This window comes from Modicisalibacter sp. 'Wilcox' (assembly GCF_010993675.1).
Lineage (GTDB): Bacteria > Pseudomonadota > Gammaproteobacteria > Pseudomonadales > Halomonadaceae > Modicisalibacter > Modicisalibacter tunisiensis.
Map to the genome: position 1 here is coordinate 1 of NZ_WNXF01000003.1, position 215,240 is coordinate 215,240.

Sequence of the window (215,240 nt, forward strand, 5' to 3'; positions counted from 1 at the left end):
CAGTGAAACCGCTTAGCGCCGATGGTAGTGTGGAGCTTCTCCATGCGAGAGTAGGTCATCGTCAGGCATCTATCCCGCAAAACCCCGGCCCAACGGCCGGGGTTTTTGCGTTGGGGGCCGGGAAAATTGGCCCGCGCTCCTCTCGCGCTACCCTGTCGTTTATCCACTTTGGTCGCTAACATTCCCGCCGACCGGCGCCTTCCGCTAAAATGACGGTTTTTCCGGCGGGACGAGGCCCATGACCATCGGCGATCTCATACGCTTGCTGAGCGACGGCGGCTATCACTCCGGCGAGCAGCTCGGCGAACGCCTCGGCGTTTCGCGCACGGCCATCTGGAAGCAGCTCAAGAAGCTCGAGGCCATGGATATTCCTCTCGAGGCGGTCAAGGGGCGGGGCTATCGCGTGGCCCAGCCGCTCGAGCTGCTCGACGGCCAGGCGATCATCGCCGAGCTGCCACGCGATTCGCGACGCCGCCTGGCCAGGCTGTTCATCGAGGAAACCCTGCCTTCCACCAATCTCTTCGTGCGCGAACGCTTTACCCAGGGGGCCGGGCACGCCGAGGTGTGCCTGGCGGAAGGGCAGAGCGCCGGGCGAGGGCGTCGTGGCCGTCAGTGGGCGAGCCCCTGGGGACGCAACCTGCTGCTCTCGGTGGGCTGGCGGTTCGAGGGCGGGGCCGCCGTGCTCGAGGGGCTGAGCCTGGCCGTCGGCGTCGTGCTGGCCCGCGTGCTGGAGCATCACGGCGTCGAGGCGCTGCTGAAATGGCCCAACGATGTTCTGATGCGGGATCCGGCCAGCGGCGAGCTGCGCAAGCTCGCCGGCATCCTGCTGGAGCTCAGCGGCGATGCCCAGGGCCCCTGCGAGGTGGTCGTCGGCATCGGCCTGAATGTGGCGTTGCCGCGCGAGGTGCGCGAGCGCATCGACCAGCCGGTGGCGGCGGTCGCGGATCTGGCGCCTGATGCGGGGCGCAACACGCTCGCCGCCGAACTGATCGCCGGCCTGCTGGATCTGCTGGACGGCTTCGAGGCGACCGGCTTCGCCCCTTGGCGGGCGGAATGGAACCGGCGTCACGCCCATGCCGACACGGCCATCGACATCATTCGTGGCGACGAGCGCCAGGCGGCGATCGCCACGGGGGTCGATGCGGCCGGTTGTCTGCTGGTCCGCCGCGAGGGCGTCGAGGAACGGCTGTTCGGCGGCGAGATCAGCGTGCGTGGGCGATCATGATTCTCGATCTGGACATTGGCAACACGCTGTCCAAGTGGCGCCTGAAGGATATCGCCAGCAGCGAGATCCGCTCGCGCGGTGCGGTGTGGACGCGCGAGGAATGGCGCCCGCGTGCCGACATTCCCGATCTCGACGTGGTCAGTACCGTGCGTATCTCCAGCGTGGCGCGGCGTGCCGTACTGGACGAGACCGTGGCGCTGCTGAGGCGCCGGGTGGGGGCCGTGCACGTGGCCCGCTCGATGCCCGAGGCGCTGGGCGTGACCTGCGGCTACGAGGAGCCCGAACGGCTGGGTGTCGATCGCTGGATGGGCGTGCTGGCCGGCTACCACCTCACCGGTGGCTGCTGCACGGTGGATTGCGGCAGCGCCATCACCGTCGACTTCGTGCTCCCGGGCGGCCGCCACCTGGGCGGCTATATCGTGCCCGGGCTGCGCCTGATGAAGGAAAGCCTCAAGCTGGGCACGCGCAACGTGGCGATCGACCCCGACAGCGAGGCGGACGATCTGCTGCTGCCGGGCCGCAACACCGCGGCGGCGGTCAATCACGGCATCTTCATGGCCGCGGTCAGTGCCGTGAACCGCATCTACAGCGAGGTCTGTGACTCCGAAGGGACCGCGCTGCCGCTGCTGCTGACCGGCGGAGACGCCCGGGTCGTGTCGCGGGGGTTGCGCATTCCGCATGCCGTCTGGCCCGACATGGTGTATGCCGGGCTGGAAGCCTGCTTTCCGCTGACTGCCGCCGAGCGGGCGGGGCGCATGTCGGGGGCGCCGAGGGTGCCGCAGGCGGCGTCCCTGGAAAAAATTCGCGCAAGCCTTGCAATCTCCATGCTGCTTTGACACAATGCGCGGCGTTCGAGGCGATGCCGGGCCGAAACGGCCGTCAAGTTACTGAAAAACAAGTGCTTGACACTATCGTCTCAAGCGGTAAAATTTGCCGCCATGCTGGAGGGGTTCCCGAGTGGCCAAAGGGAGCAGACTGTAAATCTGCCGCGAAAGCTTCGAAGGTTCGAATCCTTCCCCCTCCACCAGTTTGCTGTCGGCACGGCGCTGGCGGGTCGACAAGAAGAGTGGGCAGGCGGGCATAGTTCAATGGTAGAACCTCAGCCTTCCAAGCTGATGATGCGGGTTCGATCCCCGCTGCCCGCTCCAGAAAGTGTTGTAACGCTCATGTAGCTCAGGGGTAGAGCACACCCTTGGTAAGGGTGAGGTCGACGGTTCAAATCCGTCCATGAGCTCCAGTTTCGACAGGAAGGCGAGCCGAGGCTCGCCTTCCTGCTTTCGAAAGCCTCGAAACGACGGGGTTGTCAGGGCAAGTTGGTTACGCTATCATCCTGCCCGCTGTCGCGTTGCAGCCTGCAACAGGTTGCCGCGCTATCCATGCAGGCCAGTAGCTCAATTGGCAGAGCAGCGGTCTCCAAAACCGCAGGTTGGGGGTTCGATTCCCTCCTGGCCTGCCAGTCTTCCCCAGGCTGGCGTTGTCCCATATACTTCCGTCTTTTCGATTGCCGCACCTTGAGGAGTTCCATCGTCATGAAGCAAAACGCCGAGGTGCAGGAGTCGCGCCACGACGGTCTCAAGTGGGCGGTGGTCGTCGTTCTCGTTGCGCTGGCCGTGGTCGGCAATGCCTATTTCTCGGACCAGGCTCTCCTGTATCGCGTGCTGGGCGTGGTCGCCCTGGGGCTTGCCGCTGCCGGCGTGGCATTGACCACGGCGAAGGGGCGCAGCCTCGTCGAGCTGGCTCGCAGCTCACGCCGTGAAATCCAGCGCGTCGTCTGGCCGACGCGTCAGGAAACCGTCCAGACGACCGCCATCGTGCTGGTGGCCGTGCTGCTGGTCGGTCTGATGCTGTGGCTGATCGACACCCTGCTGGGCTGGGCCATGTCCAGCATCATCGGTTAGGAGATTCCATGTCCAAGCGTTGGTACGTCGTTCACGCCTATTCCGGCTTCGAGAAGCATGTCATGCGCTCGCTGATCGAGCGCGTGAAGCTTTATGGCATGGAGGATCAGTTCGGCGAGATCCTGGTGCCCACCGAAGAAGTCGTCGAGATGCGTGACGGCAAGCGGCGCAAGAGCGAGCGCAAGTTCTATCCCGGCTATGTGCTGGTCGAGATGGAAATGAACGACCAGACCTGGCATCTGGTCAACGAGACGCCGCGCGTCATGGGCTTCATCGGCGGCACGCCCGAGAAGCCGGCGCCGATCACCCAGAAGGAAGCCGACGCCATCCTGCGCCGTGTTCAGGACGGCACCGACAAGCCGCGGCCGAAGACGCTCTTCGAGCCGGGTGAAGTGGTGCGCGTCATCGACGGCCCGTTCGCCGATTTCAACGGGGTCGTCGAGGAAGTCAACTACGAGAAGAGCCGTCTGCAGGTCAGCGTGCTGATCTTCGGGCGTGCCACGCCGGTCGAGCTCGAGTTCTCTCAGGTCGAGAAGGACTGAGCGAGCCTCGCCGAGCCGATTTTCGTCGGGCCGCTGCGGCGGCCCGTTAAACCGGGGAGCCGCAAGGCGCTACTACCCAACTGGAGTGCAACATGGCTAAGAAAGTCCAGGCCTACATCAAGCTGCAGGTCGCAGCGGGCAAGGCCAACCCGAGTCCCCCCGTGGGCCCCGCGCTGGGTCAGCACGGTGTCAACATCATGGAATTCTGCAAGGCGTTCAACGCCGCGACCCAGGACATCGAGCCGGGTCTGCCGACGCCCGTGGTCATCACCGTCTACTCCGACCGCAGCTTCACCTTCATCACCAAAACGCCGCCCGCGGCCGTCCTGCTGAAGAAGGCAGCCGGTATCAAGTCCGGCTCCGGCGAGCCGAACAAGACCAAGGTCGGCACCGTGACCCGCGAGCAGCTCGAAGAGATCGCCAAGACCAAGGAGCCGGATCTGACGGCTGCCGATCTCGACGCCGCGGTGCGTACCATTGCCGGTAGCGCCCGCAGCATGGGCCTCAACGTGGAGGGTCTCTGATCATGGCTAAACTGTCCAAGCGCGCACAGATGATCCGCGAGAAGGTCGACGGTACCAAGGTCTACTCCATCGACGAGGCCGTGGCCCTGCTCGGCGAGCTCTCCAAGGTCAACTTCAAGGAGTCGCTCGACGTCGCCATCAATCTGGGCGTCGATCCGCGTAAATCCGACCAGGTCGTGCGTGGCGCCACCGTCATGCCCAACGGTACCGGCAAGGACGTGCGTGTCGCCGTCTTTACCCAGGGTGCCAACGCCGATGCGGCCAAGGAAGCCGGTGCCGACATCATCGGCATGGAAGAGCTGGCCGAGGACGTCAAGAAGGGCAACCTGAACTTCGACGTGGTCATCGCCTCGCCGGACGCCATGCGCGTGGTCGGCCAGCTGGGCCAGATCCTGGGTCCGCGTGGCCTGATGCCGAACCCCAAGGTCGGCACCGTGACGCCCGACGTGGCCACCGCGGTGAAGAACGCCAAGGCCGGTCAGGTGCGTTTCCGCACCGACAAGAATGGCATCATCCACACCACGCTGGGCAAGGTCGACTTCCCGGCGGATGCCATTCGCGGCAACCTGGAAGCGCTGGTCAACGACCTCAAGCGTCTCAAGCCCAGCACGTCCAAGGGCGTCTACTTCAAGAAAATGACCCTGTCCACCACCATGGGCCCGGGTCTGACCGTCGACCACTCCGCGTTCGTCTGACGTGTCAAGCCGAGCAGTCACTTTGCGGTCCCCGACCCTCGCGGGCGGGGCGCCGTCAAAGACCGCAGGCGTCACCTCCGGGTGACTTAATGGCCGCCGGTCACCTGCGCAGATGGTGCGCCCCGCCAGTTCGCTGGTGAGCACCATCATTCCGCGATCCGCCGTCCGCGGCGGGTCGAGAAGGTAACCTCCGAGGTGGTCTTGCCCGGCAAGCCCCTCGGCACGAAGGAGTGAACACTGTGCCACTAGGTCTCGAAGACAAGAAAGCGATTGTTGCAGAGGTCAGTGAAGCAGCCAAGGACGCTCTCTCCGTTGTAGTGGCCGATTCTCGCGGCGTCGCCGTTGGCGCGATGACCGACCTGCGCAAGCAGGCCCGCGAGAATGGCGTGCAGATCCGTGTTGTGCGCAACACGCTGGCACGTCGCGCCCTGTCAGGTACTCCCTGGGAGTGCCTGAACGAGACATTCGTGGGTCCGACTCTGCTGGCCTTCTCCTACGAGCATCCGGGCGCTGCCGCCCGCCTGTTCAAGGAGTTCGGCAAGAACGAGAAGGACTTCGAAGTCAAGGCGCTGGCCTACGAGGGTGAGTTCATCCCGGCCGCCGACCTGGACCGTCTGGCAACACTGCCGACGTACGACGAGGCGATCGCCAAGCTGATGTCCGTCATGAAGGAAGCTTCTGCCGGCAAGCTGGTGCGTACCCTCGCCGCGCTGCGTGATCAGAAGGAAGAGGCCGCCTGAGGCCCCTGCTGACCGCAGTCGACATCGTCTACCCAGTTACCGAGCGCCGATACCGGTTCGGGGCGCTCCGCAAAGTTTAGGAAAGCAATCATGGCACTGACCAAAGAAGACATCATCAACGCCGTCGCCGACATGACCGTGATGGAAGTCGCCGAGCTGATCGAGGCGATGGAAGAGAAGTTCGGCGTGACCGCCGCGGCCGCCGTCGTGGCCGGCCCGGGTGGCGGTGAAGCGGCCGCTGCCGAAGAGCAGACCGAGTTCGACCTGGTGCTGACCGGCGCCGGCGAGAAGAAGGTCAACGTCATCAAGGTGGTTCGCGAGATCACCGGCCTCGGCCTGAAGGAAGCCAAGGGTGCCGTCGACGGCGCTCCGGCGACCCTCAAGGAAGCCATGAGCAAGGATGACGCCGAAGAAGCCAAGAAGAAGCTGGAAGAAGCCGGCGCGTCCGTGGAGCTCAAGTAACCCTTGTGCCCCAAGGCTTCACGCGCTGCGTAAGCTTCCATGGCTGGTGGCGGGATGCCCGCTGCCGGCCTTTTTCTGTTGTCACTAGCGTCCTATCGTGTACCCATCACTGACGATTCGAACGCTAGGCGAATTCCGACGGCGAGCCTCCCGAGGGGGCTTGCCGTCAGCGCCTGACAGGGACGCCCCCGTCAGGTGGCGCCGACCACGCATCGGTCACCCATGGTGAACAAGCTGGGGAATACAGATGGCTTACTCATACACTGAGAAAAAACGCATCCGCAAGGATTTCGGCAAACTGCCCCAAGTGATGGATGTGCCCTACCTGCTGGCCATCCAGCTTGATTCCTACTACGACTTCCTCCAGCAGGACCGGGCGCCCCAGGAGCGCCTCGAGGTCGGCCTGCACGCCGCCTTCAAGTCCGTGTTCCCGATCGAGAGCTTTTCCGGCAACGCCGCCCTCGAGTACGTCAGCTATCGCTTCGGCACCCCGGCGTTCGACGTCAAGGAGTGCCAGCTGCGCGGCGTCACCTATTCGGCACCGCTGCGGGTCAAGGTTCGCCTTATCATCTATGACAAGGACTCGGCGAACAAGGCGATCAAGGATATCAAGGAGCAGGAAGTCTACATGGGGGAGATCCCCCTGATGACCGAGAACGGTACCTTCGTGGTCAACGGTACCGAGCGGGTCATCGTCTCCCAGCTTCACCGCTCGCCGGGCGTGTTCTTCGACCATGACAAGGGCAAGAGCCACTCCTCCGGCAAGCTGCTGTATTCCGCGCGGGTGATTCCCTACCGCGGCTCCTGGCTGGATTTCGAGTTCGATCCCAAGGACAGCGTCTTCGTGCGCATCGACCGTCGCCGCAAGCTGCCGGCGACCGTTCTGCTGCGCGCGCTGGGCATGAGCGCCGAGGAGATCCTCGATATCTTCTTCGACACCAGCACCTTCCACATCGAGAAGAACGGCTTCTCGGTGGACCTGGTGCCGTCACGCCTGCGCGGCGAGACCGCGACCTTCGACATCAAGGATGCCGACGGCAGCGTGATCGTCGAGGAAGGCCGGCGAATCACCCAGAAGCACATCCGGCAGATGGAAAAGTCGGGCCTCGAGCGTCTCGAGGTGCCGATGGAGTACCTGCTGGGCAAGACGCTGGCCAAGGATCAGGTCGATCCCAACACCGGCGAGCTGGTCTGCGAGTGCAACAGCGAGATAACCCCGGACCTGCTCGAGAAGCTGGGCCAGGCGGGGGTCACCACGCTCGAGACGCTCTACACCAACGACCTCGACTGCGGGCCGTTCATCTCCGACACCCTCAAGCTGGACACTACCCGTTCGGCCCTCGAGGCGCTGGTCGAGATCTACCGCATGATGCGTCCCGGCGAGCCGCCCACCAAGGAGGCCGCCGAGACCCTGTTCCACAACCTGTTCTTCACCGAGGACCGCTACGACCTGTCCTCGGTCGGGCGCATGAAGTTCAACCGCCGCCTGCGTCGTGAATCCGACACCGGCCCCGGCGTGCTCGACAACGATGACATCGTGGCCGTGCTCAAGGAGCTGATCGCCATCCGCAACGGCTTCGGTGACGTCGACGACATCGACCACCTGGGCAACCGCCGCATTCGCTGCGTCGGCGAGATGGCCGAGAACCAGTTCCGCGTGGGCCTGGTGCGCGTCGAGCGGGCAGTCAAGGAACGTCTCTCCATGGCCGAGAGCGAAGGCCTGATGCCGCAGGACCTGATCAACGCCAAGCCGGTGGCGGCGGCGGTCAAGGAGTTCTTCGGTTCAAGCCAGCTCTCGCAGTTCATGGACCAGAACAACCCGCTCTCCGAGGTCACCCACAAGCGTCGCGTCTCGGCGCTCGGCCCGGGCGGCCTGACCCGTGAGCGGGCCGGCTTCGAGGTGCGCGACGTTCACGCCACGCACTACGGCCGCCTGTGTCCGATCGAAACGCCGGAAGGGCCGAACATCGGTCTGATCAACTCGCTGGCCACCTACAGCCACGCCAACAGCTACGGTTTCCTCGAGACGCCGTACCGCAAGGTTGTCGACGGTCAGGTGACCGACGATGTGGTGCGCCTGTCGGCGATCGAGGAGGGTGACTTCGTCATCGCCCAGGCCTCGGCCACCGTGGACGAGGCCGGCAAGCTGGTCGACGACCTGGTGCAGGTGCGTCACAAGGGCGAGACCACCTTCATGGCGCCGGACAAGGTGACCCTGATGGACGTCTCCCCGCGCCAGGTGGTTTCCGTGGCCGCGGCGCTGATCCCGTTCCTCGAGCACGACGACGCCAACCGCGCCCTGATGGGGGCGAACATGCAGCGTCAGGCGGTGCCGACCCTGCGCGCCGACAAGCCGCTGGTGGGCACCGGCATGGAGCGCTTCGTCGCCCGTGACTCCGGCGTCTGCGCCGTGGCGCGGCGCGGCGGCGTGATCGACTCGGTCGACGCCAAGCGCATCGTGGTGCGCATCAACGAGGACGAGATCATCGGCGGCGAGGCCGGCGTCGACATCTACAACCTCACCAAGTACGTGCGTTCCAACCAGAACACCTGCATGAACCAGCGGCCGATCGTGCGCCCGGGCGACAGTGTGGCGCGCGGCGACATCCTCGCCGACGGGCCGTCCGTGGACATGGGCGACCTGGCGCTGGGCCAGAACATGCGCATGGCTTTCATGCCCTGGAACGGCTACAACTTCGAGGACTCGATCCTGGTCTCGGAGCGCGTGGTGCAGGAAGACCGCTTCACCACCATCCACATCCAGGAGCTGACCTGCGTCTCCCGCGACACCAAGCTGGGCGCCGAGGAGATCACCTCGGACATACCCAACGTCGGCGAGTCGGCGCTGTCCAAGCTCGACGAGGCGGGCATCGTCTATATCGGCGCCGAGGTCGGCGCCGGTGACATCCTGGTCGGCAAGGTCACGCCCAAGGGCGAGACCCAGCTGACCCCGGAGGAGAAGCTGCTGCGCGCGATCTTCGGCGAGAAGGCCAGCGATGTGAAGGATACCTCGCTGCGCGCGCCGACCGGCATGAAGGGCACGGTCATCGACGTCCAGGTGTTCACCCGCGACGGCGTCGAGAAGGACGCCCGTGCGCTGTCCATCGAGCAGATGCAGCTCGACGAGGTGCGCAAGGACCTGCAGGAGACCTACCGCATCGCCGAGGACGCCACCTTCGAGCGTCTCAAGCGTCAGCTCTCCGGCCAGCCGGTCAACGGCGGGCCCAAGCTGAACAAGAGCGACGTGCTCAGCGAGGAGTACCTCGACGAGCTGCCGCGTCAGCAGTGGTTCAAGCTGCGTCTGCAGGACGAGTCGCTCAACGAGCTGCTGGCCCAGGCCGACGAGCAGCTCGAGAACCGTCGCAAGGAGATGGACGAGCGCTTCGAGGACAAGAAGCGCAAGCTCACCCAGGGCGACGACCTGGCGCCGGGCGTGCTCAAGATCGTCAAGGTCTACCTGGCGGTGAAGCGTCGCATCCAGCCGGGCGACAAGATGGCCGGCCGTCACGGCAACAAGGGTGTCATCTCGGCGATCATGCCGATCGAGGACATGCCGTTCGACGACCAGGGCGAGCCGGTCGACGTGGTCCTCAACCCGCTGGGCGTGCCGTCGCGCATGAACGTCGGGCAGATCCTCGAGACCCACCTGGGCATGGCCGCCCGCGGCCTGGGCGTGAAGATCGATGCCATGCTGCGCGACGCCCGCGAGCAGCAGGTCGCCGAGCTTCGCGAGTTCCTCGGCCAGGTCTACAACACGCCGGGCACCCGTCAGGAGGACATCGACTCGCTGTCCGACGAGGAGGTGATCGCTCTGGCGAAGAACCTGCGCGGCGGCGTGCCGATGTCGTCGCCGGTGTTCGACGGCGCCCAGGAACAGGAGATCAAGGGCCTGCTGCGGCTGGCCGATCTGCCCGACTCGGGTCAGATGGATCTCTACGATGGCCGTACCGGCGAGAAGTTCGACCGTCCGGTGACGGTGGGCTACATGTACATGCTCAAGCTCAACCACCTGGTGGATGACAAGATGCATGCGCGCTCCACCGGCTCCTACTCCCTGGTCACCCAGCAGCCGCTGGGCGGCAAGGCGCAGTTCGGCGGTCAGCGCTTCGGCGAGATGGAGGTGTGGGCACTCGAGGCCTACGGCGCCGCCTACACCCTCCAGGAGATGCTCACGGTCAAGTCCGACGACGTGGAGGGGCGTACCAAGATGTACAAGAACATCGTCGACGGCGACCACAGCATGCAGGCCGGCATGCCGGAATCCTTCAACGTGCTGGTGAAGGAGATCCGCTCGCTGGGCATCGATATCGAGCTGGAAGGCTGAAACGCCCGACGCTTGCCAATGACGGTCCGCGGGGCCCCGAGATGACCGGGCCCCGCTCATGACAACTCCGCAACGGAGCGACCCCATGAAAGATTTGGTGAAAGTCCTCAAATCGCAGTCACAGTCCGACGAGTTCGATGCGATCAAGATCTCGCTCGCCTCGCCGGACATGATCCGCTCCTGGTCGTATGGCGAAGTGAAGAAGCCGGAGACCATCAACTACCGGACGTTCAAGCCCGAGCGTGACGGCCTGTTCTGCGCCAAGATCTTCGGTCCGGTGAAGGACTACGAGTGCCTGTGCGGCAAGTACAAGCGCATGAAGCACCGCGGCATCATCTGCGAGAAGTGCGGCGTCGAGGTGACCAAGGCGGTGGTACGCCGCGAGCGCATGGGCCACATCGAGCTGGCCAGCCCGGTCGCGCACATCTGGTTCCTCAAGTCGCTGCCGTCGCGCATCGGCATGTTCCTCGACATGACCCTGCGCGACATCGAGCGCGTGCTCTACTTCGAGAGCTTCGTGGTCATCGATCCGGGCATGACCACCCTGGAGCGCGGCCAGCTGCTCAACGACGAGCAGTACTTCGAGGCCCTCGAGGAGTTCGGTGACGACTTCGACGCCCGCATGGGTGCCGAGGCGATCCAGGCGCTGCTCAAGGACATCGACCTCGAGGAGGAGATCGAGCGGCTGCGCGAGGAGATCCCGCAGACCAACTCCGAGACCAAGATCAAGAAGCTCTCCAAGCGGCTCAAGCTGCTCGAGGCCTTCTACAAGTCCGGCAATGCCCCGGCGTGGATGGTCATGGAGGTGCTGCCGGTGCTGCCGCCGGACCTGCGTCCGCTGGTGCCGCTCGACGGCGGCCGCTTCGCGACCTCGGATCTCAACGATCTCTATCGCCGGGTGATCAACCGCAACAACCGCTTGAAGCGGCTGCTGGATCTCAACGCGCCGGACATCATCGTGCGCAACGAGAAGCGCATGCTGCAGGAGTCGGTCGATGCGCTGCTCGACAACGGCCGCCGCGGCCGCGCCATCACCGGGTCCAACAAGCGCCCGCTGAAGTCGCTGGCCGACATGATCAAGGGCAAGCAGGGGCGTTTCCGCCAGAATCTGCTGGGCAAGCGTGTCGACTACTCCGGCCGCTCGGTGATCACCGTGGGCCCGACCCTGCGCCTGCACCAGTGCGGTCTGCCCAAGAAGATGGCGCTCGAGCTGTTCAAGCCGTTCATCTACTCCAAGCTGCAGTCCACCGGACAGGCCTCGACCATCAAGGCCGCCAAGAAGATGGTCGAGCGCGAGCTGCCCGAGGTGTGGGACATCCTCGCCGATGTCATCCGCGAGCACCCGGTGCTGCTCAACCGTGCGCCGACGCTGCACCGTCTGGGCATCCAGGCCTTCGAGCCGCTGCTCATCGAGGGCAAGGCGATCCAGCTGCACCCGCTGGTGTGTGCCGCCTACAACGCCGACTTCGACGGCGACCAGATGGCCGTGCACGTGCCGCTGACGCTGGAAGCCCAGCTCGAGGCGCGCGCGCTGATGATGGCCACCAACAACGTGCTGTCGCCGGCCAACGGCGAGCCGATCATCGTGCCGTCCCAGGACGTGGTGCTGGGCCTGTACTACATGACCCGCGAGCGCATCGGCGCCCAGGGCGAGGGCATGGTGTTCGCCAACCTCGACGAGGCGGAGCGTGCCTTCGGCACCCAGAGCGTGTCGCTGCACGCCCGGGTCAAGGTGCGCATGACCGAGTACGAGCGTGACGAGGACAGCGGCGAGCTGACGCCGAAGACCGCGCTCTACGACACCACCGTGGGCCGGGCGATGCTGTTCCGCATCCTGCCCAAGGGTGCGCCGTTCGCGCTGGTCGACCAGCCGATGAAGAAGAAGGCGATCTCGCGGCTGATCAACGAGGTCTACCGCAGCGCAGGCCTCAAGGAAGCGGTGATCTTCGCCGACCAGCTGATGTACACCGGTTTCCGCCTGGCGACCTGGTCGGGGGCGTCGATCGGCGTCAACGACTTCGTTATCCCCGACGAGAAGCGCGAGATCGTCGAGACCGCCGAGGATGAGGTCAAGGAGATCGAGGACCAGTTCTCCTCGGGTCTCGTCACCGCCGGCGAGAAGTACAACAAGGTCATCGATATCTGGTCCAAGGCCAACGACAAGGTGGCCAAGGCGATGATGGCGGGTATCTCCAAGGAGACCGTCACCGATCGCGACGGCAACCGGGTCGAGCAGGACTCGTTCAACAGCGTGTTCATCATGGCCGACTCCGGGGCTCGCGGCAGCGCCGCGCAGATCCGTCAGCTGGCGGGCATGCGCGGCCTGATGGCCAAGCCGGACGGCTCGATCATCGAGACGCCGATCGTCGCCAACTTCCGTGAAGGTCTGAACGTACTCCAGTACTTCATCTCGACCCACGGCGCGCGCAAGGGCCTGGCGGACACCGCACTCAAGACCGCCAACTCCGGTTACCTGACCCGTCGCCTGGTCGACGTGGCCCAGGATCTGGTGGTCACCGAGACCGACTGCGGCACCGAGGAAGGCCTGACCCTGCACCCGGTGATCGAGGGCGGCGACATCATCGTCTCCCTGGCGCAGCGCGTGCTGGGCCGCGTGGTCGCCCAGGACGTCATCGACCCGGCGAGCGAGGAGGTGCTGATCCCGCGTGGCACGCTGCTCGATGAGGCCTGGTGCGAGGATCTCGACACCATGGGCGTCGACGAGATCGTGGTGCGCAGCGCGATCAGCTGCGAGACCTCGCACGGCGTGTGCTCGGCCTGCTATGGCCGCGATCTGGCGCGTGGCCATCAGGTCAACATCGGCGAGGCCGTGGGCGTCATCGCCGCGCAGTCGATCGGCGAGCCGGGCACCCAGCTGACCATGCGGACCTTCCACATCGGCGGTGCCGCCTCGCGGGCCTCCGCGCAGGACAGCGTCCAGGTCAAGCACGGCGGCAAGGTGCGCCTGCACAATATCAAGCACGTCGAGCGTGCCGACGGCAAGCTGGTGGTGGTCTCCCGCTCCAGTGCCCTGGCGGTGGCCGACGAGCACGGTCGCGAGCGCGAGTACTACAAGCTGCCCTACGGCGCCGAGCTGTCCGTCAAGGACGGCGACCACGTCGAAGGTGGCCAGGCCGTGGCCAAGTGGGACCCGCACACCCACCCGGTCATCGCCGAGGTGGCGGGCAAGGCGCAGTACATCGACATGGACGAGGGCATCACCATCCACCGCAGCGTGGACGAGATGACCGGCCTGTCCTCCATCGAGGTGATCGAGTCGGCCTCGCGGCCGGCGGCGGGGCGCGACAAGCGGCCGATGATCATGCTCACCGACGAAGCCGGCGAGCACATCACCCTGCCGGGCTCGAACACCCCCGTGCAGTACCTGCTGCCCGGCAACGCGGTGGTGTCCGCCGAGAATGGCGCGCAGATCGGCGTGGGTGAGGTCATCGCACGCATTCCGGTGGAGGCGTCCGGCAACAAGGACATCACCGGGGGTCTGCCGCGCGTCGCCGACCTGTTCGAGGCGCGCAAGCCGAAGGAGCCGTCGATCCTCGCCGAAATCAGCGGCGTGATCAGTTTCGGCAAGGAGACCAAGGGCAAGCGTCGTCTGACGATCACCCCGGAGTCCGGCGATCCGTTCGAGATGCTGATCCCGAAATGGCGTCAGATCAGCGTCTTCGAGGGCGAGACCGTCGAGAAGGGCGAGGTGATCTCCGACGGCCCGAGCAACCCGCACGATATCCTGCGGCTGCTCGGCGTGGCGGAGCTGGCCAAGTACATCACCGCCGAGATCCAGGAGGTCTACCGCCTCCAGGGCGTGGGCATCAACGACAAGCACATCGAGGTGATCGTGCGTCAGATGCTGCGCAAGGTGGAGATCACCGACGCCGGCGATGCCGACTTCATCCCCGGCGATCAGGTCGAGCTGGTGCGGGTGCTCGAGGAGAACGCCCGGCTGGCCGCGGAAGACAAGTTCCCGGCCAAGTTCGGTCGCGTGCTGCTGGGCATCACCAAGGCCTCGCTGGCCACCGAGTCGTTCATCTCCGCGGCCTCCTTCCAGGAGACCACGCGGGTGCTGACCGAGGCGGCGGTGACCGGCAAGCGCGATTACCTGCGCGGCCTGAAGGAAAACGTCGTGGTGGGCCGCCTGATTCCGGCGGGTACCGGCCTGACGCACCACGCCGAGCGTCGGCGCAAGCGCGAGGAAGCCGAGCGTACCCTGCATCCCTCGGCCTTCGAGGTCGAGCAGGAACTGGGTGCCCAGCTCACCGCGCTGGATGCCGATGACGACGAGTTGTGAGCTGCAGCCGGCGCCCCGCGGGGCGCCGGCCTTGACGCCGCTCATCCTGAGACTTTAGAATGCGCAGCCTTTAACAGTGGGGTGGGTGCGCCCGTGCCTGCTGTTGAGGCGAGGCAATCACTGGAGACAGCTACAGACTATGGCAACGATCAACCAGCTCGTGCGCAAGCCGCGCAAGCGCCCGGTCGCCAAGAGTGACGTGCCGGCGCTGCAGGCCTGCCCGCAGCGTCGTGGGGTTTGCACCCGCGTTTATACCACCACGCCGAAGAAGCCGAACTCCGCACTGCGCAAGGTGTGCCGTGTTCGTCTGACCAACGGCTACGAGGTGACCTCCTACATCGGTGGTGAAGGCCACAACCTGCAGGAGCACTCCGTGGTGCTGATCCGCGGCGGCCGAGTCAAGGACCTGCCGGGTGTGCGCTACCACACCGTGCGCGGCGCACTCGACACCTCCGGCGTGCAGAACCGCAAGCAGGGCCGTTCCAAGTACGGCACCAAGCGTCCCAAGGCCTGAGGCCGGGGCACCGAGATTCTTACGTAACATTGGTCGGATAAGAGTAAGGTCGAGCGTCGCCCCGCGGGGCGGGAGTCTCGGGTTTACCTGAAGGACCCTTCGACGAGGGCTTATCATGCCTAGAAGACGCATTGCCGCCAAGCGCGAGATCCTGCCGGATCCGAAGTTCAACAGCGAGCGCCTGGCGAAGTTCATGAACCATCTGATGATCAGCGGCAAGAAGTCCGTAGCTGAGCGCATCGTCTATGGTGCGCTGGACCGGGTTGCCGAGCGTGCCCAGGAAGCACCGCTGGATGTGTTCGACAAGGCGCTGGAAGCCATCCAGCCGATGGTCGAGGTCAAGTCACGCCGCGTCGGCGGTGCGACCTACCAGGTGCCGGTCGAGGTGCGTCCCTCGCGCCGTCAGGCGCTGGCCATGCGCTGGCTGGCCGATGCTGCCCGCAACCGTGGTGAAAAGACCATGGTGCAGCGTCTGGCCGGTGAAATGCTGGACGCCGCCGAAGGCAAGGGTGCTGCCGTGAAGAAGCGTGAAGACGTGCATCGCATGGCAGAAGCCAACAAGGCCTTCTCTCACTACCGCTTCTAATCTACGGGGGTTTCATCCGTGGCACGCAAGACTCCGCTCAAGCGTTACCGCAACATCGGTATCGTGGCCCACGTCGACGCCGGGAAGACCACCACTACCGAGCGTGTCCTGTTCTACACTGGCCTTTCCCACAAGGTCGGCGAGGTCCATGATGGCGCAGCCACCATGGACTGGATGGAGCAGGAGCAGGAGCGTGGCATCACGATCACCTCCGCGGCGACCACCTGCTTCTGGCAGGGCATGAACAAGCAGTTCGACGAGCACCGCATCAACATCATCGACACCCCGGGGCACGTCGACTTCACCATCGAGGTGGAGCGTTCCCTGCGCGTGCTCGACGGTGCCGTCGTCGTGCTGTGCGGTTCCTCCGGTGTGCAGCCGCAGACCGAGACCGTCTGGCGTCAGGCCAACAAGTACGAAGTGCCGCGCATGGTGTTCGTCAACAAGATGGACCGCGCCGGTGCCGACTACTTCATGGTGCTCGACCAGCTCAAGCAGAAGCTGGGCGCCAACGTCGTGCCGATCCAGATCAACTGGGGGGCCGAGGACGAGTTCAAGGGCGTCATCGACCTGATCCAGATGAAGGCCATCCTCTGGGACGAGGACAACTTCGGCATGAACTACGAGCTGGTCGACATTCCGGCCGAGCTCCAGGAAACCGCCGAAACCTACCGCGAGCAGATGCTCGAGGCCGCCGCCGAGGCGTCCGAAGAGCTGATGGACAAGTACCTCGAGGAAGGTGACCTGCCCGAGGCCGACATCAAGGCCGGCCTGCGTCGTCGGACCCTGGACAACGAAATCGTCCTGGTCACCTGCGGCAGTGCCTTCAAGAACAAGGGCGTTCAGGCCGTTCTGGACGGCGTCATCGAGTACATGCCGTCGCCCACCGAGGTCAAGGCCATCGAGGGCGAGCTGGACGACAAGGATGGCACCATCGCCACCCGCGAGGCGGACGACAATGCGCCCTTCGCCGCGCTGGCGTTCAAGATCGCCACCGACCCGTTCGTCGGCACGCTGACCTTCATCCGCGTCTACTCCGGCGTGCTGAAGTCCGGTGACAGCGTCTACAACTCGGTCAAGCAGAAGAAGGAGCGCGTCGGCCGTATCGTCCAGATGCACTCCAACTCCCGCGAGGAGATCAAGGAAGTCTATGCCGGCGACATCGCCGCCTGCATCGGACTCAAGGATGTCACCACCGGCGACACCCTGTGCGACCTGAACGACAAGATCGTTCTCGAGCGCATGGAGTTCCCGGATCCGGTCATCTCGGTTGCCGTGGAGCCGAAGTCCAAGGCCGACCAGGAGAAGATGGGCGTCGCCCTCGGCAAGCTGGCCCAGGAGGATCCGTCCTTCCAGGTCAAGACTGACGAGGAAACCGGCCAGACCATCATCTCCGGCATGGGCGAGCTTCACCTCGACATCATCGTCGACCGCATGCGTCGCGAGTTCAAGGTCGAGGCCAACATCGGCAAGCCGCAGGTTGCCTACCGCGAGACCATTCGCCAGTCGGTCGAGCAGGAAGGCAAGTTCGTGCGTCAGTCGGGCGGTCGCGGCCAGTACGGTCACGTGTGGCTGCGCATCGAGCCGCTGACCGCGGAAGACAAGGGCGAGGACGAAGACCTGAGCTTCAAGTTCGCGTCCGAGATCGTCGGCGGCGTGGTTCCCAAGGAATACGTGCCGGCCGTCGAGAAGGGGGCTTTCGAGCAGCTGCAGAACGGTGTCATCGCGGGTTACCCGATGATTGACGTCAAGGTCACGCTGTTCGACGGTTCCTACCATGACGTGGACTCCAACGAGACCGCGTTCAAGGTCGCCTCGTCGATGGCGATCAAGGAAGGTGCTCGCAAGGCTAAGGCCGTGCTGCTCGAGCCGGTGATGAAGGTCGAGGTCGTGACCCCCGAGGAGTTCATGGGTGATGTCATGGGTGACCTTAACCGCCGCCGTGGCCTTGTACAGGGCATGGATGACTCTTCCTCAGGCAAGATCATTCGCGCCACGGTTCCGTTGGCTGAGATGTTCGGTTACGCGACCGATCTGCGTTCTCAGACCCAGGGCCGCGCAAGCTACACAATGGAGTTTGCGGATTACGAAGAGGCGCCCTCCAGCGTCGTAGAAGCCGTCATCAACCAGAACGGTTAACCGTTAGCTAACGTAAAGAGGTTATAGCAGTGGCTAAGGAAAAGTTTGAACGCTCCAAACCGCATATCAACGTCGGTACCATCGGTCACGTCGACCACGGCAAGACCACGCTGACGGCGGCTCTGACCCGCGTTTCCGCCGAGGTCTTCGGTGGTGACTGGCGTGCCTTCGATACCATCGACAATGCGCCGGAAGAGCGCGAGCGTGGTATCACCATCGCCACCGCCCACGTCGAGTACCAGTCCGAAACGCGTCACTACGCGCACGTCGACTGCCCGGGGCACGCCGACTACGTCAAGAACATGATCACCGGTGCCGCCCAGATGGACGGCGCGATCCTGGTCTGTTCCGCTGCCGACGGCCCCATGCCGCAGACTCGCGAGCACATCCTGCTGTCTCGCCAGGTCGGCGTGCCGTACATCGTCGTGTTCCTGAACAAGGCCGACATGGTCGACGACGAAGAGCTGCTCGAGCTGGTCGAGATGGAAGTTCGTGAACTCCTCAACGAGTACGACTTCCCGGGTGACGACACCCCGATCATCATCGGCTCTGCGCTGATGGCGCTGGAAGGCAAGGACGACAACGGCATGGGCACCACCGCCGTTGCCAACCTGATCAAGGCCCTGGACGACTACATCCCGGAGCCGGAGCGCGCCATCGACCAGCCGTTCCTGATGCCGATCGAGGACGTGTTCTCCATCTCCGGTCGCGGCACCGTGGTCACCGGCCGTGTCGAGCGCGGCATCGTCCGCACCGGCGACGAAGTCGAGATCGTGGGTCTGAAGGACACCACCAAGACCACCGTTACCGGTGTCGAAATGTTCCGCAAGATGCTCGACGAAGGTCGTGCCGGCGAGAACATCGGCGCCCTGCTGCGTGGCACCAAGCGTGACGAGGTCGAGCGTGGTCAGGTCCTGGCCAAGCCGGGCACCATCACGCCGCACACCAAGTTCGAGGCGGAAGTCTACGTCCTGTCCAAGGAAGAAGGTGGTCGTCACACCCCGTTCTTCAAGGGCTACCGTCCGCAGTTCTACTTCCGGACCACTGACGTGACCGGTACCTGTGAACTGCCGGAAGGCGTCGAAATGGTCATGCCGGGCGACAACGTCCAGATGACCGTTTCCCTGATCGCGCCGATCGCCATGGAAGACGGCCTGCGCTTCGCGGTTCGCGAAGGTGGCCGTACCGTGGGCGCCGGCGTCGTCGCCAAGATCATCGAGTAAGCAGTATCCTGCGATGATCGAAGGGGGCTCCGCGAGGAGCCCCCTTTCTGCGCATGTCGGGCTTCGTTTGACGCGAAGTTCCTGCATGCCTATAATGCGCATCCTTTGAATGCGTGGGTAAGCGGCGATCGCCGTCGACATCCATTGGAGTTTAGGGCTAATGCAGAACCAGAAGATTCGCATTCGGCTGAAGGCTTTCGATCACCGCCTGATCGACCAGTCCGCCCAGGAAATCGTGGATACCGCGAAGCGGACAGGTGCACAGGTGCGGGGTCCGATCCCTCTGCCGACCAATCGCGAGCGCTATACCGTGCTGATCTCGCCGCACGTCAACAAGGACGCGCGCGACCAGTACGAGATTCGCACGCACAAGCGCGTGCTCGACATCGTCGAGCCGACGGAGAAGACCGTCGATGCGCTGATGAAGCTCGACCTCGCCGCCGGCGTGGACGTACAGATCAAGCTCGACTGATAACACTAGACACACGCGGCACCGCGCTGGCCCGGAGCCAGCAGCAGCCGCCACGCCGGGATGGCGTCATACAACGTGCTAGTGGAATGCTCTGGAAAGGGCAGCCATAGCGGGTGATAGCCCCGTACACTATAGGAGACTGAACATGACTATCGGTTTGGTCGGTAAGAAGAGCGGCATGACCCGCGTCTTCACCGAAGACGGCACTTCCGTGCCCGTAACCGTGATCGAGGTTGAGCCCAACCGCGTGACTCGCGTCAAGACCGTCGAAAGCGACGGCTACAGCGCGGTTCAGGTGACAACCGGCTCCCGCAAGGCCAAGCATCTCACCAAGGCGACTGCCGGTCAGTACGCCAAGGCGGGTATCGAGGCCGGTCGTTCACTGATGGAGTTCCGCCTGGCAGAAGGCGAGGAAGCTCCGGACGTGGGCGGCGAACTCTCCGTGTCCCTCTTCGAGGCTGGTCAGAAGATCGATGTGACCGGCACCTCCAAGGGTAAGGGGTACCAGGGCGCCGTTAAGCGCTGGAACTTCCGCACCCAGGACAACAGCCACGGCAACTCCCTGTCCCACCGTGCGCCTGGCTCCATCGGCCAGTGTCAGACCCCGGGGCGTGTCTTCAAGGGCAAGAAAATGGCCGGACAGATGGGCAATGAGCGCGTGACCGTTCAGAGCCTGGAAGTCGTCCGCGTCGATGCCGATCGCAACCTGCTGCTGGTCAAGGGCGCCGTTCCGGGCGCACCGGGCAGCGACGTGATCGTCCGCCGTGCCGTTAAAGCTCGCTGAGGGGTAAAGTCCGATGAATCTGAATCTTGCAGGTGCTGGCGGCACCGTCGAAGTCGCCGACGCTACCTTTGGCAAAGAATTCAACGAAGCGCTGGTCCACCAGGTCGTCACCGCCTACCTCGCGGCCGGCCGTCAGGGTACGCGCGCCCAGAAGAACCGCTCCGACGTGCGTGGCGGCGGCAAGAAGCCGTGGCGCCAGAAGGGCACCGGTCGTGCCCGCGCCGGTACCATCCGCTCGCCGCTGTGGCGTAGCGGCGGCGTGACCTTCGCTGCTCGTCCCCAGGACTACACGCAGAAGGTCAACCGCAAGATGTATCGTGCGGCGATGCGCTCGATCCTCTCCGAGCTGATCCGCCAGGAGCGTCTGGTGGTGGTCGAGGAGTTCGCCGTCGAGGCGCCCAAGACCAAGCAGCTGGTCGCCAAGCTGGGCGAGCTGGGCCTCGAGAAGGCGCTGATCGTCACCGACGAGGTCGACGAGAAGCTCTACCTGGCCGCGCGCAACATCCCCAACGTGGATGTCGTCGATGTCCCCGCCGCCGATCCGGTGAGCCTGGTCGCCTTCGACAAGGTGCTGGTCACCGTCTCCGCCCTGCGCAAATTCGAGGAGAAGCTGGCATGAACCAGGAACGCCTATTCAAGGTTCTGCTCGGACCGCACGTGACCGAGAAGGCTGCCATGGCCGCCGAGAACAACCAGTACGTGTTCAAGGTGGCCAGCGACGCGACCAAGCCGGAGATCAAGGCGGCCGTCCAAGCGCTGTTCGGCAAGAAGGTCGATAGCGTCCAGGTCCTCAACGTGAAGGGCAAGACCAAGCGCACCCTGCATGGCACGGGTCTGCGCAAGGGCTACCGCAAGGCCTACGTCACGCTGGCCGCGGGCGAGACCCTCGAAGACTTCTCTGGCGCCGAATAAGGGCAGGAGTACGGATCATGGCAGTAGTCAAGACTAAACCCACATCCGCCGGTCGCCGCCACCTGGTCAAGGTTGTCAGCGACGAGATCTACAAGGGCCGGCCGTATGCGCCGCTGCTCGAGAAGCAGTCCAAGTCCGGCGGACGTAACAATCATGGCCGCATCACCACGCGCCATGTCGGTGGTGGTCATCGTCACCACTACCGTGTGATCGACTTCAAGCGCACCAAGGATGGCGTTCCGGCCATCGTCGAGCGCCTGGAGTACGATCCCAACCGCAGCGCCCACATCGCGCTGCTGAAGTACCTGGACGGTGAGCGTCGCTACGTCATCGCGCCCAAGGGCGTGAGTGCCGGCGACCAGTTGGAGTCCGGCGTGAACGCACCGATCAAGCGTGGCAACACGCTGCCGCTGCGCAACATTCCGCTGGGTTCCACCGTCCACTGCATCGAGCTCAAGCCCGGCAAGGGTGCCCAGCTCGCGCGCAGCGCCGGTGCCAGTGCTCAGCTGGTCGCCCGCGAAGGCAACTACGCCACCCTGCGTTTGCGCTCCGGCGAGATGCGCAAGGTGCTGGCCGAGTGCCGCGCGACCCTGGGAGAGGTGAGCAACTCCGAGCACAGCCTGCGTCAACTCGGCAAGGCCGGTGCCAAGCGCTGGCGGGGTGTGCGCCCGACCGTTCGCGGTGTCGCCATGAACCCGGTGGATCACCCGCACGGTGGTGGTGAAGGTCGTACCAGCGGTGGTCGCCATCCGGTGACGCCGTGGGGGGTTCCGACCAAGGGCCACAAGACCCGCAAGAACAAGCGCACCGACAAGCTGATCGTTCGTCGCCGCAAGGCCAAGTAACAGACATTAAGAGGTAACGGCTGTGCCACGTTCACTGAAGAAAGGTCCCTTTATCGACCTTCATCTGCTGAAGAAGGTCGAGGCTGCAGTGGAGAAGAACGACCGCAAACCGATCAAGACCTGGTCGCGTCGTTCCATGATCCTGCCCAACATGGTCGGGCTCACCATTGCGGTCCACAACGGTCGCCAGCACGTCCCGGTGCACGTCTCCGAGGAAATGGTCGGCCACAAGCTGGGCGAATTCGCTGCCACCCGCACCTATCGCGGCCACGCGGCGGACAAGAAAGCCAAACGGTAAGCCGAGAGAGGATTAGAGATGGAAGTCACAGCAAAGCTGCGTGGCGCTAGCTTATCCGCCCAGAAGGCCCGTTTGGTGGCTGACCAGGTGCGCGGTAAGCCGGTCGCCGAGGCACTCGACCTGCTGACCTTCTCCCCGAAGAAGGCCGCCAAGCTGGTCAAGAAAGTGCTGCAGTCCGCCATCGCGAATGCGGAAGAAAACAACGGCATGGACATCGACGAGCTGCGTGTCTCGACCATCTGCGTCGATGAGGGCATGACGCTCAAGCGCATCCAGCCGCGCGCCAAGGGCCGTGCGGATCGCATTTTGAAGCGCACTTGCCACATCACCGTCAAGGTAGCCGAGAAGTAGGAGTCGACCAGATGGGTCAGAAAGTAAATCCGACAGGCATTCGGCTGGGTATCGTCAAGGACCACACGTCCGTCTGGTACGCCGAGCGCGGTGCCTACGCCGATAAGCTGAACAACGATCTCGAAGTGCGTCGCTTCCTGGAGCAGCGTCTCAAGAACGCCTCCGTGAGCCGCATCACCATCGAGCGCCCCGCCAACAATGCACGCATCACGATTCACACCGCACGTCCGGGTATCGTGATCGGCAAGAAGGGCGAGGACGTCGATCGTCTGCGTCGCGAAGTCACCGAGATGATGGGCGTGCCGGTGCACGTCAACATCGAGGAAGTCCGCAAGCCGGAACTCGACGCCCAGCTCGTCGCGCAGAACGTCTGCGGCCAGCTCGAGCGTCGCGTGATGTTCCGTCGCGCCATGAAGCGTGCCGTGCAGAACGCCATGCGCCTGGGTGCCGGCGGCATCAAGATCCAGCTGTCCGGTCGTCTCGGCGGTGCCGAGATCGCCCGTACCGAGTGGTACCGCGAAGGCCGTGTGCCGCTGCACACCCTGCGTGCGGACATCGATTACGCCACCTACGAAGCCCACACCACTTACGGCGTCATCGGCGTCAAGGTGTGGATCTTCAAGGGTGAAATCCTCGGGGGCATCGAAGAGGTGCGCGCCAAGCAGAAGCAGCAGCAGAACCAGGGCGCACCCAAGAAGAAAGGTTCCAAGTAAGGGGAGATGTAGTCGATGTTACAACCCAAGCGTACGAAGTTCCGCAAGGTGCAGAAGGGCCGCAACCGTGGCCTGGCGCATCGCGGCAGCAAGGTGAGCTTCGGCGAGTACGGCCTCAAGGCCACCGGTCGCGGCCGCGTGACTGCGCGCCAGATCGAGGCCGGCCGTCGTGCCATCACTCGTCACGTCAAGCGTGGCGGCAAGATCTGGATTCGGGTCTTCCCTGACAAGCCGATTTCCAACAAGCCGCTGGAAGTCCGTATGGGTAAAGGTAAGGGCTCCGTCGAGTACTGGGTCGCACAGATCCAGCCCGGCAAGGTGCTCTACGAGATCGAAGGGGTCTCCGAAGAGCTGGCGCGTGAAGCCTTTGCGCTGGCCGCCCAGAAATTCCCGGTCTCGACCACCTTTGTGAAACGGACGGTGATGTGATGAAAGCCCAGGAAATTCGTGAAAAATCGGTCGAAGCGCTGCAGGAGCAGCTTTTCGAACTCCTCCGCGAGCAGTTCAACCTGCGCATGCAGAAGGCCACCGGCCAGTTGAGCCAGACGCATCTGCTCAAGCAGGTACGCCGGGACATCGCCCGCGTGAAGACGGTGCTCAACGAGAAGGCAGGTGACTGAGATGGCCGAAGAGAAGAAAGCTCGTACGCTCACCGGCAAGGTGGTGAGCGACAAGATGGACAAGTCCATTGTCGTCATGATCGAGCGCCGCGTGCGCCATCCGATCTACGGCAAGTACATGAAGCGCTCCACCAAGCTGCACGCCCACGACGAGGCGAACCAGGCGAAGCTGGGCGACACGGTTTCCATCGAGGAATGCCGTCCGCTGTCGAAGCGCAAGTCCTGGACGCTGGTCGAGGTCGTCGAGCAGGCCAAGGGCTGAACGGCTCGCGCCTGAAACCAGTGCAGTCAGATTAGGTTTGGAGAAAACCGATGATTCAGACTCAGACAATGCTGGATGTCGCCGACAACAGCGGGGCGCGCCGGGTGCAGTGCATCAAGGTGTTGGGCGGTTCTCATCGCCGCTACGCCCGCGTGGGTGACATCATCAAGGTAACGGTGAAGGAAGCCATCCCCCGTGGCAAGGTCAAGAAGGGCCAGGTCATGAAGGCGGTTGTGGTTCGCACCCGCAGTGGCGTCCGTCGTAACGACGGTTCGCTGATCCGCTTCGACGGAAATGCGGCGGTTCTGTTGAACAACACCAACGAACAGCCGGTCGGCACCCGTATCTTCGGGCCGGTCACTCGTGAGCTCCGCACCGAGAAGTTCATGAAGATCATTTCCTTGGCGCCCGAAGTGCTGTAAGGAGCGAGGCGGATATGCAAAAGATCAAACGTGACGATGAAGTGGTCGTCATCGCCGGCAAGGACAAGGGCAAGCGGGGCACCATCAAGCGTGTCCTCAAGGACGGCCGTTACGTCGTCTCTGGTGTGAACATGATCAAGCGTCACACCAAGCCCAACCCCATGCTGGGCAACCAGGGGGGTATCGTCGAGCGCGAGGCTCCGATTCACGCGTCCAACGTGGCCATCTTCAACGCGGAGACCGGCAAAGCGGATCGCGTCGGCTTCCAGGTTCAGGAAGACGGTACCAAGGTACGTATCTACAAGTCGACGCAAAAGCAGATCGACGCCTAACGCGAGTCGGATAGCAAAATGGCGAACTTGAAAGAACGTTATCAGAACGAGGTGATGGCTAAACTGCAGGAGCAGTTCAGCTATGCCAACGTGATGCAGGTGCCGCGGATCACCAAAGTGACCCTGAACATGGGTATCGGCGATGCGACCAGCGACAAGAAGCTGATCGACAACGCCATCGGCGACCTGGAGAAGCTCTCCGGTCAGAAGCCGATGGTGACCAAGGCACGCAAGTCCATCGCAGGCTTCAAGGTCCGTGAGGGCTGGCCGATCGGCATCAAGGTCACTCTGCGTCGCGAGCGCATGTGGGATTTCCTCGACCGTCTGGTGAACGTGGCGATTCCGCGCGTTCGCGACTTCCGGGGCCTGAACCCGAAGTCCTTCGACGGCCGTGGCAACTACTCCATGGGGGTGCGTGAGCAGATCATCTTCCCGGAGATCGAATATGATAAGATCGACCGGATTCGTGGTCTCGATGTCACCATCACCACCACTGCCAACAGCGATGAAGAAGGCCGTGCGCTGCTGAGCGCGCTGAACTTCCCGTTCAAGAAATAAGGGTGGGATCATGGCAAAGAAAAGCATGGTAGAGCGTGAGCTCAAGCGCGCGAAGCTGGCCGACAAGTACGCCGCCAAGCGTGCCGAGCTCAAGGCCGTCATCTATGACGTCAACGCTTCCGATGAAGAGCGCTTCGACGCCCAGCTGAAGCTGCAGTCGTTGCCGCGCGACTCCAGTCCGGTCCGTCAGCGCAACCGCTGCCGGATCACTGGCCGTCCGCACGGCTACTACAACAAGTTCGGCCTCGGCCGCAACAAGCTGCGTGAAGCCGCCATGCGTGGCGACGTACCCGGACTCAAGAAGTCCAGCTGGTAACGCCACGTAGAATCATCAGGAGCGCAACGTAATGAGCATGCAAGATACGCTGGCGGATATGTTCACCCGTATCCGCAATGCGCAGATGGCCACCAAGGAGGCGGTTTCCATGCCGTCCTCCAAGCTCAAGGTCGAGGTGGCCCGCGTATTGAAGGAAGAGGGTTACATCACCGACTACACCGTGGCCGAAAGCGCCAAGCCGGAACTGTCCGTGGTCCTCAAGTACTTCGAGGGCAAGCCGGTCATCGAACACATCCAGCGCGCCTCCAAGCCGTCCCTGCGCAGCTACAAGGGCAAGGACGAGCTGCCGAAGGTCGCTGATGGCCTGGGCGTCGCGATCGTTTCCACCTCCAGGGGCGTGATGACCGATCGTGCGGCGCGGCAGGCCGGTGTCGGCGGTGAAGTCATCTGCACCGTATTCTAGGAGTGACGAATGTCCCGCGTAGCCAAATATCCGGTTAAACTGCCGAGCGGCGTCGAGTTCAAGCTCGACGGCGACCAGCTGACCGTCAAGGGCGGTCAGGGCACGCTGTCCATGACCGTTCACCCCGATGTGGTGATCGGCCAGGAAGAAGGCCAGCTGACCTTTGCGCCGAGCGAGTCGGCCAAGAGCTGGGCGATGGCAGGCACCACCCGCGCACTGGTCCAGAACATGGTCACCGGTGTGTCCGAAGGGTTCTCCCGGACCCTCGAGATCAATGGCGTCGGCTATCGTGCCCAGGCAAGTGGCAAGACGCTCAACCTGACACTCGGCTTCTCTCATCCGGTCGAATACGCGCTGCCCGAGGGTGTCACGGCGGAAACGCCCAAGAACACCACCATCGTGCTCAAGAGCGCGGACAAGCAGCGTCTCGGCCAGGTGGCAGCGGAAATTCGCGCCTTCCGTCCGCCCGAACCCTACAAGGGCAAGGGTATCCGGTACGGCGACGAACAGGTCCGCCGCAAAGAAGCCAAGAAGAAGTAAGGCAGGGTTATGAACGCGAAGAAAGAATCTCGTCTCCGTCGTGCCCGCCGCGCTCGCGCCAAGATCCGCGAGCTGGGCGTGTATCGCCTGTGCGTCAACCGTACGCCGCGCCACATCTACGCGCAGATCATCTCGCCAGACGGCGGCCAGGTCCTGGCCAGCGCCTCCACGCTCGACAAGAGCCTGCGCGAGGGCGGTACCGGCAACACTGACGCCGCCGCCAAGGTTGGTGCGATGATTGCCGAACGCGCCAAGGAAGCGGGTATCACCCAGGTAGCCTTCGACCGTGCCGGTTTCAAGTATCACGGTCGCGTCAAGGCCCTGGCCGATGCCGCACGTGAAGGCGGCCTGGAATTCTAAAGGGTTTTACGATGGCGAATATCGAACAGAAAGGCGGCGACCTGCAGGAAAAGCTGGTGCAGGTCAACCGTGTCGCCAAGGTGGTCAAGGGCGGCCGCATCTTCGGTTTCACCGCACTGACCGTCGTCGGTGACGGCAACGGTCGCGTCGGTTTCGGTCGCGGCAAGGCCCGCGAGGTGCCGGTCGCGATCCAGAAGGCGATGGACCAGGCCCGCCGCAACATGGTCAAGGTCAGCCTGCGCGGCAGCACGCTGCAGTACCCGGTGAAGGCCCGTCACGGCGCCTCCAAGGTCTACATGCAGCCGGCTTCCGAAGGTACCGGGATCATCGCCGGCGGCGCCATGCGCTCCGTGCTCGAGCTGGCCGGTGTCCACGACGTCCTGGCCAAGTGCTACGGCTCCACCAATCCGGTGAACGTGGTCCGCGCGACCATCAACGGCCTGGCCTCCATGCAAGCGCCGGAAGACATCGCTGCAAAGCGCGGTCTGTCCGTCGAAGAGATCGCGGGGTAAGGCAACATGGCAGCGAAGATCAAGGTTACCCAGGTTCGCAGCACCATCGGCGTTCTGGAAAAGCACAAGGCCACCATGCGCGGTCTTGGGCTGCGCCGCATCGGTCACACCGTCGAGTTGGAAGACACCCCTGCCGTACGCGGTATGGTCAACAAGGTTAACTACCTTGTGCGTGTTGAGGGAGAGTAATCCATGAAACTCAATAGCCTGAGCCCGGCACCGGGCTCCAAGCACGCCGAGAAGCGTGTCGGCCGTGGCATCGGCTCCGGTCTGGGCAAGACCGGCGGCCGCGGCCACAAGGGCCAGAAGTCTCGTACCGGCGGCGGCGTCAAGCCCGGTTTCGAGGGCGGCCAGATGCCGCTGCAGCGTCGTCTGCCGAAGTTCGGCTTCACCTCCGCGAAATCGATGGTTTCCGAAGAGGTGCGCCTGGACGAGCTGGCACGGGTCGAGGGCGATGTCGCCGACCTGGAGACGCTGAAGAAGGCCAACGTGCTCAAGGATGCCACGCGCTTCGCGAAGGTCATCCTTTCCGGCGAACTGAACAAGGCGGTCACCGTGCGCGGACTCAAGGTCACCAAGGGTGCCCGTGCCGCGATCGAGGCCGCCGGCGGCAAGGTCGAGGACTAAATGGCTAAGTCAGGAAACATGCCGGCAACGGGGGGCGGCTTGAGTGAACTCTGGGCGCGTCTGCGCTTCGTGTTCATCGCCATCGTGGTGTACCGCATCGGTTCCCACATTCCCGTTCCCGGTATCGATCCTGACCAGCTCGCTGCCTTGTTCAGGGAAAATCAGGGCACCATCCTGGGCATGTTCAACATGTTCTCCGGGGGTGCACTGTCACGCATGAGTATCCTGGCGCTGGGGATCATGCCCTACATCTCCGCGTCGATCATCATGCAGCTTCTGACGGCGGTCTCGCCCCAGCTCGAGCAGCTGAAGAAGGAAGGTGAGGCCGGCCGGCGCAAGATCAGCCAGTACACCCGCTACGGCACCGTGGTACTGGCCTTGATCCAGGCGACCGGCATGGCAGTCGGTCTGGTCGGACAGGGCGTGACCTATACCAGCGACTTCAGCTTCTACTTCACCGCGATCGTCTCGTTCGTCGCCGGTGCGGTGTTCTTGATGTGGCTGGGCGAGCAGATTACCGAGAAGGGGATCGGCAACGGCATCTCGCTGATCATCTTCGCGGGGATCGTCGCCGGGCTTCCCGGGGCGATCGGTCAGTCCTTCGAACTGGCGCGCAACGATGGCGCGTGGAATGTCCTGCCGCTGCTGGCGCTTTCCGTGCTGGCAATCGCCACCGTGGCGTTCGTGGTGTTCATCGAGCGCGGCCAGCGCCGCATCACGGTGAACTACCCGCGTCGCCAGGTCGGCAACAAGATGTATGCTGGGCAGAGCAGCTACCTGCCGCTCAAGGTCAACATGGCCGGGGTCATTCCGGCGATCTTCGCCTCGAGCATCCTGCTGTTCCCCGCGTCGATCGGCCAGTGGCTGGGATCGGCCAAGGGCTTCGAATGGCTGCAGGCCATCTCCCAGTCCCTGGGGCCGGGGCAGCCGCTGTACATCTTGCTTTTCGCCGCGGCAGTGGTATTCTTCTGCTTCTTTTACACGGCGCTGGTCTTCAATCCCAAGGACGTGGCCGACAACCTCAAGAAGTCTGGTGCGTTCCTGCCGGGTATCCGTCCCGGTGAGCAGACCGCTCGCTACGTCGACAAGGTGATGACGCGCCTGACGCTGTTCGGTGCCCTCTACATCACCGCCGTTTCCCTGATGCCCCAGTTCCTGATCATCGCATGGAACGTTCCGTTCTTCTTCGGCGGAACCTCGTTGCTGATCGTGGTCGTGGTCATCATGGACTTCATGGCGCAGGTTCAGTCGCATCTGATGTCGCACCAGTACGAGTCGGTGATGAAGAAGTCCAACCTGAAAGGCTACGGAAGCGGCGGCCTGATGCGCTGAGCATCGCGCCTGCCGCGTAATGGAGAGAACGATGAAAGTTCGAGCTTCCGTCAAGAAAATGTGCCGCAACTGCAAGATCATTCGGCGTAATGGCGCGGTTCGCGTCATCTGCACCGAGCCGCGGCACAAGCAGCGCCAGGGCTGATCTGCCGCTGTTTCAATGCGGGCGCCGGCTTACGCCCTTGTCCCGGGAGGGACAAAGGTGTAAGCTGTTGCGCCCTTTGTAGATGACCAATCGAGCAAGCCGCTCAAATTTCGGAGAAAGCTGATGGCCCGTATTGCAGGCGTCAATATCCCGGACAACAAGCATGCGGCGATCTCGCTGACCTATATCTTCGGGATTGGCCGCACTCGTGCACAGGACATCTGTGCTGCGGTCGGTATTGCGCCGACCACCAAGATTCAGGAGCTGTCCGCCGAACAGGTGGATGCCCTGCGTACTGAAGTCGGCAAATACACCGTTGAAGGCGACCTTCGCCGTGACACGACGCTGAACATCAAGCGTCTCATGGACCTGGGTTGCTATCGTGGTCTGCGCCATCGTCGTGGTCTTCCGTTGCGCGGCCAGCGCACCAAGACCAATGCGCGTACCCGCAAGGGCCCGCGCAAACCGATTCGCAAATAATCACGTACGTTCTGGCGTTTAGACAGGAAACATCAACATGGCTAACCCGCGTAGTAACCGTAAAAAGGTGAAAAAGCAGGTAGTGGATGCGGTTGCCCACATCCATGCCTCCTTTAACAACACGATCGTGACGATCACAGACCGCCAGGGCAATGCCCTTTCCTGGGCAACTGCCGGTGGTTCGGGTTTTCGTGGTTCTCGCAAGAGCACCCCGTTCGCTGCTCAAGTGGCAAGCGAACGTGCAGCGACCGCTGCAGCCGAGTATGGTGTAAAGAACGTCGACGTGCTGGTCAAAGGCCCCGGTCCGGGCCGTGAGTCCGCCGTGCGCGCACTGAATGCCGCCGGTTTCCGCGTGCAAAGCATCACCGACGCGACGCCCGTTCCCCACAACGGCTGCCGTCCGCCGAAGAAACGCCGCGTTTAAGGAGACAGACTCATGGCTCGTTATATTGGACCGAAGTGCAAACTGTCTCGTCGTGAAGGCACCGACCTCTTCCTCAAGAGCGGTGTCACTCCCTTCGAGAAGAAGTGCAAATCCGAGCAGATTCCGGGTGTGCACGGCCAGCGCCGTCAGCGTCTTTCCGACTACGGCTTGCAGCTTCGCGAGAAGCAGAAAGTACGTCGCATGTACGGCGTACTCGAGAAGCAGTTCCGCAACTACTACAAGGAAGCGGCCCGCCTGAAGGGCGCGACCGGCGAGTTGCTGCTGCAGTTGCTCGAATCCCGACTGGACAACGTCGTCTACCGCATGGGCTTCGGCTCGACACGTGCCGAAGCGCGTCAGCTGGTCAGCCACAAGGCGATCGCCGTCAACGGCAAGACCGTCAACGTGGCTTCCTATCAGGTTCGCCCCGGTGATGTCGTCTCCGTGCGCGAGAAGGCCAAGAACCAGGTGCGCATCCAGAGCGCCCTGCAGCTGGCCGGCCAGCGCGGCGACATCGGCTGGGTCGATGTCGACTCGAAGAAGATGGAAGGCACTTTCAAGGCTGTCCCGGAACGCGGCGACCTGTCTGCCGACATCAACGAAAACCTGATTGTCGAGCTGTACTCGAAGTAAGCATCGCCACCGCGTGATGCCGGGCCTGCCCTCGGGCGGGCCCGGTGCAGAGTACCGAGTATCCGTTTGGCAGCCTGAAAAGGTGTTCATATGCAGCGTTCAGTGACAGAGTTTCTCCGTCCTCGCGACATCAAGGTCGAAGAGATCAGCGCGCACCACGCGAAGATCGTGCTCGAGCCGTTCGAGCGCGGCTTCGGTCACACCCTGGGGAATGCTCTGCGTCGCATCCTGCTGTCTTCCATGCCCGGCTGCGCCGTGGTGGAGGCGGAAATCGCCGGTGTCGACCACGAGTACAGCGCGATCGAGGGGGTCCAGGAAGATGTCATCGAAATCCTCCTGAACCTCAAGGACGTGGCGATCAAGATGCACAGCCGCGACGAGGCCGTACTCTCGCTGAACAAGCAGGGGCCGTGCGTCGTGACTGCCGGTGACATCGCCACGGATCACGATGTCGAGATCGTCAATCCCGAGCACGTAATCGCTCACGTCAACGAGGGCGCCGAGCTGAAGATGCAGCTCAAGATCGCCCGCGGGCGTGGCTATGAGCCGGCGGATACTCGTGCCAGCGCGGATGACGAATCCCGGGCCATCGGTCGCCTGCAGCTGGATGCGACCTTCAGCCCCGTGCGTCGCGTTTCCTATGCCGTCGAGGCCGCGCGTGTCGAACAGCGCACCGACCTCGACAAGCTGGTCATCAACCTGGAAACCGACGGTACCCTGGATCCGGAAGAGGCGATCCGTCGCAGCGCGACCATCCTGCAGGAGCAGCTGGGCGCGTTCGTCGACCTGGAAGCCGACAAGGAACAGGAAGTCGAGGAGGAAGAGGATCACATCGATCCCATCCTGCTGCGCCCCGTAGACGATCTCGAGTTGACCGTACGCAGCGCCAACTGCCTGAAGGCCGAGAACATCTACTACATTGGCGATCTGATCCAGCGCACCGAGGTGGAGCTGCTGAAGACGCCGAACCTCGGCAAGAAGTCCCTGAACGAAATCAAGGACGTCCTGGCAGCGCGCGGTCTCTCCTTGGGCATGCGGCTTGAGAACTGGCCGCCGGCCAGCCTCAAGGACGACAAGGCCTCCGCGTGAGCGTCGACTCGAGTCCCAGTTAAGGAACAAAACCATGCGTCATCGTAAGAGTGGTCGTCATCTGAACCGCAACAGCTCGCACCGCCAGGCCATGTTCAAGAACATGAGCGTGTCGCTGGTCGAGCATGAGGTGATCAAGACAACCCTGCCCAAGGCCAAGGAGCTGCGTCGTCATATCGAGCCGCTGATCACCCTGGCCAAGCAGGACAGCGTCGCCAACCGTCGTCTGGCCTTCAGCCGCACCCGCTCCAAGGAAGCGGTCGGCAAGCTCTTCAACGAGCTGGGTCCGCGTTACGCCAATCGCCCGGGCGGCTACGTCCGTGTGCTGAAGTGCGGTTTCCGCGCCGGCGACAACGCCCCCATGGCCTACGTCGAGCTGGTCGATCGGCCGGCCGTCGAGGAAGCTGCCGGCGAGGAGTGATCCTCCGCCAGGCTTCCCGGCCATCGGCGACGCCGCAAGCCGGCCCCCTCGGGGGCCGGCTTTTTTTATGAACGGAAAGCGGGAAGGGCTCGACTTCGCGCCTGAGGCTGGAAGCCGAGCTTTCGAGCCCGGGTCAGGTCTCCGCGGCGCTGGTGGCCCGAGGTTCGCGGCTCGCCGACTGCTTCTCCAGCAACGGCTTGAGGAAGCGCCCGGTGTGCGAGTGCTCGAGCGTCGCCACGTGCTCCGGGGTGCCCTCGGCGATGATCCGTCCGCCGCCGGAGCCGCCCTCGGGGCCCAGGTCGATCAGCCAGTCCGCGGTCTTGATCACGTCGAGGTTGTGCTCGATGACCACGATGGTGTTGCCGTGGTCGCGCAGGCGGTGCAGCACCGTCAGCAGCTGGCGGATGTCCTCGAAGTGCAGCCCGGTGGTGGGCTCGTCGAGGATGTAGAGCGTCTTGCCGGTGTCGCGCTTGGCCAGCTCGCGGGCCAGCTTGACGCGCTGCGCCTCGCCGCCGGAGAGCGTGGTGGCGCTCTGGCCCAGGCGCACGTAGGACAGGCCCACGTCCATCAGCGTCTGCAGGCGCCGGGCGATCGCCGGCACCGGCGAGAAGAAGTCCAGCGCCTCCTCGACGGTCATCTCCAGCACCTCGTGGATGTTCCGGCCCTTGTAGGTGATCTCCAGCGTCTCGCGGTTGTAGCGCTTGCCCTTGCAGACGTCGCAGGGCACGTAGATGTCGGGCAGGAAGTGCATCTCGACCTTGATCATGCCCTCGCCCTGGCACGCCTCGCAGCGCCCGCCCTTGACGTTGAAGGAGAAGCGGCCCGGCTTGTAGCCGCGGGCGCGGGCCTCCTGGGTGCCGGCGAACAGCTCGCGGATCGGCGTGAAGATGCCGGTGTAGGTGGCCGGGTTGGAGCGTGGCGTGCGACCGATCGGGCTCTGGTCGATGTCGATGACCTTGTCGAGCTGGTCGAGCCCCTCGATGGCGGTATGCGCCGCCGGCGTCAGGGTCGAGGCCCGGTTGAGCTCGCGGGCGGCGATCGGCATCAGCGTCGAGTTGATCAGCGTCGACTTGCCGGACCCCGAGACCCCGGTGACGCAGACGAACAGCCCCAGCGGCAGCTCGAGGGTGACGTCCTGGAGGTTGTTGCCGCGCGCGCCGGTGAGCCGCACGAGCTTCTCGGGATTGCCGGGAATGCGATACGGCGGCACCTCGATGCGGCGCGTGCCGGCCAGGTACTGCCCGGTCAGCGAGGCGTCGCTGGCCTCGACCTCGGCCGGGGTGCCCTGGGCGACGATGCGCCCGCCGTGCACCCCGGCGCCGGGGCCGATGTCGAGCACGTGATCGGCGGCGCGGATGGCGTCCTCGTCGTGCTCGACGACGATCACCGTGTTGCCCAGGTCGCGCAGGTGCTCGAGGGTCTTGAGCAGGCGATCGTTGTCGCGCTGGTGCAGGCCGATCGACGGTTCGTCGAGGATGTACATCACCCCCACCAGGCCGGCGCCGATCTGGCTGGCCAGGCGGATGCGCTGGGCCTCGCCGCCGGAGAGGGTGTCGGCGCTGCGCTCCAGGTTGAGGTAGTCGAGGCCGACGTTGACCAGAAACTCCAGCCGGGCATGGATCTCGCGGACGATCTTGGCGGCGATCTCGCCCTTGCGCCCGGGCAGCTCCAGCGCCTGGAAGTACGCCCGAGCCTCGCCGATCGGCAGGCGCACGAGATCCGGCAGGCTGTGCTCGTCGATGTAGACGTGGCGCGACTCGCGCCGCAGGCGGGTGCCGTGGCAGCTCGGGCAGGGCTGGACCGCCAGGTACCTGGCGAGGTCCTCGCGGACCATGCTCGAGTCGGTCTCGCGGTAGCGCCGCTGCATGTTGGGCAGCACCCCCTCGAAGGGATGCTCGCGGGTCACCTTGCGGCCGCGGTCGTTGACGTAGGAGAAGGCGATGGCGTCGTGGCCGCTGCCGTTGAGAACGATGTCGCGCTCGTGGCGGGCCAGCTCGCTCCACGGCGTCTCGAGCTCGAAACGATAGTGGCGGGCGACCGCCTGCAGCTGGTTGAAGTAGTAGACGCTGCGCCGGTCCCAGCCCTTGATCACGCCCTCGGCCAGCGACAGCTCGGGGTGGCTGATCAGCTTGTCCGGGTCGAAGTACTGCTGGCTGCCCAGGCCGTCGCAGGTCGGGCAGGCGCCGGCCGGGTTGTTGAACGAGAACATCCGCGGCTCGAGCTCGGCGATCGAGTAGCCGCACACCGGGCAGGCGAAGCGAGCCGAGAAGGTGAGGTCCTCGCGCTCGCCGTCCATGAAGTGGACGATGGCGATGCCGTCGGACAGGTTCAGCGCGGTCTCGAACGACTCGGCGAGGCGCTGCTGGAGATCGTCGCGCACCTTGACGCGATCCACCACCACGCTGATGTCGTGCTTCTTGTTCTTGTCGAGCGGCGGAATCTCGTCGAACTCGCAGACCTGGCCGTCGACCATCACCCGCACGAAGCCCTGGGCGCGCAGCTCGCTGATCAGCTGCTGGTGCTCGCCCTTGCGGCCCTTGACGACCGGGGCCAGCAGCATCAGCCGGCTGCCCTCGGGCAGCGCCAGCACCTGGTCGACCATCTGCGAGACGGTCTGGGCCTCGAGGTCGTTGCCGTGCTCGGGGCAGCGCGGCGTGCCGGCGCGGGCGAACAGCAGGCGCAGGTAGTCGTAGATCTCGGTGATGGTGCCCACGGTCGAGCGCGGGTTGTGCGAGGTGGACTTCTGCTCGATGGAGATCGCCGGCGACAGCCCCTCGATGTGATCGACGTCGGGCTTCTCCATCATCGACAGGAACTGCCGGGCATAGGTGGACAGCGACTCGACGTAGCGTCGCTGGCCCTCGGCGTAGAGGGTGTCGAAGGCCAGCGAGGACTTGCCGGACCCCGACAGCCCGGTGACCACGATCAACCGGTCGCGCGGCAGCTCGACGTCGATGTTCTGGAGGTTGTGGGTGCGGGCTCCCCTGACCTGGATCCTGTCCATTGCCACCTCGTGCGCAGCGCAAAGGGACCAGTATACGCGCTGGCCGGCCGGGGCTCTAACAACCTGGGTTGTCCGGTCATGGAACAGGCCCCCCTCTTCGACCCGTCCCCGGCCCCCCTTGCCATAGCCAATCAGGATTGCCTCTGGTCAGGGAGCGGCGCTTTCCCCCCTCTGGTCGGAACCGGTAGAATGGCCGGGTCGGGTGTCGCCGTCGTCACGAGGCGGCCCCCGCGCTCGCAAGCTGTTCCCCCATCCCGTTCACCCAGACTGCGAACCTGCCAATGACTGCTCGACTACTCACGACCGAGCGCCGTGCCATCACCGGCCTGGCCGGCCTCTATGCCACGCGCATGCTCGGACTCTTCATGGTGCTGCCGGTGCTGGCGCTCTACGCCAATGATCTGAGCGGCGCCACCCCGCTGCTGGTTGGCGTGGCGCTGGGCGCCTACGGCCTGACCCAGGCCGTGCTGCAGATCCCCTTCGGCCTGCTGTCCGACCGGGTCGGCCGCAAGGCGGTGATCGCCGGCGGCCTGCTGCTGTTCATGCTGGGCAGCGTGATCGCCGCCGAGGCCGACACCATCTATCAGATCATCCTCGGACGCTGCCTGCAGGGCAGTGGCGCGGTGGCCGGCGCGATCATGGCGCTGCTCGCCGACCAGACCCGCGAGGAAGTGCGTACCGCGGCGATGGCCACCATCGGGTTGTCGATCGGCGTGGCCTTCGCCATCGCCATGGTCGTCGGCCCCCTGGTCGCCGCCCACTTCGGTCTGACCAGCGTGTTCTGGCTGACCGCGCTGCTCGCCCTGGTCAGCCTGCTGGTGCTGTGGAAGCTCGTGCCCGCCGCGCCGCGGCTGGTCCGCCACCGCGACGTGGGGCTCGACCGCGACCAGCTGCGCAGCACCCTGTCCAGCGCCAGCCTGCTGCGCCTGGACTTCTCGATCTTCTCCCTGCACCTGATCCTCACCGCCGCCTTCGTCGCCGTGCCGTTCCGGCTGGTCGACGTGGGCATCCAGGCCTCGCATCAGGGCTGGTTCTACCTGGCGGTGATGGGCCTGGCCTTCGTCTGCATGGTGCCGCTGGTGATCATCGCCGAGAAGAAGCGGCGCATGAAGGCCACCTTCGTCGGCGCGGTGGCCGGGATGACCCTGATCCTGCTGGCGCTGGGCGAGCTCGGCCACCAGCGCTGGGCGCTGCTGGGCCTGCTGTGGGCCTTCTTCGTGGTCTTCAACCTGCTCGAGGCCACCCTGCCGTCGATGATCAGCAAGCTGGCCCCGGCCGGTGCCAAGGGCACTGCCATGGGCGTGTACTCGACCAGCCAGTTCCTCGGCGCCTTCCTCGGCGGCGTGCTGGGCGGCGCCCTGTCGTCGCATTTCGGCTATGATGCGGTATTCCTCGGGGCCGCCCTGCTGGGGGCCGTGTGGCTGGCGGTGATCTGGAAGATGCCCGCGCCGCGCCATCTGTCCAGCGAGATCGTGGCGCTCGACGACCATCCCGATCCCCTGGACACCCTGATGGCCAAGTTCGCCGAGGTGGCCGGGGTCGAGGACGTGATGGTGGTGCCCGACGAGCGGGTCGCCTATCTCAAGGTCGACCGGCAGCGCCTGGATACTGACGCACTGGCCCGTGTGGCCGGTACCCGAGACGATTCATCGGGCGCCTGAGCGCCCGTCCAACAGCAAGGAGTCAAACATGGCCCGTGGTGTGAACAAGGTCATCCTGATCGGCAATCTGGGTCAGGACCCTGAAGTGCGCTTTACGCCGTCGGGAACGGCGGTGGCCAACCTCAACGTGGCGACGACCGACACCTGGATGGATCGCCAGAGCGGTCAGCGCCAGGAGCGGACCGAGTGGCACCGCGTGGTGCTGTTCAACAAGCTCGCCGAGATCGCCCAGCAGTACCTGAAGAAGGGCGGCAAGGTGTATATCGAGGGGCGGCTGCAGACCCGCAAGTGGCAGGACCAGAACGGCCAGGACCGCTACTCCACCGAGATCGTCTGCAACGACATGCAGATGCTCGACTCGCGTGGCGGTGGCGACTTCGCCCCGCAGCAGCAGCCGGGTAATTTCGGCGCCCAGCAGGGCGGTTACGGCCAGCAGGGCGGCAATTACGGACAGCAGGGCGGCCAGGGCAACAATGCGCCCCAGCAGCGCCCGCCCCAGCAGCCGGCCCAGGGCGGTCAGCAGGGCGGCGGCAACTACGGCGCACCGCAGCCCGGCGGCTTCGATGACTTCGACGACGAGATCCCGTTCTGAGGCGTGGCGGTTGCCGCGCCTTGCTCCTCGTTTCGGCCCCGCCTCGGCGGGGCCGTTTTGATGGCGGGGCCGGCCCGGGCCTCTTGAACCATGGTGGCATTGACTCGGTGGCGGATCTGTCGAGGCTGTGGCCATCCTTCGCGGCGCCTCGCGCCGCACTCCCGGCCCGCACTCCTGCCCAGTGACGGTCCTGACCGGTTCGGTGCTCGCCGGAGCCCGGACATGGAGGCATGTCCCGATGCAATCAACGAGCACTCCCCTTCCCGAGCCGATGTCCACCGACGCCGACGCGGGCCTGACGATCCAGTCCTACGGCGGCCTGCTGGTGGCCGATGCCGAGGCGCGGTACGTCCTGCAGGCCAGCCGCAATCTCGCCGGGCTGCTGGGCAGGATACCCGACGAGGCGGTGGACAGGCCGCTGGAGCAGGTGATCGGCGCCCGCCTGACCCACCGCCTGCGCCTCGAGCTGCAGGGCGCGACCCGACTGACGGCGCCGCTGACCTTCAGCCGCTGGGTCGGCGGTCGCAACCAGCGCCTGCAGCTGATGGCGCACCGCTACGGCGAGCGGGTGATGCTGGAGCTGGAACCGCTGACGGGCAGCGGCCGGCGGCGGCTGCTGGGTGCGGTCAACCAGTGGCTGACCCGCGTCGCCGGTGCCAGCCACCCCGACGCCCTGCTGGAGGTGCTGGTGGCCGGCGTGCGTGACATGACCGGCTATCCGCGGGTGGTGGTCTACGGCTTCGATGGCCTGGGGCACGCCGCCGCGGTGGCCGAGTCGCGTCATGCGGCCTGCCCGTCGCTGCTGGGACAACGCTTCGCGGCCGACGCCCTGCCGCCGCACCTGCAGGGCTGCGATGGCGATTTCCCGGTCTACTATCTGCCCGACGCGGCCGCGCCTGCGGTATCGCTGACGCCGCAGCGCGACCCCCTGCAGGGCGGTCGCCTCGAGCCCCAGGCCAGCCCGCTGCGGGCCCCCTCGACCGCCTTGCGGCGCTTTCTCGATGCCATCGATGTCACCTCGCTGCTGACGGTGAGCATGCCCGGTGATGCCGGTGTCTGGGGCATGCTGGTGTGCCACAGCGATACCGCCGTGTCGCTGAGCCCGACGCGGCGTGACGCCACCCATACGCTGGTGCAGATGGCCACCCAGCGCCTGTTCCTGCTCAAGGCGCGGGTCGAGGCGGGCTTCCTGCAACGGGTGCGCGACAGCCGTGACCTGCTTTCCGAACAGCGCGGACAGCCGCAGTCGCCCCATGCTCTGCTGGAGGCCCACGGCCGCGAATGGCTGGGGCTGTTCCGTGCCGCCGGGGCGGTGCTGATTCACGGCCGCGAACTGGCCACCCTCGGCACGGTGCCGTCGGCGGCGCTGATCGACACCCTCGCCGAGCGGCTGGCCGGCGAGCATCACCACGCCGGCCCCTGGCACACCCACAGCCTGGCCGATCATCCCATGACCGCGGGTCTGCCGCTGGCCCCGGCCTGCGGCCTGCTGGCGATTCCCCTGCCCACCGAGAGCGGGCGCGACTGGCTGATGCTGTTCCGCGCCGCCCAGGATGACAGCCACTGCTGGTCGGGCATGCCGGGCAGCGCCCGGCCCGCCGCCAGCCCCTCGGCCTACCCGGCCATGCATGCCGCGCTGGCCGCCTGGCAGCGGGCGGTGCTGGACAGCAGCGATGTCTGGGAACGCATCGAGCGGCTGGCCGCCATGGACCTGGCTGAGGTGCTGGCGATCGTCGCCTCGGCCCACGAGATCGCCGGCCTCAACCGTGAGCTGCGCCAGGAGAAGGCCGCCCTGGCCGAGGCCAACCGGCGGCTCGAGCGGCTGGCGCTGCGCGATCCGCTGACCGGCGCCTACAACCGCTACCGCATCGAGCAGACCATCGACGCCGAGCTGAGTGCCGCACAGCGCTATGCCCGCGATTGCGCGCTGCTGCTGTTCGATGTCGATCACTTCAAGCAGGTCAACGATGTCCACGGGCACGAGGCGGGCGACCGGGTGTTGATCGCGCTCACCGAGGCCGTCAGCGGCGCCCTGCGCGGCTGCGACTACCTGGGGCGCTGGGGCGGCGAGGAGTTCGTGATCGTGGCCTCGAGCACCTCGCTGGGCGAGGCCTGCCGGCTGGCGGAACGGCTGCGGGCGCTGATCGCCGGGCTCGAGATCGACGGCTACCCGGAGCACGTGACCGTCAGCCTGGGGGTGGCGGCGTGGCGGCCGGGGGATGATCGCAAGTCGCTGGTCGCCCGTGCCGACCGGGCCATGTACCGGGCCAAGCGCCAGGGGCGTAATCGCGTGGTGAGCCAGGCCGATCGCGTCAACGAGGCGGCACGCCCGGGGGCCTGACCCCCGAGGGAGAGAAGGATTACTTGAGCCCCAGGCGCCGGGCCAGGCGGTGCAGGTTGCCGCCGTCCACACCCAGTGCGCGGGCGGTGGCCGACCAGTTGCCGTCGTGGGCGTCGAGGGCCGCGGCGATGTAGCGCCGCTGGAAGCGCTCGGTGGCCGGGCGCAGTGGCTCGTCGGGCCTGTCGGTCGTGCCGGCCGGCACCCGCTCGGCGGCTGTTGGCGCGGCCGGTGCCGGTGCCGCCGTGTCGGGCAGGTCGAGATGCGCGCGGGTGATGCGCACCACGGCCTGACGCCGGGTGTCGGGGTCCCGGCCGCCGGCCTCGCCCAGGCTGTCGCCCAGTGCCCGCAGCGCGGCACGCCCCAGGGTGTGTTCCAGCTCACGGACGTTGCCGGGCCAGTGCCAGGCTGCCAGTGCCGCCTCGGCGTCGGCCGACAGGCGCAGGTTGCCGATGCCCAGGCGCACCCGGTTGTCGGCGAGGAAGTGACCGGCCAGCAGCGGCAGATCCTCGCGGCGCTCGCGCAGCGGCGGCACCTGGAGGGGGAAGGCGCTGAGCCGGTGGTAGAGGTCCTCGCGAAAGCGCCCGGCGGCGGCCTCCGCGGCCAGGTCGCGGTTGGTCACGGCAATCACCCGCACATCCACGCGCTGCACGCGCTCGCTGCCCAGCGGCTGGATCTCGCCCTCCTGCAGGGCGCGCAGCAACTTGGGCTGCAGGGCCAGCGGCAGTTCCCCGATCTCGTCGAGCATCAGCGTGCCGCCGTCGGCCATGGCGAAGTGGCCGCGATGGTCCTGAATCGCCCCGGAAAAGGCGCCGCGCCGGTGGCCGAACAGCTCGCTCTCGATCAGCGACTCCGGCAGGCTGGCGCAGTTGACCTGGACCAGCGGGCCCTGGTGGCGGTTCGAGCGGGCGTGCAGGGTGCGTACCACGCGCTCCTTGCCGACCCCCGTCTCGCCCTGCAGCAGCACGCACATGTCGGTGGGCGCCACCAGATCGATGGTCTCGTCGAGGCGTCGCATGGCCGGGCTGTTCCAGTGCATGGCCGGCTGCGGCTGGCGCTCCTGGTCGAGGGCCTCGCTGAGCCGCGAGCGGGTCTGGTTGAGTTGGCTGGCCAGGCGCAGGCAGGTAGCCAGCAGATGCGCCTTGGCCAGCAGCTCCTCGTCGTCGAGCGTCTCGAGCCGTCCGGCCTCGAGGGCATCCAGCGTCAGCACCCCGAGCAACCGCTCGCCGTCGCGCAGCGCCACGCCCAGGCAGTCGTGCACCGTGCTCAGCGCTTCGTCGAGCAGGCCGTCGAAGGGGTCGGGCAGGGGGCTGTCGGGCGGGAAGCGGCACACCGCGTCGTGGCTGGCGATGGCGGCCAGGCGCGGATGGTCGGCGAGTACGAAGTGGCGGCCGCGCACATCGGCGGGCAGGCCCAGCACCGCCACCGGCTGTAGCCCCGTATCGGTGGCGACCATCAGGGTGCTGGCATCGGCCGGGTAGTCGCCCACCAGGGTGCCGAGCAGGTCCGACCAGCCGTCGGGCAGGGTCTCGGGTGGAGCGCCGTCGGCCAGCCGGGTCAGCAGCGCCCGCAGCGCCTGATAGAAGCGTGTCATTCTGACACTCCTTGCGGTGTTTCTGTCGGAATGACAGCAAAAAGTCTGTCATTTGTACAGTGGTGCGAAGGGCGCGGGGCCCAGGAGGCCGGACGCCCGGCCCATCACCTCGTGCCAGCGCCGTTGGCACGCGGCCTGCAAGGCAGACTGCGGCAGGCTGTCGCGGGGCCTGGGGGCTGGCACGTGCCTTGCGAAGGGTAGGGCGTCATCACTCAGTTCAGGAGTTTCACGCATGCTGACCCCGCAACAGGAAGAGCTGGTTGCCGCCACCGCCCCCGTCGTCGCCGAAAACCTCGAGGCGATCACCGCGCGCTTCTATCCGCTGATGTTCGAGCGCTATCCGGAGGTCAAGGCACTGTTCAACGCCGCCCACCAGGCTAGCGGCGGCCAGCCGCGGGCCCTGGCCGGCTCGGTGCTGCGCTATGTGCAGCTGCGTGGCGATCGTGAACAGGCCAAGGCGTCCCTGTCGCTGGTCGTCGGCAAGCACATTTCGCTGGGCATCCGCCCCGATCAGTATCCGATCGTCGGCGAGTGCCTGATGGCCGCGATCGGCGAGGTGCTGGGTGATGCCGTCACGCCCGAGATCGCCGCCGCCTGGCAGGGCGTCTACGAGGAGCTGGCCGGCCTGCTGATCGAGCTGGAAGCGGAAGCCTATCAGGAGTTCGCCTCGCGCCCCGGCGGCTGGCAGGGGGCCCGCGCCTTCCGCGTGGCCGAGACCCGCGACGAGAGCGCCGAGATTCGCTCCTTCGTGCTGGCGCCCGAGGATGGCGGCCAGGTGGCCGACTTCCGCCCGGGACAGTTCATCGGCGTCAAGCTGACCATCGACGGTGAGCCGGTGTACCGCCACTACAGCCTGTCCGCGCCGCCCAACGGCAAGACCTACCGGCTGTCGATCAAGCGCGAGCCGGGTGGCCGGGTCAGCCAGCACTTCCACGCGGCCATGAGCGAGGGCGCCCGGCTCGAGCTGCTGCCGCCGTCGGGCGACCTGACGCTGGAAACCGGGGCCGAGCCGGTGATGCTGATCAGCGGCGGCGTGGGCCAGACCCCGATGCTGTCGCTGGCCCATGAGGCGCTGGCGCAGGGTCGTCAGGTCACCTACCTGCACGCCGCCCGCGACGGCAGCGTGCATGCCTTCGCCGATGAAGTGGCCGCCCTCGAGGCGCGCTATCCGCAGCAGTTCAAGGCCGTCACCCTCTATGAGGCACCGCGCGAGAACGACGCCCCGGATCACGCCGGCTTCGTCGACCGCGCGCTGCTGGCCCGCTACCTGCCGGGGCCGCAGACCCTGTGCTACATCGTCGGTCCGCAGGGCTTCATGAGCCACGTCAACGCCGAACTGGCCGCGCTGGACGTGCCCGAGGCGAAGCGTCGCTTCGAGACCTTCGGCCCGACCCAGCCGCTGGCGGCATAAGGCGCCGGCCGGCCTCATGGTGCCACCCGATCACGGGATAGGAAAAAACTATGATGGCCGGCCATTGATTAGGGCTCTAACGAGCGCCATGTTCCCTCCACCACTCATGACGAGACTGGCCAAGGAGAGACCATGGCGCACGAGACACTGCTTTCCCCCCTGGATGTCGGCCGCCTGACCCTGCCCAACCGGGTAATCATGGCGCCGCTGACCCGTGCCCGCACCCCGGACAGCATCCCCGGCGACCTGCAGGCCGAGTACTACGCCCAGCGCGCCGACGCCGGACTGATCATCAGCGAAGCCACTAATATCTCGCCCACCGCGCGGGGCTACGTCTATACCCCGGGGATCTACACCGATGCCCAGGAGGCGGGCTGGCGCAAGGTGGTCAAGGCCGTGCACGACGCCGGCGGGCGCATGGCGCTGCAGCTCTGGCACGTGGGCCGGGTGTCCCACGAGATCGTCCAGCCCGAGGGGCGGCAGCCGGTGGCGCCGAGCGCCCTGCGCGGCGAAGGGGCCGAGTGCTTCGCCGAGTTCCCCGACGGCAGCGCCGGACGCTATCCGGTGAGCACGCCGCGGGCGCTGGAACTCGACGAGATCCCGGCGCTCATCGACGATTACCGCCAGGCCGCGAAGCGGGCCAAGCGCGCCGGCTTCGACATGGTCGAGGTGCATGCCGCCAACGCCTACCTGCTGCAGCAGTTCCTGGCCACCGGCGCCAATCGGCGCAGCGACCGCTACGGCGGCAGCGTGGTCAATCGTGCCCGGCTGGTGCTCGAGGTGGTCGATGCGGTCAGCGAGGTGATGGGCGCCGACCGGGTGGGCATCCGCCTGTCGCCGTTCATCGAGATCTTCGGCCTGTCCGACGATGAGCCGGAAGCGATGATGCACTATCTGGCCGAGCAGCTCTCGCGGCGCGGCATCGCCTATCTGCACATCAACGAGCCGGATTGGACCGGCGAAGGCCCGCAGCTGACCGATGCCTTCCGGCGCGACCTGCGCGAGCGCTTCCACGGCGTGCTGATCTACTGCGGCCACTACACCGCCGAGCGGGCCGAGGCGCTGATCACCGACGGTCTGGGGGACGCGGCCGCCTTCGGCCGGCCCTACATCGCCAACCCCGACCTCGTCGAGCGCTTCCGCCGTCAGGCGCCGCTCAACGAGCCGGACCCGTCGACCTTCTACGGCGGCGGCGCCGAAGGCTACACCGACTACCCGACGCTCGACTGACCCGGGGGCCACGGGGCTGTCCAGCCGCGTGGCTTGCCGCTATCCTGTGGGCAGGATGTCGCCACGGCGGCTCACGCTCACAGGTTAGGAGGACTCACATGCAGATCAGGACGTTGCTGGCCGGTTCCGCGATGCTGGCGCTGCTGGCGGGGTGTGCCACCGGTACCCAGCAGGGCACGGCGCCGGGCGCGCCGGCCACAGCCGATCAGGCGGCCGTCTACGAGGGGACGCTGCCGTGCCGCAACTGCGCGGGCATCGACATCACGGTCGCGCTCAAGGGTGACGAGCAGGCCAGCGATGCCGAGCGCACCTTCCAGCTGGATGCCAGCTATCGCGAGCACCCGCAGAATCCGCCCACCGAGCATTACGAAGGGCAGTGGGACGTGCTCAGCGGCACCGACAGCGACCCCGAGGCCACCGTCTACGAGCTGACGCCGGACGGCGAGGGGCAGGTCTACTACTTCCTCAAGCTCAACCCCGACACCCTGGAGTTGATCGACCCGCAGAAGCGCCGCTTCCAGAACGGCGAGGCGCTGCGGTTGACGCGCCAGGGCAGCCAGACCGGTCAGTAACACCCTTTTCCCAGTTTCCTTCGGAGATGGGCGCCGGGGGCAAGGCGGAACGAGGGTCCTTTGCCATGGATGGCAAAGGTAGCGCCCAAGGATGGGTTTACAGCGCCCTCGCGAAGCCTTGCAGCCGGGAAAGCCCACTCCCGCCTGATGAATTGTGAAAAGAGTTTCAGACCCGGTTGGTAGCGCATGACGGGGCGGCCTGCGGGCCGCCCCTGTCGTTGCGTGCCCGTTTCCCGCCCATTCCGCTGATCAAGAGTCGTCATGGCCAGAGCGAAGAGCGCCTTCGTGTGCACCGAGTGCGGTGCCGAATACACCAAGTGGCAGGGGCAGTGCTCGAGCTGCCGCGAGTGGAACACGCTCAGCGAGGTGCGCCTGGCGCCCGCGCGCCCGGGGGCGGCGGCGAGTCCCGCCGGGGCGTCCGGCCGCGGCGGCTATGCCGGGGCGCTGTCCCGCGAGGTGGTCGACCTGGGCAGCGTCGATCTCAGCGAGGTGCCGCGCTTCTCGTCCACCTTCGGCGAGTTCGACCGGGTTCTGGGCGGCGGACTGGTGCCCGGCTCGGCGGTGCTGCTGGGCGGTCACCCCGGCGCCGGCAAGTCGACCCTGCTGCTGCAGACCGCCTGCAAGTTGGCCCAGCAGCGCAGCGTACTCTACGTCACCGGCGAGGAGTCGCTGTCGCAGGTGGCGATGCGCGCCCACCGTCTTCAGCTGCCCACCCAGGGGCTGAAGATGCTCGCCGAGACCAGCATCGAGACGATTCTCGGCGTCGCCGAGCGCGAACGGCCCGACGTGCTGATCATCGACTCGATCCAGACCATGCACCTCGAGGACATTTCCTCGGCGCCGGGCGGCGTGGCCCAGGTGCGCGAGTCGGCGGCGGCGCTGACGCGCTTCGCCAAGCAGTCGAGCACCGTGCTGCTGCTGGTGGGCCATGTCACCAAGGACGGCTCGCTGGCCGGCCCCAAGGTGCTCGAGCACATGATCGACGCCTCGCTGCTGCTCGAGGGCGGCAGCGACTCGCGCTTTCGCACCCTGCGCGGCCAGAAGAACCGCTTCGGCGCGGTCAATGAGCTGGGTGTGTTCGCGATGCTCGAGCAGGGCCTCAAGGAGGTCAAGAATCCCAGCGCGATCTTCCTCTCGCGGGGCGAGGAGCAGGCCGCCGGCAGCCTGGTGATGGTGGTCTGGGAGGGCACCCGGCCGATCCTGGTCGAGGTGCAGGCGCTGCTCGACGAGTCGGCGCTGGGCAATCCGCGCCGTGTCGCGGTGGGGCTCGATCCCAACCGGCTGGCCATGCTGCTGGCCGTGCTGCACCGCCACGGCGGGCTGTTCACCGGCGATCAGGACGTCTTCCTCAACGTGGTCGGCGGGGTCAAGGTGCTCGAGACCAGCGCCGACCTGGCGGTGCTGCTGGCGGTGGTGTCGAGCCTGCAGAACCGCCCGCTGCCGCGCGAGCTGGTGGTATTCGGCGAGGTCGGGCTGTCCGGCGAGATTCGCCCGGTGCCCAGCGGCCAGGAGCGCATCGTCGAGGCCGCCAAGCACGGCTTCACCCGGGCCATCGTGCCCCGCGGCAACGCCCCGCGGCAGTCGCCCGAGGGGATGGAGGTGATCGCCGTGGACAAGCTGGCCGATGCCCTGGAAGCCCTGTAGCCATCCCGCCGCCGACGCGCTTGACGTAGAATTGTCACAGGTTCGAACGAGGAGAACAGCATGAGCGCCATTCGCCTGACCCAGTACAGCCACGGAGCCGGCTGCGGCTGCAAGATCGCCCCCGACGTGCTCGACGGCATCCTTGCCAAGGCGGGCCCGGGAGCCAGCAACGCCCGGCTGATCGTCGGCAATCAGGGTCGCGAGGACGCGGCGGTGTACGACCTGGGCGACGGCCGCGGGCTGATCGCCACCACCGATTTCTTCATGCCGATCGTCGATGATCCCTTCGACTTCGGCCGCATCGCCGCCACCAACGCCATCAGCGACGTCTACGCCATGGGTGGGCGCCCGGTGATGGCGCTGGGTATCCTCGGCTGGCCGCTCGACAAGCTCGGCGCCGACGTCGCCGGCGACGTGGTGGCCGGCGCTCAGGCGGTATGTCGCGAGCTGGGGCTGGCGCTGGCCGGCGGGCATTCGATCGACGCGCCGGAGCCGATCTTCGGGCTGTCGGTCAACGGCCTGGTCGACCTCGAGCATCTCAAGCTCAACAAGGGTGCCCGGCCGGGGGACCTGCTGTATCTCACCAAGCCGCTGGGCGTGGGGCTGCTGACCACGGCGGAAAAGCGCGGCCTGCTCGAGCCCGGGCATCAGGGGCTGGCGCGGGAAACCATGCTCAAGGCCAACGACATGGGCGTCGATCTGGCCAAGGTGGCCGGCGTGCATGCCATGACCGACGTCACCGGCTTCGGCCTGGCCGGGCATCTCAGCGAGGTGTGCAGCGCCAGTGGCGTCAAGGCGCGCATCGACTTCCGCCGCCTGCCGCGGCTGGCCGAGGCCGAGTCGTACCGCCGCCAGGGCGCGGTGCCCGGTGGCAGCGCGCGCAACCGCCAGGCGCTGGGCACGAGCCTGCCGACGATGGACGACGCCCACTGGCAGTGGCTGTGCGACCCGCAGACCTCCGGCGGCCTGCTGCTGGCGGTGGACCCGGCCTATGCCGACGACGTGGAACGCATCGGCCGGGCCCACGGGGTCACGCTCGCGCCGTTCGGCGAGTGCCTGAAGGCCGAGGGTGAGGCACTGATCGAGGTCCGGCGATGACCCTGCCGACGGTCGAGCCCGATCTGGGCTGGCTGGCCGAGGGGCGGGTGCTGATCGACGTGCGCGCGCCGGTGGAGTTCGCCCAGGGCGCGCTGCCCGGCGCGATCAACCTGCCGCTGATGGACGACGCGGAGCGCCACCGGGTCGGCATCCACTATAAGACCCACGGTCAGGATGCGGCGATCGCGCTGGGCGAGCAACTGGTCAGCGGGCGTCTGCGCCGCGAGCGGGTGGCCGCCTGGCGGCGCGTGGTCGAGGCGCATCCCGATGCGCTGCTCTACTGCTTCCGCGGCGGGCTGCGCTCGCAGATCGCCCAGCAGTGGCTGGCCGAGACGGGTATCGAGCGCCCGCGCATCCGCGGCGGCTGGAAGGCCATGCGCCAGGCGCTGTGCCGGCGCATCGACGCCGCCGCCGAGCAGCCGCTGCTGGTGGTCGGCGGGCTGACCGGCTGCGCCAAGACCGAACTGATCCAGCGGCTGAGCCACGGTCTCGACCTGGAGGGCTGTGCCCGCCACAAGGGCTCGGCCTTCGGCCGGCACCCGCTGCCGGCGCCGAGCCAGATCGATTTCGAGCACGCCATGGGCCTCGGGCTGCTGGCGCGGGACGGCGCCTGCGTGGTCGAGGACGAGTCGCGCCACATCGGCAATGCCAACATTCCGCTGAGCTTCTGGCGCGGGATGGAGCGGGCCCCGCGCATCCGCGTCGAGATGCCGCTGGACTGGCGGCTGGCGCGTATCCACAAGGACTACATCGAGGACCTGTGGGCGATCTATGCCACGCAGTACGGTGAATGGCTGGGCTGGGCGCTGATGCGCAAGCAGCTGTCCGGCGCCCTGCGACGCCTGCGCAAGCGTCTCGGCGGCGCCCGGCTGGCGCGGCTGGCGCGGCTGCAGGAACTGGCCTTCCGCGAGCACGAGCGCGGCAACCGCCAGGCCCACGAGGCCTGGCTGGCGCCGCTGCTGACCGAATACTACGACCCCATGTACCGCTATCAGCTGGAGAAGCACGACGATCAGCACTTCCTGCACGTCGGCGACTGGGACAGCTGCCTGGCCTTCGCCGAGGCATGGCAGGCGGCACCGACACGCCAGTAGCGGCAGCGCCGAGGCTCGGGCGGGCCTGCGCTCAGGAGGCGCCGACGAGCCAGCGACTCAGCACCCGGTCGAGCAGCGGCGCCAGCCGGTCGAAGCGCCGCGGGTCGGCGAGAATCGCCTCGCGGCTCTGCACGTAGGGGCCTTCGGCGGGCAGGGGTTCATGGTCGAGCAGGGCGGTGGCGCTGGCGGCGGTGGCTTCCAGATGACACTGCAGGGCGACAACCCGGCCGGCGTCCCAGGCGAAGCCCTGCACCGGGCTGGCCGCGGTGCCGCCCAGCGGCAGGGCGTCCTCGGGCAGGCCGAAGATGTCGCGGTGCCAGAGAAAGGCCTCGAACTGCTCGGGCAGGTCGAAGGGGCTCTCCGCAGCCAGGGTCACGGTCTGCCAGCCGGCCTCGGCGTGGGTGCCGCGGGAGATGATGGCACCGAGCCGGGCGGCGATCAGCCGCGCCCCGAGGCCGATGCCCAGAACCGGCTTGCCGCTCTTCAGCGCCCGGTCGAGCAGCTTGGTCTCCCGTTTCAGCCAGGGGTGGGCCGCGGTGTCGTCGTGGGCCTGGGGGCCGTCGAGCAGGATCAGCGCGTCGCAGTCCTCGAGGCGTGGCGGGGCCTCGTCGGCGTACAGATGGCAGGTATTGTGGCTGTGCCCCATGCCGGCGAGCCAGTCGGCGAGACGGGCGGGCCCGGCGTGGGCGGCATGCTGGAGGAAGTAGATATGCATGCGGCCATCATCGGATACGCGCTCCACCGGCGTCCAGTGAATCTCGTCGCCCGCGGGGGCGGTGGTTGGTGGTCCCCGCGTCCGGCCGGTGGTGCCATAATGGGGCCGACAGCCTGAGGAACCATGGAGTCGGACATGCCCCGCGCGGACCTGCTCGAACAGATCTACACCATCGTGGCCCAGATTCCCGAAGGCCGGGTGACCACCTATGGCCGGGTGGCGAAGATGACCGAAGGCGCCACGGCACGCATGGTCGGCAGTGCCATGCGCCACCTGCCTGATGGCCACGGCCTGCCCTGGCACCGGGTGATCAATGCCTCGCGACGCGTCACCGAGCATGGCGGCGCCGTGCGCCAGCGCGAGCGGTTGCGTGCCGAAGGCATCGTTTTCGACGCCGGCGGCCGGGTGAGCGCCGAGCTGTTCTGGCCATGATCGGCCGCGGATAACAAGGAGACCCCATGACAGCGACCCCCCGAGAGGGCTTCAAGGCCCGCCTGCGCGCCCTGAGCCGCCGCCAGCAGATCGCGTTCATGGCGGCGCTGTGCGAACGGCTGCTGCCCAATTACGGCCTGTACGCACAGATGACCGGGCAGGGTGACCCCGGGACGCTGCGCGTGGTGCTCGATCTGGCCTGGGAATCGCTGATGGTGCGCGAGGCGAAGATCGACTTCGCCCGTCAGGCGGACAAGCTGAGCGAGGCGGAGCCCCCCGAGGATGACGAGAGCTTCGGGGCGCGCCGGGCCGTGGAGGTGATGATGGCCCTGTCGACCCTGCTCGACGCGCTGCAGGGCGAGACGCCCGACGCGCCGCTGACGATCAGCGGCCTGTCGAAGAGCGGGGTGCAGGCCGTCGTCGAGATGACCGAGGAGGCCGAGGACGATGACGCCGAGCGGGCCGCCGCGCGCCTGCGCGAGCACCCGCTGATGGCCGACGAGCGCGACTTCCAGGAAGCGGTGCTGGAAGCCGCCGAGGCGCGGCTCGACCGCGAGGCGCTCAAGGCGCTGCGTCGTCTGGGGCGCAACGACGGCGTCAGCAACCTCGGCCTGAGCCTGGAGTGACGCCCACGGGGGCGCCGGGAGGCAAGCATGAAGTACCGTCAGTGGCCGCTGGTATGCATCGATGAGGCGCGCCGGCGACTGGCCACGCCGCTTGACGATGACGACGTCCACGAGCTGCGCCTGACCTGCAAGCGTCTGCGCGCCGCCCGCCAGCTGCAGCGCGCCGAGCGCCCGAAAGCGGCGATCAAGGCCCGCGAGGCCACGCCGCGCTCGATCGCCCGGCGCCTGGAAGGCCCGCGCGAGGCGCGGGTGCGCCACGCCATGCTGGGCTGGGCGCTGCCGCGCCTCGCCCCCGAGTTGCGCCCGCTCGTCGCCCGGCTGCGCGCCGCCCTGGTGGCCTCGCTCGACGAGACCGCGACGGTGGACCGGGCCGGGCTCGATGCCGAGTTCGCCCGCGAGGCGGACAACTGGCGGGCCGAGCCGCTGAAAGGCAAGCAGGTCAAGGCCGGCTACCGGCGCACCCGGCGCAAGGCGCGTCGGCTGGCCGGGGCCTGTGCCGCGTCACGCGATCCGGCGCGCTGTCATCGCTGGCGCAAGTGGGTGAAGTACCTGACCTATCAGCAGGAGCTGCGCGAGCGGGTCAAGGGCAAGCCGCCCCGGCTCGAGCCGCGGCGGCTCAAGCGGCTGGCCAAGCGCCTCGGCCGCCAGCATGACCTGATCAACCTGGCGGCGTGGCTGGAGAGCGAGACGATGCCTCTGGAGCCTGAGAGCGCGCAGCGCGAGGCGCTGGCGAACGAGCTGCAGCGCCTTGCCGAGGCGCAGCTCGACAAGGCGCTGAAGGAGGCCACGCGCCTCGGCTGGCAATAGGCCCGAGCCGGGACGCGGCGGTCGTTACAGGCGCATCTCGATACCGTGCTCGTGCATGTAGCGCTTGGCATCGGGGATGGTGTACTCGCCGAAGTGGAAGATGCTCGCGGCGAGTACCGCATCGGCGGCGCCCTGAGTCACGCCCTCCACCAGATGGTCGAGGTTGCCGACCCCGCCGGAGGCGATCACCGGCACCGCCACGGCCTCCGAGATCGCCCGGGTCAGCTCCAGGTCGAAGCCGGCCTTGGTGCCGTCGCGGTCCATGCTGGTCAGCAGCAGCTCGCCGGCGCCGTAGTTGACCATCTTGCGCGCCCAGTCGATGGCGTCGAGCCCGGTGGGCTTGCGCCCGCCGTGGGTGAAGATCTCCCAGCGCGGCGGCTCGCCCTCGGCGCTGACGCGCTTGGCGTCGATCGCCACCACGATGCACTGGCTGCCGAAGCGCTCGGCGGCCTCGCGGACGAACTCGGGGTTGGTCACCGCGGCGGTGTTGATCGAGACCTTGTCCGCGCCGGCGTTGAGCATGGTGCGGATGTCCTCGCAGGTGCGGATGCCACCGCCCACGGTCAGCGGGATGAACACCTCGCCGGCGATGCGCTCGACCATCTCGACGGTGGTCGCGCGGTCCTCGTGGCTGGCGGTGATGTCGAGGAAGGTGATCTCGTCGGCGCCCTGCTGGTTGTAGCGCTTGGCGATTTCCACCGGGTCGCCGGCGTCGCGGATGCCGACGAAGTTGACGCCCTTGACCACGCGGCCGGCGTCGACGTCGAGGCAGGGGATGATGCGCTTGGCCAGACCCATGGTGATCACTCCTTGCGGGTTGTGTCGAGGCTGTCGCACAGGCGCTGGGCCGCGGCGACGTCGAGACTGCCTTCGTAGATGGCGCGGCCGGTGATGGCGCCGAGGATGCCCTGGTCGGCGACCTCGGCCAGGCCACGGATGTCATCGAGGTTGGTGACCCCGCCCGAGGCGATCACCGGCAGGCCGCCCTCGCGGGCCAGCGCGACGGTGGCGTCGAGGTTGACGCCCTGCATCATGCCGTCGCGGGCGATGTCGGTGTAGACGATCGACGAGACGCCGTCGTCGGCGAAGCGCCTGGCCAGCTCGGTGGCCTTGAGCGTCGACACCTCGGCCCAGCCGTCGGTGGCGACGAAGCCGTCGCGGGCGTCGAGGCCGACGATCACGTGACCCGCGAACAGCCGGCACGCCTCGCTGACGAAGGCCGGCTGCTTGACCGCCTGGGTGCCGATGATCACGTAGGAGACCCCGGCCTCGAGGTAGTGCTCGATGGTCGCCGCCGAGCGGATGCCGCCGCCGATCTGGATCGGCAGGTCGGGGTAGGCGCGGGCGATGGCGGTGACCGCCTCGCCGTTGACCGGCTTGCCCTCGAAGGCGCCGTTGAGATCGACCAGGTGCAGACGGCGGGCGCCGGCCTCGACCCAGCGCGCGGCCATGGCGACCGGATCGTCGCCGTAGGTGGTGGCGTCGTCCATTCGCCCCTGCTTGAGGCGGACGCATTGGCCGTCCTTGAGATCGATGGCGGGAATAACCAGCATGTCATGTCCTCGTGAGCGCCCGGTCCGGCCGGGCGCGGTCTATCCAGTGTGACGGCGGCGAACGCCGGGGCTCAGGGCGTCCAGTTGACGAAGTTTTCCAGCAGGCGCAGCCCCGCGTCGGCGCTCTTCTCGGGGTGAAACTGCACGGCGAAGACGCTGTCCCGGCCGGTCGCCACATGGGCGGTGACGTCGCCGTAGCGGGTGGTGCCGAAGACGTCCGCGTCGCGCTCGGCCTCGACGTAGTAGCCGTGCACGAAGTAGAAGCGGGCGCCGTCGCCGATGCCTTCCCAGAGCGGATGCGGGTGATGCTGGCTGACCTGGTTCCAGCCCATGTGGGGGATCTTCAGGCGGCGGCCCTCGGCGTCGTGCATCTCCTGGCTGAAGCGGCGCACGCTGCCCGGCAGATAGCCCAGGCAGGTCACCCCGCCGTTTTCCTCGCTGTGCTCCATGAGCATCTGCTGGCCGACGCAGATGCCCAGCAGCGGCTTGGCCTGGTCATCGAGCAGCTCCTTGACCAGCCCCTGCAGCTCGGTGCGCTGCAGTTCGCCCATGCAGTCGCGAATGGCACCCTGGCCGGGCAGCACGATGCGCGTGGCGCCACGGATCGAGCGGGCGTCGCGGGTGATCACCACGTGTTCGTGGGTGACGTGCTCCAGGGCCTTGGCCACGGAGTGGAGATTGCCCATGCCATAGTCGATGACGGCGATCGTCATGCTCGCTCCTCGCGGTTGCTGATCAAAGGCTGCCCTTGGTGGACGGCATCTGCCCGGCCATGCGCGGGTCCGGTTCGACGGCCATGCGCAGGGCGCGGCCGAAGGCCTTGAAGATGGTCTCGGCCTGGTGGTGCGCGTTGAACCCCTTGAGGTTGTCGATATGCAGCGTCACCCGGGCGTGGTTGACGAAGCCCTGGAAGAACTCCCAGAACAGCTGGGTGTCCAGGCGGCCGATGCTGGCGCGGGTGAACTCGACATTCATGGCCAGTCCGGGGCGGCCGGAGAAGTCGATCACCACGCGGGACAGGGCCTCGTCGAGCGGCACGTAGGCGTGGCCGTAGCGACGGATGCCGCGCTTGTCGCCGATCGCCCGGTCGAAGGCCTGGCCGAGCGTGATGCCGATGTCTTCGACGGTGTGGTGGTCGTCGATGTGCAGGTCGCCCCGGGCGACGATGTCCAGGTCGATCAGGCCGTGGCGGGCGATCTGGTCGAGCATGTGGTCGAGAAACGGCACGCCGGTGTCGGCACTGAAGCGCCCCTGGCCGTCCAGGTTGACGGTGACCGTGATCTGGGTCTCGGACGTGTCTCGCGACACCGTGGCGATTCGCTCGGGCATTGGCCGCTCTCCCTTCCGGGCGCTCGCGCGCCGGGCAACAGTAAGTTGGCGAGACGCGCGGCGGAAACCGCAATGCGGCGGCCGGCGCGTCCCGTGCCGAGCCTGTCATTATAGAGAATCGCAATGGCCATCCGCTACAATGCGGGGTCATCGACGGCGGGATTCGTGGCATCACGGGAGGGAGCAGGCATGCCGGTTACACTGGAGGAAGTCGATCACGCGCGCTGGGCCGAGGATCCCCAGGTGGGAGCCGACCTGGCGCGTATCTATCAGGATGCCGAGGCCGACTGGCTGCCGCTGCCTGCCGACGCGTTCATCCGCGAGCATCTCGAGTCGGGCGGTGTCTTTCACGCCGCCCTGTTCAATGACCGCCTGCTGGGCGCGGTCAGCGTGCGCAAGTCGCCCGAGGCCTGGTGGCTGTCGCACTTCTGCGTTCGCCGGCCCACGCGCCGGCGCGGCGTCGGCTCAAGGCTGATGACGCTGGTCGCGGCGGCGGCGGGGGACACGCCGCTGCGCATCGAGACGCGCCACCTGCCGCTGGAAAGCCAGCTGCTGCTGGTCCGCATGGGCTACCGGCTCGAGGAGGGCGGCGGCTTTTTCGAACTCAAGACACCCGCTGCAGGAGGAAGTCAATGAAGAGGCTGGTGCGGATTCTGCTCGCGGCAGTCGGCGTGCTGGGGCTGGTGGTCGTGGCGGCGGTCGTCTACGTCACCACCTTCTTCGATCCCAACGAGCTCAAGCCGCGGCTGGTCGAGGCCGTGCACGAGCAGACCGGGCTGGACCTGGCGCTGGACGGGCCGCTCAGCTGGTCCTTCTATCCGCGTATCGGCGTCAGCGTCGAGGATGCCCGCGCCTGGCTGCCCGATCAGCAGCGCCAGGACGAGGCCTTCGCGGCGATCGATCGCGGCGAGGTCAGCCTGGCCTTCGCACCGCTGCTGTCGGGGGAGATCGCCGTCGACGGCCTGACCCTGGAGGGCCTGCGGCTGTCGCTGGAGCGCGATGCCCAGGGGCACGGCAACTGGGAGCAGCTGCTCGAGCGTCTCGACGACGCCAAGGGCCAGCCGCGCAAGGCGCTGGCACCGGCCTCGGCGGGCCCGGCCATGCAGGGTTCGGACGGCCACAGCGTGGCCCTGGACATCGCCAGCATCGTGGTGCGTGACGGTCAGGTCCACTATCTGGACCGGCGCAGTGGCCTGGATGTCACGGTCCGCGACGTGACGCTGGACGCCAGCGACGTCAACCCGGCCAGTGCCTTCCCGCTGCAGGCCAGCTTCGTCGTCGACGGTACCGAGCCGGCGGTGAACAGCCGGGTGACGCTCAAGAGCAAGGCCCGCCTGGGGCTCCAGGATGGGCGCTATGTCCTCGAGGGGCTGGCGTTGCAGACTGCCACCGACCTGGCGGCCTATCCGGATCGTCGGCAGACGCTCGACCTGGATGCCGACTCGCTGGTCGCCGATACCCGCCAGGGCCGCTACCGGCTCGACGGTGCCGAGGTGGACGCGAGCCTCGCGCACCCGGCGCTGGGCGAGTCGCCGCTGTCGCTCAAGGCGACCTTCGCCGCCGAGGCGGACACCGCCGCCGCGACCGCGCGCCTGAACGACCTGGCCGTCAGCGGCGACGACGGCCTCGAGCTGAACGGCAACCTGGCGATCAGCCAGCTCGACACGGCGCCGCGCTACACCGGCAAGGTCGAGCTGGCGCCGCTGTCGCTGCGCCCCTGGCTGACCCGACTGGGCCTGCCGCCGACGACCGCGGATGACAAGGCGCTGAGCAAGGTCGCGCTGAGCAGCCCGATCCAGGGGGACATGCAGCAGGCCACGCTGACCCGCCTGAAGCTGATCGTCGACGACACCACCTTCACCGGCTCGCTGGGCGCCGGGCTCGACGGGCAGTCGCTGACTGCCGATCTGCAGGGCGGCGCCCTCGACCTGGACCGTTACCTGCCGCCGCCGGAGGCACCGGGCAAGACGGCGGATACCGCGGCGCTGCTGGATGCGCTGGGTGTGGCGCCGGCCTATGCCGCCACCGAGGCCGCCCAGGCTGCCGACCTGGTCCCGGTGGACACGCTCAGGACGCTGGCAGTGGACGGCAAGCTGTCCCTGGATTCGCTGGTGGTCAAGGGGGTGACCCTCGAGCAGCCCTCGCTGGCGCTTCACGGGCGTGACGGCCGGCTCGCGCTGCAGCGCCTCGACGCCCGGCTCTACGACGGCACGCTGCATGCCGAGGCCGGCCTCGACGTGCGTCAGGCGCCGGTCAGCTGGCGCTTCAGCGAGGCGCTCGATGGCGTGCAGCTGGTACCGCTGGTCGAGGACTACAGCGGCAAGCCGTCGCCGCTGCGCGGTCGGCTCGATGTGTCCGGCAACTTCACCTCGCGGACCAACCGCGCCGACACCCTGCTGCGCAACCTGAACGGCAAGGCCGACTTTCGCGTCGTCGACGGGGCGGTGTTCAACGTCAACGTCTCGAAGGAACTGTGCACCGCCGTGGCGGCCCTGGAGGGCGAGGCCACCCAGCGCGACTGGAGCCCGGACACCCGTTTCGACCAGCTCAAGGGCAGCGCCCGGGTCGTCGACGGTGTCGTCCACAACGACGATCTGCTGATTACGCTGCCCGGCATCGAGATGACCGGCAAGGGGCGGGTCAACCTGCCTACCAATCGCTTCGACTACGATGCCCGGGCGCGCTTCGTCGATACCGCCGACGCGGCCTGCAAGGTCAATCCGCGTCTCGAGAAGGTGCCGCTGCCGGTGCACTGCGAAGGCGATCTTTCCGGCGAGCCGGGCCAGTGGTGCGCGTTCGACCGCCAGGCCTTCCAGAAGTCGCTGACCACGCTCGCCAGGGACGAGGCCAAGAAGAAGGCCGTCGACAAGCTGAGCGAGAAACTCGATGAAAAACTCGGCGGCAAGTCCTCCGAGGAACTTCGCAACGCCATCCGTGGTCTATTGAAGTGATCATCATGCAAGCCAGTCCTGCGCCGACCTTCGCGTCGGCGCTTTTTTATGGAGGGCCGCCGTGACGTCGCCCCGTCCCGCCGAACTGACCCCCGAAACGTTCCAGCAGCGCCTGCTCGCCTGGTTCGACCGCCACGGGCGCAAGAGCCTGCCCTGGCAGCAGGACAAGACGCCCTACCGGGTCTGGGTGTCGGAGATCATGCTCCAGCAGACCCAGGTCGCCACGGTGATTCCCTACTACGCGCGTTTCATGGAACGCTTCCCGGATGTCGAGGCGCTGGCCCGCGCCGAGGTCGATGAGGTGCTGCACCTGTGGACCGGACTCGGCTACTACGCCCGGGCCCGCAACCTGCACCGTGCGGCGCAGCGTGTCGTCGACGAGCATGGCGGCGCCTTCCCGGTGCACAGCCTCGAGGCCATGGCCGCGCTGCCGGGCATCGGCCCGTCCACGGCCGGGGCGATCATCAGCATCAGCACCGGACGCCGGGCGGTGATCCTCGACGGCAACGTCAAGCGGGTGCTGGCGCGGCTGCACGCCGTCGAGGGCTGGCCCGGCCGGACCGCGGTGAGTCGCGAGCTGTGGCGGCTCGCCGAGCGCTACACCCCCGATTCACGGCTGGCCGACTACTCGCAGGCGATGATGGACCTGGGGGCGACGGTCTGCACCCGCGGCAGGCCCAGCTGCCTGATCTGCCCCTTCGAGGACGCCTGCGAGGCCCACGCCCGCGGCGAGGAGCGGCGCTTTCCCGAGTCCAGGCCGCGCAAGGCGCTGCCCGAACGCCACGCCCGGATGCTGCTGCTGTGCCACCCCGACGGGCGCGTGCTGCTCGAACAGCGGCCGCCCGCCGGGCTGTGGGGCGGTCTGTGGTGCTTTCCCCAGTTCGAGGATGACGCCGCCCTCGATGCGTGGTTAGCCTGTCGGGTGCCCGAGGCGCGCCGTGGCCGGTCCTGGGCGCCGTTTACCCATACCTTCAGCCATTTCCGGCTGCATGTCGTGGCGCAGCCCGTGTGGCTGGAGCGCGAGCCGCCGGGCGTCGCCGAGCCGGGGCAGCTGTGGTACGACCTCGAGGCGCCGCCGAATGTCGGCCTGGCCGCCCCCGTGAAGGCCCTGCTGGACACGCTGGCCGACACCCTGACCCAATCCGAGGAGCGTTCGTGATGAGCAACACCGTATTCTGTCGCAAGTACCAGCAGGAGCTCGAGGCGCTGCCCTTTCCGCCGCTGCCCGGCGACAAGGGCGCGGAGATCCAGCGTACCGTCTCCCGCCAGGCCTGGGAGGAGTGGCAGGCCCTGCAGACGCGGCTGATCAACGAGAAGCATCTCAACATGCTGGACCCGGAGACCCGGGCCTACCTGATGGAGCAGATGGAGCGCTTTTTCGACAACCGCGACACCGACCAGGCCGAGGGCTACGTGCCGCCGTCCTCCTGAGCATGCCGAGCCCCGAGAACATCTTTTTGAAAGAAGGGGTTGACCGAAAGCGGGCGTTACGGTTTAATACGTCCCCGTTGGCAGCGGCCAGATAGCTCAGTTGGTAGAGCAGGGGATTGAAAATCCCCGTGTCGGCGGTTCGATTCCGTCTCTGGCCACCACACTGCTGGGGTATCGCCAAGTGGTAAGGCACCGGTTTTTGGTATCGGCATGCGCAGGTTCGAATCCTGCTACCCCAGCCACGCCAACGCTTTATGGCGCTGGCATAGCTCAGTTGGTAGAGCAACTGACTTGTAATCAGTAGGTCCCGGGTTCGACTCCTGGTGCCAGCACCAAAAAATGCTCGCAGAATCAAGCATTTACGGATTTCTAAAAACCGCCTCCCAAGGCGGTTTTTTTGTGGGTGTCAACCAAGTGTCAACCGCGATACCGGGTTGTACCGCACCGCATCCTCCAGGTGGTCCGGCGCGACGTGGGCGTAACGCAGGGTCATGGTCAGTGACTGGTGGCCCAGGATGCGTTGCAGAACCAGGATGTTCCCCCCCCGTTCATCATGGAGTGACTGGCGACACCGGCCGTCCGGCTCGTGCCCTCTGTCTCTCGTTACTCTTCGTTGCCGCTCCGCCGATATCAGCGCTGCATGCCGTCTTCCGGCAGCAGCTCCGGATTGAGCCCGGCCTCGTAGGGAAAGGTCGTGAAATCGGCGATGCGCGCCAGGGCCTCGACATCCAGCAGGTGAATGCGCCGCCGCGAGCGCTCCAGCAGGCCGCGCCGCGACAGCTCGATCAGCGTGCGGCTGACGTGCACGGAACTCATGCCCAGCAGCATGCCGATCTGCCGCTGCAGCAGAGGCAGGTAGAACTGGTCGCCCGAGGCGGCGTCCACACGCTGCAGCCGGTGCTGCACTTCCAGCATGAGATGGGCGATGCGCGAGACGGCATCGTGGCTCAGCACGTTGATCAGCCGCTGGGTGATCAATCGCTCCTGCCGGGCGGCGGAGGCCTGCAGGGCCCAGTCGAGGCGACGAGAGCAGCGCATCAGTTCGGAGACGCGCTCCACGGGATAGGCGCTCACCTGGCCGGTGGTGAGCATTACCGCCGTGCTGGTGTGGTCGTGATAGGTCAGGTCGCGCAGCCCCATGATGTCGCCGGGCACGAACAGGTCGAGTATCTGCTGCGAGCCGTTGGCGGAACGGTGGTAACTGCAGGCCCAGCCGCGACACAGCGTGTAGAGGTGATCGGACGGCCTCTGCGTCTGCCAGAGTTCCGAGCCCCGGGGCACGCGCCGGGGGTGGGCATCGAGTTCGGCGAGCAGGCTGGCGTCGCCGCCCGACAGCGTGACGTGCCGGTCGATGTTCCTGGCCAGGTGGCTTTCCTGCGACAGCATGGCACCACTCCTTGTGCACCTTCTGTCTGTTTGTCACCAGCTCGCCGGCTCGAGGCGCAAGCGGCCGGCGGTGATCGCTGGCACGAGGCGTGATCCAACCTGTCATCTTGGCAACAATTCGAGGCCAGTAGCAAGAAGCAAAATGTTACGGGAGCCGGCGGGGCTGTCGTGGCCGGGGTTACTCGAACAGGTGCGCCAGGCAGGGATTGATGTGATCGCTGAACTTCTCGGGGCGAAAGTCGGAGATCTGCGAGAGGGTTTCCAGGTCGTTGATCTGGAAGCTCCGGCGTCGGCGGGTAATCAGTCCGCGCTCCGCCAGGTCGCTCATGGTGCGGCTGACGTGGACTTCGCTCATGCCCAGCAGCATGGCCAGCTGGCGCTGGGTGAGGGGCAGCGTGAAGCTGTTGCCGGTGGTTTCCTCGATCCGCTTGAGCCGGTAGTAGACCTCCAGGGCGAAGTGGCCCAGACGCGAGCAGGCGTCGTTGCTCAGGACGTTCACCAGGCGTTCGGTGATCACGCTCTGCTGTCGTGCCGCCGAGGCATGCAGCCCCAGCGCCAGGCGCGGCGACCGGGTGAAGAGATCCTCGAGGCGGACCGTCGGGAACGGGCAGATGACGCCATCGGTGAGCATGACGGCGGTGGTGTAGTGGCTTCTCGAGGTTGCATCGCGAATCCCCATCACGTCGCCCGGGAGGAAGATGTCGAGCACCTGCTGGGCGCCGTTCTCGGAGCAGTGAAAGGCATAGGCCCAGCCGCTGCGCAGGGTGTAGAGCTGGGTGGGCGTTTCGTGCGCCTCCCACAGCACCTTGCCCTTGTCGACCTTCCGTGGATCCTTCTCCAGCGACTTGAGAAGGGCGATGTCGGAGGCCTGAAGGTTCACGTGGTGGGCGAGGTTCCTGGTGACGCAACTCACTGGCTGCTGCATGTCCACATCCTTGTGTTACTGCGCGTGTCGGTGGCGTGCCCGGCCGGGCCTGACCCGGCGAGCGCCGACATAAATGTACAAGAAGTTCTTCGGGGACGGGAGTCCGGCGGCCGGAATGTGCTTGGGGCGGTTGGCCTGCTCGTCGATAGTCCGCTACGGTTATCAGAGACAAAGGAGTGAACGCACGAATTCAGGGAGGATGATGTGAGCGATACTGACCTGGGAACCATGGATGCCGGTTCGCTGGTACGGCTGTTCGAATCCGGCGAGGCCTCGCCGCTGGAAGCGACACGGGCAGCGCTCGAGCGCATCGAACGCTTCAACGACGCGGTCAATGCCTATGTCCATGTGGATCGGGAGGGCGCCGAGAAGGCGGCCCGCGCCTCGGCCCGGCGCTGGGGCCAGGGCAAGCCGCTGAGCCCGATCGACGGGGTACCGGCCTCGCTGAAGGATCTTACCAATGTCGCCGGCATGCCGGCCCGGGAGGGGTCGCTGACCACCCCGGACACCCTCTGCGAGATGGACGCTCCTCCGGCGGCACGGCTGCGCGAGGCCGGGGCCGTGCTGCTGGGCAAGACCAATACCCCCGAGTTCGGCTGGAAGGCGGTCACCGACAACCGGGTCTACGGGACCACCTGCAACCCGTGGGACACGCGCCTGACTCCCGGTGGCTCGTCGGGCGGCGCGGCGGTGGCGGCCTCGCTCAACATGGGCGTGCTGCACCAGGGGGGCGATTCCGGCGGCTCGATACGCATTCCCGCGGCCTTCACCGGGGTCTTCGGCTTCAAGCCGACCTTCGGCTGGACGCCGCAGTGGCCGCCGGCCCAGGAGCCCTCGCTGTCGCACATCGGCCCGCTGACCCGCACGGTGTCGGATGCCGCGCGCATGCTCAACGTCATCGGCCGCTACGACTACCGTGACCCCTACGCCACCCGCGGCCAGCCCGACGACTGGGGCGTCGACATGGATTGCGACCTGCGCGGCCTGCGCATCGCCTATTCGCCGACGCTGGGCTATGCCGAGGTGGACCCGCAGATCGCCGACCGGGTCCACGAGGCCGCGAAGCGGCTCGAGGCGCTGGGCGCCGAGCTCGTCGAGATCAATCCCGGGTTCACCTCGCCGATCGATATCTTCCGCAAGCTGTGGTTCACCGCCTCGCTGGAGCTGTGGTCGCAGTGCAACGAGCGCCAGCGCAAGGAGCTCGATCCGGGGCTGGTCGCCAACGCGCGTCACGCCGAGGCCTGGAGCGCGCTCGACCTGTTCCGGGCCCAGGCCGACCGGGCGCGCCTGGCCGAACAGCTCGAGCACTTCAATCAGGAGTATCACCTGCTGATGACGCCGACGGTGCCGATCGAACCCTTCGAGATCAATCACGAGGTGCCGCCGGGCAGCGACATGCGTGACTGGGAGGAGTGGGCGCCGTTCTCCTACCCCTTCAACCTCAGCCAGCAGCCGGCGGCCTCGGTGCCGTGCGGCTTCACCGACGCCGGGCTGCCGGTGGGCTTTCAGCTGGCGGGGGGCAAGTACGACGACATTCGCGTGCTGCGCGCCTGCCATGCCTACATGGAGGCGCACCCGGCTCGCCACCCCACCGTGCCGGACCCCGCCCAGTACGGCTGAACCGCGGAATTCACCAGGTCGCCGCTGGGGCCGCAGGGCCCCGGTCGGCACGGGCCCGGCGTAGCGTGCCGCCGGCGGCCTGTCACCACGCCGACAGTCGAAGCAAGGAGGAGCGTTCGATGATTGTTCGTGACCACAAGGATGCCGAAGCCAGCGCCGTCGACGAGGAGAAGTTCATCAGTCGCCGTTACACGCTGCGTGCCGACGGCATGGGCCATTCCGTGCACGAGACTTATATCAAGCCCGGGCAGGCGCTGCACATGTGGTACAAGAACCACAAGGAGTCGGTCATCTGCATCGAGGGCGAGGGCCGGATCGAGGATCTGACCGAGGGTGGCTCCTGGGAGCTCAAGCCGGGGGTGCTCTATGCCCTCGACAAGCATCAGAAGCACATCCTCAGCAGCGAGAAGGGCATGACGGTGCTGTGCGTCTTCACGCCGTCGCTGGTCGGCCCCGAGGATCACGATGCCGAGGGCAGCTATCCGCTCTACGATGACGACGGCACGCTGATCAAGCATTGAGTTCGTTGGACAGCCTGTAAAAAATTGTACAAGGCTTGTCCAATAAATCCATGTTGTCTATATTGAAGGTGAAGCGGCGGCCGGGACGGCTGCCTCGCGACGCAAGGAAGCGTGGGCCAGGAAAGGCCCGGCATTGGCAAGGGGCACGGAACGGCGCCGTCACGACAGGGAGTCATGACCGCCAGGGAAGCCCGCCAGCACCCCCATCTCCCTTGAACCCCGTACCCCCTGCGGGGTTTTCTTTTGTCCTGGGTAGAGAAGACGATGGCGTGTCACCGCCGTCGAGGAAAATCGTGGCCCGCCATTTGAGTGGAGGCAAAAATATGGCATCGTTGTCTCCCCCAGTGCATGGGCGCCAGTGACGTGAAGGTAGCCAAGGAGGTATAGCGGTGGCGACGGAGCTCGACAAGGAAGAGGCAAGGCTGGCGCAGAGTGACGCGGAGGCATACCTGCGTCTGGCCAATGCCATGAGCGAGGCGGGCATGGCATCGGTCACGCCGCATTATCTGCGGACCCTGGCGGAACAGCTGCGCCAGGAGCGCGACTCGAAGGAGGCCTGATCCAAGGGGCAGGCGCTTGTCGAGCCGCGGGCAAGTGAGTAATATCCGGCCCAGCGCCGGCGTAGCTCAGCTGGTAGAGCAACGCACTCGTAATGCGTAGGTCGGTGGTTCGAGTCCACTCGCCGGCACCAGAAAGATCATGAAAAACGGTCACTTGGCGATTCGTCGCGGTGGCCGTTTTGCGTTGATGGATCGGCAAGCCGCTTTCCCCCTTCGGGGCCTCAGCACCGGCCGGGGCGAGCCCGCCGGGCGGCAAGCAGATGCTCGGCCATCTCCACGAAGCCTTCCCCATGGCCGGCCTCGCACAGCCAGCGCGGCGGCGTGGGCAGTTGGTCGAGGTGCGGCGCGAGGTTGGCGACCCCCACGCTGAGGGGCTGCCGCGCGAACAGCGGCGCGTCGTTCGGGGCATCGCCGATGAACAGCACGCGCCGCTGCTGCTCCGCCACCGACAGCCCCAGGTCGTGCTCCAGCACCCAGGCGGCCATCGTCGCCTTGTCATGCTCGCCGAACCAGGCATTGACGTGGATCGAGCTGGCCCGGGCCCGGGCGCCCTCGGCCCGGAAGGTGGCCAGCAGGCGCTCGACTTGAGCCGCGGCGAGGGGCGGCACGTCCTGGGCATGGTCGACGGCGACATCCGCCAGCCGGTAGGGCTGGTCGGCAGCCAGCCGTGCGTCCGGTACCGCCTGCATCGCGCGCTCGGCGATCGTCAGCAGTCGGCGCTGCTCGTCGCGCAGCGTGGCCAGCGGGCGCACGCTGTGGCAGTCCAGGCCGCCGCCGGCGGCGCGCTTCAGGCGCAATGCGCCGCTCTCGCCGATGACTGCCGCGACCGGCCAGGCGCGCACGATATGGTCGCACCAGCCGGCACAGCCGCCGGTAACCGGCACCACCGCGACTCCCGCGTCGGCCAGGCGCTCGATGGCGGCCAGCGTGGCGCTGGACAGCCGCCCCCGGCGGGTCAGGGTGTCGTCGACATCGGTGAGCACGACATCCACGGCGGCCAGTTCCGGGGACGACGTCATCTTCATCGGGCTCATGGGCACTCTCGATCGGCGGTGGTGGCTGACAGCGGATGGTGCCGCACTCGGCGACGAATCGCCACGCCGGATGTCACCGGCGAGACTATCCCGGTTCGATGGTGGTCGGCGGCTCGGCGGCCAGCAGCTGGGTGTCGCACTGCAGGTAGGCGCCATTGAAGCCGGCCAGGCGCTCCAGGCGGACCGGGTCGAGAATCTGGATGTGGTAGTGCTGGCGACGCACCAGGCCCAGGCAGGCCAGGGATGAGAAGGTGCGGCTGATGTGCACCGGACTCATGCCCAGCGCATCGGCCAGGTCCTGTTGCGACAGGGGCAGCAGAAAGCCCTGCCGGGCATCGTTCGCCGGTTCCTGCAGCCGTGCGTGGCACTCGCAGAGAAAATGCGCCAGGCGCTCGCGAGCGTTGCGGCGGGCGATGCTCACCAGGCGCTCGGCGAGCATCGCCTGACGCTGGTTGGCAATGACGAACAGGGCGCTGCGCAGGCGCGGGGCGCGCTCGAAGAGCTCGCGTAAATGGGAGTAGGAATATTCGCTGATCTCCCCGTCGGTGAGCATCGAGACATCATTGCGTCGTGCGCCATCGGCCAGTTCGCCGAAGCCCAGGATGTCGCCGGGCAGGAAGATTTCCAGCAGCTGGCGACTGCCGTCGGGCAGGTAGCGGGCGGAGCAGGCCCAGCCTTCCCTGAGCACCAGCAGGGTATCCGCCGAGTCGCCCTCGTGCCACAGCCAGTCGCCTGCCGAGACGGCACGGGGGGCACGTTTCATGTCGACGAGTAGGGCCAGCTCGGCCCTCGTCAGAGACACTATATGCTGAAGCCGCCTTATCATGTGACTGCTAAAGTCCTGCACGCACTCTCCTGAGCACAACCCGAAAAAGGGGCCAAGAAACCACGTTGGCCCGCGTCTTGCGATAACGTGGGTTTACTTTTTTGAGCGACTTTCTCTGCAGGTTCCTCGCCATTCGTGCTCGGCGCCAGGCACGGCGGCACGGCTTGTCTGGCGGCCAGTTGGCAGCGCGGCGACAGGATCCCCGTCGCCGGTACTTTACCGGCAAGCCTTTGGGGGGCCGAGAACGGTTGCAAGTTATGTTAAATATTCTAGGATACAGCCGCCAAGGCCAGACAAGGATTTCGGAAGACTCCGTGTGATTCACGCTGATGGCTGAGGACTGGACCTGAACCTGATCACAGGCACTGGAGGTGATTGGATGTCAGTACAGACCGCATCCCGCAACCTGAATACCGCAGCACACGACCCGCAGCGCCGGGACGCCTACCCCACCCGGCTCGCCGGGCAGCCCGACACCCTGCTGATGCCGCGTCATGAAAGGGTGGTCAAGGGCACGGCCGAGGAAGGCCCCCTTGATGATCAACAGCTCGACACCTTCGAGCGCCAGGGCTTTCTCTTCGAGCCCGGTTTCCTGTCCGCCGCCGAGGTGGCCGAGTTGCGCAATGAACTCAAGGCGCTGCTCGACAACGATGCCTATCGCGGCAAGGACTTCTCCATCACCGAGCCGGACAGCCGGGAGATCCGTTCGCTGTTCGCCGTGCATTTCCTGTCGCAGCGCTTCGCCGAGCTGGCTCGCGACCCGCGGCTGACCGGCCGCGTGCGCCAGATTCTCGGCGGCGACGCCTACGTGCACCAGTCGCGGATCAACTACAAGCCCGGCTTCCACGGCAAGGGCTTCAACTGGCATTCGGACTTCGAGACCTGGCACGCCGAGGACGGCATGCCGGCGATGCACGCCGTGAGTGCGTCGATCGTGCTCACCGACAACCACCACTTCAACGGCCCGCTGATGCTGATCCCCGGCTCGCACAAGGTCTTCGTGCCCTGCCTGGGAGAGACCCCGGACGATCATCACAAGCAGTCGCTGAAGACCCAGCAGTTCGGCGTGCCCGGCTTCGATGCGCTGGAGCAGTTGATCGACGCCAACGGCATCGAGTCGCCCACCGGGGCGGCCGGCGGTCTGCTGCTGTTCGACTGCAACACCCTGCACGGGTCGAACGCCAACATGTCCCCGGACCCGCGGAGCAACGTGTTCTTCGTCTACAACCGCTGGGACAACGCCTGTGTCGAGCCCTACGGCGCCCGCCGGCGTCGGCCCGCGTTCCTCGCCCATCGCCCCGAGGAAACCTGGCGCCCCGAGTGACGCCGACCCCACTGTCTCCCGACGAGGCAGCGAGCCGACGACGACCCCGCCCGAGCGCGGGGTCGTTGTTTTCTGGCGAGCGGCCTGGGGTAGACTGGCGTTTTCGCCAGTCATCAGGGGACATCCTCATCATGCCGTTTACCGCCCGTTTCACCGATGGCCGCCTCTTTGCCGCGCCGCTGGGCAAGATCGTCTGCGTGGGTCGCAACTATGCCGAGCATGCCCGCGAGCTGAACAACCCCGTGCCCAGCGCGCCGCTGCTGTTCATCAAGCCGGCGAGCGCCGCCGTGGCGCTCGAGACGCCACTGGAAGCGCAGTTCGCGCGGGGCGAGGTGCACTTCGAGACCGAGCTGGCGCTGCTCATCGGCAAGTCGTTGACGGCCGCCACGCCCGACCAGGCGGCACGGGCGGTGGCCGGCCTGGGGCTGGCGCTGGACCTGACCCTGCGCGACGTGCAGTCGCGGCTCAAGGAGAAGGGCCATCCGTGGGAGATCGCCAAGGCGTTCGACGGCGCCTGTCCGCTGTCGGCCTTCGCGCCGGTGACGGGGGAAATCGACTGGCAGGCGCTGCACTTCAGCCTCGACATCGACGGCGAGCGCCGCCAGAGCGGTGACGCCGGCGACATGCTGTTCGCCATTCCCGAGCTGCTCGCCGCGATGAGCCGTCACTTCACGCTCGAGCCCGGCGACGTGGTGCTGACCGGCACCCCCGCCGGCGTCGGCGTGTTGCCGCGGGGGGCCGAGCTGCGCCTGCAGCTGGCCGAGGGAGCGGGGCACGGCGGTGTCGAGGCCGTGACCCGCACCGCCGCCTGAGGGTCACTCCAGGTAGGTGTAGCCGTCGAGACCGGCGGCCAGGTCGTCCATGAAGTGGGCGCGCTCGTCGGCGTCCAGATCGCTGGTCGCGAGCTGGGCGTCGAGCCGGGCGCGCAGCACCTCGGCATCGAAGTTGACGTAGCGCAGCACGTCGGCGACCCGGTCGCCGAGCTGGAGGTTGCTCAGCCGCCAGCGGCCGTGCTCGTCCAGGGCGGCGTCCACCGCATCGGTGTCGCCGAACAGGTTGTGCAGGTCGCCGAGAATCTCCTGATAGGCGCCGACCAGGAACAGGCCGAGCAGCTTCTCGTCGTCGTCACCCCACTCCGGCAGCGGCAGGGTGGCCTCCAGGCCCTGGCCGTCGACGTAGCGGTCGATGCGCCCGTCGCTATCGCAGGTGATGTCCTGGATCACGCCGCGGCGGGTCGGCTTCCGGTCCAGGCCGCTGAGGGGCAGCACCGGGAAGACCTGCTTGATGCCCCAGACGTCGGGCAGCGACTGGAACAGCGAGAAGTTGACGAACAGCTTGTCGGCAAGCTTCTCGGCGAGCTCGTCGATGATCTCGCGGTGGGCGCGGTTGCGCGTGTCGAGACGCTGGCGCAGCTGGGCGCAGGCCGCGAAGTAGATCGCCTCGCCCTCGGCGCGGGCGGCGATGCCGGTCAGCCCCATGACGAAGCGCTCGTGCAGCTCGCCGATCGCCTGCACCAGGTCGTGCCAGGCCTCGACCAGTCCGCGCGGGTCGACCTGCCGCTTGAGCAGGTCGTGGACCCGCCACAGTTCGTCGACCTGCGGGTCGCCCTCGGTCTGGCGGGGCGGCGGCGTCTCGCCGACGCGCTCCTCGCCGATCACGTTGGTGATCAGCACCGCATGGTGGGCGGTCAGGGCGCGCCCGGACTCGCTGATCAGGTGCGGCTGGGGCAGGTCCTGCTCGTCGCAGGCCAGGCGGAAGGCGTAGACCACGTTGCGGGCGTACTCGAGCATCGAGTAGTTGGCCGAGCAGAAGCTGCGTGACCGGGTGCCCTCGTAGTCCACGCCCAGGCCGCCGCCGACGTCGACGGTGTCCACCGGCGCGCCCAGCTCGCGCAGGCTCTGGTAGAAGCGCGCGCATTCGCGCAGCCCGCACTGGATGTCGCGGATGTTGGCGATCTGCGAGCCCAGGTGGAAGTGCACCAGCTGCAGGCTGGCCAGGGCGTCGGCCTCGCGCAGGTGGGCGACCACCTCGAGGATCTGGCTGGTGGTGAGGCCGAACTTGGACTTCTCGCCACCGGTGTTCTGCCAGCGTCCGCGCCCCACCGTGGCCAGCCGCGCGCGCAGGCCGATGCGCGGCGTCACGCCCAGGCGGCGCGCCTCCTCGAGGATCAGCGGCAGCTCGGAGAGCTTCTCGACCACCAGGTAGACGCGGTGGCCGAGCTTCTCGCCCATCAGTGCCAGGCGGATGTACTCGCGGTCCTTGTAGCCGTTGCAGACGATCAGCGACGGGCCGTCGCCGGACAGCGCCAGCACGGCGAGCAGCTCCGGCTTGCTGCCGGCCTCCAGGCCGACCCGGTCGCGGCCGCGCTCGTGGGTGGCGAGAATCTCCTCCACCACGCGGCGCTGCTGGTTGACCTTGATCGGGTAGACGGCGGTGTAACCGGCGTGGAAATTCTCTTCCCGCATGGCGGTGTCGAAGGCCGCGCACAGCTGCTCCACGCGGTCGTGCAGGATGTCGGTGAAACGCACCAGCACCGGCAGTCGCAGCCCGGCCTCGCGCAGTTGGTCGACCAGGGCGTCGAGCGGCAGCGCCGGCCCCGGACTCTCGTCCCCCAGCGGGCGCACGATGGCCCGCCCCTGTGAATCGACGTCGAAATAGCCGCTGCCCCACTGATCGATGTTGTAGGTGCGGCGCGCCTCGGCGGCGGTGGCGGTCATGGCAGACTCCTCGACATGACGTGACCCGGTGGCGGCGCGCGCCGGTGGCGGCGCGCCGCGCGTGTCAGCGACAGGCTGACGCGGGGTTCAGGGTAGCAACGCTCAGGCCGGTAACGGCAAGGCGCCCTCGGCAATCCGGCGCTTCAGGATGAGGCGGAAGCGCTCGGGGTCGTGCGGGGTCAGCTCGTGGGCCGGGGGATCGACGTAGATCACCAGCAGCCGCGAGAGCCAGTAGCGCAGGGCGGTCATGCGCAGCATCATCGGCCAGGCGTCACGCTCGGCCTCGGTCAGCGGCCGCTGGCGCTGGTAGGCCGTGAGCAGGGCGTCGTGACGCCCCGGGTCGAGGCGGCCGTCGTCGTCGCTGGCCCAGTCGTTGATGACGATCGCCAGGTCGAACAGCAGGTCGCCGGTGCAGCCGTTGTAGAAGTCGATGATGCCGCCCAGGGTGTCGCCGTCGAACAGGGTGTTGTCGCGGAACAGGTCGCCGTGGATCGCGCCCCGGGGCAGGGCGTCGGCATCCCCGAACACGCCCTGGTAGGTGTCGACCTCGTCGGCCATCAGGGTCTGGTCTTCGGGCGTCAGGTAGCCGAGCACCTTGTGATGGCTGGCCAGCAGCCAGTGCAGGTCGCGCGGGTTGGGGCGATGGCCTTCGAAGCGCTGGCCGACATGGTGCAGGCGCCCCAGGGTTTCGCCCAGGGCGCGGCACTGGGCGAGGTTGGGGTCCCTGGGATGCTTGCCGGGCAGGCGCGGAAACAGCAGCGCCGGCTTGCCCGCCAGGCTCTGCAGGGCGATGCCCCGGCGATCATGCACGGGCCCCGGCACCGGCAGGCGATGCTCGGCGAGGTAGTCGAGCAGGTCGACGAAGAACGGCAGCTCCTCGTGATCGCCCTGCTCGAACAGGGTCAGCACCAGCGAGGCGCGATCGGTGGTGACGAAGAAGGTGGTGTTCTCGGTGCCGCTGGCGACGCCCTCGAGCGCTGTCAGACGACCCGTATCGAAACGCTCGAGAAAGCTCGCGACCTGGGCGTCGTCGAGCGGGGTGAATACGGCCATGATGATCTCGCCCTGATTGCCAAGCCGGCTATTGTAGCGGCTTGGCGCGCCGGCTTGCAGTCATCGGGCGAGACCGATCGACGCCTACCAGCGGATCAGCACCCACTGCGGCGGCACGACGCGCTCGTTGTCGCTGCGCCGGAAATCGCCGTCGCCGTTGTCGTCGACCAGAAAATAGGAGGGGCCATGCTTGGGCTTGATCTCGATGGCGTAGAGCTGGCCGTTGACGCGGTACTCGCGAATCGTGCGGTCCTTCTCCTGGCGCACGGTGATATCCGGCTTGACCGCGGCGTCTCCGTCATCCTGGGCCAGGGCCGGTGTGGCGGCCCCCAGCAGCAGGGCAGCGGCGAGACCGAGAGCGGTGAACAGGCGATGGGCTTTCATGGCGGCCTCCGGTAGCGGCGGGCAAAAGAGGTGCCAGTGTAGGGGTAGGCGCCGACACCTGTACTGATTCTAGTCAATTCCTCCGGGACGTTGCATCGCCTCGCGGGCGACGACACCCCTACCCGGGCGTGATGCGTCCGCCGTCTCGCGGCGAGCGCCTGACGCCCCGCGGTGGCTTGCGTATCATGAGGGCATCGATCGTTTTCATCGCTCAGGTGCCCCGCATGGCTGATACCCAACCCCCCATCGTGCTCGTCGATGGCTCCTCCTATCTGTATCGCGCCTTTCATGCCCTGCCGGCGCTGACCACCTCGAACGGTCAGCCGACCGGGGCGGTCAAGGGCGTGCTCAACATGCTCAAGAGCCTGATCAAGCAGTATCCCGACAGCCCCATGGCGGTGGTCTTCGACGCTAAGGGCAAGACCTTCCGCGACGAGCTCTTCGAGCAGTACAAGGCCCACCGTCCGCCGATGCCCGACGACCTGAGAAGCCAGGTCGAGCCGCTGCACCGCTGCATCCGCGCGCTGGGTGTGCCGCTGCTGTGCATCGAGGGAGTCGAGGCCGACGACGTGATCGGCACCCTGGCGCGCCATGCCACCGAAGCCGGTCGCGACGCGGTGATCTCCACCGGCGACAAGGACATGGCGCAGCTGGTCAACCGCCACATCACGCTGGTCAACACCATGAAGGGCGAGACCCTCGACGTCGACGGCGTGACCGAGAAGTTCGGCCTGCCCCCCGAGCGGATCATCGACTTCCTCGCGCTGATGGGCGACAAGGTCGACAACATTCCCGGCGTGCCCGGTGTCGGCGAGAAGACCGCACTGGGCCTGCTGCAGGGCATCGACGGTGGGCTCGACACCATCTACGCCGACCTCGAGGCGGTCAAGTCGCTGAGCTTCCGCGGTGCCAAGACCCTGCCCAAGAAGCTCGAGGCCAACCGCGAGCAGGCCTTCCTGTCGTATCAGCTGGCGACCATCAAGACTGACTGCGAACTGCCGGTGGGCCTCGACGACCTGGACATCGCCCATCCCGATCGCGAGGCGCTTGTCGCGCTGTATCGCGAGCTGGAGTTCAGGAACTGGCTCGCCGAACTGCTCGAGGGGCGCGACGAGGGCGTCGATGCGCTCGCCGATGACGACGGGGACGCCCCGACCGGCGGCGCGTCGGCATCGCGGCAGGACCATAGCGTGCTGACCCGGGAGGCGTTCGACGCCTGGCTCGACAAGCTGGGCGCGGCGGAGGCCTTCTGCTTCGATCTCGAGACCACCAGCCTCAACTACATGGAGGCCGAGATCGTCGGCATTGGTCTGGCACTGGAACCCGGCGAGGCCGCCTATGTGCCGGTCGCCCACGACTACCTTGATGCCCCCGAGCAGCTCGACCGTGACACCGTGCTGGCCGCGCTCAAGCCGCTGCTCGAGAATCCGGATCAGGGCAAGATCGGCCAGAATCTCAAGTACGACATCTCGGTGCTCGCCCGTTACGACATTCATGTCGCCGGGGCGCTGACCGACACCATGCTCGAGTCCTACGTGCTCAATTCCACGGCGACCCGCCACGACATGGACTCGCTGGCGCTGAAGTACCTGGGCGAGACGACCATCACCTTCGAGTCGATCGCCGGCAAGGGCGCCAAGCAGCTGACCTTCAACCAGGTCGCCCTCGAGCAGGCGGTGCCCTACGCCTGCGAGGACGTCGACATTACCCTGCGCCTGCACCGCGAGCTGCGCCCCCGCGTCGAGGCCGAGGGGCGTCTGGCCGAGGTGCTGGATACCCTGGAGCGGCCGATGATCCCGGTGCTGTCGCGTATGGAGCGCACCGGGGTGGCGCTCGACGTGTCGCGGTTGCATGCCCAGAGCAAGGAGCTCGAGGGACGCATCCGCGAGCTCGAGAAGGATGCCTTCGAGATCGCCGGGCGTGAGTTCAACCTCGGATCGCCCAAGCAGCTCGGCGAGATTCTCTTCGACGAGCTCAAGATCCCGGTGATCAAGAAGACCCCCAAGGGCGCGCCGTCCACCGCCGAGGCGGTGCTCGAGGAGCTGGCGCTGGACTACCCGCTGCCCAAGGTGATCATGGAACATCGCGGGCTGAGCAAGCTCAAGTCGACCTATACCGACAAGCTGCCGCAGCTGATCAATGCCACCACCGGGCGCATCCACACCAGCTATCATCAGGCGGTGACCGCTACCGGGCGGCTGTCGTCGTCCGATCCCAACCTGCAGAACATCCCCATCCGCACCGAGGAGGGACGCAAGATCCGCCAGGCGTTCATCGCCCGGCCGGGCTATCGGCTCGTCGCCGCCGACTACTCGCAGATCGAGCTGCGCATCATGGCCCATCTCTCCGAGGACAAGGGGCTGCTCGAGGCCTTCGCCGAGGAGCGCGATATCCACACCGCCACCGCCGCCGAGGTGTTCGGCATCGCCCCCGACAAGGTCAGCGGCGAACAGCGGCGCAGCGCCAAGGCGATCAACTTCGGGCTGATCTACGGCATGAGCGCCTGGGGGCTCTCCCGCCAACTGCACATCGAGCCCGGCCAGGCGCAGACCTACATCGATCGCTACTTCGACCGCTACCCCGGCGTGGCGCGCTTCATGAACGACATCCGCGCGCGGGCCGCCGACGAGGGGCATGTCGAGACGGTGTTCGGCCGGCGACTCTACCTGCCGGAGATCAACGCCCAGAACCGCACCCGCCGCCAGGCCGCCGAGCGCACCGCGATCAACGCGCCGATGCAGGGCACCGCCGCCGACATCATCAAGCGCGCGATGATCGACGTCGACGCCTGGCTGAACCCCCGCGACGGCGAGGCCGAGTTCGACGCCTGGATGGTCATGCAGGTCCACGACGAACTGGTCTTCGAGGTGCACGACGCCCAGGCCGAGGATTTCCTCGGCGCCGTGAGCCGGCGCATGGAAGCCGCCGCCGAACTCAAGGTGCCGCTGGTGGTCGAGGCCCATGCCGGCGCCAACTGGGACGAGGCGCACTGAGTCCTTGACCGCGAGCATGATGGCCATATACTGGTTATGAATAGCGCCCGCGAGGCCTAACTGGCAATCCTATCCGCCAGAGCAGCCTCGCGGGCTTTCTTGTATCTGGACGTCAAGGGCGATGATGAAGACAGCCATTCTGATCGATGGTGGTTTCTTCGTGAGACGTTATCAGGCCATCAAGGCGAGGGTGGCACCTGACGAAGAGGTCACGGCCGAAACGCTGGCCAGGGATATATCGGCATCGGCCTTTCGATGGATTCGCCGGGCCAACCCGCATGGCTATCGGCAGCGTGAGCTGTACCGCATCTTCTTTTATGACTGCGCCCCCGAGCGTTACAACGCCGGTCCTCATCCGATCACCGGGGAGATTGTTCGGGTCGAGGACACAATCGACTTCGCGTTTCGGGAAGCGCTTCATGAACAACTGCGGCGCCAGCGCAAGGTGGCGCTGCGTCTCGGGGAGCTTCATGTGAAAAACGGGGACTGGACCTTGTCCCGTGAGGCGGTGCGTCGGCTTCGGGCGGGAGCGACCCTGGATGATCTGGAGCCCTCAAGCATTTTCTACAAGGTCAAGCAGGCAGGCGTCGATATGCGAATTGGCCTCGATATTGCCTCTATTTCTCAGCAGGGGCAGGTAGATCAGATTATCCTGGTTGCGGGAGACTCGGATTTTGTCCCTGCCGCCAAGATGGCGCGTCGCAATGGCATCGACTTCATTCTTGATCCCATGTGGAACCCTATCCGTCCGGAGTTGAACGAACATATCGATGGGATCTGTTCTGTCATGCCGAACCCTCATGGGGAAGCAGGGCGTCGCCGAGGCTGAAGGCTGCTGTTTCGACCAATGACGCCAAGGCCCGCGGCACTGCCGCGGGCCTTGTGCATCCAGGGTGAGCGTGCGAACTTACCGCCAGCCGACCCGGTCGAAGATGCGGATCGCCTCGGGGTTGTTCTCGCCCAGGGCGCTGACGTTCAGGTCGTCCCGCTTGAAGTCGCCCCAGGATTCCAGCACCGGGTCCTTGGCCACGCCGTCGACCACCGGGTACTCGTGGTTGCCCTTGACGAACAGCGCCTGGGCCTCGTCGGAGGCGAGGAACTCGAGGAAGCGCACGGCGTTCTCGCGGTGCGGGGCGTCGCGGACCACGCCGGCGCCGCCGATGTTGACGTGGGCGCCACGGCCGTCCTGGTTGGGGAACAGGATCTGCACCTTCTTGGCCGCTGCACGGTCGTCCGGGTTGTCCGACTCGAGCAGGCGCGCATAGTAGTAGTGGTTGGCCACGGCGATGTCGCATTCGCCGCTGGCCACGCCGAGGATCTGGTCGGTATCGCCGCCTTCCGGGTCGCGGGCCATGTTGTCGACCACACCCTGCGCCCATTGCTCGGCCTTTTCCTTGCCGTCGTGGGCGATGATCGAAGCCAGCAGCGACTGGTTGTAGATGTTGTTCGACGAGCGGATGCATAGCTCGCCCTTGAAGCGCGGATCGGCCAGGTCCTCATAGGTCTTGAGGTTGGCCGGATCGACGTCCTGCGGGTCGTAGAAGATCGCCCGCACCCGCTGGCTGAAGCCGAACCACTTGCCGTCGGGCTGGCGCACGGTGGCGGGCAGGCGCTCGTCGAGCACCTTCGAGTCGACGCTCTGGAAGATGCCTTCCTCCTCGGCGCGCCACAGGCGGCCGGCGTCGACGGTGATCATCACGTCGGCGGGGCTGGCCTTGCCCTCGCGCTTGATGCGCTCGATGAGCTGGTCGGAGCTGCCCTGGAGGACGTTGACGTCGATGCCGGTCTTCTCGGTGAAGGCGTCGTAGAGGGCCTGGTCGGAATCGTAGTGGCGGGCCGAGTAGATGTTGACCTCCTCGGCGCTGGCGGTGCCGGCGGCGGTCAGGCCGGCGGCGAGTACCGCCAGGGGAACGGCGAAGCGCAGACGTGCGGGCATGGGCGATCCTCGGTGGTGGTTTTTAATGAGAATACGTTGCATTATTGGCCGTATTCAAGCGCGTCGTGCGGCGAACGTCAATCATTCGCGCCGTTCCACCGCAGGACGCGGCCTCCACCGGCGTTTCGCGTTACCATCGCCGGGCGATTCATTCACTCGAGCAGCTTCGCCCATGACCACCATGACCTCTCCGAGCTCCGAGGCCTCCCGGGCCACCGCCACGCCGCGTCACGCCACCCTGCTGGCGATGCGTCATGTCCGCCATGTCTACGACGGCGCGCAGGTGGCCGTCGACGATGTCAGCCTGACGGTGGGGCCCGGTGAGGTGGTCTGCCTGCTGGGCCCGTCCGGCTGCGGCAAGACCACGCTGCTGCGCATCGCCGCCGGGCTCGAGGCCCTGCAGGAGGGCGAGCTGAGCCTGCGCGGCGAGCCGCTGAGCGTGCCCGGCGGCCGACACGTGCCGCCGGAGAAGCGCAGCGTGGGGCTGGCGTTCCAGGATTCGGCGCTGTTTCCCCACCTGCGGGTGCTGGAGAACGTCGGCTTCGGCCTGGAGTCGCTGCCCGCCGGCGAACGCCGCGAGCGGGCCATGGCGCTGCTCGAGCAGCTGGGCATGGCCGACTACGCCCGGACCTACCCGCACCAGCTCTCGGGCGGGCAGCAGCAGCGCGTGGCGCTGGCCCGGGCGCTGGCCCCGGCGCCGGCGCTGATGCTGCTCGACGAGCCCTTCTCGAGCCTCGATGCGCGACTGCGCGAGCAGATTCGCGACGACACCCTGCACGTGCTCAAGCGGGTCGGCGCCGGCACCCTGCTGGTGACCCACGATCCGGAAGAGGCGATGTTCATGGCCGACCGCATCGCCCTGATGCGCGATGGCCGCATCATCCAGATGGGCACGCCCCGCGAGCTCTACTGCGAGCCCGAGGACCCCTTCGTGGTGTCGTTCTTCGGTGCGGTCAACGAGTGGGGCGGCGAGGTGCGCGACGGTCGGGTGGCCACGCCGGTGGGGCCGGTCGCGGCACCGGCGCTGGCCGAGGGCGCGCGGGCGCGGGTGATGATCCGCCCCGAGGCGCTGCGTGTCACCCCCGTCGAGCTGCCGGACGACGAGCGCCGCGCGGAACCGGCCCAGCGCGGCCAGGTGATTCAGGCCCGGCTGCTCGGCCGCAGCAGCCTGGTGCAGCTGCACGCCCGCGGCGCGGACGGCAGCGAGGCGAACCTGCAGGCGCAGGTGCCGGGGGTCTTCCTGCCCGAGCCGGGCCAGCCGGTGGCGCTGGCGCTGGACACCTCACAGACCTTCGTCTTTCCCGCCGGCGCCGGGGCGTGAACGGCGGATCGCCCGGCTGAGCAGGATCACCGGGATCACCCCGACCAGCACGATGGTCAGCGACGACGTGGCGGCCTCCGCCAGCCGCTCGTCGGCCGCGAGGTTGTGGGCCCGCACCGCCAGGGTGTCGAAGTTGAACGGCCGCAGGATCACCGTGGCCGGCAGTTCCTTCATCACGTCGACGAACACCAGCAGGGCCGCGGCGAACAGGCTGCCGCGCATCAGCGGCGTGTGCACCCGGCGCAGCGTGCCGCCGGCGGTCTGGCCCAGGGTCCGCGCGGCGGCGTCCATGCTGGGTGTCACCTTGCCCAGGCTGGCCTCCACGGTGTTGAACGACACCGCCAGGAAGCGCACCACATAGGCGTAGATCAGGATGAACGCCGAGCCGCTCAGCAGCAGCCCCGGCTGGATGCCGAACCAGGCGTCCAGCCCGGCGTTGAGCTGGCGATCCAGCCAGGCGAAGGGGATCAGGATGCCCACCGCCACCACCGAGCCGGGCACGGCGTAGCCCATGGCGGCGACCCGCGTGGCCAGGCGCGAGACCCGCCCCGGGTGCAGGCGCACGCCGTAGCTCAGCGCCACCGCCAGGCACACCGCTACCAGCGAGGCCACCGCGGCCAGCGACAGGCTGTTGCCGACGAACTCCAGGAAGCGCGAGCCCAGCACGCTGTCGCCCGTCTCGAGCGCCAGGTTGGCGAGAATCGCACTGGGTGTGACGAAGCCCACCAGCACCGGCAGGGCACAGGCCACGATGGCGCCCCAGGCCCGCAGGCCGCGCAGGTGGAACTCCGGCAGCTGGCGGTAGCGGCCGGTGGTGTGGAAGTACCGGCGCTTGCCCCGCGACCAGCGCTCGAGCAGCACCGCGAGGATCACGAACAGCAGCAGGCAGGCCGCCAGCTGGGCCGCCGCGACCTGCTCGCCCATGCCGAACCAGGTGCGGTAGATGCCGGTGGTGAAGGTGTCGACGCCGAAGTACTGCACCGCGCCGAACTCGTTGAGGGTCTCCATCAGCACCAGCGAGACGCCGCCGACGATGGCCGGCCGCGCCAGCGGCACGGCGATGGTGGTGAACAGCCGCCACGGCCCGCGCCCCAGGGTCCGCCCCACGTCCAGCACGCACACCGACTGCTCAAGGAAGGCGGCGCGGGCGAGCAGGTAGACATACGGGTAGAGCACCAGGGTGATCAGCAGCGCCGCGCCCCACAGCGAGCGGATGTCGGGAAAGACGTAGTCGCCGTGCTGCCAGCCGAACAGCGCACGCAGCTCGCTCTGCAGCGGCCCGGAGTATTGCAGGAAGTCGGTATAGGCGTAGGCGATCACGTAGGTGGGCACCGCCAGCGGCAGCAGCAGGGCCCACTCGAACAGGCGCCGTCCCGGGAAGCGGCACATCGCCACCAGCCAGGCCGTGCCGGTGCCGATCACCGCCGTGCCGAGGCCCACGCTGAGCGCGAGGATCAGGGTATTGCTCAGGTAGCGTCCCAGTACGGTGCCGGCCAGGTGGCTCCAGATCTCGCGGCTGGGGATCAGGATGTGCGCCAGCACCACCAGCACCGGAACGGCGACCGCCAGGGCGATGCCGAGCGTGGTGAGCGTCCAGGGATCGAGGCGCCGCCGGGTGCGTGATGCGGTCGACCGTGTCGTGGCGAAAAGGGACACGCGGGACTCCTTGCGGTAGTTGGGCTGGCGATAGCGGGGCGTTGGCAGCGGCCAAGGCGGGAAGCCCTGTCCGCGGCGAATCATAGCAATTTGCATTGCGCCTCGCAGCGTCGCCGCGCGACCCGATTGGCGAATTTCATCGCCACGATAGCGGTGACGGGCGCGCCGGAACGCCTATGCTGGAGCAACCTTCAGCGCTGAACAGGGAGAGACAGGGATGACCCGCGATGCACGCGAGACCGCCGACACCCCGGACGAGGAGACCCTGCGCCTGGCCGCGGAGGTCTTCAACGCGGCCCGCGACGGGCACGCCGCGGCCTTTCGGCGCTGGCTGGCCGGCGGGCTGCCGCCCGACCTGTGCAACCACAACGGCGACAGCCTGCTGATGCTGGCCAGCTATCACGGCCACCACGACACCGTGCGGGTGCTGCTGGCCCACGGCGCCGACCCGGAACGCTACAACGACCGCGGCCAGAATCCGCTGGGCGGCGCGGCCTTCAAGGGCGACCTGGCGATGGTCGAGCTGCTGCTGTCGCATGGCGCGGCGGTGGACGGCACCACCGCCGATGGCAAGACACCGCTGATGTTCGCGGCGATGTTCGGCAACCGCGAGGTGCTCGACTGCCTGCTGGCCCATGGCGCCGATCCCGCGGCCCGGGAGGCGGGGGGCATGACGGCGCTCGACCTGGCCGTGGCGATGGGCGCCGAGTCGACCCGGGCCCGGCTGGCGGCACTCGCTGCGTGAGCCGGCGGCCGCGGCTCCGCCCAAGGTCGTCTTGCCAGTCGTGGCGGCCGTGACGAGGCTGAAGCGATACCCACAGGACGTCTTCCGGAGCCAGCATGGCCAACGAATCGCTCGCCGAGATCCCGCCGGACCGGTGGGACCCGACGCTGCTGCTGCACGGGCTCGACGCCATGGCCGAGTGGGTGGTCGTGGTCGATGCCCGCAGCTGTATCGCCTATCTCAATACGCCGTATGCCGACTTCCTCGAGGTCGACCCGCTCGCCGCGGTGGGCCGCCCGGTCAGCGAGGTGATCGAGAACACCCGCATGCCCGAGGTGGTGGCCTCGGGCAAGGCCGAGCTGGCCCAGCTGCAGCTGGTGCGCGGCCATCACATGATCGCCCACCGCTACCCGATCCGCGCGGGCGGCCGGGTGATCGGGGCGATCGGCACGGTGATCTACCACGACACCTGGGAGTGGCGGCAGATGAACGCCCAGGTGCGCGCCCTGGAGGCCGAGGTCGACTACTATCGCCAGGCCCTCGACGCCCGGGCCGGGGCGCGCTGGCAACTCACCGACGTGGTCGGCGAGAGCGAGGCGATGTGCACGCTCAACGCCAAGGTGCGCAAGATCGCGCCGGGCGATGCCTCGGTGCTGATCCGCGGCGAGTCGGGCACCGGCAAGGAGCTCTACGCCCATGCTCTGCACCGGCTCTCCGAGCGTGCCGACGGCCCCTTCATCAAGCTCAACTGCGCGGCGATCCCCGAGCAGCTGCTCGAGGCCGAGCTGTTCGGCTACGAGGAGGGGGCCTTCACCGGGGCGCGCAAGGGCGGCAAGCCGGGCAAGTTCCAGCTCGCCCACGGCGGCACCCTGTTTCTCGACGAGATCGGCGACATGCCCCCGGCGATGCAGGTCAAGTTGCTGCGGGTGCTGCAGGATCGCGAGGTCGAGGCGGTGGGGGCGACCCGGCTGGTGCCGGTCGACGTGCGGGTAATCGCCGCCACCCACCGGCCGCTGGAGGCCCTCGTCGAGCGCGGTGAGTTCCGCGAGGATCTGTTCTACCGCATCAACGTGGTGCCGCTGGCGATCCCGCCGCTGCGCGAGCGCCGCGAGGACATCCCGGGGCTGGCCCGCCACCTGCTGGCGCGGCTCGCCGAGCGGCGCGGCCGGCGCTGCCCGACCCTCGGCGACGCGGCGCTGGCGTGCCTGTGCCGCCATGCCTGGCCCGGCAACGTGCGCGAGCTGGAAAACGTGCTCGAGGCGGCGTTCTACCTGGGCGGCTCGCACCTCGACGTCGATGACCTGCCGGAGGCCCTGCGCGGCGCCGCGGTAACCCCCGAGCGGTCGACACGCTCGCTGCGCGCGACGCTGGCCGAAGCCGAGCGGCAGGCGCTGGAGCGGGCGCTGGGGGAGTGCGGCGGCAATCGCACCCAGGCGGCACGCTGCCTGGGGATCGCCAAGTCCTCGCTGTACGAGAAGCTGGCCCGCCACGGCCTAGGCGGCGAGCGCGACGCGGGCTGAGCGTCCGGAATCCTGGAATGCGTCCGACTTTCCGGACGCCCGGGAGGCGGTCGGTGGGCGTTTCCGGGACCCCATACCCGCCGAGGCGTCCGGTTTTTCGGACGACGGCGTGGCGTGATCGTGCTGCGAGCGGCTCCCCGGCCCGGTGCGGCCGCTTGCGACCATTGCCAGAGGTCTGACGAAAAACGCTTTTTCCGGGGTTGGCAGCCTCCTTGCTGAACATTGATGCACCCCATGACGGGGGAACAACAACAATGCTCAAGGAGAACGTCCATGCCTCACACCGTCACCACCCGCTCGCTGCTGGCCTCGGCGGTCGCCCTGGCGAGCGCCGCCGTGCTGACCGCGCCGGCACACGCCGAGGGGCCCAAGCGACTCGACGTGGCCAGTACCTTCTCGACCCAGAACTTCCTCGGCGCCGGGGCCGAGCACCTGTCCAAGGAACTCGAGACCGCCACCGGCGGTGCGGTGTCGCTGCGCGTGCACGAGCCGGGAGACCTGGTGCCGCCCTTCGAGGTCTTCAACTCGGTGTCCTCCGGGGCCGTTCAGGCCGGCTGGGACTGGATCGGCTACTGGGCGGGTACCGTGCCGATCACCAACCTCTACGGTGCCTTGCCGTTCGGCCCGTCGCCGGAGGCCTTCATGTCGTGGATGTGGGCCGGCGAGGGTACCGAGCTGCTGCAGAAGGCCTATGACCCCTACGGCGTGAAGGTGCTGCCGTGCTTCATCTCGCCCCAGGAGACCGGCGGCTGGTACAACAAGGAGATCAAGTCGCCCGAGGACTTCAAGGGCCTGTCGATGCGTATCTCCGGGCTGGGCGCCAAGGTACTCAACAAGCTCGGCGCCTCGACCCAGCTGGTGCCGGGCAACGAGATCTACCTGGCGCTGGAGCGCGGGCGCGTCGATGCCACTGAATTCTCGGTGCCGCAGGTCGATGCGGCGATGGGCTTCGACGAGGTCGCCAAGTACTACTACTTCCCCGGCTGGCACCAGAGCGCGAGCTGGTTCTCGCTGCTGATCAACCAGCAGGTCTGGGATCAGTACAGCGACGAGCGCAAGGCGCAGTTCGAGACGGCCTGTCGTTCGACCCTGCAGTGGGCCATGGCCGAGGCGCCGCCCGCGCAGGTGCGTGCCATCCACAAGCTCGAGGAGAAGGGCGTGCAGGTCAAGCGCTTCCCCGACTCGGTGATCCAGGCGCTGCAGGATGCCTGGGTCGAGGTGCGCCAGGAGGAGATGCAGCAGAACCCGGCGTTCGCCGAGGCCTACAAGTCGCTGATGAAGCACGTCAGGCTGATCGACGAATGGTACAAGCTGCAGGCGCTGCCCGCGCCGGAGCCGGTCAAGGACACCGACTCGGACGGCACCAGCGGGTCTGAAGGAGACGCCTGATGCCCACCGCCGACCTTGCGCCCTGGCGCAGTCGAGGCGGCACGGCATGCGAGGCCCTGGCCCGACCGCTGGTCGGGCTGGGACTGTGGGTGGGCCGCGTCACCAGCTGGCTGGTGCTGCTGGTGATGCTGGCCGTGCTCACCACCGTGACCCTCAACGCCCTGGGCATCAACGAGATCGCCGAATGGCAGACCGACGTGCTGCTGTTCGGCAAGGCCCTGACCATCAACAGCATCACCGAGCTGCAGTGGCACCTGTTCGGCGTGCTGACGCTGTTCGGCGGCACCTACGCCCTGCACCACGACACCCACGTGCGCGTCGATCTCGTCTACCACCGGCTGTCGCCGCGCGGGCGGGCGATCATCGACATCCTCGGCCACGTGATCTTCCTGATTCCGTTCTGCCTGCTGGTGGCCTGGCTGTCCAAGCACTTCGTGACGATGTCGTATCTCTCCGGCGAGCATTCCAACTACGGCGGACTCACCGACCGCTACCTGATCAAGGCGATCCTGCCGATCAGCCTGGTGTTCCTGGCCATCGGGGCCCTGGGGCAGGTGCTGCACAACCTCGCCGGGCTGTTCGACCCGGCGCATCTGGCCTCCGACCACCACGACGAGGAGGCGCCGCATGGCTGAGTTCCTGAGCGAGTACGCACTGGCGCTGGCGATGATCGTCACCCTGCTGGCGGGAATCTTCACCGGCTATCCCGTCGCCTTCCTGCTCGGCGGGCTGGGCATCGTCTTCTCGTTCATCGGCGGGGTGCCGCTGCCCTTCCTGGGCACGGTCAGCTCGCGGATCTTCGGCGGGGTGGTCGAGAACTGGCTGATGATCGCCATTCCGCTGTTCGTGTTCATGGGGCTGATGCTGGAGCGCTCCGGGGTCGCCCGGCGCCTGCTGCTGACCCTGCAGCGGCTGTTCGGGCGCACCCACGGCGGGCTGGCGGTGTCGGTGGCGATGCTGGGCATCGTCATGGCCGCCAGCACCGGCATCATCGGCGCCTCGGTGGTGATGCTGGGCCTGCTGGCGCTGCCGGTGATGCTCAAGCAGGGCTACCGCGCCGAGATGGCCTGCGGGGTGATCGCCGCCTCGGGAACCCTGGGCATCCTGATTCCGCCGTCGATCATGCTGGTGCTGATGGGCTCGATCCTCCAGGTCTCGGTGGGCGCGCTGTTCAAGGCCGCGCTGCTGCCCGGGCTGCTGCTGGGCGGGCTGTACATCGCCTATCTGCTGATCACCGCGCGGCTCAAGCCGGACTGGGCGCCGCTGGTCGACCAGAATTCCGCGGAGGCCGACACCACGCCGCTGCCGCTGGCGCTGCTGCGCGACCTGCTGGGACCGGTGGCGCTGATCGTCGCCGTGCTCGGCTCGATCATGGCCGGCATCGCCACGCCCACCGAGGCGGCGGCGATCGGCGCGGGCGGCAGCCTGCTGCTGGCGCTGATCATGCGCAGCCTGGACTGGGCGACCCTGCGCGAGGCGGTGCGCGAGACCTCGCGGACCTCGGCGATGATCCTGTTCGTGGTGATCGGCGCGACCTGCTTCTCGGTGATCTTCAAGCGCCTGGGCGGCGCCTACATGATCGAGGACCTGATCACCGGCACCGGCCTGGGCCCCTACGGGCTGATGCTGCTGATCATGGGCCTGATCTTCGTACTCGGCTTCTTCCTCGAGTGGATCGAGATCAGCTTCGTGGTGCTGCCGCTGGTCGCCCCGGTGATCGAGTCGCTGGACTTCGGCTATGGCCTCTCCGGCCAGGGGCTGCTGGTGTGGTTCGCCATCCTGGTGGCGATCAACCTGCAGACCAGCTTCCTGACGCCGCCGTTCGGCTATGCGCTGTTCTACCTCAAGGGCATCACCGAGGGGCAGATCGGCATCGGCACCATCTACCGCTCGATCATTCCCTTCGTGCTGCTGCAGCTCGCCGGGCTGATCCTGTGCATGGTCTTTCCGGCGCTGGTGCTGTGGCTGCCGGGGCTGCTCTAGCCGGGGAGGGCGTGTGCGCAAACGGGTACTCATCGCCGGCGGCGGCGAGCTGCTGGAACCACTGGCGCGGGCCTTCCTCGAGGAGGGCGCGACGGTGGCGCTGCTGACGCCGGATGCCGCCGGGCTGGCCCGGACGCTCGATGCCCTGGGCGGCGAGCGCGAGGATCGCTTCGGTCACGTGGCCGACGCCGGTGCGCTGGACGCCCTGCTGGGGCGCCTGAGCCGGCTGGATGTGCTGGTCTGCGCGCCGCCGCCGCTGGCGCGCCATGTGCCCCTGGCGCGGCGGCTGAGCGAGCAGGTCGCCGAACCCTCGGCGCTGCTGCAGATCGCTCGGGCGTGGATGCACAGTCGGGGCGGCGGACGTCTGGTGGCCGTCGCCCCGGACGGCGACAGCCAGGCGGCGAGCATGGTGCGCGAGGCACTGGCGGCGCTGGTGCGGCGGCTGGGCGATGCCGGCAGCCCGGGCGTGTGCATCAACCTGCTGTGCCCGCGCGGGGCGTCCCGCTCCGCCGTGGCGGATTGTGCCCGCTTCCTGGCCGGCGGGGCAGGGCGGGCGCTGAACGGGCAGGTGCTGACCCTGACCTAGTAGTGTCAGGCCTGATCGAGGGGGTGCGGGAGGGGATTCATCCCCGACAGCGGTGCCGGCGTGGCTGGGTCATCGCGACTGAAGTCGCTCCCACGGCCCTTCGGTCAGGCTGGCCGGGTTGATTGAGGGTTTTGTGGGAGGGGATTCATCCCCGACAGCGGCGGCCCGGTGGCGGGTCCATCGCGACTGAAGTCGCTCCCGCGGCCAGGCGCCGGATGCACAAACTACCGAGAGATCACACCGGGTCGCGCCACCCGGCGGGGCGTGCCCCACCCAGAAAGATGGCCACGCACTGGCGGGCGCGTTCGGCGCACTGGGCGTCGTCGGGGGCGGGGTGGCGGCCCAGCAGGGCGTCGATGTGCCACTCGCCGAGCAGCATGCCCATGAACATGCCCGCGGCCTCGCGGGGGTCGGCGAGTGCCAGGTTGCCGGCGGCCACCTGGTCGCGCAGGTAGTCGGCCAGATCCTGGCGGGTGCGGTCGGGGCCGCGGCGCAGGAACAGTTCGCCGAGCGCGGGGGCCCGCTCCGCCTCGAAGGCCAGCCCCCGCGTCAGCCGGATCACTCCGGGGTCGAAGACCAGTGCCAGCATCCGCCGGCCCAGCTCGAACAGCACCTGCTCCGGTGCGGCGGCATCGCGCCGCCCGGCCTCCAGGACCTCCCAGGCGGTGGCGATATGGCGCTCCATCGCCGCCATGAACAACCCTTCCTTGTTGCCGAACAGCTTGTAGAGCGTGGCCAGCGACCCGCCGGCCCGCGCGACCACGTCGTTGACGCTGGCGCCGGCATACCCCTGTTCCAGGAAGACGTCGCGGGCGGCATCGAGCAGCCGTTCACGGCGCGCCTCGCCGCGCGGGGTGCAGGCCCGTGCGCACGGGCCGGGGCGGGATTCGGACATGCGGACTCCTGGCCGGATCGATCATCGATGGTCATGTAGTGTAGCATTCATTACACTATGTGGCAGCGGCCCGGGCGATGGAAGCCACGAAGCCCGGGCAGGCCCGCAAGGCGCGCGGCATCCGCGCCGGGGCGCAGCGAACCGAGGAGTCGACATGAAGCAGACGGGCAAGATCGTGGGCGTGCTGGTGGCCGTCGTGGCGCTGGCCGTGCTGGGCTGGCGGGGCTGGGAGTGGTGGCAGGTCGGTCGCTTCATCGAGGAGACCGACAACGCCTACGTGCATACCGACAGCGTGGCGATCCGCGCCGAGCTCGCCGCCCGGGTCGCCGAGGTAGTGGTCGACGACAACCAGCCGGTGACGAAAGGGCAGCTGCTGGTGCGCCTCGACGACGCCAGTTATCGCGATCGGGTCAGCCAGGCCCGGGCGCAGCTGGCGGTGGCCACGGCCGCGATCGCCCAGGCCCGGCGGCAGGTGGCGTTGCAGAAGGCGGCGATCGACGAGGCCGGAGCGCAGGTCGAGGCGGCCCGGGCCGATGTCGACCAGGCCCGGCAGCATCTGGCGCGCTCCTCGAAGCTGGCCTCGCGCAACTATGCCTCGCGCCAGCAGCACGAGGACGACCAGGCCGCCCTGCGGGTCGCGAAATCGACGCTCGCCGCGCGGCAGGCCGCGGTAACCTCGGCACGGCGCCGGCTGGCGGTCGCCGAGTCCGACGTCGACAGTGCCCGGGCCAGGCGCGACGCCGCTCGGGCCGATCTGGCCTACGCCCGTCATCAGCTCGACAAGACCCGTATCGTCGCCCCCCGCGACGGCGTGGTCGGCAACCTGACCGTCGAGGCCGGCACGCTCGCCCAGCCGTCACTGACGCTGATGCAGCTGGTGCCCATCGACTCGGCCTACGTGGTGGCCAACTACAAGGAGACCCAGCTCGCGCGGATGCGGGTCGGCCAGTCGGTGACGATCCATGTCGATGCCTTTCCCGACACGACCTTCAGCGGCGTGGTCGACAGCCTGGCGCCGGCCACCGGTACCCAGTTCAGCCTGCTGCCGCAGGACAACGCCACCGGCAACTTCAACAAGGTCGTCCAGCGGGTGCCGGTGAAGATTCGTGTCACCGGCCCCGACGACGCCCTTGGCCGGCTACGTGGCGGGCTGTCGGTGGTGCCGGGGATCGACACCCGTGACCGGGACACCGATACGCCCGGAAAGCCGGCCTCCGGAAAGCCGGCCTCCGGAAAGCCGGCCTCCGTGGCCCGTAGCGGGAGCGGCGCGTGAGCGACGCCGCGGCCGACGGCGCCCGTCAGGGCGTCAGCGACCTGCCGCCGTGGCCGCAGCGCTTCGGCTTCATCGCCGCGGTGTTCGGCATGTTCATGGCGATCCTGGATATCCAGATCGTCGCCAGTTCGCTCAACGAGATCCAGGCCGGGCTGTCGGCCAGCCAGGACGAGATCTCCTGGGTGCAGACGGCCTACCTGATCGCCGAGATCGTGATGATCCCCCTGTCGGGGATGCTGATGCGCATTCTCTCGACGCGGGTGGCCTTCACGCTCTCCTGCGCCGGTTTCACGCTGGCCAGCCTGGGCTGCGCGCTGGCCGGCTCCATCGAGCAGCTGATCGTGCTGCGCGCCATCCAGGGCTTCGCCGGCGGAGCGATGATTCCCATCACCCAGGCGGTGAGCTTCTCGATCTTTCCCCGGCGGGTGATGGGCAGCGTGCAGGCGGTGATCGGCATGGTGGTGACCATGGCACCGTCGGTCGGCCCCACGGTGGGCGGCTATCTGACCGATATCGCCAGCTGGCACTGGCTGTTTTTGGCCAACGTGATCCCCGGGGTGCTGGTGTGCTGGGCGGCCTGGACCTTCCTCGACATCGACCGGGCGAACCATGCCGTCGCCCGCCGTCTGGACTGGATCGGCCTGGCGCTGATCGCGGTGTTTCTCGGCTCGCTGGAGTTCGTGCTCGAGGAGGGCCCCGGCGACGACTGGTTCGCCAGCGATCGCATCGTCGTCATGACGCTGCTCTGCGTGCTGGCGGGGATCTGGTTCTTCGCCCGCACCCTGCGGCGCGAGCATCCCATCGTCGACCTCTATGCCTTCGCCAACCGCAACTTCGCCCTCGGCGCCGGGCTGGGCTTCATCATCGGCATCGCGCTCTACGGGCTGGTCTACCTGATGCCGCTGTTCTTCGGCCAGGTGCGTCACTTCTCGAGCCTGCAGATCGGCGAGGTGATGTTCGTCACCGGCCTGACCATGTTCTGCTGCGCGCCGATCGTCGGCCAGCTTTCCAATCGCCTGGACCTGCGCGTGCTGCTCGTTGCCGGCCTGCTGCTGGTGGGCATCGGCTCGATGATGAACGCCGACCTGACCGTGGAGTCGGGGTTCTGGCAGTTCTTCTGGCCGCAGGTGGTGCGCGGCATGGGGCTGATCCTGTGCATCATTCCCGCCTCGCGGATCGCGCTGGGTACCTTGCCGCCCCATGAAGTGGGCAATGCCAGTGGCCTGTTCAACGTGATGCGCAACCTCGGCGGGGCGGTGGGGCTGGCGCTGCTCGACACGCTGCGCGACTGGCGCGAGGACTTTCACTGGAACGCGCTGGCGCCGGCCATCGATACCGGCCGCGAGGTGGTGGTGGCGGAAATCGCCAGGTACGAGGCGATGCTCGCGGGCTCGGTGCCCGACGCCCACCAGGCCGCGGTGGGCATGCTGGTCCAGCGCCTCTCCGAGCAGACGGTGGTGATGGCCTTCAACGACATCTTCCTGTGGCTGGGCATGATCTACCTGCTCAGCGTGCCGCTGGTGTTCCTGCTGCGGCGCATCGAGGCCTGACTTCAGCCAATGCCTGGCGTCCTGCCGGCCGGGCATCGGTTCGGCGCTGCTCCATCGGGCCGGTGCCATCGAACGGACACGAAAGTGTCAGCCGGCTGTCATCGTGGTGCCGGATCATGCGGTCATGTCGATCATGGCGTCGGTGCCTCTTGTGGCCAGGCCGACGTCGTTCGACGCCACTTCGATCCGCCTGACGACCAAGGACGTTCCCATGACCCAGTCTGTCGATAGCAATCGCCGCCGTCTGCTCGGCTTCATGGCGGGCGCGCCACTGCTGCCGCTCGCCGGTGGTCTTGCCGGCCTCGGTGCCAGCCGTTCCGCGGCCGCCGCGACCGAGGCCACGCTCGATTCCGTCAGCTTCCTGCCCATGGCGGCGCCCTCGCTGAGCAACCCGGTCGCCATGGCGACCACCACCATCGGCTCGGCCATGCAGCTTCACATGAGCGACGGCAGCAGCCGCCAGGTCAAGCTCGCCTATCATCCGTTCTTCATCACCGGCGATCGGGTGCCCGACGGTCAGGGCGGCACGGTGGTCGCCGGCGGCTACTACGACATCGACAACCGGCCGATCCTCGACCCCTCGGCCGGCAATCGCCAGTTCTTCTCCGACTGCCCGGACGGCACCAGCCTGCTGACGGTCGACAACGCCCGGGTCGACGGCGTGTACGGCAACCCGGTGTTCGCCGTCGTGCAGTTCGAATACACCACCCGCGACGGCGCCGGCGAGTCGATGTACGGCCGTCTGCCCTCGCCGATCGCGGTGCTGACCCTGGACCAGAACCCGGAAACCGGCGAGCTGACGCTGGTCAAGTATCACAATGTCGACACCTCGCCGGTGGGCGGGCTGTGGATAACCTGCGGCGCCAGCCTGTCGCCCTGGGGCACCCACCTCTCCAGCGAGGAGTACGAGCCGGACGCCGCCGCCCCCGACGATGAATTCAAGAGCTACTGCCGGAACCTGTTCGGCGACGAGAATAGTGGCACGCCCTACAATTACGGCCACCTGCCGGAAGTGACGGTCAATCCGGACGGCACCGGCACCCTCGTCAAGCATTACAATCTCGGGCGTCTCTCCCACGAGCTGATTCAGGTCATGCCCGACGAGCGCACCGTGCTGATGGGTGACGACGCCACCAACGGCGGCCTGTTCATGTTCGTCGCCGACAAGCCGCGGGATCTGTCGTCCGGCACCCTGTACGTGGGCAAATGGACCCAGGTCTCGGGCAAGGGCCCCGGCGCCGGCAACATCGGCTGGATCCGTCTGGGCCATGCCGACAGCGCCGAGATCAAGAAGCTGATCGACGACGGCATCCAGGCGTCGGATATCATGGATATCCGCACCGAGGACCCGAAGGACGACAGCTTCACCCGCATCCCCTACAGCGGCAAGATCAACTGGGTCAAGCTCCAGCCGGGCATGGAGAAGGCCGCGGCCTTCCTGGAAACCCATCGCTACGCGGCCCTGGTGGGTGCCTCGATGGGCTTCACCAAGATGGAAGGCACCACCGTCAATGCCGCGGACAAGAAGGCCTATTCGGCCATGTCCTACATCTACAAGACGATGACCGACGGCAGCAGCGAGATCCATGTCGAGGGTCCGAACGCCGGTGCGGTCTACGAGCACACCCTGCGCGGTGGCCAGAAGGACAGCGGCGGCCAGCCCATCGACAGCGAGTGGGTGTCGGTGCACATGGCACCGCCGGCCAACCTCGTCGGCGAGGACTTGGCCAGCCCCGACGCGCTGGGCAACACCGCCCATGCCGACCGCATCGCCAACCCCGACAACATCAAGTTCTCCGAGGAACTGCGCACCCTGTTCATCGGCGAGGACAGCGGCAACCACGTCAACAACTTCCTGTGGGCCTACAACGTCGACAGCGGCAAGCTGGCGCGCATCCTGTCCTGCCCCGCGGGCGCCGAGTCCACCGGGTTGCAGGCCGTCGACGCGATCAACGGCTGGACCTACATCATGAGCAACTTCCAGCACCCGGGTGACTGGGAAAGCCCGCTGCACGACAAGGTCCGCGAGACCCTGGACCCCTATGTGCGGGCCAACTACAAGGATCGCTACGGCGCCGCGGTGGGCTACATCACCGGCATGCCGAAGCTGGGCTGAGCCGCCGCCGACCGTCGGGCACTGGTCTCGACGCCGTGCATGGCGCATCCTGTGCGCCATGCACGATTCCCTGAGTGCCGCCCTCGCGGCACTGCGCCATACCCTGACCGATCGCCGCCACCGTGGCCTGCTGTGGGCCGACGGCGAGGCGGCGATGCTGCGTGAGCGGGCACTGAGTGTCTGGCGCGGCGGCACCTGGCAGGCGCCGCTGTGGCTGGGCCCGGCGAGCCCCGCCGATGACCTCCCCGCGCTGCCCGCCGCCAAGGCCCGTACACGGCTGGGCGGCGAGCACGATCTGGTGGTGGTGGACGCCGCCACCCCGGGCGGCGGCTTCGACCCCGAGGCCTTCGGCGCCGTCGCCGGCACGGTGCGCGCCGGTGGCTTGCTGCTGCTGCTGACGCCCGCCGACTGGCGCATCGGCACGCCCCGCCCCGACGCCGACTATGCCCGGCTGGCCAGCTGGCCCCATGCCGTCGACTCGCTCAGTGCCCATACCCTGGCACGGCTGGCCCGTTGCCTGCGCACCGCCGACACCCTGCTGCACTGGCCGGCCGAGGCCGAGCGTCCCGACCTGACGCTGCCGGCGGCCGGCGAGGCCGCCGCGCCATCGAGCGTGACCGATCCGGACTGCCTGAGTGCCGATCAGGCCGAAGCGGTGCGCCGCCTGAGCCGCCTGCGTCGCCGCCGCCCGCTGGTGATCAGCGCCGATCGCGGCCGCGGCAAGAGCGCGGCGCTGGGCATCGCCGCGGCCCGGCGGCTGGCCGGCGGCGAACGCGAGCTGTGGTTGACCGCGCCGCGCCCCGGCGCCGTCGAGCCGGTGTTCGAACGCCTCGCCGCACTGCTGCCCGGGGGGCGGCGTGAGGCCAATGTCTTTGTGGTGACCACCGGCCAGGGCCCGGCGCGGCTGCGCTTTCTGCCGCCGGATGGCGTGATGGCGGCCCTGGCCGAGGCGGGGGGCGAACCGAGTGCCGCGCCGACGCTGCTGGTCGACGAGGCGGCGGCGATTCCCGCACCGCTGCTGGGACGCTGGCTGGCGGCCTTTCCGCGGCTCGCCTTCGCCACCACCGTGCATGGCTACGAGGGCACCGGGCGCGGCTTTGCGGTGCGCTTTCGCGAGCGGCTCGCGCGCGAGACGCCGGACTGGCGGGCCTGTCGGCTCGCGACCCCCGTGCGCTGGGCGCTGGGCGATCCGCTCGAGGCGCTGACCCGCGAGCTGCTGCTGCTCGACGCCGAACCGGCGGACGACGACCGGGTCACCGCGGCGCTCGCCACCGAGCCGGTACAGCTGGCCGAGCTCGACCGCGCGGCCCTGGCCCGCGATACCCCGGCGCTGACCGAGCTCTTTGGCCTGCTGGTCCAGGCGCACTATCGCACCACCCCCGGCGATCTGCGCCAGCTGCTCGATGCCCCGGACACCCGGCTGCTGGCGGCCCGGGTCGGCGGGCACTGCGTGGGCGTGTGCCTGGTCCAGGCCGAGGGCGGGTTGCCGGCGGACCTGGCCGCGGCGGTCCACCGCGGCGAGCGACGCCCGCGGGGCCATCTGCTGGCCCAGTCGCTGGCGGTGCACGGCGGCTGGCGTGAGGCGGCCGAGAGCCGCTGGTGGCGTATCCAGCGCATCGCCGTGCATCCCGCGGCACGCCGGCGCGGGGTGGGCTCGCGGCTGCTCGCGGCGGTGGCCGAGCGGGCCTGTGGCGCCGGCATCGACGCCCTGGGAGCCAGCTTCGGTGGCGAGCCCGGCCTGCTGGCCTTCTGGCGCTCCCGGGGCTACGCCACCCTGCGCCTGGGCCTGTCCCGCGAGGCCTCCAGCGGTGAGCATGCGGTGATGATGGGGCTGCCCCTGCACGCCGACGCCCGTCGGCGGCTGACCGACTGGCAGGCCGAGTTCCACGAGCTGCTGCCGACCCTGCTGGCCGCCGAACTGGACGAGCTCGATGCCGCCCTGATCGTGGCGCTGCTCGACGAGGCTCCCGTGCCACCGCTCGATACGGCCACGCCGGCGCGGCTGGCCTGGTTCGCCGCGGGCGGTGGCGAGCTGGCGCTGGCACGGCCCTGGCTGGCCCGGGCCTGGCGCATCGCCCGTCATCGCGCGCCCTCCGCGCTGGACGAGGCCGAGTGGCAGGCGCTGTCGGCGCCGCTGTTCCAGGGCCGCGAGGTGCCCGCCGGCTGGACGGCGGCGGGTCGCAAGGCACGCCTGCGCCACTGGCGCGAGCTGGCCGGGCGGCTCCAGGCGGCGCTCGAGACGACGCGTCCCGACAAGCTTGATGCACGTCAAGCGGGTGGCATCGGCAGTCCGTAGACTAGTCCGGATTTCTTGTTCACTGACGACTCGCGTTCCCACGCTCCCTTATGCAGACTTCCTCCACGGCAAGACCCCGCGACTGGCTCAAGCAGGAAAGCCGTCGCGTGCGCACGCCGGTCAGCTGGGCCATCGGCCTGGGCCTGGCCAGCGGCGTGCTGCTGATCCTCCAGGCGACCCTGCTCGCCCATGTCGCCGACGGCGCCATCTTCCAGGGCACGCCGCTGGCCACCCTGTGGCCGGCCTTCGCCGGCATGCTGGCGATCCTGCTGGTGCGCGCGGGGCTGACCTACGCGGTCGAGCGCTGCGCCTTCGCCGCCGCCGCCACGGTCAAGCTGGCGATCCGCGACCGACTCATGCACCAGCTCGAGGCGCTGGGGCTGGCCTGGCAGCGCGACACCCAGACCGGCGACATCGTCAACAGCGTCACCGACGGCGTCGAGCACCTCGAGGCCTACTACGCTCGCTACCTGCCGCAGACGGCGCTGGCCGCGCTGATTCCGCTGGCAATCCTCGCGGTGATCCTGCCCATCGACTGGGTCTCGGGGCTGATCCTGCTGGTCACCGCGCCGCTGATCCCGGTGTTCATGATCTTCATCGGCAAGGGCGCCGAGAAGCTCAACCAGCGCCAGTGGCGGCGCATGGGGCGGCTGTCGGGCCACTTCCTGGATGCCCTGCAGGGGCTGACCACGCTCAAGGTCTTCAACCTGGGCCGGCGCGAGGCACGGCTGATCGAGCGGCTCTCCGACGACTACCGGGCCAGCACCATGAAGGTCCTGCGGCTGGCCTTCGTCTCCTCGCTGGTGCTGGAGTTCCTGGCCACGGTGAGCATCGCCATGGTCGCGGTGCTGATCGGTTTTCGCCTGCTGTGGGGCGAACTGGGCTTCGAGGCGGGCTTTCTGGTGCTGCTGCTGGCCCCGGAGTTCTACCTGCCGCTGCGCAACATGGGCAGCGTCTACCATGCCCGCATGGAGGCACTGGGCGCGGCCGAGCGTATCGTCGAGCTGCTCGATACGCCGTCCCGGCCCTGGAGCGGCACGCGGCGCGACGTCCTGACGCCCGGCGAACCGCCGCGGGTGGCGCTGGAAGGGCTGTCCTACGCCTATCCGGGCGGCGTGCAGGCACTCAGCGACATCGACCTGTCCATCGCCCCGGGCGAGACGCTGGCCATCGTCGGCCCCTCGGGGGCGGGCAAGAGCACCCTGGCGCTGCTGCTGCTGGGCCTGCTGCGCGCCGAGGCGGGCCGGCTCGCGGTCAACGACGTGGCGCTCGACGAGCTCGACATCGACACCTGGCGCGAGTCGCTGGCCTGGGTGCCCCAGCAGCCGCGGCTGTTCTTCGGCACGGTGCGCGACAACCTGTGCCTGGGGCGCGACGACATCGACGACGCGGCCCTGTGGCGCTCGCTGGAGCAGGCCCAGGCGAAGTCGCTGGTCGCCGATCTGCCGCAGGGGCTCGACACGCCGCTCGGCGAACGCGGGGTGCGGCTGTCCGGCGGTGAGGCGCAGCGCCTGGCGATCGCCCGGGCACTGGTCCGCGAGGCGACCTTCGTGGTCGCCGACGAGGTCAGCGCGCATCTGGATTCCGACAATGAGCGGGCGCTTGTCGAGGCGCTCGAGGCGCTGGGGCAGGGGCGCAGCCTGGTGATCATCGCTCACCGGCTGGCGACCGTGCGCCACGCCGATCGCATCGTGGTGCTCGACGGCGGGCGCATCCGCGAGCAGGGCAGCCATGAGGCCCTGATGGCCGCCGGCGGGCTCTATGCCCGGCTGGTGGCCGGCGCCGACGGGGAGGTGCCGGCATGAGCGACCTGCGCTGGTGGCTGTCGATCGCCCGTCCCTATCTGGGCTACTTTGCGCTGGGCATCCTGCTCAGCGTGGTGACCGTGTCCGCCAACATGGCGCTGCTGGCGGTGTCCGGCTGGTTCCTGGCCAGCATGGCGGCGGCGGGGCTCGCCGCGGCGGACTTCAACTACTTCACGCCGGCGGCGCTGATCCGTGGTCTGTCGATTGCCCGCACCGGCGGTCGCTATCTCGAGCGGCTGGTCAGCCACGACGCCACCCTGCGGCTGCTCACCGGCCTGCGGGTATGGTTCTACCGTCAGGTGGAGCCGCTCTCGCCGCAGCAGCTGCAGGGGCTGCGCAGCGGCGACCTGCTGGCACGGGTGCGCTCCGACATCGACACCCTGGACAACGTCTATCTGCGGCTGCTGACGCCCGCCGTGGTGGCGCTGATCTGCCTCGGCGGCGCGGTGCTGGTGCTGGCCACCTACAGTGTGCCGGTGGCGCTGGTCAATCTGGCGCTGCTGGTGCTGGCGGGCGTGGCCCTGCCGGCGCTGGTCGAGCGGCTCGGGCGCGAGCCGGGCCGCCAAGGTGTGGCGATCGCCGCCGAGCTCAAGGCCGGCGTGGTGGATGCGGTCGAGGGGCTGGGCGAGCTGAGCGTGTTCGGCGACATGCCCCGCCGCCGCGCGGAGATTCATGAGCTGAGCCGACGCTGGCTGGCGGCCCAGGCGCGGCTTGCGCACCTGTCGGGGCTATCCGGCGCCGGTGTGCTGCTGCTCACCAACCTCGCCGTGCTGGTCACCGCCTGGCTGATGGTGCCGCTGGTGCAGGGGCCGGGGCTGGCGGCGGTCGACTTCGCCCCGGTGGTGCTGCTGGTCATGGGCTGCTTCGAGGCGATCGCCCAGCTGCCCGGCGCCTGGCAGGCCCTGGGACAGCTGCGGGCGGCGACGCGGCGGCTGCGGGCCTTCGAGACGCTCGCGCCCAATGTCACCGACCCCGCCGAGCCGGCGCCGCCGCCCGAGGACGATACCCTGTGCTTCGCCGGCGTCGGCGCACGGCATACCGCCGACGGCCCCTGGGCGCTGACGGATCTCGACCTCACCATCGCCCCCGGCGAGCATGTCGCGCTGGTGGGGCCGAGCGGGGCCGGCAAGAGCACGGTGACGCAGCTGCTGCTGCGCCTGATGCCGGCCGAGCGCGGCGAGATCCGCTGGGGCGGGCGGCCGGTCGAGGCCTACCGCAGCGAGGACCTGCGGGCACGCCTCGCCGTGGTGCCGCAGAAGATCTACCTCTTCCATGCCACGGTGCGCGACAACCTGCTGCTGGGCAATCCCGAGGCCGACGAGGCGGCGATGGTCGAGGCGGCGCGACTGGCCTGTCTGCACGAGGAGATCCTGGCGCTGCCCGAGGGCTACGACACCATCGTGGGCGAGGAGGGGCTCAAGCTCTCCGGCGGCCAGATCCGCCGGCTGGGCATTGCCCGCGCCCTGCTGCGCGACGCCCCGGTGGTGATCATGGACGAGCCGGGCGAGGGGCTCGACACCGCCACCGCGGCGCGGCTGCGCGCGAATCTGGCCGGCTATCTCGCCGGGCGTTCGCTGCTGCTGATCTCGCACCATCCGGGCTGGGCGCGTCTGGCCGAACGAGTGTTGCTGCTCGAGCGCGGGCGGCCGATCGCGAGCGGTGATCATGCCTCGCTGATGCGCGATTGCGCCACCTACCGACGCCTGGCGAGCCCCGGGCTGACGAGCCCGGCGCCCCTGGCCGAGACGGCTTGCGACAGCCTGCCGCAGGCCGGCGGCGAGTGCCGGTGAGCGGCCTTGATACAGGTCAAGAGGCGTTTTCCGGCGCTGCGTTAGGCTGAGGCCGCACTTCCGTCGCTGTCCACGCCGCCGGGCGTGGAGAGCGTCGGTCACGCAGGGATCACGGAGAACACCTCGCCATGCAAGAACTAGACACCGTCATCGAGCTGTCGCGACTCCAGTTCGCGGCCACGGCGTTGTATCACTACCTTTTCGTGCCGCTGACGCTGGGCTTCTCGGTGTTGCTGGCGACGATGGAAACCATCTACGTCATCACCGGGCGCGACATCTACCGGCAGATGACCCACTTCTGGTCGAAGCTGTTCGCCATCAACTTCGCCCTGGGCGTGGCCACCGGCCTGACCATGGAGTTCGAGTTCGGCACCAACTGGTCGACCTACTCGCATTTCGTCGGCGACATCTTCGGCGCGCCGCTGGCCATCGAGGGCCTGATGGCGTTCTTCCTCGAATCGACCTTCGTCGGCCTGATGCTGTTCGGCTGGGGCAAGCTGTCGCGCGGCAAGCACTTGCTGGTGACCTACATGGTGGCGCTGGGGTCCAACCTCTCGGCGCTGTGGATCCTGATCGCCAACGGCTACATGCAGAAGCCCACCGGCTCGGCGTTCAATCCCGACACCATGCGCATGGAGCTGACCAGCTTGCCGGACCTGATCTTCAGCCCCGAGGCGCAGGCCAAGTTCGTCCACACCAGCATCGCCGGCTACGTGACCGCGGCGATCTTCGTGCTGGGCATCAGCGCCTTCTACCTGCTGCGGCGCCGCCACATCGAGCTGGCCAAGCGCTCGTTCCGGGTCGCCGCGCTGTTCGGCGTGTTCGCCAGCATCGGTGTGATCTCGCTGGGCGACGCCCTGGGCTTCATCAACGGCGGCGCCCAGCCCACCAAGCTGGCCGCCATGGAAGGGCTGTGGGAAACCGCCGAGGCCCCGGCCGGCTTCAACCTGATCGCCTGGCCCAACCAGGAGGAGCAGCGCAACGACTTCGAGGTACAGATTCCGTACCTGCTGACGCCGCTGGTCACCCACACCTTCGACGAGTCGATTCCCGGGGTGAATGATCTGGTGGCCGAGGCCGAAACACGGATTCGCAACGGCATCCCGGCGTTGAGCGCTCTGCAGACGCTGCGCGAGAACCCCACCGACGCCCAGGCACGCGCCACCTTCGAGGCCCATCAGGACGACCTGGGCTACGCGCTGCTGGTCCAGCGCTACGTCGAGGACGTTTCGCAGGCCACCGATGCCCAGATCGCCAAGGCGGCGGCCGACACCATCCCGCCCGTGGCGCCGGTGTTCTGGTCGTTCCGCGTCATGGTGGCGACGGCCTTCCTGATGATGGCCTTCCTGATCCTGGCGGTGATCTTCTCGCTGCGTGGCACCCTGCATCGGCATAACTGGTTCCTGCGCCTGGCGCCGTGGATGATTCCGGTACCGTTTATCGCCAACGAGGCCGGCTGGGTGGTCGCCGAGCTGGGACGCCAGCCGTGGACGGTCTACGGCCAGCTGCCGACCTGGCTGTCCGCTTCGACCCACAGCGTCGGCTACATGATCTTCTCGCTGACCGGGTTCGTGCTGCTCTACAGCCTGTTCATCGTCGTCGAGATGTACCTGATGGTGAAATTCATCCGTCTGGGGCCGAGCGAGGGCAAGCATGACGCGCATGCCGATTCGGTCCGTCAACAACATTCATCCCAGTGGAGCGAGGCCTGAGCCATGGATCCGTACGTACTTCTCAAGGTGACCTGGTGGGTGCTGCTGGGTGTGCTGCTGATCGGCCTGGCGGTGATGGTCGGCATGGATATGGGGGTCGGCGCCGCGCTGCGCTACCTGGGCCGCACCGACGGTGAGCGCCGCGCGGTGATCAACATGATCGCCCCGCACTGGGACGGCAACCAGGTGTGGTTCATCCTCGGCGGCGGGGCGGTGTTCGCCGCCTGGCCGACCATCTACGCCACCGCCTTTTCCGGGCTCTATGTGGTGATGCTGGTGCTGCTGTGGTCGATGATCGTGCGCCCGCTGGGCTTCGAGTACCGCAGCAAGCTGCCGGGTGAGCGCTGGCGCGGCGCCTGGGACTGGATGCTGTTCATCTCCGGCGCGGTGCCGATGATTGTCTTCGGTGCGGCGATGGGCAACATGCTCGAGGGTGTGCCGTTCCACTTCTCCTGGAACATGGTCTCCTACTACACCGGCAGCTTCATCAGCCTGTTCAACCCCTTCGCCGTACTGTGCGGAGTGATGGCGCTGGCGCTGGCGCTTTACCAAGGCGGTGCCATGGTGATGAACCGCGGTACCGGGGTGATCCGCGAGCGTGCCTGCCGGCTGCTCAGCGTCGCCGGCCTGGTGGCGCTGGTGGTGTTCAGCCTCTGCGGCATCTGGGTGACCATGATGCACGGCTACGAGATCACCGCGGGCGGCGACCCGGCCGGTCCGGCGCTGCCGCTCAACAAGACCGTGGAAACCGCCGCCGGCGCCTGGCTGGCCAACTACACCGCCCATCCGGCCCTGTGGCTGGTCCCGGCGAGTGTCTACCTGGCCGTGCTGGGCGGCATCATGGCGGCGCGCGCCGGCCTGTCGCACCTGGCCTGGTGGCTGGGGGCGCTGGCCTGGGCCGCCACCCTGGTCACGCTGGGTGCGGCGATGTTCCCGTTTTTGATGCCGTCGTCCAGCGAGCCGAGCCACAGCCTGACCGTGTGGGATGCGTCCTCGAGCCTGGGCACGCTGGGCTGGATGCTGGCCTTCACCGCGGTCTTCATCCCGATCATCGGCATCTACACCAGCTGGGCCTTCTGGGTGATGCGCGGCAAGGTGACGCCGGAATCGATCGCCCACGACGAACACGCCTACTGATTGCGGAGCCCGGACCATGAAACAGATACTGCTCTTCCTCTTCTGGCTGCTCCTCGCCGTGGTGGCCATCGCCCTGACCATCGTGCTGGGCGAGCGTGGCGCCTGGTACTTCGCCTGGGTGCTGGGCACGGTGATGATCGTGCTGATCGCCGCGGCCGGCACGGCGATCATCGATGCCCGCTACGACGAGAGCCACGACGACCACTACTGAGCGTTGCGTCGTTCCCGTTCTCACCGCCGCCCCGGTCTTTGCCGGGGCGGCGGCGTTCTGGGGCAGGGCGAGGGAAAGTCTCGGGCGGGAGGCTTCGTGATGGAGTCATGATCGCTACAATGACGGCGATCGCTATCGTCGCCTTCAGGACCCGTCATGAACGAGCATCTGGAAACCCTGACGCCGCGCCCGCTGTGGCGCCATTTCCGCACCCTGTGCAACACGCCGCGGCCCTCCGGCCACGAGGCCGGCATCCGCCGCACGCTGATCGCCTGGGCCGAGGCCCGGGGGCTCGGCCACGCTCTCGACGCCGCCGGCAACCTGCGCCTGACCAAGCCGGCGACGCCGGGCTGCGAGCAGGCCCCGGGGGTGATCCTCCAGGGCCATCTGGACATGGTCGCCCAGGCCAACGCCGATCATCCTCACGACTTCACCGCCGATCCCGTCGAGACCGTCATCGCCGACGGCTGGCTGCACGCCCGCGGCACCACCCTGGGCGCCGACAACGGCCTGGGCGTGGCCGCGGCGCTGGCGATTCTCGAGGACGACACCCTGCGCCACGGCCCGCTCGAGGCGCTGTTCACCGTCGAGGAGGAGTCCTCCATGGGCGGCGCGCTGCACCTGGCCGAGGGCTGGCTGGAGGGGCGCATCCTGCTCAACCTGGACTCCGAGGATCGTGGTCAGGTCTACATCGGCTGCGCCGGCGGCGCCGACGTGGTGGTCGAGGCCAACCTGCCGACCAGTGCCGTGCACGCCGAGGAGCGCACCTGGCGGCTGTCGCTGACCGGGCTGGTCGGCGGCCACTCGGGGATCGACATCCACAAGGGGCGCGGCAACGCCAATCGCCTGCTGGTGCGGGTGCTGCGCGCCCTGGAGCCCTGCGGTGTGCGCCTGGTCGACTATCACGGCGGCACGCTGCGCAACGCCCTGCCGCGCGAGGCCTTCGCCACCCTGGTGATGGCCGACGGCGAGGAGGGCGCCGCCCGGGCGCGCCTGGCGGCCCTGCAGGATGAGCTGCGCGCCGAGCTCGAGGGCGTCGATGAAGGGCTCGCACTGGCGCTGGAGCCGGCGGCGCGGGCCGAGACGGCCCTGACGCCCACCGCCAGTCGCATGCTGGTCGCCGCGCTGCATGTGGCGCCCTGCGGCGTGGAGCGCATGAGCGTCGCGGTGCCCGGGGTGGTGGAAACCTCCAACAACCTGGGGGTGGTGAGCCTCGAGGCGGGGCGCCTGCATCTGTGTGCCCTGGTGCGCTCGCTGCGCGACAGCGCCTGCGCCGACATGGCGGATCGTTTCCGTGCGCTGTTCGGCCTGATCGGTGCCGAGGTGCGCATGGAAAACGCCTACCCGGGGTGGACACCGGCCCCCGAGAGTCCGCTGCTGACGCGCTTCCGCGAGCTGCATCAACGGCTGACGGGCGATGCGCCGGCGGTCAGGGTGATCCACGCCGGGCTGGAGTGCGGGATTCTCGGCGGCAAGTATCCCGGCCTGCAGATGATCTCCTTCGGCCCGCAGATTCGCGGCGCGCACTCGCCCGACGAACGGGTCGAGATCGACTCGGTGGCGGCGTTCTGGCAGCTGCTGCGGGCGATGCTCGAGTCGCTGGCCGACGAGGCGCTCAGTCCGGCGAATGCCTGACCGCCGCCAGGCCGTCGGCGGAGATCAGGCCGTGGCGGAAGGCATGCTCGGCCATGCCCAGGCTGCTGTCGGCCAGCAGCAGCGTGCAGTCGTGCGCGTCGACCTCCTCGGCCAGCCGGGCGATGTCCGCCTTGCGCGCGGCGCTGTGGTCGACGTCGCGGATGTAGATGGCGCGGATGCGCCCGGGGTGGTCATGCACCAGGCGGGCGTAGGTCTCGGGATCCTCCTGGCCGCTGTCGCCGATCAGCACGAAGGGCAGGGTGTCATAGAGCGCCAGCATGCGCTCGATCACCATCACCTTGTGGTCGCTGGCCTTGCGCGGCCAGGGGCGCTGCAGGGTCAGCCCCCATTCGCGCAGGAACAGGATCGGACCGACGGGGATGCGGTTGCGCTGGAAGAAGGCTTCCAGTATCTCGTAGATGCTCCAGGGCCCCCGCGAGACATAGAGCATCGGGCGCCGGCGCTGCCCGTCGGTACCGTCGAACAGCGCCTGATAGAAGGCCGCGACGCCGGGGAAGGCCGTGCGGCGGTCGGCCTTCTCGAGGAACAGGCGGTAGGCCATCTTCAGCTTGTTGGCGACCCCGGTGTACATGACCGTGTCGTCGATGTCGCTGATCACCGCCAGGTCGACCGTCGGTGGCGGCACGTAGATCTCGGCCCGCTCGCTGACCGTGTGCGCGCCATCGACGTGCACGTCGAGATCGGCATGATGCCAGCTGTGATCGAGCGGCAGCGGGGTGTCGAGGCGCATCCGGGCGTCGTAGTAGCCGTCGCGGTCGGTGGTCACGGTCAGCGTGCTGCCGTTCAGGCGCAGGGTGACTTCCGCCTCCCCGACGCCCCAGCGCACGCCGCGCCGCACCACGTCGGCCACGTCGCGGGCCAGTGTGCCCTCGGCCAGCGGCAGCCCCAGGCTGGGCTGGTGAAAGACGCGGCCCATCAGGTAGACCTCATGGGCCGTGCCGTAGCCTCGATAGGCATGCACCACGATGCCGCCGCGCCCGCGGTCCGACTTCATCGGCCGGGCGGCGATATGCAGCAGCTTGCGCAGGGCCTGGCGGGGGTGGCGGGACATGCGGGACTCCTTGAAGGCGGCCTTGGCGAGGCCGGACGCAAAGCGTCCGCCTCGGCGGGCGAGGCGGACGCAAGCGGGACTCGAGGGGATGCCGGTCAGGCGTGCTGGTGGCTGTGACGCCCTTCGCCGATCTCCTCGATCAGCTTGCGGCAGAAGGCGTCGAGATCGTCGGGCTTGCGGCTGGTGACCAGCCCGCTGTCGACCACCACTTCCTCGTCGACCCACTCGGCCCCGGCGTTCTTCAGATCCTGGGCCACCGAGGGGAACGAGGTCATGCGACGGCCCTTGACCACGCCGGCGTTGATCAGCAGCCAGGGGCCGTGGCAGATGGCGCCGACCGGCTTGCCGGCCTCGAAGAAATGCCGGGCGAAGGCCTGGGCCTTGTCGTTGGTACGCAGGCTGTCCGGGTTGAACAGGCCGCCGGGCAGCACCAGGGCGTGGTAGTCGGCGACATTGGCGTCATCGAGAGCCACGTCGACGTCGTAGGTGTCACCCCAGTCGGTTTCCGCCCAGGCGCGGATGCCCTTCTTGTCGGGCGCGACGATATGCACGGTCATGCCCTGGGCATCGAGTTCCTTGCGCGGCACCGCGAGTTCGGATTCCTCGAACCCGTCGGTGGCGAGAATGGCGACGCGCTTGCCACTCAGTTTCTGGCTCATGGCTACCTCCTTGCGGCTCAGTGAGCAAATGCGGTTTCAACCGCGACAGGACTCATCCTTGGGGCGTCGACCGCTGCGGACAAGGGGGGCGGCCGACGCTGCGTTCAGCATAGGTGATCGTGACGCGACCTCAAGTGGCCGAGGGCCGCGAGGCCCGGAAAACGACGCCGCCGCTCCGGGGAGCGGCGGCGGAAGGGACAGGCGCGAGGGCTCAGCCAAGGTAGGCGTTGAGCATCCACACGGTCTTTTCCTGCTCGCGGATGTAGTCGCTGGCCAGCGAGGCGGTGCCCTCGTCGTCGGCGTCGGAGGCCAGGGAGAGCAGTTCGCGCTGCAGCTCGATCAGCGTCTGGAAGCCCTGCACGATGCCGCGCACGCAGGCCTCGCCGTCGTGGACGTTCTTGTCCTCGGCGATGTCGGCGACCCGCACATAGTCGCTGTAGGCATGCAGCGGCTGGTGACCCAGGGTCAGGACGCGCTCGGCGACCTCGTCGATCTTGGTCAGCAGATCGGTGTAGTACTCCTCGAACTTGGTGTGCAGCTCGAAGAAGTGCTGGCCCTTCACGTTCCAGTGATAGCCGCGCACGTTCATGTAGAAGATCTGGTAGTTGGCCAGCAGGGTGTTGAGCTTGTCGGCCAGCTGGTCGGCGCTGGCCTGGTGCAGGCCGATGGAGTTGGTATCTGCCATGAGAGAATCCTCCGTGATGGAATCTGCCTCGATGATAACCGGCCCGTCGGGAAGCGCCCAGTGAGCGGAAGTCATCGGCGGCATAGCGGCAGGCTATCGCCAAGGGGCTGCCGGCGGGCGAGGGCCCGCCGGCAGGACTGGCGTAACCTCAGTGACGCAGCGCGGAGGTCGCCAGCTCGAAGCGGGCGACCTCGGCGTAGACCTCGCCCGGCGCCTTGACCGGCTCGGCCGGCGGCACGGCCTCGGGCCAGATGCGGGAGAGTGCCTCCAGCTCGGCCTGACCCTTGGTGTAGACCTTGCCGTCGGCGCCGCGAAGCGTATCCGCGCCGGCCTGCCACAGCTGCGTGGCGACCTGCACGAAACCACGGCCGTCCTGATACTCGGCGGCATTGGCGAAGCGGCCGTCCTTGACGGCTTCCTCGTACTCCGCGGCCGCCTGCTTGAGCAGCGCCAGGGTCACGTCGCCGATGAAGCGGGGCGACTGGCGCGTCTCGACGGCGACATCGGCCTGGGCCGCGTCGATCGCCTGGCGGGCCTTGTCCAAGGCGGGGGCCAGCTGGTCCCAGTCGGCGGTCTGGCCGGCCTTGTCGGAGAGGGCTTCCAGGGCCGACTCCAGCGGGGCTTCCTCGCCGTGTGCCTCCAGCGCCGGCTCCAGCTTCGGGAACTGTTCGATCAGCGGGTGGGTGAGATGGGCCGCGCCCTGGTCACCGTGGCCGCTGCGATAGAGCGCCTCGGCACTGTCCAGATGGCCTTCCATGAGGGCGAGTTCGGTGTAGTAGATGCCGGGGGAGGTCAGGGCGCTGGGGGCGGGCTTGCCGCCGCCTTCGCCACCTTCACCGCCTTCGCTGACCGCTACCGGGAAGTGACTGAAGACGAAGCCGACGGCGCCGCCTTCACCGCCTTCACCGCCGTGATGGGACTCGCCGCCCTCGCCGCCATGGTCGGATTCACCGCCTTCGCCGCCGTGGTCGGATTCGCCGCCTTCGCCGCCGTGGTGAGACTCGCCGCCTTCGCCGCCGTGGTGAGACTCGCTGCCTTCGCCGCCGTGGCGGGACTCATCGCCTTCACCGCCATGATGCCTCTCGCCGCCCGATTCGACGGCCATTTCGGCCTTGTGGGACTCGTCGGCGGCGGGATCGCTACTGTGGGCCAGGGCCGCCTGGCCGCCGGCTCCCAGGAAGGTGGTCATGCCGATGCCGACCCACAGTTTCAGGCGCTGTTCCATCATGCTGATGCCCTCGTCTTGTTCAATGCCTTGCTGGTGGAGAAATAAAGGGGCCCGCCGGTACGCTGGCGTATCATGGCGTGGGACAATAACATAACTCATACGAGAGTTATTTGCATTCACGTTCGCATCACTGACAGGGGAGCAGGCAATGATTCTGTGCGTGGCGGATGTCCTCGATGCCGAGCAGCTGGCGGCGCTGCGGCGGGATCTCGACGAGGACGCGCATTTCCGGGACGGCCGGGAGACGGCGGGCTGGCACGCCCGCCAGGTCAAGGCGAACCAGCAGGCCGACGGCCAGGCGCCGGTGGTGCGCCAGTGGAGCGAGCGCCTCGGCGAGGCGATCCGCCGCCATCCGCTGTTCCAGATGGCGGCGCGGCCGGCGCGCATGACGCCGGTACGCTTCAGCCGCTACCGCCCGGGCATGCACTACGGCAACCATGTCGACGACCCGGTGATGGGCGGCGCGGCGCCGGTGCGCACCGATCTCTCCTTCACCCTCTTCCTCGAGGCACCGGAGGCCTACGACGGCGGCGAGCTGGTGACCGACACCACGGCCGGCGAGCAGCGCTACAAGCTGCCGGCCGGGGCGATGATCCTCTATCCGTCGTCGACCCTGCACCGGGTCGAGCCGGTCACGCGGGGGCAGCGCCGGGTGGCGATCGGCTGGGTGCAGAGCCAGGTCCGCGACCCCGCCGCGCGGGAGATCCTCTTCGACCTGGACACCGCGCGGCGCGGCCTGTTCGAGCGCGAGGGCAAGAGCGAGACCTTCGACCTGATGAGCAAGTCGCTGGCCAACCTGCAGCGCATGTGGGTGGAGGTGTAGCCGACCTCAGCCGCGGCAGGCGCCGAACAGCCGCAGCACCGCCTCGGCCCGGTCGGCGAGCAGCTCGGCGCAGCGGCTCAGGGCCTCGTCGAGCGTCATGGGGCCGTCGGCCAGGGCGAGGGCCGCCAGCACGCCTTCGTCGTGGGCCGCCTGCCAGCCGTCCCCCAGGCGCCCGGCCAGCACCACCGTCGGTACGCCGTGCTCGCGGGCGCGGCGGGCGATGCCGATGGGCGTCTTGCCGGCCAGGCTCTGGCCGTCGAGCTGGCCCTCGCCGGTGATCACCAGGTCGGCCCCGGCGAGCCGCTGCGCGAAGCCGGCCTGCTCCATGACCAGCTCGATCCCGGGGCGCAGGGCGGCGCCGAGCACGCTGGCGGCGGCGAAGCCCATGCCGCCGGCGGCACCCGCGCCGGGCCGGTCGCGCTCGTCGCGTCCCAGGGCCCGGGCGAGATGATCGGCGAAGTGGTCCAGGGCAGCATCGAGATGGCTGACGTCCGCCGCCGAGGCCCCCTTCTGCGGGCCGAACACCGCGCTGGCGCCGCGCGGGCCGGTCAGCGGATTGTCGACGTCCACCGCCGCTTCCACCGTCAGCTCGGCCAGGCGCGGGTCGAGTCCACTCAGGTCGAGCCGCGCCAGCTCGCCCAGCGCCGCACCGCCCGGGGGCAGGGGGCGCTCCTCGGCGTCCAGCAGTCGCGCGCCCAATGCCGCCAGCATGCCCGCGCCGGCGTCGTTGGTGGCGCTGCCGCCGAGGGTTAGAATCAACCGCCGGGCGCCGGCGTCGAGGGCCTCGCGGATCAGCTCGCCGACCCCGTGGGTGGTGCTGTCACGGGCCGTGCGTTCCTCGCGGGTCAGGGCCTGCAGGCCGCTGGCTTCGGCCAGTTCGACATAGGCGCTGCGACTGGCGGCATGCCAGCCCCAGGCCGCCGTGGCGGGCCGCCCCAGGGCATCCTGCACCCGGGCATGGCGGCGCTCGGCGCCGGTTGCGGCGATCAGCGCGTCCAGCGTGCCTTCGCCGCCGTCGCCCATCGGACACTCGACGAGTTCAGCCTCGGGGCGCACGCGGCGCAGTCCGGCGGCGATCGCTGCGGCCGCCTCGCGGGCCGGCAGGGCGTCCTTGTAGCTGTCGGGGGCGATCAGGATCTTCATGGTGTCCTCGTGTCGTGGGCTCGTCGGCAAGGCATGGAAGGTTGCCAGCCGAGGGTTTTTGACGAAAAGTCGGCGAGCGAAGGCAAGACAAGGCAAAAATCGGTGAAAAGACGGAATTTACGCGCTGTAAATGAGTACTTTGAGACGATTTTTAACGCCGTGTTGCCGAGCGCAGTCAGTTTTCGTCCAAAGCCTAGCGTGAAATGGCCCGGGGCGGGAGCCGCCCGCGCTATGCTCGAAGAGCCGGGCCCCGGCGGCCCGTGACGCAGTGAGGAGAGACACCATGAAACAGCCACTGTATGCACTGATGCTGCTGGCCACCGTCGCGCTCGGCGGGTGTCAGGCCATGGGCACCGACCCGCTGGCCGCCGACGCCCGGGCGCTGCCCGCGGCCTGCCAGTGGCCGCGTGAACCGGCGGCCTCCCGCGAGGCGTGGATCCGCGCGGCCATGGCGGAGCTGGAGGCGCGCGGCTTCGCCATCCGCAGCACCGACCTGACCCTGGGCGTGGTGAGCGCCGAGCGTACCACCCGCCAGCCGGGGCTGGGCGCCATCGACGAGCCGTGGATCGACGGCGGCATGGGCTGGGGAGGCTGGGGCCATGCAGGGGGCGGGGTGCACCTCGGCCTGGGCATGCGCATCGGCGACGAGCCGGTCCAGGTCGAGCGGGTCTCGCTGGTGGTCGACGACGCGCAGCTGACCCTGACCCGTGACTCCCGGGTGGTCGCCGATGACGGACGAGTCATCGACTCCCGCCCCTACAACCGGGATGCCTTCTGCCGCGAGGTGAGCGGCGCCATCCAGTCACGCCTGCTGAATCGGGAGGGACAGCCATGAAACGCCTGCTGATAGCGGGAGTGCTGATGGGGCTGCTCGCCGGCTGCGCGAGCCTGGCATCGCCGCCGCCGACCCGCGCCGTGCAGGTCGCCGCCGCGCCCGACGCGGCCTTGTCGGCGGGGGTCGCGGTGCTGGCCGAGCGCGGCTTCGTGATCCAGATGGCGGATGCGGCGCTGGGCCGGGTGGATGCCGTGCTGGCCTCGCGCCACGGCTATGCCCTGACGCTCGAGACCCAGGCCGCCGACGGGGGGACCCGGCTTGTGCTCTCCGGGCGACAGGGTGGGCAGCCGGTCGACCCGGCGCGCTTCGACGACCTGCTCGCGGCCATCCGCGCCCGGCTCGAGACGCGCCGTTGAGCCCGGTGCGACGTCGCCGTCTGCGGCGACTGCTGGTCTCCGGAGTGGGGCTGGTGGTCGCCGCCATGCTGTGGTGGGTGTGGCACTGGCAGCTCGACGCCGCCATGCGCGAGGCGCGTCGCCACGCCGACGCGCGGCTGGCGCTGTATACCAGCAGCCTCGACGGGGCGCTGGCGCGCTTCGCCTACCTGCCGGACCTGCTGGCCCGCCAGCCGCTGATCCAGAGCGCCCTGGGGGTGGACAACCCGGCGGTGATCCGCCGCGTCAACCGGCATCTGGCGCGGGTGGCCGCGGATTCGGAGGCCGAGGCGATCTACCTGATGAATCGTCGCGGGCTGACCGTGGCGGCGAGCAATCACGCCACGCCGGGCAGCTTCATCGGTCATCGCTACGACTATCGCCCCTACTTTCGCGCCGCGCTGCGCGGCGAGCAGGGCGAGTTCTTCGCGGTGGGCAGCACCACCGGGCGGCCGGGCTACTTCGTCTCGGCACCGGTGATCACCGGTGTCCGTGACACGGGTGGGACGCAGAAGGTGGCCGGGGCCTTGGCGGTCAAGGTGTCGCTGGAGTCGCTGCAGGCGGACTGGCGTCAGGCCGGCGAGAAGGTGCTGGTCAGCGACGCCAACGGGGTGGTGATCCTCTCCAGCCGTCCCGACTGGCGCTTTCGCCACTTCGGCCGGCTGGACACGTCCGCGCGCGAGGCGATCCGGGCCCAGCGCCAGTTCAACGGCGCGGCGCTCGAGCCGCTGGGCGAGCGGCTGGCCGACGGCTCGCTGCTGATCGGCGGCGAGCCGGCCGGCGGGCCGGTGGGCGATGCCGTCGGGGAGCGCTATTTCATCACGTCCAGTCCGCTGTCGACGCTGGGTTGGCGCATGCACTACCTGGTGCCGGTGCGGCCGCTGTACGCCAGCGCCCGCGACGCGGTGCTGGTCGCCGCCGCCGGCTGCCTGGCCCTGCTGCTGCTGGGTCTGTGGCTGCGCGAACGCCAGCAGCGGCTGTGGCTGCGCGAGCGCGAGGCGCGCATCATGCGCGAGGCCAACGAGCGGCTGGAGAGCCGGGTCGCCTCGCGTACCCGCGAACTGGAGTCGGCCCAGGCCGAGCTGGTGCAGGCCGGCAAGCTGGCCGCGCTGGGCACCATGGCGGCGGGCATCGCCCACGAGCTCAACCAGCCGCTGGCCGGGATCCGCACCTACGCGGCCAGTGGTGCGCGGTTGATCGAACGCGGTCGCGAGGCGGCGGCGGTGGACAACTTCCGGCGCATCCAGGGGCTCTCCGACCGGCTGGCCACGCTGATTCGCCAGCTCAAGCTGTTCGCCCGCAAGGGCGGCGCCCGGGAGCCGGTCGACCTGGCCGCCCGGCTCGACTTCGTGCTCGAACTGCTCGACGATCGCCTGACGCGCCAGGGCGTGAAGCTGACGGTCGAGCGCCCGGAAGCCTCCGGGGCCGGAGTGTGGGTCGCCGGCGACGAGGTGCGGGTCGAGCAGCTGCTCACCAACCTGCTGCGCAATGCCCTCGATGCTCTGCGCGACGTCGCGTCGCCGCAGCTGACGGTCACCCTGGCGGTGGAGGACTCACAGGTGATCCTGACGGTGGCGGACAACGGCCCGGGCATCGAGGCCGAGGTGCTCGAGCATCTCTTCGATCCCTTCTTCACCACCAAGGCCGTGGGCGACGGGCTCGGTCTGGGGCTGTTCATCGCCTTCGGCATCGTTCAGGATCTCGCGGGCCGCATCCGGGCCGAGAACCGCCCGGCCGACGAGGGCGGCGGGGCGCGCTTTTGGGTGGAGCTGCCGCGCGCCCGGCAGGCGGCGCAGCGGCACAGCAACGAGGAATCCCTGACATGAGCGAACTGCCGATCTGGCTGGTCGATGACGATCCCGGCGTGCGCGAGTCCCTGACCCAGTGGTTCGAGCTCGGCGACCTGCCGGTGCGCACCTTTGCCGCCAGCGAGGCGGCGCTGGCGGCACTCACCGACGGCGAGCCCTGCGGCGTGCTGATCTCCGACGTCAAGATGCCCGGCATAGACGGACTGGCGCTGCTCGAGGCGGTGCTGGCCGTCGATGCCGACCTGCCGGTGGTGCTGATCACCGGCCACGGCGACGTGCCGATGGCGGTGGACGCCATGCGTCAGGGCGCCTGGGACTTCATCGAGAAACCCTTCGAACCTGAACGGCTGGAGGAACAGGTCCAGCGGGCCCTCGAGCGGCGCCGGCTGGGGCAGGAGAACCGGCGTCTGCGTCAGGCGCTGCGCCAGGGCGGGCTGGCCGGACGGCTGCTGGGCGAGTCTTCGGGCATGCAGCGGCTGCGCGAGCAGATCGCCAACCTGGCGCCGACCCGGGCCAGCGTGCTGGTGCACGGCGAGACGGGCAGCGGCAAGGAGGTGGTCGCGCGCTGCCTCCACGAGTTCGGCCCCGGCGAGGCGACCCCCTTCGTGGCGCTCAACTGCGGGGCGATCGCCCCCGAGCTGATCGAGTCGGAGCTGTTCGGCCATGAGCGGGGCGCCTTCACCGGCGCCCTGGAGACACGCATCGGCAAGCTGGAACACGCCAGCGGCGGCACGCTGTTTCTCGACGAGGTCGAATCGATGCCGCCGGCCGCTCAGGTCAAGCTGCTGCGCGCGCTGCAGGAGGGCGAGGTCACGCGGCTGGGCAGCAACCGGGTGATCCACCTGGACCTGCGCGTGGTGGCGGCGACCAAGGCCGACCTGCTGGCCATGGCCTCGCGCGGGACGTTCCGCGAGGACCTCTACTACCGGCTGGCGATCGCCGAGCTGAGCATCCCGGCGCTGCGCGAGCGTCGCGAGGACATCGCGCTGCTGTTCAACCATTTCTGCCGCCAGGCCGCTGATGTCCACCAGCGCGGCCGGCGCGAGGCGGATGCCGAGCTGCTCGCCGCCCTGGCCCGCCACGACTGGCCCGGCAACCTGCGCGAGCTGCGCAACGCCGCGACACGCTTCACCCTGGGGCTGGATATCCCGCAGCTGGGCGCCGATCCGCAGGCGGCGCCGGGCGCCGGTGGCTCGCTGGCCGATCAGGTGGCGGCCTTCGAGGCCTCGCTGCTGCGTGCCGCGCTGGCCCGCCATGGCGGCAACATCCAGGCGGTGCTGGAGGAGCTCGAGCTGCCGCGGCGCACCCTGAACCAGAAGATGCACCGTTACGGGCTGCGCCGCGAAGCCTTTCTCGTCACGCCGTCGGCGACGTGACGAAGCGCCTTGGGGGATATCGTCCCGACGACCTACACTGCAGGAACCTCGCCGCGGCGAGGGGCGATGCCGGGCAACCAGGGACGCTCATCGCCGAGCCATGACGGCTCCCGTTTCATTCCCTTCGCTGGTTCCGGCATGCCGGCCCCTTGCCGATGGCTTTTTCATTGGCATTCAGGGAGGAGCGGCAATGACGGACGAATTTGCGGGCCTGCTGCGCGAACGCGCCTATATCGGCGGCCACTGGATCGATGCCACCGGTGACGCGCGCCAGGCGGTCGACGACCCGGCAACCGAGGAAACCATCGGCCAGGTGCCCGACCTGGCGGCGGCGGACGTCGATGCGGCGATCGATGCCGCGGTGAACGCCTTCGCCGACTGGCGCGACACCTCGGCGCTGGAGCGCGCCGACAAGCTGCTGGCGTGGTATCGGGGCATGACCGAACACCGCGAGGCGCTGGCACGGCTGATGACCCGGGAGCAGGGCAAGCCGCTGGCCGAGGCGCGCGGTGAGGTCGACTATGCGGCGAGCTTCTTTCGCTGGTTCGCCGAGCAGGCGCGCCGGGCCGACGGCGAGACGATTCCCGCCGACAAGCCCGACGTCGCGCTGGGCACCGTGCAGGAGCCGGTCGGTGTGGCCGCGGTGATCACGCCGTGGAACTTCCCCCTGGCGATGATCACTCGCAAGGTCGGTGCCGCCCTGGCGGCGGGCTGCACCGCCCTGGTCAACCCGGCCACCCAGACGCCGTTCTCGGCGCTGGCGCTGGCGGTGCTTGCCGAGCGCGCAGGTCTGACCCGTGGCGAGTTCAACGTGGTCACCGGCAGCGGCAAGCGCTTCGCCGAGCGGGTCTGTGCCGACGACCGGGTCCGGGCGCTGTCGTTCACCGGCTCCACCCCGGTGGGCCGCGAGCTGCTGCGCCAGAGCGCTGACACGGTCAAGCGCAATGCCATGGAGCTGGGCGGCAACGCGCCGTTCATCGTCTGTGACGATGCCGATCTCGACGAGGCGGTCGAAGGGGCGATCGCCGCCAAGTTCCAGACCAGCGGTCAGGACTGCGTGGCGGCCAATCGCCTCTACGTGCATCGCTCGCTCTACGACGCCTTCGTCGAGCGCTTCACCGCGCGCATGAACGACATGGCGGTGGGCAACGGCTTCGATGATGACACCGCTATCGGGCCGCTGATCAACCGCGATGCCGTCGACAAGGCCCGCGGGCTCGTCGATGACGCCCGCGACAAGGGCGCACGAATCCTCGGCCGCGGCCAGGACGAGGCGCCGGGGCCGCGCTTCTTCATGCCTACCGTGGTCGCCGACTTCACGCCCGAGATGCGCGTGGCCGGCGAGGAATCGTTCGCGCCGGTGGCGCCGATCTGCGCCTTCGACGACGACGACGCGGTGATCGCGGCCGCCAACGCCACCATCTACGGCCTCGCCGCCTACGTCTACACCCATCGCGACGCCCGCATCCGCAAGTTCATGCGGCGGCTCGAATACGGCATGGTCGGCGTCAACACCATGGACATCACCGGCCCCCAGGTGCCGTTTGGCGGCGTCAAGCAGTCCGGGCTGGGCCGCGAGGGGGCCGATGCCGGCATGCAGGAGTACCTCGAGACCAAGTACTACTGCGTCGGCGGCGTCCCCGGCCGCTGAACCGCGTCGCGTCATCACGGAGGAGGCAACCATGGACACCATCGAACGTCTCGAATCGCAGGTCCGCGCCTACGTGCGCTCCTTTCCCAAGGTCTTCACCGAGGCCAAGGGCAACCGTCTGACCGCCAAGGACGGTACCCGCTACCTGGATTTCTTCAGCGGGGCCGGGGCGCTCAACTATGGCCACAACGACGAGGCCATGAAACGCGCGCTGGTCGAGTACATCCAGCGCGACGGCATCAACCACGGCCTGGACATGGCCACCGAGGCCAAGGAAACCTTCCTCGCCACCTTCGAGGACGTGATCCTCAAGCCGCGTGGGATGGACTACAAGCTGCAGTTCCCCGGGCCCACCGGCACCAATGCGGTGGAGGCGGCGCTCAAGCTGGCGCGCAAGGTCAAGGGGCGCAGCCGGATCGTCCACTTCACCCACGGCTTTCACGGCATGACCCTGGGCTCGATGGCGGTCACCGCCAACGCCGCGGTGCGCGGCAGCGCCGGGGTGGGGCTCGACGATGCCGTGCTGATGCCCTACAGCCACTACTACGCCGACGGTCGCGACACCGCGAAGGACTTCGCGGCGCTGCTCGAGGATGACTTCAGCGGCGTCGACAAGCCGGCGGCGGTGATCGTCGAGACGGTGCAGGGCGAGGGCGGCATCAACGTCGCCGACTTCGCCTGGCTGCGCGAGATCGAGCGGCTGTGCCGTGAGCACGACATGCTGCTGATCGTCGACGACATCCAGGCCGGGATCGGCCGCACCGGGCCGTTCTTCTCCTTCGAGCCGGCCGGCATCTCGCCGGACATCGTCACCGTCGCCAAGTCGCTGTCCGGCATGGGGCTGCCGCTGGCGATGGTGCTGCTCAAGCCCGAGCTCGATGTCTGGGCGCCCGGCGAGCACACCGGCACCTTCCGCGGCAACAATCAGGCCTTCGTCACCGGCACCGCGGCGCTCGAGACCTACTGGCGCGACGACACCCTGGAGAAGGAAACGCTGCGCAAGGGCGAGTACGTCCGCGAGCGGCTGGCCACGATCATGGCCGAGCACCGCCATTTCGAGGCCGAGATCCGCGGGCGCGGGCTGTTCATCGGCCTGGCCTGCGAGCGCGCCGAATTCGGCAACGCGATCATCGACAAGTGCTTCGAGCGCGGCCTGGTCATGGAGACCACCGGCCAGGCGGACTGCGTGGTCAAGGTCATGCCGCCGCTGATCAGCACCGACGCCGACCTCGACGAGGGGCTGGCGATCATCGAGGACGCCATCGAGGCGGTGCTCGACAAGCACGGGCTGCTGACCAGTACCTGACGCTCCTTCAACCCGCCATCAGCGGCGCGGCGAGCCGGTCGATCCGCGCCTGCCATGCCTCCACCGTCCGGGCCGGCCAGGGCTCGGGCGTGCCCACCCCCCACACCGGTCCGGGCCAGGCGGCATCGTCGCGCCGGCGCACGATGACGTGGAAATGCAGCTGCGGCACCTGATTGCCCAGCGTTGCCAGGTTGAGCTTGGCGCCGCCGAGCTCGGCCTTGAGCGCCTCGCCGAGCCGGGTGGCCTCGTGCCACAGGCGCGCCTGCTCGGTCTCGCTCAGGTCACTGACCTCGACCACGCCGTCCCGGCGCGGTACCAGAATCAGCCAGGCGAAGCGGGCGTCGTTCATCAGGCGCACCTGACACAGCGGCAGGTCGACAAGAAAGTGCGTGTCCGCGGCCAGGCGGTCATCGAGCGTGAAGTCGGTCATGGGGATCTCCGTGCAGGGGCGGTGTCGGCAAGCGTCGGCAAGAAATGGCCGATGGTCGGCGCCGTGATCGGCAAGTTGTTGCCGATCAATGGGCGTTCGTCAGGCAGTTTTTTTACAAGCTTTTGATTTTCAAGATCATTCCGTGGGTGGCAAGGCATTTGCAGTAGCTCTGACGCTTCACACAATAACCGCCAATTCCCAACAGGAGAAACGGCATGCACAAGCGTCAGTTCCTCAAGTCGGCCATCGGGCTGGCTACCGCAGCGGCACTGGGTGTCTCGGCCGGCTCGGCCATGGCTCAGGAATCCCACAAGTACATCCTGAGCACCGCGACCACCGGCGGTACCTACTACCCGGTGGGCGTCGCGCTGTCGACGCTGATCAAGGTCAAGCTCGAGCCCAAGACCGGCATCTCGGTGTCGGCGATCAGCTCCGCCGGTTCCGGCGAGAACCTCAAGCTGATGGACGAGGATCAGGCGCAGTTCGGCATCCTGCAGGGGCTCTACGGCGCCTACGCCTGGAAGGGCACCGGCCCGGTTCCCAAGGCCTACAAGAACCTGCGCAGCGTGTCGATGCTGTGGCAGAACGTCGAGCACTTCGTGGTCAAGGACGACATGGTCGATTCCGGCACCATCGATGACATGACCAACCTCTACGGCGAGCCGTTCTCGATCGGCGCACGCAACTCCGGCACCGAGGGCTCGGGGCGCTACATCCTCGGCCAGCTGGGCATCGATCCGGAGAAGATGGACATCGCCTACCTGGGCTACGGCCCCAGCGCCGACGCCCTGCAGAACGGCACCATCAAGGGCATGAACATCCCGGCCGGCGCGCCGGCGGCGGCGGTGACCCGCGCCTATGCCAACGTCGGCGACGACATCACCACGCTGGCCTTCACCGACGAGCAGCTCAAGAAGGTCAACAGCGAGTTCGAGCTGTGGACCCCGTACGACATCCCGGCGGGCACCTACCCGAACCAGGACGAGGTGATCCACACCATCGCCCAGCCCAACATCCTGGCGGTGCGTGCCGACGTCCCGGCCGATGACGTCTACGCCATCACCAAGACCATGTACGAGAACCTGCCGTTCCTGCAGAACATCCACCCGGCGACCAAGGCCATGGCCATCGAGAAGGCCATCGCCGGCCTGCCGATGCCGCTGCATCCGGGCGCGGCTCGCTACTTCAAGGAGCAGGGCATCAAGATCCCCGATCGCCTGATCGCCGAGTGATCCCGCGGGTCGCGGGGCCGCCCGGCTCCGACGACCCGGCCCTGGACGAGCGCCGCGGGATGCCGCGGCGCTCGTCGTCGATGTTCAGCCCTTCCGTTTTCAGGAGATCGCCGTGAGCGACCCGAACCTTGACTCGATCCGCGACGAGGAGGCCCAGGAGGCCGACGAGCGCCTGACGCATCCGTGGCTGGGGCGCTTCCTGTTCGCCTTCGCGATCGTCATCGCCCTGGTGCACCTCTATTTCAATACCTTCTCGACGCTGTCCACGCTGTGGACGAGCGCCATGCATTTCGGGCTGTTCGGTGCGCTGTGCGCGCTGTCGGTGCCGCTGGCGCGGCCCTCCGGCGCCGGGGCGCAGCGCGCGATCCTGGCCGTCGACGTGCTGCTGGCGGTGGCGGCGATCGGCTGCGCGCTCTACCTGATGGCCTTCGAGGACGCCCTGTATGACCGCGGCGTGACCTTCAACGCCAGCGACTGGGTGGTGTCGATCCTGGCCGTGGGGCTGGTACTCGAGTTCGCCCGGCGCACCACCGGCTGGTTCATCCCGGTGCTGTGCCTGATCGCGCTGACCTATGTGGCCTGGTGGGGCAAGTACGTCGGCGGGGTCTTCAACTTCCCCGGCCTGAGCTGGGAGACCGTGCTGTTTCGCAGCTACATCGGCGGCGAGGGCATGCTGGGCTCGATCGCCCGCATCTCCTGGTCGTACGTGTTCATGTTCATCCTCTTCGGCGCCTTCCTGGTCAAGTCGGGCGCCGGGGAATTCATCATCGAGCTGGCGCGCTGTGCGGCCGGACGCTTCGTCGGCGGCCCGGGCTTCGTGGCGGTGTTCTCCTCGGGCCTGATGGGCTCGGTGTCCGGCTCGGCGGTGGCCAATACCGTCTCCACCGGGGTCATCACCATCCCGTTGATGCGCAAGGCCGGCTTTCCCGCACGCTTCGCCGCCGGCGTCGAGGCCTCGGCATCGACCGGCGGCCAGCTGATGCCGCCGGTGATGGGGGCCGGGGCCTTCATCATGGCTTCCTACACCCAGGTGTCGTACCTGACCATCATCGGCGTCGCCGCGCTGCCGGCGCTGCTGTACTTCCTGTCGGTGGCGATGTTCGTGCGCATCGAGGCCAAGCGCAGCAACGCCCAGCACCTCGACGACCCCGATGCGCCGAAGATCGGCGAGGTGCTCAAGAACGGCTGGCACTTCCTGCTGCCGCTGATCGTGCTGGTGGCGGCGCTGATCTACGGCTTCACGCCCACCTACAGCGCCGGCATCGCCATCGTTTCGGTGATCGTGGCGTCGTGGCTGTCCAAGCAGCCGATGACCCCGAAGCTGATCATCGAGGCCCTGGTGCAGGGCACCCGCAACATGATCACCACGGCGATCCTGCTGATCACCGTGGGGCTGATCGTCAACGTGGTCTCGACCACCGGCATCGGCAACACCTTCTCGCTGATGATCACCGACTGGGCGGGCGGCAGCCTGCTGGTGACCCTGGTGCTGATCGCCATCGCCTCGCTGATCCTGGGCATGGGGCTGCCGGTCACGGCGTCCTACATCGTGCTGGCGACGCTGTCGGCGCCGGCGCTCTACAACTTGATGGCGCACTCCCAGCTCGTCGACCTGCTGGTGGCCGGCGATCTGCCGCAGCAGGCCCAGGCCATCTTCATGCTCGCCGCGCCGGATCAGGTGCAGGCGCTGTCCGCGCCGATGAGCCCGGCCGACGCCCAGGCGCTGCTCGACAAGGTACCGGACACCTTCTCCAGCCAGCTCTACGAGCAGGCGCTGTCGCCGCACTTCCTGACCATGGCGCTGGTCGCCGCGCACATGGTGATCTTCTGGCTGTCCCAGGACTCCAACGTCACGCCGCCGGTGTGCCTGACCGCCTTCGCCGCCGCGGCGATCGCCAACACGCCGCAGATGCGCACCGGCCTGACCGCCTGGAAGATCGCCAAGGGGCTCTACATCGTGCCGCTGCTGTTCGTGTGGTCGCCGCTGATCACCGGCACGCCGCTGGAGATGACCACCGTCTTCGTCATGGCGCTGTTCGGCATCTACGCCATCGTCGCCGGCCTCGAGGGCTATCTCGAGCATGAGCTGTCATGGTGGCTGCGGCTGCTGATGTTCCCGATCGGCGCCCTGATGCTGTGGCCGCACGGCATGCTCGCCCTCGATCTGGCCGGGGTGGCGATCTTCGCCGCCGTGTTCGCCTGGAGCGTGCGTCAGGGGCGGACTCCACGGACGGCCGCCTCATGAGCGGGCTGGAAGGGCTGGCGCTGGTGGTGATCGGCGCTGCCGCCGGCTTCATCAACGTGCTGGCGGCGGGGGGCTCGATGCTGACCCTGCCGCTGCTGATGTTCCTGGGGCTGCCACCCCAGGTGGCCAACGGCACCAACCGGGTGAGCATCGCCCTGCAGAGTGTCAGCGCGGTGGGCAACTTCCGCCGCGCCGGCGCTCGGGACCTGGGGGTCGGCCTGCGGCTCTCGGTGCCGGCGGTGCTGGGTGCACTGTGCGGTGCCTGGTTGGCGCTGGGAATTCCCGACGCCGTGTTCGAGACGGTGCTGGTGGTGGCCATGGTCGGCGCCTCGCTGATGATGCTGCTGCCACAGCCGACGCTGGACACCCGGGAGCTGACCCCGGAACGGCTGACACCGGCGGTGTATCTGGCGATGTTCGTCATCGGCCTCTACGGCGGCTTCATTCAGGTCGGCGTGGGGGTGTTGTTCATCGCCGTGCTCTACCGCATGCTCAGGATCGACCTGGCCCAGGTCAACGTGCTCAAGGTACTCATCATACTTGTCTATACCTTGCCGGCGTTGGCGGTGTTCGTGCTCGACGATCAAGTCCGCTGGGCCTACGGCCTGCTGATGGCGGTGGGCAGCATGAGCGGCGCCTGGCTGGCGGTGCGGGTCAACATGGGGCCGCGTGGCGCCAAGTGGGTCCGCGGACTGACGCTGGCGGTGATCGGGGTGATCATCCTGCGCCTGGTACTGGTCTAGTCGCGCCTCTTGTGGCAAGCGCCGGGATCGGCGATAACAGGCGCAACAATCGCGCGAGGAGAATGCCATGAACAAGCTAGCGATCGCGCTGGCCCTGCTGATGCTGGCGGGCCTGGCCGGCTGCAATACCATGCACGGCTTCGGCCGCGATGTGCAGAAGGTGGGCTCGGAAATCGAGGAAGCCGCTTCCGGGAAGTAGCGGATCCACCGGGCAGAATCCGCCGGAGCCTGTTAGGCTGGGGGTGTGACGCCTTGTCACGCACCGGAACGGGGTCCGGATGATGGCCTCGCCGGTGACTTCATTGATCCGTTAGGGAGGACGCGAGATGAAGAAACTGACGGCACTGATGTTTCTGGCGCTGGTGAGTGTCAGCGTGCTGAGCGGCTGCAACACCATGCATGGCGCCGGCGAAGACATCGAAGAGGGCGGTGAGCAGATCCAGGACTCCGCCAGCTGAGTGTCAGCACCCACGCCCGGCGGCTTGCCGTCGGGCGGGCTGGTGCCTTGCGCCACTCCTTTCCCCGGTTTCCGACCTCTTTTCCTGTCGTTCCCCGCCGCCTGTGTTCAGTCCGTAGCCTCGCCGCCGATCCGATAGCGCCGTTCCAGGCGTTCGAAGGACAGGTCGCTGACGATCGCCAGCAGCCCCACCAGCACCGCCCCCTGAATCACGTAGGCGATATTGTCGCCCACCAGCCCGGCGATGATCGGTGTGCCCAGGCTCTGGGCGCCGACCGTGGAGCCGATGGTGGCGGTGCCGATGTTGATGATCACCGACACCCGGACACCGGCGATGATCACCCGCATCGCCAGCGGCAACTCGACGCGCCACAGGATCTGCCGGGCGCTCATGCCCGTGCCGCGGGCGGCCTCCAGGGTGTCGGCGGGCACGGTGCGCAGGCCGGTGATGGTGTTCTGTACCACCGGCAGCAGGCCGTAGAGGGTCAGGGCGACGATGGTCGGCACGAAGCCGAACCCGGCCAGCGGCACGACGATCGCCAGCACCGCCGCCGGCGGAAAGGTCTGGCCGATCGCCGCCAGCGCCGAGACCAGCGGCTCGAACTCGCGCCCGGTGCGACGGGTGACGAACAGGCCCGCAGAGACGCCCACGCTCACCGAGATCAGCGACGAGACCAGTACCAGTACGAGGTGGTCGAGGGTCAGCCGCCAGAAGCTTTCGCGAGCGTAGACGGGTGTCTCGAGCTGCGGAAAGGCGGCATGGAACAGCGGTTCCAGACGGCCCATGAACAGCACCAGGGCCACCAGCAGCAGACTCAGCAGCGGCAGCAGGGCGTCGCGGCGCCGTTCGCGCCGGAGCAGGGCCGCCATCATGGCTGACGCCCCATGACCCCCTCCAGGGTCACCTCGCCGATCAGACGCCCGGCGTCGTCGATGACCGGCAGCACGCCCACGCGATACCAGACCATGCGCGACAGGGCTTCCTTCATGGTCATTCCCGGTGTCGCCGTCCAGTCATCGGTGACCGCCACGCGCGGCGGCACGTCCGCCGTCGGGCGGCCGCCGTGCAGGCAGGTCGGGTGCCCTTGCGCGTCGGTTTCCCAGTGATGGGGGGCGTCGCCGGATGTCGTCGCCGCCTGCTGGTACTGGTGCACCCAGCGCCGCGAGAGCAGCTTGAGGCCGAGGTCGGCCTTGCCGATGAAGTCGCTGACGAAGGCCTCGGCGGGGGCGGTGAGCAGCTCGATGGGGCGGTCGTACTGCACCAGGCGCCCGGCGTCGAGCAGGGCGATGCGCGAGGCCAGCTTGAGCGCCTCGTCCATGTCGTGGGTGACGAAGATCACGGTGGTGCCGGTTTGCTCGTGGACGCGGCGCATCTCGTTCTGCAGCACCTCGCGGGTCAGCGGGTCGACGGCACCGAAGGGCTCGTCCATCAGCAGCACTTCCGGGTCGGCGGCGAGCGCCCGGGCTACCCCCACGCGCTGGGCCTGACCGCCAGAGAGCTGGTGCGGGTACTTGTCGCGGAACTCGCCGGCATCCAGGTGGAAGAGGTCGAGCAGCTCGTCGACCCGCGAGGCGATGCGCGCGCTCGGCCACTTGAGCAGGTTGGGCACCACGGCGATGTTGTCGGCCACCGTCCAGTGGGGGAACAGCCCGATCGACTGGATGGCGTAGCCGATCCGCCGGCGCAGCTGCTCCGCCGGCAGGCGGGTGACATCCTCGTCGCCGAGCAGGATGCGCCCGCTCGTCAAGGGAATCAGCCGGTTGATCATGCGCAGCGTGGTCGACTTGCCGCAGCCGGAGGGGCCGATCAGCACGCTGAACTCGCCGCTCTCGACACGCAACGAGATGTCGCTGACGACCGTCTTGTCGCCGTAGGTCTTGGTCAGGCCCTGTAATTCGATCATGCCTTCGGCTCTCGATGAGTGGGGGTGTCGCTCAGCGGGCGCCGGCGGGGCGGCTGACGGCGACCAGGATCTGCATCAGGAAGTCGGCGACCACCGCCAGGGCGATGGTCGGCACCGCGCCCAGCAGCACCAGGTCGATGGCGTACTGGCCCAGCCCCTGAAAGATGAACGCACCCAGCCCGCCGGCACCGATCAACGCGGCCACCACGGTCAGGCCGATGGCCTGGACGGTGACGATGCGCAGCCCCGACAGGATCACCGGCAGGGCCAGCGGCACCTCGACGCGCCACAGGATCTGCCGGCGCGTCATGCCCATGCCGCGCGCCGCTTCGCGGGTGGCCGGGTCGACGCCGGCGAAACCGGCCTGGGTGTTGCGCACGATCGGCAGCAGCGAGTAGAGGATCAGCGCGAGGATCGCCGGCGCCGCGCCGATGCCCGCCACGCCCAGCGCGCCCAGCCAGGGCACGGCATCGCCGAGCGCCGACAGCGGCGCCACCAGCAGCGCGAACAGCGCGATCGAGGGGATCGTCTGGAAGACGTTGAGCACGCTGAACAGCACCCCGCGCGTGGCGGGGCGGCGGTGCGCCAGCAGGCCCAGCGGCAGGCCGATCGCCAGGGTCGGCGCCAGCGCCAGCCCGACCAGGGTCAGGTGGGTGACGAACTGACCGACGAAGGCGTCCTCGATGTTGAAGTATTCCCGCAGGATCGACAGCGCGTTGAAGGTGCCGGCGGCGAACAGCGCCGCGACGACGGCGACCAGCAGCAGGCCGTAGCCGCTGCGCAGCCACAGCGACGACCCCAGGCGCTGGAAGGCGTCGACGATCATCAGGCTGGTGCAGAACACCAGCACCCAGAAGGCCGCCCCCTGGGAGACCCGGGCCGCCGGGGAGGCGTCGGTCAGGGCGCGCTGGGCGTAGTCACCCAGCCCGTACAGCGTCAGCAGCAGGGCCAGCGGTGCGGCCACCAGCGTCAGGCGGGCACCGCGGCGCTCGCCCAGCGGGCGGGCCAGGCAGGCCAGGGCGAGGGCGCCGGCCAGCGCCGCCAGCCCCAGCACCTGCCAGGGGCGCAGCGCCGTCAGCAGCGACACCGATTCCCCCGACACCAGCCGGTTGGGCGCCATGGCGGCGAACGGCAGCAGTACCGCGCCGGCCAGGCTCGCCACCAGCAGGGTGGCCAGCACCCGGTTGGCGATGCGCCGCGGTGCGTCGTGCGCGTCGAGGCCCACGCGTCAGTCGAGGAAGTCGTGGTCTTTCAGGTAGTCCTGCGCCACCTGTTTGGCCGGCAGGCCCTGGACCTGGATCCGGCTGTTGAGCGTCTGCAGCGTCTCGCGATCCAGCGAGGCGAAGACCGGCTCGAACAGATCGGGCAGCTCGGGATGGGCCTTCAGGACCGCCTCGCGCATCACCACGGCCGGTTCGTAGACCATCTGCACGCCCTGGGTATCGTCCATGACCTTGAGCCCGGCGGGCTGGATGGCGCCGTCGGTGCCGTAGACCATCGCCGCGTTGGTGCCGCTGGTACCTTCGGCCGCGGCGCGGATGGTCGCGGCGGTGTTGCCCCCCGAGAGCACCAGCAGCTGGTCCTGGGAGAGCGTGAAGTCGTAGGCCTTCTGGAAGCTGGGCAGGGCCGCGGCGCTCTCGACGAACTCGGCGGAGCCGGCCAGCTTGACGTCGCCGCCGTCGCGCACCCAGCGCCCGAAGTCCGCCATGGTCTCGAGATCGTTGGCCTCGGCGATCGAGCGCTTCACGGCGATCGCCCAGGTGTTGTTGGCCGGGGCCGGCTTGAGCCAGACGATGTCGTGGTTCTTGCGGTCCCAGTCGCGCACCTTCTCGTAGCCGGCCTCGGCGTTCTTCCAGGCCGGGTCGTCGGTGGTGCCGCTGAAGAAGGCGCCGTTGCCGGTGTACTCGGGGTAGAGGTCGATCTCGCCCTCGAGCAGGGCCTTGCGCACGATGTTGGTGGGGCCGAGCTGGAGCTTGTTCTCCACCGGGTAACCGGCGTCTTCCAGCAGTGCGACCATCATGTTGCCGAGCAGCGCCCCTTCGGTATCGATCTTCGACGCCACGCGCAGCGGCTCGGCCGCCACGGCCTGACCGGCCGCCAGCAGCGTGCCGGCCACGAGGCCCAACAGGTTGCCAATCCTGGCCATGAGCTTTCATCCTCTTGTTGGTGACGGGGTGCGATAGACGGTTAGGTGCGTCGTTCCACTGAGCCTAGCCATCGATGAGGGGTGGCTCCACTTTTCAGGACCTTATCGAGGGTGCCGTGCGGCGTCCAGCGGTTTGGCCGATGTATCGGCCGTGCGTGGCCGCGGCGACGGGGCCCGACAGGGAGGAGACGGGAATGCACAGAGGCACCACGCTTGGAATTCTGGTCGCCGGCCTGCTGAGCGGCTGTGCCGGCTCGCCGAGCCACGAGCCGGCCCCGGCGCCGCCGCCCCCGCCGATGAGTCAGGCCGACGAGGGCGCCTGCGATGCCGACGCCCTCGCCGACTGGACGGGGCGCGACTACCGGGACGCGATGACGACCCGGGCCCGTGAACGCAGCGGTGCCGAGCGGGTACGGGTGATCCGCCCGGGGCAGGGCTACACCATGGACTATCGGCCGGATCGCCTGAACCTGCACCTGGACGAACACGGGCGCCTCGTGGGCGCCGATTGCGGCTAGCGTGACCGGCGCCATGCCGGCGAGGCGCCGTGCACGGTGCCGGTCCTGCAGGACTGATCAGTCGTACTTGGTCTGCCAGCGCTTGGTGGCGATCTGCTCCTTGAGCAGCTCGAGCACCTCGATCAGCACCTGCTCGGTGATGCGTTCGCTGCGCCGGTCGGTGACCAGCAGGATGTCCATGCCGCTGTCGGCGGCGCGGCGCAGCAGCTGCGAAAACTCCGGCGAGCGCAGCCCGCCGACCGCCTCGTGGATCAGCCGGCTGGCCAGGTCGCTGGCGCCTGGTCCATGGCGCCGGCGACCTGGCGACCCATCGGCATGCGGTGCAGGCGCTGGATCTCCGGGCTCTCCTGCAGGGTCCGGCCCACCAGGGCGCTGACGTAGCGGGCGATCAGCGCGCGATTCTCGGCATAGATGCCGTCGAGTCCCGTCTCCAGCCGTGCGGCGATCTCCGCCACCAGCTGCGCCTTGCGCGGTGCCACCACCTCGTCGGCGAGCCGCTGCGACAGCGTGTTGCTGTGGCGGACCTCCTCCTGAACACTGCCGATCAGGCGGACCGCGACGCGGTCGGACACTTCCTCGAGCAGGATGTCGTAATACTTGCGGGCTGCCTGAAACACGTACCAGCGACGTACGTCGATCATGCCCAGGCGCTGCAGGCGATGGAGCAGGGCGAACACGCGCAGTACGCGCAGCCAGCGCAAGCCGGCCAGCGGGATGCAGCCGAGCACGTCGTACCAGTGCACGAAGGGGTAGAAGAACCAGCGATGATAGCGCCGCTCGATGATCGCCATCGTCCAGCCGATCAGCACGTCGAGCACGTAGACGCTGACGAAGGCCAGGTCGATGGAGAAGAAATGCGCGTGGATGGTGTCGGCATAGGCAGCCTCGAGGCGCGGGGCGACGGCGGCGAAGGCGTCGTGCAGCGGCGGCAGCAGGTACAGGCTGTCGAACAGCAGCAGCGCCAGGTTGACGATCACCAGGGCGATGATCAGGCCGTCCCAGGCCAGGGCGAGGCGGTCCCGAAGCGATGCGGGCGACGTCATGCGGCCTCCTTGCGATGACGGGGGTGTATCAGGATGAGCGTTGCGCGTACTGATGGTCGTGCGCGCGGGTGGCGCGCTCGGCTTCCTTGCGCATTTCCCGGCGCAGCGCGGCCTTCTCGAAACGGCGTTTCTGCAGCGCCGTGTCCAAGCGCAGCGGCGGCACCTCGACCGGCTTGCCCTGCGGGTCGACCGCGACCATGGTCAGGTAGCAGCTGTTGGTGTGGCGAATGACCTTCTCCTGAATCGACTCGGCGACCACCTTGATGCCGATCTCCATCGATGAGCGCCCGACATGGTTGACCATGGCGAGGAAGGTGACCAGCTCGCCGACATGGATCGGCTGCTTGAACAGCACCTGGTCGACCGACAGCGTCACCACGTAGCTGCCGGAATAGCGGCTGGCGCAGGCGTAGGCGACCTCGTCGAGCTTCTTGAGGATCGCGCCGCCGTGGACCTTGCCGCTGAAGTTGGCCATGTCGGGGGTCATCAGCACGGTCATGGTCAGTTCGTGCTGGCGGGGCATGTCGTCGGGGGCCATGGGGCATCCTCGTGTCGCGGGATTTCCCTTAGGTGTAACACGTTTTGCCCCGGCACGATGCGTCCGGGGCGTTCGACCCCAAGACTATCGTGGATCGTGTCGGACGCTCGGGGCAAGCCTGCGAGGAGGCGCTATAGACTCATCCCTGAGCGCTACCGACGCCTTCCCTGGCGCCGGACCTCCTCTTCGGCTTGCCCCTTGGTGCCCCTCGTTGTTGCAACAAGGCTAACCTCATGGTCGGCCCGGCAGGGTGGCGTCAGGGGATGAAGCTGAGCCCCAGGGCGATGATCACGCCGGTGACCACGAGCTGGATCAGGCAGAAGCCCATGATGTCCTTGGCCTTGAGACCGGCGATGGCCAGCACCGGCAGCGCCCAGAAGGGCTGCAGCAGGTTGGTCCAGGCGTCACCCCAGGCCACGGCCATGGCGATACGCGGGATGTCCGCGCCCAGCGCCTGGGCCGCCGGCAGCATGACCGGGGCCTGCACCGCCCACTGGCCGCCGCCGGAGGGCACGAAGAGGTTGACCACGCCGGCGCTGATGAACGACCAGAACGGCAGGGTGTCGGCGTTGGCGATCGACACGAAGCCCTCGGAGAGCGTCTGGGCCAGGCCCGACTGCACCATGATCGCCATGATCCCGGCATAGAAGGGGAACTGGATGACGATGCCCGCGCCGCCCTTGATGGCTTCGTGGAGGCTGTCGAGCAGGCGGCGCGGGGTGCGGTGCAGCACGATGGCCAGAAACAGGAACAGGAAGTTGACGATGTTGAGGTTGAGTCCGCCGCCGCGCAGCAGGAAGTGGTCGAACAGGAACAGCAGGCCCGGGATGCCCACCAGCCAGGCCAGCGCCTTGCTGTTCTCGAGATGCTCGGCGGGGCGCGTGATCACCGGGCGCTCCTCGCCGGCGGGCGTGCCGAGCCGCTCGGGGTCGACGTACACGCTCTCGGCGTCGTCGGGCAGCATCGCCCGATTGACCAGCGGCACCGCGATGAACAGCGCCACGACGATGGCCAGGTTGAACAGCGAGAATATCGTCTCGCCGGTGGGGACCACGCCGATCTGGTCGGCCGTGAAGTGGCCCTCGGTGGCGATCACCAGCGGAATCGAGCCGGCCAGTCCGCCGTGCCAGACGACGAAGCCGGAATAGGCGCTGGCGATCAGCAGGCGATAGTCGACACGGATCTGGCGGGCCAGCTCCTTGGCGAACAGTGCGCCCACTACCAGGCCGAAGCCCCAGTTGATCCAGCTGGCGGCCAGCGAGACCAGCGTGACCAGCACAATGGCACGTGCCGGGGTGCCGGCACGGGTGGCGAGGCGAGCCAGCTGGCGCCGTACGGGCGGCGAGCTGGCCAGCATGAAGCCGGCGACCAGCACCAGCAGCATCTGCATCGAGAAGCTCAGCAGGTTCCAGAAGCCGTCGCCCCAGAAGCGCAGCACGGCCAGCGGCGTCTGGCGCTCCACGCCGATGGCCGCCGCGGCGGCGATCAGCGTCAGCAGCAGCACGAAGATGTAGGGGTCGGGCAGGTAGCGCTCGACCAGTTTCACGGCCGGGCGTGAGAGTGTCTTGAGCATGGGGATCTCGCTGGTTGTTGGCGTTTTTGCAGCGTCGCGCCTAGCGATAGCGCAACCGGCACGGCGCGGTCAACGCGCCGCCGTGCGTCTTTGGTCGAGCGGCAGGCCCCAGCGCGTGCGGCGGTAGTGCCGGTAGTAGGCGACCAGCGTCGCCGAGCGGGCCAGCGTGAACAGCGTGAAGGCCAGCCACAGGCCGTGGTTGCCGAGCGCCAGCGGGCCGGTGGCCAGCCACCAGCTGGGCAGGTAGACCGCCAGGCCGACGAGAATGCTGTTGCGCATCTCGCGGGTGGCGGTGGCGCCGATGAACACCCCGTCGAACAGGTAGCTCCACACCGCCAGCACCGGCATCACCACCATCCAGGGCAGGTAGGTCGCGGCGGTCTCGCGCACCGCCGGCAGGTCGGTGAGCAGCGCGATCAGGACGTGCCCGCCGAGGGCGAAGGCGAGCATGGCCGCGACGGTGGTGAGCAGGGAAAAGCGCATCGCGCCGCCCACCGCGTCGCGGAACGCCGCCCCGTCGCCCCGGCCGATGGCGCGGCCGGTGAGGGCCTCGGCGGCATGGGCGAAGCCGTCCAGGCCGTAGGAGGTGAGCATGATGAACTGCAGCAGCACGGCATTGGCGGCGAGGATCACGTCCCCCTGGCTGGCGCCCCGGGCGGTGAAGAAGGCCATGGCGAAGAGCAGCCCCAGGGTGCGCAGGAACAGCTGGCTGTTGACCTGGAAGAGCTCGGTGTAGGCGGCCGGCCGCCACAGCCGCTCGCCGAGGAAGTGCCCGCCGAGCGTGCGCAGCTGGCGCCGGACCAGCCACAGACCCAGGCCCAGCGCCGTGTAGTCGGCGATCACCGTGGCCCAGGCGACGCCGTTGCTGGTCATCCCCAGACCGACCACGAACACCAGGTCGAGGACGATGTTGACGCTGTTGGTGGCGACCATGATCGTCAGGGTCACGCGGCTGTTCTGCTGGCCCAGAAACCAGCCGAGGATGGCGTAGTTGGCCAGTACCGCCGGGGCCGAGAGAAAGCGGATGCCGGCGTACTCGCGGGCCAGGGTGGTGGCTTCGTGGCTGCCGTCGAGCAGCCACAGGCCCAGCGTGGTCAGCGGCTGCGAGAGCACGATCAGCAGCGCGCCGATCAGCGCCGCCAGCAGCAGCGACTGGCCGAGCAGGTTGCGCACCGCGGTGTCGTCCTCGCGGCCCGCCGCCTGGGAGGTCAGGCCAGTGGTGCCCATGCGCAAGAAGCCGAAGCCCCAGTAGAGGAAGCCGAACAGCGTGGCGCCCAGGGTCACGCCGGCGAGGAAGCGCGACTCCGGCAGGTGGCCGACCACGGCGGTATCCACCAGGCCGAGCAGCGGCACGGTGATGTTGGAGAGGATGATCGGCCAGGCCAGCGTCCAGACGCGACGGGTGGCGGCAGCGCTCATGGGCGGGTGCGTTCCTGTGGGCAGGCGGGTGGCGGGCGATCGAGCCAGTGCCGCCCGGCGGGGCGGCCCGTCGACGGGGAGTCAGGCCGCGGTGATGCGTTCGTACTTCTTCATCAGCGCGTCACGGGACTCGCGATGGTCGGGGTCCAGCGGGATGCAGTCCACCGGACACACCTGCTGACACTGCGGCTCGTCGAAGTGGCCGACGCACTCGGTGCACAGGCCGGGGTCGATCACGTAGACCTCCTCGCCCGGCGAGATGGCGCCGTTGGGACATTCGGGTTCGCAGACGTCGCAGTTGATGCATTCGTCGGTGATCATCAGGGCCATGGGTCATGTCCTCGCTGCGGCGGTCGCGTCACGCATCGCGCGCGTTCTCGGTGTCGAAGTGCTCGCGCAGCGCTGCCGCGACCCGGGGATGCACGAGCCGGCTGACATCGCCGCCGAGCCGCGCGATCTCGCGCACGATGGTGGCGGAAATGTAGGAGTTCTCGACCGCGGGGGTCAGAAACAGGCTCTCCACGTGGGGGGCCTGGGCACGATTCATGTTGGCCAGCTGCAACTCGTACTCGAAGTCCGAGACCGCCCGCAGACCGCGGAGGATGATGCGCGCCCCCTGCTGGTCGAGCAGTTCGGTGAGCAGGCCGTGAAAACCCACGACCGAGACGTTGTCGAGCTCGGCGACCACGTCCTCGGCCAGGTTGACGCGGGCGTCGATGTCCAGCGTCGGCCGTTTGCCGGGACTCGCCGCGACGGCCACCACCACCTTGTCGAAGATCCGTGCGGCGCGCTCGATCAGATCGAAGTGCCCGTTGGTGATCGGGTCGAAGGTGCCGGGGTAAACCACGATATTCATGGGTGAATCCTGTCGGAAGGCCGGCCGCCCGTATCGGCGGCGGTATTCACGGCCCGACGCCTGGCGGCGCCGGGCCCCTCAGGGTAGCCGATGGGCGTCGGACCGGCAATGGCCTCAGTCGTCGAGCCGGCCGAAGGGATTGTCCACCGCCAGCGAGACCGGCCGGGCATAGCCGGGGATGTGGATGCCGTCGGCCTCGACCGTCAGCTCCGGCCCTTCGAGTACACCTTCGCCGAAGCGGTAGATGACCTCGAAATCGGCCGCGTCGGCGCGTGCCAGATAGGCATCGCCACGGGCCTGCACGGCGGCGGCGCGCTCGCGCCAGGCGGCGACGGCGGCCTGGCCGTGGCGCTGGACCAGCAGGCGTTCGGTGGCGTCCGGCGAGAGCAGCAGCCCGGTGGCGTTGTTGCCGCCGAAGCCCTTGGCATTGAGGAAGGCGGCGTCGGCGCGGAAGGCCAGCGACTCGCGGGGCAGGCGCAGGCGTTCGCCGTGCACGTCGTCGGCCACGGCGTCGAGGGTGGGGATGCCGGGGATGTAGCCATGGGCGAAGCTGCCCAGGGCGCTGGCCAGCTGGTCGCCGGCGGAGCTGCCCTGGGAGTGGCCGACGAACGCCTTGACGGCGGCCACCGGCCAGTCGTGAATGCCGTTGGCCCGTGCCACGCTGTCGAGGACATGGGACTCGGTCACGCGGTTCTTGGGCGTGCTGGTGGCGTGGGCGTGCACGAAGGTACGCTCGCGCAGGCCGCGCTCGCCGAGGATCTCGCGGCCCAGCGATGCTGCCTTGCCGAAGGTGATGTAGTTGCCGATGCCGGGCGCCGAGATCGAGCGCTTCCAGCCGTCGGCGTTGACGAACACGCCGGGTATCGCGCCGAGGATCTGCGCGCCGGTTTCCAGCGCCAGGACATCGTCCATCAGCAGCACGAACTGGGCCGATTCGGCGATGGTGAAACCGCAATTGCGGGCGAAGGGGCGGCAGGCGCGCTGGTAGTCGGCATCGGTGAGCAGGCTCAGGGCGTCGAGCGCCTTGAGGCTGTCGTCGTCGGCCAGCGCGCCCATGCTGCGAAAGCCCTCGATGATCTCGGGGGTGATCGGGGCGTCGCTGGTGCCCACCATCACCACCCGGCGCACGCCGCGGCGGATCTCCTCGATGCCCTGGCGCAGGTTGTAGAGGAAGGTCGCGCAGGCGCCCTGGATCGCGCCGGTGGCGCCGACGCTGCCCAGCACGTAGGCGTTGAGGAAGTCGGCGGGCATCTGGCCGTAGCCCAGCGGCATCTGCTTGGAGGTGGCGCGGTTGCCGGAGATGAAGCTCTTGAGCAGCCCGCCCCAGCCCTCGTCGTCGAGCTGGCCGATGGAGTTGCCGGCGTAGACGGCGATCTGGTCCGGGTCGAGGCGATCGCGCAGCGCCTCCCAGTCCAGGCCGCTCTGGCCCAGGCAGTCGCTGGCGCCGAACACCGCCATCGACAGCCCGCGCGGGTGATGCACGCTGCGATACAGGCGCTCGGGCGCGAAGCCGCTGGGCAGCTGGCCGGCGGCGCGAACCTGAGCCTGGCGATGGTCCGGAAGCAGCACCTCGAGGGCGCCCGGCGGCACGCTGACCTCGACCCGGCGGCTGTCCAGGTCACGCACCTGCCAGGTCTCCGGCAGGACCTCGGGCAGCTGGCGGCGACGCATCTGGAAGGTCAGCGGCGTGTCGAGGGCCAGCTGGGCGCGGCGGTTGGCGGGGATGCCCTCGGCGTTGAAGGCCTCGTCCTCGATGCGGCGGATCAGGGTATGGTCGAGTACCGTCTGGCGAAAGCGATCGGCCACGCCAGCCGTGTCGAGGCGGTTACCGTGACTGTCCTGCCAGGAGCCGTCCTCCTGGCGGGCCACCAGGTGCATCATGGCGGCCAGGCCGACCACGGTGCGCTGCTGTTCCTCGGCGGACAAGGCATCGAGCACCGTGCGGCGGAACGCCTGGTGGCCCGAGGTTCTGCCGGCGGCATTGACACCGCCCATGCCGACAATCACCGGTAACTGTGACAAGCCGCATCCCTCGTTGTGCAATGGAGTCTACGAAAAGCTGACAGCAACGGGCCGTCAGGGTTGCATGGGCGCCGCGGGGGACAGGGGCGGGCACGCCATGCCGGGTCTGGGACGCGATGATAGCACTCGCGTTGCAGCGGCGTCATGCCGGCCGCCTTGGCGGGCAGGCGAGCCGGCTTGGTAGACTGGGCGCGTTTCTCGACCCAGAGACTGCCATGCACGCCAATTCCCGTATCGTCACCTCCCGTCAGTCCGGCCCGCACGAGGACCTGGCGCGACGCGTCGCCCGCGCCCTGGATCACCCCTGGCGCAAGCCGATCGCCGATCACACCCGGCACGCCTTCGACCGGGCGCAGGACTGGCTGGCCGCGCAGGGGCGCCCGCTGCTGCTCGATGCCGGCTGCGGCGTGGGGCTTTCCACCCGGGCACTGGCCGCTCGTCATCCGGACCGGGCGGTGATCGGCGTCGATCGCAGCGCGGCGCGGCTGGAGCGCGAGCACGGCGCGCTGCCCGACAACGCCCTGCTGGTGCGCGCCGACCTGGTCGACTTCTGGCGTCTGGCGCTGGGGGCCGGCTGGCAGCCGGAGCGCCATTACCTGCTGTATCCCAATCCCTACCCGAAGGCCTCGCAGCTCAAGCTGCGCTGGCACGGCCATCCGGTCTTCCCGGCGATCCTCGCCCTGGGCGGGCGTCTCGAGCTGCGCTCCAACTGGGCACTGTACCTGGAGGAGTTCGCCCTGGCGCTGCAGCACGCCGGCGAGCCGCGGCCGGCGGTGGTCCGCCATGACCCGCAGGGCGACTACCTGACGCCCTTCGAGCGCAAGTATGCACAAAGCGGGCAGCCGCTCTGGCGGCTGACCGCCACGTTGCCCCACGCACCGCAGCGGCTGCCCTGACCCCGCTCAGCGCGACAGCCGCGTGCTGAGTTCCGCCTCGAGCCAGCGGGCGACCGGCCCCTGGCCGGCATCGCGGCGACGCACCAGCTCCACGCTGACGCCGGGCGGCTCGGGCAGGTCGTCGAGAGTCAGGCGGCTGACCAGCGAGCGGTACATCGGGTAGTCGGCGATATGGGTGGGCACCAGCGCCCAGCCGATGCCCTGGGTGACCAGCTCGGCGATCGCGTAGTAGCTGTTGAGCTGCCAGATGCGCGGCGACAGCCGCGCGCTGCGGTTGCCGCCCAGCGGCGAGGCCACCACCAGCTGGCGATGGCGGCTGAGCGTCGACAGCCGCACCGGGGTGGCGGTGGCGAGCGGGTGGTCATGGGCGACGATGGCGGTCTGCGCCAGGCGGGCGATCTGGCGCACGCCGAGCTGGGGTGGCAGCGAAGGCTGGCTGAACAGCACGCCCAGGTCGGCGGTGCCGTCGGCGACCCAGCTGGGGATGTCGGCCTGGGCGCCGTTGAGCAGTGACAGTTCCAGGTTCGGCCAGCGCTCGGCCAGCACCAGCAGGGTGTCCATCAGCGGCGGGTAGGGCAGCGCCTCGTCGACGGCCAGGGTCAGGTGCGACTCCTCGCCGCCGGCCAGGGTGCGGGCGCGGGCCTCGAGCTGGTCGCACTGACGCAGGATCTCGCGGGCCTCGCGGACCAGCGCCTGCCCTTCGCCGGTCAGCACCGGCGTGCGGCCGCGCCGGTCGAACAGCGTCAGGCCCAGATCGAGCTCGAGATGGGCGACGGCGGTGCTGACCGCGGACTGGGCGCGGCCCAGGTGGCGGGCGCCCGCCGAGAAGGAGCCGTGTTCGGCACAGGCGATGAGCACTTCCAGCTGATCGAGGGTCCAGCGCATGGGTGTCCTATCAGGTTTTTAGATGGAATCTAACTCGAATCCATCGCCATGATGGCGAGAATAGGCCCCAGGGTCGAGGCCGTGCGGGCCTCGCGACAGGATCTCGAGAGGTGAGGATGCGCTCCTGGAGGGAACGAGTGGTGCATACGCTGCTGTTCGAGGCCGGCGGCCTGGTGATGGTGACGCCGCTGGCCAGCTGGCTGACCGGTCACGGCATGGACGAGATGGGCGCCCTGGCGGTGGGGCTGGCCACGGCGGCGATGGCCTGGAACCTGGTCTGGAATCGCGGCTTCGATGCGCTGGTGCCGACACGGCGTCGCAGCGTCGGGCAGCGCTTCACCCAGGCCTTCGGCTTCGAGCTCGGACTGCTGGTGATGACCCTGCCGGTGGTGGCCTGGTGGATGGGCATCAGCCTGGAGGAGGCGTTCTGGCTGGACCTCGGCTTCATGCTGTTCTTCCTGGCCTACGCCATGCTCTTCAATACCCTGTTCGATCGGGTGATGCGCCGCCGTCTGGCGGGAGGTGACTGATGGCCTATGTGTACCTGTTGCTGGCGATCGTCGCCGAAGTGCTCGGCACCACCGCGCTCAAGGCCTCGCGGGAGTTCACCCGGCTGTGGCCCAGCGTGGGGGTGGTGGTCGGCTACGGCCTGGCGTTCTACCTGCTCACCCTGGTGCTGCGCAGCCTGCCCGTGGGGGTCGCCTATGCCGTCTGGGCCGGGCTGGGCATCGTGCTGGTGTCGCTGCTCGGCGTGGTGTGGTTCGGCGAGCGTCTCGATGGGCCGGCGGTACTGGGTATGGGCCTGATCATCGCCGGGGTGGTGGTGATTCAGGTTTTTTCGCGGGTCTCGGCCCACTAGGCTGAATGGCCTTCACCGTTCACGGAGCCCTCATGTCGCGTCGTCTGTCCCTGTTGCTTGTGGTGCTGTGTCTGGTTCTGCCGGGGCCGTTCGCCCGGGCGTCGGGGTTCGAGCATGTCGCGCGGCTGGCCGGGCAGGGCTATCGCCTCGGCGCCCGGGCCGAGCTGCTGGATTCCGGCCGGGTGCTGGGGGCCATCGCGCCGCGGCGCTCGCTCTCGCCGGCCTCGGTGTCCAAGCTCTACACGGCGGCCGCGGCGCTCGACCGCTGGGGGCCGCAGCATCGCTTCACCACCCGGCTGGTGTCGACCGGGGTGATCGACGACGACGGCGTGCTGCACGGCGATCTGGTGCTCGAGGGCGGCGGCGACCCGGCGCTGGTCTCCGAGGATCTGTGGCGGCTGATCCAGCGGCTGCGCCAGCGCGGCGTCACGGCGGTCAGGGGGCAGCTGGTGGTCAGCCAGTGGCGTTTCGGCCCCGTCGAGTGCGTGACCACCGACCGCTGCCGGGCCGCCTCGCGGGCCGACAACGCCTACAGCGCGCGGCTCTCCTCGGCGGCGGTCAACTACGCCAGCTGGTGCCTCGACGTGCTGCCGGGGCGGGTGGGCGGCGCGGCGCGGATCCTCAGCTGCAACACCGTCGAGCCCACCACCCGCGTCGACAACCGCGTGACCACCGTCGCCCGGGGCGGCGAGTCCCGGCTCGATGCCGAGCGGGTCACCGACGAGCGGGGCGACGTGCTGGTGGTCAGCGGCCAGATCGCCCGGGACAGCCAGCCGCGGGCGCTCTATCGTGCCAGCTCCGAGCCGGCCGAACAGACCGCCCGGACCCTGGCGGCGATGCTCGCGCGGGCCGGGATCGTGGTCTCCGGCGGCACGGCGGTGAGCCGCACCCGGCCCCCGGCGGCGGCGACCCCGCTCGCCGAGGTCGACGGCAAGCCGCTGCAGACGCTGCTGCAGCGCATGCTCGACTACTCGAACAACTTCATGGCCGACACCCTGAGCCTGGACCTAGCCGACACGCCGCGGGCCACGCTGCCCGAGGCCGGCAGGGCGGTGGCCGGCTTCGCCCGGGGCCTGGCGGGGCATGGCCCGCTGGTGCTGCACAGCGGCAGCGGCCTGACCCCGGAGAATCGCACCTCGGCGCAGGGCGTGACCACCCTGCTGGCGGCCATGTACCGGCGCCCGGCGCTGTTCCCGGCCTTCCTGGCCGGGCTGCAGCTGCCGGTCAACGGCCCGATGCACTTCATCCGCCGTGGCGATCCCCTGTTCCAGGACCACGTGATGCTCAAGACCGGCACGCTCAACCGACCCGTGACGGTCCGCGCGCTGGGCGGCTACTTCCGCACCGCGAGCGGCCGCTGGGGGGCGTTCAGCGTGCTGGTCAACGGCACGGCGAGCACGCCCTACCTGGCCTGGTCCACGGTGCTGGACGCGGTGTCCGCGGACCTGGCGGCGATGATTCGCGCGCATTGATCGGCCGCGATGCCGGCTTGACAGCTACCGGCCGCCGCGGCCAACTCGGGCATGCTGCCCCGCAGGGGCGGCGCGCCACCCTGGAGGATGCCGCATGACGTCGATGCAATGGGAACGCCTGCTCGAGCCGGGCCGGCTCAACGACAAGCCGCGCGGCTCGCGCGGCGAGGTGGGTCGCAGCCCCTTCCACAAGGACCACGACCGGATCGTCTTCGCCGGCTCGTTCCGGCGGCTGGGGCGCAAGACCCAGGTCCATCCGCTCACCGACAACGACCATATCCACACCCGCCTGACCCACTCGCTGGAGGTGGGCTGCGTGGGACGCTCGCTGGGAATGATCGTCGGCGAGCAGCTGCGCGAGCGACTGCCGGCGTGGATCACCCCGGCCGACCTGGGGGTGATCGTCCAGGCGGCCTGCCTGGGCCACGACATCGGCAACCCGCCGTTCGGCCATGCCGGCGAGTATGCCATCCGCGACTGGTTCAAGCGCGCCGAGAACGACGGCAGCGGGCTGCTCGAGGGGCTCACCGACACCCAGCGCGACGACCTGCTGACCTACGAGGGCAATGCCCAGGGCTTTCGCATCGTCACCCAGATCGAATACAACCAGTTCCGCGGCGGCATGCGCCTGACCGCGGCGACGCTGGGCACCCTGCTCAAGTACCCGTGGACGGTGGAGCACGGCGGCCGCACCGGCAAGTTCGGGGCCTACCAGTCCGAGCGCGAGCAGCTCGCCGAGGTGGCCGAGACCCTGGGACTGCGCCGGCGGGCCGAGTGGGCCTGGTGCCGGCATCCGCTGGCCTATCTGGTCGAGGCGGCGGACGACATCTGCTACGCGCTGCTGGATCTCGAGGACGGCCTGGAGATGGGCATCCTGCGCTTCGACGAGGTGGCGGGCATCCTGATCCAGATCGCCGGTGGCGAGCCCGCCGAGTACGCCGCGCTGGGCGGCGGCGTGTCGCAGCGCCGGCGCATCGCGGCGTTGCGCGGGGCGGCCATGGAGCGCGCCGTGAACGATGTCGGCGAGGTGTTCGTCCAGCACGAGACGGCGCTGCTGGGCGGCGCGCTCACCGAGGATCTGCTCGAGCTCTGTCACCCCGATCTCGACTGGGGCGTCAAGGCGGCCAAGCAGCTCGCCCGCGAGCGCATCTTCCAGAACGAGCGCAAGGCCAAGCTGGAGATCGGTGCCCATACCACCCTCGGCATCCTGCTCGAGGCGTTCATCGGCGCGGCCCACGAGCTGCATCATCAGGGCCGCTCGACCTTCAAGCACCAGCGCGTGCTGGCGCTGATCGGCGAGAACACCCCGCGACCGACCTGGCCGCTCTATGCCAGCTATCGGCGCATGCTCGACTTCATCGGCGGCATGACCGACCACTACGCGGTCGAGCTGGCCCAGGAGATGGGCGGGCGTCTCAAGGGCGAGTAGTCCCGGTGACGCCGCGGCCGACCAGGCGCCGGGTTGGACCTGTGGGCTACACAAGGGTTTATGCTGGGGCGGAGCCATGAGACATCACAGGGAGGCGATATGCTCGAGGAACTCGTCGCGTCCTGGGCCGGCATGGTCTGGGAAATCTTCTGGGGCCTGGCACTGGGCTTTCTGCTCTCGGGGGTGATCCGTGCCTGGATTCCCGCCGAGCTGGTGGGCGACAAGCTGGGCCGGGCCACACCGCGCTCGCTGTCGCTGGCCACCGGGGTGGGGGCGCTGTCGTCGAGCTGCTCCTACGCCGCCGCCAGCATGGCGCGCACGCTGATCATGAAGGGGGCGGCCTGGGCCAACGCCATGGCCTTCATGGTCGCCAGCACCAACCTGGTGTTCGAGATCCTGATCGTGCTGTTCTCGCTGCTGGGCCTGGCCTTCGTGCTCGGCGAACTGGTCGGCGGGCTGATCTTCATCGTGGTGATGGCGGTGCTGGTGCGGCTGCTGGTGCCCGACTCGGTGGTCGCCGCCGCCCGCGAGAACGCCGGCCATGATGCCGGCGGTGGCGGGCACGAGCACCACCATGACCATGGCGGTCACGACCACGACCACGATCATGAGGGCCATGAAGGCCACGGCGAGAGCGCCTTCGTCGGCAAGCTGCGCACCGCCGCGTCGCATTTCCACATGGACGTGACGATGGTCGGCAAGGACATCCTGATCGGCGTGACGGTGGCGGCGATCCTCTCGGTACTCGTGCCCGACGAGGTCTGGCGCTCGGTGTTCCTCACCGAGGGCGACAACCCCGGCTTCGGGGTGCTGCTGTGGAACGCCGTGGCCGGCAGCATCATCGCCGTGCTGGCCTTCGTCTGCTCGGTGGGCAACATCGTGCTGGCCGCGGTGCTGTGGAAGGGCGGCATTTCCTTCGGCGGAGTGATCGCCTTCATCCTCTCCGACCTGATCACCCTGCCGATGCTCTCGGTCTACCGGCGCTACTATGGCTGGAAGGCCGCCGGCTGGATGGCGCTGGTGTTCTTCCTGGGGGCGATCGTGACCGCGCTGTGCCTGGACTACGGCTTCGCCCTCCTGGGCTGGCTGCCCGAGGGCGAGCGTCAGGTCAGCCTGGGCCGCGACGTCTTCGGCTGGAACTACGTGACGCTGCTCAACGTGGTGCTGCTGCCCGTGGCACTGGCGGCATTCTTCTGGGGCCGCCGCCAGGGCGGCGGGCATTGCCACTGAACGCCCGGGGCCGGTGGACGGCCCGGCTCGGCCTGCTGCTGGCCGGGCTGCTGGCCATCGGGGGCGCCGGGGCGCAGCCTGACGCTCCGCCTTCGGCGTCTGCCGACGCGTTCGATCACTACACCCTGGCGCTGACCTGGCATCCGGGGTTCTGCGCGAGCCGGCGTTCGCCGCCCAGGGAGTGCCGCGAGCCACGCCTGCGCGAGGCCGCCGGCGAGGGCTTCGTGCTGCACGGGCTGTGGCCGTCGCGTCCGGAGCGGGTCGCCGAGGCCGGCGTGAGCCGCCGGCAGTGGCGGGCCGAGGGCTGCTTCGGCGAGTCGCCACGGCCCGACGGCGGCTTCTGCCGGGCGCATGCGCCCTTCGAGCTGCCCAGGGCGCTTGCCGCGCGGCTCGACCGGGCGATGCCGGGGCGGGCGAGCTGTCTCGATCGCCACGAATACGCCAAGCACGCCGCCTGCCTGGCGATCGCCCCGACCGACTACTTCGCCACGGCACTCGACCTGCTGGCGGCGGTCAACGCCAGCGCCTTCGCCGACTTCGTGGTGATCCACCAGGGCAGTATCGTGGCGCGCAATGACCTGATCGCGGCCTTCGAGGCGGCCTTCGGCGAGGGAAGGGGCCGGGCGTTGCAGCTGGTCTGCGCCGGTCGCGGCAACCGGCGGCTGACCGAGGTGCGCATCGGCATCCGGGCGGCGGCACTGGACGCTTTCCCCGCGGCGGGCAGCCTGGTGGCGTTGCGCCGGGGACGCTGTGCGTCGCGGGTACGGGTGACGGCGGTCCGGGACTGATCAGATCGAGGGGGTCTCGCGGCGGCGGTCATCGAGCAGGGCGCCACGCCGGCGCAGGGCCTGGGCGACGCGGTCATGGGTGGCCGGGTCGAGCGGCCCCAGCGGCGTGTCGATCAGCCGCCGGGTCAGGTTCTCGCCGTTGACCACATCCACCCCCGCTGGCGCCTGTTCGAGGTCGATACGCCAGCCCGGCAGCACCAGCATGCCGCGTACCGGCACGTCGGCGTTGCACTCCCGTGCCAGCCAGTGGCGCATCCACTCCGCCGCCTGGCGCGTCTTGCGCAGCGGCTGGCGCTCGCTCCAGCCGGGAAAGCGCAGGCGCTGGCTCTCCACCGCCACGTCACGCTGCGGTTGGCCGCTGGCGTCCAGCGGAAAGGTGCGGGCCCGGGTCTCGATGACGAAGACGCCATGGGGGGTCAGCGCCACGTGGTCGATGGTGAAGGTCTCGCTGGGAATGTCGTGGAAGACGAAGTAGGGGTGGTCCTCGGGGCGAATCAGGTGCTCCAGCTCCTGGCCCACCGCCAGCTCGCAGGCCAGTCCCAGCTTGAGGCGGCGGATGCGCTGGAAGTCGCGAATCAGCAGCAGGCAGAACAGCAGGACCAGGGCCGAGCAGATCAGGCCATAGACCGCCCACTCCAGCCAGATCGAGGCGTCGGTGACGATCATCCGCCCCATGCCGTAGGTCAGCGGGGCGAGAATCACGATCGGCCCCAGCGCCCCGTTGAGGAACAGCCCGGTGAAGGCGTGGTCGAGGCGATCGCGCAGCGCCTGGCCGGGTTCGCGCAGGGGGTGGGCATCGATCGGCGAGCGAATGCGGGCATCGTGCAGGTTGCGCAGGGCCAGGACGATGGCCGCGGTGGCGCCCAGCGGCGCGAGGAAGATCAACGGAATCAGGTATTCCAGCCAGGGCATCTCAGCCATCCTTGCCACCCGGAAAGACGAGGGCTCATTCTAGCCAAGCCCGGCGTGGCAGGCCATGCGCCGCCAGGCGTGATTTCTTGGCAGAGGTTGCTCATCCGAAGCCTAGTCGTGGGTGCGACGTCAGTCGCGATGCCGGCGCCACCGGGCCGCCGCTGTCGAGGAGGAATCCTCTCCCGCCTGCAGGAGACGCCGGCAGACCGGTCAGCCTGGGCGCCCCCCTCCCGATTAGCCGGGCAGGCCGTCCCGTGAACACCGGGCGGGGTTTTACCGCTAGGCCGAGCGCGCGGTCCCGCTGTAGGCCACCACCCGGTTGCGCCCCTGTACCCGGGCACTGTCCAGCGCCAGCTCGGCCTGCTGCAGCCACTCGCCCGGCCGGTTCAGGGTGGTATGGCATTCGGCCAGGCCGATGCTGAGCGTGCAAGGCAGCAGGCTCTCGCCCTGGACCTCGGGCTCGAGGAAGGCCGCGCGCAGTCCGTCGAGCTGGGTGAGGGCGCGGTCCAGGGGCGTCTCGGCCAGCAGCAGGCCGAAGGTGGTGGCGCCGTGGCGGGCGAGCAGGGCCTCCTCGCCCAGTGTCTCCTGCAGGAAGCGCGCCGTGCGACGCAGGACCTGGTCGCCCATGGCGTGACCGAAGGTGTCGTTGATGCGCTGGAAATGGTCGATCTCCAGCAGCGCCAGGCACAGGGGCGGGCGGCCGCCATCGAAATGGCTCTCGATCACCCGCTCCCAGTGGGCGCGGTTGTAGAGACCGGTGAGGGCATCGGTGCGCCGCTGACGGGTTTCGCGGCGCTTCTGCTCGACCAGCTGACAGGCCTGATGGTAGCTGCGCCAGCCGATCATCAACGGATAGAGCAGCAACAGCGGCAGGGCGCCCAGCAGGGCGAGCGGCGCGGGCAGCAGTTGCCAGTCGGGGGTCGGCCAGATCAGGGCGCCCACGCCGCCGCCGGCCAGCCAGGCCAGGGCGCCGGCGGCCAGCAGGCGGGGGCCGCCGACGGCGAGGGTGCCGAGGTTATAGAGTGCGATCAGCGCCGCGCCGGGGATCGGCGCGAAGTCGACGGCGGCGACCCAGAAGCCGGTCAGCAGGCCGTCGATCAGCAGGCAGTGACGCTCGGTGCGGTGCGGATCGCGCACCCGGGTGGCCAGGTAGCGGGCCAGGTGCGGCCAGCCCAGGCCGTTGAGTCCCAGCAGCACCCACCACGGCCATGCCGGCGGCGCCGCCTGCCAGGCGGCGGCCACGGCGACCATGCCCAGCGCCAGGCCGACTACCCGGGCCGGGTAGAGGCGTCGGGCGAGCGCCTGACGGGGGTGGCGGGAGGACGCGGAGATCGGGAGCATCGGTGACATCCGTTCGCGGCGCTGGTACTTGCCATCAGTGTGTGAGACGTTTTTACCTTGACGCAAAAACTCGCGACTCGCCAGTCGCCACTCGTCGTATGCCCTTGCCCGATCATGCTTTCGCGGCCCCTGAGGTCGCCTCTCCTGCACCGGCCGCGCCACTGGCCGCCCTGCGCGCCTTCATCGAGCGCCATCCCCGGCTGATGGTGCTGACCGGGGCGGGGGTGAGCACCGGCTGCGGCATTCCCGATTACCGTGATGCCAGCGGTGCCTGGAAACGTTCGCCGCCGGTTCGTCACCAGGCGTTCATGGCCAGCCCGGCGACCCGTCAGCGCTACTGGGCGCGCAGCCTGATCGGCTTTCGTGCCATCCAGCAGGCGCGCCCGGGGCCGGCGCACCGGGCGCTGGCCGCGCTCGAGGCGCGCGGTCGGGTCACCGCGCTGGTCACCCAGAACGTCGACGGGCTGCACCAGCGCGCCGGATCACGGCGGGTCATCGATCTGCACGGCCGGGCCGAGATCGTGCGCTGCATGGGATGCGGTGCGCAGCGCATGCGCCACGACCTGCATGCCGAGCTGGCCGGGGCGAACCCGCACTGGCTGTCGCTGGAGGCGAAGGTGGGGCCGGACGGCGACGCCGACCTGGACGGGCTCGACTTCTCGACCTTCCGGGTGCCGGCCTGCCCGCGCTGCGGCGACGGCATCTGGAAGCCCGACGTGGTGTTCTTCGGCGACAGCGTGCCCCGCGCGCGGGTCGCGGCGGCCTTCGCCGCCCTCGAGGCCGCCGATGCGCTGCTCGTGGTCGGCTCCTCGCTGATGGTCCAGTCGGGCTACCGCTTCGCGCGCCAGGCCGCCCGGGCCGGCCAGCCGATCGCCTGCATCAACCGCGGCCGGACCCGCGCCGATGATCTCTACGCCCTGAAGGTCGATGCCCCGGTGGACGCTACCCTGACCGATCTGTTGGCGCCGGGGTGACGCGGCTCCCTTTGGGGGCGGCCGTCAATGCAAGGCGCCCGTGCCGATGGCACGGGCGCGTATCCTGATTCCGCGGTAAACGTCTCAGCGGCTCGGCGGGGCCATGAACTCCGGTCCCACCGGATCGGTAATATGGGTCTCGAGGATACGATCGATCTCGGTCAGGTCGTCCCGGCTCAGTTTCCAGCCGTCGATGGCATCGAGCGGGTCCATCTGATCGGGGCGCCGTCCGCCCCACAGGGCGATGCCGTTGGCGTGGCTGTCGAGCAGCCAGCGCACGGCGAGCTCGAGCACATGCTTGCCGTGCCGCTCGCGGGCCAGCTCGTCGAGTGCGGCGACCGCCGCCAGATACTGATCGAAGCGCGGCTGCTGGAACTTGGGGTCGGACTGGCGCAGGTCGTCGCCCTGGAAGTGGACGTCACGGGACATCCTGCCGCTCAGCAGGCCGCGACACAGCGCGCCATAGGTGAGCATGGCCAGGTTCTCGCGCTCGGCGTAGGGGATGATGTCGCGCTCGGCCTCGCGCTCGAAGAGGTTGAGCGGCGGCTGAACGGTGTGCAGTGGCGCGACCTCGCGAAATGCCCGGCACTGTTCGGGCGAGAAGTTGCTGACGCCGATGGCGCGGATCTTGCCGGCCTGATGGAGCCGCTGCAGGGCGCCGGCGGTCTCCTCCATGGGCGTCTTCGGGTCCGGCCAGTGCACCTGATAGATATCGAGGGTGTCGGTGCGCAGTCGGCGCAGCGAGTCCTCGACCTCCTGCTCGATGCGACGCGCCGTGGCGTTGCGCACCACCCCGTCGATGCCGTCGCCCCATTCCAGCGCCACCTTGGTGGCGAGCACCACGTCGTTGCGTCGTCCGCCGTCGGCGAGTGCCTTGCCGACGACTTCCTCGGCATGACCGAAGCCATAGGCCGGGGCGGTATCGATCAGCGTGACGCCCTTGTCGAGCGCGGCATGAATGGTGCGGATCGCCTGGTCATCGTCGGTGCCGCCCCATTGCTTGCCGCCCATCGCCCAGGTGCCGAGGCCGATGCGCGTCGGAGTCAGGTCGGTGCCGGGAATGCGGAGGGTTTCCATGCGTGTCTCCCTGTGACGGTGTCCCTGAATGCCCTCAGGCTGGGTCGCGAGGCCGGGTTTGGCAAGTACCGAGTCGGCCTCGTGACATCAGGGCCGGGAGACGGGGGCCACCGGCACCTCGATACGCCCCGGAGAGGCCGCATCGCCGGTGAGCACGGGAACCGGTTTGGGCGAAGTGTAGAGCAGCCGTCCGTCGGCGCGGATCGCCGCGCTCAGCACGTAGCGCCGCCCGCCCTCGATGGCGTTGTCGTCGTAGCGCAGCACCACCGGAATCGGCCCGCCGCCGAGCCGCGTGTAGGTGGCCTCGGCCACTGTGGCCGCCTTGGCGCCGGCCTCGCGCAGGGTAACCGTGAGTTCGGCATTGCGCGGCAGCGCCAGGGGCTGGTCGCTGACGATGCGGGCCTCGAGGTTGGCGAAGCGCGGTGTCAGGGCGCAGGCGGTCAAGGCGAGCAGCACGGCGCCGGTGGCGAGAAGGCGGGACAGCGAGCCGGACGAGCGGGGCATGGGCATCTCCGAAGGCGGTGGAAACGGCAGTGCGGGGGCGTGGCGGCGCTCAGCCGCCGGCCAGCTTGACGGTATAGCCCCGCGACTCGAGCTCGGCCTTGAGGCTCTGGCGATGATCGCCCTGGATCTCGATCACGCCGTCCTTGACCGCGCCGCCGGTGCCGCAGCGCTTCTTGAGCGACTTGGCCAGGGCCTTGAGCTCGTCCTGGACCAGCGGCACCCCGCTCACGGTGGTCACGCCCTTGCCCTTGCGACCGCTGGTCTCGCGGCGGATGCGCACGATGCCGTCGAGGGTGGCGAGACGCGCGGCCTCGGCGTCATCGGCACAGCGGCACTCGGCGATGGGCTGTCGGCAGTCGGGGCAGGTCTCGCCATGCTCGGTGGAGTAGACGAGACCGCGCAGCTGGTCCTGGAGGGAGGCCATGCGGCGGCTCCTGTTGGCGGCGATGGATGAGTCTCGATGATAGCGCAGGAGCGCCGACGCGGCGATCGCCGCGCCGGCAAGGCATGCAGCGCCCTATCGGGCCAGGGCCGCCGGCGGCTCGAGGTGCGCGGCCAGGCCGGCGAGCAGGCCGGGGAGCTCGCGCATGTCGTGCATGGCGATCGCCCCCGGCGGGGTGACTTCGGTCTCGGGGAAGCGGTTGATGTGGATGACGTGCATCCCGGCGCCCAGGCCGGCGGCGACCCCCACGGCGGCATCATCGATGACCACGCAGCGCGACGGCTCGTGGCCCATGCCCAGGGCGGCGTGACGGAACAGGCCCGGATCGGGCTTCCAGCAGTTCAGGGTGTAGCCGCTGTAGAGCCGGTCGCCGAAGTGCGGGCGCAGCCGGGTACTGTCGAGGGCGTTGCGGATCTTGTGCTCGGGCCCGTTGGAGGCCACGCAGCGCGGATGGTGCGCCAGCCGCTCGAGGGTTTCGCGGACGTGGGGGATGGGCTGGAGTTCGCTGGCCATGCGCCGGGCCAGGGTGGCGCGCATCTCGGCCTCGGTGGCGGCGCGGACGCCGGGGTCGAGGGTGCCGTGGCGGCGTTCCAGCTCGGCGACGATGGTCATGAAGCGGACGCCGCGGAACTCCTCCATGTATTGCCGGGCAACGAAGGGCAGGCCGGCACGGTTGAGCGCATCGGCCATGACTTCCGCGAGGAGCGGCTCGCTGTCCACCAGGGTGCCATCGCAGTCAAACAGCAGACAGAGGGGTTGGTGCATGGGTCGTGTCTCTTGCGGCCAGCCCTGGCGTGGGGCTCTTGTCTCCATTATCGGCAGGGACGGCGCGCGGTTGAGCATGAGGTTGCGGACTTAAAGAACGCTGTTTCTTAATACTCTAGCTCATCGTGACGCATTTGTCGCCCCGCGGGCCGCCGACGCCCCGTCGCAGCGCGCGGGGTCGTCGTGCGGCATCTCGCCAGGCGTGTCGTCGGCGTGCATGACGACCCGGTTGCGGCCCTGGCGCTTGGCGTTATAGGCCGCGAGATCGGCGTCGTGGATCAGGCGGTCGATGTCGACGGCCCGGCTTTCCGTCGCCCGGTAGCCGGCGACCCCGATGCTGGCGGTCAGGTTCAGCGGCGGGATCGTCGCGTCGGGCAGTCGCAGGGGCGTGGCGGCGATCGTCGCGCGGATGTGTTCGGCAACCTGGCTCGCCTGGGTGGACGCAGTGCCCGGCAGCAGGAGCACGAACTCCTCGCCGCCGTAGCGGGCCAGCAGGTCGCCGGGTCGGCGACACTGCTGCAGCCGTTCGGCCACCCGGGCGATGGCCGTGTCGCCGGCGCGATGACCGAAGGTGTCGTTGATCCGCTTGAAGTGGTCGATGTCGATGAACAGCAGGCTCACCGGCTGCCCGTGGCGGCGGTGGCGCCTCAGGCGTCGCAGGCCCTCGTGTAGGAAGTGGCGACGGTTGGCCAGGCCGGTGAGGCTGTCGGTGACGGCCTGGTGTTCCATGCGGCAGCGGTAGCGATACAGTTGCCAGTAGAGGTACTCGACGAAGCCGCGCAACGCCAGCACGGGCGCCAGGCTGACCAGCATGTAGGCCAGGTAGACCCGGCGATCGAAGTCATCGTAGCCGCCCAGCCAGGCGACCGGCAGGGGGAACAGCGTGATCGCCGAGAGCACCAGGATCGACAGGCGCAGCGACTGGCCGAGCAGCAGGAAGGGCACGAAGATGAAGAAGTACAGGAAGCCGCCCATGCCGTAGGCTCGGCCGTGCTCGAACAGGCTGAGGACGTCCAGGAAGCTGGCCTCGACGAACAGCGGTACCGCCAGGGTGGCGACGCGCGATCGTCCGCTATGCAGGCCGTGGTGCGTGGCCAGCGCCCAGAGCAGGACCGCGCCGGCCTCGGTCAGCCGGTGGCCGATGGCGTCGCCGGCGTGGTCGGCGTCGAGGGCGAAGTCCCAGCCGATCGTGCACAGCACGAAGACCGCGGTGAGGCCCAGCGAGCCCACCGTGAACCGCGTGTAGTCGCGCGCCTTGGCCCGGCGGTAGTCGACGTCGCCCTGGGCGCGCCAGAGCGCCGCCAGGCGGCGAGCGTACTCACCGGGGCGCGCGGTATCGGCCGGCAGCCCGCAAGAGCGCATGAGGGGTTCCCCGCTGTGGGTCCACGTGAGGAGGTCTCCGGGACGTTATTGTCATGGCCACGGCAATGCGTCGCGATGTCGAGTATAGCGCAGGCTGTCCAGAGCAAGGTCGGCCGAAAGGATGATGTCAGTCATGCCGAGCGTCCCAGGCGGCCGCGTTGACCAGGCTGATCGGTCGCTCGCCACGCAGCGCCCGGGCGATGTTGTCGACCGCCCGCTGGGCCATGGCATCGCGGGTCTCGACGGTCGCCGAGCCGATGTGCGGCAGCGCGACCACGTTGGCCATGCGCGGCAGCGGCGAGTCGCCCGGCAGCGGTTCCTGCGCGAAGACGTCCAGGCCCGCGGCGCGAATCTCGCCGGCCTCGAGGGCGGCGACCAGGGCCGGTTCGTCGACCACCTTGCCGCGGGCGATGTTGATGAAGATCGCGCTCGGCTTCATGCGCGCGAACTGCGCGGCGCCGAACAGCCGGGTGGTCTCGGCGGTCAGCGGCACGGTGACACAGACGAAGTCGGCCTCGGCGAGCAGTTCGTCGAGCTCGCGGCGTCGCGCGCCGAGTTCGCGCTCCAGCTCGGGCTTGGGCGAGGCGTTGGAGTAGAGCACCGGCATGCCGAAGCCCAGGGCGCCGCGCCGCGCCACGGCGGCGCCGATGCGTCCCAGGCCGACCATGCCCAGGGTCTTGCCGTGCACGTCGCTGCCGAACTGCGCCTCGCCGATGCTCGCCTGCCAGTCGCCGCGCTTGACGAAGTCGGCCAGCTCCACGACCCGCCGGGCGGTGGCCATGATCAGCGCGAAGCCGGTGTCGGCGGTGGTCTCGGTGAGCACGTCCGGGGTGTTGCACAGCAGGATGTCGCGGCGGGTCAGCTCGTCGATCGGGTAGTTGTCGACGCCCACCGAGATGCTGGCGATGGCTTCCAGGTGCGGGGCCTCGTCGAGCAGCGCCGGGGTGATCGGCAGGCCGGCGCCGACCAGCCCGTGGGCCTCGCGCAGGGCCTCGCGGAAGGCCGGGTCGTCGGGCGAGTCGAGTTCGGGAAAGTAGTCGACATGGAAGTGCTCGCTGAGCTGTTCCAGGTGATGCTGCTTGAGACGGCGAAAGGCGGTGATGCGTTTCTTCATGGTGGCTCCGGGCCTGGGGGTCGGGAAGGGCGTTCACGCCTGCGTCGGCAGTGTGGCTGCCTGGCGGCGCCCCGGCGTGCCCTTCAGGGTATCGCATGTTCCGCGTTCGTCGCCCCCGTGCTGTTCCGGGGCCCGGTGGCCTGCCGCCTGCCGGGCAGGCGGCAGGCCAGTCTCAGGCTTCGACGTCGATGTTGTGGCCCAGGGAGCCCTGGGGGCGCGGGCTGCGCTGAACGCCGTCGTCCTGGTCGCCGTCGTTGTCGGGCCTGGCGGCCGGCTGGGGCTGGGATGCCGTCTGAGCCTGGGCCGCCTGCTGGAGGAGCGCGTGATTGGCTGCGCCGATATTCATGAGAGCTGTCCTGTGTTGCGTGATGAATGTTGGCGTTGCCGCCGACCGTTAGCATGCTCGCCGTGTCTTAACGCAACATTAGACGTCGTGAATGGGGCGCCGCCGCGGGGCTCTCAGTCCACCAGCGGCGGCAACTCGCCCTCGAGCTCGGCGAGTCGAGCGCGATGGGGCAGGCCTTCCATGTCGCCGCGCACCTGCACCGCCCGGGCGCCGATCAGGTTGCCGCGGCGCACCGCGGCCCGCGGGGAGAGCCCGTCGAGCAGGGCGCTGACCACCCCCACGGCGAAGCCGTCCCCGGCGCCCACGGTGTCGACCACCTCGGCGACCGGGAAGCCCTCGACGGTAAAGCTCCGCTGGGCATCGCGATAGTAGCCGCCCTCGGGGCCCAGCTTGATGATCACCGCCCGGGCGCCGCGATCGAGGTAGAAGCCGGCGATGTCGTGGGCGGAGTCCAGCCCGGTCAGCCGCCGCCCTTCGGCGAGGCCGGGCAGCACCCAGTCGGCGCGGCTCGCCAGCGCGTTGAGCGTATCGCGCATCTCGGCTTCGCTTGCCCACAGGCCGGGTCGCAGGTTGGGGTCGAACGAGATACCGGCGCCGGCGGCGCGGGCCCGCTCGAGCATGTGGAAGGCCAGCTCGCGGGCCGAGGCCGACAGGGCGGGCGGGATGCCGGTGGCATGCAGGTGGCGGGCGGTAGTGAAGTCCACCGACTGCGCGTCCGCGAGCGAGAGAAAGCTGGCGGCGCTGCCGCGGCGCAGGTACTCGACATGCGGATCGGAGCCGTCGTCGACACGCGCCTTGAACACCAGGCCGGTCGCGTGGTCGGGATCGCGTGTCAGGTGGCGGCAGTCCAGCCCTTCGGCCTCCAGGGTGCGGCGGATGCAGGTGCCGAAGCTGTCGTCGCCGACCCGGCTCAGCCAGCCGACATGGAAGCCCAGCCGCGCCAGGCCGATGGCGACGTTGGTGTCGGCGCCGGCGATGCCGCGCCGGAAGCGTTCTACCCCGGCCAGGTCGCCGGGCGTCTCGGCGACGAACAGCGTCATCGCCTCGCCGAAGGTGAGAATCTCGGGAGGGGTGGAGCGGGAAGTCATCATGGGTCCTCGGCGGCCGGCTGGCGCTGCGTGCGACCCGCCGGTCCGGGGCCCGCTGTCGGCCCGGCCGCGGGGTGAAGGGCGGACGTGGAGGCGGCGGCGGCCGGTGGCGGCGGTCGTGTGGAAACGGTAAGCGTTTCCATCGTAGGCGGCGAGGCGCGAAGGCAACAATCCGCGGCCGACTAGACATTCGTCGCATGCCGGTCCCGGCCCGGTCGGCGCGAAGCCCGGCATGCAGCGGTTTCCGGAAGGCTGCCGGCCGGGCCGAGGCCGCGGCTCGTTTGACGCCGGTCAACGGCTGGCGAATAATTGCTTAGCCTTCTCAGGTTATGCCTGCTTCGATTGTAACCGGTGCGCGACGCGGCGCGCCGGTCCAGGCCGAAGGCGTGCGCTGTTACCCGTCGTGAGCAGCGCCTCTCCCGCTGTCAGCCACCAAGGACACGTCATGAACGCAATCTGGATCGCCGTTTTCGGCGTCGTGTGTTTCGTGATGGGCTTTCGATTCTATTCGAAGTTCATCGCCGAACGCATCTATCGCCTCGACCCCGACTTCCAGACGCCCGCGCACACCTACCGCGACGGCGTCGACTATGTGCCCACCAACAAGTGGATCCTGTGGGGCCACCACTTCACCTCGGTGGCCGGTGCCGCGCCCATCGTCGGCCCCGCCATCGCCATCTACTGGGGCTGGCTGCCGGCCATCCTCTGGGTGGTGCTGGGCACGGTCTTCGCCGCCGGCGTGCACGACTTCGGCGCCATCGTGCTGTCGAGCCGCCACAAGGGCCACTCGATCGGCACCCTGGCCAACCGGCTCATCGGCCAGCGCGCCAAGCTGCTGTTCCTGTTCATCATTCTGATCCTGGTGCTGATGATCAACGCGGTCTTCGCGTGGGTCATCGCCAAGCTGTTCATCACCTTCCCGTCGAGCGTGCTCTCGGTGTTCATCCAGATCCCGCTGGCGGTATGGATCGGCTATCGCGTCTACCGGCATTCGGGCTCGATGCTGCTGCCCTCGGTGGTGGCGCTGGTGGTCATGTACGGCGCGGCGCTGCTGGCCAGCGAGGTTCCGGCCCTGCAGATCGACCTGGTGAGCTGGTTCGGCGGTGCGGACGCGCCGGTCGTCGGCGGCTTCGACGGCACCTCGATGGCCTTCCTGGTGTGGATCGTGGTGCTGATGGTCTACGTCTATGTCGCCTCCACCCTGCCGGTCTGGAAGCTGCTGCAGCCGCGTGACTACATCAACTCCCACCAGCTGGTCGTCGGCCTGGCGCTGCTCTACCTGGGCCTGCTGTTCGGGGCGCCGGCGATGACCGCGCCGGCGGTCAACGGCGAGGCCGACATCAGCTGGTATCCGCTGCTGTTCATCACCATCGCCTGCGGGGCGATCTCCGGCTTCCACGGCCTGGTCGGCTCGGGCACCACCTCCAAGCAGCTCGACAAGGAAACCGACGCCCGGCTGATCGGCTACGGCGGCGCGCTCGGCGAGGGCATGCTGGCCATGGTGGCGATCATCGCCGTGGGCACGCTGTTCGCCAGCGGCGCCGACTTCACCGCCACTTACTCCAGCTTCGCGGCGGCCGGCTCCAGCGGCCTGGGCTCGTTCGTCAAGGGCGCCGGCCAGCTGGCGGCCAACCTGGGCATTCCGCCGCAGATGGGCTCCACGCTGGTGGCGGTGATCGTGGTCAGCTTCGCGGCCACCACCCTGGACACGGCGGTGCGCCTGATGCGCTACATCATCGCCGAGCTGGGCACCGAGTACGGCATGCCGGTGCTGGCCCGCAAGCACGTGGCGACCAGCATCGCCGTGGTCTCCAGCGCGGCGCTGGTGATCCTGCCGGAAGGCCCCAACGGCTTCGGCTCCGGCGGCTACCTGCTGTGGCCGCTGTTCGGTACCAGCAATCAGCTGCTGGCGGGCATCACCCTGATGCTGGTGTCGGTATGGCTCAAGCGCCAGGGCCGGCCGGTGGTGTTCACCCTGGCACCGATGCTGTTCCTGCTGGTCATGACCCTGTGGGCGATGGGGCAGCAGGTGATCTTCACCTGGTCCGGCTTCGGGGATGCCCCGCGCAACCTGCTGCTGTTCAGCTTCGGCAGCCTGATCCTGGTCTTCACGCTGTGGATCCTGCTGGAGGCGTCGCGCAGCTTCCGTCAGGGGGCCGGCGAACGTCTGGATGCGTTGAGCGATGAGCCGCGCTGATCGTGACGACAACGCGCCCGCCGGCTGGCGGGCGCGGATCGGCCGGGTCATCCAGGGCTACGATGCGGTGCTGAGCCTGCCGCATCGCCAGGAGATCGCCCGCGAGCTGCAGGACGAGGAGGACCTGTTCATGCTGCTGTGCTTCTGCGACATGATGGGCATCCCCAACCCCGTCAGCGACATGACCCTCGAGCTCTACCCCTACATGCTCGAGCGTTTCCACGAGTGGCACCGGCGTCAGGGCATTCCGCGTTCGCCGCTGGACAGCTTCCGCTGCTGCTAGCCGCCCTGCCACCCGACGAGGAGTTCCCATGGCCAAGAGCCTGTTCTTCGGCGGCAAGGGCGGGGTCGGCAAGACCAGCTGCGCCACTGCCTATGCGCTGAACTGCGCGGCGGCGGGGCAGAAGACCCTGCTGGTCTCCACCGATCCCGCCCATAATCTGGCCGATCTGTTCGGTCGGGCGCCGGGGGCCACCCCGACGCGCATGCGCCCCGACCTCGATGTGGTCGAGCTCGATCCCGACCGCGAGACGCAGCGCTATCTCGATCAGGTCAAGGAGACGATCCGCCCGCTGGTCAGCGGTGAGCGCAGCACCACGGTGTTCCGCCAGCTGGATCTGGCGCGTCATGCGCCGGGCACCGAGGAGGCGGCACTGTTCGATGCCCTGGTCGGGCTACTGCTCGAGACCGGCCGGGACTACGACCGGCTGATCTTCGACACCGCTCCCGGCGGCCACACCGTGCGTCTGCTGGCGCTGCCCGAGATCATGGGCGCCTGGGTCGACGGCCTGATGCAGCGCCGGCGCAAGGTGCGCAGTGACTACAAGGCGTGGCTGGGCGACGGCGAGGTGGTCGACGATCCGATCCAGGAGGCGCTGATGCGTCGTCGCGGGCGCCTGGCCGCGGCCCGCGAGCACCTGACCTGCGCCGCGCACTCGGCGGTGGTGCTGGTCGCCAATCCCGAGCGGTTGCCGACCCTGGAGACGGCCCGTACCCGCGAGCTGCTCGAGTCCCACGGCCTGCACGTCGGTGCGCTGGTAGTCAACAAGTGCCTGCCGGAAGACGTCGACAGCACCTGGCTGGCCAACTGGCGCGACGAGCAGCGTCCATGGCGCGAGCAGCTCGCCGCCACCTTCACCGATCGGCCGGTGCTCGAGATCGGCCACCAGCCGCACGCCCCGGCGTCCTGTGACGACCTGCAACCGCTGAGCGATGCCCTGCAGGGGCTGGCCCCCTGGCAGGATCACGACTGAACACCCGTTCGCCCGATGCACCGAGGCCCCGCCACCTGGCGGGGCCTCGCTGTTTCGGGGCGCCGTCACGGCGCGGTGTGGCTCCGTTCAGGCGTCGGCGACGAACACCGTGCGCACGTTGAGGAACTCGCCGAAGCCGTACTCGCTCTGCTCGCGGCCGTAGCCGCTGCGCTTGACGCCGCCGAAGGGCAGCTCGGCGAAGGGCGTGGTGGGGCGGTTGACGAAGCTCATGCCCACGTCGAGACGACGGGCCACCGCCTCGGCGCGCGCGAGGTCCTGGCCGACCACGGTGCCGCCCAGGCCGTAGGGGCTGTGGTTGGCCAGTTCGATGGCGTGCTCGACGTTGTCGGCGGTGATCACCGCGGCGACCGGGCCGAACAGCTCCTCGTCGAAGGCCGGGTTGCCCGGGGCGACGTTGGTCAGCACGGTCGGCGCGTACCAGGCACCGGAGCGCTCGAGAACCTGGCCGCCGGTCTCGATCTGGGCGCCGTGCTGCACTGCGCGCTTGACCTGGTCGTGGAGGTCGTCGCGCAGGTCCTTGCGCGACATCGGGCCGATGTCGGTGTCCTCGTCGAGCGGGTTGCCGATGCGCAGCTTCTGGACCTGGTCGACGAGGCGCTCGGTGAAGCGCTCGACCATCGACTCGACCACGATCAGGCGCTTGGAGGCCGCGCAGCTCTGGCCGGTGTTGTCGAAGCGCCCGTTGATGGCAATCTCCACGGCCTTGTCGACATCGGCGTCGTCGAGCACGATCAGCGGGTCGATGCCGCCGAGCTCGAGCACGCTGGGCTTGATCAGCTCACCAGCCTGCCTGGCCACGGCGCGGCCGGCTTCCTCGCTGCCGGTCAGCGTGACCCCGCAGACGATCGGGTCGCGCAGGATGCCCTCGATCGCGCTGGACGAGACCGGCAGCCAGGTGAAGGTGCCTTCCTCGAAGCCGGCGTCGTGGAACAGCTGGGTGATCAGCTTGGCGCTGCCGGGGACATTGGAGGCGTGCTTGAGCAGGCAGGCGTTGCCGCCGGCGAGGTTGGGCGCGGCGAAGCGCACCACCTGATAGAGCGGGTAGTTCCAGGGCATGATGCCGAGCACCGCGCCCATCGGGTCGCGGACCACCTCGGCCTTTTGCGCGCCGGGCACCTGCTTGGGCTTGGGGGCCATGAATTCCTCGGCATGATCGGCGTAGAAGCGCACGATCGCCGCCGAGATTTTCGTCTCGGCGATCACGCCGGAGAACTTCTTGCCCATCTCCCGGCAGATCACCTCGCCGATGTCGGCCTGGCGCTGCTCGATCAGGTCGGCGACGGCATGGAGCTTCCTGGCGCGCTCGGCGACCGTCAGCCGGCGCAGTTCGTCGTAGCCGCGGCGCGTGGCGTCCAGCTTGTCGCGGACGCCCTGTTCGTCGAGCATCTCGTGCTGCCCGATGACCTCATCGGTGGCCGGGTTGACGGCGGTGAGGGTATTGCGGCTCATCACGTTCTCCTTGGTGACGTGCGTGAATGCATCCTTTCTCGCGTCCTCAGTGTAGACAGTGGCGACGGGCCCGATAGCCTTCAAGGGCGTGGCAGGCGGGAGCGGTTTCGGGCAAAGTCCGTACACGGGCCCGGCGATCCGGGCGAGGCGACGTATCACAAGGAGGCGTGATGACGAGACGATTCGGCGGGCGGCGGTTGGGCGACCTTCTGCTGGGCCTCGGATTGCTGGTGCTGAGCGGGCTGATGAGCGGTGGCGCGCTGGCGGCGACGGGCGGTGATGACTGCGATCGGCTGGTGCGCCCCGGGGAAAGCCTGCAGGACGCGATCGACGGGCTGCCCGACAGCGGTGCGCCGCAGACCGTGTGCCTGGCGGCGGGAGACTTCCGCCTCCAGGACATGGTCACGGTCGAGCGTGACCACGTGACCCTGCGCGGTCAGGGCGCCCAGGCCACCCGCCTGAGTCTGGTGGAGGGCGTGGTCAGCCCGGTGCTGGTGCTCGGCGAGGCGCGTCGGCAGGTACCGGGCAGGCCGATTCAGGATGTCACGGTCAGCGATCTGGCGATTCGCGGCAGTGGTGCCGGCGGTCCGGAGTTCCGCGAGGACCTGCCCTACCTCAGCAACAGCGCGCTGATCGTGCGGCGCGGCAACGGCGTCACCCTGCGTCGGCTGGACATCCGCGACTGTCGCAGCGCCTGCCTGCTGACCGAGTACCACAGCCGTGACGTGACCATCGAGGACAATCACCTGGCCGGGGCCCAGTGGGACGGCCTGTCGCTCAATCGGGCGGGGGCCACGCGGGTCGTCGGCAACACCATCGAGCACAACGTCGCCGCGGGCATTACCGTCGAATACCTGCGCGATGGCGAGGTCATCGACAACCGGCTCCTCGACAACGGTTCCCACGGGATCTACCTGGCGGATGCCGAACACAATGTGTTCCGTGACAACCTGTTCCGCGGCAATCGCCAGGCCGGGGTGTTCCTGACCTGCTCGATTCGTCACCGCAACCCGGTGGAGTGCTGGGAGGACAGCTTCAGCCGCGACAACGTCTTCCGCAACAACCGCTTCGTCGACAACGGCCACGGCTTCCAGGTCTCGCTGGACGATGCCGCCAACTGCCGCGGCTTCGACACCCCGCCCAATCTCTCGCAGGGCGATACCTTCCACAACAGCCCCAACGACGAGCCGTCGTGGGAGCGCTATGGGCACTGCATTCGCTACGACGGCAGCCGGGAGGCCGCGCCGGATGGGTGAGGGAGGCCCTCGGACGCGTCAGGAGCGCCGCGGCGGGCGCGCCGTCAGGCGCCGGGAGTTGGCCATGGTGCGTCGGTGCAGCGGGTGCAGGATCCGCTGGCTGGATTCCCACCAGCAGGGCAGGCGGCCAGTGCAGGCATCCACCCAGGTCTCGTGCCAGACGGCGGCCAGCTCGACCCCGGCCTCCCACTTCTCGGTCACCATGCGCTGGTTCTCGTCCAGCAACGGCAGGCTGGTCGGTGGCTGGGTCAGCCACAGCTGCTGGCGCAGGGCGATCGTGGCCAGGGCGCTGGCCCAGGTTTCGGCGGCCATGACACCCGCTCGCCAGGGAGCAAGCGAGGGCGCGCGGTCGATCGGGAACAGGGGGGCTGGCATGAACGAGTACCTGGTTGGCGGGTGGCCTTTATGGCCGATGATACCGCAATGGCCGGCTGCTGGCTGGGGGCATCGCGCAGACTCGGCTAGGCTGGAGGCGGAAACGGCCGCTGCAGTGCGCGGTCGTCGCCCACTGTCACGGAAGGAGTGAGCGTCATGAGAGAGAGCACCCTGTGGTCGCTGATCAGCGCGGGAACGGCGATCGCCGCCGGTATCGCGGTACGCAACGGGACCCGCAAGGTCTACGAACGGAAGGTCGGCAAGGCGCCGCTCGACCCCTACGAGCGCGACGTGCGCTGGCGTGACGCCCTGGTGTGGGGAGCCGCATCCGGCATCCTGGTGGGGGTGGCGCGGGTGGCGGGGCGTCGGCTGGGCAGCGAGGCGCTGCATCGGGCGCAGCGTCGCCGGCGCTCGCGGTCGCTGCCGCGACGCCCGCTGGACGGCACGGCGGGGCCCCTCGGTGGCCGGGGCGGTCGGGACTGACGGTCGATCGGGCCGGCTCATGGGGCGAACAGCGCCACCAGCCAGTCGATGAAGACCCGCAGCCGCGGCGTCAGGTGGCGATGGTGGGGGTAGAGGATGGTCATCGGCAGGGGCGGCAGGCGATGGTCGGGCAGCAGTTCCACCAGGGTGCCTGCCGCGAGCTGGCGCGAGACGTGGTAACGCGGCACCTGGATGATTCCGTAGCCCGCTTCGCAGGCCGCCACATAGGCCTCGCCGTGGTTGACCGCCAGGTCGGCCGGCAGGTCCAGGGGCTGTTCGCGTCCCGCCACCGGAAAGGCCAGCGGGTCCGGCCGCCCGGTGGTGGGGGACTGGTAGGCGACGCAGCGATGCCCCGCCAGCTGCTCCAGCGAGGTGGGGCGGCCGTGACGGGCCACGTAGGCGGCACTGGCGCAGGTCACCTGCTCCAGGGGCGGCAGGGGGCGGGCCACCAGCGTCGAATCCTTGAGCTCACCGATGCGCACCACGCAGTCCACTCCCTCGGCCACCAGGTCGACCCGCCGGTCGCCGCTGCCGACCTCGAGCTGGATCTCCGGGTAGCGGGCGTGGAAGTCGGGCAGCGCGGGCAGCACCACCAGCCGGCTCAGCGAGGCCGGCAGGTCGATGCGCAGCCGCCCCCGCGGGCGATGCGCCGCCTGGGCGAGGGCTCCCTCGGCCTCCTCGATCTGGAGCAGGATCTCGCGGCAGTGGCGATAGTAGGAGTCCCCGTCCAGGGTCGGGCTCACCTGACGCGTGGTACGCTGCAGCAGACGCACCCCGAGATGGCTCTCGAGCCGCTTGATCAGCATGCTGGCCGAGGCGCGGGACATGTCGAGCTGCTCCGCCGCCCGGGTGAAGCTGCCCAGCTCCACGACCCGGGTGAACAGCTGCATCGCCTGAAGTCGGTCCATGACCGGGATCGCCCTCGCTGCATTCAATATTGTTCATTGAGGCTGAACAGTATTGTCACGCCAGGGGTATTTATCAACGACAGTGCGCCCAATAGGCTGAGGTCGAACCGCATGGGACCCTCGTGGCCGGCAGGCCGGACTCCCCGATACCTCGGAGCGCGCGATGTTGCACAAGGACCTTTCCCTGTCGGCCCTGACGGCCGGCTTCCTGGCGGTGCTGGTCTCCTATTCCGGCCCGCTGATCATCTTCTTCCAGGCCGCCCAGAGCGCCGACATCTCGCCGGCGATGATGACCTCCTGGGTCTGGGCGATCTCGATCGGCGCGGCGATCTCGGGCATCGGGCTGAGCCTGTGGCTCAAGGTTCCGGTGGTCACCGCCTGGTCGGCGCCGGGTACCGCGCTGCTGGTCACGCTGTTTCCCGGGATCTCCCTCAACGAGGCGGTCGGCGCCTATCTCACCGCCGCCGTGCTCCTGCTGCTGATCGGGCTCAGCGGCGGCTTCGACCGGCTGCTGCGGCTCATCCCCCGCGGCCTCGCCGGGGCGATGATGGCCGGGATCCTGTTCCGCTTCGGGGTCGGCATCTTCGACGCGGTGGCGTCGGCGCCGGCCCTGGCGCTGGGCATGGTCGCTGCCTACCTGGTGCTCAAGCGCCTGTGCCCGCGTTATTCCCTGGTGCTGCTGCTGGGGGTCGGCATTGCCCTGTCGGCCGCCCTGGAGGGCGCCAGCCTGGACGGCGTGAGCCTGTCGCTGGCCTCGCCCACGCTGATCGTTCCGGCGTGGTCCTGGCATGCCACCCTGAGCCTGGCGCTGCCGCTGGTGCTGGTCAGTCTCACCGGCCAGTTCCTGCCGGGCATGACCATCATGCGCAACGCCGGCTACACTACGCCGGCGCGTCCGATCATCACGGTCACCGGGCTGACCTCGCTGGCCACCGCCTGCTTCGGAGGCATCACCACCGTGATCGCGGCGATCACCGCGGCGCTGTGCACCAGCCCGGAGGCCCATGACGACCACGACAAGCGCTATGTGGCCGGGGTCGCCAACGGCGTCTTCTACCTGATCGGCGGGACCCTGGCGGGCACCATCGTGGCGCTGTTCACCGCGCTGCCCGGCACCTTCATCGCCGTGCTGGCGGGGCTGGCCCTGGTGGGCGCCATCGGCAGCAATCTCGAGACGGCGGTCACCGCCGGCGACCATCGCGAGGCCTCGCTGCTCACCTTCCTGGCCACCGCCTCGGGGATGTCCTTCCTGGGGTTGAGCTCGGCCTTCTGGGGCGTGGTGATCGGCGGCGCCGCCTATCTGGTGCTGCACAAGTCCTGGCGGGCCCCGGCTCGCCAGCCCCTGCCCCGGGCCGAGCGCTCGACAGGCTCATGATTTACGCTGAACCCCCCAGCAGATGACCACTCAGCAAGAGGAGAGCATCATGAACCGGATCGTATTCATCACCGGCGCGACGTCAGGCTTCGGTCGCGCCTGCGCCTGGCGTTTCGCCGAGGCCGGCTGGTCGCTGGTGCTGACCGGGCGCCGGGAAGAACGGCTGACCGAGCTGCAGGCGCAGCTGAAGGACAAGGTGCCGGTGCACACGGCGGTCCTCGACGTGCGCGACAGCCAGGCGGTCAAGCAGGTGGTCGGCGCACTGCCCGAGGCGTTCCGCGACGTCACCTGCCTGGTCAACAACGCGGGCCTGGCACTGGCTCCGCAGCCCGCCCAGGCGGTGGACCTCGATGACTGGCAGACCATGATCGACACCAATGTCAGCGGCCTGGTCAACGTCACCCATGCGCTGCTGCCGACCCTGATCGGGCAGGGCGCCGGTGCCAGCATCATCAACCTGGGCTCGGTGGCCGCCGACACGCCCTATCCGGGCAACCATGTCTATGGCGCCACCAAGGCCTTCGTCCGCCAGTTCAGCTACAATCTGCGCTGCGACCTGCTGGGCACCGGGGTGCGGGTCACCGACATCGCGCCGGGCCTGGCCGAGACGGAGTTCACCCTGGTGCGTACCGGCGGCGACCGGGCGACCCACGACAAGCTCTACGGCTCGACCACGCCGCTGACGGCCGAGGACATCGCCGAGCAGATCTTCCATGTCGCCACCCTGCCCGCGCACGTCAACATCAACCGCCTGGAGGTGATGCCGGTCCGCCAGGCCTGGGGCGGGTTCGCCATCGACCGCGACTGAGGCAGTGCCGGGCTTGCGCGCGAGCGTCTCCCGCTGGGCGGGAGGCGCTTTAGACTAAAGTCTAAATCTTTGGCATACTGTCGGCATACATCACCGACAGAGGCTCCTGCATGACCGCCCAGACCGCCACCGCTTCCCGTCCGTCCCTGGCCCGCCGCTTCGGGCGCTCGGCCTATCGCCTGCTCGAGCGCCTGACCGAGAGCGCCTATGAAGGCTACCGCCGCCAGCTGATGGGCCTCTACGGCATCGACTGATGCCGGTGCGTCGCGCCGCTACGGCGGCGCCTGCCTTTCCCCTTCCTGCCTTCTCGCTTTCTTCCTTTTCAGGGCTTTTCCCGACCTGGCTCGACACCTTCGTGTCGTTGGCTAGATCCAGCCCAGCAGCTGCCACCATAGATAATCCAGCGGCCACAGCAGCACCAGGCTGATGGCGGCCATGATCAGGCATACCCGTGCCGCGTCGCGCAGGCGCAGTCCCGCCGCCAGCAGTCCGACCACCAGCGGCGGCCCCTGGTAGGGCAGCAGCACCGTGGAGAAGCCCACCACCTGGGTCATGGCGACCGCATCCGGCGACCAGCCGGTGATCGCGGCCAGTTCCGTCGCCATGGGCGTCAGGATCGCCGGCACGCCGGGCAGGGTGACGAAGGTCCCCAGCGTCATGGCCAGGCCGCTGAGCAGGCCGAAGGTCGCGGCATCGCCGGTATCGGACAGCGGCAGCACGGCGAGCAGGGAGTGGGCGACCCGTTCGCCCAGCCCGCTGTGATGGGCCAGCGCGCCCAGGCTGACGATGCCGGCGACGTAGATCAGCGGCTCGACGTTCAGCGACTTCAGCGGCCTGTCGGCCATCAGGCCACTGCCCGGGAACAGGCAGACCAGGGCGATCGCCAGGCCGATCCAGGCCGGCGAGATGCCGTGCCAGGCGTCGCTGAGCCACAGCGCCACGGCCAGCAGCAGCAGCAGGCCCAGGCGGCGTTCCGGGCGGCTCAGCGGCGTGCGGCCGTTTGTGGCCCTGTCGGGCGCCGCGGCGCTGGGCGCGGGGGCGCGGTCGGGATAGAGCCTGAGCATCACGATGACCAGCAGCACGGTCTTCAGGGCGCCGAGCACCGGGAAGTGCAGCAGCAGATAGCTGCTGTAGGTGGGTGGCTCGCCGAGCACCGCCTCGACGGCCCCCATCAGCACGTTGTTGGGGACGTTGGCCGGCAGGATGGCATAGGTGGGCAGGAAGGTGCCCAGGATGCCGCCGAGGATGACGCCGGTCCGGCCCGGGCGGCCTTCCTGATAGCCCAGATGGTCGGCCAGGGTGATCAGGATCGGTACCAGCAGTACCACGCGCCCCATGCCCGAGGGCATGACGAAGGCCATGGCCAGACCCAGCGCCACCACGCCGCTCACCGCGCCGGCGTAGGACCCCTGCAGATGCGGGCCGACCCGGGCCGCCACGGTGGCGCCCAGGCCGGTGTGCTGGATCGCCGCGCCGATCGCCAGCCCGGAGAACACCAGCCAGGTCGCCGCCGAGGCGAAACCGGCGAAGACCGTGTCGGGCGGGGCGACGCCGGCGACGGTACACAGCGTGAAGAAGGCCAGGGCGGTCAGCCACTGCGGCAGCCAGCCGGTTGCCCACAGCGCGATCGCCAGCACGATGACGCTCGCCGCCCGGACCATGTCGGAGGCGCCGGGCGCCAGCAGCAGGAACGCCCCCACCGCGACGATGGCGGTCAGGCTGACGAGGTGGCGAGGCGACAGGCGGGAGGGCTCGGCGGACATGGCGGCTCCGGTGGCGGCGATGAAGGGCGCAGAGTCTAGCAGGCGAACCGCCGCCGCGGCACCTCGTCAGGGGCGTCGCGCGTCGTGTCCTGTGCGTGGCGCCGGCCACAGCTCGAGCAGCGCCGCGGCGATCACCAGCAGCGCCCCCAGACCGGTCCGCAGGCCGAAGGGCTCGCCGGCGAGCAGCGCCGCGGAGAGCACGCCGATGAGCACCTCGCTCATCAGCAGGATTCCCAGGCGCGCCGGCTCCAGGCGGCTCGTGGCCCACAGCAGGGCGCTCAGCGACAGCGCCCACCACAGCCCGCCGGCGGCCAGGGCCCAGCCGATCAGCGCGGGCCATTCGGAGGCCGCCGGGAGGGGCGGCCGGGAGGGCAGCCAGAGCGCCAGCGCCCCGGCGGCCAGCGTCGCCCCCGCGCAGAACACGGCATTGCCCGCCAGCGCGCCGGTGGTCTCGCCGCGCAGGCGAATGCCGGTCGAGGCGAGCGCCCACAGCAGGCCCGACGCCAGCCCCAGCCAGTCGCCCACCCCGCGGGGCCACGGCAGCGCGCCGTCGTCGCCGAGCACCAGCACCAGGCCGGCGAGGCCCACGCCGATGGCCGCGTAGCGGGGCCAGGGCGTCGGCCAGCCCAGCCCCAGCCGCGCGATCAGCGTGCTCCATACCGGCGTCAGGTAGAACAGCAGGATCACGTTGGCGACCCGACCGTGGACCAGGCCGATCGAGTACATGACGAAGGCCGCGCCGCCGAGCGCGATCGCCGCCAGCGACAGCGGGTCGGCGGCGCGCAGGCGGCGACGATGGACCACCGCGAAGGGGGTCAGCAGCAGCGTCGCCAGGGCGACGATCAGCAGCGATCCCCAGGCGCCGGGAAGCAGGCCGTCCAGGCGTCGCACCGGGATCCAGTAGAGCCCCCAGAGGGCCCCGGTGAGGATGACGATCAGGCTGGCCAGGGCGGTCTGTCGGCGAAGGCTCATCGGCACGCCTCATGACGTTGCGGCGAAAACGGGGCGGCGGTGTCCGGACTCAGGGCGTCCGGCAGTTGTTGCGGTAGCGGCGGGAGTCGCTGCCCAGGGCCAGGTGCTCGTTGGCCTTGTTGTAGAAGAAGGCGGCACTCTCGCCGCCGGCCAGGCGGTATGTCCCGCAGATGCCGTAGCCCTTGTTGACCTCGTGCATGGCGGTCACCTCGACGGCGTCCCGGGTATCGAGCGCGGTGGCGATGGATTCGGCGATATGGTCGTCGAGCCGGCTTTCGTTGAAGGCCTGGCCGCCGAAGATCACGGCCGCGGTGAGCAGGAGAACGAGGGAGGGAACGATCAGGTTGTGCATGGCGGGCCTCGATGGCGAGGGGAAGGCGATGGGGCGCCGCCGGGTCCCCGGCGGCGAGGCGTGGCGGTCGGCTCAGTTGACCCGCGGGTCGAGCTCGCCGCGCGCGTAGCGCTCGAACATCGCTTCCAGGCCGAGCGGCTTGATCTTGCTGGCGTTGCCGGCGGTGCCGAAGGCCTCGAAGCGGGCCACGCAGACGTCGCGCATCGCCGCGACGGTCTCCTTGAGGTACTTGCGCGGGTCGAACTCGGCCGGATTGTGGGCGAGGAAGCGGCGCACCGCGCCGGTGGAGGCCAGACGCAGGTCGGTGTCGATGTTGACCTTGCGCACGCCGTGCTTGATGCCCTCGACGATTTCCTCGACCGGCACGCCGTAGGTCTCGGGAATCCGGCCACCGTGCTCGTTGATGATCTCCAGCCACTCCTGGGGGACCGAGCTGGAGCCGTGCATCACCAGGTGGGTGTTGGGGATGCGCTCGTGAATCTGCCGGATGCGGGCGATCGACAGGGTGTCGCCGGTGGGCGGCCGGGTGAACTTGTAGGCACCGTGGCTGGTGCCGATGGCGATCGCCAGGGCGTCGACGTGGGTCGCGGCGACGAAGGCGGCCGCTTCCTCGGGGTCGGTGAGCAGCTGATCGTGGGACAGCGTGCCCTCGGCGCCGACGCCGTCCTCCTCGCCGGCCTGGCCGGTCTCCAGGCTGCCCAGGCAGCCCAGCTCGCCCTCGACGGACACGCCGCAGGCATGCGCCATCTCGACGGTGCGCCGGGTGACGTCGACGTTGTAGTCGTAGTCGGCGGGCGTCTTGCCGTCGTCCTTCAGCGAGCCGTCCATCATCACCGAGGAGAAGCCCAGCTGGATGGAACGCTGGCAGACGGCGGGCGAGGTGCCGTGGTCCTGGTGCATGACCACCGGGATGTGCGGGAACTCCTCGATCGCGGCCAGGATCAGGTGGCGCAGGAAGGGCGCGCCGGCGTACTTGCGGGCGCCGGCGGAGGCCTGGACGATCACCGGCGAATCGGTGCGGTCGGCGGCTTCCATGATGGCGCGCATCTGCTCGAGGTTGTTGACGTTGAAGGCCGGCACGCCGTAGCCGTGCTCGGCGGCATGGTCGAGAAGTTGACGCAGGCTGATCAGGGCCATGGGGAGTGTGTTTCCTCGCTGACAGTCGAGGGGCGGCCTTTGGGCCGCCCCGTGATGATGGTCGTGTGAATGCGGCGGCGTTAGCGGTCGGCGGCCTCGAGGGCGGCCACGGCGGGCAGCGTCTTGCCTTCCACGTACTCGAGGAAGGCGCCGCCGCCGGTGGAGATGTACGAGACCCGCTCGGCGATGCCGTACTTGTCGATGGCCGCCAGGGTGTCGCCGCCGCCGGCGATGGAGAAGCCGTTGCTCTCGGCGATCGCCTGGGACAGCGCCTCGGTGCCCTTGCCGAACTGGTCGATCTCGAACACGCCCACGGGGCCGTTCCACAGGATGGTGCCGGCGTCCTTGAGCAGGCCGCCGAAGCGCGCGGCGGTATCCGGGCCGATGTCGAGGATCATCTCGTCGTCGCGCACCTGGTCGACCGGGCGCACCACGGCCTCGGCGGACTCGGAGAACTCGGTGGCCACCACCACGTCGCTGGGCAGCGGGATCTCGACCCGGGCCATCAGCGCCCTGGCCTGCTCGATCAGGTCGGCCTCGTGCAGCGACTTGCCGACGTTGTGGCCGGCCGCGGCGATGAAGGTGTTGGCGATGCCGCCGCCGACGATCAGCTGATCGCATTTCTCGGCCAGGGCATTGAGCACCTCGAGCTTGGTCGAGACCTTGGAGCCGCCGACGATGGCGACCATCGGTCGTGCCGGAGTGGCCAGTGCCTTCTCCAGCGCCTCGAGCTCCCGAGCGAGCAGCGGGCCGGCGCAGGCGGCGGGGGCGAAGCGCGCCACGCCGTGGGTGGAGGCCTGGGCGCGATGGGCGGTGCCGAAGGCGTCCATCACGTAGACGTCGCACAGCGCCGCGTAGGCCCGGGCGAGGGTCTCGTCGTCCTTCTTCTCGCCGGCGTTGAAGCGCACGTTCTCGAGCAGCACCACCTCGCCCTCGGCCACGTCGACCGGGCCGTCGAGGTAGTCGCTGACCAGCCGCACCGGCTGGCCGAGCAGCTGGCCGAGGTGGGCGGCGACCGGCGCCAGCGAGAACTCGTCGGCGGGCTCGCCCTCGGTGGGGCGTCCCAGGTGACTCATCAGCATCACCCGGGCGCCGGCGTCGCGGGCGGCCTGGATGGTCGGCAGGCAGGCGCGGATACGGGCATCCGAGGTGACGCTGCCCTGTTTGACCGGCACGTTGAGGTCCTCTCGGATCAGCACTCGCTGGCCGGCGAGAGGGAGGTCGGTCATCTTGCGCACGTTCATGTGGCGTATCCTCTGTTGACGAATCCAGAATGTCCGGTGTCCATCGCGTTCGGCGGGTCGGGCGCGGTATCAGTGCCGCGCGTCGAGCTCGGCCAGGCGTCCGGCGACATCGAGCATGCGGTTGGCGAAGCCCCACTCGTTGTCGAACCAGCCGAGCATCTTGATCAGGTGGCCGCCGGCGACCCGTGTCTGGGTGGCGTCCACGATACCCGAGCGCGGATCGTGGTTGAAGTCGACCGAGGCCATGGGCTCCTCGGTGTAGCCGAGCCGCCCGGCGAGCCGCGCGTGGCTGGCGTCGTGGAGCAGGGCGTTGACCGCCGAGGCGGTGGTGGCCCGGCGCACCGAGATGGCCATGTCCATGGCCGAGACGTTGATGGTCGGCACCCGCACGTGCAGGCACTCGAAGCGACCGGCGAGGTGCGGCATCAGGCGCTCGATGCCGCGCGCCAGGCCGGTATCCACGGGGATGATCGACTGCATCGCCGAGCGGGTCAGGCGCAGGTCCGACTTGTGGTAGGCGTCGATCACCGGCTGGTCGTTCATCGCCGAGTGGATGGTGGTGGTGACGCCGTGCTCGATGCCCAGCGCCTCGTCGAGCACGGTGAGAATCGGAATCAGGCAGTTGGTGGTGCAGGAGGCCGCCGAGATCACCCGCATGTCGGCGGCGAGCAGGTGCTCGTTGATGCCGCCGACCACGGTCAGGTCGACGTCGGATTCGGCGGGCTGGGAGAACAGCAGGCGCCGCGCACCGGCGACCAGATGGCGCTCGGCCGTGGCGCGGTCCCTGAAGCTGCCGGAGCATTCCAGCACCAGGTCGATGCCCAGCGCCGCCCAGGGCAGGTTCGCGGGGTCTTCCTCGCAGAGCAGGGCGATCGCGTGGCCGTTGATGCGCAGCCGGTCGTCCTCGACGCGCACCTCGCCGGGAAAGCGCCCGTGGGTGGTGTCGTAGCGGGTCAGGTAGGCGACGGTGGCGAGATCCGAGAGCTCGTTGATCGCCACCACCTCGATATCCAGTTCCGGGCGCTCGACCAGCGCCCGCAGGACGCACTGGCCGATGCGGCCGTAACCGTTGATGGCGATGCGATGGGGCATGGGCGGCTCGACGACGGTGGTGGCGTTCGAAGGCGGTGATTCTAGCGCAAAGCGCCCTTTGCCCCAACTGTGCTGTTGCTGCCCCTGGGGTAGGGCTCAGTCCAGGCTCGGGTCGATCAGCAGCCGGCCGTGGATGTCGCCGTTGATCATCGCCTCGGCGCGCTCGGCGATCATCTCCAGGCCGATTGCCTCGTGGTGCATGTTATCGCGCATCGCCCGGGGCAGCTCGGCGATGCGCTGCCAGACGTCGCGGCGCCGCGGCAGGGGGACCCGGGCGCTCTCCACGCCGAGCAGCGACACGCCACGCAGGATGAACGGCATCACCGAGGCGGGCAGGGCGCTGCCGCCGGCCAGGCCCACGGCGGCGACCCGGCCATGGGGCTCCATCTGGGCGAGCACATTGGCCAGGGTGGTGTCGCCGACCGTGTCGATGGCCCCGGCCCAGCGGGCCTTGTCGAGCAGCCGCGGTTCGCCCTCGAACTCGGTGCGGTCGTGCACCTCGGCGGCGCCCAGGCTGCGCAGCCAGCGCTCCTGATCCGGCTTGCCGGTGACGGCGTGCACCTCGTAGCCGTAGTGGGCCAGCATCTGCACCGCCCAGCTGCCCACGCCGCCGGTGGCCCCGGTGACCAGCACGGCAGTGCCTCGGGCCAGGCCGGCCTCCTCGAGGCGTTCCACGCAGAGCATGGCGCTCAGCCCGGCGGTGCCGAACAGCATCGCCTCGCGGGTGGACAGCGTCTCGGGGCAGGGCACCAGCCAGTCGGCGTCGACCCGCATGCGCTCGGCGAAACCGCCCCAGTAGCGCTCGCCCACGCCCCAGCCGGTGAGGATCACCCGGTCGCCCGGGGCGTAGGCGTCGCTGGCGTTGTCGCGCACCGTGCCGGCGAAGTCGATGCCCGGCACGAAGGGGTAGTCGCGGACGATCCGGCCCTTGCCGGTCACCGCCAGGGCATCCTTGTAGTTGAGGTCGGAGTACTCGATGTCGACCGTGACCTCGCGCTCGGGCAGGCGGTCGTCGTCGAGGGTCTCGACCCGGGCGCGGGGGTCTTCATCCTTGAGCATCAGCACGCGGGGCATGGACACGGCTCCAGTCGGCGGGGGGCGGAATCATCCCAGACTAGCCGCCCCCGCGGGGCCGGGCAATCGACCGACTTGCCTGCCCCGGGGCCTCTGCTACCATCGGCAGCTCCATGCTGCCGGCAGCCGCCACGGTTCCGCCGGAACGGCTCCCCGAGGATGGCCCTGCGAGAGTGCCCATGAAGCCCCGCGAGACAGGCTGGCGACACCTGATTCAGTCGACGCGCTATTCCCTGAAGGGGTTGCGGGCCGCGTTTCGTCACGAGGCGGCCTTCCGTCAGGAGCTGCTGCTGTGCCTGGCGATGCTGCCGCTGGCCGGCTGGCTGGCGCGCACGCCGGTGGAGTGGCTGCTGCTGGTGGGCAGCGGCGTGCTGGTGCTGGTGGTGGAGCTGCTCAACAGCGCCCTGGAAACCGTGGTCGACCGCATCGGCCCCGAGCACCACGTGCTCTCCGGGCGGGCCAAGGACATCGGCTCGGCGGCGGTCATGCTGTCGCTGATCATGGCCGGGCTGACCTGGGGCGTGCTGCTCTGGCAGCGGCTGGCCTGAGCGTGAGTCGCGGGCTGCGACATCATGACGCGCATCACCGTTTGTCGGCTTGTCTGCCTTTCGCCCCCCCGGTATCGTCAATGCTCTTTCGACTCGTCACGGATGGCGCCGCCTCCGACACCCATTTACGCTAACGTCAACAACAATTGACTCGCGAACGATTCAAGGAGCAGCACAGATGCGTTTGATTCTCTTGGGCGCCCCCGGTGCCGGCAAGGGCACCCAGGCCCAGTTCATCTGCGAGCGGTACGGCATTCCGCAGATCTCCACCGGCGACATGCTGCGCGCCGCGGTCAAGGAAGGCAGCGACCTGGGCCTCAAGGTCAAGGAGATCATGAACAGCGGCGGGCTGGTGTCCGACGACATCATCATCGCCCTGGTCAAGGAACGCATCAGCCAGCCCGACTGCGCCAACGGCTTCCTGTTCGACGGCTTCCCGCGCACCATCCCGCAGGCCGACGCCATGAAGGACGCCGACGTCAGGCTCGACCACGTGCTGGAGATCGCCGTGGACGACGAGGAGATCGTCAAGCGCCTGGCCGGTCGCCGCGTGCACCCCGATTCCGGCCGCGTCTATCACATCGAGTACAACCCGCCCAGGGAAGACGGCAAGGACGACGTCACCGGCGAGGCGCTGATCCAGCGCGACGACGATCGCGAGTCGACGGTCCGCAACCGCCTGTCGGTCTACCATGAACAGACCGAGCCGCTGGTGGAGTACTACCGCCGCTGGGCCGAGCAGGACCCGGCCAAGGCGCCCGCCTACCATCGCGTCGAGGGCATCGGCACGGTCGACGACATCCGCGACCAGGTGGTGAAGGCGCTGGAAGGCTGAGACCTCGCCTGCCCTTCGATTATCCGCAGCCCGGCACCTCGCCGGGCTGTTGCGTTGTTGGCCTCGTGGCCGGCGCTTTTGCCGGGCCCGCCCCGGTCGTATAATGCCCGCGCCATTCATAACCCCGTGATTCCCATGTCGACCCTGCTGGCCCTGGACGCCTCCTCGAGCGCCTGTTCCTGCGCCCTCTGGCACGAGGGAGAGGTGGTGTCGCGCTTCGCGCTGACCCCCCGCGAGCACACCCGCCGCCTGATGCCGATGATCGATGACGTGCTCGCCGAGGCCGGGCTGGTGCTCGCCGATCTCGATGCCCTGGCCTACGGGCGTGGCCCCGGCTCCTTCACCGGCCTGCGCATTGCCGCCGGGGTCGCCCAGGGGCTGGCGTTCGGCCTCGACAGGCCGCTGATCGGCGTCTCGACCCTCGAGGCGCTGGCCCTGGCGGTGCACCGTGAGCGTCACGTGCGCTTCGTGGTGCCGGCGCTGGACGCCCGCATGGGCGAGATCTACGTCGCCGCCTACCACTGCCGGGACGGTCGCCTCACGCCGCTGCTCGACGAGGCGGTAATGCCGCCCGCGCGCCTGGCCCTGCCCGAGGCGCATCGCGAGGCCGACTGGTGCGGCGTGGGCTCGGGCTGGGCGCTGTGGGCGTCGATGCCCGTCGAGGTCCAGAGCGCCCTGTACCAGCGCCTGCCGGATCTCGACCCGGCCGCCGAATCGATGGTGCGCCTGGCCGCCGAGGCGTTCGCCCGCGGCGAGGGCCGCCCGCCCCACGAGGCGGTACCGGTCTACCTGCGCAACGAGGTCGCCTGGAAGAAGCCCGGGCCCGGCGCCTGAACCCTCTCCCGCGCCGCACCCCGGCGTCGTCTCTCGCTGAACAAGGACCTTCCGCATGGACTGGTTGCAACTCGTCGCGCTGTCGGTGATCCAGGGGCTCACCGAGTTCCTGCCCATCTCCTCGTCGGCGCACCTGATCCTGCCCTCCCAGGTGCTGGGCTGGCCCGATCAGGGGCTGGCCTTCGATGTCGCCGTGCACATCGGCACCCTGGCGGCGGTGCTGCTGGCCTTTCGCCGCGAGGTGGTGGCGATCCTGGGCGGGTGGTTCGGCCAGTTCGCCGGCGCCGGCCCGCTGGGCGCACGCCAGACGCCGGAAAGTCGGCTGGGGTGGATGGTCATCCTGGCGACGATTCCGGCGGTGATCGTCGGTGGGCTGTTCAACGGCGCGATCGAGGACTCGCTGCGCTCGTCGCTGGTGATCGCCCTGGCGACCCTGGTCTTCGGCGTGCTGCTGGGCTGGGCGGACTGGCGCGGCAGCCGCAGCCGCGGCCTGGCCAGCCTGACCTTCAGGGCGGCGTTGATCATCGGGCTGTTCCAGGCGCTGGCGCTGATTCCCGGTACCTCGCGTTCCGGCATCACCATCACCGCGGCCCTGCTGCTGGGCTTCGACCGCCAGAGTTCGGCGCGCTTCTCGTTCCTGCTGTCGATCCCGCTGATCATCGCCGCCGGCTCGCTCAAGGGCCTGGAGCTGATGCAGACCGGCAGCGATGCGGCGATCCACGACGTGCTGGTGGGCATCGGCCTGTCGTTCGTCGCCGCGCTGGTCTGCATCAAGCTGTTCCTGGCGGCGCTGGATCGCATCGGCATGTGGCCGTTCGTCGCCTATCGCCTGCTGCTGGGGGTGGCGTTGCTGTGGCTGTGGGCGGCATGACGCCCCCGGTGGTGGTGGGAGAGGCGCTGCGCGAGCTGGCCGGGCAGCTGGGGCTGCCCTGGGCTTCGGTGCCGCCCGCCGAGGGGCTGGCGCTGATCGCCACCGAGGCGGGTCTGGCGCTGGCCGGCGATCCTGCCCGTTACGGCAAGCCGCTGCGGGTGGACTTCCTCGCCGGCAAGGTCGATCACCGGCGCCGCTTCGGCGGCGGGCGCGGCCAGCTCGTGGCCAAGGCCTGCGGGCTGGCGAAGGGCGTCACGCCGAGCGTGGTGGACGCCACCGCCGGCCTCGGACGCGATGCCTTCGTGCTGGCGAGCCTGGGAGCCGAGGTGCTGATGCTCGAGCGGGTGCCGGCGATCGCCGCGCTGCTGGGCGACGGCTTGGCCCGGGCCCGTGACGATGCCGACGTCGCGCCGATCGTCGCGCGGCTGACGCTGCACCGGGCGGATGCCGCCGAGGTCCTGGCGGCGACGGTCGCCGCGGCCGACTTTCCGGCACAAGTCATCCACCTCGATCCCATGTTTCCCCACCGCGACAAGTCGGCGCTGGTCAAGAAGGAGATGCGCGTGTTCCGCGAGCTGGCCGGCGACGATGCCGATGCGCCGCGCCTGCTGGAAGCGGCGCTCGACGTGGCGACGCACCGCGTGGCGGTCAAGCGCCCGCGCAAGGCGCCGCCCATCGCGGGCCCGACGCCGTCGCATCAGCTCGAGGCCAAGACCAGCCGTTACGATTTGTACGTGCACCGCTCGTTGCGGGCCTGAGCCGAGGCACGGGCGGCGTCCCCGGCGGCGGGCTGGGCGGTCTGCCACAGGCGCCGGCGCAGGGCCGGGTCGAAGAGGCTGCGGCTGCGCGCCAGCGCCTCGCCGAGCAGCGCATCGAAGGCCAGCCGCCCCTGTGGCGTCTCCCAGATCCAGCCCTCGGCCAGCAGGGCGTCGAGCAGGCCGCTGAACAGCCGGCGGTCGAAGAACTCCGGGGCGTTGAGGCCCGACAGCAGGGTCAGCCGCTCGGCCAGGGCGCGGCTGCGCTCCTCGAGGTCATCGCGAGTCAGGCTGCCGCTGGGCTGGGCCAGCAACGCCGCCAGCAGCAGGAAGCCGCGCTCGAGGGTCGGCTGGATCAGGCTGCCCAGCAGCTGCAGCTGCTCGCGGGCCAGGGTATGGCCGGGCGGGCGCTGCCAGCCGTCGGCGCGGGCCTCGAGCAGGCCCTGCTCGACCAGCGTTGCCAGGGTCGCCTCCAGGGCGCTGCGGAAGTCGGCGGCGGGCAGGGCGATGAACTGTTCCTGGGCGATCGACGGCCAGGCCGCGGCGAGGCGGGCATCGAGGGTGGCCAGATCGTTGTGGGCGCTGTTGCGGAAGGCGAAGGCCACCAGCGCCGGCAGGGCGAAGCGGTGCTGGACGTTGTTGCGATACCAGGTGAGCAGGGTGGCGCGCTCGCCGTCGGCCAGCACCAGCTCGCCGAGCGCCTGGGCCCGACGCTCGATGAAGCCCAGCTCGGCGACTTCGGCCAGCCAGTCCTCGGGCGTGCCGGCCGGGGGACTCGCCGTGTCCGGAGCCAGGGCCACGAGCAGGGCCATCTGACGCTTGAGCAGTTCCGACTCGATGGCGCGATGCGGCGTGGCCAGCAGGGTCAGGGCGACCAGGTTGACCGGGTTCAGGGTCGCTGCCGCGTTGATGCGTCGCGCCAGTTCGCGGCCCAGCTCGGGAACGGCGCGCGTCAGCCAGGGTGGGCGCGCGTCGTGGCGGCTCTCCTGCCAGTCGGGCACGCGGCGGGTCAGGAAGGCGTCCAGGTCCAGCGGCTCGCCGATGGCCACCTGGACCCGGCCGAAGGGCTGGCGCAGCCGGCCGAGCACGCGCAGCAGGTCCAGCGGCGACTCCTTGCGCTTGCGTGCGCCACGCAGTTCCCGGAGGTAGCTGGTGCTTTCCAGCACCTTCTCGTAGCCGATGTAGACCGGCACGAAGGTGACCCCGCGAGAGGTGCCGCGCAGGCAGGAGCGCAGGGTCATCGCCAGCATGCCCGGACGCGGCATCAGCATCCGTCCGCTGCGCGAGCGGCCGCCCTCGATGAAGTACTCGATCGGGTGCCCGCGGGACAGCAGGCGATGCAGGTAGGCGTTGAACACCGCGCCGTAGAGCCGGTTGTCGCGGAAGCTGCGGCGCAGGAAGAAGGCGCCGCCGCGGCGCAGCAGCGGACCGATCAACGGCATGTCGAGGTTGCGCCCGGCGGCGATGTGCGGCGGCATCAGTCCTTCGCGGAACAGCACGTAGGAGAGCAGCAGGTAGTCGATGTGGCTGCGGTGGCAGGGCACGTAGATCAGGGTGCGATCGCCGGCCAGGCGCTTGACGCGCTCCAGCCCGTGCACGTCCACCCCGGCATAGAGCCGGTTCCACAGTCGGTGGAGCAGCCGGTCGAGCAGGCGCAGCACCGGATAGCTCATGTGCGAGGCGATCTCGCGACCGTAGCGCCGGGCCCGACGCTCGACGCGGCGCCGCGACACGTTCTGGGCGCGGGCCGTTTCGTCGATGATGCGCTGGATCTCGGGTTCCTGCAGCAGGCCGTGGATCAGCGTGCGCCGGTGCGACAGGTCGGGGCCCAGCACGCGGGTGCGGATGCGCCGGAAGTGCACCCGCAGCACCCGGGCGACCCGGCGCCGCGCCAGTTCCGGACCACGCTCGTCAAGCTGGCCGCGCAGCGACAGCGCCTCCCCCCAGTAGAGCTCGATGTTGCGGGCATTGACCAGCATCGACACCGCGCGGCGCAGGCGACCGGTGAGCTGCCAGCTGTCCGCGGCGAGCAGCTTCCAGAAGCCGAACTCCTTGCCCGGCGCACGGCCCCAGAACACGCTGACCGGCACCAGCTGGACGTCGGCGCCGGGGTGCTGGCCCAGGGCCTCGATCGGCGGGGCGAAGGGCGCGTCATCCGGACGCCGCCGCGGCCACAGGTGGCGCTTGTGGTCGGGCAGTGCCACGCAGCCGTGATGGCGCAGCGAGCCCGGTCGCCAGCGCGGCGAGGGCACGGGCAGGCCGTGGCGTCGGCAGACGATCTCCAGCAGCAGGCGGTCGGACAGCGACGGCCGCGGCAGCACGTAGAGCGTGGGGCGCTCGGGGTCGAGGGCGAGCCGCTCGGGGGCGGGCTCGCTCAGGCGCAGCTCGACCCAGCCGGCCAGCAGGCGGCGCAGCAGCGGGCGCAGGGGGGACAACAGCGACGGGAACAGGGCCATCCGGATGCCGATTCGGGACATGTTGGGGCATTATAGCGATTCGACCCCCGGTCGGGGGATGGCCCAACGGGACACAGGGAGGTGTGATGCGGGGAGTCTGGCGAGACGGCAACCGCTTCGTCCTGCTGCCGGAGAGCCGCTGTTTCCTGCCGGCCATGACCGAGGCGGTGACCGCGGCGCGCGAGTCGATCCTGCTCGAGCTGTATCTCATGGAGTCGGGCGCGCTGGCCGCGCAGTTGATCGATGCCCTGCTGGCCGCGGCGGCGCGGGGCGTGACGGTGCTGATGCTGCTCGACGGTTACGGCGCCATGAAGCTGTCGAGCGCGGATCGCCGGCGGCTCGAGGCCGGCGGCGTGGCGATGCGCTTCTTCAATCCGCTGGTCTGGTACCGGCTGGGCAAGAACCTGACCCGCGACCATCGCAAGCTGTTGCTGATCGACGGCCGGGTGGCCTTCACCGGCGGCTTCGGTGCCAGCGACGAATTCCTCGACGCCTGGTTCGACGTGGCGGTGCGCATCGAGGGGCCGGTGGTGGCGGACTGGGTACGGCTGTTCTCGCGGCTGTGGGATTCACCGCTGTCGCGGGGCAGCGGCGACCCGCGCCTGGTGCAGCGGCTCAGGCTGGACGTCACGCGGGTGGCCGACTATCAGGGCATGCGCGGGCGGGTGGTCTGGGGACAGGGCTACCGCTACCAGGCGATCCGCCTGTCGCTGCACCAGCAGCTCGGCCACGCCCAGCGGCGCATCTGGCTGTGCACGCCCTACTTCGTGCCCACCCTGAGCCTCCGGCGGCGGCTGGTCAGGGCGGCGCGGCGCGGCGTCGACGTGCGCCTGCTGCTGCCCGGCGACGCCCATGACCATCCCGGCATCCGCTATGCCGGGCAGCGCTTCTACGGCCGGCTGCTGCGCGCCGGAGTGCGCATCTTCGAGTTCCAGCCGCGCTTCATCCACGCCAAGTTCTCGCTGGCCGACGACTGGGCCAGCATCGGCTCGTGCAACTTCGACCACTGGAGCCTGCAGTGGAATCTGGAGGCCAATCAGGAGATCGTCGACCCGCGTTTCGCCGGGGCGCTGGCGGCGCTGTTCGAGCGCAGCTTCGCGCAGAGTGTCGAGATCCGCCCCGCGCAGTGGGCGCGGCGTTCGCGACGCCAGCGCCTGCGCGAATGGGTCTACGGGACGCTGGACGCCTGGGTGACGCGGCTGCGCTGAGCGGCGCTGGCTCAGCGGCGACGCTTGCCGCCACGCCCGGCGGGCTTCTTGGGGCGCGGCCTGGGCTTGGGTGTCTCGGGCGGCACGCGATAGTGCAGGTAGAGGTCGAGCACCAGCTCCGGCAGCTGGGCCACCAGGCGTTCGGCGTCGGCCGGGCGGCCGGCGAAGTCGGCCATGTCGGGCTCGTCATCGAACAGCCCCGACAGCGCCATGAACGGCAGCAGCAGGGTGGCCGCGGCTTCCTCGTCGCCCTCGAACCAGGCGCTCTCGTCGAGGAACACGCCTTCCATGAAGCCGGCGCACCAGTCGCCGATGGGCGTCTCCTCCGGCGCGATGCCGTCGAGGGTCAGCTCGAAGGGCAGCTCGGGCAGCTGGCCGCGCTCGAGGGCGGCCATGGCGTTGTCGCGCAGGCGCTCGAGCAGGCCGAGGAGGGTGTCGCGCTCCGCGGCATCGGTGAAGGCGGGCTCGCCGTGGAACAGCTCGCCGACCCAGCGGGTTGCGGGGACCTCACGGGGGGCCACGGCCAGGGCGACCAGAAAGCCATGGGCGCCGATGAGGTCGAGGGCATCCTCGCCGGCGCGCTCGGAATCGAGGAAGTCGTCGAGCAGGTCCAGTTCGTCGTCGTCGAGCAGGGGTGTGGGCGGCAGCGCTTCGGGCATCGGGGTCGTTTCCTCCAGTCGGGCGGCGTGTGCTGGACGCGCGCGGGCGTGGACGGCATTCTAGCATCCCATGTCCGGTCCGACGCTCCCTGCTCCCGATGCCGCCTGGCTCGATTCGCTGTCGCATGCGGCCCTCGAGGCGGCTGCCACCGAGCGCGTCGAGGCGGCCTGGCGGCTGGCCCGGGAGGTCTATCCCGACTTGCCGCGCCCGGCGCTGTGGTTCGACCTGCGCGGCCAGAGTGCCGGCCAGGCGCATTTCGGCCGTGGCGGGCTGCGGCTCAACCGGGTGCTGCTCGCCGAGAATCGCCGGGCGTTCTTCGTCGAGATCATTCCCCACGAGATGGCGCACTGGCTGGTGCGTCACCTGGACGAGGGCCGCCGGGTGCGCCCCCACGGTCACGAGTGGCGCACGGTGATGCGTCGTCTCTACGGCCTCGATCCGCGTGTCACCCACGGCTTCGATACCCGCCGGGCCAGCCCGGCGCCCTACCGCTACACTTGCGACTGTCGCGAGCACCATCTCGGGGCGCGACGCCATGCCCGTATCGCCGCCGGTCAGCGCTACTATTGTCGACACTGTCGACAGTGGTTGCGGCCGGCTGCGGAGGCGAGCGTTTGAGTGTCAGGTAAGTTTCTGAAATGGCAATGAAAATTGCTGCTACCAATGTCTAATTGGGAGCCCTGCCTGCTGTGGGTATATGCTGAAAGAACCGTTTTATTCGCCGATCTCGGGTCGCCGGCCACGTGGCCGCCAGGGTCCGGATCACGACCATCGCAGTTTCCAGGACAGGGGGTCGACATGACCGAACAGCAGCGCGTCCATCCGGTGAGCGAAGCCTTCGCCGCCAATGCCTGGGCGGACAAGGAAAAGTATCTGTCGATGTACCAGCAGTCGGTCGACGACCCGGAAGGCTTCTGGGCGGAGCAGGCCAAGCGGCTCGACTGGATCAAGGCCCCGACCAAGATCAAGCATACCGTCTTCGACACCCACAGCGTGGACATCCGCTGGTTCGAGGACGGCGAGCTCAACGTCAGCGCCAACTGCCTGGATCGCCACCTGGCCTCGCGGGGCGATCAGCCGGCGATCATCTGGGAGGGCGACGACCCCGGCGAGAGCAAGACCTACACCTATCGCGAGCTGCACGCCCGGACCTGCCAGCTGGCCAATGCCTTCAAGGAGCTCGGCGTCAAGAAGGGGGATACCGTCACCCTCTACATGCCGATGATTCCCGAGGCGGCCATGGCGATGCTGGCCTGTGCGCGGATCGGCGCCATCCACTCGGTGGTGTTCGGCGGCTTCTCGCCGGATGCGCTGGCCCAGCGGGTGATCGATGCCCAGTCCAGGCTGGTCATCACCGCCGACGAGTCGGTACGCGGTGGCAAGCGGGTGCCGCTCAAGGACAACGTCGATGCCGCCCTGACCCGGGACGGCACCGACGTGGTCGACAACGTGCTGGTGGTCAAGCGCACCGGCGGCGACATCGACTGGCACGACGGCCGCGACGTCTGGTATCACGAAACGGTCGACGGCCAGGCCGAGACGTGCCCGGCCGAGACCATGAACGCCGAGGATCCGCTGTTCATCCTCTATACCTCCGGTTCCACCGGCACGCCCAAGGGCCTCAAGCACACCTCCGGCGGCTACCTGCTGCACGCGGCGATGACCCATCAGTACGTCTTCGACTACAAGGACGGCGAGGTCTACTGGTGCAGCGCCGACGTCGGCTGGGTGACCGGCCACAGCTACATCGTCTACGGGCCGCTGGCCAACGGCGCGACCACGCTGATGTTCGAGGGCGTGCCCAGCTATCCGAGTCACGGCCGCCTCGGCGAGGTGATCGACAAGCACAACGTGGCGATCCTCTACACCTCGCCCACCGCCATCCGGGCCCTGATGGCCCACGGCGACGACGTCATGGATTCCAGCAAGCGCGACAGCCTGCGGGTGCTGGGCTCGGTGGGCGAGCCCATCAACCCCGAGGCCTGGGAATGGTTCTACCGGGTGATCGGCAACTCGAAATGCCCGATCGTCGACACCTGGTGGCAGACCGAGACCGGCGGCATCATGATCGCGCCGCTGCCCGGCGCCATCGATCTCAAGCCCGGTTCCGCCACCCGCCCGTTCTTCGGCGTGCTGCCGGCGCTGGTCGACAGCGAGGGCAACATCCTCGAGGGCGCGACCGAGGGCAACCTGGTGATCCTCGACTCCTGGCCGGGGCAGGCGCGCTCGATCTGGAAGAACCACGATCGCTTCATCCAGACCTACTTCTCCACCTACAAGGGCATGTACTTCACCGGTGACGGCTGCCGTCGCGACGAGGACGGCTACTACTGGATCACCGGCCGCGTCGACGACGTCATCAACGTCTCCGGTCACCGCATGGGCACCGCCGAGATCGAGTCTTCGCTGGTCGCCCACGAGGCGGTGGCCGAGGCCGCGGTGGTGGGTTACCCGCATGACATCAAGGGGCAGGGCATCTACATCTACGTCACCCTGGGCGACGAGTACGAGCCCAGCGACGCGCTCAAGAAGGAGCTCACCCAGTGGGTGCGCAAGGACATCGGGCCCATCGCCTCCCCGGACGTGATCCAGTGGGCGCCGAGCCTGCCCAAGACCCGCTCGGGCAAGATCATGCGCCGCATCCTGCGCAAGATCGCCGCCAACGAGACCGAGGGGCTGGGCGATACCAGCACGCTGGCCGATCCCAGCGTGGTGGAGGACCTGATCGACAATCGCGTCAACCGGGGCTGATCGTCCCGCCGGTGGTGGTGTTCTTCCCGTCCGTCCGCCTGTCTCGGCGGGCGGGAGCGCACGCCAGCCGCACGCCACCCCCGGCGTTTTATGCCGGCCCGCAGGGCCGGTTTTTTCTTGGTATCAACGGTATTTGACTCAGGGGATGACGGCGCTTGGGAAACGGCATGGGCATGGGGTAACATGCCAGACACGAAAAGGCGACAAGCCTGGCGCCGTTGGGGTCGACCCGCCGGCGCGGCAGCTCGCTGCAGGAGGATCCGGAGGAGACTCAATGGCCTTTGCCCAGAAATTCATCGTCGCCGATGATCACCCGCTGTTCCGAGCAGCCCTGACCCAGGCGTTGCGACAGGTTGCCCCGCAGGCCGAGATTGTCGAATCCGATACCATGGCGGCGACCACCGAGGTGGTGACGCGGCATCCCGATGCCGACCTGATCCTGCTCGATCTGCACATGCCGGGCGCGCATGGCTTTTCGGGACTGATCCAGCTGCGTGGTCAGACCCCGGAAATTCCCGTGGCGGTGATCTCCGGCAGCGACGAGCCGCATGTGGTGCGGCGCGCCATCGATTACGGCGCCTCGGGCTTCATTCCCAAGTCGGCCTCGCTGACGGTCATCGCCGAGGCGGTCGGCGAGATCCTCGACGGCGAGATCTGGCTGCCCGAAGACCTCGCCAAGGCGATCGGCGAGTCCGACGAGGAGGACACCCGCTTCGCCGAGGCGATCGCGTCGCTGACCCCGCAGCAGTTCCGGGTGCTCAACATGCTCACCGAGGGGCTGCTCAACAAGCAGATCGCCTTCGAGCTCAACGTCAGCGAGGCGACCATCAAGGCGCACGTCACGGCCATCCTCCGCAAGCTGGGGGTCCACTCGCGCACCCAGGCGGTGATCGCCGCCCAGAAGCTCGAGGTGGAGCCGCCCAAGGTCGAGTCCTGACGCCTCGCCATCGGTTCGTCGTCCTGCGCACGCCGCCCTCCGGGGCGGCGTCGTCGTTTGTGGCCCGGTGACGGCGTCGTGTCAGTGCGGCAGCAGGGAAAAGACCAGTACATAGCCGTTCAGGGCAATGATCAGCGCACAGACCAGGCCACCGATCAGGGTGATCGCCCGCGAGTTGACCAGGTTGCCCATCAGCCGGCGGTCGGCGGTGAAGGTCAGCAGCGGAATCAGCGCGAAGGGGATGCCGAAGCTCAGGATCACCTGGCTGGCCACCAGGGCGCGCTGCTCCGAGATGCCGAGCAGGATCACCGCGATCGCCGGGGCCATGGTGACAACGCGCCGCAGCCACAGCGGGATGGTGAAGCGCACGAACCCCTGCATGATCACCTGGCCGGAGAGGGTGCCGACCACCGACGAGGAGAGGCCGGCCAGCAGCAGGGCGGCGCCGAACAGGTGGCTGGCCAGCTCCCGGCCGAGCATCGGGGCCAGCAGCTGGTAGCTGTCGCGGATGGTGGCGACGCCGGTGCGCCCCTGGGCATGAAAGGCCGCCGCGGCCAGCGCCAGGATGCTCAGGTTGATCAGCCCGGCGATGGCCATGCCGACGATGACATCGAGCCGGGAATAGCGCATCAGGCGACGGCGCTGGTCGTCGTCGTCGGCCGGGATGCGCCGCTGCAGCAGCGCCGAGTGCAGGTAGATGACGTGGGGCATCACCGTGGCGCCGAGGATGCCGGCCGCCAGGTAGAGGGCATAGCCGTCGGGGAAGCCGGGAATCAGCAGGCCCTCGAGGAAGGGGCGCGGCGCCGGCCGGCCGAGCAGCATCTCCAGCAGGAAGCCGCTGGCCACGGCCAGGATCATGGCGCCGATGATCAGCTCCATGAGGCGGAAGCCGTAGCGGTAGAGCAGCAGCGTCAGGTAGGTGATGACACCGGTGAGCAGGGCGCCCTCGAGCAGGGTCAGGCCGAAGAGCAGGTGGAAGGCCAGCGCCGCGCCCAGGAACTCGGCCAGGTCGGTGGCGATGGCGACGATCTCCGCCTGGATCCAGTAGAACCAGACCAGCGGGCGCGGGTAGCGCTCGCGGATCATCTCGGGAAGATTCCTGCCCGTCGCCAGCCCCAGGCGTGCCGACAGTGACTGGATCAGCATCGCCATCAGGTTGGCGGCGAGCACCACCCACAGCAGCGCATAGCCGTAGCGCGAGCCGGCCTCGATGTTGGTGGCGAAGTTGCCGGGGTCGATGTAGGCGACCGCGGCGATCAGCGCCGGGCCGAAGAAGACCGTCCAGCCCCAGCCCCGGGGCCGGCCGGCCAGTGCGCGACGCGCCCTGGCGCGCAGGCTGTCGTCGGAAAGCGTGGTACCCATGCCGCCGCCCCGGTTGACCGTGAGTCTTCAGGGTAACCGGGGTCTCGCGCCCTGCCCAATCGGACCGATGGCCGTCAGGGCGTCTGTCGGGCGGCGCGATTGGCCTGCAGGGTGCGCGTCAGCAGCGCGCGCAGCGCCGCCGGGCGCACCGGCTTGAGCAGCAGCTGGTAGCCGCCGCGCTTGATCGCCTCGGCGACCTCCTCGGTGCGGTCGGCGGTGATCACGATGCCGGGCACCGGCCCCTGGCAGCGCTCGAGCAGGGCTTCCAGCGCCATCAGCCCGGTGACCTCGTTGTCGAGATGGTAGTCGGCGAGGATCGCGTCCGGGTCGGCGTCGAGATGGCGCAGGATCGACTTGGCCCCGCCGATCGAGGTGGCCGTGAACACCTCGCAGCCCCAGCCGGTGAGCATCGCCTTCATGCCCTCGAGGATCAGCGTCTCGTTGTCGATGCAGACGATCCGCGTGCCCTCGAGCTTGTTGCCGGCGCGCCGCGCGGCGGGCTCGGTCGATGCGCTGGCCGCCTCCCCGGCCTCGACCACCGGCACGTCGACGGAAAAGACGGTACCCACGCCCTCCCAGGAGCGCACCCGGATCGGATGGTCGAGCACGCGGCTCATGCGGTCGGCGATCGACAGCCCCAGCCCCAGCCCCTTCTCGCTCTCCTTGTGGCGCGAGGCCTGGTCGAGGCGGCGGAACTCCTGGAAGATCTCCGCCTGCTTGGCGGCGGGGATGCCCGGGCCGGTGTCCCAGACCTCGATCGACAGCCGCCGGCCGTGACGCCGGCAGCCCAGCAGCACGCGGCCCTGCTGGGTGTAGCGCAGGGCGTTGGAGAGAAAGTTCTGCACGATGCGTCGCAGCATCTGGGCGTCGCTGTCCACCCAGCAGGTGGTGGGCACCACGTCCAGGTCGAGCCCGCGCTCTTCGGCCATCACCTCGAACTCGGCACGCAGCGGGCGGAAGATGTCGGCCAGGGCGAACTGGCTGCGCCGCGGCGTCAGAGCGCCGGCGTCGAGCTTGGAGATGTCGAGCAGGGTGCCGAGCAGTTCCTCGGCGGCCTGCAGCGAGTTGTCGATATGCCCGATGGTGCGCCGGTGGTCGTCGTCGAGCGACTCCTGGGAGAGCGCCGAGGTGAACAGGCGTGCGGCATTGAGCGGCTGCAGCAGGTCATGGCTGGCGGCGGCGAGGAAGCGGGTCTTCGAGGCGTTGGCGTCCTCGGCGACCTGCTTGGCCTGGCGCAGGGCCTGCTCGGCCTCGGCGCGCACGCGGTTCTCCTGGCGCAGGGCGGCGTTGGCCTCGGACAGCGCCTGGGTACGCTCGCGCACGCGCTCCTCGAGGTTCTCGTTGGTCTCCTTCAGGGCGATCTCGGCCAGCCGGCGCTCGGTGATGTCCTGATAGAGGGCGAAGAAGCCGAGGATCGCGCCGCTGTCGCCGAAGTGCGGCGTGTAGGTGACCAGCATGTAGCGGACGCCGCCGTCGCCGTCGTCCAGGGAGATCTCGAAGCTGACCCGTTCGCCGTCCAGGGCACGGCGCATCCAGGGCGCGCGCTCGCGGGCCACGGTGGCCGGCATGACGTTCTCCACGCGCTTGCCGATCACCTCGTTGCGGTCGACGTGGAAGACCTGTTCGTAGGCGCGGTTGGTGAAGAGGTAGCGGCACTCCTTGTCGAAGTAGGCGATCAGCGCCGGCACGTTGTCGGTGTAGATGCGGATGTTGTTCTCGGAGCGGATCAGCGCTTCCTCGGTGCGCTTCTGCTGGGTGATGTCCTGGTAGGTGTAGACGAAGCCGCCGCCGGGCATCGGGTTGCCCTGGACCTCGAGCACGGTCCCGTCCTGGCGGTAGCGCACGTAGCGGTGCGGATGGCCCTGGCGGATGTTGTCCATCAGCAGCTCGACGTGCTCCTCGGGATCGCCGGGACCGTACTCGCCGTTGTGGGCGTTGTAGCGCAGCACCTTGTCGAAGGGCGCGCCGACCCGGATCAGATGATCGGGGAAGCGGAACAGCTCCAGGTAGCGCTGGTTCCACACCACCAGGCGCAGGTTCTGGTCGACCACGCTGATGCCCTGGTTGATGTTCTCGATGGTCGCCTGCAGCAGGGCGCGGTTGAACTCGAGCACCTGGGAGGCCTCGTCGACGATCGAGATCACGTCCGAGATGCCGATGCCGCGCCCCTGCAGCGCCGAGTTGACGACGATGCGCGCCGAGGAGGCGCCCAGCACCGAGGCCAGGAAGCGCTCGGTGAACTGGATGACGTCGATCGAGGCGCGGGCGTTGTAGTCCAGGGTCTTGCCGTTGCGTCGCGCGAAGTCGTCGAAGGCGCGTTCGACCTGGTCGGCGCTCAGGAAGCGCTCGCACAGCACCTTGAGATCGCCCACCGTGGTGGCGCCGGTCCAGGGCCGGTTGACCGAGGTCTGGCGGGTCTCGACGCTGTCGACGAACAGCGAGGCCTGGATGCGCTCGACCACCCGCTGCGGGGTGACCTGGGAGACGAAGATGTAGCCGATCAGGTTGGCGCCCAGCGACAGCATCACGCCGTGGGTGAAGGGGCTGCCCACGCTCAGCCCGAACAGCTGCGCGGGGGACAGCCAGTCGATGCCGAAGGGGCCGCCGGCCAGCCACTCGCCGGGCACCACCCCGGCCTTCATCAGCGCCGGCAGCAGCAGGGTGTAGGCCCAGATCGCGAACCCCAGGTTCATGCCCACGATCACGCCCAGGCGGTTGCCGCGCTTCCAGTACAGCCCGCCGATCAGCGCCGGGGCGAACTGGGCGGCGGCGGCGAAGGAGAGCATGCCGGTGGAGGCCAGCGAGCTGAATTCGGCGATCAGCTGGTAGAAGACGTAGGCCAGCGCCAGGATCACCACGATGGTCACCCGACGCGCGCGCAGCACCAGCCGGCCGTAGTCGCGGGCCTTGGTGTCGAACCAGCGCAGCCGGAACAGCAGCGGGATGACGATCTCGTTGGAGATCATGATCGACACCGCCACGGTGGCGACGATCACCATGCCGGTGGCCGCCGAGAAGCCGCCGATGAAGGTGGCAAGCGATAGCCAGTCGCTGTCCAGGGCGATGGGCAGGGCCAGCACGAAGGTGTCCGGCTCGATGGTGCCGTCGGGAAACAGGGTCAGGCCGGCGGCGGCCAGCGGCAGCACGAAGAAGCCGAAGGCCACCAGGTAGAGGGGGAACAGCCAGCGCGCGCGGGCGGCGTCGTCGCGGTGGGTGTTCTCGACCACGGTGACGTGAAACTGACGGGGCAGGCAGAACACCGCCAGCATCGCCAGCAGGGTCTGGGCCCAGAAGCTCTGGCCGAAGTCCTGCTCGGTGAGCTGCCGTTCCAGCTGCAGGTAGTGATCAGCGCGTCCGAGCACGTCGCCGAGGCCGTCGAACACCCCCCAGGTGACGTAGGCGCCCAGCGCCAGGAAGGCGCCCAGCTTGACCACCGACTCGAAGGCGATGGCGTGGATGAGTCCTTCGTGGTGCTCGGTGGCGTCGGTGTGGCGAGTACCGAAGAGGATCGCGAACAGCGCCATCACCACGGCGACATAGAAGGCCGTGTCGGCGAACAGCGGCGCCCGGGTGACGTCGGTGGACGCGGTGAGCACCGTGAAGGCCGACGACACCGCCTTCAGCTGCAGGGCGATGTAGGGCAGGGTGCCGATCAGCGCCACCAGGCTGGCGAACGCCGCCAGCGACTGGGTCTTGCCGTAGCGCGAGGCGATGAAGTCGGCGATCGAGGTGACGTTCTGGCGCTTGGCGATGCGGATCATCTTGGCCAGCACCGGCCAGAACAGCCCGAAGGTCAGCAGCGGGCCGATGAAGATGCTGGCGAACGACCAGCCGGAGGTGGCGGCCTGACCCACGGCGCCGTAGTAGGTCCACGAGGTGCAGTAGATGGCCAGCGCCAGGCTGTAGATCACCGGGCGACGGCTCGCCGGGCCGTGGCGACGGGCATGCCGGTCGCCGCGCCATGCGATCAGGAACAGGATGGCGATGTAACACAGCGAGACGGCGATCAGCAGCCAGCCAGCAAACATGAGCACTCCCCCTTGGTTTGCCGCCATTCTAGGGGAATGCCTGCCACGAGGGCAGTCATGGTTTCGGGGCTCAGGTGCCCCTACAGACGGCCCGGTAGAGCGGCGCCGAACGCTCGAGGTGACGCAGCGACTGGGTCAGCGGCTGGCGGGTCTCGTCGGCCAGAGGCACCAGGTCCCGGGCCTCGCAGTTGAGCAGATAGCGGCGGTGCGAGACCTGATCGGCCGGCTGGCGCTCGAAGTGGTAGAGGATGAACTCGACGAGACGCGCACCGTCCGCGTGCCGGGTGACGAGGTTGTCGTGGTCGATGACGTCGAAGCCGGTGGTCAGCGGGGCGAGGTAGGTCCAGGGGCGCCAGAACATCTGTTCATCCTGCCTGGAGATTACCTGCGCGGATGCCGGCAGCCGGGCCTGCTTGTTGTCGAACCAGGTGTATTCGTAGTGGATCTGGTAGGCGAGCATCCCCAGCCCGCCCAGCGCCGGCACGATCCAGCGCGGCAGGCGCTTGCCGCTGAGTTGTCGCAGGATCAGGCCGATCCCCGCGGCGCCGAGACCGGCGAAGATCGCCGCGATCAGTTGCCAAAGCATGTCGTTCCCTTGTCAAGACGCAAACGGGCTTCCCGCAGGAAGCCCGATGAAGTGTGATCCCGCGGCCCGGGCCAGCCGGGCCGGAGGCCATTATGGCTCAGTGGTCGACGGCGCCACCAGCACCCTTGGGATAGCGCACGCTTTCCACCAGGTCCTGGATCTCCTGCGGCGGTTGCTCGCTCGCATTGGAGACGATGTAGGCCACGGCGAAGTTGATGATCGCGCCCACGGCACCGATCGACAGCGGCGAGATACCCAGCACCCAGTTGGCCGGGGTGTCCGCCAGGTTGTTGGTGCCGGGAATGAAGAACCAGCCCTTGTAGACGAAGATGTACACCAGGGTGAAGAGCAGGCCGGTAAGCATCCCGGCGATGGCGCCCTTGTTGTTCACCCGCTTGGAGAAGATCCCCATCATCAGCACCGGGAACAGCGAGGCGGCGGCGATGCCGAAGGCCAGGGCCACCACCTGGGCGGCGAAGCCCGGAGGATTGGCGCCCAGATAGGTGGCGACGACGATGGCCACCGACATCGAGATGCGCGCCGCCAGCAGCTCGCCCTTCTCGGTGATCCTGGGGTTGATCGCCCCCTTGATCAGGTCGTGGCTGATCGCCGAGGAGATCGCCAGAAGCAGCCCGGCCGCGGTGGACAGCGCCGCCGCCAGACCGCCTGCGGCGATCAGGCCGATCACCCAGCCGGGCAGGTTGGCGATTTCCGGGTTGGCCAGCACCAGGATGTCGTTGTTGACGGTCAGCTCGTTGCCCTTCCAGCCGCGGTCGGAGAAGTCGGCGGACGGGTTGTAGAACTGGATCTTGCCGTCGTTGTTCTTGTCCTCGAAGGTGATCAGTCCGGTCTCCTCCCAGGTGCGGATCCAGTTGGGACGATCCGCGTAGGCGATGGAATCGGCGGCCGCGGCGTCGTAGTTCTCGACCTGGCCGGCCATCTCCGGGTAGATGGTGGTCATCAGGTTCAGGCGTGCCATGGAGGCCACGGCCGGCGCGGTCAGGTAGAGCAGGCCGATGAACACCAGCGCCCAGCCGGCGGACCAGCGCGCGTCGGCCACCTTGGGCACGGTGAAGAAGCGCATGATGACGTGGGGCAGGCCGGCGGTACCGATCATCAGCGACAGGGTGAACAGCACCATGTTGAGCTTGTTGTCGACCATGCCCGTGTAGGAGTTGAAGCCCAGCGCGGTGACCACCTCGTTGAGCTTGGACAGCAGCGGCTCGCCGGAGGCGGTGTGGTCGGAGAACAGACCCAGTGCCGGTATCGGGTTGTCGGTCAGTTGCAGCGAGATGAACACCGCCGGAATGGTGTAGGCGATGATCAGCACGATGTACTGGGCCACCTGGGTGTAGGTGATGCCCTTCATGCCGCCCAGCACCGAATAGAAGAACACCACGATGGCGGCGATGATCAGACCGGTGGTCGCGTCGACTTCCAGGAAGCGCGAGAAGGCCACGCCGGCACCGGCCATCTGGCCGATGACGTAGGTCACCGAGGCCACGATCAAACAGACCACCGCCACCATGCGCGCCGTGCGACTGTAGAAGCGGTCACCGATGAATTCCGGCACCGTGAACTTGCCGAACTTGCGCAGGTAGGGGGCCAGCAGCATGGCCAGCAGCACGTAGCCGCCCGTCCAGCCCATCAGGAAGGTGGAGTTGGCGTAGCCGCCGGCGGCGATGAGGCCGGCCATGGAGATGAACGAGGCCGCCGACATCCAGTCGGCGCCGATCGCCATGCCGTTGGTGACCGGGTGCACACCGCCCCCGGCGACGTAGAAGTCCTTGGTCGACCCGGCCTTGGCCCAGATGGCGATGCCGATGTAGAGGGCAAAGGAAGCGCCGACGAAGAGAACGTTGATCGCGAACTGACTCATGCTGGCTTACTCCCCGAGTCCGTATTGCTTGTCCAGCCGGTTCATCTTCCAGGCGTAGAAGAAGATCAGGCCAATGAACGTCAGGATGGAACCCTGCTGGGCGAACCAGAAGCCCAGGTCGGTGCCGCCGACAGGGATGCCGGCCAGCATGGGGCGCAGCAGGATGGCGAAGCCGTAGGACACCAGTGCCCAGACGATCAGGCAGCCGGTGATCAGGCGAAGGTTGGCCTTCCAGTAGGCCTCCGCGTTGCTTTTTTCTTCTGCCATGGTGGTGCTCTCCGCGTGCTTGTAATTAGGAAGATATGGCCTCGAGGGGAATTCAGGTCCGGCGGGGAACCTGGCTCTCCTTGCTCGTCATGCCATTTGCTCTCGACCATTGGATGGCAATGGAGCGTCAGAATAGTGACGATTCATGCCAAGAAAAGGTCTCCCTGGCGGTCTTGTTTATTGTCGCGACGGGAAGCGTTTTCCGCTGTCATGAAACCTGTGTTTTTCATGGAACTCGGAAAGGGTCGCGGTGTCCGGTTGCGTAGGCAATAGTGGTCAACAGTCGGAAAAAATAAAATCCCATACTTTGGTATTATAAAATGAAAGGGTGAAAAAACGTTTTCAATTTTCTGTTTTTTATCAAATGGTTGGGTGTCGTTTTCGGCGGTGGGTCTTTGAAAGGGGGCTGAGCATAGAACGATGGTATAGCCGTTTCGGGGTAGGCAAATAGTCTAACGCAAGGTGCTGATAGAACATTGGTCTATGTTCATTTGAAAGACGATAAGCTGGTATTCTAGGTTGGGTGTCGTGGATGTCGCGATACGTTCTGAAGATGCCATGAACTTGCGGCGGCCCTGTCGAGACCCGGGTGGCGGTGACGCCGGCATTCCCCGCTCGCCCTTCCGAGGCCTCGTTGTGTCGGAAGCCTGTCGAGGCAGTCCCGGTTCGACGAAGGCCAGGGTGATTGATTCAATGGCTCGCCTGCCGGGGGTTGCCGGCGGGGCGAGGCCGTCACGACGAGGGCGACATGATGGTCGACATCGATCTCTCGCAGGCACCGTTCTCGCTGCTCGACGAGGCGGGGCGGCAACGTGTCCGTGGCGGTGTCGACCTGGCCTACTATGACACCGACGAGATCATCCTCGATGCCGGCCAGCCCGGCGAATACGTCTTCCTCATCCACAAGGGAGAGGTCGCCGAACTGGACGCGGCGACCTCCGAGCGGATCGGCCATTACACCGCCGGCGACCTGTTCGGCGCGATCAGCATCCTCAACGGCCAGAGCCGCTATCGCTTCATCGCCGAGCAGGAGAGCCTGTGCTATCTGCTGCCGCGTGCCCTGTTCGAGACGCTGTGCCGCGAGCATCCGGCCTTCGCCGACTACTTCCGCCAGAGCCTGACCGACAAGACTCGCCTGCTCGCCGAGCGTCGCACGGCGGGAGGCATCACCATGGCCGGCTTCATGCTGGCGCGGGTCGCCGAATGCATGCGCGAGCCGCGCCTGATCGACGCCGACGCCAGCATCGCCGAGGCCGCCTCGCGGCTGCGCGAGACCGGTGCCGACAGCCTGCTGGTGGCGGCGGCGGGGCGTCACGGCATGCTGACCAAGACCGATCTGCTCGACGCGCTGATCGGCCAGTCGCTCGACCGTCACGCCGCCGTGCTGGGCGTGGCTCACTTCCCGCTGATCACCGTGCGCCCCGACGACTATCTGTTCCAGGCGCTGATCGTCATGACCCGCCACGAGGTGGAGCGGGTGGTGGTGGTCGAGGACGAGCAGCCGGTGGGCGTGGTCGAGCTGACCGACGTGCTGAGCTTCTTCTCGAGCCGCTCCTACACGGTCAGCCTGGAGCTGGAGCAGGCCGAGGACCTCGATGCCCTGGCGCGTGCCAGTGCGCGCCTGCCGGGACTGGTCAAGGCGCTCATGGCCCAGGGCGTCAAGCTGCGCTTCGCCATGGAGCTGCTGGCGGCGCTCAACGGACGGATCATCAGCAAGGCCTTCGACCTGACGGTGCCGGCCGCGCACCACCGGGACAGCTGCCTGATGGTGATGGGCAGCGAGGGGCGCGGCGAACAGATTCTCAAGACCGACCAGGACAACGGCCTGATTGTCGCCGACGGCGCCGACTGGCCCGGGCGCGCCGAGCAGATGAACCGGTTCATCGAGCGGCTGCTGACGCTGGGCTATCCGCGCTGTCCGGGCAACATCATGGTCAGCAACCCGCAGTGGGTGGACAGCCTCGGCGGCTGGCGACAGCGCATCGGCCGCTGGGCCGAGCGGCGCGACGGCGAGGCGCTGATGAACCTGGCCATCCTGCTCGACGCGCACGCCGCGGCCGGCAACCCGGCCCTGCTCGAGTCGCTGCGCGAGGCACTGTTCGCGCGCTGTTCCCACGACGAGCTGCTGCTGTCGCACTTCGCCCGTCCGGTGCTGAGTTTCTCCACGCCGCTGACGCTGTTCGGCTCGCTCAAGCGGCCGACGCACGGCATCGACATCAAGAAGGGCGGGATCTTCCCGATCGTCCACGGAGTACGAACCCTGGCGCTCGAGCGGCGCATCCGGGCCACCTCGACCCTGGCCCGGCTCGATGCCCTGGTGGCCGACGGCCGCCTGGAGGCCGAGTTCGCCGCGGATCTCGGCGAGGCGCTGTCGCTGTTCGCCGAGCTGCGTCTCAACCAGCAGCTGGCCCGGCTCGAGGGCCATGCAAGGCCCGAGGACGACGCCAACCTGGTGGTGGTCCAGCGGCTGTCGACGCTGGAGCGTGACCTGCTGCGCGAGGCGCTGCACCTGGTCAAGGAGTTCAAGCAGCGCCTGTCGTACCGCTTTCATCTGGAGTATTCGTGATGCTGCGATCCCTGCGCCGGGCGGCCGACCGCCGTCGTCAGATCAACGGGCGTTACGGCTGGCTGTTCAACCCGTACACCGGCGACGAGCTGGTGGCCATCGACTGCGAGACCACCGGACTCGACCCGCGCACCGCCGAGCTGGTGTCGCTGGCGGCCGTCTGCATCAAGGGCGATCGGGTGCTGACCAGCGGGGCGCTGGACCTGCGCCTGCAGCGCCCGGCGAGCCTCGGTGCCGACTCGATCAAGATCCACGGGCTGCGCGGCGTGGATCTCAACGACGGCCTGCCGGTGGACGAGGCGCTGGAGGCGCTGCTCGACTTCATCGGCAATCGGCCGCTGCTGGGCTGGTGCGTGGACTTCGACATCGCGGTGATCAACCGCCACCTGCGGCCGCGCTTCGGCTTCGACCTGCCCAACGCCACCGTCGACCTGGCCCAGGCGTATCGTCGCCGGATGCGGCGCACCCAGCCGCAGGTCGAGCCGCACATGGCGTTCGAGAGTGTCGCCCGGTCGCTGAAGGTACCGCTGATGCAGCGCCATACCGCGCTCGGGGATGCGGTGACCACCGCGCTGATGTATGTCCGCCTGAAGCAGGGGGCCTGCGAGGCCGTCTAGGGACGGGCGTGGGGGGCCGACAATCAACCAATAAAAAGGAAGGAGAATTCGGGTGCTGGAGTTGCAGAATCTGTGTCTGTTCGCGGGGCTGGGCCTGGTGCTGTTCGTGTGCGCGAGGTACGCCCGTCGCACCCACGAGCTGCGCAGCGTGGTGCTGTTCTGGGAGCGCCGGCTGGTGCTGACCCGCCAGGAAACGCACCTGCAGCGGGCCGGGGTGGTGCTGCTGTCGCTGGGTGTGGCGCTGCGCTATCTGCTGGTGCTGCAGGGCGCGTGACGCCGCGCCACGGGCGTCGCAACTGACCGGAGGGGGTGGTAGCATAGGCGCGCCTTCCATTTCCCCGCGTGTCGCCTTTCCCATGCAAGCACTTACCGGTACCCAGAAACGCGAGTTCAACAAGCTGCAGAAACGCCTGCGTCGCCAGGTCGGCAACGCCATCATCGACTACGGCATGATCGGCGAGGGCGACAAGGTGATGGTCTGCCTGTCGGGCGGCAAGGATTCCTACACCATGCTGGAAATCCTGCGCAACCTGCAGCGCAATGCGCCGGTGAACTTCTCGCTGGTGGCGGTCAACCTGGACCAGAAGCAGCCCGGCTTCCCCGAGCACGTCCTGCCGAACTACCTCGACGGCATCGGGGTCGACTATCACATCCTCGAGCGTGATACCTATTCGGTGGTCAAGGAGAAGACGCCGGAGGGCAAGACCACCTGTGCGTTGTGCTCGCGACTGCGGCGCGGCTCGCTGTACGGCTTCGCCGAGGAGATCGGCGCGACCAAGGTGGCGCTGGGCCACCATCGCGAGGACATCCTCGAGACGCTGTTCCTCAACATGTTCTACGGCGGCAGCCTCAAGGCGATGCCGCCCAAGCTGCTATCCGACGACGGCAAGAACATCGTCATCCGCCCGCTCGCCTACTGCCGCGAGGCCGACATCGCCGAGTTCGCACGGCTGATGGAATTCCCGATCATTCCCTGCAACCTGTGCGGCTCGCAGCCCAACCTGCAGCGTCAGGTGGTCAAGGAGATGCTCGCCGAGTGGGAGAAGACGCACCCCGGGCGACTGGAGACGATGTTCAAGGCGGTGACCAACGTCGCGCCGTCGCAGCTCGCCGATCGTGAGCTGTTCGACTTCGCGGGGCTCGAGGCGAAGCAGCAGCGGTTGAACGCCTCGCGCATCGAGGCGTTCGACCTGCTGGCCCGGGAGGCCTGAACCGCGGCGCGCAATGCGCGCCGGCTCAGTGCTCGTGATCGCCGGCCGCCAGGGCCTCCAGGGCGTCGAGGTCGAGGATGTGCACCTCGCGGCCCTGCACGTCCACCAGCTTGTGCTGCTGGAAACGGCCGATGATGCGGCTGACGGTCTCCACCGCCAGGCCCAGGTAGTTGCCGATATCGGCGCGGGCCATCGACAGGCGGAAGCTGTAGGGCGAGTAGCCACGGCGGCGGAAGCGCGACGACAGGTTGACGATGAAGCTCGCCAGGCGCTCGTCGGCGGTCTTGCGCGACAGCAGGCGCAGCATGCGGCGGTCGTCGCGCAGCTCCTTGCTCATGCTGCGGTAGAGCTGGTTGCGCAGCTCCGGCAGTGTCTCGGAGAGCTGGTCGAGGCGATCGAAGGGGATCTCGCAGACCGTGGTGGTCTCCAGGGCGATGATACTGCCGGGATAGTGCTTCTCGTCGATGCCGTCGAGCCCCACGAGCTCGCTGGGCAGGTAGAAGTTGGTCAGCTGGTCCTCGCCGTCGCCCTCGCTGGTAATCTGCTTGAGACTCCCCGAGCGCACCGCGAAGACGCTGGTGAAGGCATCCCCCTGGCGCAGCAGCGCCTCGCCTTTCTTGAGCGGCGCACGGCGCTGGATGATCGCCTCGAAGCGGTCCATCTGGTTGAATTCCAGCGCCAGCGGCAGGCACAGGGAACTCAGGCTGCAGGTCTGGCAGCGGGCTTCCTGCAGCCGGGGGCGGCGGGCGTGAAGGGCGTGACTCGCCATGTGGGTCTCCCGAACGATCAAGACTCTTTCCCTATGGTAGTCCCTATGCGGGGCAATAATCGATGAGGGATTCATTAAAGTTTGCTGTTAGAGAATCCGGGAGTGGCGACCCTGGTGACCGCTGGTGCGAGTATCGAAGGCCATCGCCAGGTGGCGCACCAGCAGCCGGCCCAGCGGCGTGACCGCGAGCCGGTTGCCGTGGCGCGTGATCAGGCCGTCGCGCTCGGCCGGCGCCAGGGCGCGCAGCGAGTCGGCCAGACAGGCCGCGGCGTCGAGGCCGAAACGCTCGCCGACGGCGTCCAGATCCAGTGCCAGGTCGCACATCAGGCGCTGAATCACGAAGGCGCGCAGGCGGTCGTCGGCGGTACGGCGCAGACCCCGGGCGGTGGGCAGGCGGCCGGCGTCCAGGGCGGCCTCGTAGTCGTCCAGGCGCACCGGGTTCTGGGCGTAGCAGTCGTCGAGGTGGCTGATCGCCGAGACGCCCAGCCCCACCAGGTCGCATTCGCCGTGGGTGGTGTAGCCCTGGAAGTTGCGATGCAGCCGCCCCTCGCGCTGGGCGACGGCCAGGCTGTCGTCGGGGCGGGCGAAATGGTCCAGGCCGATGTGCACGTAGCCGGCCGCATCCAGCCGCTCCCGGGTGTCCATGAGCATGGCCAGCTTCTCCTCGGGAGCCGGCAGGGCACCGGCGTCGATGCGCCGCTGGGGCTTGAAGCGCTCCGGCAGGTGGGCGTAGTTGAAGATCGACAGCCGCGCCGGGGCCATGGCGATGACCTGCTCCAGGGTGTCGGCGAAGGTGGTGCGGGTCTGGTGCGGCAGGCCGAGGATCAGGTCGAGATTGAGCGAGTGGAACCCCAGCCGGTGCGCCTCCTCGACCAGGTTCTCGGTCAGCTGGCGCGGCTGCACGCGGTTGATGGCACGCTGCACCTCGGGATCCAGGTCCTGCACGCCGAGGCTGATGCGGTTGAAGCCCAGCGCCTGCAGGTGGCGCAGGGTGAGCACATCGGCCTCGCGCGGATCGATCTCGATGGCATAGTCGCGATCGGCCGCGCTGGACAGCCCGAAGCGGGCGTGCAGGCGGTCGATCAGGTCGCTCATCTGGCCCAGGGTCAGGAAGGTCGGCGTGCCGCCGCCCCAGTGCAGCTGGCGCACCTCGCGGCCGGTGTCGAGGTGGCGCGAGGTCAGCACCATCTCGCGATCCAGGCGGCTCAGGTAGCCTTCGCTCAGCGAGGTGTCCTTGGTGGCGATCTTGTTGCAGGCGCAGTAGAAGCAGATCCGGCGGCAGAACGGGATATGCACGTAGAGCGACAGCGGCCGCCCCGAGGCATTGCTGCGGGTCAGCGCCTCGATGTAATCCTCGGCGCCGAACGCCGGCGAGAAGTCCAGCGCGGTCGGGTAGGAGGTATAGCGCGGCCCCGCGTGCGCATAGCGGCGAATCAGCTCGGCTTCGCGGGCGGCGGCAACGGGGGGATCGACGGCGATGGCGGACATGACGGACTCTCGAACCGGAAACGACAGTGTCATGCTACGCCGCCGTACCCGGCGGGCGCCTGACCTGCGTCAAGCGGCGGGCGCATGGTGGCCCGTCATGGCGGCGACCAGCCCCCATAACTGCCACAGCGCAAAGCCCAGCAGCAGCAGGGCGGCCAGGGTCCGGCCCAGCGGGTGGCGGACCAGCCGGGTCAGCCGGTGGGCGGCGGCGCCGGTGACCAGCAGCGCCGGCAGGGTGCCCAGCCCGAAGGCGCCCATCAGCAGCGCGCCGTGCCAGCCGCCGCCGGCGGCCAGGCTCCAGGCCAGCATCGAGTAGACCAGCCCGCAGGGCAGCCAGCCCCAGATCGCGCCCAGCGCCACGGCCCGGGGCACATGCACCACCGGCATCAGGCGCCGACCGATGGGCTCCAGGTGGCGCCACAGGTGGCGCCCGCCGGCTTCCAGGCGGGTCAGCCCGCGCCACCAGCCGGCCAGGTAGAGCGCCATCATCACCAGCAGCGCGATGGCCAGGCCCTGCAGCACGAAGCGGGCCCGGGGGACGCCGTCGCCGATCCAGCCGCCCAGCGTGGCGATCAGCGCCCCGGCCAGCATGTAGCTGGCGATGCGCCCCAGGTTGTAGCCGAGCAGTAGTCCGCCCAGGCGCAGCGGACTGCGCAGGCTGGGCGGCACGGCGAAGCTCAGTGCACTCATGATGCCGCCGCACATGCCGATGCAGTGGGCGCCGCCGAGCAGCCCCACCATGAAGGCGGCGGCCAGCGGCGGCAGGTCGGGGGTGGCCGGGGGCATCATGCTGGCGGGTCCTGACGCGGCCCCTGGTGGGCGTCATCTTCCTGCGGAGCCGGGTCGGGCATGCCGTCGTGTCGGCGCTGGCGGGTACCCGGCAGGTCGCCCTCGTCATCATCGAACAGGATGCGATACGCGGGGCCTTCCAGGTCATCGAACTGGCCCGAGCGCACCGCCCAGAAGAAGGCCCACACGGCCAGCCCCAGCAGCAGCAGCGACAGTGGAATCAGCAGATACAGGATGCTCATGGTGCGGCCTCCTCGGGGTCGGAGAGCGGGGTGGCGGCGTCACGGCCGAGACGCAGGGCATTGCCCACCACCACCAGCGAGCTGCCCGCCATGCCCAGCGCGGCCGCCCAGGGCGGTACCAGACCGGTGGCGGCCAGCGGCAGCGCGCAGAGATTGTAGCCCAGCGCCCAGGCGAGGTTCTGGCGGATCAGCCGCCGGGTCCGGCGCGCCAGCGTCACGGCCTCGGCCAGCCGCCCCAGGCGCGGGGTCAGCAGCACGCCGTCGGCGCGCGTGCGGGCGAGGTCGGTGGCCTCGTTCATCGCCAGCGAAACATCGGCGGCGGCGAGCACCGGGGCGTCGTTGATGCCGTCACCGACCATGATCACCCGTTCGCCGGCGGCCTGCCGGGCCTGCACATGGGCCAGCTTGGCCTCCGGGGTGGCCCGGCCCTGCCAGTCGGTCACGCCCAGCCGGCGGGCCAGGGCGGCCACGGCGGGGGTATCGTCGCCGGAGAGCAGTTCCACGGCAAGCCCGGCGTCCTGGAGCGCGGCGACGGCGTGCTCGGCGCCGTCGCGCAGGGTGTCCTCGAGCCGGAACCAGGCCAGCGGGGTCGTCGACTCGGCCAGCAGCAACCATTGGCCGTCGCCGGCCGGTGGCGCGGGCGGGGCGTCCATGACGGCGTCGGCGCGTCCCAGCCGCAGGGCGCGGCCCGCCACCTCGCCGCTCAGGCTGCCCGCCGCCTGGCGGGTGACGCCGCACGCGGTCGTGCCGGGAACGCGGTAGGGCGCGAAGGCGTGGGCGATGGGGTGCTCGGAGTGGGCCTCAAGCGCGGCAGCCAGCGCCCGGGCCCGGGCGGCGTCGAGCCCCGCGGCGAGAGGGTGCGTCTCGGCGAGCCGCGGGCGCCCCCGGGTCAGGGTGCCGGTCTTGTCGAAGATGACCCGGGTGGCGTCGGCCAGGTGCTCGATGGCATCGGCGCGGGTGAGCAGCACCCCCCGTCGACGCAGCCGGCCGTGGCAGGCGGACAGGGCGGCGGGCATGGCCAGCGCCAGGGCGCAGGGGCAGGTGACCACCAGCACCGAGATCGTCACCCACAGCGCCCGCGAGGGGTCGATCGCCAGCCAGGCCAGGGCCACGCCCAGCGCGATCAGCAGCACGCCGATGACGAAGCGGTGCGCCAGCCGGGCGGCGGTGTCCAGCAGGCGTGGGCGTTCGCTGAACGCGCGGTCGGTGAGGGCGAGGATCTCGGTGGCCCGCGAGGTGCGGGCGGCGTGGGTGACGCGCACGGTCAGGGCGGCGTCGAGGTTGAGGCTGCCGCCGGTGACGGCCTCGCCAGGGCCGCGGGACACGGGCTGCGACTCGCCGGTCAGCAGGGCCTCGTCGAGGCTCGAGGCGCCGTCGAGAATCACGCCATCGACCGGCACGCCCTCGCCGGGGAGCACGCGAATGCGATCACCGGCCACGAGCCGTGTGGCGGGCACGACCTGCTCTCGGCCGGCGGCATCGAGGCGCAGCGCGCTGCGCGGCAGCACCCCGGCCAGGGCATTGCCGCTGCGGCCGTGGCGATGACGGGCGCGCATCTCGAGATAGCGGCTGCCCAGCAGCAGCGCGGTGAACATGGTCACCGAGTCGAAGTAGACCGGCCCGCCGGTGGCGACGCCGTAAGCGCTGGCCAGATAGGCCCCCAGAATGGCCAGCGTGACCGGCACGTCCATGCCCAGGTGACGACTGCGCAGGTCGCGCCAGGCGCCGCGCAGGAAGGGCCGGGCGCAGTAGCCCACCACCAGGGTGGCCAGGGCCAGCGACAGGGCGTTGAAGAGGGCCTGGAAGTGGGCACTCATGCCGCCGTCGCCGGCGATGTAATGCGGGATCGAGAACATCATCACCTGCATCATGGCGATGGCGGCGACGATCAGGCGGCGCGCTGCCCGGCGCTCCTCGTGCTGCTGGTGCTGCTGGGCTGCGTCGGGCATGTAGGGCTGGGCCGGGTAGCCGATCGACGCGAGCTCGGCGAGGATCCGCGACAGCGCCAGGTGGCGGCGATCCCACTCCAGGTACAGACGATGGTGACTGAGGTTGACCGCGCTGCGCGTCACGCCGTCGAGGGCGTTGAGGCGGTGCTCGATCAGCCAGGCGCAGGCCGCGCAGGTGATGCCCTCCACCGCCAGGGTGACGGCCGCCCGTTCGGCGTCGAGCGGGTGCAGGAAATCGGCCTGCAGCTCGGGGTCGTCGAAGACCCGCCAGGTCTCCGGCCGGGCGCGGCGGCCGGTGTCGGGGCGCTCGGGCAGCCGGGTGCGAAAGCGGTAGTAGCCATCCAGGCCGCCGGCGATGATGGCCCGGGCGACGGCCTCGCAGCCGGGGCAGCACAGGGGCCGCGGGGTGTCGTCGACGTGGACCCGCCAGGGGGCCCCGGCCGGGACCGGCGCGCCGCAGTGAAAGCAGGGCGTGGCCGCCGCCCCGGTCATGGCGCCTCCGCATGGGGGGCCAGCCACTGCGCCCGGGTCTGGGGCAGGCGGATCTCGCCGGTGAGCCGCCAGGCGGGCTCGGCCACGTCCGGGTGCAGCTGCACGTACCAGCGATAGCGCAGCGCGCTGGGCAGCTGCCCGCTGTAGTGCCCGCCGCGCAGCCGGCGCAGCGTGATGTGCCGGTCACGCCCGCCCTGGGTGGGGAACAGCAGGGCGAGGCGCAGGCGCTCGGGACGGGCGTCGCCCTCGAGGGTCACGGTGACGTCGCCGGTGACGTCGTCGATGCGCAACCGAGCGCGCTGGCCCAGCTCACGTGCCGTCTTGTCCTGCTCCAGCACCCGGTTGATGGCCAGGCCCTTCTTGTAATAGTTGTCCACCACCATGCCGTCGAAGCTGGTGATCGACATCACCAGGGTGGTGGTGCCCATGATCACCGCCATGGCCAGGATGCCGAGCAGGAACCAGGGCCAGAATTCCTTGTACCAGGGGCGTACCGGGGGGGGCATGGTCATCTCCTTGCCGGTCCCAGGAAGCGGGCTTCCTTGGTCAGGCTGATGTGGGGGGCATCGACGGCGATGATCGCGAGGCTGAACGCCTGGCTGGGGGCGCCCAGCGAAGCGGTGGGGGCGACGATCGACAGCGCCAGGCTGCGGCTGGCGCCGGGGGCGAGCGTGAGGTGCCGGGTGTCGCTCAGGTGCAGGCCGTCGATGCCGCGCAGGGCGAGCCGGTAGCGATGGGCCTGGGTGTCCATGTTGCGTACCCGGAGCGTGTAGGCATTGCGGATGCCGCCCCCGGCGGTGACGTCGTAGAGCTGGTGGCGGTCGCGCTCGAGGTCGGCGTCGAGCGGCACCCGGGCGGTCAGCTGCCAGGCCAGCAGTGCCACCATGGCCAGCAGCGCCGCCAGGTAGCCGATCAGGCGCGGGCGCAGCCAGCGTGTGGGGCGTCCCCCGAGGGCGTGCTCGGTGGTGTAGCGGATCAGCCCGCGGGGTCGGCCCGTGCGATCCATGACCTCGTCGCAGGCATCGATGCAGGCCGCGCAACCCAGGCAGGCGTACTGCAGGCCGTCGCGGATGTCGATGCCGGTGGGGCAGACCTGCACGCAGCGCTGGCAGTCGATGCAGTCGCCCGGCGTCGCGTCCGCGGCCAAGGCGCGGCGTCGGCCGACCGTGCGCGGCTCGCCCCGGGCGGCGTCGTAGGAGACGATCAGCGTGTCCTTGTCGAACATCACCGACTGGAAGCGGGCGTAGGGGCACATGTAGAGGCAGACCTGCTCGCGCAGCCAGCCGGCGTTGAGGTAGGTGAACAGCGTGAAGAACCCGGTCCAGAACAGCGCCCAGCCGCCGACGTCGGCGCCGGCGAGGTCCGTGATCAGGGTGCGGATCGGCGTGAAGTAGCCGACGAAGGTCACCCCGGTGGCCAGGGCGATGAGCAGCCAGATGGCGTGCTTGGCAAGCTTGCGTCCGCGGGCGGCGGCGTCCAGTGGGCCGGCGCTCTGGCGGATGCGCCGATGGCGCGAGCCTTCCAGGCGTTGTTCGACCCAGATGAACAGCCAGGTCCACACGCTCTGCGGACAGGCGTAGCCGCACCACACCCGCCCGGCGACCACCGTGACCAGGAACAGGCCGAAGGCGCCGAGGATCAGCAGCCAGGCGAGCAGGGTGGCGTCCTGGGGGTAGAAGGTGGTGGCGAAGACGTGGAACTGGCGCGCGGGGATGTCGAACCACACCGCCTGGCGGCCGTCCCAGGTCAGCCAGGGCAGGCCCGCGTAGAGCGCCAGCAGCAGCCAGTCGAGGGCGCGCCGCAGCCGCTGGAAGCGGCCCTTGACGGCGCGCACGTGGATCGGCTCGCGCCTGGCGTAGAGCGAGACGCGGGTCGTGGCGTCGTGGAGCGGTATCCTGTCGGTCATGAAACCCCCTCGACTGTCGAGCGATCGGTGCGCGCCCCGCCGTTCGATCAATGGGTCAGGCTGTAGATGTACGCAGCCACCAGGTGCACCTTGTCCTGGCCGAGGAACGGCGCCTGCGCCGGCATGTGGCCCTTGCGCCCCTGATGCAGGGTGTCCAGCACGGCTTCGCGCACCGGCTGGCCGGGATGGCGGTAGAGCCAGGCGTCATCGGTAAGGTCCGGCGCACCGAGGGCGGGGTTGCCGGTGGCGTCGACGCCATGGCAGCCGATGCAGGTTGCCGAGAACAGCGCCTTGCCCTTGGCAGCACGGGTGCGGTCATGCTCGGCGCCGGACAGGCTGGCGACATAATTGGCCAGATTGCGCAGGTTGTCGTCGCCGAGCTGGTTCCAGGCCGGCATCACGCCGCCACGCCCCTGGGCGATGCTTTGGGTGATCGCCTGGGGCGAGCCGCCGTAGAGCCAGGCATCGTCGGTGTGGTTCGGATAGCCGAAGCCACCCCTGGCGTCGGAGCCGTGGCAGGCGGCGCAGTTGTTGAGATAGAGCCGTTCGGCGATGCGCATGGCCTCGTCATCCTTGGCCAGCTCGGGAATCGCGGTCTGCCGGTAGCGTTCGAAGATCGGTGCGTAGCGCGCCTCGGCCCGCTCCATCTCGGCCTGCCACTGGCCTTCCTGGGTCCAGCCCAGCAGGCCGCGGAAGTTGCCCAGGCCCGGGTAGAGTGCCAGGTAGCCCAGCGCGAAGATCAGGGTGCCGATGAACAGGATGAACCACCAGCGCGGCAGCGGATTGTCGTACTCGTCGATGCCGTCGGCGCTGTGGCCGGTGGTCTCGACGTTGCCCCGGGCGTCGGGGCGCTTGTCGGTCTTGCGGTTGCCGAACAGCACCCAGGCGCAGAAGGCGATGGTGCCCAGGGTGATGACGATGATCCAGCCGCTCCAGAAGTCGGACAGGGCGTTGCCCCACAGGTCGTTCATGCGTCGTTGTCCTCCTGCTTGTCCCGTGCCCGGGGCGGTTCTTCGTCGTCATCGGCGAAGGGCAGCCGGCTGGCCTCGTCGAAGTCGTCCTTGCGGCGCCGGGAGAAGGCCCAGGCCACCACGCCCAGGAAGGCGATCATGATCAGCAGCGTCATCACGCCGCGGAAGGTTCCGATATCCATGACTCAGCGCCTGTCCTCGATGACGGTACCCAGTTGCTGGAGGTAGGCCACCAGCGCGGTGATCTCCTTCTTGCCCTGCACGGCATCCCGCGCGCCGGCGATCTGCTCGTCGCGGTAGGGCACGCCGAGCTCGCGCAGGGCGCGCATCTTGTCGGCGGTGTGCGCGCCGTCCAGGGTGTCGTCGAACAGCCAGGGGTAGGCCGGCATGATCGACTCGGGTACCACGTCGCGGGGATTGTAGAGGTGCGCGCGATGCCACTCGTCGCTGTAGCGGCCGCCGACCCGCGCCAGGTCCGGCCCGGTGCGCTTGGAGCCCCACAGGAAGGGATGGTCGTAGACGAACTCGCCGGCCACGCTGTAGTGGCCGTAGCGCTCGGTCTCGGCGCGGAACGGGCGGATCATCTGCGAGTGGCAGTTGTTGCAGCCTTCGCGGATGTAGATGTCGCGGCCCTCCAGCGCCAGGGCGGGCAGCGGCTCGAGCCCCTCCACGGGCTGGGTCGTCTCCTTCTGGAAGAACAGCGGGACGATCTCGGCCAGGCCGCCGAGGCTGATCACCACCAGGATCAGCACGGCGAGCAGGCCGACGTTCTTTTCAACGATCTCGTGTTTCATGCGTCTCGGCGTCCCCGTTGGTTCAGGCGGTTCGGGCGGCGGGCTGGGCGTCGCGAGCGCCGCCGCGGACGGTCATGGCGACGTTGTAGGCCATCAGCAGCATGCCGCCGAGGAAGAAGCCGCCGCCGATCCAGCGCACCACGTAGCCGGCATGGCTGGCCTCGAGGGTGTCGATGAAGGTGTACATCAGCGTGCCGTCGTCGTTGACGGCGCGCCACATCAGCCCCTGCAGGACGCCGTTGACCCACATCGCGGTGATGTAGAGCACCGTGCCGATGGTCGCCATCCAGAAGTGCACGGCGATCAGCTTCACCGAGTACATTTCCTGCTGCCCGTAGAGGCGCGGGAACAGGTGATAGAGCGAGCCGATGGTGATCATCGCCACCCAGCCCAGTGCGCCGGAGTGGACGTGGCCGATGGTCCAGTCGGTGTAGTGGGACAGGGCGTTGACGGTCTTCACCGCCATCATCGGGCCCTCGAAAGTTGACATGCCGTAGAACGACAGGGCGACGACCAGAAAGCGCAGGATGGGGTCGGTGCGCAGCTTATGCCAGGCGCCGGAGAGCGTCATCATGCCGTTGATCATGCCGCCCCACGAGGGCGCCAGCAGGATGATCGACATCACCATGCCCAGCGACTGCGCCCAGTCGGGCAGGGCGGTATAGTGCAGGTGGTGGGCGCCGGCCCACATGTAGGTAGTGATCAGTGCCCAGAAATGCACGATCGACAGCCGGTAGGAGTAGATCGGCCGCCCGGCCTGCTTGGGCACGAAGTAGTACATCATGCCCAGGAAGCCGGCGGTGAGCAGAAAGCCCACGGCGTTGTGGCCGTACCACCACTGGGCCATGGCGTCGACCGCGCCGGCGTAGGCCGAGTACGACTTGGACAGCGACACCGGGATCTCGGCCGAGTTGACGATGTGCAGCACGCCGATGGTGAGGATGAAGCCGGCATAGAACCAGTTGGCGACGTAGATGTGCGAGGTGCGGCGCCGGCGGATGGTGCCCAGGAAGACGGCGGCGTAGGCGATCCACACTGCGGCCAGCAGCAGGTCGACGGGCCACTCGAACTCGGCGTACTCCTTGGAAGTGTTCCAGCCCAGGTTGAGCGTCACCAGGCCGGAGACGATCACCGCCTGCCAGCCCCAGAAGGTGAAGGCCGCCAGGCGGTCGGAGACCAGCCGCGCCTGGCAGGTACGCTGCACCACGTAGTAGGAGGTGGCCATCAGCGCGGAGCCGGAGAAGGCGAAGATCACGGTGTTGGTGTGCATGGGACGCAGGCGGCCGAAGCTCGTCCAGGGCAGCCCCAGGTTGAGCTCGGGCCAGATCAGCTGGGCGGCGATGAGCACCCCCAGGCTCATGCCCAGGATGCCCCACACCACGGTCATGATCGCGAACTGGCGAACGACCTTGTAATTATAGGTTGGGTGTTCCAGTGCTTGGCTCATGTCAGTTTCCATCTGGCGCGGTGGTGGCGTACCCGGATGCGGAGCATGCCCGGCGCGCTCGGCGCCTGCGCTGATCTCCATCAAGCCCGGCGGGGTCGAGGATACGCTCACGGCAGTATAGTCGCTGTCTACATTTTATGTATACAACGAATGGATACAGTATGAAAGCGAAGCAGGACGCGTCGCCGACCCCCGCGTCGCGAGAGCGCGTAGAGAGCGTTGCGGGGCTGGGGCCGCTGATCGTCCGCGGCGAGCCGCGCCACGGCCGTCTGCTGCTGGCGCACGGCGCCGGGGCCGGTCACGATGCGCCCATGCTGGTCGCGCTGCGCGAGGCGCTGGCCGGGCGGGGTGTGCAGGTGCTGGCCTTCGAGTTCGCCTACCTGCAGCGCATGCGCACGGAGCAGCGCCGCCGGCCGCCGCCGCGTGCCGAGCGGCTGGTCGAAGAGTTTCGCGCCTGGCGTGCGGCAGTGGCTCCGCTCGGCGAGGCCCCGCTGTGGTTGGGCGGCAAGTCCCTGGGCGCCCGGGTGGCCAGCCTGCTGGCGGCGGAGGACGGCGCGCCAGGGCTGGTGCTGTGCAGCTATCCCTTTCATCCGCCCGGCAAGCCCGAGCGGACACGGCTCGCGCACTGGCCGCGGCTGGCCTGCCCGACCCTGGTGCTGCAGGGCGACCGGGACCCGTTCGGCCGGCGTGACGAGGTCGAGGACTATGCGCTGCCGGACTGCGCCGAGGTGCACTTTCTCGCCGACGGCGAGCACGACTGGCGCCCGCGCAAGGCCTCGGGGCGCACCCGGCAGGCGCTGATCGACGAGGCGGCGGATCGGGTGGTCCCTGCCATGGCGAGGGTCGGGCGATAATGCGGGGTTGTCCCGCCGGCGAGCTTTCGCGTCGACAACCGAGCCGGTGCAGGTCGCAAAGCAATTGCGGCTGGCTCTAGCAAAGGGCGCCGGGGATAGGTCGAAGAGGGGGTCCTACGCCATGGATGGCGTAGGTAGCGCCCATGGATGGGTTCACAGCGCCCCCTCATAGACCTGTCGACGGATCAGCCCTTGGCGACAACACTAGCTACGATAGCTTGGGAGCGGGTCGCAAAAGGCGTTGACATTGCTCGGGTGGCCTGTAGAATGCAGCGCCACGTGACCGGGTGGTTAGCTCAGTCGGGAGAGCACCAGCCTTACAAGCTGGGGGTCACTGGTTCGAACCCAGTACCACCCACCAATCACGTCGAAAAAGATGCGGACCGGTAGTTCAGTCGGTTAGAATGCCGGCCTGTCACGCCGGAGGTCGCGGGTTCGAGTCCCGTCCGGTCCGCCATTCCCTTTCCGGGTCCCCTCTCTTCGCGTTTCCTGCCTGTTACCTATTCGCCTGTCGATACCGTCGACCGGGCGTTGATGTCGTTTTGCGTTTCCTGCCTCCTGATATTCGTGCGTTTTCGTTGCTCCTCGGCGACGCCTGTGGCGTCGGTATCGGTTCGCGGGTGCGTGTCCGAGTGGAATCGGCATGGCGGCACGGCTGGTCGAGGCGGCCTTCGACGTTGCGTGATTCGAGTGACGGAGTACACTCGTTCAAACGATTGTTTGGAATCTGCCCGATCACCGATGTTTCGGAGGCCCCGCCGTGACCGCCCGCTACCCGTATCTCTTCCGGCCGCTCGCCGTCGGCCCGCTGACCCTGCCCAACCGGGTGCTGATGGGGTCCATGCACACCAACCTGGAGGAAGCGCCCGAGGGTTTCGCACGGCTGGCGACCTTCTATGCCGAGCGCGCGCGGGCCGGGGTGTCGCTGATCGTCACCGGCGGCATCGCGCCCAATGCCGAGGGCGCGGTCTTCCACGGCGCGGCCAGGCTCACCGATGCCGCGGAGATCGACCGGCACCGCGGGGTGACCGAGGCCGTGCATGCCGAGGGCGGGCACATCTGCCTGCAGATCCTGCATGCCGGGCGCTACGCCTACTCGCCGGCACTGGTCGCGCCCTCGCCGATCCAGGCGCCGATCAACCCCTATCCGCCGCGGGCGCTGACCGCCGAGGAGGTGGAGCGGACCATCGACGATTACGTCAACTGCGCCCGGCTGGCCCGCGAGGCCGGCTACGACGGCGTCGAGGTGATGGGCTCCGAAGGCTACCTGATCAACCAGTTCATCTGTCGGCGCACCAATCAGCGTGACGATGCATGGGGCGGCGACTTCGCCAACCGCATCCGCTTCCCGGTGGCGATCGTCGAGCGCATTCGCGCGGCGCTGGGTCCGGACTTCCTGGTCATCTTCCGGCTGTCGATGATCGATCTGGTCGAGGAGGGCAGTACCTGGCAGGAGGTGGTGGCGCTGGGTCGCGCCATCGAGACGGCGGGGGCGAACCTGATCAACACCGGCATCGGCTGGCACGAGGCGCGGGTGCCGACCATCGTTACCAGCGTGCCGCGCGCCGTGTTCAGCGAGGTCACCCGGCGCATGAAGGCCGAGCTGACGATTCCCCTGATCACCACCAACCGCATCAACATGCCCGATGTCGCCGAGCGCCTGCTCGCCGAGGGCGTCGCCGACATGGTGTCGATGGCGCGTCCCTTCCTGGCCGATCCCGAATGGCTGGCCAAGGCCGGGCAGGGCGATGACGGGGCGATCAATACCTGCATCGCCTGCAACCAGGCATGTCTCGACCATACCTTCCAGGGCCGGCTCACCTCGTGCCTGGTCAACCCGCGTGCCTGTCACGAGACGGAACTGAACCTGACGCCGGTGACGACGCCGCGCGCGATCGCCGTGGTCGGGGCCGGACCGGCGGGGCTGGCCTGCGCGGTGAGCGCCGCGCAGCGCGGCCATCGTGTCATGCTCTTCGAGCGCGAGGACGAGATCGGCGGCCAGTTCAATTTCGCCCGGCGCATTCCCGGCAAGGAAGAGTTCGCCGAGACGCTGCGCTACTACCGGGTGATGCTCGAGCGCCACGGCGTCGAGCTGTGCCTGAACACTCCGGTCGAGGCGGAACGGCTGGCGGGTTTCGATGCCGTGGTGCTGGCCACCGGCGTGCGTCCGCGCGCGCTCGACCTGCCGGGCATCGATCACCCGATGGTGCTCGACTACCCGACCGCAATCCGCCACCCCGAGCGTGTCGGCCGGCGTGTGGCGATCATCGGCGCCGGGGGCATCGGCTTCGACGTCGCCGAGCTGCTGACCCATGCCGGACACCCGGCGCTCGACCGCGAGGCATGGTGCGCGGAGTGGGGCGTGGATCTCGCCGTCAGCGAGCCGGGCGGGCTGCAGCCGCCGGTGGCGCCGGCGGTGCCGCGTCGGGTCACCCTGCTGCAGCGCAAGACCTCGAAGCCCGGCAAGGGCCTGGGCACCACCACCGGCTGGGTGCATCGGGCGGCCTTGCGTCATCGCGGCGTCGAGATGCTCGCCGGCTGCGAGTATCGGGGCATCGAGGACGGCGGCCTGCGCCTGCGCGTTGCCGGCGAGGAACGGTTGCTGGCCGTCGACAGCGTGGTGATCTGTGCCGGTCAGGAGTCGGTGGTCGAGCTGCTCGCGCCGCTGCACGGGGCCGGCACCGAGGTGCACGTGATCGGCGGGGCCGAGAAGGCCGCCGAGCTGGATGCCAAGCGCGCCATCGACCAGGGAACGCGCCTCGCCGCCATCCTCTGACGGCGCGCTTTTTCCCGTCGGGCGGGGTGCTAGACTGGGGCCTGTTGAGATTCCCGGCGCGGCTCGCGGGGGAGTCTCAACGGGCCCCAACGGCGTGCGATCCACGCCGACAGCCGGACGCGATGGCACCCGGTCGCGTTCGCCAACAACAACAGTCTCGCGAGAGGACCCCGCCATGCCCCCCGACTGCTCGCCGCGTTTCCTGGCCAGCGACAACACCTCCGGCATCTGCCCGGAGGCGCTGGAATACCTGCTCGATGCCAACCGCTGCGATGATCTCGCCTACGGCAACGATGCCTGGACCCAGCGGGCGGCCGACCGCTTCCGCACCCTGTTCGATTACGACTGCGACGTCTTCTTCGTCTTCAACGGCACGGCGGCCAACTCGCTGGCCCTGGCCGCCATGGGCCGGAGCTATCACAGCGTGATCTGTCACGAGCTGGCGCACATCGAGACCGACGAGTGCGGCGGCCCGGAGTTCTTCTCCAACGGTGCCAAGCTGCTCACCGCCAGCGGCGAGCACGGCAAGCTGGCGCCCGAGGGCATCGAGCGCCTGGTCACCCGGCGCCGCGACATCCACTACCCCAAGCCGAAGGTGGTGTCGATCACCCAGGCCACCGAGGTGGGGACTGTCTACACCCGCGATGAGCTGCTCGGCATCCGCGCCATGGCCGACAAGCACGACCTGCGCCTGCACATGGACGGCGCGCGCTTCGCCAACGCCTGTGCCGCGCTCGAGGCCTCGCCGGCCGAGCTGACCTGGCAGGCCGGCGTCGACGTGTTGTGCTTTTCCGGCACCAAGAACGGCCTGCCGATGGGCGAGGCGGTGGTGTTCTTCAATCGCGAGCTGGCCGAGGACTTCGACTACCGCTGCAAGCAGGCCGGCCAGCTGGCCTCCAAGATGCGGTTCATTGCCGCACCCTGGCTGGGGCTGCTGGAGTCCGGGGCCTGGCTCGACAATGCCGTTCACGCCAACGCCATGGCCCGTTACCTGGCGGACGGTCTCGAGGGGCTGCCCGGCGCGCGCCTGATGTTCCCCGCCCAGGCCAACAGCGTGTTCGTGGAGCTGCCGCCGGCGGTCCTCAAGCACCTGCGGGACCAGGGCTGGACCTTCTATACCTTCATCGGAGCCGGCGGGGCGCGCTTCGTGTGCGCCTGGAACACCACCACCGAACTGCTCGACGGCCTGCTGAGCGATATCCGGATGGCGCTCGATCGCTGACAGATCGATGCCGTTCGCGAGTTTTTTCCGCGCCGTGATCGAACCAATCGCGGCGTTCGCGCTCATACCCTGAAAAGAGGAGCACCGCGCGGTTGCGTTGAAAGACCTCATGGCAAGCTCTCCATCGTCAGTCGTTTATCCGTCTACGCTGATCATTACGCCAGCCCGGAAAACCCAGACGGTTGTCGGCGACCGGGTGTCGCGATTCAAGGAGGCCTCAATGAGTATCTTCGACCATGTGCAGAGCCGCTACGAGCAGGTTCAGCAGGAAGAGATGAGTCTTCAGGAGTACCTGGAACTGTGCCGCACGGACCCCGGTGCCTATGCCAGCGCCGCGGAGCGCATGTTGAAAGCCATCGGCGAGCCCGAGGTCATCGACACGTCGAAGGACCCGCGCCTGTCCCGCATCTTCACCAACAAGGTCATCCGTCGCTATCCCGCATTCTTCGAGTTCTACGGCATGGAGGAGGCGATCGAGCAGATCGTCGCCTACTTCCGTCACGCCGCCCAGGGGCTCGAGGAGCGCAAGCAGATCCTCTACCTGCTGGGCCCGGTGGGCGGCGGCAAGTCGTCGCTGGCCGAGCGGCTCAAGCTGCTGATGGAGAAGGTGCCCTTCTACGCCATCAAGGGGTCCCCGGTCTTCGAATCGCCGCTGGGGCTGTTTTCCCCCGAGGAGGACGGCGAGCAGCTCGAGAAGGAGTACGGCATTCCGCGGCGCTACCTGAAGAGCGTGATGTCGCCCTGGGCGGCCAAGCGCCTCAAGGAGTACGGCGGCGATATCTCGCAGTTCCGCGTGGTGCGTCTGCATCCCTCGCGGCTCAACCAGATCGCGGTCTCCAAGACCGAGCCCGGCGACGAGAACAACCAGGACATCTCCTCGCTGGTCGGCAAGGTCGACATCCGCCAGCTCGAGCTCTACTCCCAGGATGACCCGGACGCCTACAGCTTCTCCGGCGGGCTGTGCAAGGCCAACCAGGGACTGATGGAATTCGTCGAGATGTTCAAGGCACCGATCAAGGTGCTCCATCCGTTGCTGACCGCGACCCAGGAGGGCAACTACAACCCCACCGAGGGCATGGGGGCGATTCCCTTCGACGGCGTCATCCTCGCCCACTCCAACGAGAGCGAGTGGCAGCAGTTCCGCAACAATCGCAACAACGAGGCCTTCCTGGACCGCGTCTACATCGTCAAGGTGCCCTACTGCCTGCGGGTCTCCGAGGAGATCAAGATCTACCAGAAGCTGCTCGAGCATTCCTCGCTGGCCGAGGCGCCCTGCGCGCCGGACACCCTGCGCCTGCTCGCCCAGTTCTCGGTGCTCTCGCGGCTCAAGGAGCCGGAGAACTCCAGCATCTACTCCAAGATGCGGGTCTACGACGGCGAGAACCTCAAGGACACCGATCCCAAGGCCAAGTCGATCCAGGAGTACCGCGATGCCGCCGGGGTTGACGAGGGCATGGACGGGCTGTCCACGCGTTTCGCCTTCAAGATCCTCTCCAAGGTGTTCAATTTCGACACCCACGAGGTCGCCGCCAACCCGGTGCACCTGCTCTACGTGCTCGAGCAGCGCCTGGAGCACGAGCAGCTGCCCAAGGAGACCCACGAACGCTACCTGCGCTTCATCAAGGAGTACCTGGCGCCGCGCTACGTCGACTTCATCGGCAAGGAGATCCAGACCGCCTACCTCGAGTCCTACAGCGAGTACGGCCAGAACATCTTCGACCGCTACGTGACCTATGCCGACTTCTGGATCCAGGACCAGGAGTACCGTGACCCCGAGACCGGCCACATGTTCGACCGTCAGGCCCTCAACGAGGAGATGGAGAAGATCGAGAAGCCGGCGGGAATCTCCAATCCCAAGGACTTCCGCCACGAGGTGGTCAACTTCGTGCTGCGGGCGCGGGCCCAGAACAACGGCATGAACCCCAGCTGGCAGTCCTACGAGAAGCTCAAGGGCGTGATCGAGCAGAAGATGTTCGCCAACACCGAGGAGCTGCTGCCGGTCATCTCGTTCAACGCCAAGGCCTCGGAGGCCGACAAGCGCAAGCACGAGGACTTCGTCGCCCGGATGGTCGAGCGGGGCTATACCGAGAAGCAGGTGCGCCTGCTCTCCGAATGGTACCTGCGCGTGCGCAAGTCGCACTGAGCCTTCCCGCCCGGGGCGCGGACGGCGGTATCACCCGCGCCCCGGCGGTCCGGTCGGCCGGACACGGCAGGCGATGTCCGGCGGCCAGTGCCCCCGAGACTCCCGGAGGGAGGCAGGCATGAGCTATTTCATCGATCGGCGGCTCAACGACCGCCACAAGAGCGAGGTCAATCGACAGCGCTTCCTGGATCGCTATCGCACCCACATCAAGCGCTCGGTGGAGGAGGCCGTCAACAAGCGCTCGATCACCGACATGGAGCGCGGCGAGAAGGTCTCCATCCCGGCTCGTGACATCTCCGAGCCGGTCTTCCAGCATGGCCCCGGCGGCAAGCGTACCGTGGTCAGCCCCGGCAACAAGGAATTCGTCGAGGGCGACCGGCTGCGCCGCCCCGGCGGGGGCGGCGGTGGCGGGGCCGGCGAGGGCAGCGCCTCGAACCAGGGCGAGGGCATGGACGAGTTCGCCTTCTCGCTGACCCGCGAGGAATTCCTCGATTTCGTCTTCGACGGCCTCGAGCTGCCGCACCTGGAGCGCAAGGCGCTGCTCGACCTCGAGGAGGTGCGCCCGGTGCGGGCCGGAATTGCCCGCGAGGGGGTGCCGGCGCGCATCAACATCGTGCGCTCGATGCGCGAGGCCCAGGCGCGGCGCATCGCCATGCGGGCGCCGATCAAGCGAGCCCTGCGCGAGGCGACCGAGGCGCTCGAGGCGGAGGAGCGCAAGGACCCGGTGCTGCGCAACCCGGCGCGCATCGCCGAGCTCAAGGCCGAGATCGAGCGGCTCGAGAAGCGCCTCGACGCGGTGCCGTTCATCGACACCTATGACCTGCGCTACAACAACCTGATCAACCAGCCGCAGCCGTCGAACAAGGCGGTGATGTTCTGCGTGATGGATGTCTCCGGGTCGATGACCCAGTCGCACAAGGACATCGCCAAGCGCTTCTTCCTGCTGCTCTACCTCTTTCTCGAGCGCAACTACGAGAAGGTCGAGCTGGTCTTCGTGCGCCACCACACCGCGGCCAAGGAGGTCGACGAGGAGGAGTTCTTCTACTCCCGCGAGACCGGCGGTACCATCGTCTCCAGTGCGCTCACCCTGGTCGACGAGATCATCCGCGACCGCTATCCAGCGCACCAGTGGAACCTGTACGTCGCCCAGGCCTCGGACGGCGACAACTGGGACGACGATTCCACCACCTGCCGGGAGCTGCTGGTCAAGTCCCTGATGCCGCGCCTGCAGTACTTCACCTACGTGGAGATCACCCCCCACGCCCACCAGGCGCTGTGGGAGGAGTACGAGAGCGTGCAGGCCGAGTTTCCCCAGCGTTTCGCCATGCGGCAGATCGTCGAGGCAGGGGACATCTATCCGGTGTTCCGTGAACTCTTCCGGCGTCGCGCCGAGCACTGAGCTCGGCCCAGGAGGCAGCATCATGACCCGACGCAAGCCCATTGCCACCGGCTCGGACTGGAACTTCGAGACACTCACGGCCTACGAGCGGGAGATCGCCCGCCTGGCCGACGAGTATCGGCTGGACACCTATCCCAATCAGATCGAGATCATCACCTCCGAGCAGATGATGGATGCCTATGCCAGCGTGGGCATGCCGATCGGCTATCATCACTGGTCGTTCGGCAAGCAGTTCCTGGCCGTGGAGCAGGCCTATCGGCGCGGCCAGATGGGGCTGGCCTACGAGCTGGTGATCAATTCCGACCCCTGCATCGCCTATCTCATGGAAGAGAACACCCTGATGATGCAGGTGCTGGTCATGGCGCATGCCTGCTATGGCCACAATTCCTTCTTCAAGGGCAACTACCTGTTCCGTACCTGGACCGACGCCTCGGCGATCGTCGACTATCTGGTGTTCGCCCGCCGGTACGTTTCCGAATGCGAGGAGCGCCACGGCGTTGCCGCCGTGGAGCAACTGCTCGATGCCTGCCATGCGCTGCAGAACTATGGCGTCGATCGCTACAAGCGCCCGTCACCGATTTCCGCCGAGGAGGAAGCGCGGCGTCAGGCCGAGCGTGCCGAGTACTTGCAGTCGCAGGTCAACCTGCTGTGGAGCACGATTCCCGAGCATCGCCCCGCGCATGGCCCGGAGCATGACGAGGAGGATCCGCTCGGCCTGCATCAGTACGGGCGCTACCCGGCCGAGCCCCAGGAGAACCTGCTCTACTTCATCGAGAAGAACGCGCCACTGCTCGAGCCCTGGCAGCGCGAGATCGTGCGTATCGTCCGCAAGCTCGCCCAGTACTTCTACCCGCAGCGCCAGACCCAGGTGATGAACGAGGGCTGGGCGACCTTCTGGCACTACACGCTCATGAACCGGCTGTATGACGAGGGGCTGGTCGACGAGGGCGTGATCCTCGAATTCCTGCAGTCGCACACCGCGGTGGTCAGCCAGCAAAGCTTCGACAGCCCCTACTTCAACGGCATCAACCCCTATGCGCTGGGCTTCGCGATGTACAGCGACATCAAGCGCATCTGTCAGGAGCCCACCGCCGAGGACCGCGAGTGGTTCCCCGACATCGCCGGCAGCGACTGGCTGGAGACGCTGCACTTCGCCATGCGCAACTTCAAGGACGAGTCGTTCATCCAGCAGTTCCTGTCGCCCAAGGTGATCCGCGATCTCAAGCTGTTCACTCTGGTCGACGACGACCAGGATGAGATGCTGACCATCGAGGCGATCCACAACGAGCGTGGCTACCGGCGTATCCGCGAGGCGCTGTCGACCCAGTACGCGCTATCGGTGCGCGAGCCCAATATTCAGGTCTGGGAGGCCGACATTCGAGGTGACCGCTCCCTGACGCTGCACCATGTGCAGGATCGGCGGCGGCCGCTGGCCAAGAGCGTCTACCCGGTGCTGCGTCACCTGCATCAGTTGTGGGGCTTCCCGGTCAAGCTGCTGTCGATGGAAGGCGAGGAAGTGGTGCGCCGCTACCAGTGGCCGCTGCCGGCCGACCTTGAAGGTCGCGGCTGATATGACGAGTGAGTGCCGGGGCGCCATGGCGGCGCCCCGGCGAGGTTCAGCCCTTCTTGGTCCAGGATTGGCACCAGCCACCCGGGGCGACGCTGTTCTGCGGGAACAGCTGGCAGCCGTTGTTGGCCTCCTTGAAGAACATGCAGTTGGCGCACTTCTCGCCCTTCGAGTAGGCGGGGTTGTCGCTGGCCTGACTGGCTTCGGTGACATAGTTGAGCGCCTTGGCCTGCGGGTTGCTCGGGTCCAGAGGCGGCAGTTCCTGGGCGAGAGCCCGTTGTGACAGAATGCCGGCGCCCAGTGGCAGGGCGGCGAGGCCGAGCAGGCTGTGGCGGATGAAGTCGCGGCGATTTTGGTCGGCCATGGTAGCTCCTCGTTGGTCAGCGTTAGGGTTGCCGAATGTTTTCCCGCCCGGTGCGAGCGGAAGGCGGTCACGTGCCTGGCGCGGGGCGCCTGTCGTTTTTTACGCAGCCGGGATGCCGAACTGCGGGGGAGGTTCAGGCCTCCTTCTTCATACCCTAGTCAAAGTGTATACATTTTTCCTGGCAAAAGTGTATACACTTTTGGCGAGTCATGCGCCATTGCCCGAGAGCGGGCGGTTGCCGGAGGAACAGGAGGCCTCATGCGTTTCACGACATTTTCCAGCCCGCTCGGCGATCTGCTGCTGGCCGGCGACGAGGCCGGCATTCGCCACCTGCGCTTCGATACCGAGCGTATCGAGCCGGGGTGGGAGCACGACGATACGGCTCTGGCCAGGGCGCGCGATGAAATACTGGCCTATCTGGCCGGGCGGCGGCGTCAGTTCAGTGTCGATATTGCGCCCCATGGCAGTCAGGCGCAACGTGAGGTCTGGGCGGCGGTGCGGCGCATTCCCTACGGCACGACGCGAACCTATGGCGAGCTGGCGCGACGGCTGGGCGACGACGTGGCGGTCATCACGGTGACCCGGGCGGTGGCGGCCAATCCCCTGCCGTTGCTGGTGCCTTGCCATCGCCTGGTGACCACCGGCGGCCCGGGTAGCTGGCCGGGTGGTGCATCGCTCAAGCGTCGGTTGCTGGCGCTGGAGGCCGGCGACGCTGCCGCGGGGTGATCTGCGCTGATATACTGCCGCCAACGTGAGCCGTCGGCTCACCGGTCGCATTCAGGCAGGGAGGAGAGCCATGCAGAACGCCGTGATTCTGATCAACGCCGAAAAGGGCCGCATCAAGGCCGTCGCCGAGCGTCTGGCCGAGGTTCCGGGGATCAGTGAAGTCTATTCCACCTGTGGCCGCTACGATCTGGTGGCCATCGCCCGGACCCGGGACTTCGAGACGCTGGCCGACCTGGTCACCGGGCGCCTGACTCAGGTCGAGGGGGTTCGCGAGACCGAGACCCTCAATGCGCTGCAGGTGCATTCCCGCCACGATCTGGAGACGATGTTCAGCGTGGGGCTGTGAGGTGATGCCCCAGGGCCGGATGATGGCCTCGTCCGAGGCCGCCGCGTGATCGACGACGTCCTCGACTGGGCCGGGCGGGGTGCCCGGCGCCTCGCCGTTGCGCTGGTCTTCGTGGTCGTGGCCAGCGGCCTGTGGTACTGGCAGGAGCGCGATGTCCGCGAGCGCCTGGTGTGGATGGGGCTGCCCGAGCGGCAGGCCACCGACTGGCTGGCGCTGCATCGGGTGCTGCGCAACCAGGGGGTGCTGCTGGGCTGGTCGGACCTGCGGGCGAGCCCGCTGTGGGTCGGCTATCAGCTGCATCCCGTCGCCGAGGGCGTGCATATCGGCGAGCGCCCGGACTTCCGGCGCGACTGGCGCACGCTGTGGCCGGTGGCGCCCGACGACTATCTGCGCAGCGGCTACGACCGCGGGCATCTGGCGCCCAACTACGCGATCGCCGCCAACTACGGCCGCAGCGCGCAGCGCGACACCTTTCTGATGTCGAACATCACCCCCCAGCGGCCCAATCTCAACCGGCGCCTGTGGCAGCGGCTCGAGGAGGTGGTCATCGACGACTTCGCGCCGCGCTTCGGCACCCTGCAGGTGATCACCGGGCCGGTGTTTGCGCCGGGCTGGGGGGCGCTGCTCAATCGGGTGGGCTATGTGCAGGTGCCGACGATGTTCTACAAGATCATCGTCGTGCCGGGGCCGCAGCCCCGGGCGCTGGCCTTCCTGATGCCGCAGCGGGTCCAGGGCAGCGAACCGCTGGATCGCTACCTGGTGACCATCGATCGCATCGAGGCGCTGACGGGGCTGGATTTCTTCCCGCGGTTGCCGGGGCCGGTGGAGCATGCGCTGGAGTCGCGTGTCAGCACGCAGGGCTGGGCGCTGGCGCGTGTCGCCGACCAGCCGCCGCGCTACTGAAGTGCGCAAGAGATGCGAGCTGGCGAATCGAGGTCGGTAATGGTTGAGGCCCAAGGCAGCTGAGAAGCGAAAGCGGGGAGGCTTCGGTGGTGAGGCGTGTTCGGGCCACATGTCGGCATCGCACGGGCATGAGCAAAGCCATAATGCGAGATCAGTAAATTCGGGAAATCACGAGAGAGGAGAGCATGATGCGGATGGTGCCCAGGAGAGGACTTGAACCTCCACGTCCGTAAGGACACTAGCACCTGAAGCTAGCGCGTCTACCAATTCCGCCACCTGGGCGCATCATGTTTTTCGGCGGCTTTCGCGTGGTGCCCAGGAGAGGACTTGAACCTCCACGTCCGTAAGGACACTAGCACCTGAAGCTAGCGCGTCTACCAATTCCG

Annotated in this window: 208 protein-coding genes and 12 tRNA genes; 143 read left to right on the forward strand and 77 right to left on the reverse strand. The window is 68.4% G+C overall.

Features of this window, described 5'->3' with window-relative positions; genetic code table 11:
- Nucleotides 1–238: 238 nt before the first annotated feature.
- The 46 genes from G7A98_RS03305 (at nucleotide 239) to rplQ (ending at nucleotide 33,047) form a co-directional block, all read left to right on the forward strand.
- Nucleotides 239–1,225, forward strand: coding sequence for a biotin--[acetyl-CoA-carboxylase] ligase (locus tag G7A98_RS03305; protein WP_163648082.1), 987 nt, complete (start codon nucleotides 239–241; stop codon nucleotides 1,223–1,225).
- Complete coding sequence (locus G7A98_RS03310; protein WP_163648083.1) at nucleotides 1,222–2,061, forward strand: type III pantothenate kinase; 840 nt, start codon at nucleotides 1,222–1,224, stop codon at nucleotides 2,059–2,061. Before G7A98_RS03305 ends, G7A98_RS03310 begins: the two co-directional genes overlap by 4 nt.
- A 107-nt stretch (nucleotides 2,062–2,168) precedes the next feature.
- Nucleotides 2,169–2,252, forward strand: a tRNA-Tyr gene (locus G7A98_RS03315).
- 47 nt (nucleotides 2,253–2,299) lie between these two features.
- A tRNA-Gly gene (locus G7A98_RS03320) sits at nucleotides 2,300–2,373 on the forward strand.
- Between the two features lie 14 nt (nucleotides 2,374–2,387).
- Nucleotides 2,388–2,462 (forward strand) — tRNA-Thr (locus G7A98_RS03325).
- Nucleotides 2,463–2,605: 143 nt separating this feature from the next.
- Nucleotides 2,606–2,681 (forward strand) — tRNA-Trp (locus tag G7A98_RS03330).
- Between the two features lie 73 nt (nucleotides 2,682–2,754).
- Nucleotides 2,755–3,123, forward strand: a complete 369-nt coding sequence (secE, locus tag G7A98_RS03335) for a preprotein translocase subunit SecE (RefSeq protein WP_163648084.1) — start codon at nucleotides 2,755–2,757, stop codon at nucleotides 3,121–3,123.
- 8 nt (nucleotides 3,124–3,131) lie between these two features.
- Nucleotides 3,132–3,665: a transcription termination/antitermination protein NusG gene (gene nusG / locus G7A98_RS03340; protein WP_163648085.1), complete on the forward strand. Its 534-nt coding sequence runs from the start codon at nucleotides 3,132–3,134 to the stop codon at nucleotides 3,663–3,665.
- 92 nt (nucleotides 3,666–3,757) lie between these two features.
- Nucleotides 3,758–4,189 carry a 50S ribosomal protein L11 gene (rplK, locus tag G7A98_RS03345; protein WP_133484167.1) on the forward strand — a complete coding sequence of 144 codons (432 nt, stop codon included), beginning with the start codon at nucleotides 3,758–3,760 and terminating at the stop codon, nucleotides 4,187–4,189.
- Between the two features lie 2 nt (nucleotides 4,190–4,191).
- Nucleotides 4,192–4,884 carry a 50S ribosomal protein L1 gene (rplA, locus tag G7A98_RS03350; protein WP_163648086.1) on the forward strand — a complete coding sequence of 231 codons (693 nt, stop codon included), beginning with the start codon at nucleotides 4,192–4,194 and terminating at the stop codon, nucleotides 4,882–4,884.
- Between the two features lie 239 nt (nucleotides 4,885–5,123).
- Nucleotides 5,124–5,624 (forward strand): 50S ribosomal protein L10, encoded by a 501-nt coding sequence (rplJ, locus tag G7A98_RS03355; protein ID WP_163648087.1) that lies wholly within the window; start codon nucleotides 5,124–5,126, stop codon nucleotides 5,622–5,624.
- A gap of 90 nt (nucleotides 5,625–5,714) precedes the next feature.
- Entirely contained in the window at nucleotides 5,715–6,086 is a 372-nt protein-coding gene (gene rplL / locus G7A98_RS03360; protein WP_163648088.1) for a 50S ribosomal protein L7/L12, read from the forward strand.
- A gap of 247 nt (nucleotides 6,087–6,333) precedes the next feature.
- Nucleotides 6,334–10,410: a DNA-directed RNA polymerase subunit beta gene (gene rpoB, locus G7A98_RS03365; RefSeq protein WP_163648089.1), complete on the forward strand. Its 4,077-nt coding sequence runs from the start codon at nucleotides 6,334–6,336 to the stop codon at nucleotides 10,408–10,410.
- A gap of 85 nt (nucleotides 10,411–10,495) precedes the next feature.
- On the forward strand, nucleotides 10,496–14,713 hold the full coding sequence (gene rpoC, locus G7A98_RS03370; protein ID WP_163648090.1) for a DNA-directed RNA polymerase subunit beta': 4,218 nt from the start codon (nucleotides 10,496–10,498) through the stop codon (nucleotides 14,711–14,713).
- Between the two features lie 139 nt (nucleotides 14,714–14,852).
- Nucleotides 14,853–15,227, forward strand: coding sequence for a 30S ribosomal protein S12 (gene rpsL, locus G7A98_RS03375; protein ID WP_026300677.1), 375 nt, complete (start codon nucleotides 14,853–14,855; stop codon nucleotides 15,225–15,227).
- A gap of 115 nt (nucleotides 15,228–15,342) precedes the next feature.
- Complete coding sequence (gene rpsG, locus G7A98_RS03380) at nucleotides 15,343–15,813, forward strand: 30S ribosomal protein S7 (RefSeq protein WP_163648091.1); 471 nt, start codon at nucleotides 15,343–15,345, stop codon at nucleotides 15,811–15,813.
- 18 nt (nucleotides 15,814–15,831) lie between these two features.
- Nucleotides 15,832–17,952 (forward strand): elongation factor G, encoded by a 2,121-nt coding sequence (gene fusA / locus G7A98_RS03385; RefSeq protein ID WP_163648092.1) that lies wholly within the window; start codon nucleotides 15,832–15,834, stop codon nucleotides 17,950–17,952.
- 29 nt (nucleotides 17,953–17,981) lie between these two features.
- A complete protein-coding gene (gene tuf / locus G7A98_RS03390; RefSeq protein ID WP_163648093.1) occupies nucleotides 17,982–19,175 on the forward strand; it encodes an elongation factor Tu in 1,194 nt (397 codons plus the stop codon).
- 160 nt (nucleotides 19,176–19,335) lie between these two features.
- On the forward strand, nucleotides 19,336–19,647 hold the full coding sequence (rpsJ, locus tag G7A98_RS03395; RefSeq protein WP_011505728.1) for a 30S ribosomal protein S10: 312 nt from the start codon (nucleotides 19,336–19,338) through the stop codon (nucleotides 19,645–19,647).
- A 145-nt stretch (nucleotides 19,648–19,792) separates the two neighbouring features.
- On the forward strand, nucleotides 19,793–20,431 hold the full coding sequence (rplC, locus tag G7A98_RS03400; RefSeq protein WP_163648094.1) for a 50S ribosomal protein L3: 639 nt from the start codon (nucleotides 19,793–19,795) through the stop codon (nucleotides 20,429–20,431).
- Between the two features lie 13 nt (nucleotides 20,432–20,444).
- Entirely contained in the window at nucleotides 20,445–21,050 is a 606-nt protein-coding gene (gene rplD, locus G7A98_RS03405; protein WP_163648095.1) for a 50S ribosomal protein L4, read from the forward strand.
- Nucleotides 21,047–21,343 carry a 50S ribosomal protein L23 gene (gene rplW, locus G7A98_RS03410; protein ID WP_163648096.1) on the forward strand — a complete coding sequence of 99 codons (297 nt, stop codon included), beginning with the start codon at nucleotides 21,047–21,049 and terminating at the stop codon, nucleotides 21,341–21,343. The genes rplD and rplW overlap by 4 nt, the downstream gene beginning before the upstream one ends.
- A 17-nt stretch (nucleotides 21,344–21,360) precedes the next feature.
- A complete protein-coding gene (gene rplB, locus G7A98_RS03415) occupies nucleotides 21,361–22,188 on the forward strand; it encodes a 50S ribosomal protein L2 (RefSeq protein WP_163648097.1) in 828 nt (275 codons plus the stop codon).
- Between the two features lie 22 nt (nucleotides 22,189–22,210).
- Complete coding sequence (gene rpsS, locus G7A98_RS03420; RefSeq protein WP_009098993.1) at nucleotides 22,211–22,486, forward strand: 30S ribosomal protein S19; 276 nt, start codon at nucleotides 22,211–22,213, stop codon at nucleotides 22,484–22,486.
- 18 nt (nucleotides 22,487–22,504) lie between these two features.
- Nucleotides 22,505–22,837: a 50S ribosomal protein L22 gene (rplV, locus tag G7A98_RS03425; protein WP_163648098.1), complete on the forward strand. Its 333-nt coding sequence runs from the start codon at nucleotides 22,505–22,507 to the stop codon at nucleotides 22,835–22,837.
- An 11-nt stretch (nucleotides 22,838–22,848) separates the two neighbouring features.
- Nucleotides 22,849–23,550, forward strand: a complete 702-nt coding sequence (gene rpsC / locus G7A98_RS03430) for a 30S ribosomal protein S3 (protein ID WP_163648099.1) — start codon at nucleotides 22,849–22,851, stop codon at nucleotides 23,548–23,550.
- 15 nt (nucleotides 23,551–23,565) lie between these two features.
- Entirely contained in the window at nucleotides 23,566–23,979 is a 414-nt protein-coding gene (rplP, locus tag G7A98_RS03435) for a 50S ribosomal protein L16 (RefSeq protein ID WP_163648100.1), read from the forward strand.
- Nucleotides 23,979–24,170, forward strand: a complete 192-nt coding sequence (rpmC, locus tag G7A98_RS03440; RefSeq protein ID WP_019020535.1) for a 50S ribosomal protein L29 — start codon at nucleotides 23,979–23,981, stop codon at nucleotides 24,168–24,170. Before rplP ends, rpmC begins: the two co-directional genes overlap by 1 nt.
- Nucleotide 24,171: 1 nt before the next feature.
- On the forward strand, nucleotides 24,172–24,432 hold the full coding sequence (gene rpsQ / locus G7A98_RS03445) for a 30S ribosomal protein S17 (protein WP_163648313.1): 261 nt from the start codon (nucleotides 24,172–24,174) through the stop codon (nucleotides 24,430–24,432).
- Nucleotides 24,433–24,482: 50 nt separating this feature from the next.
- Nucleotides 24,483–24,854 (forward strand): 50S ribosomal protein L14, encoded by a 372-nt coding sequence (rplN, locus tag G7A98_RS03450; protein WP_031384770.1) that lies wholly within the window; start codon nucleotides 24,483–24,485, stop codon nucleotides 24,852–24,854.
- Nucleotides 24,855–24,868: 14 nt separating this feature from the next.
- The gene (rplX, locus tag G7A98_RS03455; RefSeq protein ID WP_163648101.1) at nucleotides 24,869–25,186 is read left to right on the forward strand and encodes a 50S ribosomal protein L24; all 318 of its coding nucleotides are present in this window, start codon (nucleotides 24,869–24,871) and stop codon (nucleotides 25,184–25,186) included.
- A gap of 18 nt (nucleotides 25,187–25,204) precedes the next feature.
- Nucleotides 25,205–25,744 (forward strand): 50S ribosomal protein L5, encoded by a 540-nt coding sequence (gene rplE / locus G7A98_RS03460; protein WP_163648102.1) that lies wholly within the window; start codon nucleotides 25,205–25,207, stop codon nucleotides 25,742–25,744.
- A gap of 10 nt (nucleotides 25,745–25,754) precedes the next feature.
- Nucleotides 25,755–26,060 carry a 30S ribosomal protein S14 gene (gene rpsN, locus G7A98_RS03465; RefSeq protein ID WP_163648103.1) on the forward strand — a complete coding sequence of 102 codons (306 nt, stop codon included), beginning with the start codon at nucleotides 25,755–25,757 and terminating at the stop codon, nucleotides 26,058–26,060.
- A 31-nt stretch (nucleotides 26,061–26,091) separates the two neighbouring features.
- Nucleotides 26,092–26,484 (forward strand): 30S ribosomal protein S8, encoded by a 393-nt coding sequence (gene rpsH / locus G7A98_RS03470; protein ID WP_163648104.1) that lies wholly within the window; start codon nucleotides 26,092–26,094, stop codon nucleotides 26,482–26,484.
- Nucleotides 26,485–26,493: 9 nt separating this feature from the next.
- A complete protein-coding gene (gene rplF / locus G7A98_RS03475; protein ID WP_163648105.1) occupies nucleotides 26,494–27,024 on the forward strand; it encodes a 50S ribosomal protein L6 in 531 nt (176 codons plus the stop codon).
- A gap of 9 nt (nucleotides 27,025–27,033) precedes the next feature.
- The gene (gene rplR, locus G7A98_RS03480) at nucleotides 27,034–27,384 is read left to right on the forward strand and encodes a 50S ribosomal protein L18 (protein WP_163648106.1); all 351 of its coding nucleotides are present in this window, start codon (nucleotides 27,034–27,036) and stop codon (nucleotides 27,382–27,384) included.
- Between the two features lie 11 nt (nucleotides 27,385–27,395).
- Entirely contained in the window at nucleotides 27,396–27,896 is a 501-nt protein-coding gene (gene rpsE, locus G7A98_RS03485; RefSeq protein WP_163648107.1) for a 30S ribosomal protein S5, read from the forward strand.
- Nucleotides 27,897–27,902: 6 nt separating this feature from the next.
- Entirely contained in the window at nucleotides 27,903–28,085 is a 183-nt protein-coding gene (gene rpmD, locus G7A98_RS03490) for a 50S ribosomal protein L30 (RefSeq protein WP_129141347.1), read from the forward strand.
- 3 nt (nucleotides 28,086–28,088) lie between these two features.
- Nucleotides 28,089–28,523 (forward strand): 50S ribosomal protein L15, encoded by a 435-nt coding sequence (rplO, locus tag G7A98_RS03495; protein WP_163648108.1) that lies wholly within the window; start codon nucleotides 28,089–28,091, stop codon nucleotides 28,521–28,523.
- Nucleotides 28,524–29,855 (forward strand): preprotein translocase subunit SecY, encoded by a 1,332-nt coding sequence (gene secY / locus G7A98_RS03500; RefSeq protein ID WP_163648109.1) that lies wholly within the window; start codon nucleotides 28,524–28,526, stop codon nucleotides 29,853–29,855.
- Nucleotides 29,856–29,886: 31 nt separating this feature from the next.
- Nucleotides 29,887–30,000 carry a 50S ribosomal protein L36 gene (rpmJ, locus tag G7A98_RS03505; protein WP_031384759.1) on the forward strand — a complete coding sequence of 38 codons (114 nt, stop codon included), beginning with the start codon at nucleotides 29,887–29,889 and terminating at the stop codon, nucleotides 29,998–30,000.
- Between the two features lie 123 nt (nucleotides 30,001–30,123).
- On the forward strand, nucleotides 30,124–30,480 hold the full coding sequence (rpsM, locus tag G7A98_RS03510; protein WP_163648110.1) for a 30S ribosomal protein S13: 357 nt from the start codon (nucleotides 30,124–30,126) through the stop codon (nucleotides 30,478–30,480).
- A 37-nt stretch (nucleotides 30,481–30,517) separates the two neighbouring features.
- Entirely contained in the window at nucleotides 30,518–30,904 is a 387-nt protein-coding gene (gene rpsK / locus G7A98_RS03515; RefSeq protein WP_011505752.1) for a 30S ribosomal protein S11, read from the forward strand.
- A 12-nt stretch (nucleotides 30,905–30,916) separates the two neighbouring features.
- Complete coding sequence (gene rpsD / locus G7A98_RS03520; protein ID WP_163648111.1) at nucleotides 30,917–31,537, forward strand: 30S ribosomal protein S4; 621 nt, start codon at nucleotides 30,917–30,919, stop codon at nucleotides 31,535–31,537.
- A 90-nt stretch (nucleotides 31,538–31,627) separates the two neighbouring features.
- Nucleotides 31,628–32,626, forward strand: a complete 999-nt coding sequence (gene rpoA, locus G7A98_RS03525; protein WP_163648112.1) for a DNA-directed RNA polymerase subunit alpha — start codon at nucleotides 31,628–31,630, stop codon at nucleotides 32,624–32,626.
- 34 nt (nucleotides 32,627–32,660) lie between these two features.
- Nucleotides 32,661–33,047 (forward strand): 50S ribosomal protein L17, encoded by a 387-nt coding sequence (rplQ, locus tag G7A98_RS03530; protein ID WP_163648113.1) that lies wholly within the window; start codon nucleotides 32,661–32,663, stop codon nucleotides 33,045–33,047.
- A gap of 133 nt (nucleotides 33,048–33,180) precedes the next feature.
- On the opposite strand, the gene uvrA is transcribed toward rplQ, so the two are convergent.
- Nucleotides 33,181–36,051 carry an excinuclease ABC subunit UvrA gene (uvrA, locus tag G7A98_RS03535; RefSeq protein WP_163648114.1) on the reverse strand — a complete coding sequence of 957 codons (2,871 nt, stop codon included), beginning with the start codon at nucleotides 36,049–36,051 and terminating at the stop codon, nucleotides 33,181–33,183.
- 281 nt (nucleotides 36,052–36,332) lie between these two features.
- Here uvrA and G7A98_RS03540 point away from each other — a divergent pair, with 281 nt between their 5' ends.
- The 3 genes from G7A98_RS03540 (at nucleotide 36,333) to G7A98_RS03550 (ending at nucleotide 40,645) form a co-directional block, all read left to right on the forward strand.
- A complete protein-coding gene (locus G7A98_RS03540) occupies nucleotides 36,333–37,712 on the forward strand; it encodes an MFS transporter (RefSeq protein WP_163648115.1) in 1,380 nt (459 codons plus the stop codon).
- Nucleotides 37,713–37,740: 28 nt separating this feature from the next.
- Entirely contained in the window at nucleotides 37,741–38,304 is a 564-nt protein-coding gene (gene ssb, locus G7A98_RS03545) for a single-stranded DNA-binding protein (protein ID WP_163648116.1), read from the forward strand.
- 238 nt (nucleotides 38,305–38,542) lie between these two features.
- Complete coding sequence (locus tag G7A98_RS03550) at nucleotides 38,543–40,645, forward strand: sensor domain-containing diguanylate cyclase (RefSeq protein ID WP_163648117.1); 2,103 nt, start codon at nucleotides 38,543–38,545, stop codon at nucleotides 40,643–40,645.
- Between the two features lie 19 nt (nucleotides 40,646–40,664).
- Here the strand turns inward: G7A98_RS03550 and norR are convergent, their stop codons facing one another.
- Nucleotides 40,665–42,236, reverse strand: coding sequence for a nitric oxide reductase transcriptional regulator NorR (norR, locus tag G7A98_RS03555; RefSeq protein ID WP_163648118.1), 1,572 nt, complete (start codon nucleotides 42,234–42,236; stop codon nucleotides 40,665–40,667).
- A 232-nt stretch (nucleotides 42,237–42,468) separates the two neighbouring features.
- Here norR and hmpA point away from each other — a divergent pair, with 232 nt between their 5' ends.
- The 6 genes from hmpA (at nucleotide 42,469) to mnmH (ending at nucleotide 49,285) form a co-directional block, all read left to right on the forward strand.
- Complete coding sequence (gene hmpA / locus G7A98_RS03560) at nucleotides 42,469–43,647, forward strand: NO-inducible flavohemoprotein (protein WP_163648119.1); 1,179 nt, start codon at nucleotides 42,469–42,471, stop codon at nucleotides 43,645–43,647.
- Between the two features lie 132 nt (nucleotides 43,648–43,779).
- Nucleotides 43,780–44,877: an alkene reductase gene (locus G7A98_RS03565; RefSeq protein ID WP_163648120.1), complete on the forward strand. Its 1,098-nt coding sequence runs from the start codon at nucleotides 43,780–43,782 to the stop codon at nucleotides 44,875–44,877.
- Nucleotides 44,878–44,975: 98 nt separating this feature from the next.
- A complete protein-coding gene (locus tag G7A98_RS03570) occupies nucleotides 44,976–45,449 on the forward strand; it encodes a copper resistance protein NlpE N-terminal domain-containing protein (protein ID WP_163648121.1) in 474 nt (157 codons plus the stop codon).
- A 261-nt stretch (nucleotides 45,450–45,710) separates the two neighbouring features.
- The gene (gene radA, locus G7A98_RS03575) at nucleotides 45,711–47,093 is read left to right on the forward strand and encodes a DNA repair protein RadA (RefSeq protein WP_163648122.1); all 1,383 of its coding nucleotides are present in this window, start codon (nucleotides 45,711–45,713) and stop codon (nucleotides 47,091–47,093) included.
- Between the two features lie 60 nt (nucleotides 47,094–47,153).
- Nucleotides 47,154–48,191 (forward strand): selenide, water dikinase SelD, encoded by a 1,038-nt coding sequence (gene selD / locus G7A98_RS03580; protein ID WP_163648123.1) that lies wholly within the window; start codon nucleotides 47,154–47,156, stop codon nucleotides 48,189–48,191.
- Nucleotides 48,188–49,285, forward strand: a complete 1,098-nt coding sequence (gene mnmH / locus G7A98_RS03585) for a tRNA 2-selenouridine(34) synthase MnmH (protein WP_163648124.1) — start codon at nucleotides 48,188–48,190, stop codon at nucleotides 49,283–49,285. Before selD ends, mnmH begins: the two co-directional genes overlap by 4 nt.
- 31 nt (nucleotides 49,286–49,316) lie before the next feature.
- On the opposite strand, the gene G7A98_RS03590 is transcribed toward mnmH, so the two are convergent.
- The gene (locus G7A98_RS03590) at nucleotides 49,317–50,000 is read right to left on the reverse strand and encodes a type 1 glutamine amidotransferase (RefSeq protein WP_163648125.1); all 684 of its coding nucleotides are present in this window, start codon (nucleotides 49,998–50,000) and stop codon (nucleotides 49,317–49,319) included.
- Nucleotides 50,001–50,135: 135 nt separating this feature from the next.
- On the opposite strand from G7A98_RS03590, the gene G7A98_RS03595 reads away from it, so the two are divergent.
- The 3 genes from G7A98_RS03595 to G7A98_RS03605 are packed head-to-tail and all read left to right on the forward strand — an operon-like array spanning nucleotide 50,136 to nucleotide 51,865.
- The gene (locus tag G7A98_RS03595) at nucleotides 50,136–50,432 is read left to right on the forward strand and encodes an MGMT family protein (RefSeq protein ID WP_163648126.1); all 297 of its coding nucleotides are present in this window, start codon (nucleotides 50,136–50,138) and stop codon (nucleotides 50,430–50,432) included.
- A gap of 26 nt (nucleotides 50,433–50,458) precedes the next feature.
- Nucleotides 50,459–51,058, forward strand: a complete 600-nt coding sequence (locus G7A98_RS03600; protein ID WP_163648127.1) for a YjaG family protein — start codon at nucleotides 50,459–50,461, stop codon at nucleotides 51,056–51,058.
- Nucleotides 51,059–51,085: 27 nt separating this feature from the next.
- Complete coding sequence (locus tag G7A98_RS03605; protein WP_163648128.1) at nucleotides 51,086–51,865, forward strand: CHAD domain-containing protein; 780 nt, start codon at nucleotides 51,086–51,088, stop codon at nucleotides 51,863–51,865.
- A 24-nt stretch (nucleotides 51,866–51,889) separates the two neighbouring features.
- On the opposite strand, the gene hisF is transcribed toward G7A98_RS03605, so the two are convergent.
- The 4 genes from hisF to hisB form a co-directional block, all read right to left on the reverse strand.
- Entirely contained in the window at nucleotides 51,890–52,663 is a 774-nt protein-coding gene (gene hisF / locus G7A98_RS03610; protein ID WP_163648129.1) for an imidazole glycerol phosphate synthase subunit HisF, read from the reverse strand.
- Nucleotides 52,664–52,668: 5 nt separating this feature from the next.
- A complete protein-coding gene (hisA, locus tag G7A98_RS03615) occupies nucleotides 52,669–53,418 on the reverse strand; it encodes a 1-(5-phosphoribosyl)-5-[(5-phosphoribosylamino)methylideneamino]imidazole-4-carboxamide isomerase (RefSeq protein ID WP_163648130.1) in 750 nt (249 codons plus the stop codon).
- Between the two features lie 71 nt (nucleotides 53,419–53,489).
- Nucleotides 53,490–54,131, reverse strand: coding sequence for an imidazole glycerol phosphate synthase subunit HisH (gene hisH, locus G7A98_RS03620; RefSeq protein ID WP_163648131.1), 642 nt, complete (start codon nucleotides 54,129–54,131; stop codon nucleotides 53,490–53,492).
- Nucleotides 54,132–54,153: 22 nt separating this feature from the next.
- The gene (gene hisB, locus G7A98_RS03625) at nucleotides 54,154–54,747 is read right to left on the reverse strand and encodes an imidazoleglycerol-phosphate dehydratase HisB (protein ID WP_163648132.1); all 594 of its coding nucleotides are present in this window, start codon (nucleotides 54,745–54,747) and stop codon (nucleotides 54,154–54,156) included.
- A 189-nt stretch (nucleotides 54,748–54,936) separates the two neighbouring features.
- Here hisB and G7A98_RS03630 point away from each other — a divergent pair, with 189 nt between their 5' ends.
- The 7 genes from G7A98_RS03630 to G7A98_RS03660 all read left to right on the forward strand — a co-directional run bounded on the left by G7A98_RS03630 (nucleotide 54,937) and on the right by G7A98_RS03660 (nucleotide 59,464).
- Complete coding sequence (locus G7A98_RS03630) at nucleotides 54,937–55,383, forward strand: acetyl-CoA sensor PanZ family protein (RefSeq protein WP_163648133.1); 447 nt, start codon at nucleotides 54,937–54,939, stop codon at nucleotides 55,381–55,383.
- On the forward strand, nucleotides 55,380–57,698 hold the full coding sequence (locus tag G7A98_RS03635; RefSeq protein WP_163648134.1) for an AsmA family protein: 2,319 nt from the start codon (nucleotides 55,380–55,382) through the stop codon (nucleotides 57,696–57,698). The genes G7A98_RS03630 and G7A98_RS03635 overlap by 4 nt, the downstream gene beginning before the upstream one ends.
- Before the next feature lie 61 nt (nucleotides 57,699–57,759).
- Nucleotides 57,760–58,857: an A/G-specific adenine glycosylase gene (gene mutY / locus G7A98_RS03640; protein WP_163648135.1), complete on the forward strand. Its 1,098-nt coding sequence runs from the start codon at nucleotides 57,760–57,762 to the stop codon at nucleotides 58,855–58,857.
- On the forward strand, nucleotides 58,857–59,129 hold the full coding sequence (locus G7A98_RS03645) for an oxidative damage protection protein (protein ID WP_163648136.1): 273 nt from the start codon (nucleotides 58,857–58,859) through the stop codon (nucleotides 59,127–59,129). The genes mutY and G7A98_RS03645 overlap by 1 nt, the downstream gene beginning before the upstream one ends.
- 85 nt (nucleotides 59,130–59,214) lie before the next feature.
- Nucleotides 59,215–59,290: transfer RNA gene (locus tag G7A98_RS03650), tRNA-Phe, on the forward strand.
- 6 nt (nucleotides 59,291–59,296) lie between these two features.
- Nucleotides 59,297–59,371 (forward strand) — tRNA-Gln (locus G7A98_RS03655).
- Nucleotides 59,372–59,388: 17 nt separating this feature from the next.
- Nucleotides 59,389–59,464 (forward strand) — tRNA-Thr (locus tag G7A98_RS03660).
- Between the two features lie 295 nt (nucleotides 59,465–59,759).
- Here G7A98_RS03660 and G7A98_RS03665 read toward each other — a convergent pair.
- Both G7A98_RS03665 and G7A98_RS03670 read right to left on the reverse strand, forming a co-directional pair.
- The gene (locus G7A98_RS03665) at nucleotides 59,760–60,515 is read right to left on the reverse strand and encodes a Crp/Fnr family transcriptional regulator (protein ID WP_163648137.1); all 756 of its coding nucleotides are present in this window, start codon (nucleotides 60,513–60,515) and stop codon (nucleotides 59,760–59,762) included.
- Nucleotides 60,516–60,693: 178 nt separating this feature from the next.
- A complete protein-coding gene (locus G7A98_RS03670; RefSeq protein WP_163648138.1) occupies nucleotides 60,694–61,440 on the reverse strand; it encodes a Crp/Fnr family transcriptional regulator in 747 nt (248 codons plus the stop codon).
- 204 nt (nucleotides 61,441–61,644) lie between these two features.
- Here G7A98_RS03670 and G7A98_RS03675 point away from each other — a divergent pair, with 204 nt between their 5' ends.
- The 4 genes from G7A98_RS03675 to G7A98_RS03690 all read left to right on the forward strand — a co-directional run bounded on the left by G7A98_RS03675 (nucleotide 61,645) and on the right by G7A98_RS03690 (nucleotide 64,272).
- A complete protein-coding gene (locus G7A98_RS03675; RefSeq protein ID WP_163648139.1) occupies nucleotides 61,645–63,060 on the forward strand; it encodes an amidase in 1,416 nt (471 codons plus the stop codon).
- Between the two features lie 119 nt (nucleotides 63,061–63,179).
- The gene (locus G7A98_RS03680) at nucleotides 63,180–63,581 is read left to right on the forward strand and encodes an ectoine synthase (RefSeq protein ID WP_163648140.1); all 402 of its coding nucleotides are present in this window, start codon (nucleotides 63,180–63,182) and stop codon (nucleotides 63,579–63,581) included.
- A 389-nt stretch (nucleotides 63,582–63,970) separates the two neighbouring features.
- Nucleotides 63,971–64,141: a hypothetical protein gene (locus G7A98_RS03685; RefSeq protein ID WP_163648141.1), complete on the forward strand. Its 171-nt coding sequence runs from the start codon at nucleotides 63,971–63,973 to the stop codon at nucleotides 64,139–64,141.
- A gap of 55 nt (nucleotides 64,142–64,196) precedes the next feature.
- Nucleotides 64,197–64,272, forward strand: a tRNA-Thr gene (locus G7A98_RS03690).
- 90 nt (nucleotides 64,273–64,362) lie between these two features.
- Here the strand turns inward: G7A98_RS03690 and G7A98_RS03695 are convergent.
- Together G7A98_RS03695 and G7A98_RS03700 are read right to left on the reverse strand one after the other, a co-directional pair.
- Entirely contained in the window at nucleotides 64,363–65,175 is an 813-nt protein-coding gene (locus G7A98_RS03695; RefSeq protein ID WP_163648142.1) for an HAD-IIB family hydrolase, read from the reverse strand.
- Between the two features lie 85 nt (nucleotides 65,176–65,260).
- Nucleotides 65,261–65,938 carry a Crp/Fnr family transcriptional regulator gene (locus G7A98_RS03700; protein WP_163648143.1) on the reverse strand — a complete coding sequence of 226 codons (678 nt, stop codon included), beginning with the start codon at nucleotides 65,936–65,938 and terminating at the stop codon, nucleotides 65,261–65,263.
- Nucleotides 65,939–66,380: 442 nt separating this feature from the next.
- Between G7A98_RS03700 and thpD the strand changes: the two genes are divergently transcribed.
- Both thpD and G7A98_RS03710 read left to right on the forward strand, forming a co-directional pair.
- Nucleotides 66,381–67,325, forward strand: coding sequence for an ectoine hydroxylase (gene thpD, locus G7A98_RS03705; RefSeq protein WP_163648144.1), 945 nt, complete (start codon nucleotides 66,381–66,383; stop codon nucleotides 67,323–67,325).
- A 131-nt stretch (nucleotides 67,326–67,456) separates the two neighbouring features.
- Nucleotides 67,457–68,137: a fumarylacetoacetate hydrolase family protein gene (locus tag G7A98_RS03710; RefSeq protein WP_163648145.1), complete on the forward strand. Its 681-nt coding sequence runs from the start codon at nucleotides 67,457–67,459 to the stop codon at nucleotides 68,135–68,137.
- A 3-nt stretch (nucleotides 68,138–68,140) separates the two neighbouring features.
- Here the strand turns inward: G7A98_RS03710 and speA are convergent, their stop codons facing one another.
- The 3 genes from speA to G7A98_RS03725 all read right to left on the reverse strand — a co-directional run bounded on the left by speA (nucleotide 68,141) and on the right by G7A98_RS03725 (nucleotide 71,479).
- Complete coding sequence (gene speA / locus G7A98_RS03715) at nucleotides 68,141–70,042, reverse strand: biosynthetic arginine decarboxylase (protein ID WP_163648146.1); 1,902 nt, start codon at nucleotides 70,040–70,042, stop codon at nucleotides 68,141–68,143.
- A 102-nt stretch (nucleotides 70,043–70,144) separates the two neighbouring features.
- Complete coding sequence (locus G7A98_RS03720) at nucleotides 70,145–71,095, reverse strand: homoserine kinase (RefSeq protein WP_163648147.1); 951 nt, start codon at nucleotides 71,093–71,095, stop codon at nucleotides 70,145–70,147.
- A gap of 84 nt (nucleotides 71,096–71,179) precedes the next feature.
- Nucleotides 71,180–71,479, reverse strand: a complete 300-nt coding sequence (locus G7A98_RS03725) for a DUF2782 domain-containing protein (protein WP_163648148.1) — start codon at nucleotides 71,477–71,479, stop codon at nucleotides 71,180–71,182.
- 224 nt (nucleotides 71,480–71,703) lie between these two features.
- Between G7A98_RS03725 and polA the strand changes: the two genes are divergently transcribed.
- Together polA and G7A98_RS03735 are read left to right on the forward strand one after the other, a co-directional pair.
- Nucleotides 71,704–74,472 (forward strand): DNA polymerase I, encoded by a 2,769-nt coding sequence (gene polA / locus G7A98_RS03730; RefSeq protein ID WP_163648149.1) that lies wholly within the window; start codon nucleotides 71,704–71,706, stop codon nucleotides 74,470–74,472.
- A 121-nt stretch (nucleotides 74,473–74,593) separates the two neighbouring features.
- Complete coding sequence (locus tag G7A98_RS03735; protein WP_163648150.1) at nucleotides 74,594–75,301, forward strand: NYN domain-containing protein; 708 nt, start codon at nucleotides 74,594–74,596, stop codon at nucleotides 75,299–75,301.
- Nucleotides 75,302–75,379: 78 nt separating this feature from the next.
- Here the strand turns inward: G7A98_RS03735 and G7A98_RS03740 are convergent, their stop codons facing one another.
- Complete coding sequence (locus G7A98_RS03740; RefSeq protein WP_163648151.1) at nucleotides 75,380–76,408, reverse strand: Fe(3+) ABC transporter substrate-binding protein; 1,029 nt, start codon at nucleotides 76,406–76,408, stop codon at nucleotides 75,380–75,382.
- 181 nt (nucleotides 76,409–76,589) lie between these two features.
- Between G7A98_RS03740 and G7A98_RS03745 the strand changes: the two genes are divergently transcribed.
- Nucleotides 76,590–77,729: an ABC transporter ATP-binding protein gene (locus tag G7A98_RS03745; protein WP_240464673.1), complete on the forward strand. Its 1,140-nt coding sequence runs from the start codon at nucleotides 76,590–76,592 to the stop codon at nucleotides 77,727–77,729.
- On the opposite strand, the gene G7A98_RS03750 is transcribed toward G7A98_RS03745, so the two are convergent.
- A complete protein-coding gene (locus tag G7A98_RS03750) occupies nucleotides 77,691–79,385 on the reverse strand; it encodes an iron ABC transporter permease (protein ID WP_240464663.1) in 1,695 nt (564 codons plus the stop codon). The genes G7A98_RS03745 and G7A98_RS03750 overlap by 39 nt on opposite strands.
- Nucleotides 79,386–79,602: 217 nt before the next feature.
- On the opposite strand from G7A98_RS03750, the gene G7A98_RS03755 reads away from it, so the two are divergent.
- From G7A98_RS03755 to G7A98_RS03780, 6 genes are all read left to right on the forward strand, one after another.
- Complete coding sequence (locus G7A98_RS03755) at nucleotides 79,603–80,130, forward strand: ankyrin repeat domain-containing protein (protein ID WP_163648153.1); 528 nt, start codon at nucleotides 79,603–79,605, stop codon at nucleotides 80,128–80,130.
- Between the two features lie 95 nt (nucleotides 80,131–80,225).
- Complete coding sequence (locus G7A98_RS03760; RefSeq protein ID WP_163648154.1) at nucleotides 80,226–81,629, forward strand: sigma 54-interacting transcriptional regulator; 1,404 nt, start codon at nucleotides 80,226–80,228, stop codon at nucleotides 81,627–81,629.
- 273 nt (nucleotides 81,630–81,902) lie between these two features.
- Nucleotides 81,903–83,018, forward strand: coding sequence for a TRAP transporter substrate-binding protein (locus G7A98_RS03765; RefSeq protein WP_163648155.1), 1,116 nt, complete (start codon nucleotides 81,903–81,905; stop codon nucleotides 83,016–83,018).
- On the forward strand, nucleotides 83,018–83,653 hold the full coding sequence (locus G7A98_RS03770; RefSeq protein WP_163648156.1) for a TRAP transporter small permease subunit: 636 nt from the start codon (nucleotides 83,018–83,020) through the stop codon (nucleotides 83,651–83,653). Before G7A98_RS03765 ends, G7A98_RS03770 begins: the two co-directional genes overlap by 1 nt.
- A complete protein-coding gene (locus G7A98_RS03775; protein ID WP_163648157.1) occupies nucleotides 83,646–85,001 on the forward strand; it encodes a TRAP transporter large permease subunit in 1,356 nt (451 codons plus the stop codon). Before G7A98_RS03770 ends, G7A98_RS03775 begins: the two co-directional genes overlap by 8 nt.
- A 13-nt stretch (nucleotides 85,002–85,014) precedes the next feature.
- Nucleotides 85,015–85,587 carry a hypothetical protein gene (locus tag G7A98_RS03780; protein ID WP_163648158.1) on the forward strand — a complete coding sequence of 191 codons (573 nt, stop codon included), beginning with the start codon at nucleotides 85,015–85,017 and terminating at the stop codon, nucleotides 85,585–85,587.
- A 235-nt stretch (nucleotides 85,588–85,822) separates the two neighbouring features.
- Here G7A98_RS03780 and G7A98_RS03785 read toward each other — a convergent pair whose 3' ends face one another.
- On the reverse strand, nucleotides 85,823–86,482 hold the full coding sequence (locus tag G7A98_RS03785) for a TetR/AcrR family transcriptional regulator (RefSeq protein WP_163648159.1): 660 nt from the start codon (nucleotides 86,480–86,482) through the stop codon (nucleotides 85,823–85,825).
- Between the two features lie 154 nt (nucleotides 86,483–86,636).
- On the opposite strand from G7A98_RS03785, the gene G7A98_RS03790 reads away from it, so the two are divergent.
- The 10 genes from G7A98_RS03790 to G7A98_RS03835 all read left to right on the forward strand — a co-directional run bounded on the left by G7A98_RS03790 (nucleotide 86,637) and on the right by G7A98_RS03835 (nucleotide 102,007).
- Complete coding sequence (locus tag G7A98_RS03790) at nucleotides 86,637–87,755, forward strand: HlyD family secretion protein (RefSeq protein ID WP_163648160.1); 1,119 nt, start codon at nucleotides 86,637–86,639, stop codon at nucleotides 87,753–87,755.
- A complete protein-coding gene (locus G7A98_RS03795; protein ID WP_163648161.1) occupies nucleotides 87,752–89,305 on the forward strand; it encodes a DHA2 family efflux MFS transporter permease subunit in 1,554 nt (517 codons plus the stop codon). Before G7A98_RS03790 ends, G7A98_RS03795 begins: the two co-directional genes overlap by 4 nt.
- A gap of 211 nt (nucleotides 89,306–89,516) precedes the next feature.
- Nucleotides 89,517–91,421: an alkaline phosphatase PhoX gene (locus G7A98_RS03800; protein WP_163648162.1), complete on the forward strand. Its 1,905-nt coding sequence runs from the start codon at nucleotides 89,517–89,519 to the stop codon at nucleotides 91,419–91,421.
- A 58-nt stretch (nucleotides 91,422–91,479) separates the two neighbouring features.
- Nucleotides 91,480–93,717 (forward strand): GNAT family N-acetyltransferase, encoded by a 2,238-nt coding sequence (locus G7A98_RS03805; protein ID WP_163648163.1) that lies wholly within the window; start codon nucleotides 91,480–91,482, stop codon nucleotides 93,715–93,717.
- A gap of 50 nt (nucleotides 93,718–93,767) precedes the next feature.
- Complete coding sequence (gene cydD / locus G7A98_RS03810) at nucleotides 93,768–95,522, forward strand: thiol reductant ABC exporter subunit CydD (RefSeq protein ID WP_163648164.1); 1,755 nt, start codon at nucleotides 93,768–93,770, stop codon at nucleotides 95,520–95,522.
- Nucleotides 95,519–97,312 (forward strand): thiol reductant ABC exporter subunit CydC, encoded by a 1,794-nt coding sequence (gene cydC / locus G7A98_RS03815; RefSeq protein ID WP_163648165.1) that lies wholly within the window; start codon nucleotides 95,519–95,521, stop codon nucleotides 97,310–97,312. The genes cydD and cydC overlap by 4 nt, the downstream gene beginning before the upstream one ends.
- Nucleotides 97,313–97,440: 128 nt before the next feature.
- A complete protein-coding gene (locus G7A98_RS03820) occupies nucleotides 97,441–99,024 on the forward strand; it encodes a cytochrome ubiquinol oxidase subunit I (protein WP_163648166.1) in 1,584 nt (527 codons plus the stop codon).
- A gap of 3 nt (nucleotides 99,025–99,027) precedes the next feature.
- Nucleotides 99,028–100,161, forward strand: coding sequence for a cytochrome d ubiquinol oxidase subunit II (gene cydB, locus G7A98_RS03825; RefSeq protein WP_163648167.1), 1,134 nt, complete (start codon nucleotides 99,028–99,030; stop codon nucleotides 100,159–100,161).
- Nucleotides 100,162–100,177: 16 nt separating this feature from the next.
- Nucleotides 100,178–100,372, forward strand: coding sequence for a hypothetical protein (locus tag G7A98_RS03830; protein WP_163648168.1), 195 nt, complete (start codon nucleotides 100,178–100,180; stop codon nucleotides 100,370–100,372).
- 156 nt (nucleotides 100,373–100,528) lie between these two features.
- Entirely contained in the window at nucleotides 100,529–102,007 is a 1,479-nt protein-coding gene (locus G7A98_RS03835; protein WP_163648169.1) for an aminoacyl-histidine dipeptidase, read from the forward strand.
- On the opposite strand, the gene G7A98_RS03840 is transcribed toward G7A98_RS03835, so the two are convergent.
- The 4 genes from G7A98_RS03840 to G7A98_RS03855 form a co-directional block, all read right to left on the reverse strand.
- Nucleotides 101,988–103,079 carry a phosphatase domain-containing protein gene (locus tag G7A98_RS03840; protein WP_240464664.1) on the reverse strand — a complete coding sequence of 364 codons (1,092 nt, stop codon included), beginning with the start codon at nucleotides 103,077–103,079 and terminating at the stop codon, nucleotides 101,988–101,990. The two genes, G7A98_RS03835 and G7A98_RS03840, sit on opposite strands and share 20 nt — an antisense overlap.
- 95 nt (nucleotides 103,080–103,174) lie before the next feature.
- Nucleotides 103,175–103,738 carry a type 1 glutamine amidotransferase domain-containing protein gene (locus tag G7A98_RS03845; protein ID WP_163648170.1) on the reverse strand — a complete coding sequence of 188 codons (564 nt, stop codon included), beginning with the start codon at nucleotides 103,736–103,738 and terminating at the stop codon, nucleotides 103,175–103,177.
- A 211-nt stretch (nucleotides 103,739–103,949) separates the two neighbouring features.
- Nucleotides 103,950–104,423, reverse strand: coding sequence for a Dps family protein (locus tag G7A98_RS03850; RefSeq protein WP_163648171.1), 474 nt, complete (start codon nucleotides 104,421–104,423; stop codon nucleotides 103,950–103,952).
- Between the two features lie 148 nt (nucleotides 104,424–104,571).
- A complete protein-coding gene (locus G7A98_RS03855) occupies nucleotides 104,572–105,651 on the reverse strand; it encodes a hypothetical protein (RefSeq protein ID WP_163648172.1) in 1,080 nt (359 codons plus the stop codon).
- Between the two features lie 148 nt (nucleotides 105,652–105,799).
- On the opposite strand from G7A98_RS03855, the gene G7A98_RS03860 reads away from it, so the two are divergent.
- On the forward strand, nucleotides 105,800–106,474 hold the full coding sequence (locus tag G7A98_RS03860) for a Fe2+-dependent dioxygenase (RefSeq protein ID WP_163648173.1): 675 nt from the start codon (nucleotides 105,800–105,802) through the stop codon (nucleotides 106,472–106,474).
- Between the two features lie 6 nt (nucleotides 106,475–106,480).
- On the opposite strand, the gene G7A98_RS03865 is transcribed toward G7A98_RS03860, so the two are convergent.
- Nucleotides 106,481–107,617 (reverse strand): glycerate kinase, encoded by a 1,137-nt coding sequence (locus G7A98_RS03865; RefSeq protein ID WP_163648174.1) that lies wholly within the window; start codon nucleotides 107,615–107,617, stop codon nucleotides 106,481–106,483.
- A gap of 283 nt (nucleotides 107,618–107,900) precedes the next feature.
- Here G7A98_RS03865 and G7A98_RS03870 point away from each other — a divergent pair, with 283 nt between their 5' ends.
- The 6 genes from G7A98_RS03870 to ectB all read left to right on the forward strand — a co-directional run bounded on the left by G7A98_RS03870 (nucleotide 107,901) and on the right by ectB (nucleotide 114,967).
- On the forward strand, nucleotides 107,901–108,452 hold the full coding sequence (locus G7A98_RS03870; RefSeq protein WP_163648175.1) for a hypothetical protein: 552 nt from the start codon (nucleotides 107,901–107,903) through the stop codon (nucleotides 108,450–108,452).
- Complete coding sequence (locus tag G7A98_RS03875) at nucleotides 108,449–108,808, forward strand: hypothetical protein (RefSeq protein ID WP_163648176.1); 360 nt, start codon at nucleotides 108,449–108,451, stop codon at nucleotides 108,806–108,808. The genes G7A98_RS03870 and G7A98_RS03875 overlap by 4 nt, the downstream gene beginning before the upstream one ends.
- Before the next feature lie 5 nt (nucleotides 108,809–108,813).
- Nucleotides 108,814–110,652 carry an ATP-binding protein gene (locus tag G7A98_RS03880; RefSeq protein WP_240464665.1) on the forward strand — a complete coding sequence of 613 codons (1,839 nt, stop codon included), beginning with the start codon at nucleotides 108,814–108,816 and terminating at the stop codon, nucleotides 110,650–110,652.
- Nucleotides 110,649–112,010 (forward strand): sigma-54 dependent transcriptional regulator, encoded by a 1,362-nt coding sequence (locus G7A98_RS03885; protein ID WP_163648177.1) that lies wholly within the window; start codon nucleotides 110,649–110,651, stop codon nucleotides 112,008–112,010. Before G7A98_RS03880 ends, G7A98_RS03885 begins: the two co-directional genes overlap by 4 nt.
- 190 nt (nucleotides 112,011–112,200) lie before the next feature.
- The gene (locus G7A98_RS03890) at nucleotides 112,201–113,661 is read left to right on the forward strand and encodes an NAD-dependent succinate-semialdehyde dehydrogenase (RefSeq protein WP_163648178.1); all 1,461 of its coding nucleotides are present in this window, start codon (nucleotides 112,201–112,203) and stop codon (nucleotides 113,659–113,661) included.
- Nucleotides 113,662–113,692: 31 nt separating this feature from the next.
- Nucleotides 113,693–114,967: a diaminobutyrate--2-oxoglutarate transaminase gene (gene ectB, locus G7A98_RS03895; protein ID WP_163648179.1), complete on the forward strand. Its 1,275-nt coding sequence runs from the start codon at nucleotides 113,693–113,695 to the stop codon at nucleotides 114,965–114,967.
- A gap of 7 nt (nucleotides 114,968–114,974) precedes the next feature.
- Here ectB and G7A98_RS03900 read toward each other — a convergent pair whose 3' ends face one another.
- The gene (locus tag G7A98_RS03900; protein WP_163648180.1) at nucleotides 114,975–115,397 is read right to left on the reverse strand and encodes an HIT family protein; all 423 of its coding nucleotides are present in this window, start codon (nucleotides 115,395–115,397) and stop codon (nucleotides 114,975–114,977) included.
- A 215-nt stretch (nucleotides 115,398–115,612) separates the two neighbouring features.
- Between G7A98_RS03900 and G7A98_RS03905 the strand changes: the two genes are divergently transcribed.
- The 5 genes from G7A98_RS03905 to G7A98_RS03925 all read left to right on the forward strand — a co-directional run bounded on the left by G7A98_RS03905 (nucleotide 115,613) and on the right by G7A98_RS03925 (nucleotide 120,075).
- Nucleotides 115,613–116,629, forward strand: coding sequence for a TAXI family TRAP transporter solute-binding subunit (locus G7A98_RS03905; protein WP_163648181.1), 1,017 nt, complete (start codon nucleotides 115,613–115,615; stop codon nucleotides 116,627–116,629).
- A gap of 112 nt (nucleotides 116,630–116,741) precedes the next feature.
- The gene (locus G7A98_RS03910; protein WP_163648182.1) at nucleotides 116,742–118,874 is read left to right on the forward strand and encodes a TRAP transporter permease; all 2,133 of its coding nucleotides are present in this window, start codon (nucleotides 116,742–116,744) and stop codon (nucleotides 118,872–118,874) included.
- Complete coding sequence (locus tag G7A98_RS03915; protein ID WP_163648183.1) at nucleotides 118,871–119,617, forward strand: sulfite exporter TauE/SafE family protein; 747 nt, start codon at nucleotides 118,871–118,873, stop codon at nucleotides 119,615–119,617. The genes G7A98_RS03910 and G7A98_RS03915 overlap by 4 nt, the downstream gene beginning before the upstream one ends.
- Nucleotides 119,618–119,684: 67 nt before the next feature.
- Entirely contained in the window at nucleotides 119,685–119,816 is a 132-nt protein-coding gene (locus G7A98_RS03920; RefSeq protein ID WP_163648184.1) for an entericidin A/B family lipoprotein, read from the forward strand.
- 127 nt (nucleotides 119,817–119,943) lie between these two features.
- Nucleotides 119,944–120,075, forward strand: a complete 132-nt coding sequence (locus G7A98_RS03925; protein WP_163648185.1) for an entericidin A/B family lipoprotein — start codon at nucleotides 119,944–119,946, stop codon at nucleotides 120,073–120,075.
- A gap of 107 nt (nucleotides 120,076–120,182) precedes the next feature.
- Here G7A98_RS03925 and G7A98_RS03930 read toward each other — a convergent pair whose 3' ends face one another.
- Genes G7A98_RS03930 through G7A98_RS03945 form a run of 4 tightly spaced genes read right to left on the reverse strand, consistent with a single transcriptional unit; the run spans nucleotide 120,183 to nucleotide 124,124 of the window.
- On the reverse strand, nucleotides 120,183–120,947 hold the full coding sequence (locus tag G7A98_RS03930; RefSeq protein ID WP_346427255.1) for an ABC transporter permease: 765 nt from the start codon (nucleotides 120,945–120,947) through the stop codon (nucleotides 120,183–120,185).
- Nucleotides 120,944–121,978, reverse strand: coding sequence for an ABC transporter ATP-binding protein (locus tag G7A98_RS03935; protein ID WP_163648186.1), 1,035 nt, complete (start codon nucleotides 121,976–121,978; stop codon nucleotides 120,944–120,946). The genes G7A98_RS03930 and G7A98_RS03935 overlap by 4 nt, the downstream gene beginning before the upstream one ends.
- A 31-nt stretch (nucleotides 121,979–122,009) precedes the next feature.
- Nucleotides 122,010–123,203: an ABC transporter permease gene (locus G7A98_RS03940; protein WP_240464666.1), complete on the reverse strand. Its 1,194-nt coding sequence runs from the start codon at nucleotides 123,201–123,203 to the stop codon at nucleotides 122,010–122,012.
- 3 nt (nucleotides 123,204–123,206) lie between these two features.
- Complete coding sequence (locus G7A98_RS03945) at nucleotides 123,207–124,124, reverse strand: ABC transporter substrate-binding protein (RefSeq protein WP_163648187.1); 918 nt, start codon at nucleotides 124,122–124,124, stop codon at nucleotides 123,207–123,209.
- Nucleotides 124,125–124,318: 194 nt separating this feature from the next.
- Here G7A98_RS03945 and G7A98_RS03950 point away from each other — a divergent pair, with 194 nt between their 5' ends.
- Nucleotides 124,319–124,642 carry an I78 family peptidase inhibitor gene (locus tag G7A98_RS03950; RefSeq protein WP_163648188.1) on the forward strand — a complete coding sequence of 108 codons (324 nt, stop codon included), beginning with the start codon at nucleotides 124,319–124,321 and terminating at the stop codon, nucleotides 124,640–124,642.
- 57 nt (nucleotides 124,643–124,699) lie between these two features.
- Here the strand turns inward: G7A98_RS03950 and G7A98_RS16855 are convergent, their stop codons facing one another.
- The 8 genes from G7A98_RS16855 to G7A98_RS03985 form a co-directional block, all read right to left on the reverse strand.
- The gene (locus tag G7A98_RS16855; protein ID WP_346427256.1) at nucleotides 124,700–124,822 is read right to left on the reverse strand and encodes a hypothetical protein; all 123 of its coding nucleotides are present in this window, start codon (nucleotides 124,820–124,822) and stop codon (nucleotides 124,700–124,702) included.
- A 71-nt stretch (nucleotides 124,823–124,893) separates the two neighbouring features.
- Nucleotides 124,894–125,685, reverse strand: a complete 792-nt coding sequence (locus G7A98_RS03955) for an ion transporter (protein WP_346427257.1) — start codon at nucleotides 125,683–125,685, stop codon at nucleotides 124,894–124,896.
- 28 nt (nucleotides 125,686–125,713) lie between these two features.
- Nucleotides 125,714–126,223 carry an acyl-CoA thioesterase gene (locus G7A98_RS03960; protein WP_163648189.1) on the reverse strand — a complete coding sequence of 170 codons (510 nt, stop codon included), beginning with the start codon at nucleotides 126,221–126,223 and terminating at the stop codon, nucleotides 125,714–125,716.
- Between the two features lie 256 nt (nucleotides 126,224–126,479).
- Nucleotides 126,480–127,796 (reverse strand): short-chain fatty acid transporter, encoded by a 1,317-nt coding sequence (locus G7A98_RS03965; RefSeq protein ID WP_163648190.1) that lies wholly within the window; start codon nucleotides 127,794–127,796, stop codon nucleotides 126,480–126,482.
- 69 nt (nucleotides 127,797–127,865) lie between these two features.
- Entirely contained in the window at nucleotides 127,866–129,215 is a 1,350-nt protein-coding gene (locus G7A98_RS03970) for an MATE family efflux transporter (protein WP_163648191.1), read from the reverse strand.
- A gap of 81 nt (nucleotides 129,216–129,296) precedes the next feature.
- Nucleotides 129,297–129,545 carry a YfhL family 4Fe-4S dicluster ferredoxin gene (locus G7A98_RS03975; RefSeq protein WP_163648192.1) on the reverse strand — a complete coding sequence of 83 codons (249 nt, stop codon included), beginning with the start codon at nucleotides 129,543–129,545 and terminating at the stop codon, nucleotides 129,297–129,299.
- Between the two features lie 28 nt (nucleotides 129,546–129,573).
- Complete coding sequence (gene coaD / locus G7A98_RS03980) at nucleotides 129,574–130,071, reverse strand: pantetheine-phosphate adenylyltransferase (RefSeq protein ID WP_163648193.1); 498 nt, start codon at nucleotides 130,069–130,071, stop codon at nucleotides 129,574–129,576.
- A gap of 114 nt (nucleotides 130,072–130,185) precedes the next feature.
- Nucleotides 130,186–132,066, reverse strand: coding sequence for a beta-ketoacyl synthase (locus G7A98_RS03985; protein WP_163648319.1), 1,881 nt, complete (start codon nucleotides 132,064–132,066; stop codon nucleotides 130,186–130,188).
- Nucleotides 132,067–132,308: 242 nt separating this feature from the next.
- Here G7A98_RS03985 and G7A98_RS03990 point away from each other — a divergent pair, with 242 nt between their 5' ends.
- Nucleotides 132,309–132,989 carry a methyltransferase domain-containing protein gene (locus tag G7A98_RS03990; RefSeq protein WP_163648194.1) on the forward strand — a complete coding sequence of 227 codons (681 nt, stop codon included), beginning with the start codon at nucleotides 132,309–132,311 and terminating at the stop codon, nucleotides 132,987–132,989.
- Between the two features lie 6 nt (nucleotides 132,990–132,995).
- Here the strand turns inward: G7A98_RS03990 and G7A98_RS03995 are convergent, their stop codons facing one another.
- On the reverse strand, nucleotides 132,996–133,874 hold the full coding sequence (locus G7A98_RS03995; RefSeq protein ID WP_163648195.1) for a LysR family transcriptional regulator: 879 nt from the start codon (nucleotides 133,872–133,874) through the stop codon (nucleotides 132,996–132,998).
- A gap of 116 nt (nucleotides 133,875–133,990) precedes the next feature.
- On the opposite strand from G7A98_RS03995, the gene G7A98_RS04000 reads away from it, so the two are divergent.
- The 6 genes from G7A98_RS04000 to G7A98_RS04025 all read left to right on the forward strand — a co-directional run bounded on the left by G7A98_RS04000 (nucleotide 133,991) and on the right by G7A98_RS04025 (nucleotide 139,652).
- A complete protein-coding gene (locus tag G7A98_RS04000) occupies nucleotides 133,991–134,404 on the forward strand; it encodes a PACE efflux transporter (RefSeq protein WP_163648196.1) in 414 nt (137 codons plus the stop codon).
- Nucleotides 134,404–134,733 (forward strand): SMR family transporter, encoded by a 330-nt coding sequence (locus tag G7A98_RS04005; protein ID WP_163648197.1) that lies wholly within the window; start codon nucleotides 134,404–134,406, stop codon nucleotides 134,731–134,733. The genes G7A98_RS04000 and G7A98_RS04005 overlap by 1 nt, the downstream gene beginning before the upstream one ends.
- 32 nt (nucleotides 134,734–134,765) lie before the next feature.
- Nucleotides 134,766–136,205, forward strand: a complete 1,440-nt coding sequence (dacB, locus tag G7A98_RS04010) for a D-alanyl-D-alanine carboxypeptidase/D-alanyl-D-alanine-endopeptidase (RefSeq protein ID WP_163648198.1) — start codon at nucleotides 134,766–134,768, stop codon at nucleotides 136,203–136,205.
- Nucleotides 136,206–136,299: 94 nt separating this feature from the next.
- Entirely contained in the window at nucleotides 136,300–137,634 is a 1,335-nt protein-coding gene (locus G7A98_RS04015; protein ID WP_163648199.1) for a deoxyguanosinetriphosphate triphosphohydrolase, read from the forward strand.
- A 99-nt stretch (nucleotides 137,635–137,733) separates the two neighbouring features.
- Complete coding sequence (locus G7A98_RS04020; RefSeq protein ID WP_163648200.1) at nucleotides 137,734–138,864, forward strand: permease; 1,131 nt, start codon at nucleotides 137,734–137,736, stop codon at nucleotides 138,862–138,864.
- Nucleotides 138,855–139,652, forward strand: a complete 798-nt coding sequence (locus tag G7A98_RS04025; protein ID WP_163648201.1) for a ribonuclease I — start codon at nucleotides 138,855–138,857, stop codon at nucleotides 139,650–139,652. The genes G7A98_RS04020 and G7A98_RS04025 overlap by 10 nt, the downstream gene beginning before the upstream one ends.
- Here G7A98_RS04025 and G7A98_RS04030 read toward each other — a convergent pair whose 3' ends face one another.
- A complete protein-coding gene (locus G7A98_RS04030) occupies nucleotides 139,653–140,564 on the reverse strand; it encodes a nuclease-related domain-containing protein (RefSeq protein WP_163648202.1) in 912 nt (303 codons plus the stop codon).
- 279 nt (nucleotides 140,565–140,843) lie between these two features.
- Nucleotides 140,844–141,905 carry a sensor domain-containing diguanylate cyclase gene (locus tag G7A98_RS04035; RefSeq protein ID WP_163648203.1) on the reverse strand — a complete coding sequence of 354 codons (1,062 nt, stop codon included), beginning with the start codon at nucleotides 141,903–141,905 and terminating at the stop codon, nucleotides 140,844–140,846.
- Nucleotides 141,906–142,066: 161 nt separating this feature from the next.
- Between G7A98_RS04035 and G7A98_RS04040 the strand changes: the two genes are divergently transcribed.
- Nucleotides 142,067–142,879, forward strand: a complete 813-nt coding sequence (locus G7A98_RS04040; RefSeq protein WP_240464674.1) for an NAD-dependent protein deacetylase — start codon at nucleotides 142,067–142,069, stop codon at nucleotides 142,877–142,879.
- Between the two features lie 84 nt (nucleotides 142,880–142,963).
- On the opposite strand, the gene G7A98_RS04045 is transcribed toward G7A98_RS04040, so the two are convergent.
- From G7A98_RS04045 to G7A98_RS04080, 8 genes are all read right to left on the reverse strand, one after another.
- Entirely contained in the window at nucleotides 142,964–143,956 is a 993-nt protein-coding gene (locus G7A98_RS04045) for an aldo/keto reductase (RefSeq protein ID WP_163648205.1), read from the reverse strand.
- Between the two features lie 87 nt (nucleotides 143,957–144,043).
- Nucleotides 144,044–144,460 carry a YbaY family lipoprotein gene (locus G7A98_RS04050; protein WP_163648206.1) on the reverse strand — a complete coding sequence of 139 codons (417 nt, stop codon included), beginning with the start codon at nucleotides 144,458–144,460 and terminating at the stop codon, nucleotides 144,044–144,046.
- 49 nt (nucleotides 144,461–144,509) lie between these two features.
- Nucleotides 144,510–144,884, reverse strand: coding sequence for a translation initiation factor Sui1 (locus G7A98_RS04055; RefSeq protein WP_163648207.1), 375 nt, complete (start codon nucleotides 144,882–144,884; stop codon nucleotides 144,510–144,512).
- Nucleotides 144,885–144,977: 93 nt separating this feature from the next.
- Nucleotides 144,978–145,667 (reverse strand): HAD-IA family hydrolase, encoded by a 690-nt coding sequence (locus G7A98_RS04060; protein WP_163648208.1) that lies wholly within the window; start codon nucleotides 145,665–145,667, stop codon nucleotides 144,978–144,980.
- 120 nt (nucleotides 145,668–145,787) lie between these two features.
- A complete protein-coding gene (locus G7A98_RS04065; protein WP_163648209.1) occupies nucleotides 145,788–147,029 on the reverse strand; it encodes a GGDEF domain-containing protein in 1,242 nt (413 codons plus the stop codon).
- Between the two features lie 127 nt (nucleotides 147,030–147,156).
- Nucleotides 147,157–148,143 carry a D-glycerate dehydrogenase gene (locus tag G7A98_RS04070; protein WP_163648210.1) on the reverse strand — a complete coding sequence of 329 codons (987 nt, stop codon included), beginning with the start codon at nucleotides 148,141–148,143 and terminating at the stop codon, nucleotides 147,157–147,159.
- 172 nt (nucleotides 148,144–148,315) lie between these two features.
- Nucleotides 148,316–148,489, reverse strand: coding sequence for a hypothetical protein (locus G7A98_RS04075; protein ID WP_163648211.1), 174 nt, complete (start codon nucleotides 148,487–148,489; stop codon nucleotides 148,316–148,318).
- 113 nt (nucleotides 148,490–148,602) lie between these two features.
- Entirely contained in the window at nucleotides 148,603–149,580 is a 978-nt protein-coding gene (locus G7A98_RS04080; protein ID WP_163648212.1) for a sugar kinase, read from the reverse strand.
- A 442-nt stretch (nucleotides 149,581–150,022) separates the two neighbouring features.
- Between G7A98_RS04080 and G7A98_RS04085 the strand changes: the two genes are divergently transcribed.
- From G7A98_RS04085 to G7A98_RS04095, 3 genes are read left to right on the forward strand one after another with little or no spacing between them, the layout of a single operon-like run.
- On the forward strand, nucleotides 150,023–151,774 hold the full coding sequence (locus G7A98_RS04085; protein WP_163648213.1) for a carbon starvation protein A: 1,752 nt from the start codon (nucleotides 150,023–150,025) through the stop codon (nucleotides 151,772–151,774).
- A complete protein-coding gene (locus G7A98_RS04090; protein WP_051907307.1) occupies nucleotides 151,761–152,057 on the forward strand; it encodes a cory-CC-star protein in 297 nt (98 codons plus the stop codon). Before G7A98_RS04085 ends, G7A98_RS04090 begins: the two co-directional genes overlap by 14 nt.
- 28 nt (nucleotides 152,058–152,085) lie before the next feature.
- Nucleotides 152,086–153,027, forward strand: a complete 942-nt coding sequence (locus G7A98_RS04095) for a TRC40/GET3/ArsA family transport-energizing ATPase (protein WP_163648214.1) — start codon at nucleotides 152,086–152,088, stop codon at nucleotides 153,025–153,027.
- A gap of 87 nt (nucleotides 153,028–153,114) precedes the next feature.
- Here the strand turns inward: G7A98_RS04095 and G7A98_RS04100 are convergent, their stop codons facing one another.
- The gene (locus G7A98_RS04100) at nucleotides 153,115–154,497 is read right to left on the reverse strand and encodes an NAD-dependent succinate-semialdehyde dehydrogenase (protein WP_163648215.1); all 1,383 of its coding nucleotides are present in this window, start codon (nucleotides 154,495–154,497) and stop codon (nucleotides 153,115–153,117) included.
- Nucleotides 154,498–154,667: 170 nt separating this feature from the next.
- On the opposite strand from G7A98_RS04100, the gene G7A98_RS04105 reads away from it, so the two are divergent.
- Complete coding sequence (locus G7A98_RS04105) at nucleotides 154,668–155,753, forward strand: right-handed parallel beta-helix repeat-containing protein (RefSeq protein ID WP_163648216.1); 1,086 nt, start codon at nucleotides 154,668–154,670, stop codon at nucleotides 155,751–155,753.
- 18 nt (nucleotides 155,754–155,771) lie between these two features.
- On the opposite strand, the gene G7A98_RS04110 is transcribed toward G7A98_RS04105, so the two are convergent.
- Nucleotides 155,772–156,065, reverse strand: coding sequence for a hypothetical protein (locus G7A98_RS04110; RefSeq protein WP_224420572.1), 294 nt, complete (start codon nucleotides 156,063–156,065; stop codon nucleotides 155,772–155,774).
- A gap of 219 nt (nucleotides 156,066–156,284) precedes the next feature.
- On the opposite strand from G7A98_RS04110, the gene G7A98_RS04115 reads away from it, so the two are divergent.
- Nucleotides 156,285–156,611, forward strand: a complete 327-nt coding sequence (locus G7A98_RS04115) for a DUF4235 domain-containing protein (RefSeq protein ID WP_163648218.1) — start codon at nucleotides 156,285–156,287, stop codon at nucleotides 156,609–156,611.
- A 17-nt stretch (nucleotides 156,612–156,628) separates the two neighbouring features.
- On the opposite strand, the gene G7A98_RS04120 is transcribed toward G7A98_RS04115, so the two are convergent.
- A complete protein-coding gene (locus G7A98_RS04120; protein WP_163648219.1) occupies nucleotides 156,629–157,519 on the reverse strand; it encodes a LysR family transcriptional regulator in 891 nt (296 codons plus the stop codon).
- Between the two features lie 163 nt (nucleotides 157,520–157,682).
- Here G7A98_RS04120 and G7A98_RS04125 point away from each other — a divergent pair, with 163 nt between their 5' ends.
- The 3 genes from G7A98_RS04125 to G7A98_RS04135 all read left to right on the forward strand — a co-directional run bounded on the left by G7A98_RS04125 (nucleotide 157,683) and on the right by G7A98_RS04135 (nucleotide 159,956).
- Nucleotides 157,683–158,894 (forward strand): benzoate/H(+) symporter BenE family transporter, encoded by a 1,212-nt coding sequence (locus G7A98_RS04125; RefSeq protein ID WP_163648220.1) that lies wholly within the window; start codon nucleotides 157,683–157,685, stop codon nucleotides 158,892–158,894.
- 49 nt (nucleotides 158,895–158,943) lie between these two features.
- A complete protein-coding gene (locus G7A98_RS04130; protein WP_163648221.1) occupies nucleotides 158,944–159,702 on the forward strand; it encodes an SDR family NAD(P)-dependent oxidoreductase in 759 nt (252 codons plus the stop codon).
- A gap of 110 nt (nucleotides 159,703–159,812) precedes the next feature.
- A complete protein-coding gene (locus G7A98_RS04135; protein ID WP_163648222.1) occupies nucleotides 159,813–159,956 on the forward strand; it encodes a hypothetical protein in 144 nt (47 codons plus the stop codon).
- A 111-nt stretch (nucleotides 159,957–160,067) separates the two neighbouring features.
- Here G7A98_RS04135 and G7A98_RS04140 read toward each other — a convergent pair whose 3' ends face one another.
- From G7A98_RS04140 to G7A98_RS04170, 7 genes are all read right to left on the reverse strand, one after another.
- The gene (locus G7A98_RS04140) at nucleotides 160,068–161,465 is read right to left on the reverse strand and encodes an SLC13 family permease (protein WP_163648223.1); all 1,398 of its coding nucleotides are present in this window, start codon (nucleotides 161,463–161,465) and stop codon (nucleotides 160,068–160,070) included.
- Nucleotides 161,466–161,531: 66 nt separating this feature from the next.
- Entirely contained in the window at nucleotides 161,532–162,437 is a 906-nt protein-coding gene (locus tag G7A98_RS04145) for a DMT family transporter (RefSeq protein ID WP_163648224.1), read from the reverse strand.
- A gap of 49 nt (nucleotides 162,438–162,486) precedes the next feature.
- Complete coding sequence (locus G7A98_RS04150) at nucleotides 162,487–162,789, reverse strand: hypothetical protein (protein WP_163648225.1); 303 nt, start codon at nucleotides 162,787–162,789, stop codon at nucleotides 162,487–162,489.
- Nucleotides 162,790–162,861: 72 nt separating this feature from the next.
- Entirely contained in the window at nucleotides 162,862–163,926 is a 1,065-nt protein-coding gene (gene fba, locus G7A98_RS04155) for a class II fructose-bisphosphate aldolase (RefSeq protein WP_163648226.1), read from the reverse strand.
- Between the two features lie 80 nt (nucleotides 163,927–164,006).
- On the reverse strand, nucleotides 164,007–165,170 hold the full coding sequence (locus G7A98_RS04160; protein WP_163648227.1) for a phosphoglycerate kinase: 1,164 nt from the start codon (nucleotides 165,168–165,170) through the stop codon (nucleotides 164,007–164,009).
- A 69-nt stretch (nucleotides 165,171–165,239) separates the two neighbouring features.
- Nucleotides 165,240–166,262 (reverse strand): glyceraldehyde 3-phosphate dehydrogenase NAD-binding domain-containing protein, encoded by a 1,023-nt coding sequence (locus G7A98_RS04165; protein ID WP_163648228.1) that lies wholly within the window; start codon nucleotides 166,260–166,262, stop codon nucleotides 165,240–165,242.
- 96 nt (nucleotides 166,263–166,358) lie between these two features.
- Entirely contained in the window at nucleotides 166,359–167,336 is a 978-nt protein-coding gene (locus tag G7A98_RS04170) for an MDR family oxidoreductase (protein WP_163648229.1), read from the reverse strand.
- 179 nt (nucleotides 167,337–167,515) lie between these two features.
- On the opposite strand from G7A98_RS04170, the gene G7A98_RS04175 reads away from it, so the two are divergent.
- The 5 genes from G7A98_RS04175 to G7A98_RS04195 all read left to right on the forward strand — a co-directional run bounded on the left by G7A98_RS04175 (nucleotide 167,516) and on the right by G7A98_RS04195 (nucleotide 171,182).
- Complete coding sequence (locus G7A98_RS04175; RefSeq protein WP_163648230.1) at nucleotides 167,516–167,884, forward strand: diacylglycerol kinase; 369 nt, start codon at nucleotides 167,516–167,518, stop codon at nucleotides 167,882–167,884.
- Nucleotides 167,885–168,062: 178 nt separating this feature from the next.
- A complete protein-coding gene (gene adk / locus G7A98_RS04180; RefSeq protein ID WP_163648231.1) occupies nucleotides 168,063–168,719 on the forward strand; it encodes an adenylate kinase in 657 nt (218 codons plus the stop codon).
- 135 nt (nucleotides 168,720–168,854) lie between these two features.
- Nucleotides 168,855–169,553 (forward strand): tRNA (adenosine(37)-N6)-threonylcarbamoyltransferase complex dimerization subunit type 1 TsaB, encoded by a 699-nt coding sequence (gene tsaB / locus G7A98_RS04185; RefSeq protein WP_205596214.1) that lies wholly within the window; start codon nucleotides 168,855–168,857, stop codon nucleotides 169,551–169,553.
- Between the two features lie 55 nt (nucleotides 169,554–169,608).
- The gene (locus G7A98_RS04190; RefSeq protein ID WP_163648232.1) at nucleotides 169,609–170,424 is read left to right on the forward strand and encodes an undecaprenyl-diphosphate phosphatase; all 816 of its coding nucleotides are present in this window, start codon (nucleotides 169,609–169,611) and stop codon (nucleotides 170,422–170,424) included.
- On the forward strand, nucleotides 170,421–171,182 hold the full coding sequence (locus tag G7A98_RS04195) for a class I SAM-dependent methyltransferase (protein WP_163648233.1): 762 nt from the start codon (nucleotides 170,421–170,423) through the stop codon (nucleotides 171,180–171,182). Before G7A98_RS04190 ends, G7A98_RS04195 begins: the two co-directional genes overlap by 4 nt.
- Here G7A98_RS04195 and plsB read toward each other — a convergent pair.
- Nucleotides 171,146–173,656, reverse strand: a complete 2,511-nt coding sequence (gene plsB / locus G7A98_RS04200; RefSeq protein WP_163648234.1) for a glycerol-3-phosphate 1-O-acyltransferase PlsB — start codon at nucleotides 173,654–173,656, stop codon at nucleotides 171,146–171,148. The genes G7A98_RS04195 and plsB overlap by 37 nt on opposite strands.
- Before the next feature lie 65 nt (nucleotides 173,657–173,721).
- On the opposite strand from plsB, the gene G7A98_RS04205 reads away from it, so the two are divergent.
- Nucleotides 173,722–174,843, forward strand: a complete 1,122-nt coding sequence (locus tag G7A98_RS04205; RefSeq protein ID WP_163648235.1) for a phosphatidylserine/phosphatidylglycerophosphate/cardiolipin synthase family protein — start codon at nucleotides 173,722–173,724, stop codon at nucleotides 174,841–174,843.
- Nucleotides 174,844–174,854: 11 nt separating this feature from the next.
- Here the strand turns inward: G7A98_RS04205 and G7A98_RS04210 are convergent, their stop codons facing one another.
- Nucleotides 174,855–175,502, reverse strand: coding sequence for a YecA family protein (locus G7A98_RS04210; RefSeq protein WP_163648236.1), 648 nt, complete (start codon nucleotides 175,500–175,502; stop codon nucleotides 174,855–174,857).
- Between the two features lie 70 nt (nucleotides 175,503–175,572).
- On the opposite strand from G7A98_RS04210, the gene G7A98_RS04215 reads away from it, so the two are divergent.
- The 3 genes from G7A98_RS04215 (at nucleotide 175,573) to G7A98_RS04225 (ending at nucleotide 179,191) form a co-directional block, all read left to right on the forward strand.
- Nucleotides 175,573–176,121 (forward strand): SprT-like domain-containing protein, encoded by a 549-nt coding sequence (locus tag G7A98_RS04215; RefSeq protein WP_163648237.1) that lies wholly within the window; start codon nucleotides 175,573–175,575, stop codon nucleotides 176,119–176,121.
- 180 nt (nucleotides 176,122–176,301) lie between these two features.
- Nucleotides 176,302–178,254, forward strand: coding sequence for an acetate--CoA ligase (gene acs / locus G7A98_RS04220; RefSeq protein ID WP_163648238.1), 1,953 nt, complete (start codon nucleotides 176,302–176,304; stop codon nucleotides 178,252–178,254).
- A gap of 274 nt (nucleotides 178,255–178,528) precedes the next feature.
- Nucleotides 178,529–179,191 carry a response regulator transcription factor gene (locus G7A98_RS04225; RefSeq protein ID WP_163648239.1) on the forward strand — a complete coding sequence of 221 codons (663 nt, stop codon included), beginning with the start codon at nucleotides 178,529–178,531 and terminating at the stop codon, nucleotides 179,189–179,191.
- An 81-nt stretch (nucleotides 179,192–179,272) separates the two neighbouring features.
- On the opposite strand, the gene G7A98_RS04230 is transcribed toward G7A98_RS04225, so the two are convergent.
- From G7A98_RS04230 to G7A98_RS04250, 5 genes are all read right to left on the reverse strand, one after another.
- Complete coding sequence (locus G7A98_RS04230) at nucleotides 179,273–180,553, reverse strand: Nramp family divalent metal transporter (RefSeq protein ID WP_163648240.1); 1,281 nt, start codon at nucleotides 180,551–180,553, stop codon at nucleotides 179,273–179,275.
- 74 nt (nucleotides 180,554–180,627) lie between these two features.
- Nucleotides 180,628–184,581 carry a NahK/ErcS family hybrid sensor histidine kinase/response regulator gene (locus G7A98_RS04235; RefSeq protein WP_163648241.1) on the reverse strand — a complete coding sequence of 1,318 codons (3,954 nt, stop codon included), beginning with the start codon at nucleotides 184,579–184,581 and terminating at the stop codon, nucleotides 180,628–180,630.
- A gap of 70 nt (nucleotides 184,582–184,651) precedes the next feature.
- A complete protein-coding gene (locus tag G7A98_RS04240) occupies nucleotides 184,652–185,167 on the reverse strand; it encodes a hypothetical protein (protein ID WP_163648242.1) in 516 nt (171 codons plus the stop codon).
- Between the two features lie 97 nt (nucleotides 185,168–185,264).
- Nucleotides 185,265–187,046, reverse strand: a complete 1,782-nt coding sequence (locus G7A98_RS04245; protein ID WP_163648243.1) for a sodium:solute symporter family protein — start codon at nucleotides 187,044–187,046, stop codon at nucleotides 185,265–185,267.
- A gap of 6 nt (nucleotides 187,047–187,052) precedes the next feature.
- Nucleotides 187,053–187,313: a DUF4212 domain-containing protein gene (locus tag G7A98_RS04250; RefSeq protein WP_163648244.1), complete on the reverse strand. Its 261-nt coding sequence runs from the start codon at nucleotides 187,311–187,313 to the stop codon at nucleotides 187,053–187,055.
- Between the two features lie 751 nt (nucleotides 187,314–188,064).
- Here G7A98_RS04250 and G7A98_RS04255 point away from each other — a divergent pair.
- The 4 genes from G7A98_RS04255 to ttcA all read left to right on the forward strand — a co-directional run bounded on the left by G7A98_RS04255 (nucleotide 188,065) and on the right by ttcA (nucleotide 191,707).
- A complete protein-coding gene (locus G7A98_RS04255) occupies nucleotides 188,065–189,879 on the forward strand; it encodes a DUF294 nucleotidyltransferase-like domain-containing protein (protein WP_163648321.1) in 1,815 nt (604 codons plus the stop codon).
- Nucleotides 189,879–190,496 (forward strand): 3'-5' exonuclease, encoded by a 618-nt coding sequence (locus tag G7A98_RS04260; protein WP_163648322.1) that lies wholly within the window; start codon nucleotides 189,879–189,881, stop codon nucleotides 190,494–190,496. Before G7A98_RS04255 ends, G7A98_RS04260 begins: the two co-directional genes overlap by 1 nt.
- A gap of 52 nt (nucleotides 190,497–190,548) precedes the next feature.
- Nucleotides 190,549–190,770: a hypothetical protein gene (locus G7A98_RS04265; RefSeq protein WP_240464667.1), complete on the forward strand. Its 222-nt coding sequence runs from the start codon at nucleotides 190,549–190,551 to the stop codon at nucleotides 190,768–190,770.
- Nucleotides 190,771–190,852: 82 nt separating this feature from the next.
- Nucleotides 190,853–191,707: a tRNA 2-thiocytidine(32) synthetase TtcA gene (ttcA, locus tag G7A98_RS04270; protein WP_163648245.1), complete on the forward strand. Its 855-nt coding sequence runs from the start codon at nucleotides 190,853–190,855 to the stop codon at nucleotides 191,705–191,707.
- A gap of 25 nt (nucleotides 191,708–191,732) precedes the next feature.
- Here the strand turns inward: ttcA and fnr are convergent, their stop codons facing one another.
- The 11 genes from fnr to ccoN all read right to left on the reverse strand — a co-directional run bounded on the left by fnr (nucleotide 191,733) and on the right by ccoN (nucleotide 202,554).
- Entirely contained in the window at nucleotides 191,733–192,476 is a 744-nt protein-coding gene (gene fnr / locus G7A98_RS04275) for a fumarate/nitrate reduction transcriptional regulator Fnr (RefSeq protein ID WP_163648246.1), read from the reverse strand.
- An 87-nt stretch (nucleotides 192,477–192,563) separates the two neighbouring features.
- Nucleotides 192,564–193,964: an oxygen-independent coproporphyrinogen III oxidase gene (hemN, locus tag G7A98_RS04280; RefSeq protein ID WP_163648247.1), complete on the reverse strand. Its 1,401-nt coding sequence runs from the start codon at nucleotides 193,962–193,964 to the stop codon at nucleotides 192,564–192,566.
- A gap of 69 nt (nucleotides 193,965–194,033) precedes the next feature.
- Nucleotides 194,034–194,750 (reverse strand): sulfite exporter TauE/SafE family protein, encoded by a 717-nt coding sequence (locus tag G7A98_RS04285; protein WP_163648324.1) that lies wholly within the window; start codon nucleotides 194,748–194,750, stop codon nucleotides 194,034–194,036.
- Nucleotides 194,750–194,995: a cbb3-type cytochrome oxidase assembly protein CcoS gene (gene ccoS, locus G7A98_RS04290; RefSeq protein ID WP_163648248.1), complete on the reverse strand. Its 246-nt coding sequence runs from the start codon at nucleotides 194,993–194,995 to the stop codon at nucleotides 194,750–194,752. Before ccoS ends, G7A98_RS04285 begins: the two co-directional genes overlap by 1 nt.
- Nucleotides 194,992–197,436, reverse strand: coding sequence for a heavy metal translocating P-type ATPase (locus tag G7A98_RS04295; protein WP_163648249.1), 2,445 nt, complete (start codon nucleotides 197,434–197,436; stop codon nucleotides 194,992–194,994). The genes ccoS and G7A98_RS04295 overlap by 4 nt, the downstream gene beginning before the upstream one ends.
- Nucleotides 197,433–197,942: a FixH family protein gene (locus tag G7A98_RS04300; RefSeq protein ID WP_346427259.1), complete on the reverse strand. Its 510-nt coding sequence runs from the start codon at nucleotides 197,940–197,942 to the stop codon at nucleotides 197,433–197,435. Before G7A98_RS04300 ends, G7A98_RS04295 begins: the two co-directional genes overlap by 4 nt.
- Before the next feature lie 2 nt (nucleotides 197,943–197,944).
- Nucleotides 197,945–199,342, reverse strand: coding sequence for a cytochrome c oxidase accessory protein CcoG (gene ccoG / locus G7A98_RS04305; protein WP_163648251.1), 1,398 nt, complete (start codon nucleotides 199,340–199,342; stop codon nucleotides 197,945–197,947).
- A gap of 47 nt (nucleotides 199,343–199,389) precedes the next feature.
- On the reverse strand, nucleotides 199,390–200,313 hold the full coding sequence (gene ccoP, locus G7A98_RS04310; RefSeq protein WP_163648252.1) for a cytochrome-c oxidase, cbb3-type subunit III: 924 nt from the start codon (nucleotides 200,311–200,313) through the stop codon (nucleotides 199,390–199,392).
- Entirely contained in the window at nucleotides 200,310–200,495 is a 186-nt protein-coding gene (locus G7A98_RS04315; protein WP_163648253.1) for a cbb3-type cytochrome c oxidase subunit 3, read from the reverse strand. The genes ccoP and G7A98_RS04315 overlap by 4 nt, the downstream gene beginning before the upstream one ends.
- Before the next feature lie 3 nt (nucleotides 200,496–200,498).
- Nucleotides 200,499–201,107 carry a cytochrome-c oxidase, cbb3-type subunit II gene (gene ccoO / locus G7A98_RS04320; RefSeq protein WP_163648254.1) on the reverse strand — a complete coding sequence of 203 codons (609 nt, stop codon included), beginning with the start codon at nucleotides 201,105–201,107 and terminating at the stop codon, nucleotides 200,499–200,501.
- Between the two features lie 22 nt (nucleotides 201,108–201,129).
- Nucleotides 201,130–202,554, reverse strand: coding sequence for a cytochrome-c oxidase, cbb3-type subunit I (gene ccoN / locus G7A98_RS04325; protein WP_163648255.1), 1,425 nt, complete (start codon nucleotides 202,552–202,554; stop codon nucleotides 201,130–201,132).
- Nucleotides 202,555–202,715: 161 nt separating this feature from the next.
- On the opposite strand from ccoN, the gene G7A98_RS04330 reads away from it, so the two are divergent.
- The 8 genes from G7A98_RS04330 (at nucleotide 202,716) to G7A98_RS04365 (ending at nucleotide 212,518) form a co-directional block, all read left to right on the forward strand.
- Nucleotides 202,716–203,408, forward strand: coding sequence for an alpha/beta family hydrolase (locus G7A98_RS04330; RefSeq protein ID WP_240464668.1), 693 nt, complete (start codon nucleotides 202,716–202,718; stop codon nucleotides 203,406–203,408).
- 285 nt (nucleotides 203,409–203,693) lie between these two features.
- Nucleotides 203,694–203,769, forward strand: a tRNA-Val gene (locus tag G7A98_RS04335).
- Nucleotides 203,770–203,788: 19 nt separating this feature from the next.
- Nucleotides 203,789–203,865, forward strand: a tRNA-Asp gene (locus G7A98_RS04340).
- Nucleotides 203,866–204,168: 303 nt separating this feature from the next.
- Nucleotides 204,169–206,184, forward strand: a complete 2,016-nt coding sequence (locus G7A98_RS04345; RefSeq protein WP_240464669.1) for an NADPH-dependent 2,4-dienoyl-CoA reductase — start codon at nucleotides 204,169–204,171, stop codon at nucleotides 206,182–206,184.
- A 175-nt stretch (nucleotides 206,185–206,359) separates the two neighbouring features.
- Nucleotides 206,360–207,406, forward strand: coding sequence for a low specificity L-threonine aldolase (locus G7A98_RS04350; protein WP_163648256.1), 1,047 nt, complete (start codon nucleotides 206,360–206,362; stop codon nucleotides 207,404–207,406).
- A gap of 220 nt (nucleotides 207,407–207,626) precedes the next feature.
- Nucleotides 207,627–209,549 (forward strand): PrkA family serine protein kinase, encoded by a 1,923-nt coding sequence (locus G7A98_RS04355; RefSeq protein ID WP_163648257.1) that lies wholly within the window; start codon nucleotides 207,627–207,629, stop codon nucleotides 209,547–209,549.
- A 118-nt stretch (nucleotides 209,550–209,667) separates the two neighbouring features.
- The gene (locus G7A98_RS04360; protein ID WP_163648258.1) at nucleotides 209,668–210,948 is read left to right on the forward strand and encodes a YeaH/YhbH family protein; all 1,281 of its coding nucleotides are present in this window, start codon (nucleotides 209,668–209,670) and stop codon (nucleotides 210,946–210,948) included.
- Between the two features lie 22 nt (nucleotides 210,949–210,970).
- Entirely contained in the window at nucleotides 210,971–212,518 is a 1,548-nt protein-coding gene (locus tag G7A98_RS04365) for a SpoVR family protein (RefSeq protein ID WP_163648259.1), read from the forward strand.
- Between the two features lie 46 nt (nucleotides 212,519–212,564).
- On the opposite strand, the gene G7A98_RS04370 is transcribed toward G7A98_RS04365, so the two are convergent.
- Nucleotides 212,565–212,879, reverse strand: a complete 315-nt coding sequence (locus tag G7A98_RS04370) for a high-potential iron-sulfur protein (protein ID WP_163648260.1) — start codon at nucleotides 212,877–212,879, stop codon at nucleotides 212,565–212,567.
- A 258-nt stretch (nucleotides 212,880–213,137) separates the two neighbouring features.
- Here G7A98_RS04370 and G7A98_RS04375 point away from each other — a divergent pair, with 258 nt between their 5' ends.
- The 3 genes from G7A98_RS04375 to G7A98_RS04385 all read left to right on the forward strand — a co-directional run bounded on the left by G7A98_RS04375 (nucleotide 213,138) and on the right by G7A98_RS04385 (nucleotide 214,854).
- Nucleotides 213,138–213,605 carry a methylated-DNA--[protein]-cysteine S-methyltransferase gene (locus G7A98_RS04375; protein WP_163648261.1) on the forward strand — a complete coding sequence of 156 codons (468 nt, stop codon included), beginning with the start codon at nucleotides 213,138–213,140 and terminating at the stop codon, nucleotides 213,603–213,605.
- A gap of 70 nt (nucleotides 213,606–213,675) precedes the next feature.
- Entirely contained in the window at nucleotides 213,676–213,951 is a 276-nt protein-coding gene (locus G7A98_RS04380) for an Lrp/AsnC ligand binding domain-containing protein (RefSeq protein WP_163648262.1), read from the forward strand.
- Nucleotides 213,952–213,996: 45 nt separating this feature from the next.
- The gene (locus G7A98_RS04385; protein ID WP_163648263.1) at nucleotides 213,997–214,854 is read left to right on the forward strand and encodes a DNA/RNA non-specific endonuclease; all 858 of its coding nucleotides are present in this window, start codon (nucleotides 213,997–213,999) and stop codon (nucleotides 214,852–214,854) included.
- 195 nt (nucleotides 214,855–215,049) lie between these two features.
- Here G7A98_RS04385 and G7A98_RS04390 read toward each other — a convergent pair.
- A tRNA-Leu gene (locus G7A98_RS04390) sits at nucleotides 215,050–215,136 on the reverse strand.
- Between the two features lie 27 nt (nucleotides 215,137–215,163).
- Nucleotides 215,164–215,240: transfer RNA gene (locus G7A98_RS04395), tRNA-Leu, on the reverse strand.

What these genes read in the sequence shown, in the direction of transcription:
- G7A98_RS03305 (WP_163648082.1), top strand. Translation starts at nt 239, where the DNA reads ATGACCATCGGCGATCTCATACGCTTGCTGAGCGACGGCGGCTATCAC.
- G7A98_RS03310 (WP_163648083.1), top strand. Translation starts at nt 1,222, where the DNA reads ATGATTCTCGATCTGGACATTGGCAACACGCTGTCCAAGTGGCGCCTG.
- secE (WP_163648084.1), top strand. Translation starts at nt 2,755, where the DNA reads ATGAAGCAAAACGCCGAGGTGCAGGAGTCGCGCCACGACGGTCTCAAG.
- nusG (WP_163648085.1), top strand. Translation starts at nt 3,132, where the DNA reads ATGTCCAAGCGTTGGTACGTCGTTCACGCCTATTCCGGCTTCGAGAAG.
- rplK (WP_133484167.1), top strand. Translation starts at nt 3,758, where the DNA reads ATGGCTAAGAAAGTCCAGGCCTACATCAAGCTGCAGGTCGCAGCGGGC.
- rplA (WP_163648086.1), top strand. Translation starts at nt 4,192, where the DNA reads ATGGCTAAACTGTCCAAGCGCGCACAGATGATCCGCGAGAAGGTCGAC.
- rplL (WP_163648088.1), top strand. Translation starts at nt 5,715, where the DNA reads ATGGCACTGACCAAAGAAGACATCATCAACGCCGTCGCCGACATGACC.
- rpoB (WP_163648089.1), top strand. Translation starts at nt 6,334, where the DNA reads ATGGCTTACTCATACACTGAGAAAAAACGCATCCGCAAGGATTTCGGC.
- rpoC (WP_163648090.1), top strand. Translation starts at nt 10,496, where the DNA reads ATGAAAGATTTGGTGAAAGTCCTCAAATCGCAGTCACAGTCCGACGAG.
- rpsL (WP_026300677.1), top strand. Translation starts at nt 14,853, where the DNA reads ATGGCAACGATCAACCAGCTCGTGCGCAAGCCGCGCAAGCGCCCGGTC.
- rpsG (WP_163648091.1), top strand. Translation starts at nt 15,343, where the DNA reads ATGCCTAGAAGACGCATTGCCGCCAAGCGCGAGATCCTGCCGGATCCG.
- rpsJ (WP_011505728.1), top strand. Translation starts at nt 19,336, where the DNA reads ATGCAGAACCAGAAGATTCGCATTCGGCTGAAGGCTTTCGATCACCGC.
- rplC (WP_163648094.1), top strand. Translation starts at nt 19,793, where the DNA reads ATGACTATCGGTTTGGTCGGTAAGAAGAGCGGCATGACCCGCGTCTTC.
- rplD (WP_163648095.1), top strand. Translation starts at nt 20,445, where the DNA reads ATGAATCTGAATCTTGCAGGTGCTGGCGGCACCGTCGAAGTCGCCGAC.
- rplW (WP_163648096.1), top strand. Translation starts at nt 21,047, where the DNA reads ATGAACCAGGAACGCCTATTCAAGGTTCTGCTCGGACCGCACGTGACC.
- rplB (WP_163648097.1), top strand. Translation starts at nt 21,361, where the DNA reads ATGGCAGTAGTCAAGACTAAACCCACATCCGCCGGTCGCCGCCACCTG.
- rplV (WP_163648098.1), top strand. Translation starts at nt 22,505, where the DNA reads ATGGAAGTCACAGCAAAGCTGCGTGGCGCTAGCTTATCCGCCCAGAAG.
- rpsC (WP_163648099.1), top strand. Translation starts at nt 22,849, where the DNA reads ATGGGTCAGAAAGTAAATCCGACAGGCATTCGGCTGGGTATCGTCAAG.
- rplP (WP_163648100.1), top strand. Translation starts at nt 23,566, where the DNA reads ATGTTACAACCCAAGCGTACGAAGTTCCGCAAGGTGCAGAAGGGCCGC.
- rpmC (WP_019020535.1), top strand. Translation starts at nt 23,979, where the DNA reads ATGAAAGCCCAGGAAATTCGTGAAAAATCGGTCGAAGCGCTGCAGGAG.
- rpsQ (WP_163648313.1), top strand. Translation starts at nt 24,172, where the DNA reads ATGGCCGAAGAGAAGAAAGCTCGTACGCTCACCGGCAAGGTGGTGAGC.
- rplN (WP_031384770.1), top strand. Translation starts at nt 24,483, where the DNA reads ATGATTCAGACTCAGACAATGCTGGATGTCGCCGACAACAGCGGGGCG.
- rplX (WP_163648101.1), top strand. Translation starts at nt 24,869, where the DNA reads ATGCAAAAGATCAAACGTGACGATGAAGTGGTCGTCATCGCCGGCAAG.
- rplE (WP_163648102.1), top strand. Translation starts at nt 25,205, where the DNA reads ATGGCGAACTTGAAAGAACGTTATCAGAACGAGGTGATGGCTAAACTG.
- rpsN (WP_163648103.1), top strand. Translation starts at nt 25,755, where the DNA reads ATGGCAAAGAAAAGCATGGTAGAGCGTGAGCTCAAGCGCGCGAAGCTG.
- rpsH (WP_163648104.1), top strand. Translation starts at nt 26,092, where the DNA reads ATGAGCATGCAAGATACGCTGGCGGATATGTTCACCCGTATCCGCAAT.
- rplF (WP_163648105.1), top strand. Translation starts at nt 26,494, where the DNA reads ATGTCCCGCGTAGCCAAATATCCGGTTAAACTGCCGAGCGGCGTCGAG.
- rplR (WP_163648106.1), top strand. Translation starts at nt 27,034, where the DNA reads ATGAACGCGAAGAAAGAATCTCGTCTCCGTCGTGCCCGCCGCGCTCGC.
- rpsE (WP_163648107.1), top strand. Translation starts at nt 27,396, where the DNA reads ATGGCGAATATCGAACAGAAAGGCGGCGACCTGCAGGAAAAGCTGGTG.
- rpmD (WP_129141347.1), top strand. Translation starts at nt 27,903, where the DNA reads ATGGCAGCGAAGATCAAGGTTACCCAGGTTCGCAGCACCATCGGCGTT.
- rplO (WP_163648108.1), top strand. Translation starts at nt 28,089, where the DNA reads ATGAAACTCAATAGCCTGAGCCCGGCACCGGGCTCCAAGCACGCCGAG.
- secY (WP_163648109.1), top strand. Translation starts at nt 28,524, where the DNA reads ATGGCTAAGTCAGGAAACATGCCGGCAACGGGGGGCGGCTTGAGTGAA.
- rpmJ (WP_031384759.1), top strand. Translation starts at nt 29,887, where the DNA reads ATGAAAGTTCGAGCTTCCGTCAAGAAAATGTGCCGCAACTGCAAGATC.
- rpsM (WP_163648110.1), top strand. Translation starts at nt 30,124, where the DNA reads ATGGCCCGTATTGCAGGCGTCAATATCCCGGACAACAAGCATGCGGCG.
- rpsK (WP_011505752.1), top strand. Translation starts at nt 30,518, where the DNA reads ATGGCTAACCCGCGTAGTAACCGTAAAAAGGTGAAAAAGCAGGTAGTG.
- rpsD (WP_163648111.1), top strand. Translation starts at nt 30,917, where the DNA reads ATGGCTCGTTATATTGGACCGAAGTGCAAACTGTCTCGTCGTGAAGGC.
- rpoA (WP_163648112.1), top strand. Translation starts at nt 31,628, where the DNA reads ATGCAGCGTTCAGTGACAGAGTTTCTCCGTCCTCGCGACATCAAGGTC.
- rplQ (WP_163648113.1), top strand. Translation starts at nt 32,661, where the DNA reads ATGCGTCATCGTAAGAGTGGTCGTCATCTGAACCGCAACAGCTCGCAC.
- uvrA (WP_163648114.1), bottom strand. Translation starts at nt 36,051, where the DNA reads ATGGACAGGATCCAGGTCAGGGGAGCCCGCACCCACAACCTCCAGAAC.
- G7A98_RS03540 (WP_163648115.1), top strand. Translation starts at nt 36,333, where the DNA reads ATGACTGCTCGACTACTCACGACCGAGCGCCGTGCCATCACCGGCCTG.
- ssb (WP_163648116.1), top strand. Translation starts at nt 37,741, where the DNA reads ATGGCCCGTGGTGTGAACAAGGTCATCCTGATCGGCAATCTGGGTCAG.
- G7A98_RS03550 (WP_163648117.1), top strand. Translation starts at nt 38,543, where the DNA reads ATGCAATCAACGAGCACTCCCCTTCCCGAGCCGATGTCCACCGACGCC.
- norR (WP_163648118.1), bottom strand. Translation starts at nt 42,236, where the DNA reads ATGACACGCTTCTATCAGGCGCTGCGGGCGCTGCTGACCCGGCTGGCC.
- hmpA (WP_163648119.1), top strand. Translation starts at nt 42,469, where the DNA reads ATGCTGACCCCGCAACAGGAAGAGCTGGTTGCCGCCACCGCCCCCGTC.
- G7A98_RS03565 (WP_163648120.1), top strand. Translation starts at nt 43,780, where the DNA reads ATGGCGCACGAGACACTGCTTTCCCCCCTGGATGTCGGCCGCCTGACC.
- G7A98_RS03570 (WP_163648121.1), top strand. Translation starts at nt 44,976, where the DNA reads ATGCAGATCAGGACGTTGCTGGCCGGTTCCGCGATGCTGGCGCTGCTG.
- radA (WP_163648122.1), top strand. Translation starts at nt 45,711, where the DNA reads ATGGCCAGAGCGAAGAGCGCCTTCGTGTGCACCGAGTGCGGTGCCGAA.
- selD (WP_163648123.1), top strand. Translation starts at nt 47,154, where the DNA reads ATGAGCGCCATTCGCCTGACCCAGTACAGCCACGGAGCCGGCTGCGGC.
- mnmH (WP_163648124.1), top strand. Translation starts at nt 48,188, where the DNA reads ATGACCCTGCCGACGGTCGAGCCCGATCTGGGCTGGCTGGCCGAGGGG.
- G7A98_RS03590 (WP_163648125.1), bottom strand. Translation starts at nt 50,000, where the DNA reads ATGCATATCTACTTCCTCCAGCATGCCGCCCACGCCGGGCCCGCCCGT.
- G7A98_RS03595 (WP_163648126.1), top strand. Translation starts at nt 50,136, where the DNA reads ATGCCCCGCGCGGACCTGCTCGAACAGATCTACACCATCGTGGCCCAG.
- G7A98_RS03600 (WP_163648127.1), top strand. Translation starts at nt 50,459, where the DNA reads ATGACAGCGACCCCCCGAGAGGGCTTCAAGGCCCGCCTGCGCGCCCTG.
- G7A98_RS03605 (WP_163648128.1), top strand. Translation starts at nt 51,086, where the DNA reads ATGAAGTACCGTCAGTGGCCGCTGGTATGCATCGATGAGGCGCGCCGG.
- hisF (WP_163648129.1), bottom strand. Translation starts at nt 52,663, where the DNA reads ATGGGTCTGGCCAAGCGCATCATCCCCTGCCTCGACGTCGACGCCGGC.
- hisA (WP_163648130.1), bottom strand. Translation starts at nt 53,418, where the DNA reads ATGCTGGTTATTCCCGCCATCGATCTCAAGGACGGCCAATGCGTCCGC.
- hisH (WP_163648131.1), bottom strand. Translation starts at nt 54,131, where the DNA reads ATGACGATCGCCGTCATCGACTATGGCATGGGCAATCTCCACTCCGTG.
- hisB (WP_163648132.1), bottom strand. Translation starts at nt 54,747, where the DNA reads ATGCCCGAGCGAATCGCCACGGTGTCGCGAGACACGTCCGAGACCCAG.
- G7A98_RS03630 (WP_163648133.1), top strand. Translation starts at nt 54,937, where the DNA reads ATGCCGGTTACACTGGAGGAAGTCGATCACGCGCGCTGGGCCGAGGAT.
- G7A98_RS03635 (WP_163648134.1), top strand. Translation starts at nt 55,380, where the DNA reads ATGAAGAGGCTGGTGCGGATTCTGCTCGCGGCAGTCGGCGTGCTGGGG.
- G7A98_RS03645 (WP_163648136.1), top strand. Translation starts at nt 58,857, where the DNA reads ATGAGCAACACCGTATTCTGTCGCAAGTACCAGCAGGAGCTCGAGGCG.
- G7A98_RS03665 (WP_163648137.1), bottom strand. Translation starts at nt 60,515, where the DNA reads ATGCTGTCGCAGGAAAGCCACCTGGCCAGGAACATCGACCGGCACGTC.
- G7A98_RS03670 (WP_163648138.1), bottom strand. Translation starts at nt 61,440, where the DNA reads ATGCAGCAGCCAGTGAGTTGCGTCACCAGGAACCTCGCCCACCACGTG.
- G7A98_RS03680 (WP_163648140.1), top strand. Translation starts at nt 63,180, where the DNA reads ATGATTGTTCGTGACCACAAGGATGCCGAAGCCAGCGCCGTCGACGAG.
- G7A98_RS03695 (WP_163648142.1), bottom strand. Translation starts at nt 65,175, where the DNA reads ATGAGCCCGATGAAGATGACGTCGTCCCCGGAACTGGCCGCCGTGGAT.
- G7A98_RS03700 (WP_163648143.1), bottom strand. Translation starts at nt 65,938, where the DNA reads ATGAAACGTGCCCCCCGTGCCGTCTCGGCAGGCGACTGGCTGTGGCAC.
- thpD (WP_163648144.1), top strand. Translation starts at nt 66,381, where the DNA reads ATGTCAGTACAGACCGCATCCCGCAACCTGAATACCGCAGCACACGAC.
- G7A98_RS03710 (WP_163648145.1), top strand. Translation starts at nt 67,457, where the DNA reads ATGCCGTTTACCGCCCGTTTCACCGATGGCCGCCTCTTTGCCGCGCCG.
- speA (WP_163648146.1), bottom strand. Translation starts at nt 70,042, where the DNA reads ATGACCGCCACCGCCGCCGAGGCGCGCCGCACCTACAACATCGATCAG.
- G7A98_RS03720 (WP_163648147.1), bottom strand. Translation starts at nt 71,095, where the DNA reads ATGGCCGTATTCACCCCGCTCGACGACGCCCAGGTCGCGAGCTTTCTC.
- G7A98_RS03725 (WP_163648148.1), bottom strand. Translation starts at nt 71,479, where the DNA reads ATGAAAGCCCATCGCCTGTTCACCGCTCTCGGTCTCGCCGCTGCCCTG.
- polA (WP_163648149.1), top strand. Translation starts at nt 71,704, where the DNA reads ATGGCTGATACCCAACCCCCCATCGTGCTCGTCGATGGCTCCTCCTAT.
- G7A98_RS03735 (WP_163648150.1), top strand. Translation starts at nt 74,594, where the DNA reads ATGATGAAGACAGCCATTCTGATCGATGGTGGTTTCTTCGTGAGACGT.
- G7A98_RS03740 (WP_163648151.1), bottom strand. Translation starts at nt 76,408, where the DNA reads ATGCCCGCACGTCTGCGCTTCGCCGTTCCCCTGGCGGTACTCGCCGCC.
- G7A98_RS03745 (WP_240464673.1), top strand. Translation starts at nt 76,590, where the DNA reads ATGACCTCTCCGAGCTCCGAGGCCTCCCGGGCCACCGCCACGCCGCGT.
- G7A98_RS03755 (WP_163648153.1), top strand. Translation starts at nt 79,603, where the DNA reads ATGACCCGCGATGCACGCGAGACCGCCGACACCCCGGACGAGGAGACC.
- G7A98_RS03760 (WP_163648154.1), top strand. Translation starts at nt 80,226, where the DNA reads ATGGCCAACGAATCGCTCGCCGAGATCCCGCCGGACCGGTGGGACCCG.
- G7A98_RS03765 (WP_163648155.1), top strand. Translation starts at nt 81,903, where the DNA reads ATGCCTCACACCGTCACCACCCGCTCGCTGCTGGCCTCGGCGGTCGCC.
- G7A98_RS03770 (WP_163648156.1), top strand. Translation starts at nt 83,018, where the DNA reads ATGCCCACCGCCGACCTTGCGCCCTGGCGCAGTCGAGGCGGCACGGCA.
- G7A98_RS03775 (WP_163648157.1), top strand. Translation starts at nt 83,646, where the DNA reads ATGGCTGAGTTCCTGAGCGAGTACGCACTGGCGCTGGCGATGATCGTC.
- G7A98_RS03785 (WP_163648159.1), bottom strand. Translation starts at nt 86,482, where the DNA reads ATGTCCGAATCCCGCCCCGGCCCGTGCGCACGGGCCTGCACCCCGCGC.
- G7A98_RS03790 (WP_163648160.1), top strand. Translation starts at nt 86,637, where the DNA reads ATGAAGCAGACGGGCAAGATCGTGGGCGTGCTGGTGGCCGTCGTGGCG.
- G7A98_RS03800 (WP_163648162.1), top strand. Translation starts at nt 89,517, where the DNA reads ATGACCCAGTCTGTCGATAGCAATCGCCGCCGTCTGCTCGGCTTCATG.
- G7A98_RS03805 (WP_163648163.1), top strand. Translation starts at nt 91,480, where the DNA reads ATGCACGATTCCCTGAGTGCCGCCCTCGCGGCACTGCGCCATACCCTG.
- cydD (WP_163648164.1), top strand. Translation starts at nt 93,768, where the DNA reads ATGCAGACTTCCTCCACGGCAAGACCCCGCGACTGGCTCAAGCAGGAA.
- cydC (WP_163648165.1), top strand. Translation starts at nt 95,519, where the DNA reads ATGAGCGACCTGCGCTGGTGGCTGTCGATCGCCCGTCCCTATCTGGGC.
- G7A98_RS03820 (WP_163648166.1), top strand. Translation starts at nt 97,441, where the DNA reads ATGCAAGAACTAGACACCGTCATCGAGCTGTCGCGACTCCAGTTCGCG.
- cydB (WP_163648167.1), top strand. Translation starts at nt 99,028, where the DNA reads ATGGATCCGTACGTACTTCTCAAGGTGACCTGGTGGGTGCTGCTGGGT.
- G7A98_RS03830 (WP_163648168.1), top strand. Translation starts at nt 100,178, where the DNA reads ATGAAACAGATACTGCTCTTCCTCTTCTGGCTGCTCCTCGCCGTGGTG.
- G7A98_RS03835 (WP_163648169.1), top strand. Translation starts at nt 100,529, where the DNA reads ATGAACGAGCATCTGGAAACCCTGACGCCGCGCCCGCTGTGGCGCCAT.
- G7A98_RS03840 (WP_240464664.1), bottom strand. Translation starts at nt 103,079, where the DNA reads ATGTCCCGCCACCCCCGCCAGGCCCTGCGCAAGCTGCTGCATATCGCC.
- G7A98_RS03845 (WP_163648170.1), bottom strand. Translation starts at nt 103,738, where the DNA reads ATGAGCCAGAAACTGAGTGGCAAGCGCGTCGCCATTCTCGCCACCGAC.
- G7A98_RS03850 (WP_163648171.1), bottom strand. Translation starts at nt 104,423, where the DNA reads ATGGCAGATACCAACTCCATCGGCCTGCACCAGGCCAGCGCCGACCAG.
- G7A98_RS03855 (WP_163648172.1), bottom strand. Translation starts at nt 105,651, where the DNA reads ATGATGGAACAGCGCCTGAAACTGTGGGTCGGCATCGGCATGACCACC.
- G7A98_RS03860 (WP_163648173.1), top strand. Translation starts at nt 105,800, where the DNA reads ATGATTCTGTGCGTGGCGGATGTCCTCGATGCCGAGCAGCTGGCGGCG.
- G7A98_RS03865 (WP_163648174.1), bottom strand. Translation starts at nt 107,617, where the DNA reads ATGAAGATCCTGATCGCCCCCGACAGCTACAAGGACGCCCTGCCGGCC.
- G7A98_RS03870 (WP_163648175.1), top strand. Translation starts at nt 107,901, where the DNA reads ATGAAACAGCCACTGTATGCACTGATGCTGCTGGCCACCGTCGCGCTC.
- G7A98_RS03875 (WP_163648176.1), top strand. Translation starts at nt 108,449, where the DNA reads ATGAAACGCCTGCTGATAGCGGGAGTGCTGATGGGGCTGCTCGCCGGC.
- G7A98_RS03885 (WP_163648177.1), top strand. Translation starts at nt 110,649, where the DNA reads ATGAGCGAACTGCCGATCTGGCTGGTCGATGACGATCCCGGCGTGCGC.
- G7A98_RS03890 (WP_163648178.1), top strand. Translation starts at nt 112,201, where the DNA reads ATGACGGACGAATTTGCGGGCCTGCTGCGCGAACGCGCCTATATCGGC.
- ectB (WP_163648179.1), top strand. Translation starts at nt 113,693, where the DNA reads ATGGACACCATCGAACGTCTCGAATCGCAGGTCCGCGCCTACGTGCGC.
- G7A98_RS03900 (WP_163648180.1), bottom strand. Translation starts at nt 115,397, where the DNA reads ATGACCGACTTCACGCTCGATGACCGCCTGGCCGCGGACACGCACTTT.
- G7A98_RS03905 (WP_163648181.1), top strand. Translation starts at nt 115,613, where the DNA reads ATGCACAAGCGTCAGTTCCTCAAGTCGGCCATCGGGCTGGCTACCGCA.
- G7A98_RS03915 (WP_163648183.1), top strand. Translation starts at nt 118,871, where the DNA reads ATGAGCGGGCTGGAAGGGCTGGCGCTGGTGGTGATCGGCGCTGCCGCC.
- G7A98_RS03920 (WP_163648184.1), top strand. Translation starts at nt 119,685, where the DNA reads ATGAACAAGCTAGCGATCGCGCTGGCCCTGCTGATGCTGGCGGGCCTG.
- G7A98_RS03925 (WP_163648185.1), top strand. Translation starts at nt 119,944, where the DNA reads ATGAAGAAACTGACGGCACTGATGTTTCTGGCGCTGGTGAGTGTCAGC.
- G7A98_RS03930 (WP_346427255.1), bottom strand. Translation starts at nt 120,947, where the DNA reads ATGATGGCGGCCCTGCTCCGGCGCGAACGGCGCCGCGACGCCCTGCTG.
- G7A98_RS03935 (WP_163648186.1), bottom strand. Translation starts at nt 121,978, where the DNA reads ATGATCGAATTACAGGGCCTGACCAAGACCTACGGCGACAAGACGGTC.
- G7A98_RS03945 (WP_163648187.1), bottom strand. Translation starts at nt 124,124, where the DNA reads ATGGCCAGGATTGGCAACCTGTTGGGCCTCGTGGCCGGCACGCTGCTG.
- G7A98_RS03950 (WP_163648188.1), top strand. Translation starts at nt 124,319, where the DNA reads ATGCACAGAGGCACCACGCTTGGAATTCTGGTCGCCGGCCTGCTGAGC.
- G7A98_RS16855 (WP_346427256.1), bottom strand. Translation starts at nt 124,822, where the DNA reads ATGGACATCCTGCTGGTCACCGACCGGCGCAGCGAACGCATCACCGAG.
- G7A98_RS03955 (WP_346427257.1), bottom strand. Translation starts at nt 125,685, where the DNA reads ATGACGTCGCCCGCATCGCTTCGGGACCGCCTCGCCCTGGCCTGGGAC.
- G7A98_RS03960 (WP_163648189.1), bottom strand. Translation starts at nt 126,223, where the DNA reads ATGGCCCCCGACGACATGCCCCGCCAGCACGAACTGACCATGACCGTG.
- G7A98_RS03965 (WP_163648190.1), bottom strand. Translation starts at nt 127,796, where the DNA reads ATGCTCAAGACACTCTCACGCCCGGCCGTGAAACTGGTCGAGCGCTAC.
- G7A98_RS03970 (WP_163648191.1), bottom strand. Translation starts at nt 129,215, where the DNA reads ATGAGCGCTGCCGCCACCCGTCGCGTCTGGACGCTGGCCTGGCCGATC.
- G7A98_RS03975 (WP_163648192.1), bottom strand. Translation starts at nt 129,545, where the DNA reads ATGGCCCTGATGATCACCGACGAATGCATCAACTGCGACGTCTGCGAA.
- coaD (WP_163648193.1), bottom strand. Translation starts at nt 130,071, where the DNA reads ATGAATATCGTGGTTTACCCCGGCACCTTCGACCCGATCACCAACGGG.
- G7A98_RS03985 (WP_163648319.1), bottom strand. Translation starts at nt 132,066, where the DNA reads ATGGGCGGTGTCAATGCCGCCGGCAGAACCTCGGGCCACCAGGCGTTC.
- G7A98_RS03990 (WP_163648194.1), top strand. Translation starts at nt 132,309, where the DNA reads ATGCACGCCAATTCCCGTATCGTCACCTCCCGTCAGTCCGGCCCGCAC.
- G7A98_RS03995 (WP_163648195.1), bottom strand. Translation starts at nt 133,874, where the DNA reads ATGCGCTGGACCCTCGATCAGCTGGAAGTGCTCATCGCCTGTGCCGAA.
- G7A98_RS04000 (WP_163648196.1), top strand. Translation starts at nt 133,991, where the DNA reads ATGCGCTCCTGGAGGGAACGAGTGGTGCATACGCTGCTGTTCGAGGCC.
- G7A98_RS04005 (WP_163648197.1), top strand. Translation starts at nt 134,404, where the DNA reads ATGGCCTATGTGTACCTGTTGCTGGCGATCGTCGCCGAAGTGCTCGGC.
- dacB (WP_163648198.1), top strand. Translation starts at nt 134,766, where the DNA reads ATGTCGCGTCGTCTGTCCCTGTTGCTTGTGGTGCTGTGTCTGGTTCTG.
- G7A98_RS04015 (WP_163648199.1), top strand. Translation starts at nt 136,300, where the DNA reads ATGACGTCGATGCAATGGGAACGCCTGCTCGAGCCGGGCCGGCTCAAC.
- G7A98_RS04020 (WP_163648200.1), top strand. Translation starts at nt 137,734, where the DNA reads ATGCTCGAGGAACTCGTCGCGTCCTGGGCCGGCATGGTCTGGGAAATC.
- G7A98_RS04030 (WP_163648202.1), bottom strand. Translation starts at nt 140,564, where the DNA reads ATGCCCTGGCTGGAATACCTGATTCCGTTGATCTTCCTCGCGCCGCTG.
- G7A98_RS04035 (WP_163648203.1), bottom strand. Translation starts at nt 141,905, where the DNA reads ATGCTCCCGATCTCCGCGTCCTCCCGCCACCCCCGTCAGGCGCTCGCC.
- G7A98_RS04045 (WP_163648205.1), bottom strand. Translation starts at nt 143,956, where the DNA reads ATGGAAACCCTCCGCATTCCCGGCACCGACCTGACTCCGACGCGCATC.
- G7A98_RS04050 (WP_163648206.1), bottom strand. Translation starts at nt 144,460, where the DNA reads ATGCCCCGCTCGTCCGGCTCGCTGTCCCGCCTTCTCGCCACCGGCGCC.
- G7A98_RS04055 (WP_163648207.1), bottom strand. Translation starts at nt 144,884, where the DNA reads ATGGCCTCCCTCCAGGACCAGCTGCGCGGTCTCGTCTACTCCACCGAG.
- G7A98_RS04060 (WP_163648208.1), bottom strand. Translation starts at nt 145,667, where the DNA reads ATGCACCAACCCCTCTGTCTGCTGTTTGACTGCGATGGCACCCTGGTG.
- G7A98_RS04065 (WP_163648209.1), bottom strand. Translation starts at nt 147,029, where the DNA reads ATGCGCTCTTGCGGGCTGCCGGCCGATACCGCGCGCCCCGGTGAGTAC.
- G7A98_RS04070 (WP_163648210.1), bottom strand. Translation starts at nt 148,143, where the DNA reads ATGAAGAAACGCATCACCGCCTTTCGCCGTCTCAAGCAGCATCACCTG.
- G7A98_RS04075 (WP_163648211.1), bottom strand. Translation starts at nt 148,489, where the DNA reads ATGAATATCGGCGCAGCCAATCACGCGCTCCTCCAGCAGGCGGCCCAG.
- G7A98_RS04080 (WP_163648212.1), bottom strand. Translation starts at nt 149,580, where the DNA reads ATGATGACTTCCCGCTCCACCCCTCCCGAGATTCTCACCTTCGGCGAG.
- G7A98_RS04085 (WP_163648213.1), top strand. Translation starts at nt 150,023, where the DNA reads ATGAACGCAATCTGGATCGCCGTTTTCGGCGTCGTGTGTTTCGTGATG.
- G7A98_RS04090 (WP_051907307.1), top strand. Translation starts at nt 151,761, where the DNA reads ATGAGCCGCGCTGATCGTGACGACAACGCGCCCGCCGGCTGGCGGGCG.
- G7A98_RS04095 (WP_163648214.1), top strand. Translation starts at nt 152,086, where the DNA reads ATGGCCAAGAGCCTGTTCTTCGGCGGCAAGGGCGGGGTCGGCAAGACC.
- G7A98_RS04100 (WP_163648215.1), bottom strand. Translation starts at nt 154,497, where the DNA reads ATGAGCCGCAATACCCTCACCGCCGTCAACCCGGCCACCGATGAGGTC.
- G7A98_RS04105 (WP_163648216.1), top strand. Translation starts at nt 154,668, where the DNA reads ATGACGAGACGATTCGGCGGGCGGCGGTTGGGCGACCTTCTGCTGGGC.
- G7A98_RS04110 (WP_224420572.1), bottom strand. Translation starts at nt 156,065, where the DNA reads ATGGCCGCCGAAACCTGGGCCAGCGCCCTGGCCACGATCGCCCTGCGC.
- G7A98_RS04115 (WP_163648218.1), top strand. Translation starts at nt 156,285, where the DNA reads ATGAGAGAGAGCACCCTGTGGTCGCTGATCAGCGCGGGAACGGCGATC.
- G7A98_RS04120 (WP_163648219.1), bottom strand. Translation starts at nt 157,519, where the DNA reads ATGGACCGACTTCAGGCGATGCAGCTGTTCACCCGGGTCGTGGAGCTG.
- G7A98_RS04125 (WP_163648220.1), top strand. Translation starts at nt 157,683, where the DNA reads ATGTTGCACAAGGACCTTTCCCTGTCGGCCCTGACGGCCGGCTTCCTG.
- G7A98_RS04130 (WP_163648221.1), top strand. Translation starts at nt 158,944, where the DNA reads ATGAACCGGATCGTATTCATCACCGGCGCGACGTCAGGCTTCGGTCGC.
- G7A98_RS04135 (WP_163648222.1), top strand. Translation starts at nt 159,813, where the DNA reads ATGACCGCCCAGACCGCCACCGCTTCCCGTCCGTCCCTGGCCCGCCGC.
- G7A98_RS04140 (WP_163648223.1), bottom strand. Translation starts at nt 161,465, where the DNA reads ATGTCCGCCGAGCCCTCCCGCCTGTCGCCTCGCCACCTCGTCAGCCTG.
- G7A98_RS04145 (WP_163648224.1), bottom strand. Translation starts at nt 162,437, where the DNA reads ATGAGCCTTCGCCGACAGACCGCCCTGGCCAGCCTGATCGTCATCCTC.
- G7A98_RS04150 (WP_163648225.1), bottom strand. Translation starts at nt 162,789, where the DNA reads ATGCACAACCTGATCGTTCCCTCCCTCGTTCTCCTGCTCACCGCGGCC.
- fba (WP_163648226.1), bottom strand. Translation starts at nt 163,926, where the DNA reads ATGGCCCTGATCAGCCTGCGTCAACTTCTCGACCATGCCGCCGAGCAC.
- G7A98_RS04160 (WP_163648227.1), bottom strand. Translation starts at nt 165,170, where the DNA reads ATGAACGTGCGCAAGATGACCGACCTCCCTCTCGCCGGCCAGCGAGTG.
- G7A98_RS04165 (WP_163648228.1), bottom strand. Translation starts at nt 166,262, where the DNA reads ATGCCCCATCGCATCGCCATCAACGGTTACGGCCGCATCGGCCAGTGC.
- G7A98_RS04170 (WP_163648229.1), bottom strand. Translation starts at nt 167,336, where the DNA reads ATGCCCCGCGTGCTGATGCTCAAGGATGAAGACCCCCGCGCCCGGGTC.
- G7A98_RS04175 (WP_163648230.1), top strand. Translation starts at nt 167,516, where the DNA reads ATGAAGCCCCGCGAGACAGGCTGGCGACACCTGATTCAGTCGACGCGC.
- adk (WP_163648231.1), top strand. Translation starts at nt 168,063, where the DNA reads ATGCGTTTGATTCTCTTGGGCGCCCCCGGTGCCGGCAAGGGCACCCAG.
- tsaB (WP_205596214.1), top strand. Translation starts at nt 168,855, where the DNA reads ATGTCGACCCTGCTGGCCCTGGACGCCTCCTCGAGCGCCTGTTCCTGC.
- G7A98_RS04190 (WP_163648232.1), top strand. Translation starts at nt 169,609, where the DNA reads ATGGACTGGTTGCAACTCGTCGCGCTGTCGGTGATCCAGGGGCTCACC.
- G7A98_RS04195 (WP_163648233.1), top strand. Translation starts at nt 170,421, where the DNA reads ATGACGCCCCCGGTGGTGGTGGGAGAGGCGCTGCGCGAGCTGGCCGGG.
- plsB (WP_163648234.1), bottom strand. Translation starts at nt 173,656, where the DNA reads ATGTCCCGAATCGGCATCCGGATGGCCCTGTTCCCGTCGCTGTTGTCC.
- G7A98_RS04205 (WP_163648235.1), top strand. Translation starts at nt 173,722, where the DNA reads ATGCGGGGAGTCTGGCGAGACGGCAACCGCTTCGTCCTGCTGCCGGAG.
- G7A98_RS04210 (WP_163648236.1), bottom strand. Translation starts at nt 175,502, where the DNA reads ATGCCCGAAGCGCTGCCGCCCACACCCCTGCTCGACGACGACGAACTG.
- G7A98_RS04215 (WP_163648237.1), top strand. Translation starts at nt 175,573, where the DNA reads ATGTCCGGTCCGACGCTCCCTGCTCCCGATGCCGCCTGGCTCGATTCG.
- acs (WP_163648238.1), top strand. Translation starts at nt 176,302, where the DNA reads ATGACCGAACAGCAGCGCGTCCATCCGGTGAGCGAAGCCTTCGCCGCC.
- G7A98_RS04225 (WP_163648239.1), top strand. Translation starts at nt 178,529, where the DNA reads ATGGCCTTTGCCCAGAAATTCATCGTCGCCGATGATCACCCGCTGTTC.
- G7A98_RS04230 (WP_163648240.1), bottom strand. Translation starts at nt 180,553, where the DNA reads ATGGGTACCACGCTTTCCGACGACAGCCTGCGCGCCAGGGCGCGTCGC.
- G7A98_RS04235 (WP_163648241.1), bottom strand. Translation starts at nt 184,581, where the DNA reads ATGTTTGCTGGCTGGCTGCTGATCGCCGTCTCGCTGTGTTACATCGCC.
- G7A98_RS04240 (WP_163648242.1), bottom strand. Translation starts at nt 185,167, where the DNA reads ATGCTTTGGCAACTGATCGCGGCGATCTTCGCCGGTCTCGGCGCCGCG.
- G7A98_RS04245 (WP_163648243.1), bottom strand. Translation starts at nt 187,046, where the DNA reads ATGAGTCAGTTCGCGATCAACGTTCTCTTCGTCGGCGCTTCCTTTGCC.
- G7A98_RS04250 (WP_163648244.1), bottom strand. Translation starts at nt 187,313, where the DNA reads ATGGCAGAAGAAAAAAGCAACGCGGAGGCCTACTGGAAGGCCAACCTT.
- G7A98_RS04255 (WP_163648321.1), top strand. Translation starts at nt 188,065, where the DNA reads ATGGTCGACATCGATCTCTCGCAGGCACCGTTCTCGCTGCTCGACGAG.
- G7A98_RS04260 (WP_163648322.1), top strand. Translation starts at nt 189,879, where the DNA reads ATGCTGCGATCCCTGCGCCGGGCGGCCGACCGCCGTCGTCAGATCAAC.
- ttcA (WP_163648245.1), top strand. Translation starts at nt 190,853, where the DNA reads ATGCAAGCACTTACCGGTACCCAGAAACGCGAGTTCAACAAGCTGCAG.
- fnr (WP_163648246.1), bottom strand. Translation starts at nt 192,476, where the DNA reads ATGGCGAGTCACGCCCTTCACGCCCGCCGCCCCCGGCTGCAGGAAGCC.
- hemN (WP_163648247.1), bottom strand. Translation starts at nt 193,964, where the DNA reads ATGTCCGCCATCGCCGTCGATCCCCCCGTTGCCGCCGCCCGCGAAGCC.
- G7A98_RS04285 (WP_163648324.1), bottom strand. Translation starts at nt 194,750, where the DNA reads ATGCCCCCGGCCACCCCCGACCTGCCGCCGCTGGCCGCCGCCTTCATG.
- ccoS (WP_163648248.1), bottom strand. Translation starts at nt 194,995, where the DNA reads ATGAGCATCCTGTATCTGCTGATTCCACTGTCGCTGCTGCTGCTGGGG.
- G7A98_RS04295 (WP_163648249.1), bottom strand. Translation starts at nt 197,436, where the DNA reads ATGACCGGGGCGGCGGCCACGCCCTGCTTTCACTGCGGCGCGCCGGTC.
- G7A98_RS04300 (WP_346427259.1), bottom strand. Translation starts at nt 197,942, where the DNA reads ATGCCCCCCCCGGTACGCCCCTGGTACAAGGAATTCTGGCCCTGGTTC.
- ccoG (WP_163648251.1), bottom strand. Translation starts at nt 199,342, where the DNA reads ATGACCGACAGGATACCGCTCCACGACGCCACGACCCGCGTCTCGCTC.
- ccoP (WP_163648252.1), bottom strand. Translation starts at nt 200,313, where the DNA reads ATGAACGACCTGTGGGGCAACGCCCTGTCCGACTTCTGGAGCGGCTGG.
- G7A98_RS04315 (WP_163648253.1), bottom strand. Translation starts at nt 200,495, where the DNA reads ATGGATATCGGAACCTTCCGCGGCGTGATGACGCTGCTGATCATGATC.
- ccoO (WP_163648254.1), bottom strand. Translation starts at nt 201,107, where the DNA reads ATGAAACACGAGATCGTTGAAAAGAACGTCGGCCTGCTCGCCGTGCTG.
- ccoN (WP_163648255.1), bottom strand. Translation starts at nt 202,554, where the DNA reads ATGAGCCAAGCACTGGAACACCCAACCTATAATTACAAGGTCGTTCGC.
- G7A98_RS04330 (WP_240464668.1), top strand. Translation starts at nt 202,716, where the DNA reads ATGAAAGCGAAGCAGGACGCGTCGCCGACCCCCGCGTCGCGAGAGCGC.
- G7A98_RS04350 (WP_163648256.1), top strand. Translation starts at nt 206,360, where the DNA reads ATGCCCCCCGACTGCTCGCCGCGTTTCCTGGCCAGCGACAACACCTCC.
- G7A98_RS04355 (WP_163648257.1), top strand. Translation starts at nt 207,627, where the DNA reads ATGAGTATCTTCGACCATGTGCAGAGCCGCTACGAGCAGGTTCAGCAG.
- G7A98_RS04360 (WP_163648258.1), top strand. Translation starts at nt 209,668, where the DNA reads ATGAGCTATTTCATCGATCGGCGGCTCAACGACCGCCACAAGAGCGAG.
- G7A98_RS04365 (WP_163648259.1), top strand. Translation starts at nt 210,971, where the DNA reads ATGACCCGACGCAAGCCCATTGCCACCGGCTCGGACTGGAACTTCGAG.
- G7A98_RS04370 (WP_163648260.1), bottom strand. Translation starts at nt 212,879, where the DNA reads ATGGCCGACCAAAATCGCCGCGACTTCATCCGCCACAGCCTGCTCGGC.
- G7A98_RS04375 (WP_163648261.1), top strand. Translation starts at nt 213,138, where the DNA reads ATGCGTTTCACGACATTTTCCAGCCCGCTCGGCGATCTGCTGCTGGCC.
- G7A98_RS04380 (WP_163648262.1), top strand. Translation starts at nt 213,676, where the DNA reads ATGCAGAACGCCGTGATTCTGATCAACGCCGAAAAGGGCCGCATCAAG.